General features: G+C 65.9%; 219 protein-coding genes, 2 tRNA genes and 1 riboswitch (2 of these 222 running past the window's edge). Of the genes, 138 read left to right on the forward strand and 83 right to left on the reverse strand.

The genetic code is table 11. The features are described 5' to 3' along the window. From QRN07_RS06110 to QRN07_RS06160, 11 genes are all read right to left on the reverse strand, one after another. Positions 1 to 289, reverse strand: partial view of a hypothetical protein gene (locus QRN07_RS06110; RefSeq protein ID WP_050685322.1) — the 5' portion only. Its footprint begins 374 nt before the window's first position; the window shows 289 of its 663 coding nt (coding positions 1-289); the start codon lies at positions 287 to 289; the stop codon falls past the left edge of the window. Between the two features lie 18 nt (positions 290 to 307). After that, a complete protein-coding gene (locus QRN07_RS06115; RefSeq protein ID WP_285240630.1) occupies positions 308 to 1255 on the reverse strand; it encodes a WXG100 family type VII secretion target in 948 nt (315 codons plus the stop codon). Positions 1256 to 1380: 125 nt separating this feature from the next. Continuing rightward, the gene (locus QRN07_RS06120; RefSeq protein WP_050685320.1) at positions 1381 to 1599 is read right to left on the reverse strand and encodes an NF038396 family protein; all 219 of its coding nucleotides are present in this window, start codon (positions 1597 to 1599) and stop codon (positions 1381 to 1383) included. A gap of 2 nt (positions 1600 to 1601) precedes the next feature. Beyond that, on the reverse strand, positions 1602 to 2174 hold the full coding sequence (locus QRN07_RS06125; RefSeq protein WP_050685319.1) for a dihydrofolate reductase: 573 nt from the start codon (positions 2172 to 2174) through the stop codon (positions 1602 to 1604). Beyond that, positions 2171 to 2974, reverse strand: coding sequence for a thymidylate synthase (locus QRN07_RS06130; protein ID WP_050685318.1), 804 nt, complete (start codon positions 2972 to 2974; stop codon positions 2171 to 2173). The genes QRN07_RS06125 and QRN07_RS06130 overlap by 4 nt, the downstream gene beginning before the upstream one ends. Before the next feature lie 52 nt (positions 2975 to 3026). After that, the gene (locus QRN07_RS06135; RefSeq protein ID WP_285240631.1) at positions 3027 to 3452 is read right to left on the reverse strand and encodes a GntR family transcriptional regulator; all 426 of its coding nucleotides are present in this window, start codon (positions 3450 to 3452) and stop codon (positions 3027 to 3029) included. Next, positions 3449 to 5068: a hypothetical protein gene (locus QRN07_RS06140; RefSeq protein ID WP_285240632.1), complete on the reverse strand. Its 1620-nt coding sequence runs from the start codon at positions 5066 to 5068 to the stop codon at positions 3449 to 3451. Before QRN07_RS06140 ends, QRN07_RS06135 begins: the two co-directional genes overlap by 4 nt. 82 nt (positions 5069 to 5150) lie before the next feature. After that, entirely contained in the window at positions 5151 to 6119 is a 969-nt protein-coding gene (locus QRN07_RS06145; RefSeq protein WP_285240633.1) for an NUDIX hydrolase, read from the reverse strand. 11 nt (positions 6120 to 6130) lie between these two features. After that, a complete protein-coding gene (locus QRN07_RS06150) occupies positions 6131 to 8380 on the reverse strand; it encodes an RNA degradosome polyphosphate kinase (RefSeq protein ID WP_050685315.1) in 2250 nt (749 codons plus the stop codon). Between the two features lie 129 nt (positions 8381 to 8509). Then, complete coding sequence (gene mshD / locus QRN07_RS06155; RefSeq protein WP_056596954.1) at positions 8510 to 9481, reverse strand: mycothiol synthase; 972 nt, start codon at positions 9479 to 9481, stop codon at positions 8510 to 8512. Between the two features lie 33 nt (positions 9482 to 9514). Further along, entirely contained in the window at positions 9515 to 10213 is a 699-nt protein-coding gene (locus QRN07_RS06160) for a winged helix-turn-helix transcriptional regulator (RefSeq protein WP_050685313.1), read from the reverse strand. 343 nt (positions 10214 to 10556) lie between these two features. On the opposite strand from QRN07_RS06160, the gene QRN07_RS06165 reads away from it, so the two are divergent. The 6 genes from QRN07_RS06165 to QRN07_RS06190 all read left to right on the forward strand — a co-directional run bounded on the left by QRN07_RS06165 (position 10557) and on the right by QRN07_RS06190 (position 15943). Further along, entirely contained in the window at positions 10557 to 11324 is a 768-nt protein-coding gene (locus QRN07_RS06165) for a hypothetical protein (protein ID WP_050685312.1), read from the forward strand. Positions 11325 to 11491: 167 nt separating this feature from the next. After that, positions 11492 to 12100, forward strand: a complete 609-nt coding sequence (locus QRN07_RS06170; RefSeq protein WP_050685311.1) for a nitrobindin family protein — start codon at positions 11492 to 11494, stop codon at positions 12098 to 12100. A 16-nt stretch (positions 12101 to 12116) separates the two neighbouring features. After that, positions 12117 to 12839, forward strand: a complete 723-nt coding sequence (locus tag QRN07_RS06175; RefSeq protein ID WP_050685310.1) for a flavodoxin family protein — start codon at positions 12117 to 12119, stop codon at positions 12837 to 12839. Between the two features lie 22 nt (positions 12840 to 12861). Further along, positions 12862 to 13947 (forward strand): CAF17-like 4Fe-4S cluster assembly/insertion protein YgfZ, encoded by a 1086-nt coding sequence (gene ygfZ / locus QRN07_RS06180; protein WP_285240634.1) that lies wholly within the window; start codon positions 12862 to 12864, stop codon positions 13945 to 13947. Then, positions 13944 to 14372 (forward strand): ankyrin repeat domain-containing protein, encoded by a 429-nt coding sequence (locus QRN07_RS06185; protein ID WP_050685308.1) that lies wholly within the window; start codon positions 13944 to 13946, stop codon positions 14370 to 14372. The genes ygfZ and QRN07_RS06185 overlap by 4 nt, the downstream gene beginning before the upstream one ends. A gap of 47 nt (positions 14373 to 14419) precedes the next feature. Continuing rightward, on the forward strand, positions 14420 to 15943 hold the full coding sequence (locus tag QRN07_RS06190; protein WP_285240635.1) for a DHA2 family efflux MFS transporter permease subunit: 1524 nt from the start codon (positions 14420 to 14422) through the stop codon (positions 15941 to 15943). Here the strand turns inward: QRN07_RS06190 and QRN07_RS06195 are convergent. From QRN07_RS06195 to QRN07_RS06235, 9 genes are all read right to left on the reverse strand, one after another. Continuing rightward, positions 15905 to 16621: a GNAT family N-acetyltransferase gene (locus QRN07_RS06195; protein ID WP_285240636.1), complete on the reverse strand. Its 717-nt coding sequence runs from the start codon at positions 16619 to 16621 to the stop codon at positions 15905 to 15907. The genes QRN07_RS06190 and QRN07_RS06195 overlap by 39 nt on opposite strands. Before the next feature lie 27 nt (positions 16622 to 16648). After that, positions 16649 to 17674, reverse strand: coding sequence for an ATP-dependent 6-phosphofructokinase (locus QRN07_RS06200; RefSeq protein WP_050685305.1), 1026 nt, complete (start codon positions 17672 to 17674; stop codon positions 16649 to 16651). 97 nt (positions 17675 to 17771) lie between these two features. Continuing rightward, complete coding sequence (locus QRN07_RS06205; protein WP_050685304.1) at positions 17772 to 18404, reverse strand: response regulator; 633 nt, start codon at positions 18402 to 18404, stop codon at positions 17772 to 17774. Continuing rightward, positions 18401 to 19669, reverse strand: coding sequence for a sensor histidine kinase (locus QRN07_RS06210; RefSeq protein ID WP_285240637.1), 1269 nt, complete (start codon positions 19667 to 19669; stop codon positions 18401 to 18403). The genes QRN07_RS06205 and QRN07_RS06210 overlap by 4 nt, the downstream gene beginning before the upstream one ends. 16 nt (positions 19670 to 19685) lie before the next feature. Further along, complete coding sequence (locus QRN07_RS06215; protein WP_050685302.1) at positions 19686 to 20531, reverse strand: ABC transporter permease; 846 nt, start codon at positions 20529 to 20531, stop codon at positions 19686 to 19688. Further along, positions 20528 to 21439, reverse strand: a complete 912-nt coding sequence (locus QRN07_RS06220; protein WP_285240638.1) for an ABC transporter ATP-binding protein — start codon at positions 21437 to 21439, stop codon at positions 20528 to 20530. Before QRN07_RS06220 ends, QRN07_RS06215 begins: the two co-directional genes overlap by 4 nt. A gap of 124 nt (positions 21440 to 21563) precedes the next feature. Then, the gene (locus QRN07_RS06225) at positions 21564 to 21821 is read right to left on the reverse strand and encodes a PspC domain-containing protein (protein ID WP_285240639.1); all 258 of its coding nucleotides are present in this window, start codon (positions 21819 to 21821) and stop codon (positions 21564 to 21566) included. A gap of 3 nt (positions 21822 to 21824) precedes the next feature. Then, positions 21825 to 22118, reverse strand: a complete 294-nt coding sequence (locus tag QRN07_RS06230) for a hypothetical protein (protein ID WP_050684415.1) — start codon at positions 22116 to 22118, stop codon at positions 21825 to 21827. Position 22119: 1 nt separating this feature from the next. Beyond that, positions 22120 to 23649: a PspC domain-containing protein gene (locus QRN07_RS06235; protein ID WP_285240640.1), complete on the reverse strand. Its 1530-nt coding sequence runs from the start codon at positions 23647 to 23649 to the stop codon at positions 22120 to 22122. Between the two features lie 124 nt (positions 23650 to 23773). On the opposite strand from QRN07_RS06235, the gene QRN07_RS06240 reads away from it, so the two are divergent. Both QRN07_RS06240 and QRN07_RS06245 read left to right on the forward strand, forming a co-directional pair. After that, positions 23774 to 25225 (forward strand): ATP-binding protein, encoded by a 1452-nt coding sequence (locus QRN07_RS06240; RefSeq protein ID WP_285240641.1) that lies wholly within the window; start codon positions 23774 to 23776, stop codon positions 25223 to 25225. Continuing rightward, positions 25222 to 25902 (forward strand): LuxR C-terminal-related transcriptional regulator, encoded by a 681-nt coding sequence (locus QRN07_RS06245; RefSeq protein WP_285240642.1) that lies wholly within the window; start codon positions 25222 to 25224, stop codon positions 25900 to 25902. The genes QRN07_RS06240 and QRN07_RS06245 overlap by 4 nt, the downstream gene beginning before the upstream one ends. 89 nt (positions 25903 to 25991) lie before the next feature. Here QRN07_RS06245 and QRN07_RS06250 read toward each other — a convergent pair whose 3' ends face one another. Further along, entirely contained in the window at positions 25992 to 27209 is a 1218-nt protein-coding gene (locus QRN07_RS06250) for a pyridoxal phosphate-dependent aminotransferase (RefSeq protein WP_056596972.1), read from the reverse strand. A gap of 274 nt (positions 27210 to 27483) precedes the next feature. On the opposite strand from QRN07_RS06250, the gene QRN07_RS06255 reads away from it, so the two are divergent. From QRN07_RS06255 to rplL, 9 genes are all read left to right on the forward strand, one after another. Next, a tRNA-Trp gene (locus tag QRN07_RS06255) sits at positions 27484 to 27556 on the forward strand. An 82-nt stretch (positions 27557 to 27638) separates the two neighbouring features. Beyond that, complete coding sequence (secE, locus tag QRN07_RS06260; RefSeq protein ID WP_050684410.1) at positions 27639 to 27923, forward strand: preprotein translocase subunit SecE; 285 nt, start codon at positions 27639 to 27641, stop codon at positions 27921 to 27923. A gap of 115 nt (positions 27924 to 28038) precedes the next feature. Next, positions 28039 to 28890, forward strand: a complete 852-nt coding sequence (gene nusG, locus QRN07_RS06265; RefSeq protein WP_050684409.1) for a transcription termination/antitermination protein NusG — start codon at positions 28039 to 28041, stop codon at positions 28888 to 28890. 129 nt (positions 28891 to 29019) lie between these two features. Beyond that, positions 29020 to 29451 carry a 50S ribosomal protein L11 gene (rplK, locus tag QRN07_RS06270; RefSeq protein WP_018773647.1) on the forward strand — a complete coding sequence of 144 codons (432 nt, stop codon included), beginning with the start codon at positions 29020 to 29022 and terminating at the stop codon, positions 29449 to 29451. 129 nt (positions 29452 to 29580) lie between these two features. After that, positions 29581 to 30288, forward strand: a complete 708-nt coding sequence (rplA, locus tag QRN07_RS06275; RefSeq protein ID WP_050684408.1) for a 50S ribosomal protein L1 — start codon at positions 29581 to 29583, stop codon at positions 30286 to 30288. Between the two features lie 103 nt (positions 30289 to 30391). After that, positions 30392 to 31543, forward strand: a complete 1152-nt coding sequence (locus tag QRN07_RS06280) for a GNAT family N-acetyltransferase (protein ID WP_285240643.1) — start codon at positions 30392 to 30394, stop codon at positions 31541 to 31543. A 7-nt stretch (positions 31544 to 31550) separates the two neighbouring features. Continuing rightward, positions 31551 to 32669 (forward strand): GNAT family N-acetyltransferase, encoded by a 1119-nt coding sequence (locus QRN07_RS06285; protein WP_050684406.1) that lies wholly within the window; start codon positions 31551 to 31553, stop codon positions 32667 to 32669. A gap of 298 nt (positions 32670 to 32967) precedes the next feature. Further along, a complete protein-coding gene (rplJ, locus tag QRN07_RS06290; RefSeq protein WP_050684405.1) occupies positions 32968 to 33549 on the forward strand; it encodes a 50S ribosomal protein L10 in 582 nt (193 codons plus the stop codon). A 75-nt stretch (positions 33550 to 33624) separates the two neighbouring features. Next, positions 33625 to 33996, forward strand: coding sequence for a 50S ribosomal protein L7/L12 (gene rplL / locus QRN07_RS06295; protein ID WP_050684404.1), 372 nt, complete (start codon positions 33625 to 33627; stop codon positions 33994 to 33996). Between the two features lie 114 nt (positions 33997 to 34110). Here rplL and QRN07_RS06300 read toward each other — a convergent pair whose 3' ends face one another. Continuing rightward, positions 34111 to 34593 carry an aminoacyl-tRNA deacylase gene (locus QRN07_RS06300; RefSeq protein ID WP_285240644.1) on the reverse strand — a complete coding sequence of 161 codons (483 nt, stop codon included), beginning with the start codon at positions 34591 to 34593 and terminating at the stop codon, positions 34111 to 34113. Continuing rightward, the gene (locus tag QRN07_RS06305; RefSeq protein WP_285240645.1) at positions 34593 to 35792 is read right to left on the reverse strand and encodes an acetyl-CoA C-acetyltransferase; all 1200 of its coding nucleotides are present in this window, start codon (positions 35790 to 35792) and stop codon (positions 34593 to 34595) included. The genes QRN07_RS06300 and QRN07_RS06305 overlap by 1 nt, the downstream gene beginning before the upstream one ends. A 219-nt stretch (positions 35793 to 36011) precedes the next feature. On the opposite strand from QRN07_RS06305, the gene QRN07_RS06310 reads away from it, so the two are divergent. From QRN07_RS06310 to QRN07_RS06350, 9 genes are all read left to right on the forward strand, one after another. Continuing rightward, complete coding sequence (locus QRN07_RS06310; protein ID WP_285240646.1) at positions 36012 to 36491, forward strand: hypothetical protein; 480 nt, start codon at positions 36012 to 36014, stop codon at positions 36489 to 36491. A 301-nt stretch (positions 36492 to 36792) separates the two neighbouring features. Beyond that, positions 36793 to 40302 carry a DNA-directed RNA polymerase subunit beta gene (gene rpoB / locus QRN07_RS06315; protein ID WP_050684401.1) on the forward strand — a complete coding sequence of 1170 codons (3510 nt, stop codon included), beginning with the start codon at positions 36793 to 36795 and terminating at the stop codon, positions 40300 to 40302. 105 nt (positions 40303 to 40407) lie between these two features. Next, positions 40408 to 44307, forward strand: a complete 3900-nt coding sequence (locus QRN07_RS06320; protein ID WP_050684400.1) for a DNA-directed RNA polymerase subunit beta' — start codon at positions 40408 to 40410, stop codon at positions 44305 to 44307. A gap of 339 nt (positions 44308 to 44646) precedes the next feature. Next, a complete protein-coding gene (rpsL, locus tag QRN07_RS06325) occupies positions 44647 to 45021 on the forward strand; it encodes a 30S ribosomal protein S12 (RefSeq protein WP_011692814.1) in 375 nt (124 codons plus the stop codon). A 1-nt stretch (position 45022) separates the two neighbouring features. After that, positions 45023 to 45493, forward strand: coding sequence for a 30S ribosomal protein S7 (rpsG, locus tag QRN07_RS06330; protein WP_026531948.1), 471 nt, complete (start codon positions 45023 to 45025; stop codon positions 45491 to 45493). A gap of 69 nt (positions 45494 to 45562) precedes the next feature. Then, a complete protein-coding gene (fusA, locus tag QRN07_RS06335) occupies positions 45563 to 47677 on the forward strand; it encodes an elongation factor G (protein WP_050684399.1) in 2115 nt (704 codons plus the stop codon). A gap of 247 nt (positions 47678 to 47924) precedes the next feature. Next, entirely contained in the window at positions 47925 to 49115 is a 1191-nt protein-coding gene (gene tuf / locus QRN07_RS06340) for an elongation factor Tu (RefSeq protein WP_050684398.1), read from the forward strand. Positions 49116 to 49263: 148 nt separating this feature from the next. Continuing rightward, positions 49264 to 53379 (forward strand): hypothetical protein, encoded by a 4116-nt coding sequence (locus QRN07_RS06345; RefSeq protein ID WP_285240647.1) that lies wholly within the window; start codon positions 49264 to 49266, stop codon positions 53377 to 53379. A 29-nt stretch (positions 53380 to 53408) separates the two neighbouring features. Then, a complete protein-coding gene (locus QRN07_RS06350) occupies positions 53409 to 53534 on the forward strand; it encodes a hypothetical protein (RefSeq protein WP_268760258.1) in 126 nt (41 codons plus the stop codon). A gap of 21 nt (positions 53535 to 53555) precedes the next feature. On the opposite strand, the gene QRN07_RS06355 is transcribed toward QRN07_RS06350, so the two are convergent. Next, positions 53556 to 54980 carry a GH1 family beta-glucosidase gene (locus QRN07_RS06355; RefSeq protein WP_285240648.1) on the reverse strand — a complete coding sequence of 475 codons (1425 nt, stop codon included), beginning with the start codon at positions 54978 to 54980 and terminating at the stop codon, positions 53556 to 53558. 397 nt (positions 54981 to 55377) lie between these two features. Between QRN07_RS06355 and rpsJ the strand changes: the two genes are divergently transcribed. The 23 genes from rpsJ to map all read left to right on the forward strand — a co-directional run bounded on the left by rpsJ (position 55378) and on the right by map (position 68341). Further along, the gene (rpsJ, locus tag QRN07_RS06360) at positions 55378 to 55686 is read left to right on the forward strand and encodes a 30S ribosomal protein S10 (RefSeq protein WP_003803825.1); all 309 of its coding nucleotides are present in this window, start codon (positions 55378 to 55380) and stop codon (positions 55684 to 55686) included. Positions 55687 to 55703: 17 nt separating this feature from the next. Then, positions 55704 to 56354 (forward strand): 50S ribosomal protein L3, encoded by a 651-nt coding sequence (rplC, locus tag QRN07_RS06365; protein WP_050684396.1) that lies wholly within the window; start codon positions 55704 to 55706, stop codon positions 56352 to 56354. 4 nt (positions 56355 to 56358) lie between these two features. Then, positions 56359 to 56982, forward strand: coding sequence for a 50S ribosomal protein L4 (gene rplD, locus QRN07_RS06370; RefSeq protein WP_285240649.1), 624 nt, complete (start codon positions 56359 to 56361; stop codon positions 56980 to 56982). Continuing rightward, on the forward strand, positions 56979 to 57284 hold the full coding sequence (rplW, locus tag QRN07_RS06375; protein WP_018773664.1) for a 50S ribosomal protein L23: 306 nt from the start codon (positions 56979 to 56981) through the stop codon (positions 57282 to 57284). The genes rplD and rplW overlap by 4 nt, the downstream gene beginning before the upstream one ends. A 29-nt stretch (positions 57285 to 57313) precedes the next feature. Continuing rightward, positions 57314 to 58153 (forward strand): 50S ribosomal protein L2, encoded by an 840-nt coding sequence (gene rplB, locus QRN07_RS06380; protein ID WP_050684394.1) that lies wholly within the window; start codon positions 57314 to 57316, stop codon positions 58151 to 58153. Positions 58154 to 58165: 12 nt separating this feature from the next. Beyond that, positions 58166 to 58447 (forward strand): 30S ribosomal protein S19, encoded by a 282-nt coding sequence (rpsS, locus tag QRN07_RS06385; protein ID WP_003803803.1) that lies wholly within the window; start codon positions 58166 to 58168, stop codon positions 58445 to 58447. Positions 58448 to 58485: 38 nt separating this feature from the next. Next, positions 58486 to 58851 carry a 50S ribosomal protein L22 gene (gene rplV, locus QRN07_RS06390; protein ID WP_009358304.1) on the forward strand — a complete coding sequence of 122 codons (366 nt, stop codon included), beginning with the start codon at positions 58486 to 58488 and terminating at the stop codon, positions 58849 to 58851. Continuing rightward, positions 58852 to 59682, forward strand: a complete 831-nt coding sequence (rpsC, locus tag QRN07_RS06395) for a 30S ribosomal protein S3 (RefSeq protein WP_050684393.1) — start codon at positions 58852 to 58854, stop codon at positions 59680 to 59682. Further along, positions 59683 to 60099, forward strand: coding sequence for a 50S ribosomal protein L16 (rplP, locus tag QRN07_RS06400; RefSeq protein ID WP_013601829.1), 417 nt, complete (start codon positions 59683 to 59685; stop codon positions 60097 to 60099). 2 nt (positions 60100 to 60101) lie between these two features. Beyond that, complete coding sequence (rpmC, locus tag QRN07_RS06405; RefSeq protein WP_050684392.1) at positions 60102 to 60431, forward strand: 50S ribosomal protein L29; 330 nt, start codon at positions 60102 to 60104, stop codon at positions 60429 to 60431. Further along, positions 60428 to 60733 carry a 30S ribosomal protein S17 gene (gene rpsQ, locus QRN07_RS06410; protein WP_050684391.1) on the forward strand — a complete coding sequence of 102 codons (306 nt, stop codon included), beginning with the start codon at positions 60428 to 60430 and terminating at the stop codon, positions 60731 to 60733. The genes rpmC and rpsQ overlap by 4 nt, the downstream gene beginning before the upstream one ends. A gap of 436 nt (positions 60734 to 61169) precedes the next feature. After that, entirely contained in the window at positions 61170 to 61538 is a 369-nt protein-coding gene (rplN, locus tag QRN07_RS06415; protein WP_024366126.1) for a 50S ribosomal protein L14, read from the forward strand. Positions 61539 to 61541: 3 nt separating this feature from the next. Next, positions 61542 to 61904, forward strand: coding sequence for a 50S ribosomal protein L24 (gene rplX, locus QRN07_RS06420; protein ID WP_050684390.1), 363 nt, complete (start codon positions 61542 to 61544; stop codon positions 61902 to 61904). Then, positions 61904 to 62485: a 50S ribosomal protein L5 gene (rplE, locus tag QRN07_RS06425; protein WP_050684389.1), complete on the forward strand. Its 582-nt coding sequence runs from the start codon at positions 61904 to 61906 to the stop codon at positions 62483 to 62485. The genes rplX and rplE overlap by 1 nt, the downstream gene beginning before the upstream one ends. 91 nt (positions 62486 to 62576) lie before the next feature. Beyond that, entirely contained in the window at positions 62577 to 62975 is a 399-nt protein-coding gene (rpsH, locus tag QRN07_RS06430; RefSeq protein WP_050684388.1) for a 30S ribosomal protein S8, read from the forward strand. Between the two features lie 18 nt (positions 62976 to 62993). Continuing rightward, positions 62994 to 63530, forward strand: coding sequence for a 50S ribosomal protein L6 (gene rplF / locus QRN07_RS06435; protein ID WP_050684387.1), 537 nt, complete (start codon positions 62994 to 62996; stop codon positions 63528 to 63530). Positions 63531 to 63532: 2 nt separating this feature from the next. Next, positions 63533 to 63916 (forward strand): 50S ribosomal protein L18, encoded by a 384-nt coding sequence (gene rplR, locus QRN07_RS06440; RefSeq protein ID WP_011692796.1) that lies wholly within the window; start codon positions 63533 to 63535, stop codon positions 63914 to 63916. Then, a complete protein-coding gene (gene rpsE / locus QRN07_RS06445; protein ID WP_285240650.1) occupies positions 63913 to 64641 on the forward strand; it encodes a 30S ribosomal protein S5 in 729 nt (242 codons plus the stop codon). The genes rplR and rpsE overlap by 4 nt, the downstream gene beginning before the upstream one ends. 3 nt (positions 64642 to 64644) lie before the next feature. Next, positions 64645 to 64851: a 50S ribosomal protein L30 gene (gene rpmD / locus QRN07_RS06450; RefSeq protein WP_050684385.1), complete on the forward strand. Its 207-nt coding sequence runs from the start codon at positions 64645 to 64647 to the stop codon at positions 64849 to 64851. Further along, complete coding sequence (rplO, locus tag QRN07_RS06455; protein ID WP_050684384.1) at positions 64852 to 65340, forward strand: 50S ribosomal protein L15; 489 nt, start codon at positions 64852 to 64854, stop codon at positions 65338 to 65340. It abuts the gene before it with no gap. A gap of 218 nt (positions 65341 to 65558) precedes the next feature. Further along, positions 65559 to 66869, forward strand: a complete 1311-nt coding sequence (gene secY, locus QRN07_RS06460; RefSeq protein WP_050684383.1) for a preprotein translocase subunit SecY — start codon at positions 65559 to 65561, stop codon at positions 66867 to 66869. 5 nt (positions 66870 to 66874) lie between these two features. Then, positions 66875 to 67444, forward strand: a complete 570-nt coding sequence (locus QRN07_RS06465) for an adenylate kinase (RefSeq protein ID WP_197273515.1) — start codon at positions 66875 to 66877, stop codon at positions 67442 to 67444. 69 nt (positions 67445 to 67513) lie between these two features. Continuing rightward, positions 67514 to 68341 carry a type I methionyl aminopeptidase gene (gene map, locus QRN07_RS06470; protein ID WP_285240651.1) on the forward strand — a complete coding sequence of 276 codons (828 nt, stop codon included), beginning with the start codon at positions 67514 to 67516 and terminating at the stop codon, positions 68339 to 68341. 55 nt (positions 68342 to 68396) lie between these two features. On the opposite strand, the gene QRN07_RS06475 is transcribed toward map, so the two are convergent. From QRN07_RS06475 to QRN07_RS06495, 5 genes are all read right to left on the reverse strand, one after another. Then, complete coding sequence (locus QRN07_RS06475; RefSeq protein WP_050684380.1) at positions 68397 to 68618, reverse strand: helix-turn-helix domain-containing protein; 222 nt, start codon at positions 68616 to 68618, stop codon at positions 68397 to 68399. Then, positions 68618 to 69109 carry a DUF2975 domain-containing protein gene (locus QRN07_RS06480; RefSeq protein WP_050684379.1) on the reverse strand — a complete coding sequence of 164 codons (492 nt, stop codon included), beginning with the start codon at positions 69107 to 69109 and terminating at the stop codon, positions 68618 to 68620. Before QRN07_RS06480 ends, QRN07_RS06475 begins: the two co-directional genes overlap by 1 nt. A gap of 122 nt (positions 69110 to 69231) precedes the next feature. Continuing rightward, entirely contained in the window at positions 69232 to 70575 is a 1344-nt protein-coding gene (locus QRN07_RS06485) for an ABC transporter substrate-binding protein (protein ID WP_285240782.1), read from the reverse strand. A 132-nt stretch (positions 70576 to 70707) separates the two neighbouring features. Continuing rightward, positions 70708 to 71622 carry a carbohydrate ABC transporter permease gene (locus QRN07_RS06490; protein ID WP_285240652.1) on the reverse strand — a complete coding sequence of 305 codons (915 nt, stop codon included), beginning with the start codon at positions 71620 to 71622 and terminating at the stop codon, positions 70708 to 70710. Next, on the reverse strand, positions 71619 to 72581 hold the full coding sequence (locus QRN07_RS06495) for a carbohydrate ABC transporter permease (protein WP_050684377.1): 963 nt from the start codon (positions 72579 to 72581) through the stop codon (positions 71619 to 71621). The genes QRN07_RS06490 and QRN07_RS06495 overlap by 4 nt, the downstream gene beginning before the upstream one ends. A 299-nt stretch (positions 72582 to 72880) precedes the next feature. On the opposite strand from QRN07_RS06495, the gene QRN07_RS06500 reads away from it, so the two are divergent. The 8 genes from QRN07_RS06500 to QRN07_RS06535 all read left to right on the forward strand — a co-directional run bounded on the left by QRN07_RS06500 (position 72881) and on the right by QRN07_RS06535 (position 78149). After that, the gene (locus tag QRN07_RS06500; protein ID WP_285240653.1) at positions 72881 to 73810 is read left to right on the forward strand and encodes a P1 family peptidase; all 930 of its coding nucleotides are present in this window, start codon (positions 72881 to 72883) and stop codon (positions 73808 to 73810) included. A gap of 172 nt (positions 73811 to 73982) precedes the next feature. Beyond that, on the forward strand, positions 73983 to 74204 hold the full coding sequence (gene infA / locus QRN07_RS06505; protein ID WP_009358723.1) for a translation initiation factor IF-1: 222 nt from the start codon (positions 73983 to 73985) through the stop codon (positions 74202 to 74204). A 69-nt stretch (positions 74205 to 74273) separates the two neighbouring features. Beyond that, positions 74274 to 74387: a 50S ribosomal protein L36 gene (gene rpmJ / locus QRN07_RS06510; RefSeq protein WP_009358722.1), complete on the forward strand. Its 114-nt coding sequence runs from the start codon at positions 74274 to 74276 to the stop codon at positions 74385 to 74387. 178 nt (positions 74388 to 74565) lie between these two features. Then, complete coding sequence (gene rpsM, locus QRN07_RS06515) at positions 74566 to 74940, forward strand: 30S ribosomal protein S13 (RefSeq protein ID WP_050684375.1); 375 nt, start codon at positions 74566 to 74568, stop codon at positions 74938 to 74940. 101 nt (positions 74941 to 75041) lie between these two features. Beyond that, the gene (gene rpsK / locus QRN07_RS06520) at positions 75042 to 75443 is read left to right on the forward strand and encodes a 30S ribosomal protein S11 (protein ID WP_018769149.1); all 402 of its coding nucleotides are present in this window, start codon (positions 75042 to 75044) and stop codon (positions 75441 to 75443) included. Between the two features lie 131 nt (positions 75444 to 75574). Continuing rightward, positions 75575 to 76585, forward strand: a complete 1011-nt coding sequence (locus QRN07_RS06525; protein ID WP_050684374.1) for a DNA-directed RNA polymerase subunit alpha — start codon at positions 75575 to 75577, stop codon at positions 76583 to 76585. A 77-nt stretch (positions 76586 to 76662) separates the two neighbouring features. Then, positions 76663 to 77226, forward strand: coding sequence for a 50S ribosomal protein L17 (gene rplQ, locus QRN07_RS06530; RefSeq protein WP_050684373.1), 564 nt, complete (start codon positions 76663 to 76665; stop codon positions 77224 to 77226). A gap of 32 nt (positions 77227 to 77258) precedes the next feature. Continuing rightward, entirely contained in the window at positions 77259 to 78149 is an 891-nt protein-coding gene (locus tag QRN07_RS06535) for a tRNA pseudouridine synthase A (RefSeq protein ID WP_197273514.1), read from the forward strand. Between the two features lie 84 nt (positions 78150 to 78233). Here QRN07_RS06535 and QRN07_RS06540 read toward each other — a convergent pair whose 3' ends face one another. From QRN07_RS06540 to QRN07_RS06580, 9 genes are all read right to left on the reverse strand, one after another. Further along, positions 78234 to 79112, reverse strand: a complete 879-nt coding sequence (locus QRN07_RS06540) for a type II secretion system F family protein (protein ID WP_056596997.1) — start codon at positions 79110 to 79112, stop codon at positions 78234 to 78236. A gap of 10 nt (positions 79113 to 79122) precedes the next feature. Next, complete coding sequence (locus QRN07_RS06545; protein ID WP_231686003.1) at positions 79123 to 80070, reverse strand: type II secretion system F family protein; 948 nt, start codon at positions 80068 to 80070, stop codon at positions 79123 to 79125. Between the two features lie 2 nt (positions 80071 to 80072). Then, a complete protein-coding gene (locus QRN07_RS06550; protein ID WP_050684370.1) occupies positions 80073 to 81479 on the reverse strand; it encodes a TadA family conjugal transfer-associated ATPase in 1407 nt (468 codons plus the stop codon). Then, a complete protein-coding gene (locus QRN07_RS06555; protein WP_050684369.1) occupies positions 81476 to 82675 on the reverse strand; it encodes a CpaE/TadZ family protein in 1200 nt (399 codons plus the stop codon). Before QRN07_RS06555 ends, QRN07_RS06550 begins: the two co-directional genes overlap by 4 nt. After that, positions 82672 to 83439 (reverse strand): Flp pilus assembly protein CpaB, encoded by a 768-nt coding sequence (gene cpaB, locus QRN07_RS06560; protein ID WP_050684368.1) that lies wholly within the window; start codon positions 83437 to 83439, stop codon positions 82672 to 82674. Before cpaB (QRN07_RS06560) ends, QRN07_RS06555 begins: the two co-directional genes overlap by 4 nt. Before the next feature lie 18 nt (positions 83440 to 83457). Further along, the gene (locus tag QRN07_RS06565; RefSeq protein ID WP_050684367.1) at positions 83458 to 84486 is read right to left on the reverse strand and encodes a pilus assembly protein TadG-related protein; all 1029 of its coding nucleotides are present in this window, start codon (positions 84484 to 84486) and stop codon (positions 83458 to 83460) included. Next, complete coding sequence (locus QRN07_RS06570; RefSeq protein WP_285240654.1) at positions 84474 to 84866, reverse strand: TadE/TadG family type IV pilus assembly protein; 393 nt, start codon at positions 84864 to 84866, stop codon at positions 84474 to 84476. The genes QRN07_RS06565 and QRN07_RS06570 overlap by 13 nt, the downstream gene beginning before the upstream one ends. A 75-nt stretch (positions 84867 to 84941) precedes the next feature. Continuing rightward, positions 84942 to 85139 carry a Flp family type IVb pilin gene (locus tag QRN07_RS06575; RefSeq protein WP_050684365.1) on the reverse strand — a complete coding sequence of 66 codons (198 nt, stop codon included), beginning with the start codon at positions 85137 to 85139 and terminating at the stop codon, positions 84942 to 84944. 278 nt (positions 85140 to 85417) lie between these two features. Next, on the reverse strand, positions 85418 to 85993 hold the full coding sequence (locus QRN07_RS06580; RefSeq protein WP_285240655.1) for a prepilin peptidase: 576 nt from the start codon (positions 85991 to 85993) through the stop codon (positions 85418 to 85420). A 387-nt stretch (positions 85994 to 86380) separates the two neighbouring features. Here QRN07_RS06580 and rplM point away from each other — a divergent pair, with 387 nt between their 5' ends. Further along, entirely contained in the window at positions 86381 to 86824 is a 444-nt protein-coding gene (gene rplM, locus QRN07_RS06585; RefSeq protein WP_285240656.1) for a 50S ribosomal protein L13, read from the forward strand. Between the two features lie 39 nt (positions 86825 to 86863). Further along, positions 86864 to 87370: a 30S ribosomal protein S9 gene (gene rpsI, locus QRN07_RS06590; RefSeq protein ID WP_050684362.1), complete on the forward strand. Its 507-nt coding sequence runs from the start codon at positions 86864 to 86866 to the stop codon at positions 87368 to 87370. 54 nt (positions 87371 to 87424) lie between these two features. On the opposite strand, the gene QRN07_RS06595 is transcribed toward rpsI, so the two are convergent. Further along, complete coding sequence (locus QRN07_RS06595) at positions 87425 to 89278, reverse strand: glycosyltransferase family 39 protein (protein ID WP_285240657.1); 1854 nt, start codon at positions 89276 to 89278, stop codon at positions 87425 to 87427. 71 nt (positions 89279 to 89349) lie between these two features. Next, positions 89350 to 90588 (reverse strand): bifunctional glycosyltransferase family 2/GtrA family protein, encoded by a 1239-nt coding sequence (locus tag QRN07_RS06600; RefSeq protein ID WP_050685956.1) that lies wholly within the window; start codon positions 90586 to 90588, stop codon positions 89350 to 89352. Positions 90589 to 90781: 193 nt separating this feature from the next. On the opposite strand from QRN07_RS06600, the gene glmM reads away from it, so the two are divergent. Further along, positions 90782 to 92143 (forward strand): phosphoglucosamine mutase, encoded by a 1362-nt coding sequence (gene glmM, locus QRN07_RS06605; protein WP_050685742.1) that lies wholly within the window; start codon positions 90782 to 90784, stop codon positions 92141 to 92143. Positions 92144 to 92223: 80 nt separating this feature from the next. On the opposite strand, the gene mscL is transcribed toward glmM, so the two are convergent. From mscL to coaA, 3 genes are read right to left on the reverse strand one after another with little or no spacing between them, the layout of a single operon-like run. Further along, on the reverse strand, positions 92224 to 92613 hold the full coding sequence (gene mscL, locus QRN07_RS06610; RefSeq protein ID WP_050685743.1) for a large conductance mechanosensitive channel protein MscL: 390 nt from the start codon (positions 92611 to 92613) through the stop codon (positions 92224 to 92226). 24 nt (positions 92614 to 92637) lie between these two features. After that, positions 92638 to 93540: a M15 family metallopeptidase gene (locus QRN07_RS06615; protein ID WP_502934781.1), complete on the reverse strand. Its 903-nt coding sequence runs from the start codon at positions 93538 to 93540 to the stop codon at positions 92638 to 92640. A gap of 5 nt (positions 93541 to 93545) precedes the next feature. Beyond that, positions 93546 to 94541, reverse strand: a complete 996-nt coding sequence (coaA, locus tag QRN07_RS06620; protein ID WP_197273570.1) for a type I pantothenate kinase — start codon at positions 94539 to 94541, stop codon at positions 93546 to 93548. 106 nt (positions 94542 to 94647) lie between these two features. Here coaA and glmS point away from each other — a divergent pair, with 106 nt between their 5' ends. The 8 genes from glmS (at position 94648) to QRN07_RS06660 (ending at position 107279) form a co-directional block, all read left to right on the forward strand. Further along, entirely contained in the window at positions 94648 to 96540 is a 1893-nt protein-coding gene (glmS, locus tag QRN07_RS06625; RefSeq protein WP_285240658.1) for a glutamine--fructose-6-phosphate transaminase (isomerizing), read from the forward strand. Positions 96541 to 96545: 5 nt separating this feature from the next. Continuing rightward, positions 96546 to 96893: a holo-ACP synthase gene (locus QRN07_RS06630; protein WP_050685747.1), complete on the forward strand. Its 348-nt coding sequence runs from the start codon at positions 96546 to 96548 to the stop codon at positions 96891 to 96893. A 13-nt stretch (positions 96894 to 96906) separates the two neighbouring features. Beyond that, positions 96907 to 98502, forward strand: coding sequence for an NAD(P)H-hydrate epimerase (locus tag QRN07_RS06635; protein ID WP_285240784.1), 1596 nt, complete (start codon positions 96907 to 96909; stop codon positions 98500 to 98502). Between the two features lie 63 nt (positions 98503 to 98565). After that, on the forward strand, positions 98566 to 100821 hold the full coding sequence (gene glgX, locus QRN07_RS06640; RefSeq protein WP_050685749.1) for a glycogen debranching protein GlgX: 2256 nt from the start codon (positions 98566 to 98568) through the stop codon (positions 100819 to 100821). After that, a complete protein-coding gene (gene treY, locus QRN07_RS06645; protein ID WP_285240659.1) occupies positions 100818 to 103139 on the forward strand; it encodes a malto-oligosyltrehalose synthase in 2322 nt (773 codons plus the stop codon). The genes glgX and treY overlap by 4 nt, the downstream gene beginning before the upstream one ends. Beyond that, positions 103136 to 104905 (forward strand): malto-oligosyltrehalose trehalohydrolase, encoded by a 1770-nt coding sequence (gene treZ, locus QRN07_RS06650; protein WP_285240660.1) that lies wholly within the window; start codon positions 103136 to 103138, stop codon positions 104903 to 104905. The genes treY and treZ overlap by 4 nt, the downstream gene beginning before the upstream one ends. Before the next feature lie 93 nt (positions 104906 to 104998). Next, positions 104999 to 106039 (forward strand): L-glyceraldehyde 3-phosphate reductase, encoded by a 1041-nt coding sequence (gene mgrA, locus QRN07_RS06655; RefSeq protein ID WP_285240661.1) that lies wholly within the window; start codon positions 104999 to 105001, stop codon positions 106037 to 106039. Between the two features lie 154 nt (positions 106040 to 106193). After that, positions 106194 to 107279 carry an inositol-3-phosphate synthase gene (locus QRN07_RS06660; RefSeq protein ID WP_056597015.1) on the forward strand — a complete coding sequence of 362 codons (1086 nt, stop codon included), beginning with the start codon at positions 106194 to 106196 and terminating at the stop codon, positions 107277 to 107279. An 83-nt stretch (positions 107280 to 107362) separates the two neighbouring features. Here QRN07_RS06660 and QRN07_RS06665 read toward each other — a convergent pair whose 3' ends face one another. The 4 genes from QRN07_RS06665 to QRN07_RS06680 all read right to left on the reverse strand — a co-directional run bounded on the left by QRN07_RS06665 (position 107363) and on the right by QRN07_RS06680 (position 112953). Further along, positions 107363 to 108280, reverse strand: coding sequence for an endonuclease domain-containing protein (locus QRN07_RS06665; RefSeq protein ID WP_285240662.1), 918 nt, complete (start codon positions 108278 to 108280; stop codon positions 107363 to 107365). Positions 108281 to 108423: 143 nt separating this feature from the next. Beyond that, a complete protein-coding gene (locus tag QRN07_RS06670) occupies positions 108424 to 110100 on the reverse strand; it encodes a formate--tetrahydrofolate ligase (RefSeq protein WP_285240663.1) in 1677 nt (558 codons plus the stop codon). 54 nt (positions 110101 to 110154) lie between these two features. After that, positions 110155 to 111420: a D-inositol-3-phosphate glycosyltransferase gene (gene mshA, locus QRN07_RS06675; RefSeq protein WP_050685758.1), complete on the reverse strand. Its 1266-nt coding sequence runs from the start codon at positions 111418 to 111420 to the stop codon at positions 110155 to 110157. A gap of 75 nt (positions 111421 to 111495) precedes the next feature. Continuing rightward, a complete protein-coding gene (locus tag QRN07_RS06680; protein ID WP_285240664.1) occupies positions 111496 to 112953 on the reverse strand; it encodes a family 4 glycosyl hydrolase in 1458 nt (485 codons plus the stop codon). Positions 112954 to 113023: 70 nt separating this feature from the next. On the opposite strand from QRN07_RS06680, the gene QRN07_RS06685 reads away from it, so the two are divergent. Genes QRN07_RS06685 through tsaD form a run of 6 tightly spaced genes read left to right on the forward strand, consistent with a single transcriptional unit; the run spans position 113024 to position 118258 of the window. Further along, positions 113024 to 114115 (forward strand): PfkB family carbohydrate kinase, encoded by a 1092-nt coding sequence (locus tag QRN07_RS06685; protein ID WP_056597023.1) that lies wholly within the window; start codon positions 113024 to 113026, stop codon positions 114113 to 114115. A gap of 56 nt (positions 114116 to 114171) precedes the next feature. After that, on the forward strand, positions 114172 to 115380 hold the full coding sequence (gene alr / locus QRN07_RS06690) for an alanine racemase (protein WP_050685766.1): 1209 nt from the start codon (positions 114172 to 114174) through the stop codon (positions 115378 to 115380). Then, a complete protein-coding gene (gene tsaE, locus QRN07_RS06695; protein ID WP_285240665.1) occupies positions 115377 to 116015 on the forward strand; it encodes a tRNA (adenosine(37)-N6)-threonylcarbamoyltransferase complex ATPase subunit type 1 TsaE in 639 nt (212 codons plus the stop codon). Before alr ends, tsaE begins: the two co-directional genes overlap by 4 nt. After that, complete coding sequence (gene tsaB, locus QRN07_RS06700) at positions 115996 to 116667, forward strand: tRNA (adenosine(37)-N6)-threonylcarbamoyltransferase complex dimerization subunit type 1 TsaB (RefSeq protein WP_285240666.1); 672 nt, start codon at positions 115996 to 115998, stop codon at positions 116665 to 116667. Before tsaE ends, tsaB begins: the two co-directional genes overlap by 20 nt. A gap of 44 nt (positions 116668 to 116711) precedes the next feature. Next, positions 116712 to 117170, forward strand: a complete 459-nt coding sequence (gene rimI / locus QRN07_RS06705) for a ribosomal protein S18-alanine N-acetyltransferase (RefSeq protein WP_285240785.1) — start codon at positions 116712 to 116714, stop codon at positions 117168 to 117170. Beyond that, positions 117167 to 118258: a tRNA (adenosine(37)-N6)-threonylcarbamoyltransferase complex transferase subunit TsaD gene (gene tsaD / locus QRN07_RS06710; protein WP_285240667.1), complete on the forward strand. Its 1092-nt coding sequence runs from the start codon at positions 117167 to 117169 to the stop codon at positions 118256 to 118258. The genes rimI and tsaD overlap by 4 nt, the downstream gene beginning before the upstream one ends. Before the next feature lie 56 nt (positions 118259 to 118314). On the opposite strand, the gene QRN07_RS06715 is transcribed toward tsaD, so the two are convergent. Continuing rightward, positions 118315 to 119466: a glutamate--cysteine ligase gene (locus QRN07_RS06715; RefSeq protein WP_285240668.1), complete on the reverse strand. Its 1152-nt coding sequence runs from the start codon at positions 119464 to 119466 to the stop codon at positions 118315 to 118317. A gap of 377 nt (positions 119467 to 119843) precedes the next feature. Here QRN07_RS06715 and QRN07_RS06720 point away from each other — a divergent pair, with 377 nt between their 5' ends. Next, on the forward strand, positions 119844 to 121280 hold the full coding sequence (locus QRN07_RS06720; protein ID WP_285240786.1) for a glycoside hydrolase family 3 N-terminal domain-containing protein: 1437 nt from the start codon (positions 119844 to 119846) through the stop codon (positions 121278 to 121280). A gap of 35 nt (positions 121281 to 121315) precedes the next feature. Next, entirely contained in the window at positions 121316 to 122134 is an 819-nt protein-coding gene (locus tag QRN07_RS06725; protein WP_268760262.1) for a shikimate 5-dehydrogenase, read from the forward strand. Between the two features lie 18 nt (positions 122135 to 122152). On the opposite strand, the gene QRN07_RS06730 is transcribed toward QRN07_RS06725, so the two are convergent. Together QRN07_RS06730 and QRN07_RS06735 are read right to left on the reverse strand one after the other, a co-directional pair. Next, positions 122153 to 123385 (reverse strand): class I SAM-dependent methyltransferase, encoded by a 1233-nt coding sequence (locus tag QRN07_RS06730; RefSeq protein WP_285240669.1) that lies wholly within the window; start codon positions 123383 to 123385, stop codon positions 122153 to 122155. Positions 123386 to 123395: 10 nt separating this feature from the next. Continuing rightward, the gene (locus QRN07_RS06735; protein WP_056597031.1) at positions 123396 to 124232 is read right to left on the reverse strand and encodes a helix-turn-helix transcriptional regulator; all 837 of its coding nucleotides are present in this window, start codon (positions 124230 to 124232) and stop codon (positions 123396 to 123398) included. A gap of 104 nt (positions 124233 to 124336) precedes the next feature. Here QRN07_RS06735 and QRN07_RS06740 point away from each other — a divergent pair, with 104 nt between their 5' ends. Together QRN07_RS06740 and QRN07_RS06745 are read left to right on the forward strand one after the other, a co-directional pair. After that, positions 124337 to 125158, forward strand: a complete 822-nt coding sequence (locus tag QRN07_RS06740) for a phytanoyl-CoA dioxygenase family protein (protein ID WP_285240670.1) — start codon at positions 124337 to 124339, stop codon at positions 125156 to 125158. 27 nt (positions 125159 to 125185) lie between these two features. Next, a complete protein-coding gene (locus tag QRN07_RS06745; protein ID WP_157370894.1) occupies positions 125186 to 125563 on the forward strand; it encodes a glycosyltransferase 87 family protein in 378 nt (125 codons plus the stop codon). On the opposite strand, the gene QRN07_RS06750 is transcribed toward QRN07_RS06745, so the two are convergent. Further along, positions 125488 to 126420 (reverse strand): DMT family transporter, encoded by a 933-nt coding sequence (locus QRN07_RS06750; protein ID WP_285240671.1) that lies wholly within the window; start codon positions 126418 to 126420, stop codon positions 125488 to 125490. The genes QRN07_RS06745 and QRN07_RS06750 overlap by 76 nt on opposite strands. Before the next feature lie 224 nt (positions 126421 to 126644). Here QRN07_RS06750 and groES point away from each other — a divergent pair, with 224 nt between their 5' ends. From groES to QRN07_RS06780, 6 genes are all read left to right on the forward strand, one after another. Then, entirely contained in the window at positions 126645 to 126938 is a 294-nt protein-coding gene (gene groES, locus QRN07_RS06755) for a co-chaperone GroES (RefSeq protein ID WP_003805290.1), read from the forward strand. A 79-nt stretch (positions 126939 to 127017) separates the two neighbouring features. Then, on the forward strand, positions 127018 to 128628 hold the full coding sequence (groL, locus tag QRN07_RS06760) for a chaperonin GroEL (protein WP_050685790.1): 1611 nt from the start codon (positions 127018 to 127020) through the stop codon (positions 128626 to 128628). Positions 128629 to 128729: 101 nt separating this feature from the next. After that, positions 128730 to 130778 (forward strand): acyltransferase family protein, encoded by a 2049-nt coding sequence (locus tag QRN07_RS06765; RefSeq protein ID WP_285240672.1) that lies wholly within the window; start codon positions 128730 to 128732, stop codon positions 130776 to 130778. Continuing rightward, positions 130778 to 132859, forward strand: a complete 2082-nt coding sequence (locus tag QRN07_RS06770) for an acyltransferase family protein (RefSeq protein ID WP_285240673.1) — start codon at positions 130778 to 130780, stop codon at positions 132857 to 132859. Before QRN07_RS06765 ends, QRN07_RS06770 begins: the two co-directional genes overlap by 1 nt. Before the next feature lie 211 nt (positions 132860 to 133070). Beyond that, entirely contained in the window at positions 133071 to 134582 is a 1512-nt protein-coding gene (gene guaB / locus QRN07_RS06775; RefSeq protein WP_056597036.1) for an IMP dehydrogenase, read from the forward strand. Positions 134583 to 134664: 82 nt separating this feature from the next. After that, positions 134665 to 136602, forward strand: coding sequence for an ABC transporter ATP-binding protein (locus QRN07_RS06780; RefSeq protein WP_082484028.1), 1938 nt, complete (start codon positions 134665 to 134667; stop codon positions 136600 to 136602). Here the strand turns inward: QRN07_RS06780 and QRN07_RS06785 are convergent. Beyond that, positions 136562 to 137203 (reverse strand): hypothetical protein, encoded by a 642-nt coding sequence (locus tag QRN07_RS06785; RefSeq protein WP_050685800.1) that lies wholly within the window; start codon positions 137201 to 137203, stop codon positions 136562 to 136564. The two genes, QRN07_RS06780 and QRN07_RS06785, sit on opposite strands and share 41 nt — an antisense overlap. A gap of 95 nt (positions 137204 to 137298) precedes the next feature. On the opposite strand from QRN07_RS06785, the gene QRN07_RS06790 reads away from it, so the two are divergent. From QRN07_RS06790 to QRN07_RS06820, 7 genes are all read left to right on the forward strand, one after another. After that, positions 137299 to 138435 (forward strand): GuaB3 family IMP dehydrogenase-related protein, encoded by a 1137-nt coding sequence (locus tag QRN07_RS06790; RefSeq protein WP_050685802.1) that lies wholly within the window; start codon positions 137299 to 137301, stop codon positions 138433 to 138435. 135 nt (positions 138436 to 138570) lie between these two features. Further along, entirely contained in the window at positions 138571 to 140310 is a 1740-nt protein-coding gene (locus QRN07_RS06795) for a glycerol-3-phosphate dehydrogenase/oxidase (protein ID WP_285240674.1), read from the forward strand. A gap of 42 nt (positions 140311 to 140352) precedes the next feature. Continuing rightward, the gene (locus QRN07_RS06800) at positions 140353 to 140841 is read left to right on the forward strand and encodes a PTS sugar transporter subunit IIA (protein ID WP_050685806.1); all 489 of its coding nucleotides are present in this window, start codon (positions 140353 to 140355) and stop codon (positions 140839 to 140841) included. Positions 140842 to 140922: 81 nt separating this feature from the next. Continuing rightward, positions 140923 to 141747 carry an SURF1 family protein gene (locus QRN07_RS06805; RefSeq protein ID WP_056597038.1) on the forward strand — a complete coding sequence of 275 codons (825 nt, stop codon included), beginning with the start codon at positions 140923 to 140925 and terminating at the stop codon, positions 141745 to 141747. Continuing rightward, on the forward strand, positions 141744 to 142250 hold the full coding sequence (locus QRN07_RS06810) for a DUF3817 domain-containing protein (protein ID WP_285240675.1): 507 nt from the start codon (positions 141744 to 141746) through the stop codon (positions 142248 to 142250). The genes QRN07_RS06805 and QRN07_RS06810 overlap by 4 nt, the downstream gene beginning before the upstream one ends. 105 nt (positions 142251 to 142355) lie before the next feature. Continuing rightward, complete coding sequence (gene guaA / locus QRN07_RS06815) at positions 142356 to 143945, forward strand: glutamine-hydrolyzing GMP synthase (RefSeq protein ID WP_050685962.1); 1590 nt, start codon at positions 142356 to 142358, stop codon at positions 143943 to 143945. 128 nt (positions 143946 to 144073) lie between these two features. After that, a complete protein-coding gene (locus QRN07_RS06820; protein ID WP_285240676.1) occupies positions 144074 to 148366 on the forward strand; it encodes a DUF4011 domain-containing protein in 4293 nt (1430 codons plus the stop codon). On the opposite strand, the gene cpaB (QRN07_RS06825) is transcribed toward QRN07_RS06820, so the two are convergent. The 3 genes from cpaB (QRN07_RS06825) to QRN07_RS06835 all read right to left on the reverse strand — a co-directional run bounded on the left by cpaB (QRN07_RS06825) (position 148335) and on the right by QRN07_RS06835 (position 150271). Next, a complete protein-coding gene (gene cpaB, locus QRN07_RS06825; RefSeq protein ID WP_285240677.1) occupies positions 148335 to 149117 on the reverse strand; it encodes a Flp pilus assembly protein CpaB in 783 nt (260 codons plus the stop codon). The two genes, QRN07_RS06820 and cpaB (QRN07_RS06825), sit on opposite strands and share 32 nt — an antisense overlap. Positions 149118 to 149261: 144 nt before the next feature. Continuing rightward, positions 149262 to 149534, reverse strand: coding sequence for an FmdB family zinc ribbon protein (locus QRN07_RS06830; RefSeq protein ID WP_285240678.1), 273 nt, complete (start codon positions 149532 to 149534; stop codon positions 149262 to 149264). Between the two features lie 116 nt (positions 149535 to 149650). Further along, positions 149651 to 150271, reverse strand: coding sequence for a 5-formyltetrahydrofolate cyclo-ligase (locus tag QRN07_RS06835; protein WP_285240679.1), 621 nt, complete (start codon positions 150269 to 150271; stop codon positions 149651 to 149653). 110 nt (positions 150272 to 150381) lie between these two features. Here QRN07_RS06835 and galU point away from each other — a divergent pair, with 110 nt between their 5' ends. The 6 genes from galU (at position 150382) to QRN07_RS06865 (ending at position 157487) form a co-directional block, all read left to right on the forward strand. Beyond that, on the forward strand, positions 150382 to 151287 hold the full coding sequence (galU, locus tag QRN07_RS06840; RefSeq protein WP_050685816.1) for a UTP--glucose-1-phosphate uridylyltransferase GalU: 906 nt from the start codon (positions 150382 to 150384) through the stop codon (positions 151285 to 151287). 5 nt (positions 151288 to 151292) lie between these two features. Beyond that, complete coding sequence (locus tag QRN07_RS06845; protein ID WP_285240680.1) at positions 151293 to 151913, forward strand: GNAT family N-acetyltransferase; 621 nt, start codon at positions 151293 to 151295, stop codon at positions 151911 to 151913. 81 nt (positions 151914 to 151994) lie between these two features. Then, positions 151995 to 152906 carry a hypothetical protein gene (locus QRN07_RS06850; protein ID WP_285240681.1) on the forward strand — a complete coding sequence of 304 codons (912 nt, stop codon included), beginning with the start codon at positions 151995 to 151997 and terminating at the stop codon, positions 152904 to 152906. 121 nt (positions 152907 to 153027) lie between these two features. Continuing rightward, a tRNA-Ala gene (locus QRN07_RS06855) sits at positions 153028 to 153100 on the forward strand. Between the two features lie 339 nt (positions 153101 to 153439). Further along, positions 153440 to 156166 (forward strand): hypothetical protein, encoded by a 2727-nt coding sequence (locus QRN07_RS06860; RefSeq protein ID WP_056597050.1) that lies wholly within the window; start codon positions 153440 to 153442, stop codon positions 156164 to 156166. A 16-nt stretch (positions 156167 to 156182) separates the two neighbouring features. After that, on the forward strand, positions 156183 to 157487 hold the full coding sequence (locus QRN07_RS06865) for a hypothetical protein (RefSeq protein WP_285240682.1): 1305 nt from the start codon (positions 156183 to 156185) through the stop codon (positions 157485 to 157487). 55 nt (positions 157488 to 157542) lie between these two features. Here QRN07_RS06865 and corA read toward each other — a convergent pair whose 3' ends face one another. Beyond that, positions 157543 to 158538, reverse strand: a complete 996-nt coding sequence (gene corA / locus QRN07_RS06870) for a magnesium/cobalt transporter CorA (protein WP_050685824.1) — start codon at positions 158536 to 158538, stop codon at positions 157543 to 157545. Between the two features lie 120 nt (positions 158539 to 158658). Then, positions 158659 to 159138, reverse strand: a complete 480-nt coding sequence (locus QRN07_RS06875; RefSeq protein ID WP_285240683.1) for an Lrp/AsnC family transcriptional regulator — start codon at positions 159136 to 159138, stop codon at positions 158659 to 158661. Between the two features lie 166 nt (positions 159139 to 159304). Between QRN07_RS06875 and QRN07_RS06880 the strand changes: the two genes are divergently transcribed. Then, a complete protein-coding gene (locus QRN07_RS06880; RefSeq protein ID WP_285240684.1) occupies positions 159305 to 160546 on the forward strand; it encodes an MFS transporter in 1242 nt (413 codons plus the stop codon). Between the two features lie 8 nt (positions 160547 to 160554). Here the strand turns inward: QRN07_RS06880 and QRN07_RS06885 are convergent, their stop codons facing one another. Further along, entirely contained in the window at positions 160555 to 161058 is a 504-nt protein-coding gene (locus tag QRN07_RS06885) for an Lrp/AsnC family transcriptional regulator (RefSeq protein WP_056597055.1), read from the reverse strand. Between the two features lie 114 nt (positions 161059 to 161172). Continuing rightward, positions 161173 to 162420 carry an MFS transporter gene (locus QRN07_RS06890; RefSeq protein WP_285240685.1) on the reverse strand — a complete coding sequence of 416 codons (1248 nt, stop codon included), beginning with the start codon at positions 162418 to 162420 and terminating at the stop codon, positions 161173 to 161175. Positions 162421 to 162540: 120 nt separating this feature from the next. Here QRN07_RS06890 and QRN07_RS06895 point away from each other — a divergent pair, with 120 nt between their 5' ends. Together QRN07_RS06895 and QRN07_RS06900 are read left to right on the forward strand one after the other, a co-directional pair. Next, positions 162541 to 163533, forward strand: coding sequence for a LysR substrate-binding domain-containing protein (locus QRN07_RS06895; RefSeq protein WP_050685833.1), 993 nt, complete (start codon positions 162541 to 162543; stop codon positions 163531 to 163533). A 54-nt stretch (positions 163534 to 163587) separates the two neighbouring features. Further along, complete coding sequence (locus tag QRN07_RS06900) at positions 163588 to 164538, forward strand: N-acetylglucosamine kinase (RefSeq protein ID WP_502934782.1); 951 nt, start codon at positions 163588 to 163590, stop codon at positions 164536 to 164538. A gap of 9 nt (positions 164539 to 164547) precedes the next feature. Here QRN07_RS06900 and QRN07_RS06905 read toward each other — a convergent pair whose 3' ends face one another. Beyond that, positions 164548 to 165570, reverse strand: coding sequence for a pirin family protein (locus tag QRN07_RS06905; RefSeq protein ID WP_285240686.1), 1023 nt, complete (start codon positions 165568 to 165570; stop codon positions 164548 to 164550). Positions 165571 to 165821: 251 nt separating this feature from the next. Between QRN07_RS06905 and QRN07_RS06910 the strand changes: the two genes are divergently transcribed. The 6 genes from QRN07_RS06910 (at position 165822) to QRN07_RS06935 (ending at position 171662) form a co-directional block, all read left to right on the forward strand. After that, positions 165822 to 166922, forward strand: coding sequence for an ABC transporter ATP-binding protein (locus QRN07_RS06910; RefSeq protein ID WP_050685837.1), 1101 nt, complete (start codon positions 165822 to 165824; stop codon positions 166920 to 166922). Further along, a complete protein-coding gene (locus QRN07_RS06915; protein ID WP_285240687.1) occupies positions 166922 to 167692 on the forward strand; it encodes an ABC transporter permease in 771 nt (256 codons plus the stop codon). The genes QRN07_RS06910 and QRN07_RS06915 overlap by 1 nt, the downstream gene beginning before the upstream one ends. Beyond that, positions 167689 to 168435, forward strand: a complete 747-nt coding sequence (locus QRN07_RS06920) for an ABC transporter permease (protein WP_050685840.1) — start codon at positions 167689 to 167691, stop codon at positions 168433 to 168435. Before QRN07_RS06915 ends, QRN07_RS06920 begins: the two co-directional genes overlap by 4 nt. Further along, positions 168432 to 169385: an ABC transporter substrate-binding protein gene (locus QRN07_RS06925; RefSeq protein WP_050685842.1), complete on the forward strand. Its 954-nt coding sequence runs from the start codon at positions 168432 to 168434 to the stop codon at positions 169383 to 169385. The genes QRN07_RS06920 and QRN07_RS06925 overlap by 4 nt, the downstream gene beginning before the upstream one ends. A gap of 150 nt (positions 169386 to 169535) precedes the next feature. Next, on the forward strand, positions 169536 to 170756 hold the full coding sequence (locus tag QRN07_RS06930; protein WP_050685843.1) for a pyridoxal phosphate-dependent aminotransferase: 1221 nt from the start codon (positions 169536 to 169538) through the stop codon (positions 170754 to 170756). Positions 170757 to 170807: 51 nt separating this feature from the next. Further along, a complete protein-coding gene (locus tag QRN07_RS06935; protein ID WP_285240688.1) occupies positions 170808 to 171662 on the forward strand; it encodes a polyphosphate kinase 2 family protein in 855 nt (284 codons plus the stop codon). 18 nt (positions 171663 to 171680) lie between these two features. On the opposite strand, the gene QRN07_RS06940 is transcribed toward QRN07_RS06935, so the two are convergent. After that, positions 171681 to 171902 (reverse strand): exodeoxyribonuclease VII small subunit, encoded by a 222-nt coding sequence (locus QRN07_RS06940; protein WP_050685847.1) that lies wholly within the window; start codon positions 171900 to 171902, stop codon positions 171681 to 171683. Continuing rightward, positions 171895 to 173235, reverse strand: coding sequence for an exodeoxyribonuclease VII large subunit (xseA, locus tag QRN07_RS06945; protein WP_285240689.1), 1341 nt, complete (start codon positions 173233 to 173235; stop codon positions 171895 to 171897). Before xseA ends, QRN07_RS06940 begins: the two co-directional genes overlap by 8 nt. Positions 173236 to 173398: 163 nt before the next feature. Here xseA and QRN07_RS06950 point away from each other — a divergent pair, with 163 nt between their 5' ends. Next, positions 173399 to 174241: a hypothetical protein gene (locus QRN07_RS06950; protein ID WP_285240690.1), complete on the forward strand. Its 843-nt coding sequence runs from the start codon at positions 173399 to 173401 to the stop codon at positions 174239 to 174241. A gap of 9 nt (positions 174242 to 174250) precedes the next feature. Next, positions 174251 to 175330: a 4-hydroxy-3-methylbut-2-enyl diphosphate reductase gene (locus QRN07_RS06955; RefSeq protein WP_050685853.1), complete on the forward strand. Its 1080-nt coding sequence runs from the start codon at positions 174251 to 174253 to the stop codon at positions 175328 to 175330. Positions 175331 to 175351: 21 nt separating this feature from the next. On the opposite strand, the gene QRN07_RS06960 is transcribed toward QRN07_RS06955, so the two are convergent. After that, entirely contained in the window at positions 175352 to 176572 is a 1221-nt protein-coding gene (locus tag QRN07_RS06960) for a DNA recombination protein RmuC (RefSeq protein ID WP_050685855.1), read from the reverse strand. 54 nt (positions 176573 to 176626) lie between these two features. Here QRN07_RS06960 and ychF point away from each other — a divergent pair, with 54 nt between their 5' ends. From ychF to QRN07_RS06985, 5 genes are all read left to right on the forward strand, one after another. After that, entirely contained in the window at positions 176627 to 177712 is a 1086-nt protein-coding gene (gene ychF / locus QRN07_RS06965; protein WP_050685970.1) for a redox-regulated ATPase YchF, read from the forward strand. A gap of 345 nt (positions 177713 to 178057) precedes the next feature. Continuing rightward, positions 178058 to 178261, forward strand: a complete 204-nt coding sequence (locus QRN07_RS06970; protein WP_157407690.1) for a hypothetical protein — start codon at positions 178058 to 178060, stop codon at positions 178259 to 178261. Positions 178262 to 178382: 121 nt separating this feature from the next. After that, on the forward strand, positions 178383 to 178799 hold the full coding sequence (locus QRN07_RS06975) for a hypothetical protein (RefSeq protein ID WP_285240691.1): 417 nt from the start codon (positions 178383 to 178385) through the stop codon (positions 178797 to 178799). A 993-nt stretch (positions 178800 to 179792) separates the two neighbouring features. Beyond that, the gene (locus QRN07_RS06980; protein WP_285240692.1) at positions 179793 to 180317 is read left to right on the forward strand and encodes a hypothetical protein; all 525 of its coding nucleotides are present in this window, start codon (positions 179793 to 179795) and stop codon (positions 180315 to 180317) included. A gap of 76 nt (positions 180318 to 180393) precedes the next feature. Next, complete coding sequence (locus QRN07_RS06985) at positions 180394 to 181053, forward strand: SDR family NAD(P)-dependent oxidoreductase (protein WP_285240693.1); 660 nt, start codon at positions 180394 to 180396, stop codon at positions 181051 to 181053. Positions 181054 to 181073: 20 nt separating this feature from the next. On the opposite strand, the gene QRN07_RS06990 is transcribed toward QRN07_RS06985, so the two are convergent. Then, positions 181074 to 182111, reverse strand: a complete 1038-nt coding sequence (locus QRN07_RS06990) for an LLM class flavin-dependent oxidoreductase (protein ID WP_050685971.1) — start codon at positions 182109 to 182111, stop codon at positions 181074 to 181076. Positions 182112 to 182193: 82 nt separating this feature from the next. Here QRN07_RS06990 and QRN07_RS06995 point away from each other — a divergent pair, with 82 nt between their 5' ends. From QRN07_RS06995 to QRN07_RS07020, 6 genes are all read left to right on the forward strand, one after another. Continuing rightward, positions 182194 to 183810 carry a cryptochrome/photolyase family protein gene (locus QRN07_RS06995; RefSeq protein WP_285240694.1) on the forward strand — a complete coding sequence of 539 codons (1617 nt, stop codon included), beginning with the start codon at positions 182194 to 182196 and terminating at the stop codon, positions 183808 to 183810. An 85-nt stretch (positions 183811 to 183895) separates the two neighbouring features. Continuing rightward, positions 183896 to 185656 carry an ABC transporter family substrate-binding protein gene (locus QRN07_RS07000; protein WP_285240695.1) on the forward strand — a complete coding sequence of 587 codons (1761 nt, stop codon included), beginning with the start codon at positions 183896 to 183898 and terminating at the stop codon, positions 185654 to 185656. Positions 185657 to 185954: 298 nt separating this feature from the next. Further along, entirely contained in the window at positions 185955 to 187640 is a 1686-nt protein-coding gene (locus tag QRN07_RS07005) for a peptide ABC transporter substrate-binding protein (protein ID WP_285240696.1), read from the forward strand. Between the two features lie 124 nt (positions 187641 to 187764). Next, positions 187765 to 188694 (forward strand): ABC transporter permease, encoded by a 930-nt coding sequence (locus tag QRN07_RS07010; protein WP_285240697.1) that lies wholly within the window; start codon positions 187765 to 187767, stop codon positions 188692 to 188694. Continuing rightward, on the forward strand, positions 188684 to 189631 hold the full coding sequence (locus QRN07_RS07015; RefSeq protein WP_285240698.1) for an ABC transporter permease: 948 nt from the start codon (positions 188684 to 188686) through the stop codon (positions 189629 to 189631). Before QRN07_RS07010 ends, QRN07_RS07015 begins: the two co-directional genes overlap by 11 nt. An 11-nt stretch (positions 189632 to 189642) precedes the next feature. Then, a complete protein-coding gene (locus QRN07_RS07020) occupies positions 189643 to 191346 on the forward strand; it encodes an ABC transporter ATP-binding protein (RefSeq protein ID WP_285240699.1) in 1704 nt (567 codons plus the stop codon). 64 nt (positions 191347 to 191410) lie between these two features. On the opposite strand, the gene QRN07_RS07025 is transcribed toward QRN07_RS07020, so the two are convergent. Next, a complete protein-coding gene (locus QRN07_RS07025) occupies positions 191411 to 192313 on the reverse strand; it encodes an SGNH/GDSL hydrolase family protein (RefSeq protein WP_056597079.1) in 903 nt (300 codons plus the stop codon). Positions 192314 to 192598: 285 nt separating this feature from the next. On the opposite strand from QRN07_RS07025, the gene typA reads away from it, so the two are divergent. Beyond that, entirely contained in the window at positions 192599 to 194527 is a 1929-nt protein-coding gene (typA, locus tag QRN07_RS07030) for a translational GTPase TypA (RefSeq protein ID WP_056597081.1), read from the forward strand. Between the two features lie 125 nt (positions 194528 to 194652). Here typA and QRN07_RS07035 read toward each other — a convergent pair whose 3' ends face one another. Then, complete coding sequence (locus QRN07_RS07035) at positions 194653 to 194892, reverse strand: putative acetyltransferase (protein WP_050685872.1); 240 nt, start codon at positions 194890 to 194892, stop codon at positions 194653 to 194655. A 150-nt stretch (positions 194893 to 195042) separates the two neighbouring features. Here QRN07_RS07035 and fdxA point away from each other — a divergent pair, with 150 nt between their 5' ends. The 3 genes from fdxA to QRN07_RS07050 all read left to right on the forward strand — a co-directional run bounded on the left by fdxA (position 195043) and on the right by QRN07_RS07050 (position 198057). Next, positions 195043 to 195369, forward strand: a complete 327-nt coding sequence (fdxA, locus tag QRN07_RS07040) for a ferredoxin (protein WP_050685972.1) — start codon at positions 195043 to 195045, stop codon at positions 195367 to 195369. A 13-nt stretch (positions 195370 to 195382) separates the two neighbouring features. Beyond that, positions 195383 to 196525: a succinyldiaminopimelate transaminase gene (gene dapC, locus QRN07_RS07045; RefSeq protein WP_285240700.1), complete on the forward strand. Its 1143-nt coding sequence runs from the start codon at positions 195383 to 195385 to the stop codon at positions 196523 to 196525. Positions 196526 to 196770: 245 nt separating this feature from the next. Beyond that, entirely contained in the window at positions 196771 to 198057 is a 1287-nt protein-coding gene (locus QRN07_RS07050) for a citrate synthase (protein ID WP_050685874.1), read from the forward strand. A 59-nt stretch (positions 198058 to 198116) separates the two neighbouring features. Here QRN07_RS07050 and galE read toward each other — a convergent pair whose 3' ends face one another. Beyond that, positions 198117 to 199136, reverse strand: a complete 1020-nt coding sequence (galE, locus tag QRN07_RS07055; protein WP_056597082.1) for a UDP-glucose 4-epimerase GalE — start codon at positions 199134 to 199136, stop codon at positions 198117 to 198119. Between the two features lie 107 nt (positions 199137 to 199243). Between galE and QRN07_RS07060 the strand changes: the two genes are divergently transcribed. Continuing rightward, positions 199244 to 199852: a TetR/AcrR family transcriptional regulator gene (locus QRN07_RS07060; protein ID WP_050685878.1), complete on the forward strand. Its 609-nt coding sequence runs from the start codon at positions 199244 to 199246 to the stop codon at positions 199850 to 199852. A gap of 99 nt (positions 199853 to 199951) precedes the next feature. Further along, the gene (locus tag QRN07_RS07065) at positions 199952 to 200563 is read left to right on the forward strand and encodes a hypothetical protein (protein ID WP_050685880.1); all 612 of its coding nucleotides are present in this window, start codon (positions 199952 to 199954) and stop codon (positions 200561 to 200563) included. A gap of 19 nt (positions 200564 to 200582) precedes the next feature. Here QRN07_RS07065 and QRN07_RS07070 read toward each other — a convergent pair whose 3' ends face one another. Further along, positions 200583 to 201431, reverse strand: coding sequence for a transglycosylase SLT domain-containing protein (locus tag QRN07_RS07070; protein ID WP_050685882.1), 849 nt, complete (start codon positions 201429 to 201431; stop codon positions 200583 to 200585). 7 nt (positions 201432 to 201438) lie between these two features. Then, complete coding sequence (gene dapD, locus QRN07_RS07075) at positions 201439 to 202467, reverse strand: 2,3,4,5-tetrahydropyridine-2,6-dicarboxylate N-succinyltransferase (RefSeq protein ID WP_050685884.1); 1029 nt, start codon at positions 202465 to 202467, stop codon at positions 201439 to 201441. Between the two features lie 95 nt (positions 202468 to 202562). Between dapD and dapE the strand changes: the two genes are divergently transcribed. Beyond that, on the forward strand, positions 202563 to 203693 hold the full coding sequence (dapE, locus tag QRN07_RS07080) for a succinyl-diaminopimelate desuccinylase (RefSeq protein WP_056597467.1): 1131 nt from the start codon (positions 202563 to 202565) through the stop codon (positions 203691 to 203693). Between the two features lie 56 nt (positions 203694 to 203749). Here dapE and QRN07_RS07085 read toward each other — a convergent pair whose 3' ends face one another. The 4 genes from QRN07_RS07085 to QRN07_RS07100 all read right to left on the reverse strand — a co-directional run bounded on the left by QRN07_RS07085 (position 203750) and on the right by QRN07_RS07100 (position 207032). After that, positions 203750 to 204589 (reverse strand): amino acid ABC transporter permease, encoded by an 840-nt coding sequence (locus tag QRN07_RS07085; RefSeq protein ID WP_050685885.1) that lies wholly within the window; start codon positions 204587 to 204589, stop codon positions 203750 to 203752. Next, positions 204586 to 205236, reverse strand: a complete 651-nt coding sequence (locus tag QRN07_RS07090; RefSeq protein WP_050685887.1) for an amino acid ABC transporter permease — start codon at positions 205234 to 205236, stop codon at positions 204586 to 204588. The genes QRN07_RS07085 and QRN07_RS07090 overlap by 4 nt, the downstream gene beginning before the upstream one ends. Positions 205237 to 205321: 85 nt before the next feature. Then, entirely contained in the window at positions 205322 to 206209 is an 888-nt protein-coding gene (locus QRN07_RS07095; RefSeq protein ID WP_050685889.1) for a glutamate ABC transporter substrate-binding protein, read from the reverse strand. A gap of 67 nt (positions 206210 to 206276) precedes the next feature. Continuing rightward, complete coding sequence (locus QRN07_RS07100) at positions 206277 to 207032, reverse strand: amino acid ABC transporter ATP-binding protein (RefSeq protein ID WP_056597084.1); 756 nt, start codon at positions 207030 to 207032, stop codon at positions 206277 to 206279. Positions 207033 to 207136: 104 nt separating this feature from the next. On the opposite strand from QRN07_RS07100, the gene QRN07_RS07105 reads away from it, so the two are divergent. The 4 genes from QRN07_RS07105 (at position 207137) to QRN07_RS07120 (ending at position 209998) form a co-directional block, all read left to right on the forward strand. Continuing rightward, positions 207137 to 207919 (forward strand): LOG family protein, encoded by a 783-nt coding sequence (locus QRN07_RS07105; RefSeq protein ID WP_050685891.1) that lies wholly within the window; start codon positions 207137 to 207139, stop codon positions 207917 to 207919. A gap of 30 nt (positions 207920 to 207949) precedes the next feature. Then, entirely contained in the window at positions 207950 to 208342 is a 393-nt protein-coding gene (locus QRN07_RS07110) for a DivIVA domain-containing protein (RefSeq protein ID WP_056597086.1), read from the forward strand. Next, positions 208339 to 209598: a putative hexosyltransferase gene (locus tag QRN07_RS07115; RefSeq protein ID WP_432244833.1), complete on the forward strand. Its 1260-nt coding sequence runs from the start codon at positions 208339 to 208341 to the stop codon at positions 209596 to 209598. The genes QRN07_RS07110 and QRN07_RS07115 overlap by 4 nt, the downstream gene beginning before the upstream one ends. A gap of 232 nt (positions 209599 to 209830) precedes the next feature. Then, a complete protein-coding gene (locus QRN07_RS07120) occupies positions 209831 to 209998 on the forward strand; it encodes a DUF3117 domain-containing protein (protein ID WP_009357720.1) in 168 nt (55 codons plus the stop codon). Between the two features lie 48 nt (positions 209999 to 210046). Here QRN07_RS07120 and QRN07_RS07125 read toward each other — a convergent pair whose 3' ends face one another. Further along, a complete protein-coding gene (locus QRN07_RS07125) occupies positions 210047 to 210679 on the reverse strand; it encodes an O-methyltransferase (RefSeq protein ID WP_285240701.1) in 633 nt (210 codons plus the stop codon). Positions 210680 to 210907: 228 nt separating this feature from the next. On the opposite strand from QRN07_RS07125, the gene sigE reads away from it, so the two are divergent. From sigE to QRN07_RS07140, 3 genes are all read left to right on the forward strand, one after another. After that, entirely contained in the window at positions 210908 to 211522 is a 615-nt protein-coding gene (gene sigE / locus QRN07_RS07130) for an RNA polymerase sigma factor SigE (protein ID WP_285240702.1), read from the forward strand. Positions 211523 to 211529: 7 nt separating this feature from the next. Then, entirely contained in the window at positions 211530 to 212366 is an 837-nt protein-coding gene (locus QRN07_RS07135) for an anti-sigma factor (protein WP_285240703.1), read from the forward strand. A 69-nt stretch (positions 212367 to 212435) separates the two neighbouring features. Continuing rightward, positions 212436 to 212831, forward strand: coding sequence for a twin-arginine translocase TatA/TatE family subunit (locus tag QRN07_RS07140; protein WP_050685897.1), 396 nt, complete (start codon positions 212436 to 212438; stop codon positions 212829 to 212831). 18 nt (positions 212832 to 212849) lie between these two features. On the opposite strand, the gene QRN07_RS07145 is transcribed toward QRN07_RS07140, so the two are convergent. The 3 genes from QRN07_RS07145 to QRN07_RS07155 are packed head-to-tail and all read right to left on the reverse strand — an operon-like array spanning position 212850 to position 215964. Further along, positions 212850 to 213995 (reverse strand): Mrp/NBP35 family ATP-binding protein, encoded by a 1146-nt coding sequence (locus tag QRN07_RS07145; RefSeq protein ID WP_285240704.1) that lies wholly within the window; start codon positions 213993 to 213995, stop codon positions 212850 to 212852. A 3-nt stretch (positions 213996 to 213998) separates the two neighbouring features. Further along, a complete protein-coding gene (locus tag QRN07_RS07150) occupies positions 213999 to 214697 on the reverse strand; it encodes a DUF1003 domain-containing protein (protein WP_050685901.1) in 699 nt (232 codons plus the stop codon). Next, a complete protein-coding gene (locus QRN07_RS07155; protein ID WP_050685903.1) occupies positions 214681 to 215964 on the reverse strand; it encodes a magnesium transporter MgtE N-terminal domain-containing protein in 1284 nt (427 codons plus the stop codon). Before QRN07_RS07155 ends, QRN07_RS07150 begins: the two co-directional genes overlap by 17 nt. A 77-nt stretch (positions 215965 to 216041) precedes the next feature. Here QRN07_RS07155 and QRN07_RS07160 point away from each other — a divergent pair, with 77 nt between their 5' ends. Next, positions 216042 to 217082: a YflT domain-containing protein gene (locus tag QRN07_RS07160; RefSeq protein WP_050685905.1), complete on the forward strand. Its 1041-nt coding sequence runs from the start codon at positions 216042 to 216044 to the stop codon at positions 217080 to 217082. Between the two features lie 94 nt (positions 217083 to 217176). Here the strand turns inward: QRN07_RS07160 and QRN07_RS07165 are convergent, their stop codons facing one another. Then, complete coding sequence (locus QRN07_RS07165; RefSeq protein WP_285240705.1) at positions 217177 to 218757, reverse strand: aminopeptidase P family protein; 1581 nt, start codon at positions 218755 to 218757, stop codon at positions 217177 to 217179. 91 nt (positions 218758 to 218848) lie between these two features. Here QRN07_RS07165 and QRN07_RS07170 point away from each other — a divergent pair, with 91 nt between their 5' ends. Next, complete coding sequence (locus QRN07_RS07170; RefSeq protein ID WP_050685909.1) at positions 218849 to 219697, forward strand: PHP domain-containing protein; 849 nt, start codon at positions 218849 to 218851, stop codon at positions 219695 to 219697. Between the two features lie 71 nt (positions 219698 to 219768). Here QRN07_RS07170 and QRN07_RS07175 read toward each other — a convergent pair whose 3' ends face one another. The 4 genes from QRN07_RS07175 to thiE form a co-directional block, all read right to left on the reverse strand. Next, the gene (locus QRN07_RS07175; protein ID WP_056597097.1) at positions 219769 to 220641 is read right to left on the reverse strand and encodes a DNA-methyltransferase; all 873 of its coding nucleotides are present in this window, start codon (positions 220639 to 220641) and stop codon (positions 219769 to 219771) included. Positions 220642 to 220649: 8 nt separating this feature from the next. After that, positions 220650 to 222470 carry a DEAD/DEAH box helicase gene (locus QRN07_RS07180; protein WP_285240706.1) on the reverse strand — a complete coding sequence of 607 codons (1821 nt, stop codon included), beginning with the start codon at positions 222468 to 222470 and terminating at the stop codon, positions 220650 to 220652. A gap of 286 nt (positions 222471 to 222756) precedes the next feature. After that, a complete protein-coding gene (locus QRN07_RS07185) occupies positions 222757 to 224241 on the reverse strand; it encodes an RNB domain-containing ribonuclease (RefSeq protein WP_285240707.1) in 1485 nt (494 codons plus the stop codon). 48 nt (positions 224242 to 224289) lie between these two features. Beyond that, complete coding sequence (gene thiE / locus QRN07_RS07190; protein WP_285240708.1) at positions 224290 to 224997, reverse strand: thiamine phosphate synthase; 708 nt, start codon at positions 224995 to 224997, stop codon at positions 224290 to 224292. Positions 224998 to 225024: 27 nt separating this feature from the next. After that, a riboswitch (TPP riboswitch) is annotated at positions 225025 to 225143 on the forward strand. Between thiE and thiO the strand changes: the two genes are divergently transcribed. The 3 genes from thiO (at position 225136) to QRN07_RS07205 (ending at position 227451) form a co-directional block, all read left to right on the forward strand. After that, positions 225136 to 226395: a glycine oxidase ThiO gene (gene thiO / locus QRN07_RS07195; RefSeq protein WP_285240709.1), complete on the forward strand. Its 1260-nt coding sequence runs from the start codon at positions 225136 to 225138 to the stop codon at positions 226393 to 226395. Its footprint overlaps the riboswitch before it by 8 nt. After that, positions 226392 to 226628, forward strand: a complete 237-nt coding sequence (thiS, locus tag QRN07_RS07200) for a sulfur carrier protein ThiS (RefSeq protein ID WP_050685922.1) — start codon at positions 226392 to 226394, stop codon at positions 226626 to 226628. Before thiO ends, thiS begins: the two co-directional genes overlap by 4 nt. Positions 226629 to 226632: 4 nt before the next feature. Further along, positions 226633 to 227451: a thiazole synthase gene (locus QRN07_RS07205; protein ID WP_285240710.1), complete on the forward strand. Its 819-nt coding sequence runs from the start codon at positions 226633 to 226635 to the stop codon at positions 227449 to 227451. A gap of 81 nt (positions 227452 to 227532) precedes the next feature. Here the strand turns inward: QRN07_RS07205 and QRN07_RS07210 are convergent, their stop codons facing one another. Further along, positions 227533 to 227688 carry the 3' portion of a hypothetical protein gene (locus QRN07_RS07210; protein ID WP_285240711.1) on the reverse strand. It continues 147 nt past the right edge of the window, so only the last 156 of its 303 coding nucleotides appear in the window; the start codon falls outside the window, past its right edge; the stop codon is at positions 227533 to 227535.

The following is a 227688-nucleotide window of genomic DNA, read 5'->3' on the forward strand; positions in this document are numbered from 1 at the left end:
TGGTGGCTGCCGTCAGCACAGCGGCCAGGGCAGCCACCGGGCCTTCCACGGAAAGCCCGCCGCCGGCCTCCACCCTGGCAGCGCCGCGGGCCACCAGGGATGAAGCCCCGGCGGAGAGCAGCGAGCTGTCCGCCAGCTCTGCTTCGAGCCGGAGGGCGCGGGCCGAGTCCGTAGCGGCCGGGCCGCGGCGGAGGTTCAACAGCACAAGCAGCTCGGCGAACCCAAAGCCCGCTGCGTCCGGGAACACCTGGTCCGCGGTGGGCGGGACGGTGGTTGTCGATTCAGTCACTGGTGTTTCTCCTCAGGCCTAGAAACCAAAAAAGTCGCCGACGGCGCCGACGCCGTCGCTGACGGCATCGCCCACAGCTTCCGCACCGTCGGCGATCTTGCCGCCCACGTAGTTCACGGAGTCGTGGATGACGGGGACGTTGTCATAGAGCGCCAGGGCACCGCTGGCCACCATACACGCTGTGCCGGCGGGCGGCGGAAGGAAGGAACCGGCACCCAGCAGGGCCTTCGTGGTGGAGTACGCGGCGTCGCCGTACTCACCGTCCTGGAAGGAATTGAACGCGTCGAGGCCATCGAGGCCCACACCCACTACGCCGAGTCCCTTGCTGAACCCGTCCAGGTACTTGAACGCTTTGGTGTCCTCGGCCAGGCCCAGGACGTCCTGGAACTTCCCTTCGAAAAGGCTGTTGGACATGTTGAAGAATTTGCTGAACTCGTTCGAGTTCTGGAAGGCGCGCCAAGCGGCCGGGTCCAGGTAGTCGCCGACCCGGGACTTGTGCAGCATGGCGGCCATGTCGAACACTCCGGCACGCAGGTTGGGGAAGGCCTTCGCCAGGTTGTAGATGTCCCAGCCGTTGCGGAAGGGCGAATCCGGATCGGCCAGCCAGTCCGGCCCGGACGGGTTTCCGGGGTTGCCGGGATCGGAGCCCCCAGGTCCGTTTCCGCCAGGTCCGTTTCCGCCGGGTCCATTGCCCCCGGGTCCGCCCACCGAACTGGCCTGTTCCTGCTGGTCGGCATTGGACAGCAGCACCTTGGACACCCGCTGCAGCTGCAGGGCGGTCTTCTGCAGGAGGTTCTTGTGGCCGCCGTTCCATTCGGAGCGGAACCGGGCAGCGTCCTGGCCCTTCCACGCGGGATTGTTGTTGATCTGGCTGGTCAGCTGGGTGGACTGCTGCAGCAACATGTCGGCGGACGCGCTGAACTGCTTCGCGAGCGTCCGCAGCTGCGCCACATCCGCGCCCCACATGTTTCCAGCCACCGGCCAACCCCCATTTTCGTTTCACTGCAACCGCCCCGGACGGTTCCGGCCCAGCCTAGGCGGAGCAGGCCAGCGGCCGCGATGGGGCGGACTCCCCATCCAACAAGCTGTGGCTAGCCGCGGTCCGATTCCGCCAGCACCGCAGCCTTGCGCGCCCGGATGGTGTAGAAAGCGCCAAACGCAAACACCTGGGTCACCACCACCAGGATGATGGCTCCCGCGATCTTGTTGCCGCCCAGGATCATGGTCAGGCCCACAATGGCGGACAACAGCGCCAGCAGGGGGAGCAGCATGTAGCCCAGGACAAAGAGGGTTTCGGGTTTTTTCAGCATGTTCAGCCTTCAGTTCTTGACCACTTGGTGAAGCGGTACCGGGTGCCGTTGACGGCGGTCAGCCAGCCGTCCGGAGGGACTGAGGCGGCCGCCTCCCAACTGGTGCCAAGCTCGGGAGCGAAAGTATCGCCGTCGGTGGTTACATCTATGGTGGTGACCACCGCGACGTTGGCCAGGGCAGTGGCCTGCCGGAAAACCTCGCCGCCGCCCAGGATCCAGACCGTTGCACCGCCGTCGACGAACTGCGACTCCAGCAGCGCATCATCGAGCGAGGGAACCACCACGGCGCCGGCCGCCTCGGGCGTATCGGCCCAGGCCGGCTGCCGGGTGATCACGATGTTGGTCCGGCCGGGCAGGGGCCGGTACTTGTCCGGGAAGGAGAGCCAGGTTTTGCGGCCCATGATCACGGGGTGCCCCACGGTGAGGCGGTTGAAGTGCTTGAGGTCCTCGGGCAGGTGCCAGGGCATGTCCCCGTCCTTACCGATCACTCCGTCCGGCGTCTGCGCCCAGACCAGGCCCACGCCCGTGACGGAGCCGGCCAGCTGGGCCGTAAAGTCCTGCGGATCGGCGCTCATACGGCGATCGGGGCCTTGATGGTGGGGTGGTGCCGGTAGCCCACCACCTCGAAGTCAGCCAGGGTGTAGTCGAAGATCGAGGCGGGCTTCCGGGTGATCCGCAGCTGCGGGTACTCGTACGGCTCCCGCTCCAGCTGCTTGAGGACCTGGTCCATATGGTTCTCGTAGATGTGCACATCACCGCCGGTCCAGACGAACTCGCCGGGTTCCAGGCCAACCTGCTGCGCCACCATGCAGGTGAGCAGGGCGTAGGAGGCGATGTTGAAGGGGACGCCCAGGAACATGTCGGCCGAGCGCTGGTACAGCTGGCAGGAGAGCTTCCCGTCCGCCACGTAGAACTGGAAAAACGCGTGGCACGGCGGCAGTGCCATGTCGCTGAGCTCGGCCACGTTCCAGGCAGAGACGATGTGCCGGCGCGAGTCCGGGTTGGCCTTCAGGTTGTCCACGAGCTCGGCGATCTGGTCGATGTGGCCGCCGTCCGGAGTGGGCCAGCTGCGCCACTGCACACCGTAGACGGGGCCCAGGTCGCCGTCCGCATCCGCCCATTCATTCCAGATGGTGACGCCCTGGTCCTGCATCCACTGCACGTTGGTTTCGCCGCGGAGGAACCACAGGAGCTCCACCGCCACGGACTTGAAGTGGACCCGCTTGGTGGTGATCAGCGGGAAGCTGGTGGAGAGGTCAAACCGCAGCTGGCGGCCGAAAACACTGGTGGTTCCGGTCCCGGTCCGGTCCGATTTGTGCGTGCCGGAGGCCATCACATCGCGCAGGAGGTCTTCATATGGGGTAGGAATGCTCACGCCATCAAGTCTACTGGGCAATCCCGGCCGCACCGGAGAGCCGACGCGTGCCTCAGGCCTTCCGGAGCCGGCCACGGAGCAGGTCCAGCAGCACCTCATCGGCCAGCCCCGCGCTCCGGCCCAGTTCGATGTAACGGTCGACGGCGGCCAGCACCTCCGCGGGCGCCCGGCCACCCGCCGGCGTTGCGGGAGCCAGGGCGGGGTCGGCCGCACCGTGTGTTGGCAGCAACTGCGCCCTTCCGGTGACTACGGTGCCGCCGCGCCGGCGCGATTCCACGATGCCGGCGGCGTCGAGTTCCTTGTACGCCCGGGCCACCGTGCCGGCGGCGATCCCCAGGTCGGCAGCCAGGCTGCGCACAGTGGGCAGCCTGCTGCCGGCTGCCAGCTCACCCATGGCCACCAGCGAGCTGATCTGGGAGCGGATCTGTTCGTAGGGCGGCGTGGCGGAGCCCAGGTCCACGGTGATCCCGGCGCTCATGCCACCGGGGCAGGGCTGCGCCGGCCCGCCTTGTGGCCGGCCAGGGCGCGGACAGGGACCACAGCGATGACCACTCCTGCCGTTGCCAGCAGCACTCCTGCCAGGGGTGCGGCCTGCCAGGCACCTGCCCAAGGACCGGGGTCCAGCGGCCACGCCGGCAGGAGCGAAGGCGCTGCGAAGGAGAGCAGCGTGCCGGCCTGCACGGCCAAGAACGCCGCGAGCGTACGGAGCACCCGGTGCACGGTGATGGCGCGCAGCGCGGCGTCCAGGCCCTCGACTGGACCCGGGATGCCGCGGCGCCGCCGTACCAGCACCAGCGGCAGCGCGGAGAACGCCAGGACGCAGGCGCTGGCGACGGCGGCTGCCGGCCAGGACGCCGATACCCCCAGCTGGGACTGCCTGCCGGCCACCACGGCGATGACCGCCACCAGGGCCGCGGCTGCGGTGGCGGCGGTGGACAGGATGGCGGGCGATGCCGGCTGCGGCGGCCACTGGGCAGGCTGCCCTGCGGCGCCGTGGTTCCGGGCCAGCAGGGTTTCGCCGCCGGCCACCACCGCGAGGATGGCTCCGGCCGCCACGGCCACAAAGACCGCCGGCTGCGTCCCTGCGCCGGGAACCAGCACCGCAAAAACCAGGGGGGCCAAGGCGGCCAGTGCCATGGCGGGTCCCAGGGACACCACCAGCCGGGTGGCCGGCTGGAAGGTATCCGGTGTGGCACCCTGCCCCCGCCGGGCCGGCCGCAGCACGGCCGAAAGCTTTGGCGGCGCCCACCACCACATGGCCAGCAGCACCACAAGGTTAAGCAGGCCGGCAACGTTGGTCCACGACCCGATGCCCAGCGCCGGCTCCGGCCGGGCGGCATGGTTGCCCGCGATGGCGGCCAGACCGGACGCAACAGTCGCCGCCGTCCTCAGGAGCCGGTTCATGGCAATCGTCCGGAGCGTGTTGTTGTCCGCCAGGGACAGGGCTTCCACCTGCCGGCGCCTGCTGATCAGCACCAGGACCAGCCAGGTCCCGGCCACCAGCAGCGCCAGCGCCGACCCCAGCATGGCCGCCAGCTCGATACCGGGAATCCTGCCGTCCCCGCCAGCGGTCACAAAGCCGCCTGCTCCGTCCGGCCGGACCTCGTATTGCAGGGGAGCGTAGCCCGGCAGGGTGGCGAGCCAGCCGATCTGGACGGCGGACACAGCAACGATGGCCAGGGCCGTCCATGCCAGCGGACGGGGAAGGAAATCGCGGACCTGCCGCACGCCCAGGGTGGCCTGCCGCCGCGGCAGCCGGGGGCCCGGGTAGCTGTACTGGCCCAGGGCATGGACGGCCAGGACCCCCAGCACGGGCCAGGCCAGCAAGGGAAGGATGGCTCCGGGGGTGGACAGCGCAGCTTCGCCGCCGCGGGGCACGATGCCCGCCTGGCCGGCAGGCTGCAGGGAGCTGGCCAGCCAGCCAATGACACCCACCCATAAGGCATGCTGCGTCACTGAAACAGGTGACGTGCCGCCACCCGGAAGCCTGACCACCCAGCGCAGCACCAGGTAGATGCCCGCGGCCAGCAGGACCGGCCCCAGGAAAATTCCGGGCGGCACGTTGTCCACTGAAAAAATCAGCTGTTCATCCACCGGCACTTCGTCCCCCAACGTCGTGAATCAATGTACTAAGTATTTGATACACAACTTGGGTTGGTCAACCGGCCGGGCCCGATCAGTCGTCGAACGGCTTGAACTGCTCCACTGCAACGATGCGGTTCCTGCCGCCGGGCGCCACGTGGCACACCACCACCTCGCCGGGTGTCAGGAACGGCTCGGCATCCGGCAGCAGCCTGCCCAGCGGCGCGGACATATGCCGGGCCAGTTGCGCGAAAACCGTGGGCAGCGCCGGCCGGTGGGTGCAGACCGCCACCGCGCGGTTCTTGCCCAGAAGGCCGTCAATGACGGCGGCCGTCTTTCGCGGGCTGCGGTGGTGCCGGTGCTCGGTGAGGGCTTCGGCGATCTTGACCTTGGCCCCGCTGGCCTTGGCGTACGGCGCCACGGTGGCCACGCACCGCAGCCACGGGCTGGTCACCACGCGGTTGGGCTGCCAGGCCTGCAGCAGCCGGCCCACCGCCTGCGCCTGCCGGACCCCGGTCGCGGCCAGCGGACGGTCACCCTCGGCCCGGGTCCAGGAGGACCGCGGTTTGGCTTTGGCATGGCGGACCACCACCAGCGGCCAGGTGTTCAGTTGGCCGCGGCTGTGCGCCTCGCGGAGGTAGTCGAGGGGCACGACGTCGGATGGGTTGGTCAGCAGGGCGGCCGCCTTTTCGGGGGTGCACCACATCACGCTGTCGACTTCCTTGCCGTCCGGCACGAGTTTGGCGCCGTTGACCTTGACCGCCCAGTAGTACACCACCTTCAGGCCGGAGGCCACGTGGTAGTGGATCGGCGGCAACGGGATGCCCAACGGCGCGAACAGCCCGATTTCCTCCTGAACCTCGCGGACGGCGCATTCGGGGACGGTTTCGCCGTCGTCCAGCTTTCCCTTGGGCCATGACCAGTCGTCGTAGCGGGGCCGGTGGATCAGGAGGACTTCCAGCTGATCGCGCGTGATACGCCACGGCAGGGCGCCGGCCGCCGTGACGGCGATCGGTTCCCCCGGATGGTCCGTCTGGTCGGCTGTGAGTGCATCGCTTGGCAACTCAGGGGCCCTTACCGCCGGCTCAGGGTGCGCTGACGGGGCCGGGAGGCCAGCAGCCAGGACTGGACGTCCTCCAGCGGCTTGTCGTCCGGGTCCAGGTGGTGGCGGGTCCACACGCCCTGGTTGTCCAGGTGCCAGCTCGCGGTCTCCGGTGCCATGTAGCGCCGCAGCAGGTCCAGGACGTAGGCCACGTCGTCGGGACTGGCCAGCTGGACCAGGGCTTCGACCCGGCGGTCCAGGTTGCGGTGCATCATGTCGGCCGAGCCGATGTACACCACGGGGTCCCCGCCGTTGGCGAAGGCAAACACGCGGGAGTGCTCCAGGAACCGGCCCAGGATGGAGCGGACGGTGATGTTCTCGCTGAGGCCTTCGACGCCGGGGCGCAGCGAACAGATGCCGCGGACCACCACATCCACCTTCACCCCGGCCTGTGAGGCGCGGTACAGCGAGTCGATGATGGCTTCGTCCACCATCGAGTTGACCTTGATCTGCACGCGGGCCGGCACGCCGGCCCGGGCATTGCGGATTTCGGTTTCGATCCGGTCGATCAGTCCTGAGCGGACCGAGCGCGGCGCCACCAGCAGGCGCTTGAACGTGGACTTCGGGGCGTAGCCGGAGAGCTGGTTGAAGAGCTTGGACAAGTCCTCACCCACCTGCTCATTGGCGGTGAGCAGGCCCAGGTCCTCGTAGTACCGGGCGGTGCGGGGGTGGTAGTTGCCGGTGCCGATGTGGCAGTACCGGCGCAGGCCGTCCACTTCCTGGCGGACCACCAGGGACAGTTTGCAGTGGGTCTTCAGGCCCACGATGCCGTACACCACGTGCACGCCGGCCTGCTCCAGCTTGCGGGCCCAGGAGATGTTGGCCTGCTCATCGAACCGGGCCTTGATCTCCACAAGCGCCAGGACCTGCTTGCCGGCCTCCGCAGCGTCGATCAGGGCATCGACAATCGGGGAGTCACCCGAGGTGCGGTACAGGGTCTGCTTGATGGCCTGCACCTTGGGGTCGGCGGCGGCCTGCTCCAGGAATGCCTGGACCGACGTGGAGAACGAATCGTACGGGTGGTGCAGCAGGATGTCGCGGCGGCGCATGGCGGCAAAGACGTTGGCTGCCTTGGACGTCTCGGACTCGTTGAGGTAGCGCGAGGTGTGCGGGACGTGCTTGGGGTAATGCAGGTCCGCCCGGTCGATCCCGGCCATCACGGACAGGCCGCGCAGGTCCAGGGGAGCGGGGACCGAGTACACCTCGGACTCCTCCACGCCCAGCTCTCGGATCAGCAGCGCCCGGATGTTGGGGTTGATGTCGTTGGCCACTTCGAGGCGGACGGGCGGGCCGAACCGGCGCCGCAGCAGTTCCTTTTCCAGCGCCTGGAGGAGGTTTTCGGCGTCGTCCTCCTCCACCTCCAGGTCCTCGTTGCGGGTGACCCGGAACGTGTGGTGCTCCAGGACTTCCATGCCGGGGAACAGCTTGTCCAGGTGAACGGCGATGACTTCCTCGAGGGCGATGAATCGGGCCACCCGGCCCGCCACTGCACCGGCCCGGGGGCCGTCGATGGAGATCAGGCGCGGCAGCTGGTCCGGCACCTTGAGGCGGGCGAAGAGTTCCTTATCGCTGACCGGGTTACGGACCACCACGGCAAGGTTCAGCGACAGGCCCGAAATGTACGGGAACGGGTGCGCCGGGTCCACCGCGAGCGGCGTGAGGATGGGGAACACCTTTTCGGCGAACATGATGCTCAGCTGGTGCTGGGCGGCGTCGTCGAGTTCCTCCCAGTGCATCAGGTGGATGTGCTCATAGGCCAGGGCCGGGCGGATCTGCTCGGCGAAAACCTGCGCGTGGCGCTGCTGCAGCCGGTGCGCCTCCTCGCTGATGCGCTCCAGGACGTCCATGGGGCTCAGCCCGGCGGGGGAGGGCAGTGCCAGGCCTGCGGCGATGCGGCGTTTCAGGCCGGCCACGCGGACCATAAAGAACTCGTCCAGGTTGGAGGCGAAGATGGACAGGAAGCTGACGCGTTCCAGCAGGTGCAGGGTGGGATCCTCGGCGAGTTCCAGGACCCGTGAATTGAAGCTGAGCCAGCTCAGCTCGCGGTCCAGGAAACGGTCCGGCCGGATGTCACCTTCAGGCTGCGGGTTCGGCGCAAACTCGGGAATGTCGATCCGGTCCTGTGTGGCCCGGGACGCCGGAACCTCGGACGAGCCGAAGCGTGCGCGGACAGGGACTGCAACGTTTTTCGACGTCGCTGTTCCGGACGGTTCCGGGGTCATGGTTTCTCCTTCTACCTGGCGCAAAAAGCTGCCTTGCGGCCTGCGCAGTTCTCCATCAACCTTACAAGCATTCACTTCCCGGACCGGCCCGGATTTCGCCCCTGCCGGGGCATGTGTCAGACGTTTGGATTAACTTTTGGCCAACGGACCGTACATCACGTCCATATCCCAACGGGTGAACCCCAGGGAACGGTACAGCGACACCGCCGGGGCGTTTCCCGCATCGGTGTAAAGCATCACGGCGTGCAGTCCACGCTCCTGCAGGTGCCGGATGCCGGCCACCGTCAGGGCCTTGCCCAGGCCCATGCCCTGCGCTGCCGGGGTCACGCCCACCACATACACCTCACCGATGGCGGGGTGCTGCCCATGCCGGGGGTGCACCTTGGTCCAGTGGTAGCCCAGAAGCAGGCCGTCCGCATCCTCGGCCAGCAGGAAACCGGCCGGGTCGAACCATGCCTCAGCCATCCGGGCGTCGAGATCGGCCCGCGTCAGGTTGCCCTGCTCCGGGTGGTGGGCAAACGCGGCTTTGTTGGCGGCCAGCCAGGCGTCCTCGTCCCGGCCCGGTTCGAAGGCGCGGATGGCCACACCTTCCGGCAATGCAGTACCGGGCAGGTCGGCGTCCGCCGTGGCCAGGCGCATCTTCCACAGTTCACGCACCGGGCCGAAGCCGTAGCGGGCCGCGAGTTCGGCGGCGGCCTCATGGTTTCCGTGGGACCAGGCCTTCAACCGGTCCAGTCCGCGGTTTTCCTGCAGTGCGCCCACCAGCCGGTCCGCCACGCCCTGGTTGCGGTAGGCGGGGTGTACAGCGATCTCCAGGACCGATTCGCCGTCCGTTTCGGCCACCACCACGGCGAATCCGGCCAGGTCCTGGCCGGTGGCAGGATCGGAGTCCTCGTCCGGGGCGTACAGGGCCAGGGTCAGCAGGGAGTGCGCGGCCGAATCCCCGGCCCGCAGGAACACCCACGTCTGTTCGGAGATGGACGGGTTGCCGTCGGATTCCTCCGCCGCGGCCAGGAGGCTGCGGCAATCGTCAAGGAGTTGCCGGTCAACCCCGCCACGGACAAGGTGGACCGGCCATTTCTCGGGGTGCGCAGGAGTCATGATGCAAGGCTATACGCCGAACCCGGCCAAGGCTCAGGCTTCGGTGAGCTCGTCTTCCTGCTGCCGCACCAGGGTGAGCCGGTACCCCACGTTGCGGACAGTGCTGATGAGGTTCTCATGGTCCGCGCCGAGCTTGGCGCGGAGCCGCCGGACGTGGACGTCCACAGTCCGGGTGCCGCCGTAGTAGTCGTAGCCCCAGACTTCGGTGAGCAGCTGCTGGCGGGTGAAAACCCGGCCAGGGTGCTGGGCCAGGTATTTGAGGAGCTCAAATTCCTTGAACGTCAGGTTCAGCGGGGCGCCGTTGACGCGGGCGGTGTAGCTGGCCTCGTCGATCACCACGCCGGCGGCGCGGATCTCGCTGGGCGCGTCGTCCTTCTCCGGGACCGCCCGGGCCACGGAGAGCCGGATGCGTGCTTCCACTTCGGCCGGGCCGGCGGATTCAAGCACAATGTCGTCCACGGCCCAGGCGGAGGAAACGGCAGCCATGCCGCCCTCGGTCAGGATCAGGACCAGGGGCGCGCTGAGCCCGGTGGCCTTCAGGAGCTGGGTCAGGGAGCGGGCGCCCACCAGGTCCTTGCGGGCATCCAGCAGCACAATGTCGCAGGGGTCCGTTTCCAGCAGGGCCGTGGGCTCGGCGGGCAGGATGTGGACCCGGTGGTTCAGCAGCTCCAGGGCAGGCAGGATGTCCACCGAAGAACCGGTGCTGTTCGTCAATAACAGGATGTGCGACATTGTTCCTCCAAGGGGCCGTCCGCGCATCGTTGGGCGACTGAGCCGGGTTTTCACCGGCCGGTACTGGCTTCCCGCAGCGGATTCGGGCCGGTCAAGAACGGGCCGGCCGGCCACCTCAGCGGGGAGCTTAGCTGATTCTTGAGTATACCCGGCAGGACCTCCGCAGCTACGGATCCGGAGCCGTGGGGGTCCCGTTTTGCGACATAACCAGTTCATATAAGGCAGGATTGGCTGGAGGGCGGACTCCGTCCTGCCACGACGGGGCGCACCGCCCCGGACAACCGACGCCAGGATGGGATTGCAGCGCAGTGAGTGCAGAAACCAAGCACAGGCCCGGGTCCCCATGACGGCGGACCTGCAGGCCCCCGTGCGTTCCCTGGGCTCCTGGAGCATCGGCGTGGTGGGCCTCGCCGGGCTCGCGGCCATCATCGCCGGCGTCTATTCCTCCCGCGAGGCACTGGTGGTGGTCGCCGTCCTCATTGCGGCCGCCGTCGGCATCGGCTGGCCGCATTTCCTCCGGATCCCGGCCAAAAAGACACTTGCCGCCGTGATCGGGCTGTCCGGTGCCGGGGCCGCCCTCGCCGCCGCCGCGACGCCGGCCCCTGGGTTCCTGGACTGGACCCCGGCGTTCATCGCGGTGGGGATGATGGCCGTGTTCCTGGTGCAGCTGATCCGGGGGACGGGGCAGGCGCAACGCCTCGAATCCACCCTTGGCTGCTGCGTCGGTGTCCTGTTGTCCTGCCTCGGCGCGGGCTGGATTGCCGGCGCCAGGTTCAACGGTGTCCGGGAGATGCTGCTGGTCGCCGCGGCCAGCGCCGCCGTCGCCCTCCTCACGGGCCTGATCCGCTGGCCGGACAGCATCGTTGCGCCCCTGGGTGTGGTGCTGGCCGGACTGGCGGGCCCGCTGGCAGGGCTGGTCATCTCGGACATCGCCGTCCTGCCGGCCGCCATCTTCGGCGTGGTGGTGGGTGCCGTCCTGGCCAGTTTCCGGCGCCTGGTGACACTTCGCGGCGCTCCATTGAACTTTGCCGCCGCCCTGGGGATGGGTCTCGCGCCGGTCTCCGCCGTCGGCTCCCTCGCCTACTTCATAGACAAACTCCTCATCTACTGACGCGTTAGGATTGCACCATGTCCATTCTTGCCTTTGAAATCTTCTTCCTTGTCCTGCTCGGCATCGCGAGCCTGTCCATGGCCTGGTTCGCCGGTTTTGTGGTCTACCGCCTCTTCAAAGGCCAGAAGTAGACCCGTCCCGAACCAGCTGTCTCCCGAGGTATTGCTGTGCCTATTGAAATTCCCACAGACCTGACCCCCGAACTCGTTCCCCTCTCCTGGCTCATCGGTGAGTGGGAAGGCCGCGGCCGGTTGGGCAGCGGCGACGAGGAATCCGAGCATTTCCTGCAGCGGGTTTCGTTCACCCACAACGGGTTGCCCTACCTGCAGTACCGCGCCGAAAGCTGGTTGACTGACGACGAAGGCACGCAGCTTCGGCCGCTCACCGTTGAGACCGGTTTCTGGGCGCTGGAGCGCAAGCAGCTGGACGCCGACGGCGGCCCGGGGCTGATTCCCGCTGACATCGTCCCGGCCCTGAAGAGCGCCGACGAAGTCGAAGCCCTTCGCAATAGTGAGGGCGGATTCGACATTTCGGTGTCGATTTCTCACCCCGGCGGCATCTCCGAGCTGTACTACGGCCAGATCAAGGGTCCGCAGATCCAGCTCAGCACCGACATGGTGATGCGCGGCAGCCATTCGAAGGACTACAGTGCTGCCACCCGCATCTTCGGCCTGGTGGACGGCAACCTCCTGTGGCGCTGGGACGTCGCATCCGGAGGAGTTGCCGGCAAAGGACTCGAAGCCCACGCGTCGGCGTTCCTGACGAAAGTATCCTGACGCAAGGAGCAGCACAGTGGAACAGACCGGCAGTGCGGGCGGCTTTAACGGGCTGAAGGCAGTGTTCTTCAACGGCACGCTGAAGAAGTCACCCCAGACCAGCAACACTGACGGACTGATTGAGATCAGCCGCCGGATCATGGAAAAGCAGGGTGTGGGCACCACCGTGATCAGGACGGTTGACCACAACATCGCCAGCGGCGTGTACCCCGACATGACCGAGCACGGCTGGGCCACCGACGAATGGCCGGACCTGTACCCGCTGGTCCAGGACGCGGACATCGTGGTGGTGGCAGGGCCCATCTGGCTGGGCGACAACTCCTCCGAGACCCGCAAGCTCATCGAGCGGCTGTACGCGCATTCCGGCCAACTCAACAGCAAGGGCCAGTGGGCGTTCTACCCCAAAGTGGGCGGCTGCCTGATCACCGGCAACGAAGACGGCATCAAACACTGCGCCATGAACGTCCTGTACAGCCTGCAGCACGTCGGCTTCAGCATTCCGCCGCAGGCCGACGCCGGCTGGATCGGCGCCGTGGGCCCCGGCCCCAGCTACCTCGATCCGGGCTCGGGCGGACCGGAGACCGACTTCACCAACCGCAACGCCACCTTCATGACCTGGAACCTGCTGCACCTGGCCAAGCTCCTCAAGGACGCCGGCGGGTATCCCGCCTACGGCAACCTCCCGGAGGAATGGCAGGCCGGCACCCGGTTCGATTTCGAAAATCCGGAATACCGCTAGCCTCCAAGGACTTCTACTTCATATGACTACACCCAGCCCTCTGCTGTCGCGCCCCGGCGCCGTCGAAGCGACCGGTCCGGACGCCGGCGTCGCATCCCACTACGGCGAGCCGCTGCGGGAACAACGGGCACTGGCCGCCGGCACCGCCGTTGTGGACCTTTCGCACCGCGGCGTGGTCACCGTCAGCGGGCCGGACCGGCTGAGCTGGCTGAACACCCTTTCCTCCCAGCAGGTCACCGCCCTCGCGCCGGGGGAGTCCACCGAACTGCTGCTGCTCAGCGTCCAGGGCCGGATCGAATTCGACGCCAGGGTCATCGACGACGGCGGGACCACCTGGCTGATTGTCGAGGCGGCGGAGGCTGCACCGCTGGCGGAGTTCCTGAACAGGATGAAGTTCATGCTCAGGGTTGAGGTGGTGGACGCCTCCGCCGACTGGGCCGTGGTGGGCAGCGTTAAGGCCGTACCCGCCTGGGCGGACCTGCTGGCCTGGCAGGATCCCTGGCCCCACGTCGGCGCCGGCGGCTACTCGTACGCAGTGGTCCCCGCCGAGGGGCACCCCGGCCTGGACCGGCCCTGGTTCGAGTACCTGGTGCCCGCAACCCGGCTGGAAGCTATCGTGGCGGACCGCCCCCTGGCAGGCGTCCTTGCTGCGGAGGCCCTGCGCGTGGCCGCCTGGCGACCCCGGATCGGCGCGGAAACCGACGACAAAACCATTCCCCACGAACTGGACCTCCTCCGCACCGCCGTGCACCTGGCCAAAGGCTGCTACAAAGGCCAGGAAACCGTTGCGCGGGTCCACAACCTGGGGCACCCCCCGCGCCGCCTGGTGTTCCTCCAGCTGGACGGTTCCCAGCACACCATGCCGGCTGCCGGCAGCCCCGTGCTGCTGGGCGAACGGAAGGTGGGCGCCGTCACTACAGTGGCCCAGCATTACGAGATGGGCCCCGTGGCCCTGGCGGTCATAAAGCGTTCCGTGGCACCGGATGAAATACTGACGGTCCTGGACGGCGATGAGCCGTACCCTGCCGTCCAGGAAGCCATCGTTGCCCCGGATGCCGGCCAGGTTGTGGGGCGCCAGACCGGATTCCTCAGGGGGCCCCGACCATGACCGATCCTTCCAGCACCACACCCGAGCCTGCTGCAGGCCAGGCCCAGGCTCCCGACCAGGACGCCGTGGAGCTCGCGCACACCCTGTTCCAAGCCGCCCGGGAAGGCAACACGGAACTGCTCCGCGCGTTCCTGTCCGCCGGTGCCCCGGTAGCCCTGACCAATGCCGCCGGTGACTCGCTGCTGATGCTGGCGGCGTACCATGGACAGGTGGACGCGGTCCGGCTCATTCTTGAGCATGGCGCCTCCGCCGACGCAGCCAACGACCGCGGCCAGACGCCGCTGGCCGGAGCTGCCTTCAAGGGTTACACCGACGTGGCCCGCGCGCTGCTTGAAGCAGGCGCGGACCCTGACGCCGGCCAGCCCTCCGCCCGGGCCGCCGCGCAAATGTTTGCCCGCACGGAGATCCTGGATCTCCTGGGCTAGGTCTCCCGGATCCGCCGGGCAATCTGCAATCTCTTAAGGATGACCGAGTGGAAATCGTAGCCAAGCCGTGGCCGGCATTGTGGTCCCTGGTGATCGGGTTCTTTATGATCCTCATCGACACCACCATTGTTTCCGTAGCCAACCCGCGGATCATGGAGGGCCTGAACGCCGACATCAACTCCGTGATCTGGGTGACCAGCGCCTATCTCCTGGCGTATGCGGTTCCCCTGCTGATCACGGGCCGGCTGGGTGACCGGTTCGGGCCCAAGAAGCTCTACCTCACTGGCCTGGTGGTGTTTACCCTCGCCTCGCTGTGGTGCGGGCTCTCCGGCAACGTCGAAACACTCATCATGGCCCGCATCCTGCAGGGCCTGGGCGCCGCGCTGATGACGCCGCAGACCATGGCGGTCATCACCCGCATCTTCCCGCCGGGCGGCCGCGGCCCTGCCATGGCCGTGTGGGGTGCCACCGCGGGCATCGCCACCCTGGTGGGCCCCATCCTGGGCGGTGTCCTGGTGGACGGCCTGGGCTGGGAATGGATCTTCTTCATCAACGTCCCCGTCGGGATCGTGGGCTTCATCCTGGCCCTGCGGAATGTCCCGTCGCTCAAGACCCACCCGCACCGGTTCGATATCCCCGGCGTGGTGCTCAGCGCCGTCGGCCTCTTCCTGCTCGTTTTTGGCATCCAGGAGGGTGAGACCTACAACTGGGGCACTATCACCGGGCCCATCAGCGTCTGGGGGCTGATCATTGCCGGCATCCTGGTGCTGGTGGCCTTTGTGGTCTGGCAGCGCTTCAACAAGGGCGAGCCGCTGCTGCCGCTGGAGCTGTTCCGGGACCGGAACTTCTCGCTGGCCAACATCGGCATCACCACCGTGGGCTTCACCGTCACGGCGTTCAGCCTGCCGCTGATCTTCTACTACCAGCTGGTCCGGGGCCTGACGCCCACCCAGTCGGCGCTCATGATGGTGCCCATGGCCCTGATTTCCGGCGGCCTGGCCCCGGTGGTGGGCAAGCTCGTGGACCGGGTCAACCCCAAGTACATTACGGCCACCGGCCTGGCCCTGATGGCCGTGGCGCTGCTGTGGAACTCCGCCCTGATGCAGCCGGACACCCCCATCCTGATGTTCCTGCTGCCCAGTGCCGTCCTGGGCTTCGCCAACGCCGGGATCTGGGCGCCGCTGAGCACCACCGCCACCCGCAACCTGCCGCCCCGTCAGGCCGGAGCCGGTTCAGGGGTCTACAACACCACCCGCCAGATCGGTGCGGTCCTGGGCAGCGCGGCCATCGCCGTGCTCATCCAGTCCCGCCTCGCTGCCGAACTGCCCGGCGGCGGTTCCGGTGCGGCAGCCGGCGGCGGGCTGGGCATGACCGGGAGCCTTCCGGATGCCCTGCAGGGCGGATTCTCGACGGCGATGGGCCAGTCGATGCTGCTGCCTGCCGCCGTCATCGTGGTGGGGGCAGTCGTGGCCTTGTTCTTTGCCAAGCCCCAGCCGGTTCAGGGGTGGGGCGGCGCCGAGGCGGCACCCGGCTCAGCCAAGGTGGACGCTGGTCTGGATTCCGCCGGCTGACAGTCCCAGATGACGGGCCAGCGCCAGCGCTCCTGTGTTGCTGACGTCCGCCCGCCACTGGATGGTCAGTCCCGCAGCCAGTGCCTCGTGCGCCGCGATGGAGGCCGCCACGGTGCCCAGCCCCTGCCGGCGCCACTCCGGGTCCACCAGGACGCCGAGGTGCGCCAGCAGGCCGTCCCGCTCCGTGTACGCGCTGCAGGCCAGCGGCAGCCGCCGGCCGTCCACCTCATGGATGATGGTGTAGCGGTTCTCGAGATCTGACAGGCCCACCTCGTTGACGTCGTCCGGCGGGCACCTGCTTTCCAGCTCGATCGCCTCGGGGCTGCCGTGCGAGACGGTCATTTCCCCGGCCACCTGCTTCAGCGGCAGGTCGTCCGCGAAGAACAGCGCGGCCGCTCCGAGCCCGTGCCCGCCGTGGGACCGGGTCAGGGTCAACAGTGTCACGTGCTGGGCCAGGTCGGCGTCCGGGACGGCGGCGGCGGCGTCGATCAGCCACTGCGGACCCACCAGCGCCGAACTTCCGAACAGCCGGACGAACTCCACGGTCCGGGCCGATTCGTCGGCCCGGACCACACGGTCCCCGGTTGCCAGGGCGTCGCCGAAGGCGTGGTCGTCAAGGCCCAGCCGGCGGGCCCAGGCGAGCTGGATGATGGCGGCGGAACCGGCGTCGAGAGTCATGGTCCCAGCCTAGGGCGGCGCGCGGGCTCAGCCGAACAGGACCGCTGCCTCGTCGTAGCGCTTCTGCGGGACGGTCTTGAGCTGCCCCAGCGCCTCTTCGAAGCCCACGTGCTCGATGTCCGTGCCCTTGAGTGCCACCATGGTGCCCCAGTAGCCCTCCACCACGGAGTCGATCGCGGCCATACCCAGCCGGGTGGCGAGGACCCGGTCGAACGCGGACGGTACGCCGCCGCGCTGGATGTGGCCCAGGATGGTGGCGCGGGTTTCGATGCCGGTCCGGGCCTCCAGCTCGGGGGCCAGCTGGTCGGCGATGCCGCCCAGGCGGGGCCGGCCGAAGGTGTCCAGGCCGCGCTCCGAGTGCGGGGACTCCATGTGGTCCGGCACGAAGCCTTCAGCCACCACCACCAAGGGTGCGCGGCCACGGGCGTGGGCCTCCTGGACCCATTCGGTGATCTGCTCGATGCTGGTTTTCTGCTCCGGGATGAGGATGGCGTGCGCGCCGGCGGCCATGCCGGCGTGCAGCGCGATCCAGCCCACGTGCCGGCCCATGACTTCGGCGATCATGCAACGGTGGTGGGATTCGCCGGTGGTGCGGAGCCTGTCGATGGCTTCGGTGGCGATCTGCACGGCGGTGTCGAACCCGAAGGTGTAGTCGGTGGCGTCGAGGTCGTTGTCCACGGTCTTGGGGACGCCGACGATCTTGAGCCCGGCGTCCGTCAGGCGCTTGGCTGCCGCGAGGGTGCCCTCACCGCCGATCGCGATGATGGCGTCGATGCCCAGCCGGTCCATGTGGGCTTTGATGACCTCGGGGCCGCCGCCGTTTTCGAACGGGTTGGTGCGGGAGGTGCCCAGGATGGTGCCGCCCTGCTTGGCGATGCCACGGACCATGGTGCGGGGGATGTCGATGATGTCACCCTCCACCACACCGCGCCAGCCGTCGAGGAATCCGACGAATTCGTGGCCGTGGATGGCGATGCCCTTAAGGACGGCGCCGCGGATGACAGCATTCAGCCCGGGGCAGTCGCCACCGCTGGTGAGGATTCCTATTTTCATGTTTCGGCTCAAATCCTGGAGAGAGGGTTTACAGGCAGAGCGCCACGCTGAGCTCACATAGATTGTAGTGGGCTGTGTGGGGTACGACACAAACCGGTCACAATAGGCCCCGCTCCAGGGCGACCACCACGGCACGGGTCCGGTCGTCCACATCGAGCTTGTTGAAAACGCGCAGGAGGTGCGTTTTGACGGTCGCTTCGGCGATATGGAGCCGGGCGGCGACGTCCGGGTTGCTCAGTCCCTGCGAGACGCAGCGGAGCACTTCCACCTCGCGGGCGGTCAGTTGCGGCCTCCCGGGTTCCCGCAGGCGGGACACCAGGCGTGCCGCCACCGGAGGGGCGAGGACCGTCTCTCCGCGGGCTGCGGCAAACACCGCGTCGATGATGACGCCGCCGGGGGAGTCCTTCAGGAGGTAGCCCACCGCCCCGGACTCCACGGCCCGCACTATGTCCGCGTCGCCGTCGTACGTGGTCAGGATCAGGACCTTGGTCAGCGGATGCCGGTCGCGGATCAGTGCCGTGGCCCCGGCCCCGTCCAGGACGGGCATCCGCAGGTCCATCAGCACCACGTCCGGGGCGTGGGTGGCCACGGCTGCCACCGCTTCCTGCCCGTCGGCGGCCTCGGCCAGCACCTCGATGCCCGCTGCGGTCCCCAGGAGTGCCGCGAGGCCGCCTCGGACCACCGGGTGGTCGTCCGCCAGGACCACGCGGACGGTTGCCGTTGGACTCATAGTGATGCCTCCTTGCCGGCATCCACTGCGATGGTATCCACTGCAGGCGCGGCGACGGGCACCACCGCTGTCAGGATGGTTCCGCCGGCGTCGGAGGCCAGCTCCAGCCGGCCGTTGATCTCGGCCAGCCGGGCGGCCATGGAGGTCAGGCCGAACCCCGTGTGGGGGCCCTGCGGGTCGAAACCATGACCGTCGTCGCTGACCACCAGCCGCAGCCCGGCGCCGCCGGCCGGGCCGGTCACGCGGACGGCCAGGCGCGCCTGCGACGCGCCGGAGTGGCGCCTGACGTTGTTCAATGCCTCTTGCGCCGTCCGCAGCAGCGCCACCTGCTCCGAGGAGGTCAGCGGCGGCAGCACGGCGGGAATGTCCACCTCCAGCCGGATCCCGTCCAGGTGGAGGGTGTGGGGAAGCCGGGCCAAAGCAGCCAGCAGGTCCCCGCCCGTGACATCCGTGGGCACCCCGGACGCCACCAGGGACCGGGCCTCGGCGAGGTTTTCCCGGGCCGTCCGGGCGATGGCCGCCAGTGTTCCCGCCAGCGCGGGGGCGCCTGCCTGGTCCTGCCGGCGAAGCTGCGCCTGGCCGGCTTCGGACAGCATGGCAATCGAGGTGAAGCCCTGGGCCAGGGTGTCGTGGATTTCCCGGGCCATCCGTTCGCGTTCGGCCAGGGCGCCCTGGGCCTGCTGGGCGGCGTTGAGGTCGCTCCTGGTGGCCTCGAGCTCGGCCAGGAGTTCGGCCCGCTGCTCACTTTGTTCGATCACGCGGGAGATCCACAGCCCGATCATGCAGCTTGCCACCAGCGAGAGCACCAGCTGCGCCGAGATTTCATAAACCACCGTGCCGCCAACACCCCACCTGCTGAACTGGCCCGCGGCCACCCCCACGCACAGGACCACTGTTGCCACAATGCCCTGGCGCTGGGAGGCGGTGAACATCCACACCTGGGGGAAGGCCACAAACAGCAGGGCGCCTGCTCCGTTGTGCACAAACGACAGGAACACCACCACCAGCACCAGGACCACCACGTAGATGCCGGACCTGCCGGTGCGAAGGTCAACCGGCCTGGTCAGGAACGGGTACGCCGCGGCCAGCACCACCATGGCCCCCACCATCCACGGCGTGCCGGGGGTGACGGGCTGGCCGAAGACGGCCAGGTACATCAGGCTTGCCAGCGCCGCATAGAACCCGAGATGCCACCAGAGCATCGAGGTGCTCCACACGGAGCGGGCAGGCAGCAGCCGCTCGGTCCGGCCGCCGTAATTGTTCATTGATGCACCCTACCGGTCATTTCTGTGGCGGCCACTTGAAGGCGAGCCGGGCCAGGACGGCTCCGGCCACCACCCACACAGCCAGGACCACAAAGGCTGTGCCCACACCGTAGCTGCCGCCCGGTTCCGCCGCCGCGAACTGCGGGGGAAGGAACACGGACCGGAAGGCGCCGGCGGTCCACCGCAGCGGGAAGAAGTTCGTCACCGACTGGAGCCAGTCCGGCAGTTGGGAGAACGGGAAGTAGACCCCGGAGGTGAAGGAGAGCAGCAGTACCGGCAGGACAGCCAGGGTGGAGGCGCTCTGCGCCGACTTGGGCAGGGCGGTAAAGGCGATGGCCACCGTGGCCCACGCAGCGGTGGACAGCACCATCAGCCCGGCCACCAGGGCCCACTGTCCGGGTTCGTCCGGCATTGGGACGTTGAAGAGGAAGCGGGCTGCCAGCAGCAGCAGCGCTGTCTGGGCCACGATGAGGTACAGCGTCTGCCCGGTCTTGCCCAGGAAGTAGGATGCGGCGGGAAGCGGGGTGCCGGCCAGGCGTTTGACGGTGCCGTTGAAGCGTTCCGTGGCCACGTAGCTGCTCAGGTTCTGGAAGCCGCTGAGGATGGTGCTCAGGGCCAGCATGCCGGGCAGGTAGTAGTGGGCGGGGGTGATGCCGCCCTGCCCGGAGGGGTCGGCGCCGAACACCGGCTCATCACCAAAAACCGTGCCGAACAGCGACAGCATCAGGATGGGGAAAAAGAGCACCAGGACCAGTGAGAGCACATCCCGGTTAAATAGCTTGATCTCCAGTGCGGCGCGGTGGAGCCCCAGCCGGAGGACCGAGGGTTTCCATGGTGTGGCGGGGGAACTGAGGGCAGTCATGGCCGTGCTCCTGTCAGTGCCGGCTCCTGCCGGTTGGAATCGATGAGCTGCAGGTAGATGTCCTCGAGGCTGGGGCGCACCACAGCGAGGTCCAGCGGTTCCCGCCGGCCGCCGTCGGAAATGTCCCGGACCAGCGCCGCAGGACTTGCTGTCGTTTCCTCGTGGTGTCCCGCGGCGTCACGCCAGCGGACGCGGGGGATCCGGAGCTCCGGACCGCCGATATCGGCGGGGGTGCCCTCGGCGATGAGCCTGCCCTGGTTGATGACCCCGATGCGGTCGGCGAGTTGCTCGGCCTCATCCAGGTAGTGGGTGGTCAGCACAATGGTGGTGCCGCCCTGGCCCAATGACCGGATGAGCTCCCAGAACTGGCGCCGGGCGGCCGGGTCGAATCCGGTGGTGGGCTCGTCGAGGAACAGTACTTCAGGGTTCCCGATGATGCCCAGGGCCACATCCAGGCGGCGGCGCTGGCCACCTGAAAGGGTGGAGATGCGAACGGATTCCTTGCCGTCGAGCCCTACTGCTGCTATCACCTCAGCCACCGGCCGTGGCGCGGGAAAGCACCGGGCCAGCGAGCCCAGCGCTTCGGAGACCCGGAGCTCACCGGAATCGGTGGCTTCCTGCAGGACAATCCCGATCCGGGCCCGGAAGGCCGGCGCCGCCTTCCAGGGCGGGGTGCCCAGGACGCGGATGTCGCCGCTGTCGGCGCGGCGGTGGCCTTCGAGGATCTCGATGGTGGTGGACTTCCCGGCGCCGTTGGGGCCCAGCAGGGCGTAGGTTTCGCCGGCGCCGATGGCGAGGTCCAGGCCATCAACGGCCGCCAGCGTGCCGCCCTTGGGGAGCCGGTAGGTTTTTCGGAGGTCCCGGACGGTGATGGCGTCAGCGGCGGATCCGGGTGCTGGTGTTCTCATGCTTCCAGCGTGGCACCGGACGGGGGCCCACCACCACGTCCGGCCGGTTGAACTTCCCGTCAACCGGTCGATGGACCCCCGCCGAACGGCGGAGGTCCATCGGATACTGCAGAAATGCGGGAACTCAGTACCGGTTTCCGGCCCTGCGGATCAGAAAGCCCTGCAGGGCGATGGAGTTGTTCTGGTCCGGCAGGACGGCCCACGCCAACAGGTAAAGGACCACGGCGGGGCCGGGGAGGAGGCAGAAGATGAGGAATCCCATGCGGACGTAGGCCACGTCCACGTTCAGTTTCGCTGCGATGCCGCCCAGGACCCCGCCAAGCCAGGGTTGTGGTCCGCGCCGAAGGCCTGTGCTTTTGACGATGCTGAAGAACTTTTCCATGGCTCAAGACTTCCCTGTTGCGGGCCGGTTGTCACGTTTCCTGGCAGACAGGACGCCGCCCACCACCAGCGCCACCCCGGCGCCGATCATCAGCCCGATCAGGACATAGGTGCCGTTCAGGTTCACCCAGCCCAGCTGGGCCACCGCGATCAAGGCTGCGAGGGCCAGGACGATCAGTCCCCAGACCACGGTTCCCACCCTTGCCGGTGCCGGGCCCACGGGGCCCTGGTCCGCCGTCGTTGTGCTGCCTGCTGTGGTCCGGCCCTGGGGGTCCGGTGCCTGGTTGCTGGTGCTCATGTCAGTTGCCTTCCTCGATGGTGACGTTGCTGAACGTGCCGTCGATCTCTACCACCAGGCTGCTGCCCGGCTTGTCGGTGTTGTAGCTGGTTTCCCGGCTGGTGGTGCCGCTGCGCTCGCCGGCGAATCCGTTGAGGTTTCCCATGGTCATGTCCGCTTCAATCCGGACCGGGACGTTCTCCGGGATCACCACGGTCACGTTGGAGGCGGTGATGTCCAGGGGGATTACGACGTCGGAGCCCAGGGGGGCGCTGATGGCCAGGTCCGTGAGGTCAACAGTGCCGCGGCCTGCGGTGACGTCGAAGCCGTTGCGGGCGTCCTGCAGGGTGGTGGGGCTCCAGGACACTTCCGAGAAACGGACGCGGTCGCCGTTGCCCACCACGTTGGACACACCGCCGGCGATCAGGGCCACCACGGCGAAGAGGCTGAGGATCCCTGCGGTCCGGCCGCGGGCGCCGCAGACCAGGATGCCCAGGCCCAGGACAGCTGCCGCGCTGGCCCACACGATGGCGTTGGCGGCGCTGCCCAGGTCGATGATGTTGCCGGCGTCCAGGGCTTTCAGGCCGCCACCCACCAGCAGGGCCGTTCCGGCCGTGATGGCGATTGCGGGCGCGCCGGGGCCGGCAGGCCGGGGTTTCTGCGGCCGGGCGGGGCCCTGGGGCGGGCGGCCGGTGCCGCCGTAGTTGCCGTAGCCGCCGTTGCCGTAGCCAGCGGTGCTGCTGCCGCCTGCCGTGCCGTAGCCGGAAGTGGTTCCGCCGCTGCCTGCCGTCCCGTAGGCGGGGAAGGCTGCCGACGCCGGGGCGCCGGGGGCGCCGGGTACCTGCCCGCTGCCGGTGGTGCTGCCTGCCGTGTATGGCGCCGTGTAAGCGGCCGCCTGGTAGCCCCCGCCGTAGGGGCTGGCGTAGGGTCCGGCCTGCACCCGGGCCGGCCGGGCGCCCCTGTTGCGCTGGGCCAGGTAGTAGACCAGGTAGATGGCGCCGCCCACCCAGAACACGGTCCACAGGAAGCCGCCGAAGCCGTTGTGGCTCCAGCCCCAGAAGCCGCCGCCCAGCCCGGTCAAGCCAAGGATGGTGGCGATCAGCGAACCGGTCATGCCGCTGGACCAGTGGCCGGCTCCGGCTTCCTGGACGTGGATGCGGCCGTCGGGTTCGGGCAGGAACGCCCATGCCAGCCCGTAGGCCAGGACCCCGATGCCGGCAAACAGGGTGAGGACGATAAAAACGCCGCGGATGATCAGCGGGTCGATGCCCAGTCGCTGGGCGATGCCGTCGCAGACGCCGCCAACCCAGCGGTTGCTGCCGCGCTGGATCCCGTGGCCGCGGATCCAGTCGAAGAAATCCGGGGCCGCACCCGTTGGGGTGGGGCCGGCTGCTGCCCCTGCGGGCCCGGACAGGGGCGGCGCGTCGGCGGCGGGTGTGTAGGCCGGCAGCGGCTCGGTGGGCCGGTGGCTGCCTGGCTGGGGGAGCGGCTCGGTGGGCTGGCTGCCGTCCGGGCGTTGCGGGTCGTCTGGGGTGGGGGTCTGCGAGTTCATGCTTCAATCCTTCCGTTCGGGCCTCCGGCGCTCTACTGGGGGATACCCTGAACGGCCCCTGAGTGACCCCCGGTTCGCGCCCGGTTCCGGGCCGGGGAACCCTGATCCGTGCTTGGATTGACCCATGACAACCATCCCGGTCCGGCCGCCCCTGGCCCGCAACAGCGACCGCGTCATTGCCGGCGTGTGCTCGGGCCTGGCCGTCCACCTGGGCTGGCCCGTACGGAACGTCAGGATTGCCATGGCGCTCTCCACCCTTGCCGGTGGTGCCGGCCTGGCCTTCTATGCGTGGCTGTGGATCATGGTTCCCACCGCGGATGAAGCGGCGCGCCGCAATGCCCGCCGGCCGGCGTGGCCCATTGCTCCCGCCGTCAGTCTCCCCACCGCGGCGGGGAGCGGAAGCCGCGCCGACGCCGGTCCGCCACGCCAGGCCCCCCACGGGTTCGGGGGCCCCGGCACCTGGGCGCCCGGCACTTGGACAGCCGGCACTTGGGCAGCCGGCCCGGCGACCGGGCCGGCCGCCGGCAACATTCCTCCCGGGGCCGCACCTGCCGCGGCGGGTATGCCTGCCGGGCAGCCCTGGTTCCGGGTCCGCAGCATGCGCTACGGCAGGGAGATCCTGCTGGGCAGCGGGCTGCTTCTGGTGGCCGGCATCATGATCGCCCGGCTGCTGGGTGTGAACGTGCCCCTGGGCACGCTGATCCCCGCAGCCGCTGTCCTGGGTGGCGCCGCCATCGCCTGGATGCAGCTCGATGAGACCAGGCGTGCAGGCCTGGTGGACAAAACCAAGGCGGACCAGGCCGGCGGCTGGGCCCGCCTGGCGGCAGGGCTGGCGCTGGTGGTGGCCGGAGTGCTGGTGATGGTGTCCGGGTCCGGCTCCTGGGAGCAGACCTGGCTGGCGCTGCTGGCCTCCGTGGCCGTCCTGGGCGGGGTGGTGCTGGTCCTGCTGCCGTGGGCGCTGAAGTTCTGGCGCGACCTCGAAACGGAGCGCGCCGGCCGGATCCGGGAAACGGAGCGGGCCGAAATCGCCGCCCACCTGCACGACTCCGTCCTGCAGACCCTCGCCCTCATCCAGCGCAGGGCCGGCAACGAGCACGACGTCCTCCGGCTGGCCCGGGCGCAGGAACGCGAGCTCCGGGGCTGGCTCTTCCAGGACCCGGGCCGCGGCACCGGCCAGCTCTCGGACCGGGTCAAGGCGGTGGCCGCTGAGGTGGAGGACTTACTGGGCAATGCCGTGGAAGTCGTCAGCGTGGGCGATGCCGCCATGACCGAGGCCCGCGAAGCGCTGGTCCAGGCCGCGCGCGAGGCCATGCTCAACGCTTCCCGCCACGGTGGCGGTGCCGTGTCGGTCTACCTGGAAGTCACCGACGGCCACGCGGATATCTTTGTGAAGGACCGCGGGCCGGGCTTCGACCTGCCGGACGTGCCGGAGGACCGGATGGGCGTGCGGGAATCCATTATCGGCCGGATGCGCCGGCACGGCGGCACAGCAGAAATTCTCAGCTCCGGCGAGGGAACAGAGGTCCGGCTCCGGCTGCCCTCCACCGGCCCGGACACCACGGAAGGAACAGCATGAACACGCTCCCAGAAGCCGCCGGACCGCCGTCCCGGTCGGTCCGTGTGGTCATCGTTGATGACCACACCATCTTCCGGTCCGGCCTGAAGGCGGACCTGGACGCCAGCATCCAGGTGGTGGGGGAAGCCGCCACCGTGGAGCAGGCCATCGCCGTCATCGGCACCGAGCGTCCGGACGTGGTGCTCCTTGACGTGCACCTGCCCGGCGGACTGGGCGGCGGTGGGCGTGAAGTGATTGCCGGCTCCGTGCCGCTGCTGGCCGGCACCAAATTCCTGGCGCTAAGTGTCTCGGACGCGGCGGAGGACGTGGTGGCCGTGATCAGGGCGGGCGCCCGCGGCTACATCACCAAAACCATCTCGGGCGCCGAAATCACGGACGCCGTGTACCGGGTGGCCGGCGGCGACGCCGTGTTCTCGCCCCGGCTGGCCGGCTTTGTCCTCGACGCCTTTGGCACGGCCCCTGCAGACATCGCCGACGACGAGCTCGACAAGCTCTCCGCCCGTGAGCTGGAGGTCATGCGGCTGATCGCCCGCGGGTACAGCTATAAGGAGGTGGCCAAGGAGCTCTTCATCAGCATCAAGACCGTGGAAACGCACGTCTCCGCGGTGCTGCGGAAACTCCAGCTCTCCAGCAGGCACGAGCTGACCAAGTGGGCGGCGGAGCGCCGCCTCCTCTAACCCCTCCCACCCCGTTGCGCTATCACTTATGGTCCCCAAAACGGTGTTTTAGGGACCATAAGTGATAGCGCAACCGGGTGTTTTGGACCTTACTGGGCTTTGCCCAGGAAGTCCTGCAGCCGCTGCACGCCGGTGGCCAGGTCCTCGTCGCCCAGGGCGTAGGAGAGGCGCAGATAGCCGGACGGGCCAAACGCCTCACCGGGAACCACCGCAACCTCCACCTCATCCAGGATCAGCGCCGCCAGCTCGGCGGAGGTCGACGGCGTCGAGGTACCCGCCGCCGTCGGGAACGACTTGCCCAGCAGGCCGCGGACGTCCGCGTACACGTAGAAGGCACCCTTCGGCGTCGGGCATTCCACGCCCTCGATGGCGTTCAGGCCGGCCACGATGGCCTTCCGGCGCCGGTCGAAGGCCACCTTCATCTCATCGACTGCGGTCAGCGGACCGGAAACGGCGGCGAGGGCGGCGATCTGCATGATGTTTGAAACGTTGGAGGTGGCGTGCGACTGCAGGTTGGTGGCGGCCTTGATGACATCCGCCGGCCCGATCATCCAGCCCACGCGCCAGCCGGTCATGGCGTAGGTTTTGGCCACGCCGTTGAGGATAACCACCTTGTCGCCCAGTTCGGGGGCAGCGGTGGCGATCGAGGTGAAGGGCACGCCGTCGTAGGTCAGGTGCTCGTAGATTTCGTCCGTAACTACCCAGAGGCCCTTGGCCGCGGCCCACTTGCCGATCTCCGCCACCTGTTCCGGCGAGTAGACCGAACCGGTGGGGTTGGACGGGGAGACAAACAGCAGGACCTTGGTGCGGTCCGTGACAGCAGCCTCCAACTGTTCCACGGTCACCAGGTAGTCCTGCTCGGGGCCGGCGAAGACCTCAACGGGGACACCGCCGGCCAAGCGGATGGCCTCCGGGTACGTGGTCCAGAACGGGGTGGGCACAATGACCTCGTCGCCCGGATCCAGCAGGGTGGCGAAGGTGTTGTAGACGGCCTGCTTGCCGCCGTTGGTGACCAGGACCTGGGCGGCGTCCACTGCATAGCCGGAATCCCGCAGGGTCTTCTCCGCGATGGCCTTCTTGAGCTCCGGCAGTCCGCCGGCGGGGGAGTAGCGGTGGTACTTGGGCTGTCCGGCGGCCTCAATGGCGGCCTGCACAATGTATTCCGGGGTGGGGAAATCCGGTTCGCCCGCACCAAAGCCAATAACCGGCCGGCCAGCCGCCTTAAGCGCCTTCGCCTTGGCATCAACGGCAAGGGTGGCGGATTCGGCAATTGCGGATATGCGCTTGGAAACGCGGGCGGCAGACATGGCAGGTCCGTTCTTCGCAGGCAGCCAAAAGGCTGGAATGGGGGAATTCGACGTTTCTACTCTATGCTGTTCACCGGACCCTCCGGGTTGCTGGATTTGAATTGTGACTGGTCTCCAGTCCGGGACAAGTTCATGCAGCGCGAGGGCCCGGAACGGGCTGGTTCGACGTACGCGAAGTTGTTGCGTAGACTGGTTCACCGGTGTTGAAACACGGATGATGACGTGCGCCCAGTGAAAACTGGGGAATCGTTATCATCCGCGGATTATCACCCATAGGGTAGTGGCGCAATTGGTAGCGCAGCGGTCTCCAAAACCGCAGGTTGCAGGTTCGAGTCCTGTCTGCCCTGCGCAAGCTGCCCCGGACCAACATCCGGGGCAAGCGCAGCAACCATGGTTCTGATCAGGGCCGGGTAATCCACCATTGCAAAGATGAGCGAGGACCAGGTGACCGAAACAGCTGCCAGCAGCTCCAAGGGACGCCCGGCTAAGAAGGCTGCCAAGGCAAGCATCTTCGCCCGCATTGCATTGTTCGTCCGCCAGATGATTGGCGAACTGAAGAAGGTCGTGGCACCAACCCGCAAGGAACTGATCAACTACACGCTCGTGGTGCTGGTATTCGTGGCCATCATGATGGTCATCGTCAGCCTGCTGGACATCGGATTTGGTTCCGCTGTCGGCTGGGTCTTCGGCGGTACCGGCTCCGGGGACAGCTAACGCTGCACGCTCCGCAGGCAGGCTGATCGCTCCGGGTAACCGGAGGGAAAACAGCGGCATGCGGAATTGAGCCATTTAAATAGGCATGTTAGGCAATGAGGAAGCAGGAGACCAAGTGTCTGAGCAGGAGCTCGAGGTAACCGAGACTGAACGCGAAGAGTCCGCGGACGTCACGGCAGGAGCCGGTGAAGAGTCTGAGGTTGAATCCTCCGCGCCCGAATCCGCTGACGCTGACGCCGACTTCGACGCTGCAGAGGCCGACGACGACTCCGAGGCAAATGCCGACGTAGAGTTCAGCGCGGCAGACCACGGGACAGAAGCCGGCGACGAGTCCGAAGAGGCCGTCGCTGTTGCCGTTCCCGAGGTCGATCCGGCGGATGAGTTCAAGTCGAAGCTGCGCCGCCAGGAGGGTGACTGGTACGTCATCCACTCCTACGCCGGCTACGAAAACCGCGTCAAGGCCAACCTTGAGACCCGCATCCAGACCCTGGACATGGAAGAGTACATCTTCGAAATCCAGGTGCCGATGGAAGAAGTGGTCGAGATCAAGAACGCCCAGCGTAAGGTCATCAACCGCGTCCGCATCCCCGGCTATGTGCTGGTCCGCATGGACCTGACGGATGCCTCCTGGGGCGCCGTCCGCCACACCCCCGGCGTCACCGGCTTCGTGGGCAACGCCCACAACCCGGTCCCGCTGCGTTTGGACGAAGTCTTCTCCATGCTCGCCCCGGTCTTCGAAGAAGAGCAGGCAGAGAAGGGCAAGCCGGTCAACAAGCAGCACCAGGCTCCCGTGGACATCGACTTCGAAGTTGGCGAGTCCGTCATCGTCAAGGAAGGTCCCTTCGAGACCCTCCCCGCCACGATCTCCGAAATCAAGATCGAATCGCAGACCCTCGTGGTGCTGGTTTCCATCTTCGAACGCGAAACGCCGGTCACCCTGGCGTTCAACCAGGTCACCAAGATCTGACCACCCACAAATTTCGTTCCCACCCTGCCGGCTTAGCAGGACGGGAACGGCCGGCCGCCTCGCCATGGCGGCCACAGACCTGAGGCACGCTCCTGTGTCACAGGAAGTTATTGAGAGAAGGACCCTACATTGGCTCCCAAGAAGAAGGTCACCGGCCTCATCAAGCTGCAGATCCAGGCAGGTGCCGCTAACCCGGCCCCGCCGATCGGTCCTGCGCTTGGCCAGCACGGTGTCAACATCATGGAATTCTGCAAGGCGTACAACGCTGCGACGGAAGCCCAGCGCGGAAACGTCATCCCCGTGGAAATCACGGTCTACGAGGACCGCTCCTTCACGTTCATCACCAAGACCCCGCCGGCTGCAGAGCTCATCAAAAAGGCTGCAGGCGTCGCTAAGGGTTCAGCTACCCCGCACACCGTCAAGGTTGCCAAGCTGACCCAGGCGCAGGTCAACGAGATCGCCACCACCAAGATGGAAGACCTCAACGCCACCAGCCTCGAAGGCGCAGCGAAGATCATCGCCGGCACCGCCCGCTCCATGGGTATCACCGTCGAAGGCTAACAGCCTTCACCCGCCGGGTAACCGGCACCACTGAAACATCAAGAATGTTGGGATTCCATGCCGGATTCCCAACTGTGGCAGGGCCCAGCGCGGTCCGCAGACCACAACTGCACAAGGAGAATAAGCAGCATGGCAAAGCGCAGCAAAGCATATGAGGCAGCAGCCGCCAAGATCGACGCGGAGAAGTTCTACGCGCCGTTCGAGGCAGTAACGATTGCCAAGGACACCAACCCGTCCAAGTTCGACGCCACCGTTGAGGTTGCTTTCCGCCTCGGCGTTGACCCGCGCAAGGCTGACCAGATGGTCCGCGGCACGGTCAACCTGCCCCACGGCACCGGCAAGGTCTCCCGCGTCCTCGTCTTCGCAACGGGCGACAAGGCTGAGGCAGCAATCGCTGCCGGCGCCGACTTCGTTGGTTCCGATGACCTGATCGAAAAGATCGCAGCCGGCTGGACCGACTTCGATGCAGCCGTTGCCACCCCTGACCTCATGGGCAAGGTTGGCCGTCTGGGTAAGGTCCTGGGTCCCCGTAACCTGATGCCGAACCCGAAGACCGGCACCGTTACCGCCGACGTCACCAAGGCTGTCAACGACATCAAGGGCGGCAAGATCGACTTCCGCGTCGACAAGCACTCGAACCTGCACTTCATCATCGGCAAGGTGTCCTTCGACGCCCTCAAGCTGGCCGAGAACTACGCAGCCGCACTGGAAGAGGTGCTTCGCCTGAAGCCGTCCGCTTCCAAGGGCCGCTACATCCAGAAGGCAACTGTTGCCACCACGTTCGGCCCCGGCATCGCCGTGGACCCCAACGTGACCAAGGTACTGACCGAGGCCTAATTCCCTCGGCTGCCGGATCCGTCCGGCACCAATGAACCGCCCGGCGCCTGCGCCGGGCGGTTTTTTGCTTAACTTGTCAGCGCCTCCTGCCTAAGCTGGGGGAATGGCCGCGCCGGAGCACCACAACAGCCCACCCGTCCCAGCCGGCTTGGCCATCACCGCCGTCCGGGTTCCGCCGCCGGGCAGCCTTGCCGGGCACGCCGCCGTCGGAGGGTCCGCAAGCGGACCTGACGATGATTTCCGGACCTGCCATGCCTTGCGGGAAAAGCAGGAACTGGCGCTCTGGGGAAACCTGGACCGTTGCCCCACGCTTGCCGAGGCGGCGGAGTTCTGGCGCGGCAACGCCTACGAGGAACGGTTTCTTTTTCTGGCACGGCTGGGCCACGAAACGGCAGGGCTGTGTTCGGTCACGCTGCCCCTGCGCGAGAACACTGCAACGGCGGGAGTGGACGTGCTGGTGGCGCCCGCATACCGCAGGCGGGGACTTGGCAGGGCCCTGCTCCGGCATGTGGAGGACCTGGCCCGCAGCCGGGGCCGGACGTCCCTGGACGGCTACTTTGAGGTGCCCATCGGGCACGCCGCCACCGGTGCCACGGTCCCGGCCAAGTCCGGAGCCGGCGCGCTGCCGTTGGCCGAGCCCGGCACGGCGTTCGCGCTGGCCTCGGGCTACGACCTGGAACAGGTGGAGCGCAGCAGCAGCCTGGCACTCCCTGTCCCCGGCGACGTCCTGGACCAGCTGGCGGCGCGGGCCACAGGTACGTCCGGGGACTACACCCTGGTGTGGTGGGACAGCTCCTGCCCGGCGGACCTGGTGGACAAATTCGCAGAACTGAAGGCGCACATGAGTGTGGACGTCCCCACCGCAGGGCTGGACTGGGGCCTGGAGGACTGGGACGCCGCCCGGGTGCGGTCCGGTGAAGAGCAGCTGGCCCGGTCGGGTACGGAGGCGGTGGTGGTGGCGGCCCAGCACCGCGGCACGGGTGATTTGGTGGGCTACACCGTCCTTGAATGGCGTCCCGGCGTTCCGGCGTCCATCCTGCAGAACGACACCCTGGTGGTGGCCGCGCACCGTGGCCACAACCTGGGGCTGCTGCTGAAGCTGGCCAACGTGCGGCGGGCGCAGGAGCGTTGGCCCGCGGCGCGCTCGGTCCTGACATGGAACGCCAGCGAAAACCAGCATATGCTGGCGATAAATGGCGCGCTTGGATTCAAGCCTGCAGGCTATGAAGGCGAGTGGCAGAAACGGCTGGGGTGATGCGCCAATGGCACACGACGTGAAGATCGAACAGCTGTGGATTCCCGATTCACTGGACGCACCTGACGCGGCGGACTTCCTTGCTGCCGTTGAGGTGGGCCGCAAGGTGCGGATGCAGACGTGGGGCAGCGACGACCTCGCCTACGGGCCGCTGGAGAAGCTGCTGGAGTTCGAGGACCCGTATGAGCGGCAGCTGATCCTGGTGGCCAAGGTGGACGGCAAAATCGTCGGGACCGTGGACATCGCCCTGCCGCTCACGGACAACCTTGACCTGGCGGAGTTCACGCTGGACATCCTGCCGGAATTCCAGCGCCAGGGGGTGGGCCGGCGGCTGCTGTTGGCCGCGGAGCAACTGGCACGCGGTGAGGGCCGCAGCATGATCCTGGTGGACACAAACCATCCCGGCGCCTCGCTGCACGAGTTTGAGCAGGCCCAGCTGGTTCCCGGCTCGGGCCAGGGGTTTGTGCCGCTGGACAGCCGCGAGGTCGAATTCGCCCAGAAGACCGGCTACACCCTCCAGCACATCGAGCAGTTCAGTTCCTGCGCGCTGCCGCTGGACACAAAACTCGTCGCGGACCTGCAGGCCGAGGCGGACGCCGCCAACAACGGCCGGTACCGGCTGCACCACTGGACGGACCGTTGCCCTGACCGCTGGTTGGAGGCCGTGGCCACCCTCGAAAACCAGGCGGGCGCCGACGTCGACCCTGCCCTGGAAGCGCCTGTCGAGCAGGACATGGTGTTCGACGGCGGCATCCTCCGTGAAGCCGAAGGGGTCGCCATCGCGCAGGGCCGGCGGACGGTGGTCACCGCCGTCGAGGACCTCGCCACCGGGGCCCTGGTGGGCCTGACCACCATCACGGTACTGGCCCACCGGGCTGACGTGGTGTTCCAGGACGACACCCTGGTGCTGCAGGAACACCGTGGCAACAAACTCGGCCTGCTGATCAAGGTGGCCAACATGGAGCGCCTCACGGAACAGTTTCCCGACGCCAGGGTCATTTACACCTGGAACGCCCCGGAGAACCGCTACCTCCTGACGGTGAACCAGCAGCTGGGCTTCCGCACCGCGGGGGTCACCGGGATCTGGCAGAAGGAACTCCCGAAGTCGCATACCAGCACCAGCTGATCCGGCCGATTTGGTGGACGGGTCAAGCGTCCCGTAAGCTGGGAGGACCAAAGACCGTCGGTTGTTGGAAATCCACTCTCCCGGGCATCGCTCACTTCTGCAGTTGTGTGCGGGGGATCCAAGTAGGTTTCCGGACGAAGGCCCCTCACGCAGGGCGGCCGGCGCAGGTGAACGAAGCAAAAGTTCCGCGGATTGATCCGCGTTGAGCCAAGCCCCGTGCATCTGCGCGGGGCGTTTTTTTGTTTCAGCGATCCTGAGGGGACCGTCGAATACCGGCACTATCCCCGGAAGGAGGGTTATGGCAACGCCTACAAAGGTTTCAGCAGTAGCTGAGATCACTAACGATTTCAAGGAATCGAACGCCGCTGTCCTGACCGAATACCGTGGGCTCACCGTTGCACAGCTCAAGCAGCTGCGTGTTTCTCTCGGCCAGGACACCAAGTTCGCGGTCGTCAAGAACACCCTGACCGCCATTGCAGCCAAGGAAGCAGGCGTCGCAGCATTCGACGGCCAGCTCGCCGGCCCCACTGCAATCGCGTTCATCAAGGGTGACGCAGTTGCCGCTGCCAAGAGCCTGACGGATTTTGCCAAGACCAACAAGCAGCTCGTTATCAAGACGGGTTACTTCGAGGGCAAGGCACTGAACGCCACCGAGGTCGCCGCACTGGCTGCCCTCGAATCCCGTGAGCTGCAGCTCGCAAAGGTTGCAGGCATCCTCAAGGCTCCTGCCGCTGCTGCTGCCCGCATCATCGATGCGCTGCGCCTCAAGCTTGAAGAAGAGAACGGTGCACCGGCAGCTGCCGAGGCCCCTGCCGCTGAAGAAGCCCCCGCCGCTGAAGCTGAAGCCCCGGCTGAAGCTCCCGCAGCCGAAGAGAACTGATTCTCTTCACCCCACCAGACTCCGGTGGTTCGGGCCCAGCGCCCGGTAACCACCACAACAGGAAGGACGCCTCCCATGGCGAAGCTCACCAACGAAGAGCTCATTGAAGCTTTCAAGGAACTGACCATCATCGAGCTCTCCGAGTTCGTCAAGCTCTTCGAAGAGACCTTCGAAGTAACCGCTGCCGCTGTTGCCGTTGCCGGCCCCGCTGCTGCTGCTGAAGAAGCCGAAGAGAAGACCGACTTCGATGTCGTCCTCGAATCCGCTGGCGAAAAGAAGATCGCAGTGATCAAGGAAGTACGTGCCATCACTTCCCTGGGTCTGAAGGAAGCCAAGGACCTGGTCGACAGCGCTCCCAAGGCCGTCCTCGAAGGCGCCACCAAGGAAGCTGCCGAGAAGGCAAAGGAGCAGCTCGAGGCTGCCGGCGCAACCGTTACCCTCAAGTAACAGCGTCTTTTCCCGGAAAACCCCGTCCACTGTTGTGGGCGGGGTTTTCTGTTTTAACCCAACTGACTGGCAGTTGTTGTCGTTATGGGGCGCCAAAACGACAACAACTGCGACCTAGTTGGGATCGGAGATGTCCGCCACCACCGCGCGCAGGGCTGCCGTGAGCGCGTCGGCGTCCACGAATGCGCTGTAGCCGTGTGCCCCGGCGCCCATGGAGATCCGTTTTCCCGTGATGGCTGCATCGGCGTACACAGGCCACGGATGCGTGCTGCCCAGCGGGGTGATGGTGCCGCGCTCGTAGCCGGTGGCGTCCAGGGCCACCTCTGCCGGTGGCAGGGACAACTTGTTGACGCCCACCAGTGCCCTGAGCTTGGGCCAGGAGATCTGCCGGTCGCCGGGGATCAGGGCGAACAGGAATGTGCCGTCCTTGTGCTTGACCACCAGCGATTTAACGATGTCCGCCGGGCTGATGCCCAGCAGTGACGCCGCCTCGGCCAGGCTGCCGGCGGCGGCCCGGGCCACCACGTCCACTTGGAGGCCCACTTCCGCCGCGCCGGCCAGGAACCTTTCCCGGCCCGGCGCCGGTCCGGTCCCCATCAGTCGCGGTACAGCAGGAGCGCTTCGCCCTGCCCGCCGCCGCCGCACAGTGATACGGCTGCCTTGCCAGTACCCCGCCGCTGGAGTTCGTGGGCAGCGTGAACGGCAAGCCGGGCACCGGAGGCCCCGATCGGGTGTCCCAGGGCAATCGCTCCGCCGTGGATGTTGCACCGGTCCAGCGGATAGTCCAGGTCCTTCAGGGACTGGACCGCCACGGACCCGAAGGCCTCGTTGATCTCGATGAAGTCAAGGTCTGCGGTGGTCCAACCGGCCCGCTGCAGCGCATCGAGGATGGCGTTTGACGGTTGGGAATGCAGCGAGTTGTCCGGCCCGGCCACCTGCCCGGGCTTGCCCACCACTGCCAGGTAGGCCAGGCCGTGGGCTTCCGCGTACCCCCTGCTGGACAGGACCAGCGCCGCCGCCCCATCGGACAGCGGCGAGGAGTTTCCGGCCGTGATGGTGCCGTCGGTGGCGAACGCAGCCCGCAGTCCCGCCAGGGACTCCACCGTGGTGGCGGGCCGGATGCCCTCATCGGCGTTGACCTGCAACGGGTCGCCTTTTCGCTGCTTGACGCTCAACGGCACCAGTTCGTCGTCGAAAATGCCGTTCTTTGCGGCAAGCGCGGCCCGCTGATGCGATTGCGCCGCCACGTTGTCCTGGGACTGCCGGTCAATGCCCAGGGCCAGGTTCCGCGTTTCCGTGGACAGGCCCATCGACTGGCCGTCAAAGGCGTCGGTCAGCCCGTCATGCGCTGCCGCGTCCAGGGCCGCGATGTTGCCGTAGGTCCAGCCCTGCCGGGACCCGGGGAGCAGGTGCGGCGCCCGGGTCATGGACTCCTGGCCGCCGGCAACCACCACGGTGGCATCGCCGGCCCGGATCAGCCGGGCGGCATCGATGACCGCAGTCAGGCCGGACAGGCACACCTTGTTGATAGTGACGGCCGGAACATTCCAGCCGATGCCTGCGCCAACGCTGCTTTGCCGGGCCGGATTCTGGCCGGCCCCGGCCTGCAGCACCTGGCCCATGATGACGGCGTCCACGTCGGCCGCGTCCACGCCACCGGCGTCCAGCGCGGCCCTGATGGCACGGGCGCCCAGGTCCACGGCGGTGAAGCCCGCCAGCTGGCCGTTGATCCGGCCCTGCGGGGTCCGCACTGCCGCGAGGATGACAACGTCAGTGTTGTCCTGGGAATCGCCCATGGTTATCTCTTCCGATCGGATCCGGTGTAAGCCACCAAGGCTATCGTGACCCCTGTCACGCTGCTATTCAAACACCCGCACGCAAGGCACCGTCCGGAACGGCAGGGGAGAGGTCCCCATGCCTGGGACGTGCACGACGCCGGGAGCTTGCGTAGGGTTGAACGCGGAAACTTGCGGCGGGTCACCAAAGCCCGCACCATTCGGAACAAAGGTGCAGACGTGAAAAAGATCCTCTCCCTGGCGGCCATCGCCGCGCTGGCAGGCCTCACCGCGTGCTCCGTTCAGGCGCCCGAGCCCGCGCCGGCGGCCTCCGGATCCGCGCAGGGCCAGGACTCCGCCGGCAGCACCCCCGGCAGCACCGCACCGGGACCCGCGTCATCGGCGCCGGCAGCGCCGGCCGCCGGCGGGGCCAAGGAGGCCTGCGGGCTGTTCAACTCGCTCTACGCGGAGTACGCCGCGGTCCCGGCGGACGACGCCAACGGCTTCGAGGAGATCTACCTGAAAGCCCAGGACGCCCAGGCCGGTGCCGCCGGCGACCTCGAAGGGCTCTTCGCAGCGCTTGCCCTGCTCTCCATCGACCGTTCAGGCAAGGCGGAGACCGGCGGCCAGGCGGACCAGGAATCCAAGGACGCCGTCCGCGACGCGGTATTCGCCAATTCCGGCACCTGCACGGCGGAAGGCGTGACGCTCCGGCTGTGAAGACAGGGGAGCGGTGCCGGTCAAAATCCGGTGCTTGCAATCCGGCCGGATGTGGGGTAGACAGGTAGGCTGTTTTGCCGTATCGTAGATATTTGCGTCTTCCCTGTTTACCTTCAGCCTTCATATAGCGGTGGGCTTTGCCTGGCAGCTGACATTCAACGTGCCGTCGACAACGTCACGAAATGCCCAGCCCCGGCCCCGGGTCATATAGCGGAACCGGATGGTAGCACTGTGGATTCTATCTGCAGATGCACAGCGGGGGAGATCTGAAAACGCCTGAAGGTCTGTGGAAGGATCCCTCTTGGTCGCCTCGAGCACCTCTAATAACGAAACCGCTAACACCGCCGACAGCACTGATGGTGCCACTCGCCGGCTCTCATTCGCAAAGATTCACGAACCCCTTGATGTTCCGAATCTGCTTGCCCTGCAGACGGACAGCTTTGACTGGCTGGTCGGCAACGAGCGCTGGCAGGCACGCGTGGCAAAGGCTGTCGAAGAAAACGACCTCAGCGTCGCCACCACGTCCGGCCTGTCGGACATCTTCGAAGAAATCTCCCCGATCGAGGACTTCCAGGGCACCATGTCCCTGAGCTTCTCCGATCCGGAGTTCGCTGATCCCAAGTACACGATGGCCGAATGCAAGGACCGGGACGCCACGTACTCGGCTCCGCTGTACGTCAAGGCCGAGTTCATGAACAACAACACGGGCGAAATCAAGCAGCAGACCGTGTTCATGGGCGACTTCCCGCTGATGACCGAGAAGGGCACCTTCGTCGTCAACGGCACCGAGCGTGTTGTGGTCTCCCAGCTGGTCCGTTCTCCGGGCGCCTACTTCGAGCGTGCCGCTGACAAGACCAGCGACAAGGACATCTTCACCGCCAAGATCATCCCGTCCCGCGGTGCATGGTTCGAGCTGGAGATCGACAAGCGCGACCAGGTCGGCGTCCGCCTCGACCGGAAGCGCAAGCAGTCAGTCACGGTGCTGCTGAAGGCCCTCGGCTGGACTGAAGGCCAGATCCTTGAGGAATTCGGGCAGTACGACTCCATGCGGGCAACCCTGGAGAAGGACGCCACCGAAACCCGCGAAGACGCGTTGCTGGACATCTACCGGAAGCTGCGACCGGGCGAGCCGCCCACAGTCGAGGCTGCCCAGTCCCTGCTGGACAACCTGTACTTCAACTCCAAGCGCTACGATCTGGCCAAGGTTGGCCGCTACAAGATCAACCGCAAGCTTGGCATCGACCGCTCCCTTGGTGACAAGGAAGCTTCGGTCCTGCACGTTGAAGACATCGTCGCCATGATCAAGTTCCTCGTTGCGCTGCATGCCGGCGAGAAAACCCTCACGGGCAAGCGCGATGGCCAGGACCACGACCTCCGCGTCGAGATCGATGACATCGACCACTTCGGCAACCGCCGCATTCGCGCCGTCGGCGAGCTCATCGAGAACCAGGTCCGCACCGGCCTGTCCCGCATGGAGCGCGTTGTCCGCGAGCGTATGACCACGCAGGACGTCGAAGCCATCACGCCGCAGACGCTGATCAACATCCGCCCGGTTGTTGCAGCCATCAAGGAGTTCTTCGGAACGTCCCAGCTGTCGCAGTTCATGGACCAGAACAACCCGCTCTCCGGCCTGACCCACAAGCGCCGCCTGTCGGCGCTGGGCCCCGGCGGTCTGTCCCGTGACCGTGCCGGCATGGAAGTCCGTGACGTGCACCCGTCCCACTACGGCCGCATGTGCCCCATCGAAACCCCTGAAGGCCCGAACATTGGCCTGATCGGTTCGCTGGCTTCCTACGGCCGGATCAACCCGTTCGGTTTCATCGAGACCCCGTACCGCCTGGTCAAGGATGGCGTTGTTTCCGACGACGTCCAGTACCTGACGGCTGACGACGAGGCAGAGGTCCTGATCGCACAGGCCAACGCCCCGCTCGATGCAAACAAGAAGTTCTCCGAGGACACTGTCCTGGTCCGCGCCCGTGGTGGTGGAGGCGAGCCTGTCCTCGTTCCCGCCGGCGAGGTCGAGTTCATGGACGTTTCCCCGCGCCAGATGGTGTCCGTGGCAACGGCCCTGATTCCGTTCCTCGAGCATGACGATGCCAACCGTGCACTCATGGGTGCCAACATGCAGCGCCAGGCTGTGCCGCTGGTCCGTTCCGAGGCCCCGTTTGTGGGTACCGGCATGGAGCGCGCCGCCGCAGTCGACGCCGGTGACGTCACCATCGCCAAGAAGGCCGGTGTGGTCACCGAGGTTTCCGCCGAGCTCGTCATCATGCTTAACGACGACGGCACCGAAACCAACTACCGCATCAACAAGTTCGCACGCTCCAACCAGGGCAACTGCTACAACAACCGCGTCCTGGTAAGCGAAGGCCAGCGCCTCGAAGTCGGCGGCATCATCGCCGACGGTCCGGCAACGGACCAGGGCGAACTGGCACTGGGCAAGAACCTGCTCGTGGCATTCATGTCCTGGGAAGGCCACAACTTCGAGGACGCCATCATCCTCTCGCAGCGCATCGTTGCCGAGGACGTCCTTTCCTCCATCCACATCGAGGAGCACGAGATCGATGCCCGCGACACCAAGCTTGGTGCCGAGGAAATCACCCGTGACATCCCCAACGTGTCCGAGGAAGTCCTGGCAGGCCTGGACGAGCGCGGCATCATCCACATCGGTGCCGAGGTTGAAGCCGGCGACATCCTGGTAGGCAAGGTCACCCCCAAGGGCGAGACCGAGCTGACCCCGGAAGAGCGCCTGCTCCGTGCCATCTTCGGTGAGAAGTCCCGCGAAGTGCGCGACACCTCCCTGAAGGTTCCCCACGGCGAGTCCGGCACCGTCATCGGTGTCCGCGTCTTCGACCGTGACAACGACGATGAGCTGCCCCCGGGCGTCAACCAGCTGGTCCGTGTATACGTCGCTGCCAAGCGCAAGATCACCGACGGCGACAAGCTCGCCGGCCGCCACGGCAACAAGGGCGTTATCTCCAAGATCCTCCCGATCGAGGACATGCCCTTCCTGGCCGACGGCACCCCCGTTGATATCGTCCTGAACCCGCTGGGTGTTCCGGGCCGCATGAACGTGGGCCAGGTCCTGGAAACCCACCTCGGTTGGGTTGCCAAGACCGGTTGGAAGATCGAAGGCGAGCCCGAGTGGGTCAAGCAGCTGCCCAACCTGCCGCGCGAAAGTGGTTCCACCACTGTCGCCACGCCGGTGTTCGACGGCGCCCGTGAAGAAGAAATCACCGGCCTGCTCGACTCCACCAACGTGACCCGCGACGGTGAGCGCCTGATTGACTCCTCCGGCAAGACCCGGCTCTTCGACGGCCGCTCCGGCGAACCGTTCCCGGACCCGATCTCCGTGGGCTACATGTACATCCTGAAGCTCCACCACCTGGTGGACGACAAGATCCACGCCCGCTCCACCGGCCCGTACTCCATGATCACGCAGCAGCCGCTGGGTGGTAAGGCACAGTTCGGTGGCCAGCGCTTCGGTGAGATGGAAGTCTGGGCCCTCGAGGCCTACGGCGCCGCTTACACGCTTCAGGAACTCCTGACCATCAAGTCCGATGACATCCATGGCCGCGTGAAGGTCTACGAAGCCATCGTCAAGGGCGAGAACATCCCGGAGCCGGGCGTTCCCGAGTCCTTCAAGGTCCTGATCAAGGAAATGCAGTCGCTGTGCCTGAACGTGGAAGTTCTTTCCACCGACGGAACCACGATTGAAATGCGTGATTCTGATGACGCAGTCTTCACGGCTGCGGAAGAACTGGGCATCGACCTGTCCCGTGCAGAGCCCAGTTCCGTAGAAGAGGTTTAGCAGGGGAGGTACGACGGCGGGTGCGAACCCGCCGTCGTGCCCCTCCTCCCTCTTCGCGTAGCCCAAGACTTCAGAATTCAGAGAACAAGAGAGAACAGGGACCATATGTCCAGCGAATCCTCCTTCGGCCTCATGCAGATCGGCCTCGCCACCGCGGAAGACATCCGTGGTTGGTCATACGGCGAGGTTAAGAAGCCGGAAACCATCAACTACCGCACGCTCAAGCCTGAGAAGGACGGACTCTTCTGCGAGAAGATCTTCGGCCCGTCCCGGGACTGGGAGTGCTACTGCGGCAAGTACAAGCGCGTCCGCTTCAAGGGCATCATCTGCGAGCGGTGTGGCGTTGAAGTCACCCGCGCGAAGGTCCGCCGCGAGCGTATGGGCCACATTGAGCTCGCCGCGCCCGTCACGCACATCTGGTACTTCAAGGGTGTTCCGTCACGCCTTGGCTACCTCCTTGACCTGGCACCGAAGGACCTCGAAAAGGTCATCTACTTCGCCGCCTACATGATCACCAGCGTCGACGAGGCTGCCCGCCACGAGGAACTGCCCAACCTGCAGGTTGAGCACGACATCGAGAAGAAGCAGCTCATCGACAACCGCGACTCCGACATCGCGGCGATCGCCCGCGACCTCGAAGGCGAAATCGCCCGCCTTGAGGGCGAAGGCGCCAAGGCTGCCGACAAAAAGAAGGCCCGCGACTCCGCCGACCGCCAGATGGCGAACGTGCGTAAGCGTGCCGACGCCGACATCGAACGCCTCGAGCAGGTCTGGGACCGGTTCAAGAACCTCAAGGTCGCTGACCTCGAAGGTGACGAAGGCCTGTACCGCGAGCTGCGCGACCGCTACGGCATGTACTTCGAAGGCTCCATGGGTGCCGAAGCCATCAAGAAGCGTCTTGAGAACTTCGACATGCAGGCCGAGTCGGACCTGCTGCGCGACATCATTGCCAACGGCAAGGGCCAGCGCAAGACCCGTGCCCTCAAGCGCCTGAAGGTGGTCAACGCGTTCCTGACCACCAACAACAGCCCGCTTGGCATGGTCCTGGACGCCGTCCCGGTGATCCCGCCGGAACTGCGCCCCATGGTCCAGCTGGACGGTGGCCGCTTTGCGACCTCCGACCTCAACGACCTCTACCGGCGTGTGATCAACCGCAACAACCGCCTCAAGCGCCTGCTCGACCTGGGTGCTCCGGAGATCATCGTCAACAACGAGAAGCGCATGCTTCAGGAAGCTGTTGACAGCCTCTTCGACAACGGCCGCCGCGGCCGTCCCGTCACGGGTCCGGGCAACCGTCCGCTGAAGTCCCTGAGCGACATGCTCAAGGGCAAGCAGGGCCGGTTCCGCCAGAACCTCCTCGGCAAGCGTGTTGACTACTCCGGCCGTTCGGTCATCGTGGTGGGCCCGCAGCTGAAGCTGCACCAGTGTGGCCTGCCCAAGCAGATGGCACTGGAGCTCTTCAAGCCGTTCGTGATGAAGCGCCTGGTTGACCTCAACCACGCCCAGAACATCAAGTCGGCCAAGCGGATGGTGGAGCGTTACCGCCCGCAGGTCTGGGACGTCCTGGAAGAGATCATCACTGAACACCCGGTGCTGCTCAACCGTGCACCCACCCTGCACCGCCTCGGCATCCAGGCGTTCGAGCCCCAGCTTGTTGAAGGTAAGGCAATCCAGCTGCACCCGCTGGTTTGTGGCGCCTTCAACGCCGACTTCGACGGCGACCAGATGGCAGTGCACCTGCCGCTGAGCCCCGAGGCGCAGGCTGAGGCCCGCATCCTGATGCTGTCCTCCAACAACATCCTCAAGCCCTCCGACGGCCGTCCCGTGACCCTGCCTTCGCAGGACATGATCATCGGTCTGTACCACCTGACCACCAAGCGTGTCGGTTCAGCCGGCGAAGGCCGGATCTTCGGTTCCGTGGCGGAAGCCATCATGGCTTACGACCTGCGTGACCTGCACCTGAACTCCAAGGTCAAGATCCGCCTCGAAGGCTTTGTGCCCTACGCAGGCTGGGAAGCTCCCGAAGGCTGGGAGCCGGGTCAGACCGCACTGGTGGAAACCTCACTGGGACAGGTCATCTTCAACGAGACCCTGCCCGAGGACTACCCGTGGGTTGAGGATGTTGCGGACAAGGGCGAACTGTCCCGGATCGTCAACGACCTCGCCGAGCGCTACCCCAAGGTCGTCACCGCGGCAACGCTGGACAACCTGAAGGATGCCGGTTTCTACTGGGCAACCCGCTCGGGCGTCACCGTGGCCATCTCCGACATTGAGGTGCCCAAGGACAAGCCGAAGATCCTTGCCGGCTACGAGGAGCGCGCCGCCAAGATCCAGGGCCAGTACGACAAGGGCCTGATCGACGACGACGAGCGCCGCCAGGAACTGATCGAAATCTGGAACAAGGCCACCAACGAAATCGCCCAGGCGATGCGTGACAGCCTGTCCCCGATGAACACGATCAACCGCATGGTGTCCTCCGGTGCACGTGGTAACTGGATGCAGGTCCGTCAGATCGCGGGTATCCGTGGCCTGGTGGCCAACCCTAAGGGTGAGATCATCCCGCGTCCCATCAAGTCCTCCTACCGTGAGGGCCTGTCGGTGCTGGAATACTTCATCGCCACCCACGGTGCACGTAAGGGCCTGGCTGACACCGCGCTGCGTACCGCCAACTCGGGTTACCTGACCCGGCGCCTGGTGGACGTCTCGCAGGACGTCATCGTCCGCGAAGAGGACTGCGGCACCGAGCGCGGCCTGGTCACGGCAATCGCCGTCGCCGACGCCAACGGTGAACTGGTCCTCGACGAGAACGTTGAGAACAGCGCCTACGCCCGGACCCTGGCCGTCGACGTCGTCGATGACAAGGGCACCGTCCTGGCAGCTGCCGGCACCGACTGCGGCGACGTTGTTATTGCCGAGCTCTTCGCAGCCGGCATCACCGAGGTCAAGGTCCGCTCCGTACTCACCTGTGAGTCCAGCGTCGGCACCTGCGCCCTGTGCTACGGCCGCTCGCTGGCCACGGGCAAGACCGTGGACATCGGCGAAGCCGTGGGCATCATCGCCGCACAGTCCATCGGTGAGCCCGGCACGCAGCTGACCATGCGTACGTTCCACACCGGTGGTGCTGTCTCCGCCGGTGGTGGCGACGACATCACCCAGGGCCTGCCCCGTATCCAGGAGCTGTTCGAAGCCCGCACTCCGAAGGGTGTCGCACCGATTGCAGAAGCAGCCGGCCGCATCACCATTGAAGAGTCCGAGCGCCAGATGCGCCTGGTCATCACGCCCGACGACGGAACCGAAGACATCGCTTACCCGGTGCTTCGCCGTTCACGGCTCCTGATCGAAGACGGCGACCATGTCACGGTTGGCCAGAAGCTGATCAACGGACCGGTTGACCCCAAGCAGGTCCTGCGCATCATGGGTCCGCGTGCCGCGCAGAAGTTCCTTGTGGACGAAGTGCAGGGCGTTTACCTCAGCCAGGGCATTGGCATCCACGACAAGCACGTGGAAGTCATTGTCCGGCAGATGCTGCGGCGCGTCACGGTCATCGAGTCCGGCGAATCGGATCTGCTGCCCGGCGAGCTCGCCGAGCGCAGCCGCTTCGAAGACGCCAACCGCCGTGTTGTGTCCGAGGGCAAGACACCGGCTTCCGGCCGTCCTGAGCTCATGGGCATCACCAAGGCCTCCCTGGCCACCGAGTCCTGGCTGTCCGCAGCTTCCTTCCAGGAAACCACCCGCGTCCTGACGCAGGCGGCCATGGAAGGCAAGAGCGACCCGCTGCTCGGCCTCAAGGAGAACGTCATCATCGGTAAGCTGATCCCGGCCGGCACGGGTCTCCCGCGCTACACCGAGGTCACCGTGGAGCCCACTGAAGAAGCAAAGGCCAACCTGTTCACCGGCCCCAGCGCATTCAGTGACTTCTCGTACGACACCCTGGGCGGCGACGGAGCTCCTGAGTTCCACGCCATCCCGCTGGATGACTACGACCTGGGCAGCGACTTCCGCTGACCACTGGTCCCTGAGTAGGAAGACCCCGTCCCCACACCGTGGGGGCGGGGTCTTCCCCGTATACACCGGATTAAGGCCCCAGGTCCATACGTGTTAGACTTTTCGTAATTGTTCTGTGTGGCAGTGGATGAAGGCCGCCGCAGCATCATTTTGGTTTTGTTCTCATGATGCTGGGTGGAGCTTGTTTCCGGGTTGCGGGCTAAGTGCGCAACGAATGCCACGCTTTTGCACGCCTACGCAAGTTTTCATGGGCGCAGCTGCAGGAACAACGCCAAAACCCCGACTTCCAGGCTGGCGCCTGGTCCCGGGGTAGAGATCAAACCAACGGAGAACACGAGAGTGCCTACGATTAACCAGCTGGTCCGCAAGGGCCGCACGCCGAAGGTCAAAAAGACCAAGGCCCCCGCGCTGAACGGCAGCCCGATGCGCCGCGGTGTCTGCACCCGCGTTTACACCACCACCCCGAAGAAGCCGAACTCGGCTCTCCGTAAGGTTGCACGTGTGCGCCTCAACGGTGGCGTGGAAGTAACCGCCTACATCCCCGGTGTTGGCCACAACCTGCAGGAGCACTCCATTGTGCTCGTTCGCGGTGGTCGCGTTAAGGACCTCCCCGGTGTCCGCTACAAGATCGTCCGTGGCGCCCTCGATACCCAGGGTGTGAAGAACCGTAAGCAGGCACGCAGCCGTTACGGCGCAAAGATGGAGAAGAAGTAATATGCCTCGCAAGGGTCCGGCCCCCAAGCGGCCGCTCGTACTAGATCCCGTTTACGGCTCCCCGCTGGTTACCCAGCTCATCAACAAGGTACTCGTTGACGGCAAGAAGTCCACGGCAGAGCGCATCGTCTACGGTGCACTCGAAGGCGCACGCGCCAAGTCCGGTGGCGACCCCGTAGCAGCCCTCAAGAAGGCCATGGACAACGTCAAGCCTTCACTCGAGGTCCGCTCACGCCGCGTCGGTGGCGCAACGTACCAGGTTCCGGTTGAGGTCAAGCCGGGCCGCTCCACCGCACTCGCCCTGCGTTGGCTGGTTGGCTACTCCAAGGCCCGCCGCGAAAAGACGATGACCGAGCGCCTCCAGAACGAAATCCTGGATGCCTCGAACGGTCTCGGTGCCGCTGTGAAGCGCCGCGAAGATACCCACAAGATGGCCGAGTCCAACAAGGCCTTCGCCCACTACCGCTGGTAATACTTCCCGATCGCCGCCGGCTCAACCGAGCCGGCGGCGAACGTGCAGTCCATCCGAAAGGGAGACACCGTGGCACAGGACGTGCTTACCGACCTTAGTAAGGTCCGCAACATCGGCATCATGGCCCACATTGATGCCGGCAAGACCACCACCACCGAGCGCATCCTGTTTTACACGGGTGTGAACCACAAGATCGGCGAAACGCACGACGGCGCTTCGACGACTGACTGGATGGAACAGGAAAAGGAACGCGGCATCACCATCACGTCTGCCGCCGTGACCTGCTTCTGGGAAAACAACCAGATCAACATCATCGACACCCCCGGCCACGTTGACTTCACCGTTGAGGTTGAGCGCTCCCTGCGCGTCCTCGACGGCGCCGTTGCCGTCTTCGATGGCAAGGAAGGCGTGGAGCCGCAGTCCGAGACTGTTTGGCGCCAGGCCGACAAGTACAACGTCCCGCGTATCTGCTTCGTCAACAAGATGGACAAGCTGGGCGCTGACTTCTACTTCACCGTGGACACGATTGTTAACCGCCTCGGCGCCAAGCCGCTGGTTATGCAGCTGCCCATCGGTGCGGAGAACGACTTCATCGGCGTTGTTGACCTGCTCTACATGCGTGCCCTCGTATGGCCCGGCGACTCCAAGGGTGACGTCACCATGGGTGCCAAGTACGAGATCCAGGAGATCCCGGCTGACCTCCAGGCGAAGGCTGAAGAGTACCGCGCAGCACTCGTTGAAGCTGTTGCCGAGTCCTCCGAAGAACTCATGGAGAAGTACCTCGAAGGCGAAGAGATCTCGATTGACGAGCTCAAGGCCGGCATCCGCAAGATGACCATCAACTCCGAGCTGTACCCCGTGTTCTGTGGCTCCGCCTTCAAGAACCGTGGCGTCCAGCCGATGCTCGATGCTGTCATCGACTACCTGCCGAACCCGCTCGACGTCCCGCCGATGATCGGTCACGATCCCCGCGACGAAGAGAAGGAACTGACCCGCAAGCCGTCTTCCGAAGAGCCGTTCTCGGCCCTGGCGTTCAAGATTGCCGCGCACCCGTTCTTCGGCCAGCTCACCTTCGTCCGCGTGTACTCCGGTCACGTGGAAGCAGGCGCCCAGGTGGTCAACTCCACCAAGGGCAAGAAGGAGCGCATCGGCAAGCTGTTCCAGATGCACGCCAACAAGGAAATGCCCGTTGATGGCGCTACCGCTGGCCACATCTACGCAGCGATCGGCTTGAAGGACACCACCACGGGTGACACCCTGTGTGATTCCGCCAACCAGATCGTCCTCGAGTCCATGAGCTTCCCGGAGCCCGTGATCTCGGTTGCCATCGAGCCCAACACCAAGGGTGACCAGGAGAAGCTCTCCACGGCCATCCAGAAGCTCTCCGCCGAGGACCCCACCTTCCAGGTGTCCCTCAACGAAGACACGGGCCAGACCATCATCGCCGGCATGGGCGAGCTCCACCTGGACATCCTGGTGGACCGCATGCGCCGCGAATTCAAGGTCGAGGCAAACGTTGGCAAGCCGCAGGTTGCCTACCGCGAAACCATCAAGAATGTTGTTGCGCGTCACGACTACACGCACAAGAAGCAGACCGGTGGTTCGGGCCAGTTCGCAAAGATCCAGATCGCCATCGGGCCCCTGGATACTTCCGAAGGCGAGCTGTACGAGTTCGAGAACAAGGTGACCGGTGGACGTATTCCTCGCGAATACATTCCGTCCGTCGACGCCGGCATCCAGGATGCGCTGAACGACGGCGTCCTGGCCGGTTACCCGGTTGTTGGCATCAAGGCAACGCTGATTGACGGCGCTTACCACGATGTTGACTCCTCGGAAATGGCGTTCAAGATCGCCGGCCGGATGGCTTTCAAGGAAGCCGCCCGCAAGGCGAACCCTGTCCTGCTCGAACCGCTGATGGATGTCGAGGTCCGCACCCCTGAGGAATACATGGGTGAAGTTATCGGTGACCTCAACTCCCGCCGTGGCCAGATGCAGTCCATGGAAGATGCACAGGGTGTCAAGGTCATCCGTGCGCACGTCCCGCTGTCCGGCATGTTCGGCTACATCGGTGACCTGCGTTCAAAGACCCAGGGCCGCGCTGTGTACTCCATGACGTTCCACAGCTACGCCGAGGTCCCGAAGGCATTCGCCGACGAGATCATCCAGAAGAACCGCGGCGAATAGTCCTCCGGGACAAGACGCAGCAAACAAACTCGGATGTGCTTCCGCCAGCGGAAAGTACAGCCGGTGCAGGTGGCCGGAAGGTCCCGGCCGCTCCGGCCATCTGCACGAACAGGCTCTAGGGACTAGTATTAGTTCCTGAATCTGCAATTTCACCAATCCAAAGCCCCCCAAGTAGACTTACCTGAGTTTCTGCCGCGATCAGCGCGGTTGAAGGGTAAGTCATTTGAAAACGTTCTAGGAGGAACCTGTGGCAAAGGCAAAGTTCGAGCGGACTAAGCCGCACGTTAACATCGGCACCATTGGTCACGTTGACCACGGTAAGACGACGTTGACGGCCGCCATTTCCAAGGTGCTGTACGACAAGTACCCGACTCTCAACGAGCAGCGCGACTTCGCGTCGATTGACTCTGCTCCCGAAGAGCGTCAGCGCGGCATTACCATCAACATCTCCCACGTTGAATACCAGACCGAAAAGCGCCACTACGCACACGTAGACGCTCCGGGTCACGCTGACTACATCAAGAACATGATCACCGGTGCTGCACAGATGGACGGTGCAATCCTCGTGGTTGCCGCCACTGACGGCCCGATGGCTCAGACCCGCGAGCACGTCCTGCTCGCCCGCCAGGTTGGCGTTCCCTACCTGCTGGTTGCTCTGAACAAGTCGGACATGGTTGACGACGAAGAACTGCTGGACCTCGTTGAAATGGAAGTTCGTGAGCTGCTTTCCGCTCAGGGCTTCGATGGCGACGACGCTCCCGTTGTTCGCGTTTCCGGCCTGAAGGCACTCGAAGGCGACCCCGTTTGGGTCAAGTCCGTCGAGGACCTCATGGAAGCCGTTGACGAGTCCGTTCCGGACCCCGTACGTGACCGTGACAAGCCGTTCCTCATGCCTATCGAGGACGTCTTCACCATCACCGGCCGTGGCACCGTTGTTACGGGCCGCGCCGAGCGTGGCACCCTCGCCATCAACTCCGAGGTCGAGATCGTCGGCATCCGTCCGGTCCAGAAGACCACGGTTACCGGTATCGAGATGTTCCACAAGCAGCTCGACGAAGCATGGGCCGGCGAGAACTGTGGCCTCCTGCTCCGCGGTCTGAAGCGCGACGATGTCGAGCGTGGCCAGGTTGTCGTCAAGCCGGGTTCCATCACCCCGCACACCGACTTCGAAGCCAACGTCTACATCCTCTCCAAGGACGAAGGCGGGCGTCACAACCCGTTCTACTCCAACTACCGCCCGCAGTTCTACTTCCGCACCACGGACGTAACCGGCGTTATCACCCTGCCCGAGGGCACGGAAATGGTTATGCCCGGCGATAACACTGAGATGACCGTTGCGCTCATCCAGCCCATCGCCATGGAAGAGGGCCTCGGCTTCGCTATCCGCGAAGGCGGCCGCACCGTTGGTTCAGGACGCGTTACCAAGATCAACAAGTAGTCTTTGCTGATTACTGGCCGGAAGGGCTTATGGCCCGGATGACCGCTGGGAAACCCCGCTGCTGTGCAGCGGGGTTTTCCTTTGCTACTATTTATCCAGTCATTGGATAAATAGTAGCGCCACAACGCTGCCCGGAAAGGCCATGGACATGACGGACGAATCCTACGAGGCCGGATACCGGGCCGGACACCTGCAGGGCTGGCTCGATGCCATGGCCAGGGTGGCCGCGGAACCACCGGCGCCAGCATCGTCAACAGCCAGGCCGACGCCGGTGGCCCCGCGTGCTGAGCCACTGGGACCGCCTGCCGTCCCTACTCCGCCGCTGGCACCTGTGCAGGAAGTGTTTGGGGCGGCGCAGAAACCGTGGGCGCCCACCCGGCAGCCCCTGCTGCAACCGGCACTGTTGCAGCCGGCCCGGCAGCAGCTGGCCGAACCCGCCCACGCCACACCCGCGCAGCCGCTTGCCGTTCCGCCGTCGGTCCCTATGCATGGAACTGCCGTGCCCGTAGAAACCGAAGCCGAGCGCCAGGCGCGGCGGGCCCGCCGCGACCGGCAGAACATCAACATCACGCTTTACGTGGCCAGCCTGCTCCTGGTGGCTGCGGCTGCCCTCTTTATTGGTACCGGCCTGCCGCCCATGCTCCGGTTCGCCGGAGTCTGCGCCGTGGCCGCAGCCTTCTACGTCGCGGGATTTGTCCTGCATGCCAAAGTGGCACGGCTCAAACCTGCGGCGGTCGCCTTTACCGGCACGGGGCTGGCGCTGGTGCCGGTGACCGGGCTGGCGATGTACAACTTCGTCTGGAGCGACGGCCCGGCGGCCTGGCTCGTCACCTCCCTGGTGGGAACGGCCGCCTACGTTGCGGCGTCGGTGCGGCTGGAGAGCAGGGTTCTGGCCTACCTTTCGCTGACGTTCCTGATCTCGACGGCCTGGTCCGGCACCGCTGTGCTCGGCGCAGCCCTGGTCTGGTACTTTGTGGTCCTCATCGCGGTGTCCATTGGCTTTACCGTGCTCTCCCTGGGCAGGCCCGGCTGGCTCCCGCCGCTGTATGTGCAGCCCCTGGCCGTCCTGCATCCGGTGCTGGTTCCGGCCGTGGCACTGGTTGTCACCTGCATCCCGGGCCTGATCTCCGCGTCCGAATACGCGGGGGTCATCGGACTGTGCGGTGTGTACTTCGTCGGCATTGCAGCCGTCCGCAGCAGCACGCAACGGGTCCTGCACTACTTCGCCGCTCGGGCAGCCCTGACAGCGGGGTTGTCCGTGGGCGTCGCGGAGCTGACCGGGCACGGCCGTGACGGTCTGCTGGCGGCGGTTGTCCTTCTGGCGGCCCAGTCCATCGCGGTGGCGTACGGCATGCCGGTCCTCGCGAAGTGGTTCCCCTCCGCCCCTGTGACGGACGAAGAGCGACAGGTCCAGCCACAGATCCAGGCCCAACCGCAGGTTCCGCCCCGGGTCCGGGGCAGGTGGCGCTTTGATGCACTGGGAACATTTGCCGTCCAGGTACTGGCCACAGGCATCTTTGCCGTGGCCGTGGAGTTTTCCCGGCAGGGCCAGGGCGGCGTCCCGCTTTGGGTCCCGGTGCTTATCCTCCTCGCCACCAGCATGGTAATCGCTGCCAGGCTGGGCGGCAGGGCCGAATATGCCCCCTATGCCGCCCTGCTGCTGGCAGGACTGGCCGCGCCCGTTATGGGGGCGTGGCCGCTGGCCTTGATGCTGCTCCTGGCCGGCGCCGGCTGGCTGGCCAGAATGCGCCCGGGAATCGCGACGCCGGCAACTGTCCCGTTGCTGCTGTTCAACGCCAGGTTGGCACTCACCGCCGCCGCACCCGCTGTTGCAGCCGCCGTCACGGATGGCAGCGCGCAACGGCCTGCCATCCTGGCGGCACTCCTCGTTGCCGTGGTCCTCCAGCAGCTGCTGTCGGTATGGGTGATGGTCCGGAGCCGGCCCGCGCTGGCGCCGGAGGCAACGTTGATGGGCTTTGTACTCGCCGGAGTTGCCTGCAGTGTTGTGCTGGCCTGGACGGAGCCGGCGCCGCTGGCCACCGCGGGCCTGTTCCTGCAGCTGGCGGCTGCGGTGGCCGTGGGCCTGTTCCTGCTGCCGCGGAACCCATCGGCCGGCCGGTGGAGCGCAAGCGTGGGGGAGGTGCTGCCCCCGGCGGCAGCCGCCGTGCTGGTTCTGACCGCCTTCAGTGAGCTCCCCGACGCCGTGGCCAACGCTGCGTTGCTCCTGCTGACCGCCTACTTCCTGGTCGCCGCACGCCGGCTGCCGGGACGTGGGCACCGCTGGACCTATTGGTGGCTGGCGCGTGCCGCCGGTACCGTCCTGGTCCTGACGGGCCTGGCCCAGTACGCGCCCGGCGCGGTCCAGCCGGCCGTTGTCCTGGTCCTCGTCCTGGCGGCGCAGCTGGTGTTCCCGCTGGGTGCCGCCATCCTCGGCCGGGCGCCCCGTGGCGTCCTTGCAGACACTGAAGCGGTGGTGTTCCTGCAGTTGGCAGCCAGTGCCATGCTGGCGCCGGCGCTGTCCACTGGAACCTGGCACAACACGGCGGTCCTTGCCGCCACTGCGCTGTCTGCTGCCGCCGCCGGGTACGTGCTCCGCGAACGCCGGGCCGCCGTCGTTATTGCCCCTGCCGCGGTTGTGGCCCTTGCCGTGCTTTCCGCCGGGAATCCCGCCTACGCGGAAATCCTCCTCGCCGTCTTTGGCGTGTTCGCTGCGGCCATGGTGGTGGCAGCGCCCCAGCCTGTCCGCAAGGGCTGGTACTTTGTTGCCGCCAGGGTGTCTGCTGCGGCGCTGGCCGTGGTGTTCAGTTACGACGCCGGCGCCTCGCCCACCGCAGTCTCCCTCACGTTCGCGGGGGTCCTGGCAGCCCAGCACGGGGTGCGCTGGGCGATGCGGCACCGCCTGGCGGCCGTTCCGTTCCAGCAGGCCGCGGTGTGGATCACCCTGGCCGGGCAGGCCATCCTGCCCGTGGTTTTCTCGCTGCGGAACGTTTCCGGTCCCGGGGCGGCCGACGCCGGACGGTGGGTTGTGCTCCTGGAACTGGCACTGCTGCTGGTTTCCGCGGTGGTGGCCAGCCGGCTGTTCGCGGCCCGCGGCGCACTCTACTTCGGAGTCTTCGCGCTGCTGGCCCTGGCCCTTTCGCTGGGACCGGTTGTCCGCCTGACGCCGCCGCCGTTCCTGACGTATACGGGCACGCTGCTGGTCCTGATGGGCCTGGCGGTTGCGGCGTGCGCCGCAGGGGTGTGGCGGCGCGGGCGCCCGCAGGAGTCCGCGGCCGATCGCTGGCTTTGGGTTGCAGCTGCCGGCGCCTTCGCGGTGACGGCCCTGTCCCTGTCGCCCCTGGCCATGGACTGGGCGCCCGGCGCCGCTGTGCTGGTGGTCGCGGCAACCTGTTTCACTGTCTCCCACGTGGAGCGGATCCCAGTCCTGTATCCGGTGGCTGCGGCAGCGGTGCTGGCCGGAGCCGGCCTGCTGTCGCTGGCCGTTTTCCCGCCCCCGGTTGGCGTGTGGGGAAGCTACTGGCCGTGGCTTGCCGGAACGGGCCTGGCTGCTGTGGGCCTTTACGGGGCCCGCTGGCTCCCGGGTGTGCTTTCGGCGCTGGACCCGGTCCGCCGTTGGTCCCTCGTGGGCGGCGCCCTGGTGGGCCTCGCCGGCGTTGCGGCCCAGGGGCTGCGTGCCGACGCGACATCCTGGACCGGCGCAGCTGTCCTGGCGGCAGGCGTCGGCATCACTGTGGTGGAGGTGCCGGCCAGATGGCGGCGGGCCACGGCGGAGCTGGGCGCGGTGGCAGTGCTGGCAGGCATCCAGCGGGCCTCGATCTTCAGCCTTGACACCCGCAGCTTCGCCGGGCTGCCCGACCTATTCTGGGTGGTGCAGTGGTACGTGCTGCTGGGCGCCGCGGTGGCGGTGCTGCGGTACCTGGCGGGGCAGGCCGCCGTGGGCCGGACTGTTTTGTCAGTGGCGGCCGGGCTGCTGACATTGAGCGGGCTGGGCATAGTCTTCGGCGGCAACGGCGGCCAGCAGCTTTGGGTGCTGGTGCTCCTGGCGGGGCTGCTGCTGGCCGGGCTGGCTTTTGGTGAACGGCTGTTCGTGTGGTGGGGTGCCGCCGGGGTTGCCGCGTGCGTCCTGTGGGCCATGCGCCAGTACACGTTCGCGCTGCTGGCGCTGATCGCGGTCGGACTCATTGCCTTCGCTGTATGGCGCCTGAACCGCAGCACCGGTACCGGGCCTGAAGCAGGGGACGGAGCGTCGGGCAACGCCCCCTGATACTGTTGCAGCATCGAAGGGAGTTCATCATGGGATGGCTTATTTTCCTCATTGTCGCCGTTGCCGTAGTGGCAGGCGTGTTTTGGGCCAAAAAGCATTTCCGCCAGGAAATCGACCGGGCAAAGCGGATCAACCGGGCCAACAAAAACCAGTAACTGCCCCGCTGGAAGGCCGGTTCAGGCCTGCCGGGCCCGCGCCAGGGCCTGGTACCAATAGAACGACTGTTTGGGCGTCCGTTCCTGGGTGTCGAAGTCCACGTGGACCAGGCCGAAACGCTGCGAATAACCGGCAGCCCATTCGAAGTTGTCCATCAGCGTCCAGACGTAGTAGCCGCGGAGGTCCACACCCTCCGCGGGTCCGCCCGGCGCCACGGCCGCCAGCGCCGCGCCCAGGTGATCGGCCAAATAGGTGACCCGCTCGGTATCCTGCAGTGTGCCGGTCACGTTGGCGGGCTCCGGGAAGCTGGCACCGCCCTCCGTGATGAACACCGGGGGGAGCGAGGCGCCGTAGCGGTCACGGAAGTCCCGCAGCAGGATGCCCAGGTGCTGCGGCGCCACCGGCCAGCCAAAGCCGGTGCTCTTGTATTCGGGGTAGCCCACATCGTGGAAGGGCATCCTGGCCACCGCTTCCGGCAGGTCCGGCGGCCCGGCGGGCCCCCGCCCCAGGGCCACCCTGACCGGGAAATAGTAGTTCAGGCCGTAGAAGTCCAAGGGCTGATGGATGGTGCGCAGGTCGGCGTCGGAGACCCTGCCGAGGGACCGCAGCCACGGCCTGGCGTAGAACGGCAGGCGGGGATAGCGGCCCAACAGCACCGGATCGGCGTACATCCTGTTCATCAGCAGGTCATACATGTGGGCCACCAGCCGGTCGCCGGGCTTGCCGCTGGCGGGCCGCACGGGAGCGTGGAGGTTGGTGATCCCCACATCGCCTGCGACGCCGGCGGCGCGGAGGGCCTGCACCCCCAGCCCGTGGGCCAGGAGTTGATGGTGGATGGCGGGCAGCGCATCAAAGAGGAGTGCGCGGCCCGGAGCATGGACGCCCAGGGCGTATCCGTTAAGCGTCACTGACAACGGTTCGTTCAGGGTGACCCATTGCGCCACGCGGTCGCCGAACCGGGCGGCGGCCGCCGCGGCATAATCGGCGAAACGGCCGGCGGTGTCTCGGTTGAGCCAGCCGCCGCTGTGCTCAAGCGGCAGGGGAGTGTCCCAGTGGTAGAGGGTGGCCATGGGCGAGATACCTGCCGCGAGGAGGCTGTTGATCAGGCGGTCGTAGAAATCCAGGCCTTCAGCGTTGAAGCCGCCACGGCCATCAGGCTGGATCCGGGGCCAGGACAGCGAAAACCGGTACGAGTCCACGCCGAGGTCCTGGAGCAGGGCAACGTCCTGGGGGAGGCGGTTGTAGTGGTCGCAGGCCACTGCCGGGGAATCGCCCGCAACGATGGCGCCGGGCTTCTCCGCGAACGCATCCCAGCCGGACGGGCCACGGCCGTCAGCACTCAGGGAGCCCTCGATCTGGAACGCCGCCGCCGCCACTCCCAACGTGAACGACGGCGGGATGCGGCCTGCGAGCTCCGTCGCCGATTCCGTGCTTTCGAGCGTCATGGACCAATCATCCACACGGACCCAGTGCAGGGCAATGGGCCGCGCAGGGGGCCGGTAAGGCCCGATTCGCATCTGGCGCCCGTTTCCGGCATACTAGATGAGTTGTTCAAGCGCTTCTTCGTGTCCCGATCCGGATAATGCCGGGTGCCAGGGTCCAGGTGGAAGCCCAAACATAACCCACCCCCATGGAATTGCGGATTTGTATGCGTCCAAAGCGCGACACGCCCGACCGCGGGGGTCGGTTACGCCGGCAAGGTGAGGAACCCGGATTCGTCCGGATTCAGTTTGTGCGGCGGGTGGTGGTTACGACTTTGAATGCTTCGGCAGCCACACAACGGGTAAGTGAACAGAGCAGCCCCAATCAGGGGAAGCACAGACTGAAAGAGAGTCAGGCGACATGGCGGGACAAAAAATCCGCATCCGGCTGAAGTCATACGACCACGAGGTCATTGACGTTTCAGCACGGAAGATCGTTGAGACGGTCACGCGCGCAGGCGCAACGGTTGTTGGCCCCGTGCCGCTTCCGACGGAGAAGAACGTGTACTGCGTTATCCGCTCTCCGCACAAGTACAAAGACAGCCGCGAGCACTTTGAAATGCGCACGCACAAGCGTCTTATCGACATCATCGATCCCACGCCCAAGGCTGTCGACTCGCTTATGCGCCTCGACCTGCCGGCCGACGTGAACATCGAAATCAAGCTGTAGGGAGGTGCTGAGAGACTATGACCGCAACCCGTAACGTAAAGGGCCTGCTGGGCACGAAGCTCGGCATGACCCAGGTCTGGGACGAGAACAACAAGCTCATCCCCGTCACTGTGGTCCAGGCAGACTCAAACGTCATCACCCAGCTGCGCAACGCAGAAGTTGATGGCTACGTCGCCGTTCAGATCGGCTACGGCCAGATCGATCCCCGCAAGGTCACCAAGCCGCTGGCTGGTCACTTTGAAAAGGCAGGCGTCACGCCTCGCCGCCACGTCGTCGAACTCCGTACCGCAGATGCTGCTGAGTACGCGCTTGGCCAGGAGCTCTCAGTAGAGGTCTTCGAAGCCGGACAGAAGATCGACGTCATCGGCACCACCAAGGGTAAGGGCTTCGCCGGTGTTATGAAGCGTCACGGCTTCCACGGCGTTGGAGCTTCCCACGGTGCCCACAAGAACCACCGTAAGCCCGGTTCAATCGGTGGCGCATCCACCCCGAGCCGCGTCTTCAAGGGCATGAAAATGGCCGGCCGCATGGGCGCCGTGCGTCACACCACTCTGAACCTCACGGTTCACGGTGTTGACGCCGAGAAGTCGCTGCTCCTGATCAAGGGCGCCGTTCCCGGCGCCCGCGGCCAGGTCGTCTTCGTACGCACCGCCGTGAAGGGAGCCTAGTTCAATGGCTAACACTGTCCAGGTTGACCTGCCTGCAGAGATCTTCGACGTACAGACCAACGTGCCGCTGCTGCACCAGGTCGTCGTTGCACAGCTCGCTGCTGCTCGCCAGGGTACCCACAAGACCAAGACCCGCGCTGAAGTTTCCGGTGCAGGACGCAAGCCGTTCAAGCAGAAGGGCACCGGCCGCGCCCGTCAGGGTTCAATCCGTGCTCCGCACATGACCGGCGGTGGCGTTGTCCACGGTCCCACACCGCGTGACTACAGCCAGCGCACCCCCAAGAAGATGATTGCTGCTGCACTGCGCGGCGCACTCTCCGACCGGGCACGCAACAGCCGTATCCACGTTGTCGCTGAACTGGTTGAAGGCACCAAGCCTTCCGCCAAGTCTGCTTTGGCAGCACTGCGCGGCGTTTCCGAGCGCAAAAACCTGCTGGTTGTCATCGAGCGCGCCAACGACGTTGCTGCACTTTCCGTGCGCAACCTCGAAGGTGTTCACGTTCTGTACGCAGACCAGCTGAACACCTACGACGTTCTCGTCTCCGATGACGTTGTCTTCACCAAGGCTGCTTACGACGCATTCGTTGCCGGCAAGGCAGTGGCAAAGAACGAGGAGGATGCCAAGTGAGTGCAGCCACCATCAAGGATCCCCGCGACGTAGTGCTTGCACCCGTCGTGTCGGAAAAGAGCTACGGCCTGATCGATGAGGGAAAGTACACCTTCCTGGTGGACCCCCGCTCGAACAAGACCGAGATCAAGCTGGCCGTGGAGAAAATCTTCTCCGTCAAGGTCGAATCGATCAACACCATCAACCGTGCCGGTAAGCGCAAGCGCACCAAATTCGGATGGGGTACCCGCAAGAACACCAAGCGTGCAATTGTGAGCCTCAAAGAAGGCACTATCGACATCTTCGGCGGTCCGCTTTCGTAGCGGAGACCACTTTAACGAGGAAATAAATTATGGGAATCCGTAAATACAAGCCGACTACCCCGGGCCGTCGTGGCTCGAGCGTAGCGGACTTCACCGAAATCACGCGGTCAACGCCGGAAAAGTCGTTGGTACGTCCCCTCCCGAAAAAGGGCGGCCGTAACAACACCGGTAAGATCACCACCCGTCACAAGGGTGGTGGCCACAAGCGCCAGTACCGTCTGATCGACTTCCGTCGCCACGACAAGGACGGCGTCAACGCCCGCGTTGCCGAAATCGAGTACGATCCGAACCGCACGGCTCGCATCGCCCTCCTGCACTACGTTGATGGCACCAAGCGTTACATCATCGCCCCCAACAAGCTCTCCCAGGGTGACGTTGTTGAGGCAGGTGCCGGTGCTGACATCAAGCCCGGTAACAACCTGCCCCTCCTCAACATCCCGGTGGGTACCGTAATCCACGCAGTTGAACTGCGTCCGGGTGGCGGAGCCAAGATGGGCCGCTCCGCCGGCGCATCGATCCAGCTTGTTGCAAAGGAAGGCCGTTTCGCCCAGCTGCGTCTGCCTTCCGGCGAAATCCGCAACGTTGACGTGCGCTGCCGCGCAACCGTCGGCGAGGTCGGCAACGCCGAGCAGTCGAACATCAACTGGGGCAAGGCCGGCCGCATGCGCTGGAAGGGCGTCCGCCCGACCGTCCGTGGTGTCGCCATGAACCCGGTTGACCACCCGCACGGTGGTGGCGAGGGCAAGACGTCCGGTGGACGTAACCCCGTCAACCCGAACGGTAAGCGTGAAGGCCGCACCCGCCGCCCCAACAAAGAGAGCGACAAGCTTATTGTTCGTCGCCGTCGTACTGGCAAGAACAAGCGATAGGAGCCTGGACACATGCCACGCAGCCTGAAAAAAGGTCCTTTCGTTGACCAGCACCTCTTTGTGAAGGTAGCCAGGGAAAACGAAAAGGGCACCAAGAACGTCATCAAGACCTGGTCCCGCCGTTCGATGATCATCCCCGACATGCTCGGGCACACGATCGCCGTACACGACGGACGCAAGCACATCCCCGTGTTTGTCACTGAGTCGATGGTCGGGCACAAGCTCGGCGAATTCGCTCCCACGCGGACATTCCGCGGCCATGTCAAGGACGACCGTAAGGGCAAGCGCCGCTAGGCGCCTGCACTTACGTCAAAGACGAGAGAAGGAAAGCAATGGAAGCCAAGGCAATTGCGCGCCACATCCGCGTAACGCCTATGAAGGCCCGGCGCGTCGTCAACCTTGTTCGTGGTTTGCAAGCGAATGAGGCTCTGGCAATTCTGAAGTTTGCCCCCCAGGCAGCTTCGGAGCCGGTATTCAAGGTAGTACAGTCGGCAATCTCCAACGCCCGGGTCCTCGCGGACCGCGACGGCGTTGCGTTTGACGAAGGCGACCTCATCATCAGCGAGGCGTTTGTTGATGAAGGCCCGACCATGAAGCGGTTCCAGCCGCGTGCCCAGGGTCGTGCATTTCAGATCAAGAAGCGCACCAGCCACATCACCGTGGTTGTCGCTACCCCTGAGAAAGAGGAGGCTCGCTAAGTGGGACAGAAAGTAAACCCGCATGGGTTCCGACTCGGCATCACCACCGATCACGTATCGCACTGGTTCGCTGACAGCACCAAGGCCGGCCAGCGGTACAAGGACTTCGTTCGCGAAGACATCCGCATCCGCCAGCTGATGTCCACGGGCATGGAGCGCGCCGGTATCGCCAAGGTTGAGATCGAGCGCACCCGTGACCGTGTCCGCGTGGACATCCACACGGCACGTCCCGGCATCGTCATCGGCCGCCGTGGAGCAGAAGCAGACCGCATCCGCGGCGAGCTTGAGAAGCTCACCGGCAAGCAGGTCCAGCTGAACATCCTCGAGGTCAAGAACCCCGAGATGGAAGCCCAGCTTGTTGCCCAGGGTGTTGCAGAGCAGCTGACCTCACGTGTGGCTTTCCGCCGCGCGATGAAGAAGGCCATGCAGTCCGCACAGCGTGCCGGTGCCAAGGGCATCCGGATCGCCTGCTCGGGCCGCCTGGGTGGCGCTGAAATGTCCCGCTCGGAGTTCTACCGCGAAGGCCGTGTGCCCCTGCACACCCTCCGCGCGAACATCGACTATGGCTTCTACGAAGCCAAGACCACCTTCGGCCGCATCGGCGTGAAGGTCTGGATCTACAAGGGCGACGTCACTGCCAAGGAACTGGCCCAGCAGGCCGCTTCCGCACCGTCCCGCGGCCGCTCCGGCGACCGTCCGGGCCGTCCCGGTGGCGCTGACCGTGGTGACCGCCGCCGTCGTAACGACCGTCCGGCCGCCGACGCAGCTCCTGCTGCAGAGGCACCGGCAGTTGAGGCTGCACCCGCTGCAGTAGAAGGAGGACAGGCTTAAATGCTTATCCCACGTCGAGTCAAGCACCGTAAGCAGCACCACCCGGGTCGTTCCGGCGCTGCTACGGGCGGCACCAAGGTCTCCTTCGGTGAGTACGGCATCCAGGCACTGAGCCCGGCATACGTCACCAACCGTCAGATCGAGTCTGCACGTATCGCGATGACCCGCCACATCAAGCGTGGCGGCAAGGTCTGGATCAACATCTACCCGGACCGTCCCCTCACCAAGAAGCCCGCCGAAACCCGCATGGGTTCCGGTAAGGGTTCACCGGAATGGTGGGTCGCAAACGTCAAGCCGGGCCGGGTTCTCTTTGAGATCTCCGGCGTCGAAGAATCGGTAGCACGCGAGGCCCTGCGCCTGGCAATCCACAAGCTCCCGTTGAAGGCACGCATTCTGCGTCGCGAAGGTGGTGAATAGAAATGTCAGTAGGATCCAAGGAACTGGCTCCCGCACAGCTGGACGGTTTCGACAACGAGCGTCTCGTCGAGGAACTCCGTAAGGCCAAGGAAGAGCTGTTCAACCTGCGTTTCCAGTCCGCCACCGGACAGCTGGAGAGCCACGGCCGGCTGCGCGCGGTAAAGAAGGACATCGCCCGCATCTACACCGTTCTCCGTGAGCGCGAGCTGGGCATCCGTGCCGAGGTTGCCGCACCGGTTGTGGAAGCCAAGGAAGAGAAGAAGTCCAAGAAGGCTGCAACCAAGAAGGCCGAGCCGGCTGAAACGGTTGAGACCGAGGAGGATGCCAAGTGAGTGAAAAGGACGAGAACGTGACCGAAACTGCTACTGCAGCCACGGCTGAGCAGCGCGGTCAGCGCAAGACGCGTCGCGGCTACGTGGTCTCTGACAAGATGGAAAAGACCATCGTTGTTCAGGTTGAAGACCGCGTGAAGCACGCTCTGTACGGCAAGGTCATCCGCCGTACCTCGAAGGTCAAGGCCCACGACGAAGAGAACACCGCCGGCATCGGCGACCTCGTAGTCATCGCCGAGACCCGCCCGCTGTCCGCCACGAAGAACTGGCGGCTCGTGGAGATCCTCGAGAAGGCCAAGTAGCTTCTGCTGCTTCGCTGGAAGCCCCCGCACCCTCCTGGGTGCGGGGGCTTTCCCGTTAACCCGCCGTACGCCCTGGCGGCCACGCACCCGGCCGCACGGGGCGGCCTGGCCGGCTGCCGCCGTCGTCCATCCGTGTTGCCGGGGCAGCGCGGCAGGTGATATGGGGATCTGAACGAAACGTGCTAAGATTTTGAGTTTGTATGGCGCTTTCTCGCGCCTTCATCAAACCTCGTAAACAAGCGTGCCACGGCATAGTGCCCCCTGACGCCCGGATCCGGTCCGGAACGGATGGGAGCAACTGCTTCAGGCACGGGCGTTTAGGCCTGGTCTGGCAAAATCCAGGCAGGTCAAGAGACACCCCGATCAACCGTTCCGCAAGGCTCATTCCGTAGGAAGATTTTCGGTCTGAGAACCGGCGCGACGCAAGGAGTAAATAGTGATTCAGCAGGAGTCGCGACTCAAGGTCGCCGACAACACGGGTGCTAAGGAAATCCTTACCATTCGCGTTCTCGGTGGATCTGGCCGTCGCTACGCAGGCATTGGCGACGTCATCGTCGCTACCGTCAAGGACGCAATTCCGGGCGGCAACGTAAAGAAGGGCGATGTTGTCAAGGCAGTCATCGTCCGTACCAAGAAGGAACGCCGCCGTGCGGATGGTTCCTACATCAAGTTTGACGAGAACGCAGCTGTGATCCTGAAGGCTGACGGTGACCCCCGCGGTACCCGTATCTTCGGACCGGTTGGTCGTGAACTTCGCGACAAGAAGTTCATGAAGATCGTTTCTCTGGCTCCGGAGGTGCTCTAGTCCATGGCTGCAAAGATCAAGAAGGGTGACCTGGTTCAGGTCATCACTGGCGCCAAGGCAGAGCGTGGCGGCGACCGCGGCAAGCAGGGCAAAGTCCTGCGCGTGTTCACCGACACCAACCGCGTGCTGGTTGAAGGCGTCAACCGCGTAACCAAGCACACCAAGGTCGGTCAGTCGCAGCGCGGCACCAAGACCGGTGGCATCGAGGTTGTTGAAGCCCCGATCCACATCTCCAACGTGGCTCTGGTTGACCCGTCCACCAAGAAGCCCACCCGCGTCGGCTTCCGCATCGACACCGTTGAACGTGACGGTAAGCAGCGCGAAGTACGCATCCGCGTGGCCAAGAGCTCAGGGAAGGACATCTAATGACTGAGACTCTCGAGACTCCGGCAACGAAGATCGTTCCTCGTCTGAAGACCAAGTACGCCGATTCCATCAAGAGCACGCTCGTTGAGGAATTCAAGTACGAAAACGTCAACCAGGTTCCCCGCCTGGTGAAGGTCGTTGTGAACATGGGTGTTGGAGATGCCGCCAAGGACTCCAAGCTGATCGACGGCGCTGTCCGCGATCTGACCCTCATCACCGGCCAGAAGCCGCAGGTAACCAAGGCCCGCAAGTCGATCGCACAGTTCAAGCTGCGCGAAGGCATGCCCATCGGTGCACACGCTACCCTGCGTGGCGACCGCATGTGGGAATTCCTGGACCGCCTGGTCACCCTCGCACTGCCCCGTATCCGCGACTTCCGCGGCCTGAGCGGCAAGCAGTTCGACGGAAACGGTAACTACACCTTCGGTCTGACCGAACAGGTTATGTTCCACGAAATCGACCAGGACTCCATCGACCGCGTCCGCGGTATGGACATCACGGTTGTTACCACTGCCAAGACCGATGACGAAGGCCGCGCGCTGCTTAAGGCGCTTGGTTTCCCGTTCAAGGCCGAAGACTAATCTAACTACGTAAAAGGTCCGGCGGCACGGCCCCTGAATCCGTTCAGGGCAGCGCCGCGGAAACCGTTATGAGGAAGGGCACGAGCCCACCATGACAATGACAGATCCTGTCGCAGACATGCTCACGCGTCTGCGCAATGCAAACTCGGCATACCACGATTCCGTGACCATGCCGTACAGCAAGCTCAAGGCACGCGTTGCCGACATCCTGAAGGCAGAAGGCTTCATCGCCGGCTGGAAGGAAGAGGAAGCTGAGGTCGGCAAAAAGCTGACCATCGATCTGAAATTCGGTCCGAACCGCGAGCGTTCAATCGCTGGCGTCCGCCGTATTTCCAAGCCGGGCCTGCGTGTTTACGCAAAGTCCACCAACCTGCCGCACGTGCTGGGTGGCCTGGGTGTCGCAATCCTGTCCACCTCTTCCGGCCTCCTGACTGACAAGCAGGCCGGCAAGAAGGGCGTGGGCGGCGAAGTCCTCGCGTACGTCTGGTAACGGGAAAGGAAGAGAATAATGTCACGTATTGGACGTCTCCCCATCACCGTTCCTGCCGGCGTTGAGGTCAAGGTTGACGGCTCTGTCGTCAGCGTCAAGGGCACCAAAGGCGAGCTGAACCACACTGTGGCCAGCCCGATCGAGGTCACCCTGGATGCAGACACCCTGACCGTCGCCCGCCCGAACGACGAGCGCGCCTCCCGTTCACTCCACGGCCTCACACGCACCCTGATCTCCAACATGATCGAGGGCGTTACGAAGGGCTACGAGAAGAAGCTTGAAATCGTCGGTACCGGTTACCGCGTTCAGGCCAAGGGATCCGACCTTGAGTTCGCTCTTGGTTACAGCCACCCGGTCAGCGTTGCTGCCCCGGCCGGCATCACCTTTGCAGTAGAGACCCCGACCAAGCTCTCTGTTTCAGGTATCAACAAGCAGCAGGTCGGCGAGGTTGCTGCCAATATTCGCAAGCTGCGGAAGCCGGACCCCTATAAGGGCAAGGGCATCCGTTACGCCGGCGAAGTCATCCGCCGCAAGGTCGGAAAGGCTGGTAAGTAACCATGGCCATCGCAATTAACAAGAAGCGTACGAACAAGAGCAAGTCTGCTTCGCGCAGCCGCCGCCAGCTTCGTATCCGTAAGCGCATCTCCGGTACGGCTGTACGTCCTCGTCTGGTCGTCAACCGTTCCGCACGCCACGTATTCGTCCAGGTTGTCGATGACACCAAGGGCCTGACCGTAGCGAGCGCCTCCACTCTGGAAGCCGACCTCCGTGCATTCGACGGTGACAAGACTGCCAAGGCCAAGCGCGTTGGCGAGCTCGTTGCCGAGCGTGCGAAGGCTGCCGGTATCGAAGCTGTTGTCTTCGACCGCGGTGGTAACAAGTACCACGGCCGGATCGCCGCTGTCGCTGACGGCGCACGTGAAGGTGGGCTGTCACTGTGACGGAAGCAAACAAGGAAAAGGACACTGTGTCTGCAGATCAGAAGGCAACTGCTGCCGTAGCTGCTCCGGCCACTGACGCGACCGCTCCCGCAGCTACCGACGACCGCCGTGGTGGCGCCCGTCGCGGCGAGCGTGGCGACCGCGGCCAGGGCCGTGGCGACCGTGGTGGCCGTGGTGGCCGCGACGGCGGCCGCGAAGCTGAGAAGAGCCAGTTCGTAGAGCGCGTTGTTACCATCAACCGCGTTTCCAAGGTGGTCAAGGGTGGTCGTCGCTTCAGCTTCACCGCACTGGTCGTCGTTGGTGACGGTAACGGCATGGTCGGCGTTGGCTACGGCAAGGCTAAAGAAGTTCCTGCCGCTATCGCAAAGGGCGTCGAAGAGGCCAAGAAGTCCTTCTTCCGCGTTCCCCGCGTTGGCAACACCATCCCGCACCGCGTTCAGGGTGAAGCCGCTGCCGGCGTCGTAATGCTGCGTCCGGCTTCCGCCGGTACCGGTGTTATCGCCGGTGGTCCGGTCCGTGCAGTACTGGAGTGCGTGGGCATCCACGACATCCTCTCCAAGTCGCTCGGTTCCTCAAACGCCATCAACATCGTTCACGCGACCGTTGATGCCCTGAAGCGCCTCGAAGAGCCGGCAGCAGTGGCAGCACGCCGCGGCCTGCCGCTGGACGAGGTTGCTCCGGCTGCGCTGGTGAAGGCCCTCCTGAACTCAAAGGCTGGTGTCTAAGTTATGGCTAAGAACCTGGTCCCCTCCGACTCCAAGTTGGAGATCACTCAGATCAAGTCCGCCATTGGCGGCAAGCAGAACCAGCGCGACACCCTGCGGTCACTCGGCCTGAAGCGGATCGGACAGACTGTTGTCCGCACCGCCGATGCCGTCACCGTCGGAATGCTGAACACGGTTCCGCACCTGGTAAAGGTAGAGGAGGCGAAGTAAATGGCAGACAAGACTGCTGAAAAGGCACAGGGCACCGCTGAGAAGCAGAACGCCCTGAAGGTTCACCACCTGCGTCCCGCCCCGGGTGCCAAGACCGCCAAGACCCGTGTTGGTCGTGGTGAAGGCTCCAAGGGTAAGACCGCTGGTCGCGGTACCAAGGGTACAAAGGCCCGCTACCAGATCAAGGCTGGCTTTGCCGGCGGCCAGCTGCCGCTGCACATGCGCCTGCCGAAGCTGCGCGGTTTCAAGAACCCGTTCCGCGTTGAGTTCCAGGTTGTAAACCTGGACAAGCTCAACGAACTGTTCCCCGAAGGTGGCACTGTCACCGTGGAGAACCTGGTTGAAAAGGGCGCCGTTCGCAAGAACCAGCCCGTCAAGGTGCTGGGCACCGGCGACATCACCGTCAAGGTTGACGTCACCGTCCACGCATTCTCGGCCAGCGCTGCTGAAAAGATCGCTGCAGCAGGCGGATCCACCACCGCCCTCTAAGGCGCGGCGGGCGGAAGCCTTCTGTTGAACTCCCGGTATCCGGGGCCCCAGGCCCTGGCTACCGGGAGTTTTTCACATCCACCGGGCGATATTCCGCCACCGCCGGGCGCAGCCGGGCCCGCCCGGATTGTTCGCATCGCGCAATCAACCGTTAGACTCGGTTGTTGGGATTTATAGATCCCCATCACACCACTCTCTTTGACACCACAGGAGGACGCTTGCTTAGCGCATTTGGCCGGGCCTTTCGCACGCCTGATCTGCGACGCAAGTTGTTGTTCACGCTGGGAATCATCACCATCTTCCGCTTGGGTGCGTACATTCCCTCGCCCGGTGTGAGCTACCAGAATGTCCAGCAATGCTTGCAGAACGGTCAGACCGCAGGCGGGCTCTACCAGCTCGTCAACCTGTTCAGCGGCGGTGCGTTGCTCCAGGTGTCCATCTTCGCCCTGGGCATCATGCCGTACATCACGGCCAGCATCATCGTCCAGCTGCTCCGGGTGGTTATTCCCCGGTTCCAGCAGCTGTACGAGGAGGGCGCGTCGGGCCAGTCCAAACTGACCCAGTACACGCGCTACCTCACCATCGCCCTCGGTTTGCTGAACGCCACCACGCTGATTTCGCTCGCGCGTTCCGGCCAGCTGCTTCCCGGCTGTAACCTCCCGATCATCCCCGACGACAGCATCATCACCACGATCCTGCTGATCATCACCCTGACGGCCGGCACCGGCCTGATCATGTGGATGGGCGAGCTGGTCACCGAGAAGGGCGTGGGCAACGGCATGTCGCTGCTCATCTTCACGTCCATTGCGGCGACCTTCCCGTCCTCGCTCGGCGCCATCTGGACCTCGCAGGGCCCCGGAACGTTCTTTATCGTCCTGGCCGTGGGCCTGCTCACCGTGGCCCTGGTGGTGTTCGTTGAACAGTCCCAGCGCCGCGTCCCCGTGCAGTACGCCAAGCGGATGATCGGCCGCCGCACCGTCGGCGGCACCAGCACGTACATCCCCATCAAGGTCAACATGGCCGGAGTTATCCCGGTCATCTTTGCCTCCTCGATGCTGTACCTGCCCGGCCTGATCTCCCAGTTCAACCAGCCCAAGGCCGGCGAGCCGATCCAGCCGTGGGTTGAGTGGATCAACAACAACCTCACCCGAGGCGACCACCCGATCTACATGGTGCTGTACTTCGCCATGATTGTGTTCTTCACCTACTTCTACGTCGCGATCACCTTCAACCCTGAAGAGGTCTCGGACAACATGAAGAAGTACGGCGGCTTTATCCCCGGCATCCGTGCCGGCAAACCTACCGCTGATTACCTGCAGTACGTCCTCTCCCGGATCACGCTCCCCGGTGCCATGTACCTCGGCTTCGTTGCGCTGATCCCGTTGGTTGCCCTGGTGCTGATCAACGCCAACCAGAACTTCCCGTTCGGTGGCACCTCGATCCTGATCATGGTGGGTGTTGGCCTGGAGACCGTCAAGCAGATTGATGCGCAGCTACAACAACGTCACTACGAAGGGCTTTTGCGATGACGAGAATGCTGATTATTGGACCTCCCGGGTCCGGCAAGGGAACGCAGGCAGAGCGGATTTCGGAACGCCTCGGCGTTGTTGCAATCTCCACCGGCGACATCTTCCGTGCCAACGTCAAGGGCGAAACGCCGCTGGGCCTCGAAGCCAAGCAGTACATGGACAACGGTGACTTTGTCCCGGACAGCGTCACCAACAAGATGGTCCGCGACCGGCTCAGCGAGTCCGACGTCGTCAACGGCTTCCTCCTGGACGGCTACCCCCGCACGACGGCCCAGGTTGACTACCTCGACGAAATCCTCGCCACCGGCGACGAGAAGCTTGACGTTGTTCTCCAGCTGACTGCCGACGACGAGGAACTGGTCCACCGGCTTTTGGGCCGGGCCAAGGAAACGGGCCGGAGCGATGACAACGAAGCCGTCATCCGGCACCGCCTGGACCTCTACCACGAGCAGACCGAAGCTGTGGTGGCCAAGTATGCCGAGCGCGGCATCCTCACCCAGGTGGACGGAATCGGCGCGATCGATGAAGTCACCGATCGCGTGATGCAGGCTATCAAGGCGGCACAGGCAGCCTGATTCAGGCGAACGTTTTGCGAGGCTCCTCCCGGTCCAGGGAGGAGCCTTCGCCATTTGAAAGGACACACCATGGCCTTCGGCCAGCCCCGCATTGAATACAAAAACAACGCCCAGATGCGCACCATGCAGGAGGCCGGACTGGTCCTCAGCCGCGCGCTTGACGCCGCAGTGGCCGCCGCGGTGCCGGGAGTCACCACCAAGCACCTGGACGACGTGTTCGCGGCCGTCCTCAACGAGGCGGGCGCCAAGTCCAACTTCCTCGGCTATCACGGCTTCCCGGCCACCATCTGCACCTCCGTGAATGAGGAAGTGGTCCACGGCATTCCCGGCAGCCGCGTCCTGGCCAACGGCGACATCATCTCGATCGACGGCGGGGCAATCGTCAACGGCTGGCACTCCGACTCGGCCCGGACCGTTATTGTGGGTGACGCGGATCCCGAGGACCAGCGGCTCTCCGACGTGACCCTGGCCGCCATGTGGCGGGGGATCGCGGCCCTTGCCTCAGGCACCCACGTGGGTGATATCGGCGCGGCGATCGACGACTACGTTTCCGGTGTCAGCGGCAAGCCGCTTGGTATCCTCGAGGACTACGTGGGCCACGGCATCGGCTCCGAGATGCATATGGCCCCGGACGTGCTCAACTACCGCACCAGCCACCGCGGACCCAAGATCCGCGCGGGCCTCTGCCTGGCCATCGAGCCCATGCTGGTCCGCGGCAGCATCGACACGGCCGTGCTGGCGGACGACTGGACAGTGGTGACCACTGACGGCAAGCGCTCCTGCCAGTGGGAACACTCTGTGGCAGTTCACGAAAAAGGCATCTGGGTGCTCTCAGCGCCCGACGGCGGCGCGGAGCACCTGGTGCCCCTCGGCGTCACGCCCGTACCGATTCCGTAGCGCCCCCTCCCAACTGACTCGCACTTGTTGTCGTTTTGAGCGCTGAAAACGACAACTACTGCGAGTCAGTTGGGTCCGGCTCCCAGCGCAGGAGGTCGCCCGGCTGGCAGTCCAGCACCCCGCACAGGGCTTCTAGGGTGGTGAACCGGACAGCCTTGGCCCGGCCGTTCTTCAACACGGCCAGGTTGGCCGGGGTGATCCCGATCTTTTCGGCCAGCAGCCCCACCGGCATCTTCCGCTTGGCCAGCATTACGTCGATGTCCACGATGATGGGCATCAGATGACCTCGTCCAGTTCCGAACGCAGGGTGGTGGCTTCCGCGTCCCGGGCCACGGCCTGGGCCAGGAGCGTGCGCAGGACCAGGACAATTAATGCCACGCCGGCCACCAGCAACGCGGCGCCGCACACCAGCAGGACCACACCGGGGGCGATGTCGCCGGGTGCCAGCAGGACAGCCACGCCAAACACCAGCAGGGATGCCGCGGTCATGGCGCCGAAGATGATGTCCACGTAGCGGAAAGCCGCCAGCGAGAAGACGGTTCCGCGCCGGACCATGGTCAGCAGCCGCCAGACGCAGACCGCAGTGATTTCGACGCACAGGATTCCCAGCACCACGATAACCAGCGCCGCGACCCGGGGCCCTGCTGGTGCGCCCGCCTCTTCCAGGTCCACGGCCAGCAGCGGCACCATGCGCACCTGGACAAACAGCGAGCCTGCGAGGACCAGAGCCAGCACAATGCGGAGGGCGAAGACGGACAGTTTTCCCACGGACAGCTCCTAGTATCGAACAACAATGGCAATTTATCGTTAATCAATAGATTGAACAAGCTGTCCACAGCACAAAAGGCCAGGTGCAGCTTTGGCAGCCGCACCTGGCCTTCAGCGGAAGGTTATGCCTTCAGCTTGGGCTTCACATCGGTGTTGTACAGGCCCTCAAGGGTAGCCTTCAGCTCGGTCATGGTGGTTTTGACGTCCGCTTCCTGGGTGAGGATCTTCGCCGCCGCCTTGGCCATCTCCTGGTCCGCGCCGGGCAGGAACGCCCGGGCGTTGTCCTGGACGCGGGTCACGGCCAGCTGGTCCATTGCGGTCTTGATCTGCGGGGTCTTGGCCAGCACGGCGGTCATGTCGGCCGACTTCCTGGTGGGCATGTAGCCCGTGGCGGCCGAGAACGCCGCGGTGTTTTCCGGCTCGGTGACGAACTGCAGGAACATGGCTGCGGCCAGCTGCTCCTCAGGGGTGACTCCGCTGGGGATGCCCAGGCCCGCGCCGCCGGTGGGGCACACCTCGGTCTTGGCCTTGGAACCGCCGGGAAGGAAACCAACGCCCACGTTGAAGGTGGCGGACTTGAGGATGCCGATCAGCGAGCCCGTGGAGGACACCGTAGCCGAGGCCAGTCCGGCAGCGAAGTCATCAGCCGATTCCTTCGAGGACACCCCGGCCCAGGCGTCCTTGTACACAGAGTCCTGGGCTGCTTGGAGTGCCGCCACCGACTCGGCCGAGTCGCAGGTGACCTCCCAGTCCCTGGACCATGAGCCACCTTCGCCCCAGAGGTTGTTCTGCAGGGTCCAGCCCGCGTAGCCGGCCAGGGCCGGGTGCATAAACGCGTACTGGGCCCTGGTGGTTGCCTTCAGCTTCGGTGCCCATTCGGCGAATTCCTGCCAGGTGGCGGGCGCCCGGTCCGGCAGCCCGGCAGCAGCGAAGTGGTCCTTGTTGTAGTAGAACAGCGGAGTGGAACGGCCGTAGGGCAAGGCCCACTGCTGGCCGTCGTACTTGTAGTCGTCCACCAGGGAGGTGCGGAAGTCGTCCAGCTTGACGTCCAGCTGGCTGATGAGGGAGTCCAACGGGATGATGTTCCCGTTGAGGTAGTAGCGGAACCACCAGACGTCAGACAACACCACCAGCGCGGGCAAACCGGACTTCGCGGCCTGCGCCGTCTGGAACTTCTGGGCGATTTCCTCATAGTTGGCGCCGGCTGTGACCAGGTTGACCTTGATCCCTGGATTTTTGGCCTCGAAGCGCGCGATCATGTCCTTTTCCACGTCCTGGGACTTGCCCGGGTGGTTGGACCAGAAATCGATGGACGCGGCGGGGGTGACGCCGTCAAAATTCAAGGCCGTCTCGCTGGGACCCGTGCCGACAGCGGTGGAGGGGCCACCGCAGGCGCTGAGCGCGGCGGCGCCGGCCCCCATTCCGGCCAGGGAAAGGAAGAGCCTGCGGTCCAGTGCCAGCTTCAGTGGTTTCGGTGCCATGGGTGGTGCCTTTCGTTTGTGCCGGGGCAGGCTGCGGCGCAGCCCGGAGGTCCGGCTGGATGCGGTGGGAGGAGAGCTTTTGGTTGAAGGAACGGCCGACGGCGGGTGGCCGGGGGATCAGCCCGTGACGCTGCCCTGGGTCAGGCCGGCCACGATGTAGCGCTGCAGCATGGCGAAAACCACCAGGATGGGCAGGATCACCAGGACGGCACCGGCCATCATGATGCCCCAGCCGGCGCCGTTGCCTTCGGAGTTCTGGAGCAGGGTCAGGCCTACGGGCAGCGTCATGCTTTCGGGCTTGTCGGTGATGATCAGCGGCCAGATGTATTCGTTCCACTCGCTGACCACGGTCACCAGGGCCACGGTGGCGATGGAGGGCAGGGATACCGGGGCCGCCACCTGCCAGAGCCGGCGCCAGTGCCCGGCGCCGTCAATCTCCGCGGCCTCCATGATGGAAGCCGGCAGGGTGAGGAAGTGCTGGCGCAGCAGGAACGTGCCGAACGCTGTTCCCAGGCCGGGGAGGATGATGCCCCACAGGGTGTTTTTGCCGCCCATCCCGGCGATCAGGATGTAGTTGGGCAGGATGGACACCTGTGCCGGGACCATCAGCGCCACCAGGATGAGCACAAAGATCAGCTTCTTGCCCGGGAAGCGGACAAAGACCAACGCGTAGGCGGTGAGGATGGCCAGCAGCACCTTGATGCCGGAGCCCACCACCGTCACCACGGTGCTGTTGAGGAAAAACTGGCCGAACGGCACGGTGGTGGTGGCGATCCGGTAGTTTTCCGGGTCCAGGCTTTTCGGCAGCACCTGGAGGTCAAGGGTGACGATCTCGCCCGGCTGCTTGAACGAGCTCAACACCATCCAGAGCAGCGGCAGGAACACCACCAGTACGGCCACCACCAGCGGAACGTAGCCGGCCAGGAGGGTCTGGACCAGATTGGTCCGGCTGAAGGGGCGCACCCGCGGTGCGGGGCCGTCGTCGTCCACGCTGTCGGCGCGGGGGACTGCGGGGGCGGTGGGCGCGCTCATGAGTAGTGGACTTTCCGCTCGACGAACCGCAGCTGCAGCACCGTGATGACCAAAAGGATGGCAAAGAGCACCACGGAGATGGCGGCGGAGTAGCCCGCGCGGTTGTAGGCGCCGAAGGCCTGCAGGTAGGCCTCGTAGATCAGGGTGCTGGTGCCGGAACCCAGCGGGGTCATGATCCGGATCAGGTCAAAGGCCTGCAGCGAGCTGAGCATGGTGGTGATCAGCAGGAAGAACGTAGTGGGGGAGAGCAGCGGCACGGAGATGCTGAGGAAACGGCGGAAGCTTCCCGCCCCGTCCAGGGCAGCGGCCTCCATTACATCTTTAGGCAGCGACTGCAGTCCGGCCAGGAACACCACGGCGCAGTAGCCCAGGTTCTTCCAGACGTACACGATGATCACCATGACCAGCGACAGTTCCGGATTGTTGATCCACTGCGGGCTCTGCTGGCCCAGTCCGCGGAGGAGCCAGGACAGTACGCCGTACCCGGGGTCGAAGATGAACAGCCACACGAGTCCTACGCCAACGCCGGAAAGTACGTAGGGGGCGAACACGGCGGCGCGGGCGAACGTGGTGCCGCGGACCCTGCTGTTCAGGGCCACGGCCACCAGCAGCCCAAGGACCATGGAGCCGCCCACGGTGGTCACGGTGAAGATGGCGGTGGTGCCCAGGACCTTGGGGGCGTCCGCGCTGGTGAAGAACCTGACGTAGTTTTCGAGTCCGACGACGGTGGCCGAGGCGGAGCCCAGCGTCCAGTTCAGCGTGGAGTAGTAGATGTTGTTCAGCAGCGGGAGGTAGGTGAACGTCCCGATCAGCACCAGGTTGGGCAGGGCGAGCGCCAGGAAGACAATGAAGTCCCGGCGGGACCTGGCGGACCAGCGCGGCCGGGCTGCAGGTGGGGTCGGGGCGGGCGGCGGTGCCGGTTGCATGGCAGGCCTGGCCCCGGAAAGGGAAGTGGTCATGGGTCTCTTACGAAGAAGGCCCTGGTCAGGGCGCTGCGGAGGGGGAGCTGACTCTCACTCCACCACACCGGTCAGTGGCCAAAGCGACGGTTTCCGGCTTCCCGGGAATTGTTGGCCAACCCTTTCCTGGCTGTTTACGGACCGTTGAAGTCCGGGTGGCGCAAAGTTCGTTTCCGCCGCCGGGGGTGGTCACCTTTCCCCGCCTTCGGGACCCAACTGACTCGCAGTTGTTGTCGTTTTGGGGCCCCAAAACGACAACAACTGCGACCTAGTTGGGGGAGGGGGAGGAGAATGGTGGGATGGGAGCGATCACTGATGTGCCCGGTATCCGGGTGGGGCAGGTCCAGCAAGTCGGCGGCGGCTGGCTGTCCGGGGTGACAGTGGTCCTGCCCCCGCCGGGCACTGTGGGCTCCGTGGACGTCCAGGGCGGCGGCCCGGCCACCCATGAAACGGATGCCCTGGATCCCACCACCCTCGTTTCCACCGTGGACGCCGTGGTCCTGACCGGCGGCAGCGCGTACGGACTTGCCTCGGCGGCAGGGGCGCAGCGCTGGTGTGAGGAGAACGGCCGCGGGTTCGCCGTTCCGGGCGGCGTGGTCCCCATCGTGCCGGCCGCGGCCATCTTCGACCTGGGCCGGGGCGGCGACTTTTCCGCCCGGCCCACCCCGGACATGGGATACGCTGCAGCTGCCGCAGCCGGGCGCCAGGTTGAAGGGCACGACGTCGGCCGCGGGAACGTGGGGGCAGGTACCGGGGCCGTGATTGGCAGGACCTACAAGGGCGGTGTCGGCACCGCCTCTGCCACCCTTCCCGGCGGTGTGGTGGTGGGCGCGCTCGCTGTGGTCAATGCCCTGGGCCTGCCGTTTGAACCTGCCCGGCAAGCGGCGGCGCCGGCAGACGGCCCACCGCTTAACACCACGCTGGTGATAGTAGCCACCAACGCTGTCCTTGACCCTGCGGAGTGCAAACGGACGGCAGCGGCCGCCCATGCCGGGCTGGCGCGGGCCTTGAACCCGTCCCACACGCTGGCGGACGGGGACGCGGTCTTCTGCCTGGCCACCGGCGCCGTGGCCCTGGACCGGAGCACCGGAACGGCCCGGCAGATCAGCCTGGTGACGCTGCAAAGCGCGGCAGCCGACGTCGTGCGTGCCGCCATCCTGGACGGCATCGCCTGCGCCGAACCGGTGCGCACGCCCGCCGGGGATTATGGTGCATTCGGCACCACGTAGGTTAGTATGGCCGATTTAACTTTTACCGGCGAACAGGGTAGTGTTGCTTGTTGGTTGTCTGGACTGCCGCGCCCTTTTGGGCTCAGGAGAAGATGATCGATCCAACAAAAACGTTCGTGGTCTTTCCCGGTGCAATCCGGCAGGGCTGCGGCAACAACAGTTAGCGGAGGGTATGGCCAAGAAGGACGGGGTCATTGAGATCGAAGGCGTTGTGACCGAGGCGCTGCCTAACGCGATGTTTCGCGTTGAGCTCACCAACAAGCACATCGTTCTGGCACACATCTCTGGAAAGATGCGCCAGCACTACATCCGGATCCTCCCCGAGGACCGCGTAGTGGTGGAGCTGAGCCCGTACGACCTCACCCGTGGTCGTATCGTCTACCGCTACAAGTAAATTGCTGGGCAGTTGCGGCATCCGCTGCCGCTGCTCCAGTTGACCAACTGTTACACGCAAAGGAACGCCATGAAGGTCAAGCCGAGCGTCAAGCAGATCTGCGAAAAGTGCAAAGTGATCCGCCGTAATGGCCGGGTCATGGTGATCTGCGAGAACCCGCGCCACAAGCAGCGCCAGGGCTAATTTCCTTCCCTGAAGGAAAACCCTGGGTTGCTAACCCACGCAAGTAAATAAAAGGCAGCACAAGCTGAACTGGGACGTATTGAGCCCGGACAGCTAACCCCCGGTCGGAGGCTGGGGCCGCACGGAACGTGCGGGTGTACTGCCTAGGACCTCCGGTTTATCAAGGAGTACTGCCACTATGGCTCGTCTCGCTGGCGTAGACATTCCCCGCGAAAAGCGGCTGGAAATTGCGCTTACTTACATCTACGGCGTGGGCAAGACCCGTGCACACGAAACCCTGGCTGCCACTGGCATCAGCTCTGACGTCCGCGTTAAGGACCTCACGGATGCCCAGCTGGTTGAGCTGCGTGACTACATTGAAGGCAACTACAAGGTTGAGGGTGACCTTCGCCGCGAAGTAGCAGCAGATATCCGCCGCAAGGTTGAAATCGGCAGCTACGAAGGCCTGCGCCACCGCAAGGGCCTGCCCGTACGCGGACAGCGTACGAAGACCAACGCACGTACCCGCAAGGGCCCGAAGCGTACCGTCGCCGGCAAGAAGAAGGCTCGCTAAACCGCACCTGCCTCCTGAGGCCACTTCGGTGAGCCCGGGAACCCGGCAAGTGTGGGTCCAAGCGCCAGCTTTCCCCCAATAAACTTTCTGTAGGAGAAAAAATGCCCCCGAAGACTCGTGGCGCGGTTCGCAAGCCGCGTAAGAAGGACAAGAAGAATATCGCGCTTGGCCAGGCGCACATCAAGAGCACGTTCAACAACACCATCGTTTCCATCACGGATCCGAACGGTGCTGTCATCTCCTGGGCTTCCTCAGGTGAGGTTGGCTTCAAGGGTTCGCGTAAGTCCACCCCGTTCGCTGCCCAGATGGCTGCCGAAGCCGCTGCAAAGCGTGCGCAGGAGCACGGCATGCGCAAGGTCGACGTTTTCGTCAAGGGCCCGGGCTCCGGCCGCGAAACCGCAATCCGCTCGCTGCAGGCCGCTGGCCTGGAGGTTGGCTCCATCCAGGACGTCACCCCCGCAGCGCACAACGGTTGCCGCCCGCCGAAGCGCCGCCGCGTCTAAGCCTTTCGACGTTGCATAAGCTTGCCCGGACCACTGATGGTCCGGGCAGGCCCAGCGCGTTAAGTCTTCAGACCGCATTTCCACCACCTGTGTTGCGTCATATAGCGGATGCTCGCCGAAAGGAAACCTAAGTGCTCATTGCACAGCGCCCCACCCTCTCCGAAGAGGTAGTCTCCGAAAACCGTTCGCGTTTCATCATTGAACCGCTGGAACCGGGCTTCGGCTACACCCTCGGAAACTCCCTCCGCCGTACCCTGCTTTCCTCCATCCCCGGCGCTGCTGTCACCAGCATCCGGATCGATGGCGTGCTGCACGAGTTCACCACGGTTCCGGGTGTCAAGGAAGATGTCACCGAGATCATCCTGAACATCAAGAGCCTCTCGGTTTCCTCCGAGCACGATGAGCCGGTTGTTGCCTACCTGCGCAAGCAGGGCCCCGGAGTCGTCACCGCCGCGGACATTGCTCCGCCGGCCGGCGTCGAATTCCACAACCCGGATCTGCACATTGCCACGCTGAACTCGAAGGGCAAGTTCGAACTCGAACTGACCATCGAGCGCGGCCGCGGCTACGTTTCGGCAGCTCAGAACAAGTCCGGCGATGCAGAGATCGGCCGTATCCCGGTCGACTCCATCTACTCGCCGGTCCTGAAGGTCACCTTCCGCGTGGAAGCAACCCGTGTTGAGCAGCGCACCGACTTCGACAAGCTCATTGTCGACGTCGAGACCAAGCAGGCCATCGCCCCGCGCGATGCGGTTGCTTCCGCAGGCACCACCCTGGTGGAACTGTTCGGTCTGGCCCGCGAGCTGAACACCGCAGCTGAAGGTATCGAGATTGGCCCGTCGCCCACCGACGCTGCACTTGCAGCTGACATGGCACTGCCGATCGAGGATCTGGACCTCACCGTCCGTTCCTACAACTGCCTCAAGCGTGAGGGCATCCACAGCGTGGGTGAACTCGTTGCACGCTCCGAGGCCGACCTGATGGACATCCGCAACTTTGGTGCGAAGTCCATTGACGAGGTCAAGGCAAAGCTGGTTGAACTGGGCCTGTCCCTCAAGGACTCGCCTCCCGGTTTTGACCTCGCAGCACGCGCCGCAGCAATTGAAGAGGACGACGCCGCTTTCGGCGACGACGAACTCTAACAAACAGATCTTGGCCGGCTGGCTGGATGCACCACGGTGTGCGCAGCCCACTGGCTTCCATATGAGGAGAAACTATTATGCCTACCCCCGCTAAGGGTCCGCGCCTCGGAGGCGGAGCGGCTCACGAGCGTCTTATGCTCGCGAACCTGTCCGCCGCACTGTTCGAGCACAAGCGGATCACCACCACGGTGACCAAGGCCAAGCGCCTGAAGCCCTACGCAGAGCGTCTGGTGACCTTCGCCAAGCGTGGCGACCTGGCTTCACGCCGCCGCGTACTCGGCCTGATCAGCAACAAGGGCATTGTCCACGAGCTGTTCACCGACATCGCCCAGGCAGTGGAGAACCGCGACGGCGGCTACACCCGCATCACCAAGATCGGCAACCGCAAGGGCGACAACGCTCCCATGGCTGTCATCGAACTGGTTCTCGAGCCGGTTTCCGCCAAGCAGGCTGTTGTCGCCGAAGCCACCCAGGCTGCCGCCAAGGCCGCCCCGGTTGCTGAGGAAGCACCCGCCGAAGAGGCTCCCGTTGCAGAAGAGGCTTCGGCCACCGAAGCTCCCGCCGCTGACGAAGCTGCTGCTGACGAGGCTCCGGCCGCCGACGCCGAGGCTCCGGCCGCCGAGGAGAAGGACGCGAAGTAATTCGCTGACTTCCTTCGCATAGACTTGAGTCTATGAACGACCAAAAACCCGCGGCCCCCGTTTTGGGGGGCGGCGGGTTTTTGCGTATCCGGCTTGATCTTTCGTACGACGGCGGCCCCTTCAGCGGGTGGGCCCTCCAGCCGGGACGGCGGACCGTCCAGGGGGTCCTGGAAGAGTCGCTCGCGCTGTTGCTCCGGCGCCCGGTCCGGGTCACGGTGGCGGGCCGCACGGATGCCGGCGTGCACGCCCGCGGGCAGGTGGTCCACCTCGACCTTCGCGAAGAGGAGTGGCGCGGACTGCCGCGCGGGCACGAACTTGATCCCGCCGTCGCGCTCCTTCGCAGGATCCGCGGTGCGCTGAGCCGGATCCTGGGTGACTTGTCCGGCGCCGTCGAAGTGCATTCGGTGGATCTGGCGCTGCCCGGGTTCGACGCCCGGTTCTCGGCGCTCTGGCGCCGCTACACCTACCGGATCGCGGACGGGCAGGCACTCTGGGATCCGCTGGGCCGGTCCTACACTCTCTGGCACCGGAACCCGCTGGATGTTTCGGCGCTGAACCAGGGAGCATCCCGGCTCCTGGGGCTGCAGGATTTCCGGTCCTACTGCAAGCCGCGGGAAGGCGCCACGACCATCCGCGAGCTGCAACGGTTTGAATTTTCCCGGGGCGGGGACGGGGTCCTGGTGGCAACAGTCCAGGCGGACGCGTTTTGCCACAACATGGTGCGGGCCCTGATTGGCTCAGCACTCTATGTGGGGGAGGGCCAACACCAGCCGGGATGGCTTTACGAGCGGCTGATGGAGCGGAAGCGGGACGCCAAGTCGGTGCTGGCCGCACCACACCCCCTGGTCCTCGCCGAAGTCGCCTATCCGTCAGGCCCTGAGCTGCTGGCGCGGGCGGAACTGACGCGGGCCCGGCGGGAGTAGTTCTTCACCACCGGCAGGCAAACTCCATAAAGGACCCCCTCGGTTCTGGGTTCCGAGGGGGTCCGGTCTATGGATGGTGAAGGCTCAGCTGAACGCTTCGATGATGTTGATGACCGCAGGACCCAGGATGACGATGAAGATCACCGGGAAGATGAACAGCAGCAGCGGAAAAAGCACCAGGACCGGAAGCTTCATGGCTTTGTACTCAGCGCGCTGCCGGCGTTTGACGCGCATTTCATGCGCCTGGGACTTCAGGACCTTGGCGATGGCGATGCCGTAAGTGTCGGCCTGCACGATGGCCCGGACAAAAGACCGAAGGTCCTGCACGCTGCTGCGGTCGGCCATTGCCAGATACGATTCGCGCCGGCTGCGGCCCACCTGCATGTCCTGCAGGGTCCGGATGAGTTCCACTGCAAGGGGCCCTTTGCCATTCTGGCCTGCCTTGGCCATGGCCGACTCGAAACCGAGCCCGGCCTCAACTGAAATGAGCATCTGGTCCAGGGTGTTGGGCAGCTCGAGTTGGATCTTCTTCTGCCGCTCCGCACCCCGGCTGTGGACCAGCAGATCCGGGACGAAGTAGGCAAGGGCGGTCACGAAAACAGCAAGCAGGAGCAGCTGCGGCGTGGCGCCACGGCTGAGCAGCAGCATCATCAGGACGGCCGCGATGAGCGCCAGTGCCGGTTTTGCGACGAGGAGCCGGGACAACGGCATGGACGCCGGCCTGCCGGCCAGGGCCAGGAGCCTGTCCAGCTTTCCGATGTAGCCCTTGGGCGTAAGCCGTTGCGCCATCCGCTCCAGGTTCATGTTCTGGGCTTTCGGCCCGGAGGCGCCGGCACTGAGACCGCGGGCAAGGTTGCCCTGGATCACTGTGTGGGACTTCCTGTCGACAGCGACGACCGACCACAGCAGGATGGATGCGGGCACCATGGTTACGGCGATGATGCCCCAGACAATTGGCTGCATAACAAATCCCCTAGAATTTCAGATCGCTGATTTTATGGACCCAGAAACCGCCGATTGCCATCATGACGGTGGCAATTCCCAGCAGCATCCAGCCGACCGGGTGGCCGAAGAGGTTGCCCATATATTTGGGGTTGACCAGGCTGAGGAAGACCAGCAGGAGAATCGGCAGGGCCATCAGGATGATGGCCGACAGTTTGCCTTCAGCGCTCAGCGCCTTGACGGTGCCTTTGATTTGGGCCCGCTCGCTGATGGTTTCGCCCACCTGGTCAAAGACCTCGGCGAGGTCGCCACCCACCTCGCGGTTGATCTCGATGGCCTCGGCCATCCACCGGAAGTCATCGCTTTTCATCCGGACCGCCACATCACCCAGGGATTCCTGCAGGTCCCGGCCTAGCCGGGTCTCGTTCACTACGCGGGAGAACTCCGTAGCAGTGGGTTCGTTGGCTTCCTGGGCCACCGCATCGATGGCCCGGAGCACGCTGTGGCCAGCCCGCAGCCCACCGGAGATCATGGTCAGGGTGTCCGTGAGCTGTTCGCCGAACCGGCTCCTGCGACGCGAGACCAGCACCGACAGGTAGACCCTTGCCAGGACGGGAACCAGGATGGCGAACAGGAGGGCCATGCCGGCCCCCTGCAGGATGAACCCCACCACGGCACTGACCAGGGTTCCCGCCGCTGCAAGCACCAGGAAGTCGGCCCGTGGCAGGGTCAATCCTGCCTGGACCAGCAACGAGGTGGACTGCGATGTTGCGGGCGTCCGCCGGGAAAGGCTCTGTTCCACGAACTTCACCGTGGCTTCGGTGATCCGGGTTAGCAGGCCCTGGTCCGGGTTGCCGAACGGACGTCGCCGCTCCATCGGTACGGAGCCGCCCGCCGGTTTGAAAACGACCACCATTGCGATGAGCACCGCAGCGGTAATGGCAACTATTCCGAAGACGAATACCAGTTGGCCGGGCACGGTCATCGCCTCCCCATCTGCATGGGCCGGGGTGCGAAGATCTCGGGGTTGATATTAATCCCCAGCTCCGCGAAATGATCGGCAAACCGGGGCCGGATACCGGTGGAGACGGGCTGGCCGAGGAACCTGCCGAGGCTGTCCACGCCAGCGGAGTAGTCGAAGACAAAGGCGTCCTGCAGTGTGACCACTTCCCCTTCCATGCCCTGGACTTCGGTGATGTGCGTGACCCGGCGGGTGCCGTCCCGGAGCCTCGAAAGGTGGACGATGAGGTTGACGGCGGAAGAAACCTGCTCGCGGATTGCCCGCAGGGGCAAGTCCATGCCCGCCATCAGCACCAGGGTTTCCAAGCGGGCAACAGCGTCCCTGGGGGAGTTGGCGTGAACGGTGGAGATGGAGCCGTCGTGGCCGGTGTTCATCGCCTGGAGCATGTCCAGGGACTCGCCGCCGCGTACCTCACCCACCACGATCCGGTCCGGCCGCATGCGGAGGGAGTTCCTGACCAGCTCGCGGATGGTCACGGCGCCCTTCCCCTCAATATTGGCCGGCCGGCTCTCCAGCCGGACAACGTGGCTCTGCTGGAGTTGCAGCTCCACGGCGTCCTCGATGGTGACGATGCGTTCCTCCGGGGGAATGAAGGAGGAGAGCACGTTCAGCAGGGTGGTTTTCCCTGTACCCGTACCGCCGGAGACGATGATGTTCAGTTTCGCCCGGACGCAGGCATCCAACAGTTCAGCCATCTGGGGGGTGAGGGTGCCGAAACTGATCAGGTCCGGCACGGTCAGGGGCACCTTGCTGAACTTCCTGATGGTCAGCGACGAGCCGTTGACCGCCAGGGGCGGGATGATGGCGTTGACGCGGGAACCATCTTCGAGCCGGGCGTCAACCAGCGGGGAAGATTCGTCGATCCTCCGCCCTACTTTGGCCACGATTCGTTCGATCACTTTGCGAAGGTGCTCTTCGCTGCTGAACCGGCCATCCGTTTGAAGCAGTTTGCCGTTCCGTTCCACATAGATCTGGTCCGGCCGGTTGACCATGATCTCCGTGATGGAGGGATCGTCCAGGTACCTTTGCAGCGGACCGTACCCCAGCACATCATCACCCACGTCGCGGATCAGCCGTCGACGCTCCTCCGGCGTCAGGGGAACCTGCTCTTCATCGATGACGGTGCTGAGCTCGTCGCGGGCGATCTGCCGCAGATCCTCGTCGCTCAGGGTGGTGTCCGTGAGCCTCGCCCCCAGCCGCTCAAAGAGGGCCTTCCCGGCGCGTTGCTTGATGGCCGCCAAAGCGTCCACCGGCGCGGATCCGGTGTCCGGGCTGTCCACAAAAGGAACAACATGTTCACCTGCTCCGCTGGGAGTGGGCATGGCCGGGCCGCCGCGTGCTGCCTGCAACCGTTCTGCGAGACTCATGAGATCACCATCCGTCGATGTACTTTCTTCTGTGGTGCAGCTGAATGCTTGGGGTCGAACCGTTCCACAAGCTTGGCAAGGGCTTTTGCAGCTCCGTCGCGGGAATTCTCCTGCAGGATGGGGATGCCCTTGTTTGTTGTGAAGGGGACCGCCCTGGACCGCGGAATGACGGTGTCCACGGGGACGCCGATGGTGGCTTCCACGTCCTGGACCGTCAGCCCGCTGCGCCGGTCCGCGAAGTTGAGCACAACATGCCGGCCCTGGGGCAGGAGCTGCAGCTCGCGGAGGATGGAGAAGCTTGTGTGCAGGCCGCGGATGCTGGGAACATCCATGCCGCAGACCCATACCGCATCCGTTGCCTGTTCCAGTGCCGCCAGGACGTGTTCCCCCAGGCCGGGGGTGGTGTCCACAACGACATACTGGAATTCGGCAGCCATCTGGCTCAACAAGTGGCTGACAGCCTGGCCGCTGATGTGGTCGGCTTCGCTGGGGGTGTTCGGTGCGCAGAGGGCATAGATGCCGCTGGGGTGCACGGTGAGGAAAGCCTTCAGGACCATCGAGTCCTGGTAGGCAGCCGCGCCTACTGCCTCCCGCAGGGTGTGCTCGGGTTCCAGCAGCAGGCCGCTGGCCACGTCGCCAAACTGCACGTCGAGATCAACGATCACCACACCCATGGGTGCGATCCTGCCGAGGCCGATGGCCAGGTTGGTTGCGACGGTGGTTTTGCCTACGCCCCCTTTGGGCGACATAACGGTGATGACGCGTCCGGGCTCCCGCTCCGGTCCGGCCGCGGAAACCAAACCCCGCCGGCGGCCGGCCGACGCCAGGCACGCCCGCTCCAGGAGGATCCTCAGCTGGTCCACATCGGCGCTGGGGCTGATGATGTCCCGGATACCGGCCCGCATGGCCAGGATGACCTGGTCAGGGGCGGTGTCTTCAACCAGGACCAGGCTGACTTCCGGGAACTGGAGGTCGAAGACGGTGGCGAGCTTGAGGGAGTCGCTCTCCGGCAGGCCCGGTCCCAACACCAGGACTTCCGGTGGTTCGCCGGTGAGGCGGTCAAAGAGTTCCTGGGGTCCACCCAGGATTACCGAGGGTGGGAGCACCTGGACTGAACCGTGCAGGGCGCCTTTGACGGCGAGTTGGACCTTGCGCTGGAAGTCCTGGGCGGCGGTGACGACCACAAAGCGGCTCATCGGGATGCCTTGCCCACTGTGACCGGACCGGTTGCCGTGTCCTTCGAATCGGCCGATTCCTTGGAAAGCCAGATCTTGCCGAACTCGGCAGCGAAGACGATTTCGGCAGCATCCGCATCGTTCCGGGCCAGCGTGACGTAGACCGATCCCGAGGGCAATGCCGGCCCGTCCGTGGCGGCGTCTGAGCCGGCTTCCGCCGGCGCCTGCTGGACGCTGGTGACCAGGACCTGCTGGAATGCCAGCCGGGTGAACTCCTTGAAGCCCTTGATGTCGGCGTTGACCGGTGCATCGGCGCCGGCCGCTTCATCCAGTTTGTAGGAGACGTAGATACCCACGGTATCGCCGGCCTTCAGCTGGCCGCCCATCACGCGCTGGGGTTCCAGCAGGACCGAGACTTCCTCGAGGCCCTTCGGGACAGCTACCGTCCCGGGAGCAGCGAGTGAGTTGGGGTCAACGAGCCTGGCCCCCAGCAGCTGCTCACCGGGCTGGAGATCCACGGTGGTGACCTTGTTTGCGTATTCAGAGAGATCCCGGACGGCGTCTGCGGAAACGGCAGCACCTGGCAGGGACGTGGACTTGGTGGATTTGGCCAGCTCAGCCACCGGCGTCCCGGCCGGAACGGCATTTTGCAGCACGAGTACTTGAACGGGATCCAGGCCTTGCTGTGCGCGGTTGTCGGCTGCCTGTGCGTAATTAAACATCAGTACAGATCCGACAACTGCCAACAGCAATGCTGCCAGGCCCCCCAGCAGCCTTGTTTTCACGGTGTTCTCCTTTGTTCCTTATTTGGTGAGTTCCACGACATTGCCGCCGTAGATGGTGGGACCGCCGACCTCAAAGGATTCGTCCAAGGCCACATAGCGGATGAATTTGCCGACAATGCCCAAGTCGCTGTTTTTCCAGCCCCCGGCATCCTTGAAGGCCTGCGCTGCCGCGGGCATGTAGCTGAAGGGGTCCTGATTGGCCAGGTCCCAGCCCATAAGGTCAATGGCTGCAAAAGCCTTGAGGTGGAACTCGCCGTTGGAGCCGGTTCCCCTGGTGTCATCGAAAACCGGGAACAGGGCAACGACCTTCCCGCCAGCCTGCAACTTGGTCTTCCAACCCTGAAGCGTGGCGGCACAGTCCGCCTCGGGACTGTTGCCGGTGTTGCTGACCACCCATGGGGAGGCCAGGTCCACTTTGACCTTGCACGTGCTTGAAGTCAGCAGCCAGCCAAAGCCGCCGGGAATCTCGAGGCCTGATCCGGTGTCGTGGCAGGTATCCTTCTTCCCCGCACCGGTTCCGTGGGACAGCAGGAACTGCGTGGTTCCATCAGCAGTGATGGACGAATCCACCTCGCATGACGAGAAGGCGATGGGCATGGCAGCCGTGCCGGCCTGCGCCCCGCCCCACCGGGCCTGGGCTTCGGCGTTGATACTGGCGGTGTTGGTGCCGAAGATACGGGCGAAGAAGGTGGAGAAGTGCACCCCCGAGGACTCCTCGGCGTTGGTAATAACCGTCACCTTGCCTGCAGCCTTGTCCACAATGGTTGACTGCACGTTAGTGAGATTGTCTTTGGCGTTTGCCTTCGCGAGCACACCCGAAAGGCTTGACCCGCTGGCGCAGGTGGGCAGGGTGGAGTTCTTGGCGCAGGTCTGCGCCACCGCAAGCGAAGCGGCATCGGCGCCGTTCTGGACAACGGACTTCTCGGCATACATGCCACCCACGTCCACGGCGATGGCAGCGAAGCCCAACATCATCACCATGGTCAAGGCCACCGCGATGGCTGTGGCCCCGCGTTCATTTTCCGGATCTTTGGTCAGCCGCCGCATAGCATGGTGCCCTTCCCCGTCATGACGATCGGTCCCGTGAAGCCATCGATGAAACCTGTCGCCGTGGTGAGCGTATAAGTGGTGGTGGCCGTGACCTGCTGTCCGCTGGAACACGTGGAACCACCTCCCGTGACACTGAAGGTGGTGGAGACTGATGCCGGTGCCAGCCGGCCGGCTGCGTTGCCGGCGGCCGTAGCGGCGCCGGCCGCGTTGTTGCTGATCGCCATGGTCCGTGCGCCCTCACGGGCTGCCTGGTTGAGTGACAGCTGGGCGTTGAACGCCAGGGAAAATTCGATGATGCCGATCAGGATGAGAAGCAGCAGCGGCAGGACAAGCGCAAATTCCACTGCCGCCGCGCCACGCTCGTCTTTACTGTTCATGTCCTGATTCCTTGCTCGATAGTGCTATGGCGGCCCCCAGGTGACTGGGGGCCGCCGGGGCGTGGGGTGTGATCCCTAGACGAGCTTGGGTGCGATGGTGGAGTTGAACAGCGTCTGCAGGTTGGTGCCGACGAGCGTGATGCCAACGATGGCTGCGATGACGATCAGGGCGACCATCAGGCCGTACTCAACGGCCGTTGCGCCCTTTTCGGAAGCGAAGCGATCCTTGATGCCGGCGATGAAAGCAGTCATTGAGACCATGAGAGAAGTCATTGTATTGTCCTTTGATTCGGTGAAATGGATTGTTTGTATTTCAACGAATTTCCAGCTGCCCCCATATTTCCTAGCGGCTGGATTTCGCTAAGACGAGATTGCCATTTCCGCTACCGCAGCAACAACGCGTAGTGGTACCCGACTTTTTACGCAGGCACGGAAAAAGGCCTACCCGGATGGGGTGGCGGGTACTCAGTAGGGTGCGGACAGTTAGGCAGTACTGGGTGCCGGAAAGCGGCAGGTGGCAGGGCCGGCCGGCTGAGCTGCGGCCCCTGCGGTCAGCGCAAAAGCAGTGCCACGGCGGCCAGCGCGCCCAGCATTGACGGGCCGTGGGCCACTTCTTTGGTGGTATTCCGGGGCTTCGTGCTGATGACCACCAGGGTCACCATGCCGTTCACCACAAACCCGAACAGCCCGCCATATAGCAACTGGCTCCAGCCTAAGTACCCCAGGTACAGGCCCACCGGCGCGGCAAGCTTGACGTCGCCCATTCCTATTCCGCCGGGCGAAACAAGGGCCAGAATAAGGTAGCCGGCGAACAAGATACCTGCGCCAAGCAGCGCATTCAGGACATTGCCAGCTTGCTTATCAAATAATGCGGCCACTAATAGCAGTAATAGGCCGCCGGAAAATAGTAAAAGCACAAGGGGATTAGGCAGGAGATGCCGGCTGATGTCGATCCGCGCCAGCTGCGTACCCAAAATGGCCAGGAAAAGGAACGCCGGCAGTGCCGCGGTATCACCCAGCCGCGCCGCGAAGGCGGCGCATATGACGGCGGTAAGGACCGCCGTCGTAATCCGCACTGACGTCCGCGGCGGGGGGCCGAGCCGGGGCATAAAACGGAAGATCAGCACCCCGGCCGCCGGGGAGGCGGCCAGGCCGGCCAGAAAGGCGGCCAGGATCAGCAGCCAGGCGCCCGTGCCATCAGTTCCCCACTCAGCCACCGGTACCCCCTGTATTGGCCCTGCCGGACGTGCTGTTTTAGGCGCCCCGACACCCCATTTTGACCCCGAACCCCCTAACGCGCTAATCTTGGTAGTCGTTGTGCGTGTCCTATTCCGATGGTGCGTGCCCGAGTGGGAATCCGGTTGCAGGATGACTACCCAACGGGCGCATTCGGAGCCCCAGGATCACTGGTTACATAGAGTCCTCACCTCTGTTCCGGTAGCGCATAGATAGTAGGTGTCCACCCCTGAGTGGAGCCTAAAAAAGAACGCCAGAACAAGAACGAGGCAAACACCGTGCGTACGTACACCCCGAAGCCCGGCGATATCAACCGCCAGTGGCACGTCATTGACGCCACAGACGTTGTCCTTGGTCGTCTTGCCAGCCAGACCGCAATCCTGCTGCGCGGCAAGCACAAGGCCACTTTCGCATCCCACATAGACATGGGCGATTTCGTCATCATCATCAACGCTGAGAAGGTTGCCCTGACCGGCGCCAAGCTGGAGCAGAAGCGCGCATACCGCCACTCCGGCTACCCGGGCGGCCTGACCTCCGTCAACTACGCGGAGCTGCTGGAATCCAACCCGGTCCGCGCCGTTGAGAAGGCCATCCGTGGCATGCTCCCCAAGAACTCCCTCGCTGCCCAGCAGCTGGGCAAGCTGAAGGTGTACCGCGGTGCTGAGCACCCCCACGCCGCCCAGCAGCCCAAGACTTTCGAAATCACCCAGGTCGCCCAGTAGTCCTGGCCACCAAACAACTTACTTAATACAAGGAGAACCGTGGCTCAGAACGAAGAGACCACCGAAGCCGTTGAGGCTGAGGAAACCCTGACCAGCTACACCTCTGAGAGCTCCGCAGCAGACGCTGCAGCTCCCAAGAAGGAGCGTCCGGCCCTGACTGTTGCCGGTGCAGCAGTTGGCCGCCGCAAGGAAGCCGTTGCACGCGTCCGCGTTGTGCCCGGCTCCGGCAAGTGGACCATCAATGGCCGCGCGCTGGACAACTACTTCCCGAACAAGCTGCACCAGCAGGACGTCAACGAGCCCTTCAAGATCCTTGATCTCGAAGGCGCCTACGACGTTATCGCCCGCATCCACGGCGGCGGCATCTCCGGCCAGGCCGGTGCACTGCGTCTCGGCATCGCCCGTTCACTGAACGAGATCGACGTCGAGAACAACCGCGCCACCCTGAAGAAGGCCGGTTACCTGTCCCGCGACGCCCGCGTGATCGAGCGTAAGAAGGCCGGTCTCAAGAAGGCCCGTAAGGCACAGCAGTACTCCAAGCGCTAAACCGCTTGTCCGGACAGCCCGTCCCGCCATTGGCGGGGCGGGCTGTTCCGCGTTTCAGGGCTGGTGCAGGAGGTACAGTTCGGCGCCGTCGCCGTCCCGGGCGGGAAAGGTGGCACGGACCCATGCCACGATCCGGGCCGACTCGCCTTTACCTTCCAGCGTCAGCGGCGGCAGGTCCTGGACCACTAGGGAACCCACCTTGCCGTCTGCCACAAGGGCCTGGAACTGTTCCAGCGTGGGATATGGGTCTGTGCCGTCGAAACCGCCCAGCGGAAGGACGGCGCGACCCAGTCCCAGCTGGTAGTTTGCTGCCGTTTCAGACCCGACGACCGCAGCCACCCAGGTTACCGACGGGGGGATGCTGCGCAGGGAGCTTTCCAGCCCCGCGGACGGTGAGCTGCCCAGGACCAGGGCCACGTGACCGGGCGCCAGGATGGATTCGAGCTGTTGCTTGTCCGGATGGTCGGTCCTGACGCCCCAGATGGCCGGCCCTGCCGTCACTGCGGCCCCTGTATGCGGACTGAGGGCCGTGTTGACGGACCAGACGGCGGGGCCCAGGACAACGCAGGCCAGGAGCAGCGGCATCGAGGCCCGCCGTAGGGCAGGGGGAGCCCCGGGGACCATCCGCAGGGCGATGGCCACGGCCCACCCGATCAGGAGCAACTGGGCGCCGGCAGGAAATTCGGACGGCGACCGGCCTGCCGTGAGGAAGGCCATGCTGGCCAAAGACAGCAGCGTCACGGCGAAGATGATCCTGGTAAGCCGACCCTTTGATCGAAGAAAATAGGCCAATGCCACGGCGGCCAGCACACACAACGGGGGCACGGCTGTCAGGGAATAGTACGGGTGGACCATGCCGGACATAAATGCGAGCACCGTTGCCGAGGTGGCAAACCAGACGGCCGCCAGGAGCAGCAGGCTTCGCGCCCCACGGCTGCCGTACCGTTTGGCCAGCCACAGGGCAGCAATCAAAAGTCCGACGGCGGTTAACGGCAGGAACCAGCCGAACTGCCCTGAGAACTGGGGTTGCAGGAACCGTTGATAGCCACTGTCCCACTCCTCCAGTTGGGCACCGGACGGGGTTGTCCGAGCCAAATCCTCGCCGGTGAGGCGCTGCAAACCGTTGTAGCCCAGCGCAAGTTCCAGGGTGCTGTTGGTTCTGGACCCGCCGATGAAGGGCCTGCTTGTAGGGTCGGCTGTCTGAACGGCCACCAGCCAGGAGCCGGCCACCACTGATGCCGCGGCTGCTGCGTACCCCAGGTGCAGGAAACGCCGCCGCCAGGGGATCCGAGCGAAGGCCAGATACGTCACCGCGAGTGCCGGGAGGATGAGGCTGATCTGGAGCTGCTTGGTGAGGAATCCAGCACCCACCAGGGCTCCGGCGAGGATCATCAGCGATGGCCGTTGCCTGTCGATGGCCGTGGCCACAGCCAGCGCTGCGGCCACCATGATCAGGATCAGCAAGGCGTCAGGGTTGTTGTACCGGAACATCACGGTACTTACCGGCGTCACGGCCATAAACGTTGCCGCGAGGCGGGCTGTGGAGGCGCCGAGGTAGCGGCGGACCAGCACATACAGCAAATAGACGGTCAGGACCCCCATGGCGGCCTGGGGCAGGAGGATGCTCCAGCTGTTGAGGCCGAACAGGCGGACCGACAGGGCCATCACCCAGATGCTCATGGGAGGTTTGTCCACGGTGATGGCATTGGCAGGGTCCGAGGAGCCGTAAAAGAAGGCCGTCCAGTCCTGCGCGCCGGACATCACGGCCGCGGAGTAGTAGGAGTTCGCCCAGCCGTTCCGGTCCAGGCCCCAGCAGTACAGAACCGCCGTGGCGGCCAGCAGCCCCAGCAGGGCGCCGCGTTCCCAGCGTCCATGTGCCAGCGCAGCCTGGCCGAATACCCGGGCCATGATGCGGGGCTGGATGAGATGTGCGGGGCGGGTTCCGCGGCGGGTACGCGGCGCAGTCCCGGCCGACGCCGTCACCCGAGACCTCCGGCAGCCGTCCCCAGCGCGAGACGCCGGGGCGCCCTGTCGGCCCGCCGCGCCCGGAACACCCACAGCCGCAGGAGCAGGAACCGTACCAGCGTGGCCACCACATTGGCTGCCGTCAGGGTGAGGAGCTCCAGGTTGGGCGCGGCATCCGCGTTCACCAGGTGGAGCGTCAGCAGGGAGGAGGCTGTTATGGCCCAAGCCAGGAGGAACACCATAAGCCCTTGGATCTGGTGGACGAACAGCCGGCCGGGCCCCGTGATGCCGAACGTGAACCGGCGGTTGGCGGCCGTGTTTCCCACGGCGGTGAGGAGCAGGGCGAGGAAGTTGGCTTCCTGGGCGCCGAAGGGGCCCTGCAGCATCAGGTACAGCAGGGCGAAAGCCAAGGTGGACACCGCTCCCACCAGGCCGAAGCGCAGGACCTGGCCAAAAAAACTGGGCCGGTGCAGCGGTGCCGCCGGCCGGCGGCCCAGTTCGGCATAGATGGCCTGGACAGGAACCACACCGCGCAGCAGGGAGCCCGCGACCCGTGCCATACCGCGCAGGTCAGCCAGCGCCGTTTGGCGGATATCCACGCGGCTGTCCGGATCATCGACCCAGTCGACGGGGATTTCGTGGATGCGCAGCCCGGAACGTTCGGCAATGATCAGCAGCTCGGTGTCAAAAAACCAGCCGTTGTCCTCCACGTGGGGCAGCAGCCGCCGGGCCACCTCGGCGCGGATGGCCTTGAAGCCGCACTGCGCGTCCGAAAAGCGGACCTGCAGGGTCCGCCGCAGCAGGAGGTTGTAGGACCGGGAAATGAACTCCCGCTTGGGACCCCGGCTGACCCGGGAGTTCTGCCCCAGCCTGGTCCCGATCGAGATGTCCGAGTGTCCGGAGAGGAGGGGTGCCACCAACGGCGGCAGCGCGGCCAGGTCCGTGGACAGGTCCACGTCCAAGTAGGCCAACACCTTTGCCTCCGAGGCGCTCCAGGCGTCCCTGAGGGCGAGGCCACGGCCCTTGACCTCCAGCCGGCGGTAGGCCACGTTGGGCAGCTGTTCGCTGAGCCGGGCCGCGATGGCCGGTGTGCGGTCAGTGCTGGCATTGTCCGCGATGGTGATCTGCCACGTCGTGGACAACTCAGTTGTCAGGTATTCGAAGAGTCGCGTGATGCTGTTCTCGAGTACCGCCTCTTCGTTGAAGACCGGTACAACAATTTCGAGCGCCAAGCCCCCATAGCTAGGTGTCATGAATGGAGCGTAGAAGGCCCGGATCGGCACTGGCGAGGCTTTCCCGCAAAGACAGGTACCGTCAACGGGGAAGCAGGTAGTGCGGCGTGGCCGGCAGGAAACGGGTGAGTAGCCGGGCCCGGAAATCAGGTAGGAAAAGGCGCCGGGCACGGCCCGCGACGGTACCCGCGCGGCCATCCTCTAGACTTGACCGGTGTCTAGATTATTTGGAACTGATGGTGTCCGGGGGCTGGCCAACGGACTGCTGACTGCTGAGCTGGCGATGCAGCTGGCCCAGGCGGCCGCCGTCGTACTCGGCCATGACCGCAACACCAACGGAACCAGGCCCCGCGCCGTGGTGGCCCGCGATCCCCGCGCCAGCGGCGAATTCATCGCAGCTGCGGTGGAAGCCGGCCTGTCCAGCTCCGGGGTGGACGTCTACGACGCCGGTGTCCTGCCCACTCCTGCGGCCGCCTATCTGGTGGCGGACCTGGATGCCGACTTTGGCGTGATGATCTCGGCGTCCCACAACCCCGCCCCGGACAACGGCATTAAATTCTTCGCCCGCGGCGGCCAGAAACTCCCGGACGAGGTGGAGGACGCCATCGAGGCCCGGATGCTGCAGGACGCCGTCCGGCCGGTGGGTGCGGACGTTGGCCGGATCCAGCGCTTCTCCGATGCGGAGGACCGCTACATCGTCCACCTGCTGGGCACCCTCCCGCACCGCCTGGACGGCGTCAAGGTTGTCCTGGACTGCGCCCACGGTGCGGCCAGCGGCTGCTCGCCCCAGCTCTTCAAGGACGCCGGGGCCGACGTGATTGTCATCGGTGCCGATCCCGACGGCCACAACATCAACGACGGCGTGGGCTCAACCCATCTGGGCCCGCTCAAAGCGGCCGTCCTGGCGCACGGCGCCGACCTTGGCATTGCCCACGACGGCGACGCGGACCGCTGCCTGGCTGTGGACCACGAGGGCACCGAAGTGGACGGCGACCAGATCATGGCCATCCTTGCGGTAGCGTTGAAAACTGCGGGCAAGCTCAAGGACAACGTCCTGGTGGCTACGGTGATGAGCAACCTGGGCCTCAAAATCGCCCTCCGTGACGCCGGCATCAGCATCCGGGAAACCGCAGTGGGGGACCGCTACGTCCTGGAAGGCATGCGTGAAGGCGGCTTCAACCTGGGCGGTGAACAGTCCGGCCATGTCATCTTCGCTGACCACGCCACCACCGGCGACGGCCTGCTGACGGGGCTGCAGCTCGCCGCGCAGGTTGCCTTGACGGGCCGGCCGCTCAAGCAGCTGGCCACGGTGATGACCAAGCTGCCCCAGGTCCTGATCAACGTCCGTGGCGTTGACCGCACCCGCGTGGGTGACAGTGAGGTGCTGCACCGCGCCGTGCTGGCCGCGGAGGCCACCCTTGGCGAGACCGGCCGCGTCCTGCTCCGGCCATCCGGCACGGAGCCGGTGGTCCGCGTGATGGTGGAGGCCGGCGATGAAGAAACCGCGCAGTCCATTGCAGCGCACCTCGCCGACGTGGTCCGGGCCGAACTGGCGCTCGAGCTTGTGACCGACTGACGGAAAATCCAAAAAACTGCGGCCCGCTTCCAACCGGAAGCGGGCCGCAGCCTTTGGCGGCCGGAGCCGTTGCGGAAATGTCAGGCGCGGCGCTCCTGCAGGGCGTCGCGGATTTCGGTGAGCAGGGCGATCTGCGGGTCCTCGGCAGATTCTTCCTTCACATCGGGGTCGATGCCGAGCCGGCGGTTGCGGCGTTCAATCATCAGGTTCATGGGCAGGATCACCACGAAGTAGATGGCCGCGGCGATGAGCACAAAGGAAATAATGCTGGAGATGACGGATCCGTACATGAATCCCTCCCACTGCATGTCCTCGATGCCCTTTGCACTGAAGAGCCGGCCGATCAGGGGAGTCAGCAGGCCTTCCACGATGGATGTCACAACGGCCCCAAAAGCGGCGCCCATGACGACTGCGACGGCAAGGTCAACGACATTGCCCTTCATGATGAAGTTCTTGAATCCTGTCAGCATAGGAACCAAGCTAGTGCAGGATTGTTAACCTTGGAAGAATGCCGGGTAATTTCCTTGGGCGTGTCCGGAACCGGAAGGATGCCCGGGTCGTCCAGGGTAGCCCGGCGCGGCTTCCAGGCCGAAGTATTCCTCCACCGTGCTGATCCCGCGGGCCGCCATCTCCGTGGCAGCCTCCACCCCGATGTACCGCAGGTGCCACGGCTCGTAGTAGTAGCCCGTCACGGGGTGGAACATCAGCGGGTACCGGACCACAAAACCGAAGCGGTGGCCGTTCGCCTTGGCCCATACCGCTGCCGGCTGGTCAGCGAAGCATGGCTGGAAGGCGCAGCCCCCGCCGCCGTCGGCGATGTCGAAGGACCAGCCCGTCTGGTGTTCCGAGTAGCCGGGCCTGGCGCTCGCGGTGTCCGCGTCCGCCTGGCCGCGGCTGGCAACATAACCGTTGTACGTGGCCACCTGGGTGGCGTAGGAACGGTAGCCGCTGGCCAGGACCATGGCCACGCCGTCCTGGGCAGCGGCGGCAAACATGGCCTCGGCTGCAGCTGCCGTGGTGCTGTTCAGCAGGGCAGCGTCACCTGCTGCGGACGTGGCGACGGCGGGCCGCACCAGGTCGGCCGGGGCATAGTCCGCCGGCGCCAACGGACGGTATTTGTTGACCACCAGCCAGGGGCTGGCGGGGTCCGTCAGGGAGAACTTCCGGGCAGGGGAGGGGACAGGCTCAGGTTCGGGGGCTGCTGGGGAAGCCTTCGTGGCGGCAGGCGGGGACGGCGGCGCGGAAGCCGTCGGGGAAGCGGACGACGGCGGCGCCCCGGCAGGTGCCTCCGGTGTGCAGGCCGCCAGGACAGTGAGCCCGGCCCCCAGCGCCAGGAAGCGGCCGAAAGCGCGGCGGCTGCCGGCCATTGCAGGCAGGCATTCCTGGTTGTGGCGCACCTGGGTTAAACCTTGCGGAGCAACATGCGGCGGATGGAGTGGTCCGCTTCCTTGGTAAGCACCAGCTGGGCCCTGCCGCGGGTGGGCAGAACATTTTCTTCCAGGTTGGGCTCGTTGATTCGCTTCCAGATGCTGCGGGCCGTGCTCTCCGCCTCGGAATCGGAGAGGGTGGCGTAGCGGTGGAAGTAGGACTCCGGCTGGGCGAAAGCAGTGGTCCGCAGCTTGCGGAACCGGTCCACGTACCACTCCTCGATAAAGGAGGTCTTGGCATCCACATAGATGGAGAAGTCGAAGAAGTCACTCAGCGCGAGCCCCTGCCGGCCGTCATGCCGGGGCCGGGCCGGCGCCAGCACGTTCAGGCCTTCCACAATCAGCACATCCGGCCGGCGGACCACCACTTCCCGGTCCGGGACGATATCGTAGGTGACGTGCGAGTACCAGGGAGCGCGGACCTCCTCGGCCCCGCCCTTGATCTCGCTGACGAACCGCAGCAGGGCCCGCCTGTCGTAGGACTCCGGGAACCCCTTGCGGTCCAGCAGCTGGCGGCGCTTCAGCTCCGCCAGGGGATACAGGAAACCGTCGGTGGTGATGAGCTCCACGTTCGGGGTGCCCGGCCAGCGCCGCAGCATTTCCCGGAGCACGCGGGCGATGGTGGATTTCCCCACGGCCACCGAACCGGCCACGCCGATCACAAACGGCGTGCGCTGGGTCTGCTCGCCCAGGAACGTGGTGGTGGCCGAATGCAGCTGGCCCGCGGCTTCGACGTAGAGGTGCAGGAGCCGGGACAGGGGAAGGTAGACCTCGCGTATTTCCCGCATGTCCAGGGGATCGCCGAGGCCGCGCAGCCGGAGGATGTCCTCCTCATTGAGGGGCTGCTCCATCTGGGCTGCGAGCCTGGACCAGGTCTGCCGGTCCAGTTCCACGAACGGGGAGGCACCCTCTCCGTTCGCCTCATTGCGTTGCAAAGTCACTTTAGAGATTCTGCCCCGCCCCCGGCACATAGCGAAATGGGCCCGCCGCCGCGCGCGCCGGGAGGCGCAACATTCCCGCAGCCGGGCACACTGCCCAGGTTTAGAACTTCCGGTCCCTGCCGATAGGCTTGACCCTATGTGTGGAATTGTGGGATATGTGGGCCGTTCAAACGACGGCGTCAATGCCGGCTACAGCGCCCTGGACGTTGTCCTGGAAGGCTTGCGCCGCCTGGAGTACCGGGGCTATGACTCGGCCGGTATTGCGGTGGTGTCCGAGGACGCCATCGAGTCCCGGAAGAAGTCCGGGAAGCTGAGCAACCTGATCCATGAGCTGGAAGAACATCCGTTGCCTGCAACGGCCACGGGCATCGGCCACACCCGCTGGGCCACCCATGGCGGCCCCACTGACCGCAACGCGCACCCGCACCTGGCCGACGGCGGACGCCTGGCAGTGATCCACAACGGCATCATCGAGAACTTCGCCGAGCTCAAGCTGGAACTGCAGAACAAGGGCATCAGCTTCGTTTCCGAGACGGACACCGAGGTGGCCGCCGCGCTCCTGGCCGACATCTTCCGGAATACCCTGGGCGGCGAAACGGCGAACGGCGGCCTGGCCAAGGCCATGCAGCTCGCCTGCCAGCGCCTGGAGGGCGCCTTCACCCTGCTTGCGGTCCACGCCGACCAGCCTGACATGGTGGTTGCTGCCCGCCGCAACTCGCCCCTGGTGGTTGGCCTGGGCGACGGCGAGAACTTCCTGGGCTCGGACGTGTCCGGTTTCATCGACTACACCCGCCGGGCCGTGGAACTGGGCCAGGACCAGATCGTCACCATCACCGCCGATTCCGTGGAGATTACCGACTTCTTCGGCAACCCCGCCGAAGGCAAGGAATACCACGTTGACTGGGACCCGGCGTCTGCCAAGAAGGACGGCTTCAGCTCCTTTATGGAGAAGGAAATCCACGACCAGCCGGACGCCATCAGGCAGACCCTGCTGGGCCGCTCGGACCTGAACGGGAACCTGACCCTCGACGAGCTGCGGATCGACCCGGAACTGCTCAAGCAGGTCAACAAGATCATCGTCCTGGCCTGCGGCACCGCAGCCTACGCCGGGACCGTCGCCAAGTACGCGATTGAAAACTGGTGCCGGATCCCCACGGAAGTCGAGCTTGCCCACGAGTTCCGTTACCGCGACCCGATCCTGGATTCCAACACCCTGGTGGTCTCCATCAGCCAGTCCGGCGAGACCATGGACACCCTGATGGCCGTCCGCTACGCCCGGGAACAGGGCGCCAAGACCATCTCCATCTGCAACACCAACGGCTCCACCATCCCGCGTGAATCCGATGCAGTGCTGTACACCCACGCCGGCCCAGAAATTGCGGTGGCGTCCACTAAGGCGTTCCTGGCCCAGATCACGGCCGCCTACCTGCTGGGCCTGTACCTGGCCCAGCTGCGCGGGAACATTTTCTCCGGGCAGATCAAGGACGTCCTGGCGGACCTGAACAAGATCCCGGCGAAGATCCAGACCATCCTCGATGGCGCCGGGCCGCTCCGAGAACTGGCCCGCAGCATGGCCAACGAGCAGTCGGTGCTTTTCCTGGGCCGGCACGTGGGCTACCCCGTGGCCCTGGAAGGTGCGCTGAAGCTCAAGGAAATCGCGTACATCCACGCCGAAGGCTTCGCCGCCGGTGAGCTCAAGCACGGGCCCATTGCGCTGATCGACGAAGGCAAGCCCGTCTTTGTGGTGGTCCCGTCCCCCCGCGGCCGTGATTCCCTGCACGCCAAGGTGGTCTCCAACATCCAGGAGGTCCGCGCCCGCGGCGCCCGCACCCTGGTCATCGCCGAGGAAGGCGACGAAGCCGTAAAGGCCTATGCCGAACACGTCTTCTACGTCCCCGAGACGCCCACGCTGCTGATGCCCCTCCTGACCACCGTGCCGCTGCAGATCTTTGCCGCGGAACTTGCCGCCGCCAAGGGCTATGACGTGGACCAGCCGCGCAACCTGGCCAAGAGCGTCACCGTAGAATAAGCCGCATGATTGTTGGCATTGGCGTAGACGTTGTAGACATCGAGCGGTTTGGCCGCCAGCTTGAGCGGACCCCCGGCCTCCGGGACCGGTTGTTTGTTCCTGCCGAGCGGGAACTGAACACCCGGTCCCTGGCCGCGCGCTTTGCGGCCAAGGAAGCCGTGGCCAAGGTCCTGGGCGCCCCCGCCGGCATGAACTGGCAGGACTGCTGGATCGGACTGGACCGCAATGGCCCCACCGTCCAGGTCAAAGGCACCGTGCTCGCCGTGGCCGAGGCAAAGGGCGTCAAGCGCTGGCACCTCTCCATCAGCCATGACGGCGGGATCGCCACGGCCACCGTCATCGCAGAAGGCTGACCTGCCCGGACCCATGATCAGCGCCTACACCGGAACGCAGGTCCGCGCAGCCGAGCAACCGCTCCTCGCTGCCGGGCAGGGTGATGCCCTGATGCAGCGCGCCGCGTTTGGCCTCGCCGCCGCTGTGGTTGGCGGGCTCCGGTCCCGCGGCCGCCGCCTGGCCGGCACCAGCGTGGTGGTATTTGCCGGTAAGGGAAACAACGGCGGTGACGGCCTGTACGCCGCCGCCTTCCTGGCCGCACGTGGAATGCGCACGACGGCGGTCCTCACCGCAGGCGCTGCCCACCCCGCAGCCCTCGCTGCCTTTGAACGTGCCGGCGGCCGCGTCCGCGGGCTGACCGAAGCCACCCTTAAGGGTCTGGCCGAGGAAGCGGCCAACGCCGGCGTCGTCATTGACGCGATCCTGGGCACCGGCGCACGCGGCGGGCTGCGCGGACCTGCCGCCGACCTGGTCCGGGCCGTCGACGACGCACGCGCGGACCTTCCAGGCCGGGGCCTTGCCGTGGCCTGCGACCTGCCCAGCGGCGTGGACGCCGATACCGGTGTGGTGACCGGACCGGTACTCTCCGCCGACCTGACGATAACGTTCGGAGCCGCCAAGGCAGGGCTGCTGGCAGATCCCGGCGCCGACCACTCCGGCCGGGTCGAGGTGGTTCCCCTGGGCATTGAAGCGCACCTTCCGGCCGCCCCGGTGCGCCGGCTGGAAGCCGCCGACCTGGCCGCCCTCCTGCCGGATCCTGCCCGCCGCGCGCAGAAGTACTCCCGGGGTGTCCTGGGGGTGGTGGCTGGTTCCGCAGACTATCCGGGCGCCGCTGTCCTGGCCTGCCGCGGCGCGCTGGCGGCCGGCGCCGGCATGGTGCGCTACCTGGGCCCACCCGAGGCCACCCGCCTGGTGCAGCAGGCCTGCCCCGAAGTGGTCTGCAGCGACGGCCCGGTGGCCGATACCCACGTCCAGGCCTGGCTGGTGGGCCCCGGCATGGGCCCCGGCGACCAGCGCCAGCTCCAGCGGGCGCACGACGCCGCAGCTTCCGGGCTGCCCACCGTGGCGGACGCCGGAGCCCTGCCGGCCCTGCCCGCTGCCCTCGGCCCCCAGGTGGTCCTGACCCCGCACGCCGGCGAACTCGCCGCCCTGCTGGCGAGGCTGGGCCAACCCGCGGACCGTGCCGGAGTGGAGGCCGGAACCCTGGCCGCTGTCCGCGGGGCCGCCGCGTTGACGGGCGCCACTGTCCTCCTGAAAGGTGCCACCACTCTGGTGGCGGACCCCGGCGGAACCGTGTTCAGCCAGGCCGACGGCGTCCCGTGGCTTGCCACCGCCGGCAGCGGCGACGTCCTGGCCGGCATCATCGGCGCGCTGCTCGCCCAGGAGGGGACCGGCGTCGGGCGCTTCGAAAAACTGGACATTCCCGAACCGGCGCGCTGGGCTGCGGTGGCCGCACTCGGTGCCGCCCTGCACGGCAACGCCGGCAGGTCGGCGTCGGACGCCTGTGCCGGCGGGCCCATCACCGCCGGCGGCATCGCCGATGCCTTACCCCATACCTGGGGTAAAGTAAGCAAGCTTAGTAACCCTGGCGCCCATTCACGTAATAGTCACCGCCTGCCGCTACGGTAGGCATAAGTTCGCACCTGCAGCCGGGCGCTTCATTCCCGGCTGCGGCAATCAATGAGGAGCATCATGGAAGTCTGGCCTGGAACCGCTTATCCGCTCGGAGCTACCTTCGACGGTACCGGCACCAACTTTGCCCTGTTCAGCGAGCAGGCGGAGCGGGTCGAACTCTGCCTCCTGGCTGATGACCTGACCGAGACCCGCGTCGAGCTGACTGAAGTGGACGGGTACGTGTGGCACTGCTACCTGCCCCACATCCAGCCCGGCCAGAAGTATGGCTACCGGGTCCACGGACCCTACGATCCGGCCAGCGGCAACCGCTTTAACGCCAACAAGCTGCTCCTGGACCCCTACGCGAAGGCCGTTGAAGGCCAGATCGACTGGGACCCGGCCCTGTTCTCCTATGAGTTCGGCGATCCAGACTCCACAAACGACGCCGACTCGGCTCCCCACACGATGCACGGTGTGGTCATCAACCCGTTCTTCGAGTGGGACGGCGACCGCCAGCTCCGGATTCCGTACCACCAGTCCGTCATCTACGAGGCGCATGTCAAGGGCCTGACCCAGCTGCACCCCGAGATCCCCGAGGAGCAGCGCGGCACCTACGCCGGCGTTGCCCACCCCGCCGTGATCGAGCACCTGAAGAAGCTCGGCGCCACCGCGATCGAACTGATGCCGGTCCACCAGTTCGTCAATGACGGCACCCTGGTGGAAAAGGGCCTGAACAACTACTGGGGCTACAACACCATCGGGTTCTTCGCCCCGCAAAACACCTACAGCTCCGCAGGTGACGTGGGAAACCAGGTCCAGGAATTCAAGGCAATGGTCCGCGACCTGCACCGGGCCGGCATTGAAGTCATCCTGGACGTGGTCTACAACCACACCGCCGAGGGCAACCACCTGGGCCCCACCCTGTCCTTCAAGGGCATCGACAACCAGGCCTACTACCGCCTGGTTGACGGCGACCAGAAGCACTACATGGACTACACCGGCACCGGCAACTCCCTGAACGTCCGGCATCCGCACTCCCTGCAGCTGCTGATGGACTCCCTCCGGTACTGGGTCACGGAAATGCACGTCGACGGGTTCCGCTTCGACCTCGCCTCCACCCTGGCCCGTGAGTTCTACGACGTCGACAAGCTTTCCACCTTCTTCGAACTCATCCAGCAGGACCCGATCGTCTCGCAGGTCAAGCTGATCGCCGAGCCGTGGGACGTTGGCCCCGGCGGTTACCAGGTGGGCAACTTCCCGCCACAGTGGACTGAATGGAACGGCAAATACCGCGATACAGTCCGTGATTTCTGGCGCGGCGAGCACGCCACACTGGGTGAATTCGCTTCCCGCCTGACCGGTTCCGCGGACCTCTACGAAAGCTCCGCCCGCCGCCCGGTGGCCTCCATCAACTTCGTCACGGCCCACGACGGCTTCACCATGCGCGACCTCGTGTCCTACAACGAGAAGCACAACGACGCCAACGGTGAAGGCAACAACGACGGCGAGTCGCACAACCGGTCCTGGAACTGCGGCGAAGAGGGCGACACGGACGACGAAAAAGTCCTGACGCTCCGCGCGCGCCAGCAGCGGAACTTCCTGGCTACCCTCCTGCTCTCGCAGGGTGTCCCCATGGTGCTCCACGGCGACGAACTCGGCCGCACGCAGCAGGGCAACAACAACACCTACTGCCAGGACTCCGAGCTGAGCTGGATCCACTGGGATGCCATGGACCAGCCGCTGGTCGAATTCACCTCCTTCGTGAACAAACTCCGGCGCGACCACCCCACCTTCCGGCGCAGCCGCTTCTTCGACGGCCGGCCCGTCCGGCGTGGCGAAGGCGAGAAGCTGCCCGACATCGTCTGGCTGCGGACCGACGGCACCGAAATGCTGCCCGAGGACTGGGGCAACGGCTTTGGCCGGACCATCGGCGTCTTCTACAACGGCGACGGCATCCAGGAGAAGGACTTCCGCGGCCGCCGCATCACCGACGACAGCTTCCTCATGACCTTCAACGCCCACGATGACAGTGTGGACTTCCTCCTTCCGTCAGAGGAGTACGCCCAGTACTGGGAAGTCATGATCGATACCGCAGCCCAGGCAGACGCGTACGAACCGCTCAAGGCCGGCGCCACGATCACGCTGGATGCCAAATCCATGGTGGTCCTGCGGGCCTACTCCGGCCCCGAAGCTGAGGTGGATCTGTCCGCCGCCGCGTCCCTGGCCTCCATGGCCGATCATGAAGAAGCCCAGGTGGAAATGGTGGAGGCGCAGACGCAGGCCGCCGAAGCCAGCGAAGCAAGGGCAAGTGAAGCGAAGGCGGACGAAAAGTGAAGGTCCCCGCTTCCACCTACCGGTTGCAGATCCGGCGCAGCTTCACGCTCTTCGACGCTGCCGCCACCGTCCCGTACCTGAAGGACCTGGGGGCGGACTGGATCTACCTTTCACCGATCCTGACGGCGGAACAGGGCTCGGACCACGGCTATGACGTGACCGACCCTTCCGCCGTCGACCCCGAACGCGGCGGCCCGGAAGGGCTCCTGGCCCTCTCGGCAGCCGCCCGCGAGCACGGCATGGGTGTCCTGGTGGACATTGTGCCGAACCATGTGGGCGTAGCCACGCCCGCGCAGAACCCCTGGTGGTGGTCCCTGCTGAAGGAAGGCAAGGACTCGCCGTACGCGGACGCGTTCGACGTCGAATGGGACCTCGCCGGGGGCAAGGTGCGCCTGCCCATGCTGGGCTCGGACGATGACCTGGACAAGCTGGAAATCGTGGACGGCGAGCTGCGGTACTACGACCACCGGTTCCCGCTGGCCGCCGGCACGTATTCGGCCGGGGACTCCGCGCAGGACGTCCACAACCGCCAGCACTACCAGCTGGTGGGCTGGCGGCGGGCCGACGCCGAGCTGAACTACCGGCGCTTCTTCGCTGTCACCACCCTGGCGGGCATCCGTGTGGAAACGCCCCGCGTTTTTGAAGAAGCCCATGCCGAGGTGGGCCGCTGGTTCAGCGAAGGCCTGGTGGACGGGCTCCGCGTGGACCACCCGGACGGCCTGGCCGATCCGGGCGGCTACCTGCGCTGGCTCAAGGACCTCACCGGCGGTGCGTACATTCTGGTGGAGAAAATCCTCGAACCAGGGGAAGCCCTGCCCGGCGAATTCGCCTGCGAAGGGACCACCGGGTACGACGCCCTGGCTGACGTGGACCGGCTCTTTGTTGACCCGGCCGGCCAGCCGGGACTTGATGACCTGGACGCATCCCTGCGCGGCGGCAGCCCCGCGGACTACGCCGGGATGATCCGCGGCACCAAGCGCATGATCGCGGACGGCATCCTGCGCTCCGAGGTGCTCCGGCTGGCCCGGCTGGTGCCGGAGTCCGCAGGGTTGTCCGTGGCAGCGGCCGCAGACGCCCTCGCCGAAATCATCGCCGCGTTCCCGGTCTACCGGACGTACCTGCCCACAGGCGCCGAGGTGCTCAAGGAAGCAGCCGGCGCCGCAGCGGGCCACCGGCCGGAGCTGGCAGCCACCGTGGACACGCTCCTGCCCCTGCTGCTGGATCCGGAGCACGCCCTGGCTGTCCGGTTCCAGCAGACCTCCGGCATGGTCATGGCCAAAGGCGTGGAGGACACCGCCTTCTACCGGTACACGCGGCTGGGCACACTCACCGAGGTGGGTGCCGAACCCACCGAGTTCGCACTGGACCCGGCGGAGTTCCACCACCGGATGCAGCGGCGCCACCAGGACATGCCGCTGTCCATGACCACGCTCTCCACCCATGACACGAAGCGCAGCGAGGATGCCAGGGCCAGGATCTCGGTCATCGCCGAACTCCCCGCTGAATGGGCCGGAACCCTTGCCACCCTCCGCAGGCTTGCCCCCATCCCGGACGGCCCGTTCGAGAACCTGCTATGGCAGGCAATTGTGGGCGCCTGGCCCGCCAGCCGGGAACGGCTCCAGGACTACGCGGAGAAGGCGGCCCGCGAGGCCGGCAACTCCACCACCTGGACCGAACCCAACGAAGCCTTCGAGGCGGCCGTCACGGCAGCAGTGGATGCCGTGTTCGACAACACCGAAGTGGCGGCAGCCCTCACGGCGTTTGTGGACACCATCGATGCGCACGCAGCGTCCAACTCGCTCTCCGCCAAGCTGGTCCAGCTGGCCATGCCGGGCGTGCCGGATGTCTACCAGGGCAGCGAATTCTGGGAACGGTCCCTGACCGATCCGGACAACCGCCGCCCCGTGGACTTCGGTGAACGCCGCGACGAACTGGCGTGCATCGACGCCGGGACCTTGCCCGCCGCGGGCACGGAGGCCAGCAAGCTCCTGGTCACCTCGCGGGCATTGCGGCTGCGGCGGGACCGGCCCGAGCTTTTTGCCGGCTACAGCCCGGTGCAGGCCGCCGGTGCGGCGGCCGGCCACCTCGTGGCCTTCTCCCGTGGTGCGGATGCGGACGGCGCACTCGCCCTGGCCACCAGGCTCCCTGCGGGACTGGCGGCCGGCGGCGGCTGGCGCGATACCGCCGTCGAGCTTTCCGTGCCGATGCGGGACGAACTCACCGGTGCCGGGTATGGGCCCGGCAGCGTCCCGGTGGCCGAACTGCTGGGCACCTATCCGGTGGCCCTGCTGGTACCAGCGAATGGAGCAACCCGATGACCCTGGTACACAACGGCACTGCCCGTTTTGACGTCTGGGCGCCGGACGCAACCACCGTGGTGCTGGCGGCAGACGGCCGGGAATACCCGATGGAAAAGGTCCACTCCGCTCCCGGCACTGAAGGCTGGTGGTCCGCCCCGGACGCGCCAGCCTTTGGCGAAGTCGATTACGGGTACCTGCTCGACGGCGACACCACCCCGGTGCCGGATCCCCGGTCCCGTCGGGTTCCTGACGGCGTCCACGGCCTCTCCCGGACGTTCGATCCTGCCGCGCACCACTGGCAGGACGGCAACTGGCAGGGCAAGGAGCTGCAGGGGTCGGTGATCTACGAACTGCACGTGGGCACCTTCACGCCCGAAGGAACCCTGGACGCCGCGGCCGCCAAACTGGACTACCTCGCGGACCTCGGCGTCGGGTTTGTGGAACTGCTTCCCGTCAACGGCTTCAACGGCACGCACAACTGGGGCTACGACGGCGTCCAGTGGTACGCGGTCCACGAAGGTTACGGCGGGCCGGCGGCCTACCAGCGGTTTGTCGACGCCGCGCACGCTGCGGGCCTGGGCGTTATCCAGGACGTCGTCTACAACCACCTTGGCCCCAGTGGCAACTACCTGCCCAAATTCGGCCCGTACCTGAAGCAGGGCGACGCCAACACCTGGGGCGACTCCGTCAACCTGGACGGTGCGGGCTCGGATGTTGTCCGGGAGTACATCCTGGACAACGCCGCGCTCTGGCTGCGGGACTACCACGTGGACGGACTCCGGCTTGATGCCGTGCACGCCCTGCGGGACGAGCGTGCTGTGCACATCCTGGAGGAGCTCGGTGCCCTGGGCGATGCTGTCGCCGCCGAGACCGGACTGGCCAAGACCCTCATCGCCGAATCCGACCTGAACAACCCGCGGTTGATGTACCCACGGGATGTCAACGGCTACGGCCTGGCGGGGCAGTGGAGCGACGACTTCCACCATGCCGTGCACGTCAGTGTCAGCGGCGAAACCACGGGCTACTACGGGGACTTCGCCTCGCTGGCCGTCCTGGCCAAGGTACTCAAGGATGGCTTCCTGCACGACGGCAGCTACTCCAGCTTCCGCGGCCGCCACCACGGCCGGCCCATCGACGCCTCGCTGGTGCACCCGGCGGCGCTGGTGGTCTGCAACCAGAACCACGACCAGATCGGCAACCGGGCCACGGGGGACAGGCTCTCCCAGTCACTCTCACATGGCCAGTTGGCCCTCGCCGCGGTGCTCACGCTGACCTCGCCGTTCACACCCATGCTGTTTATGGGTGAGGAGTTCGCCGCCAGCACGCCTTGGCAGTTCTTCACCTCGCATCCCGAACCCGAACTGGGCAAGGCCACCGCCGAGGGCCGGATCAAGGAATTTGAACGGATGGGCTGGGATCCCGCGGTGGTTCCCGATCCGCAGGATCCGGAGTCCTTCCACCGGTCCAAGCTCAACTGGGATGAAGCCGGCACCGGCGATCACGCCCGGCTGCTGGACATGTACCGGTCCCTGGCTGCGGTGCGCCGGGACCACCCGGAACTGGCCGGGCTCGGTTTTGCGGAGACCACGGTGGAGTTTGACGACGCCGCCGGCTGGCTGCGCTTCCGGCGCGGCAGCGTTGAGGTGCTGCTGAATTTTGCGGATGCCGAAGCCCGGCTGGAGGAAGTCGCCGGCTCGGTCCTGCTCGCCACGGACGCCGGCACGGAACTGGCTGCCGGCACCCTGGTCCTGCAGCCGTGGAGTGCAGCCATCGTCAAGGCCTGACGTTTGGTTACGCCCCGGGCTGCGCTGTCAGCCTGGGGCGTAACTTCGCCCCTCCCTGCGTGTTGTGCGGGTCACAACTGGCAGGATGGAAGTATGACTTATTCTGCAGCGGAGAACCGCTACGAATCCATGCCCTACCGCCGGGTCGGCCGCAGCGGCCTGAAGCTGCCCGCCATTTCCCTGGGCCTGTGGCACAACTTCGGCGACGACAAGCGCTTCGACGAACAGCGCGCCATCCTGCGCCGCGCCTTCGACCTGGGCGTCAACCACTTTGACCTGGCCAACAACTACGGCCCGCCGGACGGCACCGCGGAGACCAACTTCGGCCGGCACCTGCAGGACGACTTCAAGCCGTACCGCGACGAACTCGTGATCTCCACGAAGGCCGGCTACTACATGTGGCCCGGCCCCTACGGCGAGTGGGGATCGCGCAAGTACCTGCTGTCCAGCCTGGACCAGTCCCTGCAGCGCATGGGCCTGGACTACGTGGACATCTTCTACAGCCACCGGCCGGACCCGGAAACGCCCATGGAAGAGACCATGGGCGCCCTGGACCACGCCGTGCGCTCCGGCAAGGCCCTGTACGCCGGCATCTCCTCCTACACGCCCGAGCAGACCCTCGAAGCGGCCCGGATCCTCAAGGACCTCGGCACGCCCCTGCTCATCCACCAGCCCAGCTACTCCATGCTGAACCGGTGGACAGAAAACGGCACCCCCAACCTGTACGAGGCCCTCGACCAGGTGGGTGCAGGGTCCATCGCCTTCTCGCCGCTGGCGCAGGGGATGCTCACGGACCGCTACCTCAACGGCATCCCCGCCGACTCCCGCGCCGCCAAGGCCCGGTTCCTGTCCGGGGACGCCATCACGGAAGAGAAGCTGGACCGGATCCGCGGGCTGAACAGCATCGCCGCCGGCCGGGACCAGACCCTGGCCCAGATGGCCATCTCATGGCTCCTCCGCGACCAGCCCAAGGGCACCCCGGTGACGTCAGCGCTGGTGGGCGCCTCCAGCGTGCGCCAGCTCGAGGACACCCTGGGCGCCCTCAACAACCTTGGCTTCACCGAAGCGGAACTAACCGCGATCGACGAGTTCGCCGTCGATTCGGACATCAGCCTCTGGAAGCAGAACGCCTAAGCCTTTTGTTGCGGGGCGGTGCCGGGGAACAATCCCCGGCACCGCCCTGTTGGGTATCATGAAAAGGCGCCGTTTGGCGCCATGCCTGCCGGCCGCCGTCGCACGTCTTTTGCAGCGGAAGCCAGCGGGCTGACGTATGTCATAAAGGAGTTCCGTGTCTTCACATCCGATCCGTGTTGCAATCGTCGGCGTTGGCAACTGCGCCGCCTCGCTGGTCCAGGGCGTCCAGTACTACAAGGACGCCGATCCTGCGGCCACCATTCCCGGCCTGATGCACGTTGAGTTTGGCCAGTACCACGTGGGCGACGTTGAGTTCGTTGCCGCGTTTGATGTTGATGGCAAGAAGGTCGGCGTTGACCTTGCGGATGCCATCCTGGCCAGCGAAAACAACACCATCAAGATCGCCGACGTGCCGCCCACAGGCGTCACGGTCCAGCGCGGCCACACCCTGGACGGCCTGGGCAAGTACTACCTCGAGACCATTGAACAGTCCACGGAAGAGCCCGTGGACGTGGTTCAGGCACTCAAGGACGCCAAGGTCGACGTGATGGTCTGCTACCTGCCCGTGGGATCCCAGGCCGCCGCCGAGTTCTATGCCCAGGCCGCCATCGATGCGGGCGTCGGGTTCGTCAACGCCCTGCCCGTCTTCATCGCCGGCACCAAGGAATGGGCGGACAAGTTCACCGCCGCCGGCGTGCCGATCGTGGGCGACGACATCAAGAGCCAGATCGGTGCCACCATCACGCACCGCGTCATGGCCAAGCTGTTCGAGGACCGCGGCGTCACCCTTGACCGCACCTACCAGCTGAACGTGGGCGGCAACATGGACTTCAAGAACATGCTGGAGCGTGACCGCCTGGAGTCCAAAAAGATCTCCAAAACCCAGGCCGTGACGTCCAACGTTCAGGCCGAACTCGCCGCCAAGGACGTCCACATCGGCCCGTCGGACTACGTCCAGTGGCTCGATGACCGCAAATGGGCGTTTGTCCGGCTCGAGGGCCGCAACTTCGGCGACGCCCCCGTATCGCTGGAGTACAAGCTGGAGGTCTGGGATTCGCCCAACTCCGCCGGCGTGATCATCGACGCCATCCGCGCGGCGAAGATCGGCCTGGACCGTGGTGTGGGCGGGCCGCTGCTCTCCGCATCGAGCTACTTCATGAAGTCGCCGCCGGAGCAGTTCAACGACGACCTCGCCCGCGAGAAGGTCGAAGCCTTCATCCGCGGTGACCTGGAGCGCTAAGCCCTCCCACCCTCCCGTTGCCCTATCACCTATGGTCGCCAAACGCCTTGTTTGGGGACCATAGGTGATAGGGCAACGTGCGTTCAGGCCTGGCGCAGCGCCGCCCGGATCTGGCCAACGGCGCCGCGGAAGTCCCGGGCAAGGTCGTCGGCGTTGAACTTGAAGTACCGCCAGCCGGCAGCATGGAAGGCTGCATCCCGCCGGTTGTCGCGGGACTGCTGTTCGCGGCTGAGGTGATGGCCGCCGTCGTACTGGATCGCGATGCGGCGGGCCCGGTACCCGAGGTCGGCGGCCGGCGAGTAGGGATCGGCCGGATCGATCCGGACCTGAAGGCCGGGCTCGGGGAGCCCGGCGTCTGTCAGGGCCAGGCGCAGGAACGTCTCAGGGGCGGAGTCTGAACCGCAACGGACAAGTTCGACGGCGGTACGCGCCTTGACGATGCCCTTGAGCTTTGGGTGCCGGGAAGCGACCAGCCGCAGCTCCTGGACGCTGGACCAGGCTTCCGTCCGCAGCTCGAGGCCGGGGCGGGGCGGGCGCACCAGCTGGTCGCCGACCGCCACCAGATGCTCCAACGGCAAACGCCTGGCCAGGTCCAGCCAGGTGCGCGCTGGGGTGGACAGGTGGATGCCCTCCCAGCACATGGTCTCGTCAGGGAAAGCAAGAACGGTGTGGCCCACCACCCCGGAGCGTCGGGCTGGCGGCAAGGCCTTGGGCTTACTCAGGTGCAGTTCGCGGCTGTCCTGGAGCCACGGCGGCAACCACAGGCCCAGCAGCGCGGCAGCCGTCAGATGGGATATCCAGGCACCGGGCGTGGCCGCGGAGAGTGCCCGTGCCACCCCCGGAAGGTCGAACTCCCAATCCGAGCGCTGGTAGAGCAGGCGCCCGGTGGATGTCAGGTCCGCTGCACGCAGCCGGCCCCGGGTCAGGCCCGCCGCCCGCGCCTCGTGGACGGTGAAAGGCGCGGCGGAGAGTCCTTTTGGGAGGGGCGAGGGCTGGTGCATGGCACCATTGTGGCGCGGAGCCAGGGTGGTCCGCTGAAGTTATCCACAGCCCCCGTTGCGCTATCAGTTGTGGTCCCTAAAGTCCCCTTTTGGGGACCCTAAGTGATAGCGCAACGGGGAGGGGAGGGGAGGGGCCGACGGTTTTAGGCGAGCCCCACCGGGTTTCCGGCGTCGTCCACGTCCATCCGCAGCGCTGCCGGTTCCGGCGGGAGGCCCGGCATGGTCATCACCGCGCCGGTCAGGGCCACGATGAAACCCGCACCGGTCTTGGGCAGCAGGTCGCGCACGTGGATGGTGAAGCCTTTGGGGGCACCCAGCCGGGTGGCGTCGTCGGTAAATGAATACTGGGTCTTGGCCATGCAGATTGGCAGGTTGCCCCACCCGTTCCGCTCGATGTCGGCGAGCCGCTTCAGGGCCGGCACCGAGAAGTCCACGCCGTCCGCCCCGTAGATCTCCTGCGCGATGGTCCGGATCTTCTCCTCCACAGGCATGTCCAGGGGGTACAGGTGCCGGAAGCTGGTGGGTTCCGTCAGGGCCTGTGCCACCAGGGCCGCCAGTTCATCGCCCCCGGCGCCGCCGCCGCCGTGTCCCCAAACGTCCGCGACGGCGGCCGGAACGCCTTCAGCGGCGCACCAGGCCAGGAGCCAGTCCAGTTCCTCCTGCGTGTCCGAGGAGAACCGGTTGATGGCGACCACCGGCGGGACGCCGAATTTTTCCACGTTCCGTACGTGCCGGCGGAGGTTGGCCACGCCGGCTTCCAGCGCCGCCAGGTCAGGGCGGGTCAGCTGGTCCCTGGCTACGCCGCCCTGCATCTTCAGGGCCCGGACCGTCGCCACAACCACCACCGCGGACGGCGCAACCCCGCCCGTGCGGGCCTTGATGTCCATGTATTTCTCGGCCCCCAGGTCGGCGCCGAACCCCGCCTCGGTAACCACAATGTCCGCCAGCCGCCGGGCCGTCTGGGTGGCGATCAGGGAATTGCAGCCATGCGCGATGTTGGCAAACGGGCCCCCGTGGACCAGCGCGGGCGTGCCGGCGATGGTCTGCACCAGGTTGGGCCGGATCGCGTCCTTGAGGAGCAGTGTCAGGACGCCCTGCACCTTAAGGTCGGCCACCGTGACGGGCCTGCGCGCGTAGGTGTAGCCGAACGTGATGCGGCCCAGGCGGTCCCGGAGGTCGGCCAGGTCCGTGGCCAGGCAGAACACAGCCATGACCTCGGAGGCCACGGTAATGTCGAAACCGTCCTGCCGCGGGACGCCCTGGGCGGGTCCACCCAGCCCGATGACCACCTCCCGCAACGCCCTGTCATTCATGTCCAGGACGCGCTTGAACGTCATCCGCCGCGGGTCGATGTCCAGTTCGTTGCCCTGGTAGATGTGGTTGTCCACCAGGGCCATCAGGGCATTGTTGGCGCTGGTCACAGCGTGGAAGTCACCGGTGAAATGCAGGTTGATCTCGTCCATGGGCAGCACCTGCGAATAGCCGCCGCCCGTTGCCCCGCCCTTCATGCCCAGGATGGGCCCGAGCGACGGTTCCCGCAACGCAATCATCACCTTGTGCCCGGCCCGGGCCAGCGAGTCCGCCAGCCCCACCGTGGTGGTGGACTTGCCCTCGCCGGCAGGGGTGGGGGACATGGCCGACACCAGGACCACCTTCCCCGCAGGCCCGGGTGCGTCCAGCAGCGCCGGGTCGATCTTGGCCTTGTATCGTCCGTAGGGCTCCAGCGCCGCACCGTTGATGCCAGCGGCTTCGGCAATCTCGGTGATGGGCCGGATGGCGGCGGCACGGGCTATCTGCAGATCAGTCGGGAAATCAGACACCGTTGTCCTTTCCTTGGGTTGGCGCCACCGCAGTGGCGTTGACGACGGCGGCCGTCAGGAAGCGGGGATGGCGCGGACCAGGCGGGGCGCGGCTGAGTCGTCGGCAGCGGCGTGGTAACTGTCCAGGGTGACCGCCGCCGTGCGCTGCCAGCCGGAACTCTGCGCGCGGATGGCGGCGGCCCGGCCCATGTCAGCCCGGGTGGCCGGATCGTCGTAGAGCGCTTCGAGCGCATCGGCCCAGTCAGCGGCATGATGCCCGTCCACCAGCAGGCCCGTCCGGCCGTGGAAGATGGCACGCGAGAGGCCGCCCACCCGGGTGGCCACCACGGGAGTGCCGCAGGCCTGGGCCTCCAGCGCCACCAGCCCGAAGGATTCGCTGAAGGACGGCATGGCCACCACGTCAGCCGCCCGGAACCAGCCCGCCAGCTCCGGTGCCTTGACCGGCGGAAGCTGCGTGACGACGTCGTCCATTCCTGCCTCGGCAACCAGCCGCCGGAGGTTGAATTCCTTGTTTCCGCTCAGCGAGCCGAGGATGGTGAGCCGGAGGTCGATGTCCGGCCGGCGCTGGCGCAGCAGCGCGGCGGACTTCACCAGGACCTGGGGGCCTTTGAGGCGCTGGATGCGGCCGGCGAAAACCAGGTGGAACGTGTCCGGGCTGATGCCCCGTTCGGCGCGCGACCGGGTGCGGAACGCCGGCGTGAACGTGTTGAGGTCAACGCCCGGGGGAGCGACGTCGATCCGCTCGAAGCTGGCGCCGTAATGGGAGACGAGCTCGCCGGCCTCGGCGCTGGTGTTGGCGATCAGCCTGGCCGCGCCATCCACAATGCGCTGCTCGCCCACTTCGCGCCGCCGCGGTTCGGGCTGTTCACCGGATTCCAGGAGCAGGTTTTTGACCTTGGCCATGGTGTGCATGGTGTGGACCAAGGGCACGTCCCATTGCCGGGACAGTTCCAGGCCGGCCAGTCCGGAGACCCAGTAGTGCGAGTGGATCACGTCGTAGCGCCCGTGCGGCTGGCGGCGGCGGATCTGCTCGATCTCCGCCACCATGGCGTTCACCAGGCCCGGAAGTTCCTCTTTCGGAACCTTCCGCGGCGGCCCGGCCATTACGTTGTGGACGCAGACGCCGGGATCCGGATGTTCAACGGCCGGCTGGTTGGCGGCGGTGGCGCGGGTGAAGATCTCCACCTCGATCCCGGCTTCGGCCAGGGCTTCGGCCAGTTCGCGGACGTACACGTTCATTCCGCCGGCGTCGCCGGAGCCTGGCTGTTCCATCGGCGAGGTATGGAGGGAGAGCAAAGCAACCCTGCGGATCAGTGCCACGGGATCTCCTTCCGGCCGCCGGCGCGAGTGCCGGGCGAGGCTGCAGTGCGCATTCGGTAAAACACTACTCCCAACTTAACGCCCGCTGCCCCGCCACATCTTCCCGAGGTCGGGGAAGGCCTGCTCGTACCCGGCCAGGAGCCTGGCCGCGAGGTCGGCGGAGGCCACCAGCGGATGATGCGCGAACGCGGCGAGGGCGGCTTCCCGGTTCCCGTCCGTCGCGGCCCGGACCGTGAACCGCTCCACGTCCTTGACCTCCCGGAGCAGCTTCAGGCGTGGTTCCGGTGGCGCCGCCTGGGGCAGCGGCACCGCACCTTGGGCGCTGACCGTGCAGGGGAGTTCGACGACGGCGTCCGCGGGCAAACCGGGAATGGCGGCTTCCGCGGGGGCCGGGTCAGCGGGGGCGGGGGTGGCCGGGTGGCCCAGCTGGTCGGGTTGGCCCACCCGGGACCGGGCTGTGCCGGACGCGGGCGGCACCGTGTTGACGGTGTTCAGGATCAGCTGGGTGTCGCCACCGCCGGTCAGAGCGCGCATGGCGGCCAGCGCCACTTGCTCGTAGCCGCCACCGGCCAGGCCTTCTTCGTCCCGGCGCTCGCCGTCCGACCGGGCCTCAGCCAGGTAGCCTTCCTCCCGGGCGAGCCGGGCAGCCTCCCAGAGGCGGAACGCATCCGGCCCGGCGACAGCCAGTTGCGGGTACAGGTCCTGCTGCTGCCGGTGGATGTCCTCGCCCCGGGTCCGCGCCCTTGCGGCGATGGCCAGGCGGGCGGCGTCGTGCCGGTAGTAGTAGTACAGGTACTCGTTGGGAATGGCACCCAGGCCGGCCAGGAACGCCTGCGGGAACAGCCGGCCTTCCTCGAAGCTTTGCAATGCTTCCCGGTCCTCGAGCAGGGTCGGGAGGACATCCGTTCCGCCGGGTGCCAGCCGGTACAGCCAGCCCAGATGGTTCAGCCCGTGGTAGCCCACCCCGGCCAGGCTTCCAGCCGCCAGTGGTGTACCCGCAGCCCGTGCCGCCCGCAGCACCAGGCCGCCGGCCGAGTCGCAGATCCCGATGACCTTGTGGCCCAGCACCGGGCGCAGGGCTTCCGTGACCATGCCGGCCGGGTTGGTGAAGTTGATCAGCCACGCGGCCGGGCAGCGCTGCTTCATCAGCGCCGCCAGCTCCAGCATCCGCGGGATGGTGCGCAGGGCGTACGAGATGCCGCCGGCGCCTGTGGTTTCCTGACCCAGCAGGCCCAGGCCTGCCGCCACCTTCTCGTCAAGGACCCTGCCGCTGGTCCCGCCCGGGCGGATGGCCGCGAAGACCATGTCCACACCATCCAGTGCCTCGGGCAGGCTGGTGCTGCAGCGGACGGCCAGCCGGGCACCCGGTCCGGGCGGCATACCGGCCAGCACTGCGGCGACGGCGTCGAGGCGGTGCGGATCGACGTCGTACAACACCAGGCTCGAGACCAGGCCGCCGTAGCCGCCGGACGTCAAGGCCCGGTAGATGAGGGGGACGCGGAAACCCCCGCCGCCCACAATGAGTAGCCGCATGGGTCCGAGTCTAGGCCTGCCGCCCGCGCGCCCCTATCGGTGGGAAGCGGCGTGGCGTATCGTGCCGGACATGGACGCGATCCCGGCACGCCTTTTCGACCCCCTGGGCGCCGTCCGCGCGCGGACCGGACCGGGGTTCGACCTGCTGCTCGCCGGCACAGTTTTCCAGGACATCATTTTCACCGGACTGCCCAGCGAACCCGAAGCGGGCACCGAAATCTGGAGCGAAGGGATGGGCAGCTGCCCGGGCGGCGTGGCCAACCAGGCCATCGCAGCGGCCCGGCTGGGGCTCCGGACCGGGCTGGCGGCAGCGTTCGGCGACGACGGCTACGGCGACTTCAACTGGAAGATCCTCGCGGACCAGGAACAGGTGGACCTCAGCTTGTCCAGGCGGGTAAAGGGCTGGCACTCGCCGGTGACGGTATCCCTCTGCGTGCAGAAGGACCGTTCCCTGGTGACCCACGGGCATCCGGCACCGGTGACTTCCTCGGAGTTGATCGGGGACCCGCCGCCGGCGCTCGCGGGCATCGCCGAGGTGGGCGTTGAGGTGGAACCGTGGGCCGTGGCCGCGCACCAGGCAGGCGTGAAGCTGTTCGGTGACACCGGCTGGGACCCCAGCGGTGAATGGGCGCCAATCCGGCTGGAGAACCTGAAGTACTTCCACGGGTTCCTGCCCAACCAGCGCGAGGCCATGGCCCTGACCGGGAAGGACAACCCGTGGTCCGCCCTCTATGCGCTGGCCGACCGGGTGCCCGTCGCCGTTGTGACCCTCGGCCAGCAGGGAGCCATGGCGGTGGACTCCGAAACGGGGGAGGAGGAGTGGGTGCCCTCGCTGCCCGTCAAGGCACTGGACCCCACCGGCGCCGGCGACTGCTTCGATGCTGCGTTTATTGTGGGCAGCCTGGCGGGGTGGCCGTTGGGCAACCGGCTCCGGTTCGCCAACCTGTGCGCAGCCCTGTCGGTCCAGGAAGTGGGCGGCTCGCTGGCCGCGCCGGGCTGGGGCGACATTGCCGACTGGTGGAAACGCGCCAACGCCCGGCCGGAACGGCAGACCAGCCAGTGGCTGCGGCGCTTCGGTTTCCTGTCCGAGATCATCCAGGACGTCCCGCCCACGGCCCAGCGCCGGGCCTCAGCCACCATTGCGCACCTCTCGGACGCCTGAACCCGCGGCAGGGCGGCGATTATCCGGCCGGTAGCGCCAGCACTAGAATCACTAGGGTGACTTACCCCGCAGCACCCGGCCCCACCAGCACTGACCCCGGACAGGATCCCCGCAACGAGAGGTCAGCCGTCATTGACCTGGCCGCCGTCCGGCACAACGTCCGCCGGCTTGCCGCGGCAGCCTCGCCGGCCAAAGTGATGGCCGTGGTCAAAGCCGATGCCTACGGCCATGGCGCCGTCCCCGTGGCCCGGGCCGCACTCGAGGCCGGCGCCGCCTGGTTGGGGGTTGCCCATATCTCCGAGGCACTGTCCCTCCGCGCGGCGGGTATCGACGCCCCGCTCCTGGCCTGGCTGCACACCACGGAAAGCAACTTCGGCGCGGCCGTTGCCGCCGGCGTCGACATCGGCTGCTCGGGCTGGGAACTGGACCGCATCGTCGCTGCCGCCCGCGAGCAGGAACGCCCCGCCCGGATCCACCTGAAAGTGGACACCGGCCTGGGCCGGAACGGCGCCACCACCGGCACCTGGGACACGCTGGTGGGCGAAGCCATGGAATACCAGGACCAGGGCCTGCTCCGCGTGGTGGGCATCTTTTCGCACCTCGCGGTGGCGGACGAGCCGGACCGGCCAGAGACGGACCAGCAGCTGGCCCTGTTCAAGGAAGTACTGGCCGTGGCGGAGGACGCCGGGGTGGATCCCGAGGTGCGCCACCTGGCCAACACCCCCGCCACGCTGTCCCGGCCCGACACCCATTTCGACCTGGTCCGGGTGGGCCTGGGCATTTACGGCCTGTCCCCGTTCGAGGACCTCACTGCCGCGGAACTCGGCCTGCGCCCGGCCATGACGCTGCGCACCGTGGTGTCGCAGTGCAAGCAGGTTCCGGCCGGGCAGGGCGTGTCCTACGGCCTGAACTACCGCACTGCCGCCGACACAACGCTGGGCCTCATCCCGCTCGGCTATGCCGATGGTGTGCCGCGCGTGGCAACGGGCGGCCCGGTCCGGATTGCCGGCACCACCTACCCCGTGGTGGGGCGGATCGCCATGGACCAGATGGTCATCGACCTGGGTGGGGCCTCCGGGGCGGAGGCCGGCCTGTCCGGAGCCGAGGCGGTCCTGTTCGGCGACGGGGCCGACGGCGGTCCCACAGCTGACGACTGGGCCCGCGCCGCCGGGACCATCAACTACGAGATTGTCACCAGGATCAGCCCGCGCGTCCCGCGCCGTTTTATTAATGAGCCCGATGATGGTGCGGAGGGCGCCGCGTGAGCGGGTCCGGCCAGCCCGCCTGGGAGCTCACGGTCCAGGCGACGACGGCGGAGCTGACCCATGCGCTCGCGGCCAGGCTGGCGGTGGTCCTCGACGCCGGGGACCTGCTGGTGCTCTCCGGCGAGCTGGGTGCCGGCAAAACCACGTTCACGCAGGGCCTGGCCGAGGGGCTGGGGGTCCGGGCCGGCGTCATTTCGCCCACCTTTGTGCTGGTCCGCATCCATCCCAACCTCGCCGACGGTCCCCGGCCCGGCGGACCGGACCTGGTCCACGTGGATGCTTACCGGCTCGGGTCGGCCGCGGAGATTGATGATATCGACCTGGAGAACACGCTGGATTCCGCCGTCACCGTGGTGGAGTGGGGCCGTGACCGGGTGGAGCACCTGAGCAACAGCCGGCTCGAGATCGACCTGCACCGGGCCATCGGCCTGGCCGGCGCTGCCACCGCTGGAGCGGCCGCCGGTTTACCGGCCCAGGAGACCCCAACGGAGCAGGGCGCCGGCTTCCTGGACTTTGATACCGACGAAACAGACGAACCCCGCACCATTGTGCTGCGGGGGTACGGTCCGCGCTGGCCAGCTGCCCCGGACCTTGCCCTTCCCGAAGGAGATCCGCATGCTGATCCTCGCTATTGACACCTCCGCCGTGGCCAGCGCCGCCCTGGTGTCGGATGACGCGCTCGAGGGCATGGTGGCCGGTTTCGCCACCGAGGATACCCGCAGCCACGCCGAAGTGCTGGCCCCGGGCATCCAGGACATGCTGGCCACTGCCGGTGTTGCGGGAACGGACATCGATGCCCTGGTGGTGGGTGTGGGCCCCGGGCCGTTCACGGGCCTGCGCTCCGGCATCGCCACGGCCCGCACCCTGGCCTACGTCTGGGGCAAGCCGCTGCACGGACTCATGAGCCTGGACGCGGTGGCCCTGGAAGTGGCGGAGTCCACCGCAGCCGTTCCGGAATTCCTGGTGGCCACCGACGCCCTGCGTAAAGAGGTGTACTGGGCCCGGTACACCCTGGCGCCCGGGCAGCTGCCCGAACTGGTGGACGGTCCGCACGTCGGTTTCGCTGCTGACCTTCCGGACCTGCCGGCCTTTGGCGCAGGCGCCGGGCTGTACGCCGATGTGCTCCGCGCTGACCCGGCCTTCGTCCGGGAGCAGCCCGATGCCCTGTACCTGGGCCAGTTTGCGCTGGCCCGGCTCGCGTCCGGCGGAACCCTGCCTGACTCCACCCCCCTGTACCTGCGCGAATCCGACGCACAGGTACCCGGACCCCGCAAGCGTGCCCTGTGACCGCCGACGGACCCGCCCGCCTCGAGGGCATCACCCTCCGGCCCATGACCCTTGACGACGTCGCCGCCGTCAACGCGCTGGAGCAGCGGCTTTTCCCGGTGGACGCCTGGCCGCTGCACATGTTCCTTTCCGAACTGTCCCAGCCGGACACCCGGCACTACCTGGTGGCGGAGGACACTGCCGGGATCGTGGGCTACGCCGGCCTGATGTGCATTGAGCCCATCGCGGACGTCCAGACCATCGCCGTCGTGCCCGAACAGGAAGGCCGCGGCATCGGCAGTACCCTCCTGACCCTCCTGATCGACGAAGCCCGGGCGCGGCGGGCAGCCGACGTGCTCCTGGAGGTCAGGGCGGACAATCCCCGGGCGCAGGCACTGTACGTCCGTTTCGGCTTCGAACAGATCCATATCCGACAGCGCTATTACCGCGACGGCGTCGACGCCCTCATCATGAGGCTGCAGCTCGACGGCGGCAGCGGAACCACGGAAGCAGGCCAGTTATGAACCGGACACAGCCACTGGTGCTGGGGATCGAATCCTCCTGCGACGAAACGGGGGTTGGCATCGTGCGGGGGACCACCCTGCTGACCAACACCGTCTCCTCGTCCATGGACGAGCACGTCCGGTTCGGCGGTGTTATTCCCGAAATTGCGTCCCGGGCGCACCTGGACGCCTTCATCCCCACCCTGGACGCGGCATTGTCCGACGCCGGTGTGCGGCTGGACGAGGTGGATGCCATCGCCGTCACCGCCGGGCCTGGGCTGGCAGGTGCCCTGATGGTGGGCGTGTGCGCCGCGAAGGCCCTGGCCGTTGCCACCGGCAAGCCCCTCTACGCGATCAACCACCTGGTGGCACACGTGGGGGTGGGGCTCCTGGCGCCGGACGGCGACGGGCGCGCCCCGGAACTGCCGGCCAACCTTGGCGCGCTGCTGGTTTCCGGCGGACATACCGAAATCCTGAAGATCAACAACATCACCGATGACGTGGTCCTCCTGGGCTCCACCATCGACGACGCCGCCGGAGAAGCGTACGACAAAGTGGCCCGCATCCTGGGGCTGGGGTACCCGGGCGGGCCGGCGATCGACGCCGTGGCCCGGACCGGCAACCGTGCCGCCATCAGGTTTCCCCGTGGCCTGAGCCAGCCTAAATACATGGGAACCGCCGAAGAGCCCGGCAAGCACCGCTACGACTGGTCCTTCAGCGGGCTTAAGACAGCAGTGGCCCGCTGCGTGGAGCAGTTCGAGGCTCGCGGCGAGGAGGTGCCGGTGGCGGACATCGCCGCAGCCTTCCAGGAGGCGGTGGTGGACGTGGTGTCCGCCAAGGCGGTCCTGGCCTGCCGGGAGCACGGGATCAAGGACGTGCTGCTGGGCGGCGGCGTCGCTGCCAACTCCCGGCTTCGCGAACTGACGGGCCAGCGCTGCACGTCCGCCGGGATCCGGCTGCACGTGCCGCCGCTGGGGCTGTGCACCGACAACGGGGCCATGGTGGCTGCCCTGGGAGCGCAGCTGGTGATGGCCGGCAAGGAGCCCAGCGGGATCGCCTTCGCCCCGGACTCCTCCCTCCCGGTCACAGCGGTCTCACTCCCGGCCTGACCCCCCCGCCTGCAACGGGGACGGGGGAAAGCGGGGACGGGGCGGAGGTCGGGCGGTTAGGCCGTGGGGCCGTTCCGCATCTGCTTGACCAGGTCCAGCACCACGGCCTGGAGGTTCCCGCTGTTTTCTGCGGCGACCCGGCGCTGCCGCTGGTAGCCGGCGCCGCGGTTGATGATCTTTTCCACGTCGGCCAGTTCATCGGCGCAGCCCAGCTTGGCGGCCACCGGCTCCAACCGGTTCAGGGTCTCCAGCAGGTGGTCCGTGACCAGCTGCTCCTTGCCGGCGGCGTCCAGGATGATGATCGCCTCCATCCCGTACCGGGCCGCCCGCCATTTGTTCTCCTGGATGTGCCACGGCGGCATGGTGGGGATGGTGCCGCCGTTGTCCAGGGTGGTGGAGAACTCGTCCACCAGGCACTGGGTGAGGGCAGCGATGGCGCCCACTTCCTCGAGTGTGGCCAGGCCGTCGCAGATCCGCATCTCGATGGTGCCCAGGTTGGGGACCGGCCGGATGTCCCAGCGGATCTCGGACAGGGTGTCGATCACCCCGGTGGTGAACATGTCCTGCACATAGGACTCGTAGTCGGCCCAGGAGGAGAACTGGAACGGCAGGCCGGCGGTGGGAAGCTGCTGGAACATCAACGCCCGGTGCGAGGCATACCCGGTGTCCTCGCCGCCCCAGAAGGGGCTGGACGCGGACAACGCCTGGAAATGCGGGAAGTAGTTGACCAGGCCATCAAGCACCGGCAGCGCCTTTTCCCGGCGGTCCAGTCCCACGTGGACGTGGACACCGTAGATGACCATCTGCCGGCCCCACCACTGGGTCCTGTCGATCAGCTTCGCGTACCGGGCCTTGTCCGTGACAGGCTGCAGCTGGGGCGGGCTGAACGGGTGGCTGCCGGCGCAGAACAGCTCCACACCCATGGGGTCCGTGATTTCGCGCACAGCAGCGAGGGACCGGCTGAGGTCCTCCTTGGCTTCGGCAGCGGTTTCACAGATGCCGGTGACCAGCTCCACGGTGTTCAGCAGCAGTTCCTGCTTGATGTGTGGGTGTTCATCGTCTTCGTTGAGCTCAGGGTGGCGCGCGGCCACACCACGGAGCACCTGGTTGGCCACGGAGGCCAGCTCGCCCGTTTCACCGTCCACCAGGGCCAGTTCCCATTCCACACCAAGGGTTGATTGCCTCGATTGTGCGAAGTCGATCTGCACGCGTTTCCTTACTGTCCGGTTTGCCGCTGGCTCGCGCCGCTGACAGGCAATGGCTGGCAGGCGAACGGGTGGTCCAAGTCTAGTGCAGGGGTAGCATCGTACTGATGGTTATGTTCCAGCGCCTGCCTCAACGACTCTCCAAAACCCTCCCCTTCCTCGCGGCGGCAGCGGCCCTTGCCCTCACCTCGTGCACCGCCACGCCGCCGCCTGCGACGCCGTCGGAATCCCCGTCCGGTTCCACAGCTGCGGCCGCCCCGTTGCCAAGTACGACGCCGGTCCCCACCACCGCGTCCCCGGCACCTGATCCCGGTTCCCGGGCCTTGGGGTGGGGCCCCGAGCAGCGCGACCAGGACGCCGCCGCGGCAGCGGTGGCCGCCATGGACACCGGCCAGAAGGCCGGCCAGGTGCTGCTGCCGTTCTTTAAGGGCACCGACGCTGCCGCGCACGCCGCCGTTATTGAACGTCTGCACCTCTCCGGGGCCATCATCATGGGTGACAACGTGCCCAAGGGGCCGCAGGGGCAGGTTGATCCCGCCGCGATGACCGCCGCCAACCAACAGCTCGCCACCGCGACCAGGGCGGATGGGGATCCATGGCCGGGCCTGATCGGTGTGGACCAGGAAGGCGGAGTGGTGGCGCGGCTGGGCCTGCCCCTGACGGAATGGCCTGCGCCGATGAGTTTCGGGGCCGCCGGCAGCGAACCGCTGGCCCGCGAAGCCGGCGGCGGGCTGGCCGCTGAACTGGCACCGCTCGGGTTCACCGTTGACTTCGCGCCGGACACCGACGTGACCATCGGGCCCAAGGACCCCACCATCGGTGCCCGGTCCATGTCCTCGGATCCGGACGCTGCCGCTGCCCTGGGGGCGGCGTTCTCCCACGGCATGCTGGGCGCGGGGATCCTGCCCGTTGCCAAACATTTCCCGGGCCACGGCTCCGTGACAGCCGATTCGCACCTCAGCCTGCCCGTGCAGCCCGCCACCGTTGAGGAACTCCGCGGCCGGGACTGGAAACCGTTCCAGGCGGCCGTAGCCGGCGGAGCGCCGATGATCATGACCGGGCACATTGCGGTTCCAGCGCTGGAACCCGGCGTTCCGGCGTCGCTCTCGGCCCCCACGTACCAGGCGCTGCGCGGCCTGGGCTTCAATGGCGTGGCCGTCACGGACGCCCTGAACATGGAAGCGGTGAACAAGCAGTACCCGTCCGGCGCCGCTGCCGTTAAGGCCCTGGCCGCAGGCGCCGACCTGCTGCTGATGCCGGCCGACGTGGATCAGGCCCATGCCGCCATTGTCCGGGCCGTCGCATCCGGCGAGCTCTCCGCGCAGCGGCTGGACGAGGCTGCAACGCGGGTGGCCACCATGATGACGTGGCGGGGCCGGACCGGAGCCTCGCAAGGCGCTGCGCCCGGCAGCGGTGCGGCACTCTCCGCCAAGGTCTCGGCGGCCGCGGTGACGGTCCTGTCCGGGCCCTGCACCGGGCCGCTGGTGCCGGGTGCCGTCCAGGTGACCGGCGGCGGTCCCGGCGACCGGGAACGTTTTGCGGCCGCCGCCGCCCGCGCCGGGCTCGCGGTGGGCTCCGGGCCGGTGGTGAACCTGATCGGCTATGGCGGCCGCCCGGCCGGTGGGGACATTGCCGTGGCCCTGGACGCACCCTGGCCGCTGCAGGAATCCGCCGCACCCGTGAAACTGGCCGTCTACGGCCGATCCGACGGCGCTTTCGACGCGCTGGCAGCAGTGCTGGCCGGAAAGGCGACCGCGCCCGGGAAGCTCCCGGCCGCCGTCGGCAGCTTCCCGCTCGGAACGGGCTGCGCGCCCTGACCCCGGGAACGTGCGCGAAGGCGTTTTAATGAAGGGTGCCCATTCTGAATAAAGACATGACCCTCTGCATCTCGCTCTCCGCACGGCCCAGCAACAACGGGACGCGCTTCCACAACCACCTGTACGGGCAGTTGGGGCTGAACTGGATCTACAAGGCGTTTGCCCCCACCAACCTGGAGCAGGCCATCGCCGGCGTGCGCGGGCTGGGCATCCGGGGCTGCGCGGTGTCCATGCCGTTCAAGGAGGACGTGATGGCGCTGGTGGACGAGATGGACGATTCCGCCACGGCGATCGAATCCGTCAACACGATCGTGAACACGGATGGCCATCTCAAGGCCTACAACACCGACTACACCGCCATCGAGCAGCTGCTGGCCAGCAACGCCGTCCCCACGGACTGGTCTGTCCTGGTCCAGGGCGCCGGCGGCATGGCCAAAGCCACGGTGGCAGCCCTCCGGGACGCCGGCTTCACGGACGTTACGGTCATCGCCCGGAATGAAGCCACGGGCCGGGCGCTCGCCGGTCAGTACGGTTTCGCCTGGCGGCCGGAGCTCGACGCCGGTTCAGCGGACCTGATCATCAACGTCACGCCGCTGGGCATGGCAGGCGGCCCGGACGCGGACGCGCTGGCGTTCCCCGCCACGGCCATTGACGCCGCCCGGATGGTGTTCGACGTGGTGGCGCTGCCAGCCGAGACACCATTGATCAAGGCGGCACGGGCGGCCGGGAAACCTGTGATTACGGGGGCCGAGGTGGCCACCATCCAGGCGCTGGAACAATTTGTGCTCTACACCGGAACCCGGCCCACCGCTGAGCAGGTCCGGGCCGCTGAAGACTTCATGAGGGCGCAATAGTCCCTGCTGTGCTGGAGCTCAGACCGGCTCCACCACTACCGCCACCCGGTCCTCGCCGATGCGCGTCAGGACCAGGGTGGCGGTCTTCCCGCCGCCCTTTTTGGCGGAATGCGTCTTGCCGGCGGGCAGCAGCTGTTTGCGGAGTTCCTCGGGCGTTACGGCGGTGCCGCGCTTCTTGATGTCCAGCACGGTGATGCGTTCCTGCTTCACCCACGCTTTAAGCGTCTTGACGTTGTACGGCATCACCTGCCGGACTTTGTACGCCCGGGCGAAGGGCGTGTCCACCAGTGTGGGTGCGCAGATGTAAGCGATGTGCTCGTCCACCAGGTGCCCGCCCAGCTGAAGGGCGACGTCGGCCACCAGGCCTGCGCGGATCACCGCACCATCCGGTTCGTACAGGTAGCCCTCGACTGGGCCCACCGCAGGTACCGGACCCGCACCAAAGTCCTGGCCGCTGGTCAATTCCGCTGCACCGTGCGGGCTGAGCACCAGGGCGGCACGCCGGATGTCCGGGCGCCGGACCGCGTTGAACCAGAGCGCCACCTCGGTGACGTCGCCGCCCACCGACACCCACTGTGCCTCGCAGTCGGCAGGTACCGACTCGTGCGGCATGCCCGGCCCCATCTTCACGCCCACCGCGCGGCCGGACGCAGCCAGGGCTTCGACGAAAGACAGCGGCGGGGAGAAGGCTTCGGGATCCCAGATGCGTTTGGTGCCCGAGGTGGAGGTGACCCGGCGTGCGGGATCCAGCCAGACGCCGTCGACCCCGTCCAGCGGAACGGACGTGGCGTCGGCGTGGACCACCGTGGCGTTGGGGAAGGGGATGAGGTTCACGGTGGCGCAGGCAGCAGTGGTCTCGTCCATTTCCACTGCCGTGACGTTGATGTCCATGGAGGCAAGCGCCAGCGAGTCCGCGGCCAGGCCGCAGCCCAGGTCCGCGACATGGCTGATGCCGGCAGCAGCAAACCGCTGGGCGTGGCGGGCGGCAACACTCAGGCGGGTGGCCTGCTCAAGTCCCGCCTGGGTGAACAGCATCCGGGACGCGAACTCCCCGAACTTGGCTTCGGCCTTGGTGCGCAACCGGGACTGGGTGAGGACCGCAGAGACGAGGGCGGGGGAGTGGCCGGCCTTTCGGAGGGCGGCGTTAAGCGCAAAGGACTCCTCGTCCCGGTAGGGGCCCAGGGACGCAAGGAGCTCCCAGCCTTCGGCGGTGAGCAAGGGCGCGATCTGGTCCTGGGGTGCTGGGGGCATGCGTTCCAGCCTAGTTGAAATCCTGCGGCGGTCCCGAGGGGGCGCCGCTGCCCGGCCCCTGAATCCGGCCGGCGCGGAAGGCCGAAGGGGACAGCCCGGACCACGCCTTGAACCGCCGGGAAAAGTACAGCGGGTCGGCGTAGCCCACGGCCGCCGCCACGTCCGCCACGGCCATCGAGGTCAGGGCCAGCAGGTCCGCGGCTGTGGAGTGCCTGACCCGGGCTACGTAGGCCTGCGGGCTCAGCCCCACAGCGGCGATGAACAACCGGTGCAGCTGCGCCGGCGAGTAGGTGGCCACGGCACACAATTCGCTGAGCGGAAGCGGACGGTTCAGGTTCTCGGCGATCCAGCCGAAAAGGGCCTCCAGCCTCGGTTCCCCGGCGGACCGTTGCGCCTGCGGCGCGCACCGGTCGAGGAGGGTGCCAAGGAGCCCCAGGAGTTCGCCGCTGAGGGCCCGGGACTCCTGCGGTGCCGGGCTCTGCTGGGCGTGGGTAAGGACCGCCATGAACTTCCGGTACATGCCCTGGTCGTCGGTCAGGGCCAGTGGCACGCCCGCTGCAGTGAACTCCTCGTGGACCGCCGCGGCCGCGGAACCGGCAAAGTGCACCCACAGCCAGTGCCAGTCGCCTGTTCGCGGCGCCGCATAGGAATGCGGGACCGACGGCGGGAACATCAGGACCCTGCCGCGCCCTGCGGTGAAGGGTTCCCCGGCCAGGTCGCCGTGGATGGTGCCCTCGATGACCCAGACCAGCAGGTAGTCCCCGGGATCCGCGCGACGGACCGGCGGCATGGGGATGTTGCGGAAGGAACCGGAGGCGCGCCAGTGCAGCAGATCAGGAAAGGCCATAACTCAAGGATAAGAAAATCCATGCAGATGAGAGGCCTTGCCATGCCGGACCGCAGCGTGGGATTCGATGATGGAAGCCCACCCAATTGCAGAGGATGAGAAGAATGCACGTAGAAACACCCGCCTACCGGCTGACGCAGGACCAGGTCAACGCCTATCACCACACCGGATTTACGGTGGCCAGGGGACTGTTCAGCGCCGCCGAAGCGGCGGACTGCGCCAAGCACTTCGACGCGCTCGCAGAAACCGGCGAGCCCATCGAGGGGCATTGGGCGCCGCAGTCCGGCACGGATCCGCTGGCCCGCTACCCGAGGATGTTCCACCCGCACCTGTTTGACGCAGGCAGCAAACAACGGCTCCTCGATCCACGGGTGAAGTCGGTGCTCACCCAGCTGATGGCGGACGAGCCGATCGCCGTGCAGTCCATGTACTACTTCAAGCCGCCGGGTGCCCGCGGGCAGGCCTTTCACCAGGACAACTACTTCCTGAAGATCAAACCCCAGTCCTGCCTGGCGGCGTGGCTGGCCATCGACCCCTCCACGCCGGAGAACGGCGGACTGCAGCTGTGCCCCGGAACGCAGGACATGGAGGTGGTCTGCCCCGATTCGTCGGACCCGGCGGAAAGCTTCACCAAGGAGCGTGTGCAGCCGCCGGAGGGCCACGAGCCGGTCAAGCTTTCCCTGGCGCCCGGGGACGTGCTGCTGTTTAACGGCAGCGTGGTCCACGGCTCGGATGCCAACCGGACCAGCAGCCAGTGGCGCCGTTCCTTCATCTCCCACTACATGCCGGCCTCGGCCACCCACGTGGGCCGCTGGTACGCCCCGGCCATGATGGATTTTGACGGACGCCCCGTGGCCCGCGCCAGCAACGAGGACGGCGGCCCCTGCGGCTCGCTGCCCGGAGACCCGGAATCCGGCCTCCACTGATGCACCCATGCCGATAGTGTTGACGGCATGGCGGAAAATACAGAGGTCCCGGGGCCCGGAGCGAACCGGCCTGCGGCGGGACGGGTTGGATTTGCCCGCCCCGCCCTGATTGCCGCGGCGGTGGTGGCAGTAGTCTGCATCGCGCTGCTGGTCATCATCTTTTTCCTCGACACCTTCAACGCCACCGTGTACTCGGTGGGCGGCAACAACATCTCCGATGACACGCAGGAAGCCCGGGACATCCGGGGCCTCTATGCCGGCGCCCGGGCCGTCGGCATCATCCTGCTGGTGGTGTCCCTGCTGACCGCCGCGGCCGCCGGGTTCCTGCTTTACCGCCGGCGGAACCAGGGCAACCCGGAGGCCGACGCCGGCGAGGACGTGGGATTCGACGGGCTGACCGGCTGAGGGGCCCGGCCGGCGCCGGTCAGGAGGACGCCGGAGATCACCAGGACGCCGCCCAGGACCTGCGGGACCGTAATGGGCTGGCCCAGCAGCACCGTGATCACCGCTGTGAAGACCGCGATCAGGTTGAGGTAGTTTCCGGCGTTGGCCGCTGACGTCCGCTTCAGCGCCAGGTTCCACAGCAGGTAGGACCCCAGCGACGGGAACACGGCGATGTACGCCAGCGACCAGTTGCCCGATGCCGTGGCCGGGAGTCCGGCGCCGGCAGCCAGCGCCACCGGGGCGAGGACCAGCGCAGCCATTGCCACCTGCACCGCTGTGGCCGTGATGGCCGGCAGGGACAGCCGCCGGGCGATGATCGTATACAGGGCCCAGACGGTGATGGCCGCGACGATCAGGAGTTCACCCGCGCCGAGCGAGAAGGTCAGCAGCCGTTCCACATCTCCGCCTGAGAGGACCAGCAGCACCCCGGCCAGGCCCAGCCCGATGCCTGCCCACCCCAGCGGACGTGGCCGCTCCCGCAGCAGCACCACCGAGAGCACCACGATCAGCGCGGGGTTGGCGGCTGTCACAAGGGAAGCGTTGAGGGCTGAGGTGTGCTGCAGTGCGCTGTACAGCAGCAGCGTGTAGCCGCTCATGCCCAGCACGCTCAGGAGCAGCAGCACCCGCCAGTGGCGCAACACTGCCCTCCAGTCGGGCCGCTCGACGGCCTGCGCCAGGACCAGGAGCGGCACGGCGGCCAGGGCCCAGCGCCAAAACGTCAGCTGGAGCGGTTCCATGGTTTTCACGGCGGCCTGGCCCACCACGAAGTTGCCCGCCCAGAAGAGGTTCGCAAGAATCAGGTAGATGGCTGCCCGCACCGCTCAAATGTACAGCCACGCTGTCCGCCCATGACGAAATGCTGGCACTCACCTTGACCGAGTGCTAACCCTTACATAGAGTCTCTATTAGCACTCTCCCTAGGAGGGTGCTAACACATGAAGAGCTGCCAGCCAGGCTGCTGCCGGCACCGCGACGACGGTTTGCCAGCCAGGCGGGAGAGCTTTCCAGTCCACAAATTTGCTGACGTAAAGGAGAGGTCCGAGTGTCGGTCTCTATTAAGCCTCTTGAGGATCGTATTGTTGTCCGCCCGCTCGAAGCCGAGCAGACCACGGCTTCCGGCCTGGTCATCCCGGACTCCGCGCAGGAAAAGCCGCAGGAAGGCGAAGTTGTTGCAGTCGGCCCCGGCCGCTTCGAAGATGGCAACCGCGTTCCCGTTGACGTAGCCGTTGGCGACGTCGTTATCTACTCCAAGTACGGTGGAACCGAAGTCAAGACCGGCGGCACCGAGTACCTCGTGCTGTCCGCCCGCGACGTCCTGGCGATCGTCGTAAAGTAACCCTCCCGGATCCCCGCGCTGCTGGTCATGCTCTTAGCTGGTCAGCCGCGCGGGGTTTCTGTCTTGAAAGGACAAAACCATGGCAAAGCAGCTTGCGTTTAACGACGCTGCCCGCCGGTCGCTCGAAGCCGGCATCGACAAGCTCGCCAACACGGTCAAGGTGACGCTCGGCCCCCGCGGCCGCAACGTCGTCCTGGACAAGAAGTGGGGTGCTCCGACCATCACCAACGACGGCGTGACCATCGCCCGTGAGGTCGAACTGGATGACCCGTACGAAAACCTTGGCGCGCAGCTGGCCAAGGAAGTCGCCACCAAGACCAACGACGTTGCCGGCGACGGCACCACCACGGCTACGGTCCTGGCCCAGGCACTGGTCAAGGAAGGCCTGCGCAACGTTGCCGCCGGCGCCGCTCCCGGCCAGATCAAGCGCGGCATCGAGGTTTCCGTTGAAGCCGTCGCCGCCCGCCTGCTCGAGAACGCCCGCCCGGTTGAAGGCACCCAGGTTGCCAACGTTGCAGCCATCTCGGCCCAGAGCGATGAGATCGGCGAACTGCTCGCCGAAGCATTCGGCAAGGTCGGCAAGGATGGTGTGATCACCATCGAGGAGTCCTCCACCACGCAGACCGAACTGGTCCTCACCGAAGGCATGCAGTTCGACAAGGGCTACCTGTCCCCGTACTTCGTCACCGACGCGGAACGCCAGGAAGCTGTCCTCGAAGACGCCCTGATCCTGATCAACCAGGGCAAGATCTCCTCGGTGCAGGACTTCCTGCCGCTGCTGGAAAAGGCGCTGCAGAGCTCCAAGCCGCTCTTCATCATTGCTGAGGACGTTGACGGCGAAGCCCTCTCCACCCTGATCGTCAACCGCATCCGCGGCACCCTGAACGTGGTTGCCGTCAAGGCTCCGGGCTTCGGCGACCGCCGCAAGGCCATGCTCCAGGACATCGCCACCCTCACCGGTGCGCAGGTTGTTTCCCCGGAGCTGGGCCTGAGCCTGGACACGGTTGGCCTTGAGGTGCTGGGCACTGCCCGCCGCATCACGGTCACCAAGGACAACACCACCATCGTTGACGGCGCCGGTTCGGCAGAAGACGTAGCAGCCCGGGTTGCCCAGCTGCGCGCCGAGCTGACCCGCACCGACTCCGACTGGGACAAGGAAAAGCTCCAGGAACGCCTGGCCAAGCTGGCCGGCGGCATCGGCGTGATCAAGGTCGGCGCAGCCACCGAGGTTGAGCTGAAGGAAAAGAAGCACCGCATCGAAGATGCTGTGTCGTCCACCCGCGCCGCCCTCGAAGAAGGCATCGTGGCCGGCGGCGGTTCCGCGCTGATCCACGCGTTGAAGGCCCTGGACGAGGATTCCGCTGTCCTGGCCCTCGAAGGTGACGCAGCAGCAGCTGTTGGCATCGTCCGCCGCGCACTGGTCCAGCCGCTGCGCTGGATCGCCCAGAACGCCGGGTTCGACGGTTACGTTGTCACGGCCAAGGTTGCCGAGCTCGAAACCAACAACGGTTTCAACGCCAAGTCCGGCGAGTACGAGGACCTGATCGGCGCCGGTGTCATCGACCCGGTCAAGGTCACCCGTGCGGCCCTCCGCAACGCTGCCTCCATCGCAGCGCTGGTCCTCACCACCGAAACCCTCGTGGTGGAGAAGCCCGCTGATGAAGACGAGCACGCGGGTCACAGCCACTAGGCTGAATCCGCTTTCCGAAGGCCGGTCCGGCGTCTGCCGGGCCGGCCTTCGGCGTCTCTCCGGTAGAATTGATGCTTTGCCTACCGCTGGAGGATCGTCCCGTGTCGTTTGCGAGAACCTCGTCGCCCCCCGGTGTGGACCCCAAAAAGCCTGCCGGCAAGCGGAAATCCACGTTCCGCGCCGAGATCCAGGGCCTCCGTTCGCTCGCTGTCCTGATGGTGGTGACGTACCACGTCTGGTTTGGCCGCGTCTCCGGCGGCGTTGATGTTTTCCTGCTGATTTCCGCGTTCCTGATGACCCTCCAGTTCACCGGCCGCTACGACCGCCGCGAACCGGTGGCTCTTTTCAAACACTGGCTGCACCTGTTCCGCCGCCTGCTTCCCGCGGCGGTCACGGTGATCGTGGCCACCCTCGCGGCCGCGGCCCTGCTGCTGCCCCGGACCCGCTGGCTGGACCTGATCGACCACGGCTGGGCTGCGATGTTCTACTTCGAGAACTGGCTCCTGCAGAAGCAGGCCGTGGACTACTATGCCGCTGACCACAGCGGGGCCGGTCCGCTGCAGCACTTCTGGTCCCTCTCCATCCAGGGGCAGGTTTTTATCCTGTGGCCGCTCATCTTCGTGCTGGCAGCCTTTGCCGCCCGGCGGTACCGGTTGTCCTACCGGCCGCTGCTGGCCTACGTGTTCTTCGGCATTTTCCTGGTCTCCCTGATCTACTCGATCGTCTTCACGGCCACCAACCAGGGCCAGGCCTATTTCGACACCGGCGCGCGCCTGTGGGAGTTCGCGCTGGGAACACTGGTGGCCCTGATCCTCCCCGGGCTGAGGCTGCGGACCGCGCACCGCATTGTGATGGGCTGGGTGGGCATTGCTGCCATGCTGGCCTGCGGCATACTACTTGACGTCGAGGGCGCTTTCCCCGGTGTCGCCGCCCTGTGGCCCACGGTGGCTGCCGCCCTGGTGATCGCCGCGGGCAGGACCGGCAGCCCGTTCGGCGTGGACAGATTCCTCGCCTCGAAACCCCTGGTGCGGCTGGGCGACAACTCCTACGCCCTGTACCTGTGGCACTGGCCCGTCCTGGTCATCTCCCTGGCCTGGACCGGCAAGGAACACGCCGGCTGGTTGGCCGGCACCATCATCATCCTCACCTCACTGGGCCTGGCCTACCTCACCACACGCTTCATCGAGAAGCCTTGGCGTGAATGGCGGTGGCCCGAGGTCAACAAGCGCCGGGCTGTCCTGGCGGTCCTGCTCGCCGTGGCGGTGGCCGCGGCCCCGCTGGGCCTGTGGCGGCAGCAGATCGTCCAGTCCAACTCCATCACTTCCATCGGATTGGACGACCCCCGTTATCCGGGTGCCCGCGCCCTCAGCCCCGGCTACCAGTTCACGCCTGACCCTGCAGCTGAGCCGGTCCCCAAAGTAGAGGCCATCGCCGAAGAGTGGCCGGAATTTCCGGAACCCTGCATCGGGGCCGGTGAAAACGCCAGTATCTGCACCAACGGTGTTGAGGGGGCGGCCAAGCACATTGTCATCCTCGGCAGTTCCCACGCCTATGTCATGAACACGCCGGTGCTGATGATGGCCGAGAAGTACAACTGGCGTGTCACCTCCATCACCAAGGGTTTCTGCCCCCTCACCGACGAGCCGGGTCCCGAAATTACCGCGGAGTGCCTTGACTTCAACAAGGAGGCCATGGAACAGGTCCTCGACATAAAACCCGACCTGGTGCTCACCATCAGCACGAGGACCTCTGCCGATCCCGGCACACCTGAAGTGCTGGAGGATTCCTGGCTCGCGCAGGCGCGCAAGCTCAACGACGCCGGCATTGAGGTGGTTGGTGTCCGCGAGACGCCCCGGATGCCCCACGTGCCAAACTGCCTGGCCGCGCACCCGGATGACCCGGCGGCCTGCAACGGCAGCGTCCTGGATACGTTCGGGCCCGTTGCGGCCACTGACGGCGTTGATACCCAGCTTCCCGACACCCGGTTCCTCGACCTCACCCGCTACTTCTGCGTGGCGGACGTCTGCCCGGCCATCATCGGCAACGTCATTGTGTACAAGGACGAAAACCATGTCACCCGCTCGTACCTCATGACCCTGGCGCCCTACTTCGAAAAGGATTTCCTCGCCTTGACCGGATGGAAACCCTGATGGCGGCCGCAACGGCAGGCGCCGCCACCGGGCTGTCAGCCGCCCCTGCTGCCACCAAAAAGCTGCGGCCGGGATACCGGCCCGAAGTCCAGGGCCTGCGGGCCCTGGCAGTCCTGATGGTGGTGGCCTACCACGTGTGGTTGGGGCGGGTTTCGGGCGGGGTGGACGTGTTCCTGCTCATCTCCGCCTTCCTGCTCACGCTCTCGTTTGTCCGCAAGGCAGAATCGGGCCGGCCGTTCGGACTCCTGACGCACTGGCTGCACCTGTTCAAGCGGCTGCTGCCCGCCGCCGTCGTGGTTATCCTGGGGGTCCTCGCGGGCACCTGGCTGATCCTGCCGCAAAGCCGCTGGCCGGAGATCCTGGACCAGGCCTGGGCCTCGCTGCTGTACCGCCAGAACTGGCTGCTGGCGGACACCGCCGTGGACTACTACGCCCAGGACCATGCCGGGGCCAGCCCGCTGCAGCATTTCTGGTCCCTGTCGATCCAGGGCCAGGTGTTTGTTCTCTGGCCCCTGGTCTTCGCCGGGACCGCCGCCCTGCTGGCTGTGCTGCGCCGGACCCCGGCCGGCGCGCGGTTCAGCTACCGCGGGCTGCTTGCCCTGGTGTTTGGGGCAGTCTTTGTGGTCTCGCTGGCCTACTCGGTGGAGCAAACCGCCACCAACCAGGCCTACGCCTACTTCGATACCCGCGCCAGGCTGTGGGAATTCGCGCTCGGTTCCCTGCTGGCGCTGGCCCTGCCTTACCTCAAGCCGGGCCGCCGGCTGCGCGTGGCGCTGGGCTGGGCCGGCCTCACGGCCATGGTTTCCTGCGGCCTGCTGCTCACCGTGGACCGGTCCTTTCCCGGCTTTGTGGCGCTGTGGCCCACGCTGGCGGCCGCGGCCATCATGGTGGCAGGCCAAAGCGGCAGCCGGTTCGGTGTTGACCGGCTCCTCAGCAGCAAGGCTGCCGTTGCGCTGGGGGACAACTCCTACGCGCTCTACCTGTGGCATTGGCCGGTCCTGGTGCTGGCGCTTGCCGCCACGGGCGTGGAAGCCCCCAACCTGATGCAGGGCCTCGCGATCGTGGGCGCCGCCATCGTCCTGGCCTTCCTCACCACCAGGTTTGTCGAGAAGCCCCTGCGCGACTGGCATTGGCCCAAGCTCCGCGCCTGGCGCACCGCCGTCGTGATTGTCGCCTGCGGTGCCCTGCTGGCCGGACCCGTCGCCGTGTGGCAAACCAGCCTTACGGCTGAGGAAAGCGCGACGGCGGCGCAACCCCGGGAGCTGACACCCGGCGCTGCCGCCCTCCGACCCGGTCAGGAGGACGTCCCGGCGCCCCCGGCCCGGCTGATCCCCGGCCCGTCCGCCCTGGACAATGACTGGGCGGGCATCCAGACCCCCTGCAGCGGATTAAACGCCACCGCCGACCCCATCCTGGAGGGGTGCCGGCAGGAAGCGCCGGACGTCCCGGTCACCAAGCGGATTGTGGTGCTGGGCGACTCCCACGCCCAGCAGTACCTTGCAGCCCTGGCGCCCGTGGCGGCAGCCCGCGGCTGGGAACTGGTCACCCTCCTGATGCCGGCCTGCCGGTTCGGGGCCGAATCCGAAACCCGCAACGCCGAATGCAACGCCTACAACCGGGCCAGCGCCGCCTACGTCCTGGACCACCAGCCGGACGCGGTGTTCACGGTTGCCTCCCTGACCCATGAGGAGGCCCCCTTCGAAACCGAGGTGCCGGGCTACCTGGACGGAATCCGGCCTTTCGCGGACGCCGGCATCGAGATCCTGGGCATCCGGGACAACCCCCGGTTCACCATCAATATGCCCGAATGCGTCCAGCGCCACGGCGCGGACGCGCCTGAATGCAACCCCTCGCTCGCCGAATCCCTGGTGGAACCGTCGCCGTTGGAGGCCTACCGCGGGCAGGTGGCGGGCCTGCACCTGATGGATCTCAGCGATTTCATCTGCGCCTGGGGCGTCTGCCCTGCCGTGGTGGGCAACGTCTATGTCTACAAGGACGACAACCACCTGACCCGCACCTACGTGGAAAGCATGGTTCCCATGTTCGAACAGCGCCTGCTGGCGGCGACCGGCTGGACGTGACCGGCGCAGGGCGTGCGGTTGCTCACATTGCGCGCCCGGAATAGGGGGATCAGCGCGGAGGTTCTAATATTTACTCAATACTTTCTGCCTCCCGGCGGCCGTCCTTCCCGGCCGTCCCGGCGGAATTCCTGCACAGGCCAGTTCCGTAATGACGGGCTGGTCATCGGCTGCAACCCCTACCCGCCAAGCAACCAAGGTAAGAGGCGCACTCATGACCGAGCCCGAACACAATCCCTTCGCCCTCATCGGTTTGACCTACGACGACGTGCTGCTCCTGCCGGGCCATACGGACGTCATCCCGTCCGAGGCGGACACCTCCTCACGGATCTCCAAACGGATCACGGTGCAGACCCCGTTGCTCTCCGCAGCCATGGACACCGTCACCGAATCCCGGATGGCCATCGCCATGGCCCGCCAGGGCGGCCTGGGCGTGGTGCACCGCAACCTGTCCATCCAGGACCAGGCTGACCAGGTGGACCGGGTCAAGCGCAGCGAGTCGGGAATGATCACCAACCCGCTGACCATCGGCCCTGAGGCCACACTGGCGGAACTGGACGAGATCTGCTCCCAGTACCGTGTTTCCGGCCTGCCCGTGGTTGATGAGGGCATGCGGCTGCTCGGCATCGTCACCAACCGCGACACCCGGTTTGTGCCGGAAGCCGACTTCCCGCTGCGGCTGGTCAGCGACGTCATGACCAAGATGCCGCTGATTACCGGCCACGTGGGGATCAGCCGCGAGGAGGCCTCGCACAAGCTGGCCACCAACAAGATCGAAAAGCTGCCCCTGGTGGATGAGCAGGGCCGGCTCAAGGGCCTGATCACCACCAAGGACTTCACCAAGGCGGAGCAGTACCCGCTGGCCACCAAGGATGATGAAGGCCGCCTCCGGGTCGGTGCCGCCATCGGCTTCTTCGGCGACGGCTGGGAGCGGGCCATGACGCTGGTTGACGCCGGCGTGGACGCCTTGTTTGTGGACACCGCCAACGGCCACTCGCAGGGTGTGCTGGACTTGATCCGCCGGCTCAAGTCCGATCCCGTGGCCGCGCACGTGGACATCATCGGCGGCCAGGCGGCCACCCGTGAGGGCGCGCAGGCACTCATCGACGCCGGCGCCGACGGCATCAAAGTGGGCGTGGGCCCCGGGTCCATCTGCACCACCCGCGTGGTGGCCGGTGTGGGTGTCCCGCAGATCACCGCCATCCACGAGTCCGCGAAGGCAGCCATCCCGGCCGGCGTGCCGCTGATCGCCGACGGCGGCCTGCAGTACTCCGGCGACATCGGCAAGGCCCTGGTGGCCGGTGCCGATACCGTGATGCTGGGCTCCCTGCTGGCTGGCTGCGACGAGTCCCCGGGCGAGCTGATCTTCGTCAACGGCAAGCAGTTCAAGTCCTACCGCGGCATGGGCTCCCTGGGCGCCATGCAGTCCCGTGGAAAGAACACGTCCTACTCCAAGGACCGCTACTTCCAGGCCGACGTCTCCGGCGATGACAAGCTCATCCCCGAGGGCATCGAAGGCCGGGTGGCCTACCGCGGCCCGCTGGCGTCCGTGGCGTACCAGCTGGTGGGCGGCCTCCGCCAGACCATGTTCTACACCGGCGCCCCCACCATCCCCGAGCTCAAGATCCGGGGCAAGTTCGTCCGGATCACCGCGGCCGGTCTGAAGGAATCGCACCCGCACGACATCCAGATGACCGTCGAGGCGCCCAACTACGGTTCACGCTGACGTTCAAAAAACCATCCACACAGGCCACGGGGAGCAATCCCTGTGGCCTGTGTGTTTCCGTGCCGGGAACTAGGCTGTAGGCATGCCCGCATCACGCCACCCGGAGGAACTGAATCCCAGGAAGGACCCGCAGCGGCGGCTGGCGCTGGGCCCTTACGCCCGGGCCGTTGCGCAGGTCCTGCGGGTCAGCTTCCGGGCCTCGCCCGGGGCAGTGGTCATGAAGGTGCTCGGCTCCGTGATCTCCGCCGTGCTGCCCTTGGTTACCACTTACTACGCGGCGCTGACCACCACCGCCCTGGCGGCCGCGTATGCCGGCGACGCCGCCGCCGGCCAGCTGGCCATTGTGTACGTGGTCATCACCGCGGCCCTTGGCCTGTTCTGGGGCGCGTTCAACAGCGTTGACCGCTACATCCAGCAGCTGATGAGCTTTAAAGTGGGCGCCATTGTGGGCGACCAGATGTACGAACGCTTCCTGGCCCTGGAGTTCTGGCGCTACGACGACAAGGAAACGGTGGACCTGTACGACAGGGCCAAGCGGTTCTCCGATTCCTACGCCCGCGTCCTGGACCGGATTGCCGCCATTTTCACGCAGCTGGTCTCCGTGCTCCTGGCCATCGGCGCGCTGCTGCTGGTCAGCTGGTGGATCGCCGTGATTGTCCTGGTGGCCATCGTGCCCAGCGTGTACCTGCAGTTCAAGCTCTCCCGCGAACAGATTGCCCACTGGAACACGCAGGTCGATTCCCGCCGCCAGCGCCGCATGATCGAAACGAACCTGCTGCGCCCCCAGCACATCGCCGAGATGCGCCTCTACGGGATCGTGACGTACCTGATGGACTTCCGCTCGCGCCTGCGTGACGCGGACGAACGCCGCCGCCTGGACTTCCAGCGACGCTACATACCCAAGCAGCTGGCAGCTGACGCCCTCCAGTACGGGGCCGAGGTGGTTTCCCTGATCTGGGTGGTGGGGCAGATCATCGCCCGCGCGCAGCCCGTGGGCCAGTTCCTGTACGTCCAGCAGATCGTCAGCAGGGCGCTGTCCACGGCCAACAACCTGGTGTCATCCCTCAGTTCCATCGACGAGGACCTGGCCAACCTCAAGGACTACGAGCTGTTTATGGCCCTGCCGGCGCACTCGGAGTACGCCCCGCCGCTGCTGGGAGCCCCGTCCGTGGTGGAGCTCAAGGACATCCGTTTTACGTATACCGGAAGTGACACCGAAGTGATCCGGGGGATCAGCCTGACCATCCGCGAAGGCCAGCACATCGCGATCGTGGGGGAGAACGGCGCCGGAAAATCGACGCTGATCCGGATCCTGGCGGGCCTGTACCGGCCCGATTCAGGGCAGGTAATGCTCGACGGCGTTGACCTCGCCGCCGTCGACGTCACCTCCTGGCACCGGCACCTGGCCGTGCTCAGCCAGGAATTCCTGAAGTACGAGTTCGCCACCGCGGCGGAAAACATCTGGTTCGGCGACGTGGGGGAGCCCCGCGACGACGCCCGGATCAGGACGTCCGCTGCGGAAGCCGAGGCGCTGGACTTCATCGAAAAGCTGCCCAACGGGCTCAACAACCACGTCAGCAACTGGATGGAGGATCCCCGCGGCCGGAAGGGGAGCGGGCTCTCCGGCGGGCAATGGCAGCGCCTGGCGATGGCCCGGAACTTCTACCGCCGCGCCGCTTTTATGATCATGGACGAGCCCACCTCGGCGATCGACGCCCTGGCAGAGCACCGGATCTTCACCCGGCTGTTCGCGGAGCGCGCCAGCACCATCATCGCCATCAGCCACCGCCTGGCCACCATCGAGAAGGCGGACATTGTGTACATGCTGGAGGACGGGCAGGTGGTGGAGCAGGGCACCCACAAGGAACTTGTGGCCCGCCGCGGCAGGTACTTCCGGATGTTCGAATCGCAGCTTGGCGACCAGCCGGACCAGCCAGGCCTGCCCGACCTGCCGGACCTGACCGACCTGCCGGCGGACCCTACCGGCGTGCGCCCGGGCGTGGACGCCGGCGGGGCGTAGCGTCCTGCACCGTGGTGCGGACCCGGGCCAGGCTCGGCTGCGGCGGGACACTGCTGAACCCAAACGTCACGGCCGGCCGGACAGCGGCCAGGGACCCGGCGTCGGCCCCGTCCCAGGCCACGGCAGCGGAGTCGATGCGGTGCAGGTCGCTCACCCCGTAGTACTCCCAGCGGCCGCTGCCGGCCGAACCGGACGTCCGCGACCCACGGCTCACCAGGCCCGCCAGCGGGCTGACCGCACGCAGCCAGGACGGGTGCACCGCCAGCCGCCGGGGCAGCGCCCGCAACCCGGACCCCAGGAAGGTCCTGCCGCCCACGCCCGCGCGGACAGCCAGCGGACCGGCGTCGACCGTCAGGATCCCGTCAGCCAGGCGGGCTGAAACGTCCACCACGGTGACCTCGTCGAAACTGTAGGTGGCGGCGATGAACTCCGCGATGGGTGCGGCGGGAGCCAGGAGCAGCCGGTGGCCGGACGGTTCCTGGACCATAACGTCGGCAAACGCACCGAAGGGCGAGTCCTGCCAGATCCCCACCACCGCACGCAGGCCGGAGGTGGTGCCGATTCCGGCAATGTGCCCGTCAAAAATCCAGCGGCTTCCCATCCATCCACTGTAGCCACCCCTCCGGGCCGCCCCGGATTCCGCCCCGGCCCCGCGCTGGTCCGTGATCAGGGGGGCGGCTGGGATAACCTAGAGCAGTGACTTACGAGATCGAGATCGGCCGTGGCAAGCGTGGGCGTCGTGCCTACTCCCTGGATGACATTGCAATCGTCCCCAACCGTCGCACACGCGACCCCAAGGACGTCTCTGTCTCCTGGCAGATCGATGCCTACCAGTTCAGCATGCCGGTCATCGCCGCGCCCATGGATTCCGCCATGTCGCCGCAGACGGCCATCGCGCTGGGCCGCCTGGGCGGGCTCGGTGTCCTGGACCTCGAAGGCCTTTGGACCCGATACGAGGACCCGCAGCCGGTCCTGGACGAGATCGGCGCACTGCAGGATGAAACCAACAGCCCTGCAGTGACCTGCAGGATGCAGGATCTTTACCGGGCACCCATCCAGCCGGAATTGATTACTTCCCGCCTCGCCGAAATGCGTGACGCCGGCGTGACCGTGGCCGGGTCCCTGACCCCGCAGCGCACCCAGGAGCACTACAAAACGGTCCTGGCCGCCGGCGTCGACATCTTTGTCATCCGCGGCACCACCGTCTCCGCGGAACACGTGTCCAAGGACCACGAGCCGCTGAACCTCAAGCAGTTCATCTACGAACTCGATGTTCCCGTGATTGTGGGCGGCGCCGCAGGCTACACGCCTGCGCTGCACCTCATGCGGACCGGCGCGGCCGGCGTGCTGGTGGGCTTCGGCGGCGGCGCAACCACCACCACCCGCCGGGCCCTGGGCATCCACGCGCCCATGGCGTCGGCGATTTCCGACGTCGCAGCCGCCCGCCGCGACTACATGGACGAGTCCGGCGGCCGCTACGTGCACGTGATTGCCGACGGCGGCATGGGCGCCTCAGGTGACATCGTCAAGGCCATCGCCATGGGCGCCGACGCCGTGATGCTGGGCAGCGCGCTGGCACGCGCCGAGGAAGCGCCGGGCAAGGGCTGGCACTGGGGCCAGGAGGCTCACCACCTGGAACTGCCCCGCGGCGACCGGGCCAACGTGGGCACCGTGGGCCCCCTGGAGGAAGTCCTCTTCGGCCCGGGCCACCACACCAACGGAACGTCCAACCTCATCGGCGCGCTGCGCCGTTCGATGGCTACCACCGGCTACTCGGACCTGAAGGAATTCCAGCGCGTCGACGTCGTCGTCTCCCCGTACGCGGGTAACTGACGCGCCAGGCCGGTTCGGGGCCGCGCCTGCCCTGACCGGCCTGTGCTGACCGGCCTGTCGTCCACCGGCCTGCCCAAGTCTGCCGCGAGCAAGTAGTGTGGCTTTAGACGGCACATGAGGCACTGGAGGCGTTCAATGAAGAGTAGTCCGGCAAACGGCGGGGCGCTCGGCCCCGAAGCCAGGGAAGCATCCATCCAGCGGCTGCGGGCAACCACCGAACCCGGCCGGGAACTCGACATCCTGATCGTGGGCGGCGGAATCGTGGGCACAGGGGCCGCCCTCGACGCCGTCACCCGCGGCCTGAGCGTGGGAATCGTTGAAGCCAACGACTGGGCCGCCGGCACTTCCTCGCGGTCATCGAAGCTCATCCACGGCGGTTTGCGCTACCTCGAGATGCTCGACTTCGCCCTGGTCAAGGAAGCGCTCCAGGAACGCGGGCTGCTGCTTTCAACCCTCGCACCGCACCTGGCCCGGCCAGTGCCTTTCCTGTACCCCCTCACCAAACCTTTCTTCGAACGGCCTTACGTCGGCGCGGGCATCGCCCTCTACGACGCGATGTCCATTTCCAGCGGCCACAACCGCGGCGTGCCGTTCCACAAACACCTCAGCCGGCGCGGCACCCTGCGCGCAGCCCCCAGCCTGAAGGACGACGCCTTTGTCGGTTCCATCAGGTACTACGACGGGCAGGTGGACGACGCGAAGTACTGCGCCAACCTCATCCGCACGGCCGCCCATTACGGCGCCCACGCCGTCAACCGGATGGCAGTGGTGGACTTTGTCCGCGAGGGCGAACGGGTGGTGGGCGCCAAGGTGGTCAACCACGAGGACGGCTCGCAGTTCAAGATCCGCGCCAAGCAGGTCATCAACGCCACCGGTGTGTGGACGGACGAAACCCAGGCCATGGTCACTGACCGTGGCCAGCTCAAGGTCCGGGCCTCCAAGGGCATCCACCTGGTGGTGCCCCGCGACCGGTTCCAGTCCACGGTGGGCCTGATCCTGCGGACGGAGAAGTCCGTGCTGTTCGTCATCCCCTGGGGCCGGCACTGGATCATCGGCACCACGGACACGGACTGGAACCTCGACAAGGCCCACCCGGCGGCGTCCAGCAAGGACATCGACTACATCCTGGAACACGTCAACAAGGTCCTGAAGCGGCCGCTGACCCGGGAAGACGTGGAAGGCGTGTACGCCGGGCTCCGGCCCCTCCTCGCCGGCGAGAACGACTCCACCGCCAAGCTTTCCCGCGAACACGTCGTGGCGCACCCGGTCCCGGGCCTGGTGGTGGTGGCCGGCGGTAAATGGACCACCTACCGGGTGATGGCCAAGGATGCCGTGGACGAAGCCACGCGCACCATGGACGAGCGCGTGCCCCCAAGCTGCACAGAGACGATTCCGCTGCTGGGCGCCAGTGGCTTCAAGGCCGCGTGGAACCGCCGCAACCGGACTGCTGAGGAATCCGGGGTGCACGTGGCCCGGATCGAACACCTGCTCAACCGGTACGGCGCCATGATCCCGGAGGTCCTGGCCATCATCGCCGCGAACCCCGACCTGGCCGAACCGCTGCCCGGCGCGGACGACTACCTGCAGGCCGAGGCCGTGTACGCCGCCACCCACGAAGGCGCCCGCCACGTCAATGACGTCCTGACCCGGCGTACCCGGATCTCCATCGAGGCGTGGGACCGCGGCGTGTCTGCCGTGCCCGTTGTCGCTAAACTGATGGGTGACGTCCTCGGCTGGAGCGACGCTCAGCGCGAAACTGAAGTCCGGAACTACATTGCCCGCGTGGAAGCGGAACGCCTCAGCCAGCAACAGCCGGACGACGAATCCGCAGACGCCGCCCGGCTGGGCGTGGAGGACATCGTGCCCTTGCGCTGAGGGGCGTCCCTGCCCTGCACCGCTGACCGAAAGGGATACGCCTTGGCGGAACCACTTGACCCGTACGATGCTGAACTCACCACCCCGGACATGGTGATCCTCGAACTGGCGGCCACAGACAAGACCGACGCCGCCAACCAGTTGGCCGAACGGCTCCACGCGGCCGGCCGCATCACCGACCTCGCCGGCTTCCTCACGCACGTCAACGCCCGGGAACACCAACTGGCCACGGGACTCCCGGGCGGCATCGGGCTGCCGCATGCGCGGAGCGAATTTGTCTCCCGCACCTCCATCGCCGTGGGCATCACCAAGTACGGCCACGCCCTGGACTTCGGGGCTGCCGACGGGCCCGCAACCGTGATCCTGCTCATTGCGACGCCGGCCAGCTCCTTCTCCGACCACCTGGAAGTCCTGGCAACCCTTGCCAGGTCATTGTCCAAGGAGTCCTTCCGCGATTCCCTGCGCCGTGCCTACGACGCCGAGGTCATCGCGGAGTTGATCAATTCCAGCCTGGTGTTCTTCGACCACTGAGCAGGCCCCCGGCGCCCGCCTCCGACAGGTGGGATTGCCGGCGTTTAGTTGTTCTACAGCGCTACGAAGTACGGTTAAGACGTGTGGAAAACAGCCCTTAAGCCCCGGTGGATCGCAGGATTCGTGTTTGCGATCGCCGTTTCCGGGGTGTTTGTGCTGCTCAGCCAGTGGCAGTTCGGCAGGTCCACCCAGCCTGAGATGCCGGTCAACCCCGCCACCGAGCAGGTGCAGGCCCTCACAGGCATCCTGGAACCGGGGGATTTCTTCCACGGTAGCGACGCCGACCAGATGGTCTCGGCGACGGGCAGCTACGACCCTGCCAAGCAGGTCCTGGTTCCCAACCGGCTGCACGACGGCACCTCCGGCTACTGGGTGGTTTCCGCGTTCGCAGTAGCGGGTGCCCCCACCCTGGACGGCGTGGCCGCCACCCCCAAAACCTGGATTCCCGTGGCGCGCGGCTGGGTGGCCGAGCCCGGTGACGCGGCAGCACCGCCGTCGGGCGCCATTGAACTGACCGGCCGCCTGCTGCCGTCCGAGGCGCCGCTCCCGGAAACCTCCCCGCAGCCCGGCCAGGCCACCGCCGTATCGGTCGCGGAACTGATCAACTACTGGGACGTCAGCAGCTACCCGGGTTTCATTTCCGCCACTGCCGAACTGGCCGCCGGCACCGACGTCAGTGCCGCCGCCGTGCCGGGGGACCTGCGTCCGCTGGACATCGGCCCGCAGCCGCCGGCGCAACAGGTCAACTGGCTGAACCTGTTCTACTCCCTGGAGTGGGTGGTCTTCGCCGGGTTTGCCCTCTTCATTTGGTGGCGGCTGGTCAAGGACGACTACCGGCGGGACCTTGAAGAGCTTGACGACGAACCGACTTCCCCTGAACCGATCCAGCAAAAGGTAAAGCCATGATTGATCCGAAACCGGCCACCCCGGCCCAGGCCACCGCAGGCAAGCCCGCCGGCCGGAAACGCCGCTTCGGCGGCACCGAAGCCCAGATCCGGTCCGCGCTGAAGTTCTACAAGGTCCTCGCCTACCTCACCGGCGGCATGCTGCTGCTGCTGTGCGCCGAGCTGATCGCCCGCTACGGATTCGGTGCGTACCTGTTCGCCGGTGGCACCAACGCCGTCACCGGCCAGCCTTTCGGGTTCGGCTTCGCCGCGGCCGAGCCCCCGGCGGTGCTGGACGGCGTCAACCTGTCCATCGCGGTGCTGATTGTGCATGGCTGGATGTACGTGGTGTATCTGATGTCCAACTTCCGGCTCTGGACGCTTATGCGCTGGCCTTTCCTGAAAATGATCGTCCTTGCCCTTGGCGGGGTGGTTCCGTTCCTGTCCTTCTTTGTGGAGAAAAAGGTGCACGCCGAGGTGGAAGCCGAATTGGCGGCACACCCGCAGGCACCCCAGCGCTACTGACCCGCGCTGCCGGGATGACGCTGCCAAGTGGGTGGCAGCGTCTGCTCCGTCACAGCCGGGCCCCTCAAGGTGCGCCGGCGCAAGGGCGCCAAGTACGCTAGTACGGTGACTACTCCCACTGCATCCCAGACTTCCCAGAAGCCGGTGCTGGTTGTTGACTACGGTGCCCAGTACGCGCAGCTGATTGCCCGCCGCGTCCGGGAAGCGAATGTGTATTCGGAAGTGGTTCCGCATACCTACTCCACCGAGCAACTCCTGGCCAAAAACCCGGCGGCCATCATCCTGTCCGGCGGCCCGTCGAGCGTCTACGCCGACGGTGCACCCAGCGTCGGCGCCGACCTCTTCGAAGCCGGCGTGCCCGTCTTCGGCATCTGCTACGGCTTCCAGGCCATGGCCAACGCCCTGGGCGGCAAGGTGGACAAGACCGGCCTGCGGGAATACGGCTCCACCGAGACCACCGTCCTGGGCGAGGCCCGCTCGGTCCTCGACGGGATGCCGCAGCACCAGAACACCTGGATGAGCCACGGCGACTCCGTGCACGAGGCCCCTCCGGGCTTCGAGGTCCTGGCCACCACGGCGGGCGCCGAAGTGGCAGCCTTCGCCAACGAGGAAAAGTGCCTTTACGGCGTGCAGTGGCACCCCGAGGTCAAGCACTCCGCCTACGGACAGCAGGTCCTGGAGAACTTCCTGTTCAAGGGCGCCAAGCTCGAACCCAACTGGACCACCGGCAACATCCTCGAAGAGCAGGTGGACCGCATCCGCCAGCAGGTAGGCGATGCCCGGGTCATCTGCGGCCTCTCCGGCGGCGTTGACTCCGCCGTGGCCGCCGCCCTGGTGCAGCGCGCCGTGGGCGACCAGCTGACGTGCGTCTTCGTGGACCACGGACTGCTGCGCGAAGGCGAAGCCGAACAGGTCGAACGCGACTTCGTGGCCGCCACCGGCGTGAAGCTGTACATCGCCAACGAGCAGGAACGCTTCCTGTCCGCCCTGGCAGGTGTCAGCGATCCCGAAACCAAACGCAAAATCATCGGCCGCGAATTCATCCGCGCCTTCGAAGAAGCGGAACTGGCCATCATCGCCGAAGCCGCCGCGCACGGCGAGAAGATCAAGTTCCTCGTCCAGGGCACTTTGTACCCTGACGTCGTCGAATCCGGCGGCGGCGAAGGTGCCGCCAACATCAAGAGCCACCACAACGTGGGAGGCCTGCCGGAGGACCTTCAGTTCGAACTCGTCGAGCCCCTGCGGGCGCTGTTCAAGGACGAGGTCCGAGCTGTCGGCGCCCAGCTGGGCCTGCCGCAGGAGATCGTGGGACGCCAGCCGTTCCCCGGACCCGGCCTCGGGATCCGGATCGTTGGCGACGTCACCAAGGAACGCCTGGACCTGCTGCGCAAGGCAGACGCGATTGCCCGCGCCGAGCTCACCGCCGCCGGCCTGGACAACGAGGTGTGGCAGATGCCCGTGGTGCTGCTCGCTGACGTCCGCAGCGTTGGCGTGATGGGGGACGGCCGCACCTACGGCCACCCGATCGTGCTCCGGCCCGTTTCCTCCGAGGACGCCATGACGGCCGACTGGTCGCGGTTGCCGTATGACCTGCTGGCCAGGATCTCCAACCGCATCACCAACGAAGTTGATGGTGTGAACCGTGTGGTTCTTGATGTGACCAGCAAGCCGCCGGGAACCATCGAGTGGGAATAGCAGGCTAAACGGCCGGTCTCCGAATGGGGGCCGGCCGTTCCTGCTTTCCCGGCAAAATCATTGCAAAATCGGGCCTGTACGTGTTGCGGTCTCCTAACTCCGGCGTCGAAGCGGCTACTCTCGAACGTATGCCGGTATGGTCCAGGTCCCCACGTGTTAATGCAGAAAAGAAGGCAGAAGTGTCAGTTGGTCAAGGCCACCAGGAAGGCTCGGAAGAGCTGCGCAAATGGCTGTCCGGGCTTAAACCCGTCACGGGTGCCGACACCATGCTGCGGTTCACCAAAACACCCGAAGGCTCCATTGACCTGACGCATGCACACCCGTCGGGGCTGGCCCAGCTGATGGCCGGCCGCAAGACCCGGCTGTCCACGCTCATCCGGGACCGGCAGCAGTACGTGGTGGCGGCGAGGGCTTCCCGGAACATCCGGTCCAAGATCTTTGAGCTGGCCAACGACCGCGGCATCGACGCCGGGTACCTGTCCGCCGGGACCGTGGTGTGGACGTCCGCCGTAGGTGGCAAACCCCAGCGGGTCTCCGCCCCGGTCATGCTCACGGCCATCTCCCTGACGGTCCGTCCGGGGGAGGACGACTTCGAACTTCAGCTGACCGAGCAGGCACACATCAACCCCGCCCTGGTACGGCACCTGAAGAACGTCCACGGCATCGTCTTTGACGTCAACGCAGTCACCCGGCTTGCCTACAGCACCGCCCGGTTCGATCCGCAGCCGGTCCTGGACCGGCTGTCCACCCTGATCGCACCCATCCACGGTGCCGAGGCCCAGCACAACCTGCTGGTTTCCAACTTCGCCGACCTTTCCGGCAACCTCGATGACCCGTGGATCAACGAATCGAACCCCCTCGTTGCAGCCCTGGCCGCGGCGTCCGGCGGGGATCGGGTGGACGTCGCAGCGCCCGATCCTTCCCGCTTCAGCCCCCTGGACGAGCGGGACCCCCAGGACGAACTGCTGCTCCTGGACGCGGACACGGACCAGCAGTATGTCCTGGACGCGGCCCGCGCCGGCGATTCCCTGGTGGTCAGCAGCCCGCCGGGAACCGGCCAGACACAGACAGCCATCAACACCATCGGCGCGCTGGTGGACGCCGGGAAGACAGTCCTGGTGGTGGGTGACCGCCGGGCCAGCCTCAGCGAGGCAGCCAGCCGGCTGGAGGATCTTGGCCTCGAATCCATCCTCTTCCAGCTCTCCGGAAACGTCACCGCCCAACAGCTCAAGGCCCAACTGGTCCGCGCCATCATGCGCAACGAAAAGTCGCTGGAACCGCAGTTGGGAAACCTGCACACCACGCTGGCCGAACACCGCCACGCCTTGATGGACCACGTGGCGTCCCTGCACAACGTGCGCGACCGCTGGGGCTGCTCGCCCTACCAGGCAATGCAGTCCCTGGCCGAGCTGACCTCCATCCACCCGGCGCCCGCCACCACCGTCCGGCTCAAGCGCAGCGTCCTGGACAGCATCCGCGACCGCGAGGAGCTGGCCGGCCGGCTGCGCCGGGCTGCTGAGCTGGGCAGCTTCAGCAAGGCATCCACCACCAGCCCGTGGCACGGTGCGAAACTGCTGAACCGCAAGGAAACCGAGGAAGCCCAGGACCTGGTCCGTGCTGTGGCAAAGAGCCTGCCGGTCCTGCGGGAGCGGATGAACGCCGTCGCGGAACACGCCGAAATCCGGCTCGGGGAAACGTTCACGGAATGGGGCGAGCAGCTCGAGCTGCTCGTGGCCGTGCGCGGCAGCCTGGACAAGTTCACGCCGGACATCTTCGACCGGCCGGTCACTGACCTGATTTCCGCTACGGCGTCCTCGTCCTGGCGGCGTGAACGCGGCGTTGATATGGCCGCCATGCAGCGCTCCCGCCTCCGCCGCGTGGCCAAGGAGTACGTCCGGCCCGGAGTCCACATCTCCGACCTCCACACCTCCCTGGGCCTGGTCCAGGAGCAACGCGCCCTGTGGGCCGGCTATGCCACCACCCAGCGGCACCCGGCAGTGCCGTCCGGCCTGGCCGAACTGAACGTGATGTACCGCGACCTTGACCGGCAGCTGACCCGGCTCGGGTTGGCGCTGCGTCACACCGCATCCGGCGGTGCCCTGCATGGTGTCCGCTACGGGGACCTGATGGAACGCCTTGAGCGGCTGGTGGCCGACACCGACACCCTGAAGACCCTGCCGGAGCGCACACTCCTGGTGGAGAACATGCGCGAGCATGGCCTCGGTGAACTCCTGGACGACCTCGCTGCCCGGGAAGTACCGGCTGGCTCCGTGGCCGCGGAACTTGAGCTGGCCTGGTGGCAGTCGGCCCTCGAAGCAATGATCAGCGGCGACGACTACCTGGCCATGTCAGACGGCGATGCCCTGCGCACGCTGGAAGCGGAATACCGGCTGGCCGATAACGCCCACGTGGCCAGCGGCGCTGCCCGGCTTCGCTGGGACCTGGCCGAAAACTGGCGAACCGCCATCGCAGAGAAGCCCCGCCAGGCTGATCTCCTGCGCAGCCTCCTTAAGGACGGCCGCGTCTCCCTGCCTGCGCTCACCGCACAGGCACCGGACCTGATCGGGAGGCTGGTGCCCGTTTGGTCCGTCAGCCCGTACCTGATGACAGGCCTGCTGCCCGCCGAACAGCGCTTTGACGCCGTGGTCATCCTCGACGCCGAGGCCACGTCCCTGCAGGCCGTGCTGCCGTCGATCGCCCGAGCCCGCCAGGTAATTGCCTTCGGCGACGCCAGGATCGCCAGCCCGCGGACCTTCACCGTGGGGGTCGAACGCCTGGCCCCGGGTGAGACCGCCCACCAGCGGGTGGAGAGCGCCTACAGCGCGCTGGCAGCTGTCCTGCCGGTATGGTCCCTGAACTTCGTTTACCGTGCAGTGGACGAGGACCTGGTCCTCCAGCTGAGCAAGAACTTCTACGATTCCGGCCTCCGCCGGCTGCCGGAGGGCCAGTCCGCAACCGGACTGGACCGCGCGTTGCTGGTGGAATACCTGCCGGACGGCACGGGGCTGCCCAGCGCCGACCACGAAGGCGTCGAATCCGTAGTGGCAGAGGTCAGCCGGGTGGTGGACCTGGTGTTTGAACACGCCCGCCGGCGTCCCCGCGTCTCCCTGGCCGTCGTCACAGCCAGCCTCCGGCACGCCGCCCGGATCGGCGAATCCATCAGGCTGCAGCTGCCCAACCACCCCGGCCTTGCCGGGTTCTTCGGCGCCGGCCCCGAATCCTTCCGGGTGGTCGACCTGGAACGCGCGCAGGGCCTGGTCCGTGACCACGTCATCTTCTCGCCGGGTTATGGCCGCACCCCGCATGGCCGGGCACTGCACAACTTCGGGCCGCTCTCTGCCGATGGTGGCCGGGAGAAGTTCGCCCTGGCCATGACCCGCGCCCGGCAGTCCATGCACGTGCTGACCTGCTTCCGGCCCGAGGACCTGGACCACACCCGCCTTACGCATGGGGCAGTGGACCTTTATTCGCTGCTGGACCGGGAGATTTCCGGCAACACGGATCTTGGCACGCCCGCCTCCCGGGCCGCGGCCAGCGAGCAGGCCCTCGGTGCAGACCCGCTGGTTGCAGACCTCGGAGACCGCCTGCGGGCCCGCGGCGCCAGGGTGTGGCACCAGTACGACGGCGCCATCGATGTGGTGGCCGCCGCTGATCCGCTGAGCACCATGGGCCAGGACGATTCCGCCCTGAACCGGCCGGTGGCGATCGAATCCGACGGCACCGGGCAGTACCGCAGCATGAGCGTCCGTGAACGGAGCCGGCTGCGGCCGGAGCTGCTGGAGCGCCTGGGCTGGCGGTACATGCCGCTGTGGACCATTGAAGTCTTCACAGACCCGTCCGCCTGCGCGGACAGGATCGCGGAATACCTGGGACTTGAGCGGATGGTCCTGCCCGCCCGGACAGATCATGCCACGGGCTTCCTGGACGACGACGTGGACCAGGCACTGAACGGAATCGGCGCGGCAGGGCAGGCTGCCAGGCGGTCCGCCGCGGCCAGCCAGGAACGGGCCGCTGCTGCGGTTGCCGTGAATGAGCCGGCTGCTGCTGCCCAGGAACCGGCCGCAGGCCCTGCAGCGGCTCCCGCCGCCGAAGCTGCGGACCTGCCGGACACCCGGAACCCCGGCGCCGGCGGCGCTGAACCGGACACAGACGACCTACGGGCCACCGGCCCGGGCAACGAGGAGGCGGGCACCATGGCCGCGAACGAAACGACAAATGCCGCCGCAGGAGAGCAGCCTGCCGGCAGCAGCACTGACCCGTCCACGGCCGCTGAACCGGCGGACACTCCGGCCAACGGCACTGCAGGGACCGCCGGCATCCTCCCCACCAAGGCGGCGGAGGACGATCCCAAGGGCTGGGGCGACCGCGAGGACGACCACGATGCGTGGCTCAAGGAACAGAAGCCGCCGCACTGGGGCTGATGGCAGCGGGCTGATAAGGCGGGCCAACAAGGACAAAAAACAGCCGGCCCCGCGTGGACGCCCCGGCCAGGCGCTCGGCTTGGCTGCTGTCGGCAGCAACCACCAGCAGGCCCTCGGTCTCAGCCGTGCCAAGCCACTGCCCGTCCTGGGCGCCCTTGCCGGAGGTCCACAGGACCGGCACTCCCTTGGCAAGGACTTCTGAGGGTGCCAGGGGTTCGAAGCCGTCCGAGGGCGTAAGCACCACGTTCACCAGTTGGCCCGGCGCCACCAGCTGGATCGAGGACGGATCGGCCATCCGGAGCGGCACGGCCGCCGACCCGGGAGTTGTCCCGGCCAGGAGGCCCGGACCCACCAGCAGCGTGTCCGCCAGCGGTTGGCCCTTGCGCACTGGGGCTGCCAGCTGCATGCCCGCCACCTGGCCGGGGTCCTGCAGGAAACCGGAAGCGAGCAGGCCGGGAGGCACCATCAGCTCAGCTAGGTCCGACGCCTGCAGCGCCGTCCCCGCCGGAAGGTCACGTGCCGCCGCCAGGACCCCGGCCAACGCGGGCGGGGCGGGAGTGAGCCGGTGGACAGTGATGGCCGCGGCGGCGCACAGGAGCAGGGCAACGGCCAGCCTACGGTTGCGTCCCAGCCAGGCCCCGAAACGCCGGGTGGCCCTTGACCCGTTGCTCCAGCCGCCGCGGCCTGAACTGCCGTGCACGCGTTGTCCAGGAATGTTGCCGCGGCGCTGGCGGTAGGGGGAAGCGCGCATGCTTCACCGTAAGCGCGACGAAACCCCGCATGACACAGGGGCAGCTGCTATGTGGACAAAGCCGGGTCAAGCACAGGTGCGCACCGGCACAAAGCCGGGACCGCCGTCGTACCCCCTGCTCAGGCGGGTGGACCCGAAGGGGTGCTAGCTGGCTTTGGCGGCCGCAGCCGGGGCGGCAGCAGGTGTGGCGGCCGCAGCCGCGGGGGCCGAAGGCGCAGGCGAGACGGTGCTTCCCTTGGCGTCACGGGAATCCGTGCGGTAGAACCCGGAGCCCTTGAAGACCACACCAACGCTGTTGAACTTCTTGCGCAGGTTTCCCCCGCACTCGGGGCACGTGGTCAGGGTGCTGTCGGTGAACGACTGCACGATGTCGAAGACGTGGCCGCAGTCCTTGCAGGCATAGGCATAGGTTGGCACTGGTGCTCCTCCTCTTGGGCAAAGGGAAGGTCCCGTGCTGCCGATTGGTGTTCCATTAGCAGTCGCAGGGCCTGAGTGCCAATTCTAGCATTCCAGCCGGCGGCTTCAGTGCTGGGTCAATCCTGGCGGGAGAGGCGATGGAAGCCGGACGGGGTCAGGACTGCGGGGATAGGCCTGTCGAAGGGTTCTGCAGGAATGCTTCCGGCGGGGAGGATCTCGTCGTCGAAAACCACTGCTGCGCGGGGGATGTGGCGGTCTGCTGCCGCCAGGTGGGACTGGAACACGTCGTAATATCCGCCGCCCTGGCCCAGGCGGTTCCCATCGCGGTCCACAGCGGTGGCCGGCAGGAACAGCAGGGCAGCCTGCCCTGCAACCGTTGTCGGGTGCCTTGGGCCTGTGGGCTCCAGCAGGGGAGCAAACTTGCTTCGTTCGAACTGCACCCCCGGCCGCCAGTCCACCCAGCTCAGCTCGCGTTCGGCTTCGCACACGGGGAGCAGCACGCGGTGGCCAGCTGCATGGAGGGCCTGGATCAAGGGCAAGGTGGGCGGCTCCGTCCCCACGCTGAGATAGGCGCAAACGGTTTCCCGACGGCCGCCGAGGACGGCGTCGGCCCAGTCCAGGCCGTGCAGGGCGAGGCCGGCTCCGGCAGCTGCGAGTCCCTCGGCGCTGCGGGTGGAGCGCCGCCGCCGGTGCTCAGTCCGGAGGTTCTCCTTCGCCGTGGCGTTTTCATCGCTCATGGTGACATCCTTGGAAGCCGGTGTCGGCGGGCCGGGCCGCGATGTTTCCGCGGTGCAGGCAACGCCTGTGCTGATTACTGAATGGTTGACGCTGAGGTTAGATTAGTCCCGTGACTACCAGTAACCCCAGAGTGCGCAAAGCCGTTATCCCCGCCGCCGGGCTGGGGACCAGGTTCCTTCCCGCCACGAAGGCCATGCCCAAGGAAATGCTTCCTGTGGTGGACAAGCCTGCCATCCAGTATGTGGTGGAGGAAGCCGTGCACGTGGGGCTGCACGACATCCTTATGATTACGGGGCGCAACAAGCGCGCCCTGGAAGACCACTTTGACCGCGTGCCGGCCCTGGAATCAACCCTGGCCGAAAAAGGGGATACCCGGAAACTCGCCTCGATCCAGGCGGCCAGCAACCTGGGGGACATCCACTACGTCCGCCAGGGTGACCCCAACGGGCTGGGCCACGCCGTCCTGCGCGCCAGGCAGCACGTGGGCAACGAACCTTTCGCCGTGCTCCTGGGCGATGACCTCATCGATGCCCGCGACGAACTCCTTGCCACCATGATTGACGTCCAGGCCAAAACCGGCGGGTCCGTCGTCGCACTCATTGAAGTTGAACCGTCGCAGATCAGTGCCTATGGCTGCGCCGACATCGAGGCGGTTGCAGGAGAGGACTACGTCCGCGTCAACCGGCTTGTGGAGAAGCCAAGCGTCGAGGAAGCGCCGTCAAACCTGGCCGTCATTGGCCGCTACGTGCTGCACCCCGCTGTGTTCGGCGTCCTTGAAAAGACGGGACCGGGCCGTGGCGGTGAAATCCAGCTGACGGATGCGCTGCAGGAACTGGCCACAGTTGAAGGCGAGGGACACGGTGTTTACGGCGTGGTGTTCCGCGGCCGCCGCTATGACACCGGCGACAAGCTGAGTTACCTGAAAGCCTGCATCCAGCTCGCCATTGACAGTGAAGACCTTGGCTCCGGCCTGCGCGACTGGCTGCCGGGCTTCACTGCCGGGCTGTCCAAGTAGCACCCATGCGGCTGGGCCCCATCTGGCCGGTAACGCTGGAGTGCGACGATCTGGTCCTTCGTCCCATCCGGTACCGGGACAAGAAGGAATGGACTGCCGTCAGGGGGCGCAACAACGAATGGCTGGCCCCGTGGGAGGCGTCCAACCCCGCACCCGGTGGGGGGTTGCCTGACTACCGCCAGATGGTGCGGTCCCTGAACTCGCAGGCGGCGGCGGCAACGGCTTTGCCGTTTGTGATCGCTGAGCGCAGCGTGCCCGGCGGCCCCGCGGCCATCGTGGGCCAGTTGACGGTGTCTTCGATTGTGTGGGGTTCAGCCATGATGGCCACATTGGGTTACTGGGTTGACCAGGACCGGGCGGGGCGGGGGATCGCACCGACAGCGGTGGCGCTGGCCACCGACCATTGCTTCCGCACCCTGGGGCTGCACCGGATGGAGATCAATATCCGGCCCGAAAACGGGCCCAGCCTGCGGGTGGTGGAGAAGCTGGGATTCCGTGACGAAGGCTACCGGCCCCGCTACCTCCACATCAACGGTGAATGGGCTGATCACCGCACGTTTGCGCTTACATCAGAAGAGGTCCCTGAGGGGTTGCTGCACCGGTGGCTGACGACCCGTACGTCATAAATCCAGTGATTTGCCAGCCGGACCACGACACACCGCGGCCAATGCGGCGGCAGCCGCCGTGATGCTCATACGGTTTTGAGTGTGGACTTCCCCCTTAGCAGCTCAGTGATCCTTGTGGTTGCCGTTGTGCTCTGGATTGTATGGGTTGCCCCTTATGTCCTTCGGAACCGGCGCAGCCAGTTCCTGCCCGCCGGCGAGATGCCGGTGGACACCCCCCACGAGGAGCTGCCTGACCCCACTGCGGGCCTGGCTCTGAACGTTGCCGCCCGGCAGGAGAAAGCAATGGATACCAGGAAGAGCGCCGGCCCCGGAGCAGGCGCGCCGCCCACCGGCCAGTTCCGGATCCGTTACGGCCGCACAGCTTTGGCGCTGGGTGGCCTGCTGGCGCTGCTGACCGCTTTTGTCTCCGGCGTTCTGCTGCCTTTCGGAGTTGGGTCGCCGGCCTTGCCCCTGTCCTGCCTTGCCTTGACCGTCCTGGCCGTGGTGGTCCTGCGCCGGTTGGCGCTTCGGGACCGGGCTGCCAGGGTTGAGGCCGCCTTCCGCGACGCCATGGGCCCGGCTCCGCATCGCGTTGAACCTGCCAGCCGCCCCGCCACGCCCGACGCCGGCCCGGCGCCCCGGGAGGACCCCCCTTTTGACGCGGAAGCCGACAGCGGGGCCACCAAGCCGCTGACGGCTGCGGAACTCCGCGAAGCTGCCCTCGCCGTCGCTGTGGCCGCCGGAGATGCCAGCGCCATCATCGCCCCTGCAGGGCCAGCCAACACCCCGTGGGAGCCCGTGGAGGTTCCCAAGCCCGTCTACGTCGAGGCTGCCAAGGCGGAACGCCCGGCTCCCGCACCGCTGGAACTTCCCGAAGCGCCCAAGGCAGCCGGCAAGCCGTCCCTCCGCCAGGGTGCGGAAGCCCAGGCGTCCGCCGCTGACGCCGCGCAGCCGGCGAAGGCACAGGGCGCCCTGGGCAATCTCGACGACGTCCTGCAGCGCCGCCGCGCCTAGCAGTTCCGCGGTGCGCCGGGATTCCCGTGGCCGGCCGGTGCGCCGGTTTGGCATTCGGCCGGGAAAATTTATAGCCTAGGGTCACCGGTTCCGCAGCGGCAGTTGGATTGCGGCAACATCCGGGGCTATAGCTCAGTTGGTAGAGCGCTTCGTTCGCATCGAAGAGGTCAGGAGTTCGAATCTCCTTAGCTCCACAATCAAGGCCCTCTGACCTGCGGAAACGTTGGGTTGGGGGGCCTTTCCTTTTGCCCATGGTGATCCGATGCCGGGGCAATCCCGCTCGGGCATCCCGCCCTTGGTACAAAAAATACCGGGAACGCCCAGCAGCTCTGGCCCGCGTGGCCAGCCCTGGATTGTACGTTCCCCCTGCCACTCCCATTTGGGCGTTTACAATCCAATACCGGCGTGCCACGATATGGATGTTGTGCGCTTCGCGGGTCAGTCATCCTTCGCAGAATGTGACAGGGAACAGATCAGTACAATCACCTCCTCCGAGGCATCTCCGGTACTCGGCCCCTCGCGAGGAATTCCTCATGTTTGATCTGTTCAAAGACCTTGATACCTACAAAGGGATCCCGCCGTATGCCAGCGAACATTACGGTGTCTATCAACCTCTGCTGGGCTGGGAATCACGGCTGACCAAAAAATGGATTCAGCGCGGTGGAATCATCGTCGATCCGCATATCAAGAAGATCCTTGATGCCCGGTTCAAACCCGGTCCGGAACTCGTGCAGAATGATCATCCCTTGGAATTTCTGGCGTTTCCCCTTCAGCCTGGCTCCGGAATATCGCCCTATTCCGTTATCTTGACCAAGACACTCAACAGCGAGCTACTGGTTGTCCTGAGGGATGCCGTCCAGGGTTTTGTGGAACAGCATGAAGGCCGTCTGCCGCAGGGTGCAGAATGGAATGCGCTGATAGAAATTAACAATTTTATGGACCCCGAGGCAGGGCCGCTGCGGAGGGTTAACGATATCCATCGTTCCCGCCTGAACCAACAGATGATGGCCCAGGCCCAAGGGGGCCAGATCACCGGCGAGATGCTTGCGGCCACTAAGCAAGCACACCTGGCCCTCATGCAGTACGAGTCCCAGATCGCCGTCTTCCTCCTTGCCCAGGCCGAGGCCCAGCAGGGGGCAGATCCCAACGAGCTCGCCAAGCTCTTTTCTGTCACTACCGCCGCGCCGGCCACTGACATCCTCCGACCGACGGACCCTCTGGCGAGCATAGACCCCCGCGCTTCCGGCGGGACGCTCTCGCCTGTGGGGTTTGTGCACTTGTTCCGCCAATACTTTTTCGATTTGGGAACCTTTCTGGGCGAAAGTGTCGAACATGTTTGGCTTGCACCGGGAACAACAATCGAGCTCATCGAGGTGAGCACCCGAAAGTCTGTCGTGGAGCATCAGGAGGAAAGTGCGTCAGAGTCCACCACCACTTCTGAAGAGAGCAGCGCGGTTAAGGATGAACTCAGTGACGCGGTGAAAGCCGAGAACAGCAGCAGTACCAAGCTTGGTGTCTCGACCACGAACACTGTGAATTTCGGCGTGTACCAGGGTACTGCTTCGGCAAATTACGGCGTGGAGAGCAGCCGGAAAGAAGCCCGCGAGGCAACTCACAAGCAAAACCGGGAGCAGTCGGAAAAGCTTTCTTCACAGATCAAGCGGAGCTTCAAGTCCATCTTCAAGACCGTGACAGAGTCGACGGATGTGCGCAGCCGACGGTACCTGCTGCAAAATACGTCGAACAAGCTGGTCAACTACGAGCTGCGGCGCAAAATGCGCCGCGTTGGCGTCCAGCTTCAGGATATGGGAAACCAGCTGTGCTGGCAGGTGTTCATCGACGATGCCGGAGTGTCCCTGGGACTGTCTGAACTGGTGCATTTTGCTGAATCCCCGGACTTGGCGAACCTCAAGGACCCCGAGTTTGGCCCGCCCCCGGCCAACATTGCCAAGAAAATCACGGTACCGATTCCTTTCACCCCCATCCTGAACTACAGCAACTGGCATGCAAACTACGAGTTCGCGTATCTGGAGACGGGCAACACGCCATATAAGGACAAATTCCTTGGCACCGTAAAGGGCGACGATGATGACGATGACAGCCAGGTCATCATGGGGCCCTTCACGTTCAAGATTGACCCTCCGCAAAGTGACTATGTCCTGACCGACGACATCAGGATCATTGGGCCGCAAGGCAACAAACAGGCCGTGGTGAGGACGAAGACCAAAAACGCGGATGGCTCGTTCACCCTGGTGCTGCAGTTCATCAACTTCAACAAGGAAAATGTCCTCAACCTCGACGTGGAGCTGGTGTTCGCCCCACAGGCTGCCGCACTCACCGAATACGAGGCAAACAAGAAGAAGATCCAGGAAAAGTACGACGTCGAGAGGCAGCGTCTGCTGAAAAAGAGTTTCCTGGAGAGCGTCAGGCAACGCATCAAGGACGCAAGCAGCATCAGGTCCAGGCCCTCATGGGACCTGAGAGAAGAAGAACGCACGGTTATCTACCGTGAACTGCTCCAGCGCCTGATGCTCGACTCCTGGGACATAGCCTCCAAGAATCAGAAGGATACGGACAATCTTCGCCTCAGCCACGTCCGCTCGGAGGTCATCCGGGCCATCTTCGACGTGGACGGAATGCTCTACTTTGTAGCACCTGAATGGTGGATGCCGCGGCGGCACCGAAGCCAGCTCAATTTGCAGGTGCAGGTGGGAGACCCCTCAATCGAACTGACCGATAACGACGTCGTTAAATGGGATGACGTCGAAAAACGCCCGGACAATTACCGAATTACCGAAGACTCCGCTCCCGCACGGTTCGGCAGTTCACTCGGGTGGTTGCTCCAGTTGGACGGTGACAACCTCCGCAACGCTTTCCTTAATGCGCCCTGGGTGAAGGCTGTCATCCCGATCCGGCCCGGGAGGGAGGGGGCCGCGCTCAATTGGCTTAGAAGCATCGAAGGCCACGAGAACGACGGGTGGAACACGCCCTATATCGGCACGGCTGAAGAGGATGCCGAGTTCAGCGGCAAGACCGTCGGTGAAGTACTGGAGATCATTGCCGGGCGAATGGAAAAGGAGAACGGCAAGATCGTCAACGTACTCGAAGCAGACAAGGTCTTTGAAAAGGGGTTCGACCCGCTGGCATCGGGCTTCGACGCAGGGTTGCCCGCCAACAAGGTCTTCAGCCAGTGGATATCGATTCTTCCCACGGACCAAATCGTGGCCTCCGAGTATGAGCCAAAAGACCTCACCCTTTAGCCCTGGGGAAACAGCCATGGAACTGAGGGACATCACCCGGGAAACCTCATTGCTGAAGTCCTACAAATCAACATACGTCGACAACCAGAATCACGAACTCCTCAGGATCTACCGGGACAAAGGCCGCCAGTTTCCGGTACTGACCGAACGGGTCTTCACACAATCAGGAGCCTCGCCGGAGGAGTTGATCGACTACAAGCTCCAGCGCAACATGGATGATGCCGATGCCGGACGGATTTTCGTCCTCGAGCGCACCGACAACCCGACCGATCAGCTGAAGACGAGGCTTTTCTTCGTCTGGCTCTCCCCAGCACTGGTCGGGCAGTTCAAGGTTGGCACCTCCAGCGCCCCCAAGGTGAAAGCGAGCGTTGTTTTTCATCCGCGGGCGGGCCTGGAAAAGTACCCGACGTACTGGAGAGGAGGACTGGAGCCGCTCCAGGTACCCAACTTCCTTGAGCTCGGAATAAGGTACCTGTGCAAGGAAAAGAATGTCGTGGCCCAGCATTTCTGCTCAACCCCCAAGACCCGCCAGCCCGGCGTCCCGCGCACCGACAGCCTCAAGAGTTCCCTGGCCGTGATGGTCGTGGTGCCAGTCTCCAGCGCCAATGCTTTCGCCAGCCTGGGCGACCCCCGGGAATTCGAAGATGCGCTCCGGCACATCGCCAAACGATGCTTTGAGGCCGTCACCACGCAGTTGATCCCGGCGGCTGCGGTCACGCTCGAGCGGGTGGCCGTCTCCGGATACAGCCGGAGCGGGGCAGTCCTCCGCACCCTCCTGGACAATGCCCGGGCGAACGAGCCGTTCATGCGGAACGTCGTGAAGGAGTTTTATGCCTTCGACGTGATGCTTAACGAGAACAATCCCCAGGGCGTTGTGATCAAAACGAAAAAACAGGGGTACGACGAGTTCTGGTCAAGACTCAAGACCTGGCAGGGGGAGGACTCCGACAAGATGATCCGGCTCTACAGCTCAGAGCCTGCAACGGTTGGAGCGATCTATGGCGAACTGCAAACCCGGCTCAAGAACTACGGCGGGGGATATCAAAGCGCCGTCGGTTTCAGCTCCTTCAACGGCAAGGCGCGGCGGAATGGTTCCGGAAAATACGCCGGACTCAGCGACGGCTACGAGATCTACTCCACCGACAACTCACGATCCCTCGCCGTTATGCCCTCAGGAAACGCCCTTGTCTACCTCTCCAGCGAGAACCTCGTTAATCCAGAAGGCTTTGCCCCTGGCGGTACCTACGAGCCCGGGCTGGAGGGGCACAGCTGGTTCGTGTCGCGGCTTCTGTCGCATGCCCTGTTCCACAGCGGCTTCTAGCGGTGCCCGTCCGCGACTCCTGGATAATCGCCGAAGACACCGGCACAACCAGCGCCTAAAGCCAGCCCTTCTTTTTGAAGATCCCATACATTGCACCCGCGATGGCCACCATCAGCGCAAGCGCCAGCGGGTAGCCAAGGTCCCAGTGAAGTTCCGGCATCGTGTCGAAGTTCATCCCGTAGATTCCGGCCACAAACGACGGTGCAAACAGGATGGCAGCCCACGAGGAGATCTTTTTGACCTGCTCGTTCTGCTCCGCGCTGGCCTCGTTCTGCCGGTTCGCGGTCAGCGTGCCGTCCAGGGTCAGGGCGTTCTGCAGGAGGTCCCGGAAGGAATCGGCCCGGGAAATGACCCGCTCCACATGGTCCTCCACATCGCGCAGGCTGTGCTGGAGTTCGGTTTCCACGCCGTACTTCGCAAACCCCCGCTTGAGCTGGAACATCATGTCCGGCAGCGGGTGGATGGCCCGCTGGAACTGGATCACTTCGCGGGCCAGCTCGTAGATACGCCGCGACACGGTTGAGTCGCCGCTGAAGAGCTGGTCCTCAATCTCGTCGATGTCGTTTTCCAGGCCGGCCACCACCGGGGCATAGTCATCCACCACGCGGTCCAGCAGGGCGTACAGCACAGCTTCGGGCCCGTGCTTGAGGAGGTCAGGCCGCGCCTCAAGCCGTTGCCGGACCCTGGCCACGCCTGCCATCTCCGCATGCCGGACCGTCACCACAAAGTTCTTGCCGGTGAAGATGTGCAGTTCACCGAATTCAACGGTTTCGGTTTCATCCACGTACCGGGCGGGCCGGAGCACCGTGAACAGGTTGTCGTCGTAGCGTTCCAGCTTGGGCCGCTGATGCGCGGACACGGCATCCTCGACGGCGAGCCCGTGCAGGCCGAACTCCGCTGCCACGGCGGACATTTCCTCCCGCGTAGGCCGGTACAGGCCGATCCAGGCCATCCCGCCGTAATGGGCCAAGGTCTCAAACGTCTGCTCCAGGCTTTCCGGCTCCGCATGCCTGACACCGTCAACGTAGACGGCGTTGTCGATGATGGTCACGGGCGGGTGGTCCTGACCCCTGGAAGCCGGCAACGCGAGGGGTGATAAAAAAGGCAGTCCATGTCCGAAGCCTAACCGTCCTGCCGCCGTCGGACGCCCCTGACACTGCCGCAACGGCCGTCAGCCACCGGCCGCCTTGGACAGGCCGCTGATCAGGGGCTCGGTCCGGTAGGGGATATGCGTGTGCAGGGCCAGGACGGTTTCCGTCCGGATCACGCCCCTGATCCGGAGCACCTGCCGCAGCGCGGCCTGCAGGCTGTGCGTATCGGTGGCGACCACTCGGCACCACACATCGCCCCGGCCCGAAATCTCGTGCACTTCGAGGACCTGGGCGATGGTCCGGAGGCCGGCCACCACACCATCCAGTTCCCGGTGCGAAACTTCGATGGTCACGAAGGCAACGACGTCGTAGCCCACCGCCTCCAGGTCCACTTCCCGCCCGCTGTGGCTCAGGACGCCCGAGCGGATCAGCCGCTTGACCCGGGTCTGCGCGGTGTTGCGTGCCACCCCCAGGGAGTCGCCGAGTTCGCCGACCTGGATCCGGGGATCGCGGATCAGCGCCAGGAGGATTTTGAGATCAGTAGGGTCCAGATTGTTCAAGTGGTCACTTTCCATCATCTTGGCTGGCCAATATTGACTGTTTTGCGCAATTCTGCCACGAATATCCGTTCAATAGGGCAGTAATGCCGCAATGTAGGGCTATCGGATATCCACCCCGCGCGGCCTCCCACAAGGACCAGCCCCGCGGTTGAACCAAGGCGGCACCATGACGGTCTTCAGTGAACTTCGCATGCGCCCTGCCCCGGCCGCTGCGGCCAGGGGCTGGGACGCTTCCACCACAGCACGCCTGGCCATGGCCGGCGCCGTCATTTTTGTGCTCCTGGTGGGTGCCAACCTTGCCACCCCCCTGTATCCGCTGCTGCAGGCTGAGCTGGGGCTGTCCACCCTGGACGTCACGGCCGCGTTTGCCAGCTACGTCCTGGCCCTGGTGGCAACCCTGATGCTGGCCGGCCATTGGTCCGACCACATTGGCCGCCGCGCCGCGCTGATCCTCGCCGTCCTGGCAGGACTCGCCGGCGGCTGGGTCTTTGCGCAGGCCGGCACCCTTGCTGCGCTGTGCGCAGGACGGGCCCTGCAGGGAATGGCCGTGGCCCTGGCCACGGGCGCCAGCTCGGCCGCACTGCGCGAACTGCTGCCCTCCCGCCCCGAATGGGCCTCCCGCTTCACCCTGCTCGCCTCCGCAGGGGGAGTGGCGGCGGGGCCCGTCATTGGCGGCCTGCTCTCGCTGCTGCCGGACCCAACCGCCATGCCGTATTACGTCCATTCCGCGGTGCTCGCCGCGCTGCTGGTGCCGCTGTTCCTCCTGCAGGCCCGCCCCGCGATCAGCCAGCCGCCGGTCTCCCGGCCGTTGCAGGTCCTGGCGCCACGACGGCCTTCCGTGTCCCGCGAGGCGCGCGGGGCCTTCTGGCTGGCATCCGGCGTCGGATTCCTCAGCTTCGCCGTCTTCGGGTTCTGCCTGTCCCTGGCCCCGGGATACTTTGCGCAGGTCCTGGGCACGGATTCCCGGCCGTTGATCGGTGTCCTCGCAGGGCTCACCCTCGGCGCCTCGGCGCTCAGCCAGCTGCTCGCCATCCGTGGCCGGTTTGCCGTCCCCGCAGGTCTGGCGATCCTGGGGACAGCCATCCTGTTGCTGGGCGCGGCCGGAGCCTGGCACAACCCGCTGCTGCTGGTGGCGGCTTCCCTGGCTGCCGGCGTGGGCCAGGGCGTGGCGTTCCGCACGGTCTTCAACGACGTGGCGTCCCGGGTTGAACCGGCCCGGCACGCCCAGATTGTCAGCACCGTGTACGTGATCACCTACCTGGGCAGCGCCGTCCCGGTCCTGGGACTTGGCTGGGCCACCGGCGTCTTCGGGCTCGCGGCGTCCGTCAGTACCTTCGTGGCCGTGTGCGGCACGGCGGCACTGCTCCTGGCGGCCCTGACGTTCCGGCCGGCCCTGCGGCGGAGCTGAGCCCGCCGCTACGCAGGCAGGGGCCCGTGGTTACCCTGGATGTGCTCAAACACCAGGGTGGTCTCGGTGTGGCCCACCACCGGATCCGTGGCCAGGTTGTCCAGCACCCAGTCCCGGAGGTCTTCGGTGGTGGCCACGGCAATGTGCAGCAGGTAGTCCACCGACCCTGACGTGTGGAACGTGGACAGCACGGCCGGCAGGTGCGGTACCCGCGCGGTGAAGCGGTCGATCTGGTCCCGGTCGTGGGCCCGCAGCCGCACGGCCACCAGCGCCTGCACGGACCGGCCGATCGCGGACAGGCTCAACTTCGCCTCGTAGCCCTGGACAATGCCCCGCTCGGAGAGCGCCCGGGTCCGCATCAGCGCTGTGGACGGGGCGATGCCCACCAGTTCCGCCAGTTGCTTGTTGGAGATCCGGGCGTCTGCCACCAGCGCGGCCAGGAGCCGCTCATCGATGGCGTCGAGGGGCTCCTGGTGCTGGACCGGCCTGGCATTCCTGGGGTTCGTACTCACTGCAGTTCCTTCCAACGTCCTGCATTCATCCTAGACCGCTGATTTGTCGCCAACAGGTGCCGCAGCCGGTGCGCCGCCGAACATCTGCAACGAAAGGCCGGGATGCGGCGCGGGTTAATTCGTTGCGGCCAGTGGGTCGCGGGGATGGACGACGGCGACAGTCGCCGCGGTGAGGACCGCAAGGGCCATCACGGCCCCCGCGAGGGCGGACCAGCCGAAGGACTGGAACAGCAGGCCCCCGGCCCACCCCAGCACGCTGGACCCGAGGTAGTACGCCAGGTTGTACAGTGACGCCGCCTGGGCCCTTCCTGTGCTGGCGATGGCTCCGGTCCAGCCGGCGCCGATGCTGTGCGCGGCAAAAAAGCCGCCGGTGAACACCACCAGTCCGGCCAGGATCACGGGCAGGGACGGGGTGAGGGTCAGGGCCAGGCCAGCCACGGCAAGGGCCAGGCCCGCCAGCAGGATGGTCCGGCGGCCAAACCGCAACGTCAGGCCTGCGGCCCAGCGGGACGTGAACGTCCCGGACAGGTAGGCCAGGAAGATCAGGCTGATAACGGTGGCCGGCAAGCCGAACGGTGCCCCGGAGAGCCGGAACCCCAGATAGTTGTAGACAGCCACAAAGCCGCCCATCATCAGGAAGGCCTGCACGTAGAGTGCCAGGAGCCGGATGTTCCGCAGATGCCTGGCCAGTGTCGCCACGGCGCCGCGAAGCCCTGACGCCTGCGCGGCCACGAAGCCTTGCGCCCTGGGGACCAGGAGCAGGAAGGCGACGGCGGCCAGCGTGGCCAGGATCGAAACTGAGAGGGCCGCCGCGCGCCAGCCCCACAGTTCCCCGGCGGGTCCGGCCACCAGCCTGCCGGCCAACCCGCCCAGCGTGGTGCCGGCAACGTAGCTGCCCGCTGCGACGGCAGCATGCGCCCGGGTGACTTCCTCGTTGAGGTAGGCGATGGCAATGGCCGGGATGCCCCCCAGTGCCATGCCCTCCAGGAGCCGCAGGCCAAGGAGCATGCCGAAGCTGCTGGCCAGCGGCACCAGCAGGCCCAGGACCGTGGCGATGGAGATGCCCCAGGTCATGGCCTTCACCCGGCCGATCCGGTCGGCCAGGAACGACCATGGGATCACCGTAACGGCCAGGCCCACGGTGGCCAGGGAGATCGTGAGGGCGGCCTCCGCGGCCGTGATCTTCAGGTCGGCTGCCAGCAGCGGCAGGACGGCCTGGGTGGAGTACAGCTGGGCGAAGGTGGCCACGCCGGCGAAGGAGAGGCCGGCGAGGATCCGCGTGTATGCCGCCGAACCTTTCGGGTGGCCATTCCACCGGAGCGGTTCCGGCTCGCTGCCGGGGAAGGGGTCGGGGCTGGACATTCCGTAAGCGTAGCCCCGGCCGTCATATCGCTCCAATGCATGCTTTGTGCCAAAATAATCGCAAATACAGATGAATTATCCGGGGCGCCCGGGTCCCGGCAGGAAAGGCCCGGCAGCAACGTGGAACCCGAACTCAAGCACCTGGTCCAGCTCCTCCCACTGTTGCCGGTCCTGGCGGAACTGGGACGGACGGGGCACATCACGGCCACGGCCGAGATCCTCGGCGTCCCGCAGTCCACGGTGAGCCGGGCCGTGGCCCGGGCCAGTGCCGTGGTTGGCGCTGAGCTGGTGGTCCGGGACGGCAGGGGAGTGCGCCTGACCCCCGCAGCGCAGACCCTGTTGCCGTACATCGACCAGGCGCTGTCCGGCTTCCAGGCGGGACTTGACCTGGTGCGCACCGAATCCGACGTGGCCCGCGGAAAAATCGCCGTCTCCTTCCAGCACACCTTCGGCGAAGCTGCCCTGCCACTGCTGATCAGTGCCTTCCGAAGCAGCCATCCCGCCGCAGTCTTCACCCTCAGCCAGGGGGCCCGCAGTGCCTGCCTGGAGGAACTGGCCGCCGGCCAGTCGGACCTGGCCCTGACGGCCCCGGTGGCACCTGCCGGCATGAACCTGGACTCCATCCCCCTGTACCGCGAGCCGCTCCGTTTGGTGGTCCACCACAGCCACCGGCTGGCCGGCCGGCGCAGTGCCGGCGTTGCCGAGGTCCGCACCGACCCGTTTGTTGCACTCGGGCCCGGTTATGGCCTGCGTTCGCTCACCGACGCCCTGTTCAAGGAGGCAGGGTGCCGGCCCCGGATCGCTTTCGAAAGCCAGGATTCCCATACCGTCCGGGGCCTGGTGGCGGCAGGGCTGGGGGTCAGTATCCTGCCCCCCGGTGGCGACGCCCCGGGCCGGGAACTGAGGGCAGCAACAGGAAACCTGGGATGGGTTGAAGTGCCGCTGACGTCCCGGCTCGCATTCCGGGAGGTGGGTGTGAGCTGGCGTCGCGGGAAGCCTGGGTCCGAGCCCGTCTCCGTGCGGCTCTTCCGGGAGATGGTGCTCAGCCGGGGGCAGGAACTGCTGGCCGGGCTGGCCGGCGGTTACGCATTACCGGAGCCGCCGGGAACATGACGCCGCCGCCGCCAGCCGCATGCCCGGCAGTCCTGCTGCCAGTAACCTTGTGGCGTGACTTACACCGAAAAAACCCCCGTCCCGCCAGCTGCCCCCACCGAAAGCCACACCCCCGGTGCCCTGAACGGCATCATCATCGGGCTGGACATCGGCGGCACCAAGACCCACGGCATCCGGTTCGAAGACGGCGTCCCGGTGGCTGACGAATCCGCGGGCAGCTCCAACGTGCAGAATGTCAGCCGGGAAGACGCGGCCCGGAACCTCGCTGAACTCTTCGCGAAAATCGGCGGCGGCCCGGTAGCAACGGTGTACGCAGGCTCCGGCGGGATCGACACCGAAGACGACGCCGCGGCGCTCGCCGCCCTGATCGCGCCGCACGTGCCGGGGGCCCGGGTCACGGTGGTCCACGACTCGCGGCTGCTGCTTGCCGCCGGCCACGCCAGCACCGGTGTGGCGGTCATTGCCGGGACCGGCTCGGCTGCCTGGGGAAGGAACGCCGACGGCGGCGAGGCCCGGGCCGGCGGCTGGGGTTACCTTTTGGGCGATGAAGGCAGCGGGTACTGGCTGGGCCGCGAGGCCGTCAGGTACAGCCTGACGCAGATGAACAAGGGACTTGCCCCGGATTCCCTCACCACAGCCCTCCTCGCCGGCTGCGGCGTGGCGGACCCCAACCGCCTGATTGCCCTGTTCCACGACCCGGCCACCGGCCGCCGGTTCTGGGCCCAGCAGGCACGCCACGTTGTCGCCGCCGCAGCCACAGGCCATGCCCCCAGCCAGGCCCTGCTGGAACAGGCCGGAGCGGACCTGGCCGGACTGGCGCTGCAGGTACTCCGCCAGCTCGGGCTTGAAGGGCCCGTCATCCTCGGCGGCGGGCTGGGCATGAATGTGCCGGCCCTGCAGGAGGCATTCCGCGGCCATTTAGCGGCTGCGGGCGTCACCGAGGTTCGCGTCCTGGACCAGGAACCCGTGTTCGGGGTACTGGACCTGGTGGCCGGGCCAGCCTGACGGGGAACTTTAGCCCTGGATGGAACGGCGCCGGGGCGTCAGGCGGACGCCGGGCATCGGCGGCGCCGGAATCCGTCCGGACTCGGCCCCCGCGTCCGGACCATGGCCGGGGACCAGCCCGTACCGGGCCGCTGCATTCTCGGAATCCGCCAGCGCCGCCTGGGCTTCCCACTCGTCGCGGGCCTGCTCCACTTCGTCGTGGGTGCGGCCCACAAAGTTCCACCACATCAGCAGTTCCTCGCCGAAAGGTTCGCCGCCGATCAGGAGGAACCGGGTGCCGGGAAGTGCCGTGAGGTGCAGGTCGGAACGGCCGGCGCCCAGGTAGCCCAGCGGTCCCGGCGGGATGTCCTGCCCGTCCACCGTCAGGCCGCCGTCGAGCACCAGGATGCCGTGCTCGAATCCCGGATCCAGGGGCAGGACCGATGCCCCCTCGCAGACCACGTCGGCGCCCACGATCGGCGAAAACATCGTTGCGGGCGAGGCCACGCCGGCCAGCTCGCCCACGAACACGGTTGCGGTGTAGCCGGGTGCCAAGGCCTGCGGCAGGTTGCGGTGCTGTTCGAAAGCCGGGCGGCGGTGCCGCTCGGCGTCCGGCAGCGCCACCCAGAGCTGAAGCCCCCGCTGCAGCGGCAACTCCCCACCGCCGTCGGGAAGGACGGCGAACTCCGAGTGGGATACCCCGTGGCCTGCCGTCATGATGTTCAATTCCCCGGGCCGGACCACCACGTCGCTGCCCACGCTGTCCCGGTGCCGGATGGTCCCGGCCAGCGGCCAGGTCACGGTCTGCAGGCCGATATGGGGGTGGGGGAGCACGGACATCGCCGTCCGATCCGGCCCGAAACTGTCCAGGAAGCACCAGGCGCCAATGGTGGGCAGTCCCCGCTGCGGCAGCGTCCGGCGGACGTTCATGGCCCGCACCCCGCCCAGCGGAACTTCCCGCTCGGGCCACAGCTGCAGGCAGGGCCCCGGGCCCTCCCCGCTGGGTGCCGGCGGACAGACTTCCTGCTGCGGGGATACTTCCAGATTCGTCACCCTCCCACTTTAGGCCGCGCCGGCCGGGCGGCCCAGCGGCCCCTTGGGCGGCCCGGAATTCCTGGCCTCCGGTCCACCCATCCGGCAGGATTCAGGTTCCGAATGGTTACAGAAGGATTCCTTTTGCCCCAATCCGATCCTTGGCGGGTGTTCACGGCCAAGGATTGGGTTACCGTAACTATCAGTGTGCTGATGACCATGTCCCGGCACCACGGATGCCGTCAACAGAACAGAACAGGTAAGTCCGCACCATGGACCAGGCAATGATCGAGTTCAAGAGCGTCACCAAGCAGTACCAGGGCGGGCAGGCGGCCGTGGCGGGACTGACCATGGCAGTAGCCAAGGGGTCCATCACCGTTTTTGTCGGTCCGTCCGGCTGCGGCAAAACAACGTCCCTGCGCATGATCAACCGGATGGTGGAACCCACGTCCGGTGTCATCACCGTTGATGGCAGGGATGTGACGTCCGTGCCCGCTGCCGAACTCCGCCGCTCCATGGGCTACGTGATGCAGTCCGCGGGGCTGCTGCCGCACCGTTCGGTGCTGGACAACATCGCCACCGTGCCGCGCCTTAACGGGGTATCCAAGGCCGCCGCGCGGAAACGCGCCGAGGAACTGCTGGACGTGGTGGGCCTGGCCCGGCCCCTGGCCAAGCGGTACCCTTCACAGCTTTCCGGCGGCCAGCAGCAGCGCGTTGGCGTGGCGCGTGCGCTGGCCGCAGACCCGCCGGTGCTGCTGATGGATGAGCCCTTCAGCGCCGTGGATCCTGTGGTCCGTGACGAACTCCAGCAGGAACTGCTGCGGCTGCAGAAGGACCTGGCTAAAACCATTGTGTTTGTCACCCACGACATTGACGAAGCCACCATCCTGGGCGACCAGGTCGCGGTGTTTGCGGTAGGCGGAAAACTCGCCCAGTACGCCACCCCGGAAGAGATCCTGCGGGCCCCCGCCAACGATTTCGTCGCCTCGTTTGTTGGCCGGGACCGCGGCTTCCGCCACCTTGGCTTCACCCCGTCCGACGGCGTCAGCATCCACCCGGTGCCCACCATCATCCGCGAAGGGGACAGCCACCGGTCGGACCCGGCCGCCACCGGAGGCTGGCAACTCGTAGTGGACTCGGGAATGCGTCCGTTGGGCTGGGCCATTCCCGGCACGGACACCGCACTTATTCCGGGCGGTTCACTGTTCCGCCCGGGCGACAGCCTCCGCCGTGCACTTGATGCCGCGCTTTCGTCCCCGTCGGGCCTGGGCGTCGCCGTGGACCAGGAAGGCCAGGTCCAGGGTGTGGTCCGGGGCGGCGAAGTCCTGGCCCTCATCGAGGAAGCACGCCAGCTGCGGCAGGCTGCGCTCTGATGGAATGGTTCCTTGCCAACAGCGGCATGGTGCTGGAACGGGCCGGCCAGCACCTGGTCCTGGCCCTCATCCCCATGCTTGCGGGGCTGGTCATCGCGATCCCGCTGGCCCAGCTGGCGCGGCAGAACCGGGCCCTCCGCTCGGTGGTCCTCACCGCATCGTCCCTGCTCTACACGGTGCCGTCCCTGGCGCTCTTCATCATCCTGCCCACAATCCTGGGCACCCGGATCCTTGATCCGCTCAACGTTGTGGTGGCGCTGACGGTCTACGCGGTGGCGCTGCTGGTCCGCGCTGCCCTGGACGCCTTCGACTCCGTGGACGACGGCGTCAGCCAGGCTGCCGTGGCCATGGGCTACAAGCCGTTGGCCCGTTTCCTCCAGGTGGACCTGCCGCTGTCCCTTCCTGTGATGTTCGCCGGCCTTCGCGTGGTTTCGGTCAGCAACATTTCGCTGGTCAGCGTGGCGGCCCTCCTGGGCATCGGAAACCTTGGCATGCTCTTCACGTCCGGACTGCAACGGGACTTCATCACGGAAATCGTGGTGGGCATCGTGGCCATCCTTATCCTTGCCCTGTTGATGGATGCCCTCCTGGTGGTGCTGGAACGAGTTATGACGCCGTGGGTGCGGGCCGGCAATCAGCGCGGCGGACAGGAACCTGCCCCGGAACACAACACCTCGAACGACTCCGACGGCGGGATCCCGGCTGCGGCCGGAACAGCCGGGGCCGCCCGGCGGCTGGCGCAGCCGAAGACCGGAGGGGGGAACGCATGAGCAACGTCTTTGCCGACACATTCGCCTGGCTCACCGACCCGCTGCACTGGACCGGCAGCGCCGGCATCCCCACCCGGCTGGTGGAACACCTCCAGTACACGGGGCTGGTCATGCTGATCGCCACCGCGATCGCCGTCCCCATCGGCCTGTACGTTGGCCACACCGGCCGCGGCAGGGTGGCGGTGGTGGCCATCGCCGGTGCATTGCGCGCGCTGCCCACGCTGGGACTGCTGACCCTCTTTGTCCTCCTGGCCGGCATCGGCCTGATGCCGCCGGTCTGGGCCCTGGTCATCCTCACCGTGCCCCCGCTCCTGGCCGGCACCTACGCAGGGATCTCCAGCGTTGACCGGAATGTTGTGGACGCGGCACGCGCCATGGGGATGACGGAGCTCCAGGTGCTGTTCCGCGCCGAACTCCCCAACGCCCTCACCGTTATGTTCGGTGGGTTCCGGACCGGCGTCCTGCAGGTCATCGCCACAGTGTCCGTGGTTGCCTACATCAACCTCGGTGGCCTCGGCCGGTACCTTTTCGACGGCCTTGTCCTCAGCGACTTCCCGCAGATGCTGGGCGGTTCGCTCCTGATCGCGGTGCTGGCCATCGCCGTCGACCTTGTCCTGTCCCTGATCCAGAGGCTGTTCCTGACCCCAGGCGCCTCAAAGCAGTCCCCCCACAGCCAGCCGGCTGCGGTCGATCTCACAGAACCCGCCCCCGCGGAGCCTGTGGTACTAGGAGGAAAATCATGAATGAAAGCCGTTCACGCCTCGGCAGGCGGGCGTTCAGCGGCCTGGCCGCCGGCGTCGGCCTGGCCATGGCACTGTCAGCCTGTGGCTCGTCCGATCCGCTCAGCAACGCACCGGCCACCGGTGGTTCCTCGGACGGGAACACTGCCCTGGTGGTCGGTTCCGCCGACTTCCCGGAAAGCCAGATCATCGCCGAGCTGTACGCCGGTGCCCTGACGGCCGCAGGCATCACCGCCACCACGAAGCCAAACATCGGCTCCCGCGAGGTTTACTTCAAAGCGGTCCAGGACGGCTCGGTGGACATCGTTCCGGACTACACCGGCAACCTGCTCCTGCACGTGGACAAAGCAGCCGCGGAGGTTTCCGCGGAAGACATCCTCGGGGCGCTCCCGGACAAGCTCCCGGATGGCCTGGCCGTCGGGGACGCCTCCAAGGCTGAAGACAAGGACGCGCTGGTGGTCACCAAGGCCACGGCCGAGAAGTACCAGCTCAAGTCCATCGAGGACCTGGCCAAGGTGTGCAGCGAAATTGTGGTGGGTGCCCCCGCCACGTTCGCGGAGCGCGCCTACGGCCTGCCCGGCCTGAAGAAGAACTACAACTGCGAGCCCAAGAAGCTGGAACCGTTCAGCGACGGCGGCGGACCCGTGACGTTGAAGGCACTGCTGGATGACCAGGTCCAGGTTGCCGACATCTACACCACCACGCCGTCCATTGCCGATAACGACCTGGTGGTCCTGGAGGACCCGAAGGACAACTTCATCGCCCAGCAGGTCATCCCGCTCTTCAACGAAGCCAAGATGACCGACAAGGCAAAAGAAGCCCTGAAATCCGTCTCCAGTGTCCTCACCACCGAGGACCTGATCAACCTCAACCGTGCAGTCAGCGGCAGCCAGAAGCAGGCAGCCAAGGACGCGGCCGAGGGCTGGCTGAAGGACAAGGGCATCCTCAAGTAAGGATGCGGCGGCCGGTTGCCGGGGGAGTTGATCCCCGCCCTGGCAGGCCTGAACGCACGACGGCGGCTGCCGGACCTGGTCCGGCAGCCGCCGCTTTTGTGTGGGCGAGGTCTCAACGGGAAAACATCCTGCCTGTGGCATATTTGAGGAATGGCAGAATTCAGGCAGTCCACCAAGCTTCACAACGTGCTCTACGACATCCGTGGACCCATTCTTCAGGCCGCCCAGCAAATGGAAGCGGAGGGTCACCGGATCCTCAAACTGAACATTGGAAACCCGGCACCCTTCGGGTTCGAAGCGCCGGACGCCATCCTGGTGGACATGATCCGCCACCTTCCCCACGCGCAGGGCTACAGCGATTCACGGGGCATCTTTTCCGCCCGCACCGCCGTGTCGCAGTATTACCAGACCCGCGGCATCCAGAACATCCACGTGGACGATATCTACCTGGGCAACGGCGTCAGCGAACTCATCACCATGTCCCTGATGGCGCTGCTGGACGATGCTGACGAAGTCCTGATCCCCACCCCGGACTACCCGCTGTGGACCGCTTCCGTTGCGCTGGCCGGCGGCAAACCCGTCCACTACCTGTGCGATGAGGACTCGGGCTGGCAGCCGGACCTTGAGGACCTGGAAGCCAAGATCACCCCGCGGACCAAGGGCATTGTGGTGATCAACCCAAACAATCCCACCGGCGCCGTCTATCCCGAAGAGACGCTGAAAAAGATCGTGGCGCTGGCGGAAAAGCATGGCCTGGTGCTCTTTGCCGATGAGATCTACGAGAAGATCCTGTATGAGGATGCCGTCCACGTAAACATGGCCAAGCTCACCGGCGACGATGTCCTGTGCCTGACCTTCAGCGGACTGTCCAAGGCGTACCGGGTTTGCGGCTACCGGGCCGGCTGGATGGCCATCTCCGGGCCGAAGAAGGACGCCGCCGATTATCTCGAAGGCATCAGCCTGCTCGCCAACATGCGGCTCTGTGCCAATGTTCCCGCCCAGCACGCCATCCAGACGGCGCTGGGCGGTTACCAGAGCATCAACGACCTCATCCTGCCCGGCGGCCGGCTTTTGGAGCAGCGGAACAAGGCGTACGACATGCTCAACGCCATTCCCGGCGTGAGCACGCAGCAGGCCCGCGGGGCCCTGTACCTGTTCCCCCGGCTGGACCCGGAGGCGTTCCACATCCGGGACGACGAGAAGTTTGTCCTTGACCTGCTGCGGGAGGAGAAAATCCTGGTGTCCCACGGGCGGGCGTTCAACTGGGTGCGCCCCGACCACTTCCGCATGGTCACGCTGCCCAACGTCAAGGACATCGAGGAAGCGATCGGCCGGATGGGGGACTTCCTCAGCAGGTACAAGGGGAACTAGCCTGAGTTCACGGGCTGTTCAGGCCCGTGAACTTCGCCGGAAGGATTCGCCATGACCACTGTGGTCGGCTTCGAACAGGACCCCGCCCAGACCCTGCGGGCGGGGAAAAAATTCTCGCTGGCGGAGGTGGATCCTGACTCCACTCCCGGGTACCCGGGCAACAAGGACAGCGGCAAGGCGCTGCTGGCCGGCCAGGACGACGATCTGGGCGAACTGCAGGAAAAGCTGTTCGCCGAGTCCCGTTTCGGCGGTGGCCGGCGCGTCCTGTTGATCCTGCAGGCCATGGACACCGCCGGCAAGGGCGGAATTGTCAGCCACGTCATGGCAGCCATGAATCCGCAGGGGGTCCAGTTCAAGGCCTTCAAAGCCCCCACCGAGGAAGAGAAACAGTACGACTTCCTGTGGCGGATCGAAAAGGAGGTTCCCGCGGCCGGCATGGTGGGGGTCTTTGACCGGTCCCACTACGAGGACGTCCTGATCCACCGGGTCCACGGCTGGGCAGCCCCGGAGGAGATCAAGCGGCGGTACGCGGCCATCAACGAATTCGAGTCCCGGCTGGCGGACGCCGGCACCAAAGTGGTCAAGGTGATGCTGCACATCAGTGCTGACGAGCAGAAGAAACGGCTGCTGGCGCGGTTGGACACACCCGAGAAGCACTGGAAATACAGCCGCGGCGACCTGGACGAACGGGCCTTCTGGCCGGACTACATGGCCGCCTACCAGGCCGCCATCGACGCGACCAACACGCCCGGCGCACCCTGGCACGTGGTCCCGGCCAACAAAAAATGGTACGCCCGGATCGCCGTGCAGCACCTGCTGCTCGGTGCCCTGACCGGACTTAACCTCGAATGGCCCAAGGCAGAGTTCGATGTGGCGGCCGAGCGGAAACTGGTGGCCAGGTCCTGACCGGCTAAGGGGATGGCCTTAGAGCGGCTGGTCCCGGGCCGCTGCCAGCCGCTTCCGGGCGCCCTCGAGCCATTCCTCGCACCGCTGTGCCAACGCTTCGCCGCGTTCCCAGAGGCCCAGGGATTCCTCAAGGCTGGCGCCGCCGGCCTCCAGCCGTGACACCACGGCCACCAGCTGCTCGCGGGCTTCCTCGTAACTCAGCCCGCTGACGTCGGCCCCTGCCATTTGCTGCTCACTCATGTGCTGCTCCTGCTTCCACGTTGTCCTCTTCTGTTTCGACGGTGCCACCGCTGCCGGTGGAGGTGGCGCCAAACCGGCCTTCCGCCACCCGGATGGACAGCGGGGCCCCAGCCGGCGCCTCCGCCGGGTGGCGCACCACTGCGTGTCCGGCGGCCGTACCCGGGACGGCGCCGGCCCTGGCAAGTTCGACGACGGCATAGCCACGGTCCAGGGTCTTCTGCGGCGACAGCGCACGCACCTGGGCCTTGAGGTGCTGGAGTTGGTCTGCGGCGCGGACCACGGAGGAGTTGACGGCGGCCGCTGACCGCCGCAGCAACCGTTCCAACTCTTCCTCCCGGACTGTCACCAGGCCTTCCGGCGCCGCGAGGACAGGCCTGGACTGCAACGCGGTGAGCCGGTCCGTCTCCCGGTCCACCAGCCGGTCCATGCAGCGCCGAAGCTGCTCGCGGGCCTGGCGGACTCCCGCGAGTTCCTCGGAAACATCCGGCACGATGCGCTTGGCGGCGTCCGTGGGGGTGGAAGCCCGGAGGTCTGCCACGTCATCAAGGAGCGGCCGGTCGGCTTCGTGGCCAATGGCGCTGACCACCGGCGTGAGCGCCGCAGCGACGGCCCGCACCAGTTCCTCACTGTTAAACGGCAGCAGGTCCTCCAAGGCACCACCGCCGCGGGCAATCACGATCACATCCACGTCGGGGCGTTCATCGAGTTCACGCAGCGCCCGGATCACTTGCGAAACGGCCGTATTGCCCTGCACCGCCACCTCGCGGATCTCGAATTCGACGGCAGGCCACCTGAGGGCCGCGTTGCGCAGGACGTCTTTCTTGGCGTCGGAATCCCGCCCGGTGATCAGGCCGATCCTGTGGGGCAGCAGTGGAAGGGGCTTCTTGCGCGAATCCGCAAACAGGCCCTCAGCGGAGAGGGCCTGGCGAAGCCGCTCGATCCGGGCCAGGAGATCACCCAGGCCCACCGGCCGGATGTCGCGGACCAGCATGTTCAGCCGTCCGGTCTTGATCCAGAACTCCGGCTTCAGGAGGGCCACCACCCGGGAGCCCCGCTCAAGCGGCAGGTCCTGGCGTTCCAGCACCTTGGTCCACACCGACGCCGGCAGGGACACTTCCGCGTTGACGTCCCGCAGCGTCAGGTAGGCGTTGGTGCCGCGCCTGTTCAGCTCGATGACCTGTCCCTCAACCCAGGCGGACGGGGTCCGGTCAATGTGGGCTTTCAGCTTCTGCGACAACAGCTGGAGCGGCCAGGGATTATCAGGACTGGTTTCCGCGGCCGTGGCAGGCAAGGTGGTAGGCGCGTTGCCCGGCAGGGCTGCCTGCTCAGACATGCGGCTGTCCGTACGGGGCTGGAACGGGGGACATGGGGTCCTTCATCTCTTGTGCGGCGGTCAACCAACCTTATCCATAACCTCTATCACCGGGGTCTGACAGCGGCCGGTCAGAATCGTTGCCTAGGATGGTTTGACCGCTGTCGACCCTGAAGGACCTGTTGTGCGCACTTTTGTTTCCGCCGTTGCCACGCTGCTGGCCGTGCTGCTGGCTGCCGTGGCCGTCCCGGCCATCTGGCTGGAACGCACCATCGTCCAGGAGGAAGGCTTTGTTGGTTTGGCGGCTCCCCTGGGAACCAACGCCGAATTCCAGCAGCGGCTGGCCGCCGCCGCCGTCGGAACCATCGATACCAGCGCCGTCCCGGGCATTGTGTCCGAACTGGTGAAGCCGGTCCTTGCGGATGCGGCCACGTCGCTGACGTCCCTTCCCGGCTACCCGGCGGCGTGGGAGGAAACCCTGCGCAAAAGCCACCGGCTGAGCTTTGCCGTCTCCGGTCCGGATGCCGGCACCCCGTCAACGCTGACGCTCGATGTGGCGCCGCTGGTGTCCCTTGCCACCGGCGAGGTGTCCCGCGCCATCGGCATCCCGCTGGCGCCACCCACCGAGACGCTTATCAGCGTGGGCCAGCCGCAGCAGAAGGAACTGACTGAACGGCTGGCTACGTTTGCACCGGTTGCATACCTTTTGGCGATTGGCTCGGCCGTTGCGCTGCTGCTGGCCCTGGTGGCAGCGCGGCGTAAATGGACAGTGCTGGCCGCTGCGGGGGTGGGCGCCTTGCTGCTCGCGGGATTGTGGGCCGTCGGGACCGGGGCTGGATCAGCCATGGCGCTCGGCACGGACACCGGCAACGACCTGGGAAACCTGTTCCGGGACGAATTCGTTCCGGCCGCAGCCGCAAGCTTCCAAAGCTGGGCCGGGGTTACCGCCGTCGTCGGGGGAGTGCTCCTGCTGGCAGGGGTTGTGGCGGGGGTCTCCTCGAGGCGGCGGGCACAGCCAAACCGGTAGCATGGGGAAATGACCTCCACCGCTGTTTCCCTTTCGATGCCAACCATTCCGCGTAGGCGCCGCTCGCCCGAGGAAGTAGCAGCCGCAGCCCCCGTTTCCGGGGCGAAGAGGGTGCTGCTGGCAGCCCCGCGCGGCTACTGCGCCGGCGTGGACCGCGCGGTGATTGCAGTGGAGAAGGCGCTGGAGCATTACGGCCCGCCCGTTTATGTCCGCAAACAGATTGTGCACAATGTCCACGTGGTGAGCTCCCTTGAGGAGAAGGGTGCCATCTTCGTTGACGAAACGGACGAGGTCCCCGAAGGTGCGCTGGTGATCTTCTCAGCCCACGGTGTCTCGCCGGCCGTAGTGGAATCCGCCGAGCAACGCGGTTTGCGCACCATCGACGCCACCTGCCCGCTGGTGACCAAGGTGCACAAAGAAGCCGTCAGGTTCGCCAAAGACGATTTTGACATCCTGCTGATCGGCCACGACGGCCACGAGGAAGTCGAAGGTACGGCCGGGGAAGCACCGGACCACATCCAGATCATTAACGGCCCGCACGAAGTGGACCAGGTAACCGTCAGGGATCCCGAAAAGGTCATCTGGCTCTCCCAGACCACATTGAGCGTGGACGAAACCATGGAAACCGTCCGGCTGCTCAAGGCCCGCTTCCCCACGCTGCAGGATCCGCCCAGCGACGACATCTGCTACGCCACCACCAACCGACAGGTGGCGATCAAAAAGATCTCGCCGCAGGCAGAGCTGGTCATTGTGGTGGGATCCGCCAACTCCTCGAACTCGGTCCGGCTGGTGGAGGTGGCCCTCGAGTACGGCGCCAAGGCCTCCTACCGGGTGGACTTTGCCAACGAAGTCGACGAAGCCTGGTTTGAGGGTGTTGCCACCGTAGGCGTGACCTCAGGGGCGTCGGTCCCGGAAGTCCTGGTCCAGGACGTGCTGCGCCTGCTGGCCGACTATGGCTACGGCAGCGTTGAAGAAGTGGTCACCGCTGAGGAAGACCTGCTGTTCTCGCTGCCCAAGGAACTCCGGGCCACCCTCAAGCAGGCCGGCGACGTGACCCGCGCCCTGGGCGGGCGCAAGGCACGCGACTGACCTCGCCTGCGCTGCCCTGGCTTACGCCGCTTCTTCGTCGCGTTGCAGTTCCGGCGCCGCCACTGCCCGGGGTGTTACCTCGATGGCGGGCGGTGCCGCCAGCCCGGCGGCGTCCAGCGAGTTGAGTTTGCGTGCAGTGGGCAGGACCCGGGCCTCGAGGGTCCCCACCATCGAGTTGTAACGGTCCACTGAGGACTTCAGCGAGGCGCCCAGCTTGGTGACGTTCTCACCGAGCGTCCCCATCCGGTCGTACAGCTGGCTGGCCAGCTCAAACAGCTCGCGGGCACTGTCCGTGAGGACGTCCTGGCGCCACGTGAACGCGACGGATTTCAGGACCGCAAGCAGCGTGCTGGGGGAAGCCAGCACCACGTTGCGGGACAGCGCATGGTCCAGGAGCTCCGGGTCCGCGTTCAGGGCTGCGGCAAGAATCGATTCGGCGGGCAGGAAGCAGATCACCAGTTCCGGTGAATTGCCGGGAATATCCCAGTACTTTTTGTTGCCCAGCGCGTCCACGTGCGCCCGGAGCGCTTTGGCGTGCGCCACAAGCAGGGACTGCTGGTTGCGGCGTTCCATGGCGGACGGAAGGCCGGCGGGACGGGTGTCCGCAGTGCCGAGCTCCTGGGCTTCCAGGTAGGAGGACAGCGGCACCTTGGCGTCCACCACAAGCTGCTTCTGGCCGGGCAGCTGGACCACCAGGTCCGGGCGGACGCCGGACTCGCCGCCGGTGCTGTGGAGCTGCTCCACAAAATCAACGTGGCGGAGCATGCCGGAGGCTTCCACCACGCGGCGCAGCTGCACCTCGCCCCATTGGCCGCGTGCACTGTTGGACCGCAATGCCGATTCGAGGGCGTGGGTGGACCGGATCAGCTGTTCATCCGAGAGCCGCGCCTCCTGCAGCTGCTGGGCCAGCTGGCCGTACTGTTCCACCCGGTCCCGCTCCAGCAGCGCCACCTGCTGCTGGACAGCGGTGAGCTTCTCCGCCACCGGCGCCAGGGCGCGGAGCACACTGCCGTCCTGCGACCTGGCCTCGCCGAGCTCCCGGTTCTGTGCCGCCAAAAGCCGCCGCTCGGCGTCGGCCGCTGCGAACCTGGCGCTCACCTCCGAAAGCCGGGACGAGACGGCATCGAAGTCCTCCTCCAGCCCACGGGACTTCTTCCGAAGCGCCAAAAAGACGGCGGCGGCGCCAGCGAAGACGCCCAGCAGCAACGTGAACAAGGCCAGAATCAGGGCAAATGCATCCATGTCCTTACTGTTGCATGGGGCTCCGACAATTTGCGGCAGGTAGAATCTATGCTCGTGGCTCTAACTATTGGCATCGTCGGACTGCCCAACGTCGGCAAATCAACTCTCTTCAACGCGCTCACCCGCAACCAGGTCCTGGCGGCGAACTACCCGTTCGCCACCATCGAACCCAATGTCGGCGTCGTGAACCTGCCTGATCCGCGGCTGCAGAAGCTCGCCGAGATCTTCGGTTCCCAGCGGCTGCTCCCGGCGCCGGTGTCCTTCGTTGACATCGCCGGCATTGTGAAGGGTGCGTCCGAGGGCGAAGGCCTGGGTAACAAGTTTCTGGCCAACATCCGCGAGGCGGAGGCCATCGCCCAGGTGGTCCGCGTGTTCGATGACCCTGACGTCATCCACGTTGACGGCAAGGTGGATCCGCGCTCGGACATGGAAACCATCAACACCGAGCTGATCCTGGCCGACCTCCAGACCATCGAAAACGCCATCCCGCGGATCGAAAAAGAAGTCAAAATCAAAAAGCGGGAAGCCGCTGAGCTCGCTGCCATCAAGGCGGCGCAGGTAGTGCTGGAACGCGGCGACACCGTGTTCTCCTCCATCAAGAGCGACAAGCTGGAGATGGAGCACCTCAGGGAGCTCGGCCTGCTGACGGCCAAGCCCTTCATTTACGTCTTTAACTCTGACGAAGGCATCCTGGGCAGCCCGGAGAAGCAGGACGAACTGCGCGCTATGGTGGCCCCCGCGGACGCCATCTTCCTCGATGCCAAGCTGGAATCCGACCTCGTGGAACTGGACGAGGAGGAAGCCCGCGAAATGCTGGAGATGAACGGCCAGGACGAATCCGGCCTGGACCAGCTGGCCCGCGTCGGCTTCCATACCCTGGGCCTGCAGACCTACCTCACGGCAGGACCGAAGGAATCACGTGCCTGGACCATCCACCAGGGCGACACCGCCCCGCAGGCTGCCGGCGTGATCCACTCCGACTTCCAGCGCGGCTTCATCAAGGCCGAAGTGGTTTCCTTTGACGACCTCGTGGCCGCTGGTTCCATGGCCGAAGCGAAGTCCCGCGGCAAGGTCAGGATTGAAGGCAAGGAATACATCATGGCCGACGGCGACGTGGTGGAGTTCCGCTTCAACGTCTGATCCCACAGAATTTTGAGACGGCCCCGCATGCTTCCGCATGTGGGGCCGTCTCTGTTGGTGCTGGGCTACCTGCAGCACGTGACCTAGGATCTCCTTCGAGACCGGGATGCGCACTGACCCCTACCTGAACGGTGCCTAACAGACCGGCATCGGGCACAGCTGGGGCCTGGCGAACGTCACCAGCTCCGAGGTCGCCGGAGCCCGGTACGACAAAGTGATCTCCCTCGCCGGGCCGGCATGCTCCCGGACTGGAAACCACAGCCAAATACGGAATATTCGAATCTTTTTTACTATGATCTGCTCGTCCATGGGCAGGGAGTTACCAACCTCATCACGAATAAAGGGATGGTGTGGGATGGAAACAACCCGATTTATCGCGATGAGTTCGAACAGCACTCCTACCGAGGACCTGAGGACGACAAAATGGACGGCGCGATTGACACCGTCGAAGAAGGGAACATCCTCATGAACAACCACAGCCTCATCGCCTCCAACAGCCAGGACAACATGAAAGCGCTTGAAGACATGCTTGGAATTGTGACTAGATGAGGGCGCGGAGCGGTGCCATGACGTTATTGCTGGTGGGTCTGATAGGGCTTGCGGTTGTGGCGGAAACACGAGTTCGACCGAGCCAACTGTGCCAATTGCTGCTCAAACACAGGAGGAACCGATGAAAGCTGAACTGACCTGGCAGGAAGCTAAAGCCCACACACAAGCCATGCAATTAGAGATCGCCGCACTGATCCCAAAAGATGCTGTTATCTCGATTGATCAGAAGAAGAAGGGCGTGCTTCTGTCCTGCAACAAGACCCAACACAACTGGAACGCTTCAACGACGGTCACGGTCGCCGAAGGAACCGAATTAGAGCCCATCGTGGGAGCCATCGAAGCCCATTACCGGGCGAACGGAGCCAAAGTATCTGTCGATAGGAATGTAGATGAAAACTATAGAATCCAAATCGACCCGCCTGCTCCAGGGGAGAATTACATCGTCTCCGAAGGATTGTCCCCAAACGAAATCCGTATCGCATCAGGATCTGCGTGCTTCACCTTGCCCGAGGGCGTCTACCCAGGTGGGGATTTTTAGATCCTCATGAACAACCACAACCTCATCGCCTCCAAAGCGAGGACAACAAGCAAGTACTCAAAGACATGCTTGGCATTGTGGGGCGCGACGCGGTGCAGAGTGGCCCGCGCCTTGAAAGCTAGGGACTATACCCACGAAGACATCGCGGCCGTCACCGGCTACAGCTTCCAACGCATCGGCCAAAGCCATAAACACAACCAGCTGACGCGAGCATGACGAGTCGAGCTGACGGGGCTGCAGGCCGTCCGAGAAAGCGCCGGCTGCAGCGTAGGAAGATGTTGGAGCGGCGGGTACCCATCGTGTTCGCGGTCATCGTTCTGCTGGTGCTGGGAGTGGGACTGGCCCACAACTACCTGGTTGACCGGCCCAGGGTCGCTGCGGAGGTCACAGCCAAGGTGGAGTCCAGGGACGGAGAGGTTCTCCTTATCGCTCATGCTCCGCGGCGACCGAGAGAGCCCGGTTATGTCGTCGTCGTGTTCGATGGCCAAGAGAGTCGCTGCTCGTTGGACCTTTTGATGCAAAACCCGCCCGTGTTTCAGTGTGATCCCGCCGTGAACGTCAAATGATGGAATGCAGGCGATAACGGAGCTGCGGTACATGTAAAAAGAAAGCCCTGAACCGTCCAGGGGTTGATGCCGCTATCTTCTGTGAGAAAGATAGTGATTATGCCCAAGCAGTTCCCGCCCGAAGTCCGTGACCGTGCAGTGCGCAAAGGATGGCAGCACCGTGGTGATCAAGGGAATCGATGGGAGTGCCCATGAAAAGTATCCGACTGCGTGAGGGGTCATGCTGCTGTCGAAGCTGTCAGGGGCCTGGGACGACATTGGAGAACATCGCTCCGCTGCATGGTTCCGCCAGATAGGGGATGAATTGCAGAAAGGGCTGGATCGGAAGCAAGAATTTGAGGCCTGCCGTAGCATCCTTGGGCCCAAGTTATCCACAGTTGGAAAATACCAACGAACGAAGGTGGGCTTTGGGGCTCAGGATCGTCGTATGGGAATCAGATACTACGCATATGCGTTCGACAGCAATCAGACGGAGAAGGCGCTCGCCGACCCGCTCACGGTGATTGGAGTGGATCCGCTCGCAGACGCGTGGGGTCTGCAACCTGGCTTCCAGCGGGGCGTCACAGATTTCAGGCAATCCCTGCCCGAGCGGGACTTCCTGAACCTCGACAAAGCCTGGCCCCACCTGCAGCGGCTCACTGCTCCACGCTTTTCCGGCGCTGCGGCCAGGGCGGCCTACCGGATGTTTGAAGGGCAGGTGACCTACGGTGACGGTGGCTTCTCATGGCGGGCATGGGTGCGGGTACTCCCGCCCCACGACGTCGCATTGATCGCCCGGGATCTGGCGACGGTCAACGAACGCCACATGGAAGCACTCCTGATGGGGACCTACCCGCCCGGTGAGGAGTTGGAATCTGAAGTGGCCTACGCGACCGCGTACCTGAACAAAGCGAAGGACTTTGTCCGTGTTGCGGCCTCAGACGGGCGCGGATTCGCCTACACGATCCGGTGACGCCGCCGTTCGACGGAGCCTAAGTGCAGTTCCGGCTTATCGTCCTTTCCCGCCGCGCGTGGCCTAGGCTCGAGCAATGACGGATCTTGAGGGTGCGGTTGTTTTGGTGGTTGGAGCCACTGGCGGGCTCGGTTCGAGGATAGCCGCCGGGCTGGAGGTTGGCGGGGCCGTCGTTGCCAGGTCGTCGAGGACCGGCGGGGATGATCTGCGGGTGCCTGGCACGATCCGGAGGGTGCTCGACGCCACGCTCGCCGAGCACGGACGCCTGGATGGGCTGGTCATCGCGTCGGGGGTGGTTGCCTTTGGCGCCGCATCGGAGATTTCCGCGGACACGGTGGACGAGCTCTTCGCGGTGAACGTGACCAGTGCGATCCAGCTCATTGCCTCGAGCCAGCCGCACCTAGCGGATTCGGCGCGTGCGGGCCGGGAGCCTTTTGTTCTAACCCTGAGTGGCGTGGTTGCTGAGTCACCCGTAGCCGGCCTCGCCGCATATTCCGCGTCGAAGGCGGCTCTCGGCGCCTTCGTTGTCGCGGCGGCGCGCGAGTATCGCCGGGCAGGCATCCGGATCGTGGATGCCAGGCCAGGCCACACCGGCACAGCCCTGTCCGAACACCCGATCGCCGGGTCGGCGCCAGGGTTTGGAGCGGCACTGGATCCGGACTTCGTGGCAGGACGGATCATCACAGCTATCGTCGACGGCGAGAAGGATCTGCCCAGCGCCGCGTTCCATTCCTAGCGGGGAGGTGAACCCGGCGGTCAGTGCGCCGCCGGGTGCCATCCCAGCGCCGGGCCCAGGCCGGTGGCGATGTCCGTGAGGATCTGTACGTAGTCCTCATGGTCGAAGCTGAACGGCAGGGCGAACGCCACCTCGTCAACTTCCTGGTAACCCGCGTGCGCCTGCAGCTGCTCCGCAATCTCGCTGCTGGTCCCGATGAGGTCCGGCGCGAACATCATCCGTTTCGGCCCCTGTGGCACGGCGGTGCGGGGCGTCCGCTCGTCGACGTACCGCTGGTACTTGGCACGCTGGCCGGGGGAAGCGGAGTCGGTAGGGATGACCACCAGACCCTGTGAGACGCGTGCAGGCGCGTGCTGACGGGCTCCCGCCGCTGCGCGGAAGGCCCTGATCTGGGACTGCTGGATCCGGGCAAAGTCCGGGGCCTCGCCCTCACCGGGAAAAATGACGCTGCTGGAGAGCAGGTTGAACCCGTTTTCCCCGGCCCACACGGCAGACTTCCGGCTGGCAGCGCCGTACCAGAGCCGGCCCCGCAGTCCCTTGGAGTGCGGTTCAACGCGGTTGGAGAACTCCTCCACCACGCCCTGCTTGCCGCTGAACTCCCTGACGGGTTCGCCGGCAATCATCCGTCCCAGCCGGTCCACGCGGGTGTAACCGAAATCCTCCACGTCCGCGGAATCCGGGTACAGCTCCTGCCTCACGGTGTCCCACTGCATCGGTTCCCCAACACTGACGCCCGGATTGATGCGGCCGCCGGACAGCAGGTCCACCGTGGCCAGGTCCTCAGCCAGTCGCAGCGGGTTCTCCCACCCCAAAGGCGTCACCGCGGTACCAAGTTCAATCCGGGAGGTGCGCTGGCTGGCAGCGGCCATGACAGCGATGGGGGAGGAGATCCCGTATTGGAGGTGCCGGTGGCGCAGCCAGGCACTGTCGAACCCCAGCCGCTCACCCAGTTCGATGACCTGCAGCGTGCTCTCGTGCCCGGCGGCCGGATCCGCAGGATCAAACAGGCCAATGGTCAGGAAACCCAGTTTGCGCAGCGGGCGTGGGGAGTCGGGCACGGTGTCCTCCGGGAAGTTCTGCAGTGGGCTGATCCCCACAGTATTCGCTCCAGATGGAGGCAGTTCGCATTATCGTTACGTCATGACATCCGGCCTCCACCTCCGCCTCGTCCTGCCCCATCAGCTTTTTGACCAGCACCTCGACGAGGCCGACGGGACAGTGTTTGTGCTGATCGAGCACGACCTGCTCTTCCGCCAGTACTCGTTCCATTCGCACAAACTGGTCCTGCACCGTGCTTCCATGGCCCGGTTCGCCCGCAGGCTGCGGGATCAGGGGCATGACGTGGCTGTTTTGGAGAGCTCCGCCAACCGCTCGTCGCGGGCGCAGCTCGCGGAATTCATCCGGCACCGCCATCCGGCGAAGGTGACCTGGTTCGATGTTGTGGACGACTGGCTGGAAAAGGACCTGGTGGCGGGCCTCGGGGACGCCGGCTACCGGATGCGTGCCGACGACGTCCTGGAGACGCCCAACTTCCTGACGGACCGCAGCCGGATCGATTCCTGGTTCGCCGATAACCCGGCCCGCATGCACGACTTCTACGTCTGGCAGCGCCGCCGGCTGGACGTCCTGGTCCAGAACGGGGATCCTGTGGGCGGGAAGTGGTCGTTCGATGCCGAGAACCGGAAGAAGCTTCCGCGCGGCTATGTGCCGCCCACAGTAGGCCTCTTCGCCCGCCATTCCGACCCGCAGCAACAGGGAACCTTTGACCTCGAAAGCCTGACGGCTTACCCTGGCGAGGCAAAAGGCGACCAGCCCGGGGAGCCTTCGCCCGACGTCGTACGGGCGATTGAATGGGTTGCGAAGGAATTCCCGGCGGCCCCGGGCGACCCGCACCTGTTCGCCTGGCCCACCAGCGCCGACGAAGCCCGCCGGCACCTCCAGGAGTTCATCACTGAACGGCTGGCGGACTTCGGGCCGTACGAGGATGCGATTTCCCGCGAGCATCCGTTCATCAACCACGCTCTGCTGACCCCGGCGCTCAACATCGGGCTGCTCGACCCCCGGGAAGTTGTCCAGGCGGTCCTGGACGGCGCGGACCAATCCACCCCGCTGGCATCCCTCGAGGGCTTTATCCGGCAGGTGATCGGGTGGCGGGAATACATACGCGCCACGTACCGCACGCGCGGCAGCCAGATGCGGAGCGCCAACGGGCTCAACCACAGGAACGGGCTGGGGGAGGGGTGGTGGGATGGAACCACGGGCCTGGCGCCTGTGGACCTGGTCATCTCCCGTGTACTGGCCACCGGATACGCCCACCACATTGAACGGCTGATGGTACTGGGCAACGCGATGTCCTTGCTGCGGATACACCCCGACGACGCCTACGAGTGGTTCATGGAACTGTTCATCGACGCCTATGACTGGGTCATGGTGCCCAACGTTTACGCCATGAGCCAGTTCGCTGCAGGTGCCGACATCACCACCAAACCCTATGTGTCCGGCAGCAACTACCTGAAGAAAATGTCGGACCTGCCCGCCGGTGACTGGATGCCGGACTGGGACGGCCTGTACTGGGCCTTCGTCGAGGACCACCGGCCCGTCTTCGAACGGAACCACCGCGCCAAGATGGTGGTGTCCCTGCTCGACGGCATGGAGGATGGGAAGCGGCGGGAGCACCGCCGTCGTGCGGATGCCCTGCTGCAGAATCCCGACGGCGCGGCGACGCGGTTGCTGAGCCCGCCGCAGCACCGGCCATGACCAGGCAGACGGCTTATCCTGTTTAGAGGGCGTGACGTGCTGATGGCAGGTCCCCCTTCCCGGGAGGACAACACAAGGAGGCTCCATGCCTGTCAGGCATCTGATGCGGCTCATCGCCGCGGCATTGGCAGCCGTCCTGGTTCTGTCCGGTTGCCAGGGCGGCGGCAGCGCACCGGTAGTGGTGGGGGAAACCAAAACCGGCGGCATTGCCACCGTGGCGGAGGTAAACGCCTTCACCTCGTTCAACCCCTTCAGCGCTGACGGCAACACCGATATCAATTCCAAGATCGGCGCCGTCACGCACTCCGGCTTCCATTTCCTGGACCAAACGGCCCGGGTGGTGCGGAATGACAAATTCGGCAGCTACGAAAAGATCTCCGACCAGCCGTTCAAGGTCCGCTACACGGTCAACGAAGGCGTCAAATGGTCCGACGGCGAGGCCATCGACGCCGGGGACCTTCTCCTTGCGTGGGCGGCCGGGTCAGGATACTTCGACGACGAGGATCCGGCCCTCGGTACCGGCACCACGTACTTCGATTCGGCCGCGGACACCGGCGGCCTCGCGGGCACGGTTCTCCCCGAACTCGGCGATGACGGCCGGTCCATCACGCTGGAGTACACCCAGCCTTACGCCGACTGGGAGGTGGCGTTCGACGTCGGCCTGCCGGCGCATGTGGTCGCGGCCAAGGGCGGCCTCAGCGACGAGGACGCCTTGGTCAAACTCCTCGAGGAATCACCGCGCGGCAACCCGGAAAAGCCGGCAGTCAACGCCGACCTGAAAAAGGTGGCGGATTTCTGGAACTCCGGGTTCAATACTTCGGCCATCCCCGATGACCCCTCGCTCTACCTCTCCAGCGGCCCCTTCATCGTCCAGGACATCGTGCCGGACGTCTCCATGAAACTGGTGCGGAACCGGGACTACGTCTGGGGCCAGGAACCCCGGCTCGACGAGATCAACGTCCGGTTCACCGCGAGTTTCCCCGCAGCTGTCGACGCCCTCCGGAACGGCCAGGCGGACATCATCGCGCCGCAGCCCTCCGCCGGGAATGAGGCCATTTTCGCCGGCCTGACCTCGCAAGGGGTCACGGTGGAAAGGTACAGCCAGTCCGGCTATGACCACCTCGACCTGAACTTCACCGGGCCGTTTGCCGCCCGGGAAGTCCGCGAAGCGTTCCTGAAGACAGTTCCCCGGGAAGCCATCGTTGAGGCCGTGGTGGGGGACCTGCTTCCGGATGCCAAACCACTGGATTCCCACGTGTTCCTTCCCGGGCAGCCGAAATACGGCGACACCGTCAAGAACAACGGTTCGGAAGCCTATGCGGACGTGGACATCGACGGCGCCAAAAAGCTGTTGGCCGGCAAAACGCCCACCATCCGCATTCTGTTCAACCGCGACAACTCCAACCGGGCGGAGTCATTTGGGTTGATCCGTGACTCCGCGAAGCTTGCCGGCTTCACCGTGGTGGACGCCGGCGAAGGAAACGCCGACTGGACCAGGTCCCTGGGCAGCAGCAACCACGACGCCACGCTCCTCGGGTGGATCGGAACCGGCGCCGGAGTCAGCCGCGTGCCGCAGATTTTCCGGACCGGGGCGGGGAGCAACTTCAACGGGTTCTCCGATGACGCTGCGGATAAAGCCATGGCGGAGCTCTCCGGCACCACGGACCTGGGCAAACAGGATGATCTCCTGGTCGCCGTGGACAAACGGCTGTGGGAGAACGCCTACGGCCTCCCGCTGTACCAGACAGTCGGGGCCACCGCCGTGGGGCCGCGGATCACCGGTGTGAAATCCAGCGCCGGGCCGCTGGGCGTCTGGTGGAATGTCTGGGAATGGCGGCTGGCGTAGCCGCGTCCTGATCGGCTGCTGCACAAAGTGGCGTCGGCGGACTGCGGCTGGGAGCGGTTCCACTCCCGATTTCACAGCTGCCACTACCCGCGAGTAGCATGTGACTTGCACAACTTCCGTTTACCGACTAGCGCGGCGAACGGCGCCGGTTACGGTTTGGCAACGGAGTACCAGTATTTGGACTTCAAGCGGTTAGGCTACTCGTATATGTAGGCCCCGTCACAGCGGACAGCTGTGCCCGGCCTGCGGGGAAACACAAGATTCCCCTCGTTATCTCCCACAACTCATAGGAGGCGGAATGCGTTTTACGCGCACTTCCAAAGCACTGGGCATCGTGGCAATCGCCGCTCTTGCCCTGACCGGTTGCGGCGCCGGAGGCGGCAGCAACGACGGTGCCAGCAACTCTGCTGGCGATCCGGCCAAGGTCATTTCCGCGTACAGCAACGAACCGCAGAACCCGTTGCTGCCGGCCAACACGAACGAGGTCTACGGCGGCCGCGTCGTCGAACTGCTGTTCGAAGGCCTGCGGACCTACGATGCAGACGGCAAGCCGGTCAACGCGCTGGCCGAGTCCATCGAGTCGCCGGACGCCCAGAACTGGACCATCAAGGTCAAGCAGGGCCAGAAGTTCACCAACGGTGAAGAGATCACGGCAAAGACGTTCGTTGACGCCTGGAACTTCGCCGCCAACTCCAAGAACCTGCAGAACAACGGCTTCTTCTTTGAGTCCATCGAGGGCTACGCAGACGTTTCAGCAGTCAGCGAGACCGTCGGCGCGGACGGGAAGACTTCTTCCACTCCCGCACCCACCGCCGAAACCATGTCCGGCCTGGTTGCCACGGATGACTCCACCATCACGGTGAAGCTCGTCCAGCCGGAAGCTGACTGGTCGCTCCGCCTCGGCTACTCCGCCTTCTTCCCCCTCCCGTCGGCCGCGCTGGCCGACCCCAAGGCGTACGGCGAAAACCCCGTGGGCAACGGCCCGTACAAGTTCGAAAAAGAAGGCGCCTGGGTTCACGACCAGTCCATCTCGCTCGTCAAGAACGCTGACTACAGCGGCCCCCGCGAATCCAAGAACGGTGGCGTGAGCTTCAAGTTCTACACCGATCCGGGCCCCGCCTACACGGACCTGCAGGGCGACAACCTGGACATCACGGACGTCCTGCCCTCCAACGCCCTGAGCACCTACGTTTCGGACTTCCCGGACCGTAACGCCACGAAGCCCGTTGCCACCAACTCCACCCTGAACATCCCGGATTACAATCCGAACTTCCAGGGTGAAGCCGGCAAGCTCCGCCGCCAGGCTCTCTCCTACGCCATCAACCGTGAGGAAATCGCCAAGGTTGTCTTCAACGGCACCCGCACGCCCGCCAAGGCATTTGTTCCGCCGGTCATCGACGGATTCAAGGAAGGCCTCAAGGGCAGCGAAATCCTCGAGTTCAACGCCGACAAGGCCAAGCAGCTCTGGGCCGACGCTGAGAAGATCCAGCCTTACGACGGTTCCAAGCCCCTGCAGATCGCCTCGAATACCGATGGCGGCAACAAGGAATGGATCGACGCCGTAGCCAACGGCTTCAAGAACAACCTGGGCATCCAGGCCGAAATCCAGCCGTTCGCCAAGTTCGCAGAGGTCCTCAACCTGCGCAAGTCCCAGTCCCTCCCGGGCCTGACCCGCGCCGGCTGGCAGGGCGACTACCCGTCGCTCTACAACTTCCTGGGACCGATCCTGGCCACGGGTGCATCAGCCAACTACGAGAAGTACTCGAACCCCGAGTTCGACAAGCTCCTCAAGGAAGGCCTCGGCGCCAAGACCACGGATGAAGCGAACGACAAGTTCAACCAGGCACAGGAAGTCCTCTTCGAAGACCTCCCCGTCCTGCCGCTGTGGGATCAGGCTCGCCCGATCGTATGGAGCAACAACGTCATCTCCGCCGAAACCGGCTGGAATGGCAGCATCCTGTACTACAACGTCACTGCTAAGTAGTCACCAGAACTAACTTGCCAGCAGGCACAATGGGGGTCCGGTCACGGCCGGGCCCCCATTGGCCTGCACGGCAGGAAGGCACGCATGAACCTGTTCGCTTCCCACCCGGAAGGCTGGTGAACCTGTGGTCCGTTTTATCCTGCGCCGACTCCTTCAGGTGATCCCTGTCTTTATCGGCACCACACTTTTGGTTTATTTCCTGGTGTTCGCCCTTCCCGGCGACCCCATCGCATCGCTCTTCGGTGAGCGCCAGCCCCCGCAGTCCGTCATCGACACCCTGCGCGCGCAATACAATTTGGACCAGCCCTTCTGGGTCCAGTACGGCCTGTTCCTGAAGAACCTCTTCACGTTCAACCTCGGTGTTGACTTCACCGGCCAGCCCATCGCGGCCAGCCTGGGACGGGTATTCCCGGTGACGGCCATGCTCGCCATCGAAGCCCTGGCCATCCAAGCCATCTTCGGCATTGCCTTCGGCGTTTTCGCCGGCCTCCGCCGCGGTGGATGGTTCGACTCCACTGTCCTGGTGGTCTCGCTCGTGGTCATCGCTGTTCCCACCTTCGTTCTGGGCTACGTGTTCCAGCTGGTGATCGGCGTCCAACTGGGTTGGACAAAACCGACCGTTGGTGCCAACGCGGACTGGGGCACGTTGCTGCTGCCCGCCGTCGTGCTGGGCCTGGTCTCCTTCGCCTACGTCCTTCGCCTCACGCGCGCATCGGTTAGCGAAAACATGAACGCCGACTACGTCCGGACTGCAACGGCCAAGGGCCTGTCGCGTCCCAGGGTGGTCATTGCACACATCCTGCGCAACTCCCTGATCCCCGTGATCACGTACCTGGGTGCCAACCTGGGTGGACTGATGGGCGGTGCAATCGTCACCGAGGGCATCTTCAACGTCCCCGGTGTCGGCAACAAGATTTTCCAGGCCGTCACCCGCAGCGAGGGCCCCACCATCGTCTCCATCGTCAGCGTGCTGGTGCTGGTGTTTGTGGTGTCAAACCTCCTCGTTGACCTTCTTTACGCCTGGCTTGACCCGAGGATCCGCTATGAGCAGTAACAACAGCCACTACGTGGCACCCATTGACGAAACACCGCTGCTGGCAACGGACGCGGTCAAGACGGACCAGGCTCCGCTGAGCCTGTGGGCTGATGCCTGGCGCAAGCTTCGCAGGAAGCCGCTGTTCATCATTTCCGCCATCATGATCCTGGCCTTGATCGTTGTTGCGCTGTTCCCAGGTCTTTTCACCTCCGTGCCGCCCAACGACAACTGCCTCCTGGCGAACTCCGAAGGGGAGCCTTCACCAGGGCACCCGTTCGGATACACCTTCCAGGGCTGTGACGTTTTCGCGCGTGTGATTCACGGGACGTCTGCGTCACTTTCGGTGGGCATCCTGTCCGTCATCTGTGTCCTGATCATTGGCGTTACGTTCGGTGCTTTGGCCGGTTACTACGGCGGCTGGGTTGACACCGTCCTGGCCCGCCTGGGCGACATCTTCTTCGCTCTCCCGCTGATTCTTGGTGCACTGGTCATCACCCAGTTGCCGTTCTTCAGAGAGAACAAAGGCGTCTGGACAGTGGTGATGGTGATATCCCTGCTCGCCTGGCCGCAAATGGCGCGCATCACCCGCGGTGCCGTCATCGAAGTCCGCAATGCCGACTTCGTCACAGCTGCGCAGGCTCTGGGCGTCTCCAAGTTCAGGGCACTGCTCCGGCACGTCCTGCCGAACGCACTCGCACCGATCATCGTGCTGGCGACGCTGGAGCTCGGCGTCTTCATCGTGGCTGAAGCCACCCTGTCCTACCTGGGCATCGGCCTGCCCGAGGGTGTTATGTCCTGGGGTGCCGATATTTCCTCCGGCGCAAAGACCTCGTTGCGGACCAACCCGGAAATCCTGCTTTACCCGGCGGCTGCCCTGTCCATCACGGTGCTGAGCTTCATCATGCTCGGTGATGCTGTCCGTGACGCCCTTGATCCGAAGAGCCGTCAGCGATGAGAGATAAAGACATGACTACATCAGGGGTCCACATCGGCGAGGCCGATGCCAACCGCAATACTCCGATTCTCGAAATCCGTGACCTGGCCATCACGTTCAAGACCAGCGGCGGCGAGGTCAAGGCAGTACGCAATGCGCATCTGACCATCATGCCCGGTGAAACCGTGGCGATTGTGGGCGAGTCGGGTTCCGGCAAATCAACCACTGCCCTCGCAGCCATTGGGCTGTTGCCCGGCAACGGCAGCGTCTCCGGCGGCCAGATCCTGCTCGATGGCGAGGACATAGCCCACGCCAGCGAGAAGCGGATGATCGAACTCCGTGGAAACACGATCGGTATGGTTCCCCAGGATCCGATGTCCAACCTGAACCCGGTCTGGAAGATCGGCTACCAGGTCAAGGAAACCCTCCGCGCCAACGGCCGGCCCAGCAGTCCTGACGACATTGCCAAGGTCTTGTCTGAGGCAGGCCTGCCTGATGCCAAACGGCGCGCCGGCCAGTACCCCCACGAGTTCTCGGGCGGTATGCGCCAGCGTGCACTGATCGCTATTGGGCTTTCCTGCCAGCCCCGGCTGCTCATCGCCGATGAGCCGACGTCCGCCCTGGACGTCACGGTGCAGCGCCAGATCCTGGACCACCTGGACACCATGACCAGCGAACTGGGAACATCCGTCCTGCTGATCACGCACGATCTTGGCCTTGCAGCGGAACGTGCTGACAAGGTTGTGGTGATGTACCAGGGGCAGGTTGTGGAAGCAGGCCCGTCGCTGGAACTGCTCCGCAATCCCCAGCACCCGTACACCAAGCGGTTGGTGGAATCTGCGCCCTCACTGGCAAGCCGCCGGATCCAGGTTGCCAAGGAGCAGGGCGTTGAAACCGCCGAGCTCCTTGCCCCGGCAGCTGAGGTAGCTGGTGGTGACACTTTCCTTCAGATCAAGGACCTGCGGAAGGTCTACAAGCTCCGCCAGGGCTTTGGTTCCACGGACTTCGCAGCCGTCGACGGTGTGAGCTTCGACGTCAAGCGGGGGACCACCACGGCCATTGTGGGGGAATCCGGTTCCGGTAAATCCACCGTGGCCAAGATGGTCCTGCAGCTTGAAAAGCCCACGGAGGGCCAAATCCTGTTCGACGGGGTGGACACGTCCGGACTGAAGGGGCGGGAACTGTTCAAGTTCCGGCGTCGGGTCCAGCCCATCTTCCAGGACCCCTACGGCTCCCTTGACCCGATGTACAACATCTTCCGAACCATCGAGGAGCCGTTGCGGGTCCACAGGATCGGGGATGCCGCGAGCCGAGAGAAGAAGGTCCGCGAGCTGCTGGACCAGGTCTCACTTCCACAGTCCGCCATGCAGCGATACCCGAATGAGCTCTCGGGCGGCCAGCGCCAGCGTGTGGCCATCGCCCGGGCGCTGGCACTCGATCCCGAGGTGATCATCTGCGATGAGGCCGTGTCGGCACTTGATGTGCTGGTCCAGGCGCAGGTGCTGAACCTGCTCGCTGATCTTCAGGCGAACCTCGGCCTGACGTACCTGTTCATCACCCACGACCTGGCCGTGGTCCGGCAGATCGCCGACCACGTCTGTGTCATGGAGAAGGGCAAACTCGTAGAGACCGGTTCAACGGACAGCGTCTTCGAATCGCCGCAGCAGGAATACACCAAGGCACTCCTGAATGCCATCCCCGGCGCGAAGCTTATGCTTCCACCGGAAGTGGCGTAGCCCATATCGGCAAAAGGTTGAAGCCGGAGTCACTCGTGACTCCGGCTTCAACCTTTTTTGCTGTTCAATCCTGGTTGGATCCCACCGGAGCCAGGCTGCCCTGGGCCATCAGTCGGTCGGGGTCGACAGTGGTTTTACGTTCCAGGTTGAGCTCCCGCAGCTTGCCGTCCAGGACCTTACCCAGGGTCTTCCGGCCAGCCGGATTCATGTGCACGGCGTCGGCAAGGTCCTTGGTGGCGCCGTATTTGGTCAGCCAGTCGCCGGCTGAGATAAACGGCAGGCCATGCGCGGCTGCCACTGATCCCAGCAGGGTGTCCACTTCGGTGCGGCGGCCGCCACCGTTCGCCGCGCCCTTGGCCAGGGTGCCGATAAGCACAATCCGGGTGCCCAGGTAGCGGGTCTTCAGTTCGGCGATGAGGCGGTCCGCGTTCGCGGAGATCTGGCTGTTGCTGGCCCCGGTGCCTGCGTCGTTGCCACCACCCTGGATGACGATCATTGCCGGCGTGCCCGAAGGCAGCAGCCAGTTGCCGTTCAGCAGCGCGTCGATGTAGTTTCCAACGCCACCATTGGCGGCGACGTAGCCCGTGCCGCCGAGTCCGCAAAAGTAGACGCTATAGCCGGCCGAGGCGAGGCCCAGGCGGGGCCAGCCGTCCTGCGGGGCGGACTGGGAGTCGCCAATCAGCAGCACGGTTTTGCTGATGTCCGGAACCACCACTTCAAGCCGGCCGTTGGCAGGGTTCCTTACCTGGGTACCCGCGGGCAGCGCCTTGGTGTTCGCTCCGGCGGCCTGCGGCTGGGAGGCGCCGGCAGGTTGCGGCGATGGCGCGGGTGCCTGGGTTGCCGAAGGTGCGGCAGCGGGCGGCGGAACATTGGGGGCACCGCAACCGGCGATCAGGACCATGCCGGAGAGCGCCAAAGTGACGGCTGCGGAAGCGCGTCCGCGGGTCCGGGATAAAACAGTTCGCATCGGGTGTCTCCGGGCTCGCATTAGGTGTCAGAGCAATCATGTGGCATGGAGCGCGGTTTCGCCAGCCATGGTGACCCAAAGTTCCGGTGTGGCGTGCCAGGGGTTGTCGGCCGCCGGGCCGGGGGCTTCCGGCTGGCCGGGCGGGCGCCGTCCGTTTTTAGGCCAATAAATGCCGCAGGGGGTAAACTTGTGGTAGGCGCCCTGTGCTAAGGGCCGGATCCTTCGTGCGTTCCAGTTGGAAATGTCGCGATACAACAGCTGACCCACTGAATCGAGTCATTACGCATGTCTGAAACCACCACCAACACCGCGCTGAACACTGCTTCCCGCAGTGACCTGCGCAACGTCGCGATCGTGGCCCACGTTGACCACGGCAAGACCACTCTGGTCGACGCCATGCTCAAGCAGACCAACTCCTTTGCCGAGCACAACCACCTCGAAGACCGCGTGATGGACTCCGGTGACCTGGAACGCGAAAAAGGCATCACCATCCTGGCCAAGAACACCACGGTGGCCTACAACGGACCGTCCTCCAACGGTGAGACCATCACCATCAACGTCATCGACACCCCCGGCCACGCCGACTTCGGCGGCGAGGTGGAGCGCGGCCTGTCCATGGTGGACGGCGTGGTACTCCTCGTTGACGCATCCGAGGGCCCGCTGCCCCAGACCCGCTTCGTGCTGCGCAAGGCCCTGGCCGCGCACCTGCCGGTCATCCTCCTCGTCAACAAAACGGACCGCCCCGACTCCCGCATCGACGAAGTTGTCCACGAGTCCATGGACCTCCTGCTGGGCCTGGCCTCCGACCTCGCCGACGAAGTTCCGGACCTGGACCTGGACAAGATCCTTGAAGTTCCGGTTGTCTACGCAGCCGCTAAGGTAGGCCGTGCCTCCCTGGTGCAGCCGGCGGACGGCTCCGCTCCGGACAATGAGGACCTTGAGCCGCTGTTCAAGACCATCATCGAGCACATCCCCGCGCCGACGTACAACCCGAACGGCGTACTCCAGGCACACGTCACCAACCTGGACGCCTCACCGTTCCTGGGCCGTCTTGCACTGCTGCGCATCTACAACGGCACCCTGCGCAAGGGCCAGACCGTTGCCTGGGCCCGCGCCAACGGCGAGCTCAAGAACGTCAAGATCACCGAACTGCTGGCCACCAAGGCACTGGACCGCGTTCCGGCCGATTCTGCGGGACCGGGCGAAATCGTTGCTGTCGCCGGCATCGAGGAAATCACCATTGGTGAGACCCTCACCGACGTCGACAACCCGCAGCCGTTGCCGCTGATCACGGTTGACCCGCCGGCAATCTCCATGACCATCGGTATCAACACATCCCCGATCGCCGGTAAGGTCAAGGGCCACAAGGTCACCGCACGCCAGGTCAAGGATCGTCTTGACAAGGAACTGATCGGTAACGTTTCTTTGAACGTTCTCCCCACCGAGCGTCCCGACGCTTGGGAAGTTCAGGGCCGTGGCGAATTGGCCCTGTCCATCTTGGTTGAGCAGATGCGCCGTGAAGGCTTCGAGCTGACCGTGGGCAAGCCGCAGGTTGTCACCAAGACCATCGACGGCAAGATCCACGAGCCGATGGAACACATGACCATCGACGTGCCGGAAGAGTACCTCGGCGCCGTAACCCAGCTCATGGCCTCCCGCAAGGGCCGCATGACCAACATGGCCAACCACGGTACCGGCTGGTGCCGCATGGAGTTCATCGTTCCGGCCCGTGGCCTGATCGGTTTCCGCACGCGCTTTTTGACCGACACCCGCGGTGCCGGTATCGCTTCCTCGCTGGCCGAGGGCTACGAGCCGTGGGCCGGCCCCATCGAGTACCGCACCAACGGTTCGATCGTGGCTGACCGCTCAGGTGTTGTCACCCCGTTCGCGATAATCAAGCTCCAGGAACGTATGAGCTTCTTCGTTCAGCCCACCTCCGAGGTTTACGAGGGCATGATCGTTGGCGAGAACTCCCGCGCTGATGACATGGACGTAAACATCACTCGTGAGAAGCAGCTCACCAACATGCGTGCAGCTTCCTCGGACACCTTCGAGAACATGACGCCGCCGAAGGTTTTGACCCTCGAAGAGTCCCTTGAGTTCGCCCGCGAAGACGAGTGTGTCGAAGTGACGCCCGAGTCCATCCGCATCCGCAAGGTGATCTTGGACGCCAGCGACCGCTCCAAGGCCAACCGCGCCCGCGCCAAGGTCTAACAAACCCGCAGCACCAACGAATGCCACCGGCGCCATGCCGGTGGCATTCGTCGTTTCGGGACGCATGCGCGCACCGAACCCGCCAGCCAGGCCGCAGGAACCGTCCTTGCCTAGTGAACCCGGCGTCAGCTGCGCGGGCGGCGCCGCGGCGGTGCCGGGGGAACGGACTTCGCCGCCACCACGGCGCCCAGGGGGATCACGACGGCGGCCTGCCGGGTCTGGACGGTGACGGAACCGGCGTCGCACGCCACCAGGTCGCCCAAGGCGTCCGTGAAGCCTTCAGGGATGCGGTAGCGGACCACAACCCGCGTTCCGGTCTTGGCAGCGGCAAGGAATCCGGCGGGGGTCGGGGCAGGCAGGCTCACCTGAACATACTAAACGGCTTCACACAAGCGCCCCGGCTAGGTTCGCGGTAACGGGCAGGGGGATAATAGGCTACAGAGTCAGGGTCCGGCCAGAGTTGCCGGATGCAAGAGCCGGCGGGACGCCGGAACCAACGTGGAGAGGCCAGGGACGTGACGTACGTAATCGCGCAGCCGTGTGTAGATGTCAAGGACAAGGCATGTATTGAGGAGTGCCCCGTCGACTGCATTTACGAGGGTGAGCGTTCGCTGTACATCCATCCGGACGAATGCGTGGACTGCGGTGCCTGCGAGCCCGTTTGCCCCGTTGAGGCCATCTACTACGAGGATGACACCCCGGATGAGTGGGCCGACTACTACAAGGCCAACGTCGAGTTCTTCGACGACCTTGGTTCCCCGGGCGGTGCCGCGAAGGTTGGCAACACCGGCAAGGACCACCCCATGATCGCTGCGCTGCCGCCGCAGAACCAAGACCACTGACCCCGGCGCACCCGTGAGCCCTGCAGTGAACACCTTTGGCCTTGCCCTGCCCGACTACCCGTGGGAGGCCATGGCGCCGTACCTGGCCAAGGCCTCGGAACACCCCGGCGGAGCCGTCAACCTCTCCATCGGCACCCCTGTGGATCCCACCCCGGCGCTGGTGCAGGACGCGTTGTCAGCTGCCGCCAACGCCCCGGGTTATCCCACCGTGCACGGCACGTTGGCTCTCCGCGAGGCCATCGCTGGGTGGTTCGAACGCCGCCGCGGCGTAGCGGGACTTGATCCCCGCGACGTGATGCCCACGGTGGGCTCGAAGGAACTGGTGGCGTGGCTGCCGCTGCTCTTGGGCCTGAAGCCCGGTGACGTCGTCGTCCGTCCCAAGGTTGCCTACCCGACCTACGATATTGGCGCCACCCTGGCCGGCGTCACCTCAGTTGCTACGGACAACCTGGATGAGCTGGACGCCGCCACCCGGGCCCGTGTGCGCCTCATCTGGGTCAACTCACCCGGCAACCCCACCGGCAGTGTCCGGGACGCGGAATCGCTGCGCTTACTGGTGGCCCAGGCCCGTGAAATCGGGGCCGTGGTGGCTTCGGACGAATGCTATGCGGAACTTGGCTGGGGGGAATGGGACGTCCAGCGCGGCGGCAACCCTGTGCCCAGCATCCTGGACCCCCGCGTTTCCGGTGGCTCCCATGACGGCCTGCTGGCCGTCTACTCCCTGAGCAAGCAGTCCAACCTTGCCGGCTACCGGGCCGCGTTTGTTGCCGGTGATCCGGCGCTGATGGCCAACCTGGTCAACAGCCGCAAGCACGCAGGCATGATCGTGCCGTACCCGGTGCAGGAAGCCATGCGGGTGGCGGTGGGCGATGACGCGCACGTTGAAGCGCAAAAAGACCTGTACCGCGGCCGCCGCGAACGGCTGGTTCCGGCCCTGCGCGGATTCGGGCTGGACATCAGGAATTCCGACGCCGGCCTCTACCTTTGGTCGACAGCGGGGGAGGACACCTGGACCACGGTGGCACGACTTGCCGGGCTTGGCATTGTGGTGGGGCCGGGCGTTTTCTACGGTGAAGCCGGCAACGGTTTTGTCCGGGTGGCGCTGACGGGAACCGACGAACGGATCGACGCCGCAGTATCCCGCCTGACCGCGTAGCCAGCAACGGGGCTGTAACAATAGAGTGACTCGCGCCACATAGCGGCCGTTTCGGGGCCCCCTGGGCTGTCTCGGATTAGTGACACCCGCCAAGGAGCGGTATTTTTTAAGTGACTATCAATGGTGGCTTTCTACAAGAAGGCAGCCCGGGTGTTGGAACCTGTCTACTCAGGATCAGTGCGCGGCTCACCTGATGTTGGATCAAGCTTTCGACAGAGGCCCAGAAGCCTCATGAAGGGGACTCCATGACTGAGACCAACAACGCCGCCACCTTGCACCACGCCGGTGGCGAGCTGAAGCTCCCGCGCATCCAGGTTGTTGAAGGGAACGAAGGATACGACGTTTCCAAGCTGCTGAAGCAGACGGGCGCAGTCACCTTTGACCCCGGCTTCATGAACACCGCAGCAACCACTTCCGCCATCACGTACATCGACGGCGATGCCGGCATCCTGCGCTACCGCGGATACCCGATCGAGCAGCTGGCGCAGCACTCCAGCTTCCTCGAAGTGTCCTACCTGCTGATCTACGGGAACCTGCCCACCCCCACCGAGCTCGAAGAGTTCGACCAGAAGATCCGCCACCACACGCTGCTGCACGAGGAGCTGAAGGGCTTCTTCAGCGGCTTCCCGCGGGACGCGCACCCGATGCCCGTGCTGTCCTCAGCGGTGTCGGCGCTGTCCACGTTCTACCAGGACTCGCTGGACCCCAAAAACGCCGAGCAGGTGGAGGTCTCCACTATCCGCCTGATGGCAAAGCTTCCGGTCATCGCCGCGTATGCACACAAAAAGTCCATCGGCCAGCCCATGCTGTACCCGGACAACTCCCACAACCTCGTGGAGAACTTCCTCCGGCTGAGCTTCGGCCTGCCGGCCGAGCAGTACGAGATGGACCCGGTCATCGTCAAGGCCCTGGACCTGCTCCTGATCCTGCACGCGGACCACGAACAGAACTGCTCCACGTCCACCGTGCGTCTGGTGGGTTCCTCGGACGCCAACCTCTTCGCTTCCGTCTCGGCAGGCATCCACGCCCTGTCCGGTCCCGCCCACGGCGGTGCCAACGAGGCTGTCCTGAAAATGCTCCGCCAGATCCAGGCCGACGGCACCAAGCCCGAGGACTACATGGAGAAGGTCAAGAACAAGGAAGACGGCGTCCGGCTTATGGGCTTCGGCCACCGGGTGTACAAGAACTACGACCCCCGCGCCAAGATCGTCAAAAACACCGCACACGAGATCCTCTCCAAGCTCGGCGGCAACGACGAGATGCTGGAGATCGCGCTCCGCCTGGAGGAGAAGGCGCTCAACGATGACTACTTCATCCAGCGCAAGCTCTACCCCAACGTGGACTTCTACACCGGCCTGATCTACAAGGCCATGGGCTTCCCGGAGAAGATGTTCACGGTGCTCTTCGCCATCGGCCGCCTGCCGGGTTGGATTGCCCAGTGGCGCGAGATGACGCAGGACCCGCAAACAAAGATCGGCCGCCCCCGCCAGCTGTACATCGGCGAACCGGCCCGGGACTACCCCGCACGCTAGTCCCCATACGTACGACGCCGGCCGCCCACCTCCTGGAGGTGGGCGGCCGGCGGCGTTAATCAGCTTTGCGGGGCATATCCCTGCGGATTGTTCTTCTGCCAGCGCCAGTGGTCCTCGCACATCTGGTCCACTGTCTTGGTGGTGGCCCAGCTCAGGTCGGCGAGGGCTGAGGAGGCATCCGCCCAGAATGCCGGCAGGTCCCCGGCGCGGCGGCCCGTGACCTCGTAGGGGATCGGCCGGCCCACGGCCTTCTCGAAGGAGCGCAGGACCTCCAGGACGGAGGACCCCTTGCCGGAACCGAGGTTCCAGCGGAACACGCCCGTGCGGTCCGCCACGTGGTCCAGGGCAGCGACGTGTCCGCCGGCAAGGTCAACCACGTGGATGTAGTCGCGCTGGCACGTGCCATCCGGGGTGTCGTAGTCCCCGCCGAAGACCATAAGCTTTTCCCGCCGGCCCACGGCCACCTGGGCGATGAACGGTACCAGGTTGTTGGGGATGCCCTGCGGGTCCTCGCCGATGCGGCCTGACGGGTGGGCGCCCACCGGGTTGAAGTAGCGGAGCAGGGCAATGTGCCAGCGGCTGTCGGCAGCGCCGAGGTCGGAGAGGATGTCCTCGATCTGTTCCTTGGTGCGGCCGTACGGGTTGTTGGCCCCGATCTCCATCTTTTCGACATAGGGCGTGGGGTTGTGCTCGCCGTACACGGTTGCTGAGGAGCTGAACACGATGGTGCGCACGTTATGGCGGTCCATGACCCGCAGGAGGTTCAGAGTGCCCACCAGGTTGTTGTAGTAGTACTGCAGCGGCTCCCGGACCGACTCACCCACGGCCTTCAGCCCGGCGAAGTGGATGACGGCGTCAATGCCGCTGCCGGCGAAGACCTGCTCCACGGCGGCCTCGTCCACCAGGTCAACATGGTGGAACGCGGCCTTCTTGCCGCTCAGCTCAGCGACCCGGCGCAGTGACTCCTCGCTGGAGTTCACCAGGTTGTCGATGACAACCACGTCGTGGCCCGCCTCCTGCAGCGAAAGGACAGTGTGCGAGCCGATGTAACCGGTGCCCCCGGTAACCAGAATTTTCATGACTCAACGCTATCCCACCCGGGCCGCCGTCCACCGCCGCGTTCCGGATGCCGGTCACGCCCGGCGGGTCCCCGGATTATTGGGCACATGTGTGCTAAATAAAAGGGGTGCCAAAAATCGTAGATGCCGATGCCCGCCGCCTTGACGTTGTGGAAGCGGTCCTTCGGATCATCGCCGTGGACGGTCTGGAACGGGCATCCCTCCGGGAAGTAGCGGATGAGGCGGGCCTGGCCGTCGGATCGGTCCGGCACTACTTTGCCGGCAGCGAAGAACTGCTCGAGTATTCCTTCGGTACCGTGGTGGACCGGGTGGTGGGCCGCCTGGCAGCTGCGCTGCCGGACCTGCTCCGGGAACCCGCCGGAACCCCCGGCCAGCGCTCGGCGGTCTTAACCCTGCTGGGCGGACTCCTGGCCCTGGACGAGGAACGCGCCGTGGATCTCTGCGCGTGGATTGCCTTCCGTAACGCCGCCAGGATCCGGCCCTTCCTCGCTCCGATGGCAGGGCGCAGCCACCGGGAAGTGGCAGCAGTGGTGGGGCAGGTGGTGGCCACGCTGCTGCCGGCGGACTGCCCCGACGAACTCCTCGTAGTGGAGGCGGAACGGCTGCTGGCAACACTGGACGGGCTGTGCCTGCACGCACTGCTGCAACCCGAGTGGATGACCGCGGCAATGTGCGCCGACGTGCTCGAACGCCACCTCGACGGGCTGCAGGCGTGAACGGCACTTTCGCCGGAAGCACGCGGGAATAGACTGTAGCCAGGGGACACCGGGCTGGCGCACCAGGCCCGGCACGGGCACGCCAGGGAAGGACTTTGAATGCATCACGCAAGCGGGTCAGGGTGGCAGATCAGCACGGATACGTCCGGGCCGATGATCATCGCGCTGTATGTCCGGGACACCGCCGGGCTCGATGGCGCAGGCTCCCCGGCGCTGTCCCATGCGGCACCGAAGATCCGGCGGGCTGACCACACACACCTCACCGCCGAGGTAGGCGGCATCAGCGCCCTCAAGACCGAATGGGAAGCCTGGTGGGAGCAGCTCCTGAAGGCCCACCCGCACCCCTCGCCGGAGTTGTCGCCGCCCGAATTCGAAGCGTTCGGCAATTCCCCTGCCCTGCAGCGCGTGCTCCAGGCGCACTTCGGTGCGGCCCTGACCTGGGCCCGGGAGCGCCGGAGCGAATATGCCGAGCTTGAGGCCGAGCGTGCCGCCAGCGGATCGGACCAACTGATCGCCGACCTGGTGGACGACAGGCTGATGGAGGTGGGTCGCGACGCCCGGGACTTTTCGCTGACCATCATCGAGCTTCCTCTCAATGAGCAGCGGGCCTGGTACCTGGAGCCGGACAAAATCATCATGAGCCACGGGCTGATGGGCCAGCCGGAACTGTTCCGGAGCTACGTGCAGCCTGTCGTGGAGATGTTGGTCTGACCCAGCGTGATAAGCCGGCTCAGTCCGCCGGGGCCACCGTGATGCGGACTTCGCCGTCGGTTCCGGGGGAGTCCGCCCACCCGGCCTGGTTCTCCCGCGTCCAGCTTCGGCCGGCCACGTCCACCCGGACCACGGCCATACCCTTGGCATTGGCCACCGCCCACTGCGCCACTGACCATGCCTGGCTTCCGCCGGCGGGTACCGTCACGGTCAGGCCGTCGACGGCGGCGCCCAGCGGCCCGTAGGCACGCTCCAGTTCGGCGGCCAGTTCCGCAGGATCCCCGGCCTCATCAACGGAGCGAAGGGTGCACTGCACGGCTTCGGGTGTCTGGCCGGTCAGCCCTGACGCGAAGGACCGGCCCATGTCCTCGTGCTGGGCGTAGGCGGTGGGAAAGGCCGAGCGCTGGACCCGCTGGGCGGCGTCGGTGATTTCCAGGGTCTCGTAGCCGGGGATCTTCACCAGCGCGTCGTAAAACGCGTTGGCCGCGTAGTACGGGTCCATGACCTGCGCCTCGGTGCCCCAGCCCTGGGAGGGCCGCTGCTGGAACAACCCCCGGGAGTCGGGGCCGGCCTGGTCGCCGTGGTCGATGTTGCGCAGTTTTGATTCCTGCATGGCCGTGGCAAGGGCGATGCTGGCGGCACGGGCCGGCAGCCCGCGGCGGACGGCGACGGCGGTGATCAGGGACGCGTGCAGCGCCTGGTCCGGCGCGAGTTCGGCAGTCCTCCCACCGGCCTCGGCCGTACAGCGTTCCGAAACGAGGGTTTCGGAACGCTGTACAAAGAAGACGGCGGCGTAGATTCCGCCGGCCACAAGCGCCACAGCCAGCAGGAGTACTGCGAGGCGGCGCAGGCCGCGTCTTCGTGCCACCGGGGAATCAGTTGGCGTGCAGGGCGGTGTTCAGTTCCACTGTCTGTCCCTTGCGGGCCAGGACCTCCACGGCGCCGCTGGTGGAGTTCCGGCGGAACAGCAGGTTCGGCACGCCGGAGAGCTCGGCGGCCTTAACCACCTTGGTGGTGTCTTCGCCGTCGGCGTCCTTGGGTCCCACCACGCGGACGCGGGTACCGGCGGTGACGTAGAGGCCTGCTTCAACCACGGAGTCGTCGCCGATGCTGATGCCCACGCCGGAGTTGGCCCCAAGCAACACCCGCTCGCCGATGGTGATCCGTTCCTTGCCGCCGCCGGACAGCATGCCCATGATGGACGCGCCACCGCCCACGTCGCTGCCGTTGCCGGTGACCACACCGGCCGAGATCCGGCCTTCCACCATCGAGGTGCCCAGGGTGCCGGCGTTGAAGTTGACGAAGCCTTCGTGCATCACCGTGGTGCCTTCGGCCAGGTGCGCGCCCAGGCGGACCCGGTCGGCGTCGGCAATCCGCACACCGGTGGGGACCACATAGTCAACCATGCGTGGGAACTTGTCCACCCCGTAAACGGTGACAGCGCCGCGCTTGCGGAGCCGGGCGCGGGTGAGTTCAAAGCCGTCCACGGCGGCGGGGCCGAAGTTGGTCCACACCACGTTGGGCAGTTTGCCGAAGATGCCGTCCAGGTTGATGCTGTTGGGCTGCACCAGGCGGTGTGAAAGGAGGTGGAGCCGGAGGTAGGCATCGACGGTGTCGGCCGGCGCTGCGTCCAGGTCGATCTGGACGAACACCACCTTCTGCTCGGTGCCGCGGTCGGCGTCGTCGCCGCTTTCGGCGATCAGGGTCAGGGCTTCGTCGGCATTCTCGACGGCGCGGAGGTTCTCCGCAGCGACGCCCAGGGCGGGGGCGGGGAACCAGGCGTCCAGTACGGTGGCGGATCCGTTGGCCGTGGCGATGGTGGCCACGCCGAAGCCGTATGCGGAACGCTCTCCGGCGGCGGTGGTCGAGGTTTCGGGCACAGCGGAAGCGGCAGTCTCAGTCATGCCTTCCAGTCTAACGAGGGCAGGCACCGGCTTCGAACTAGACTGGCTTCGTGACTGCCCTAACCTCCCCCGAGCCCCCTCCCGCCGCCGCAAGCCTGGAAACGGATGCCGTCCAGGCGCCCGCACGGCTTGATCTCAGGCAGGATGTGGCGCAGCTGACCGCCGCCATCATGGACATCGACAGTGTCTCCGGCAACGAAAAGGAGCTCGCCGACGCCGTGGAGCAGGCGTTGCTGGCCATTCCGCAGCTCAGCGTTGTCCGCGACGGGGACGCCCTGATCGCCCGGACGGAGCTGGGCCGATCCGAACGGGTCATCCTGGCCGGCCACCTGGACACTGTGCCCCTGCCGCTGGTGGCTGGTTCCAAAGGCACCGTGCCCTCCACCTGGGAATCCGGCGTGCCCGGCGAAGGGGTGCTGTACGGCCGGGGTGCCACGGACATGAAGGGCGGGGTTGCGGTCCAGCTGGCACTCGCCGCAGGCATGTTCGACGGCGGTGCGGAGCCTGCGCGCGACGTCACCTTTGTGTTTTACGACCATGAGGAAGTGGAAGCGGTCAAAAGCGGCCTGGGCCGGCTGGTCCGGAACCACGGCGACCTTCTGGATGGCGATTTCGCCATCCTTCTCGAGCCCACCAACGGCACAGTCGAGGGTGGGTGCAACGGCACCAGCCGGTTCGAGGCCACCACAGTGGGAGAGTCCGCCCACTCGGCGCGGGCCTGGATGGGCAGCAATGCCATCCACGCCGCGGCTCCCATTTTGGCGCGGCTCGCGGACTATGCGCCCCGGACGGTCAACGTGGACGGCCTGGACTACCGCGAGAGCTTGAACGCCGTGAAGATCCACGGCGGAACCGCCGGCAACGTGATCCCGGACAAATGCGTGGTGGAAATCAACTACCGCTTTGCCCCGGACAAGGACCCGGACCAGGCGGAGGCCCACGTGCGTGAGCTGCTTGCCGGTTTCGATGTGGTGCGGACCGACGCGGCGGCGGGAGCGAGGCCCGGACTGAACCACCCGGCCGCCGCCTCCTTTGTGGCCGCTGTGGGAGCCGAACCCAAGCCCAAATACGGGTGGACCGACGTCGCCCGTTTCAGCGAACTGGGGATCCCGGCAGTGAACTTCGGCCCCGGAGACCCGCTGCTGGCCCACAAGGACAATGAGCACGTGGACGCGGAGGCCATCCGCACCTGCCTCAAGGCGCTGCAGGACTGGCTGGCGGGCTAGGCGCACTGCAAAGAAATGGCCCGGATCGTTCGATCCGGGCCATTTCTCTTCGCTGGTTAGGGAGCAGCTGCCTCGACAGCCACCGGGTCAGCCTTGGCTGTGCCGCCGGCGGCTTTCTTGGAACCGCGCCGTTCGATCCACACGGCGAGCCGCGAGATGGCGATGTTGATGGCGATGTACATTGCCGCGGCCACGAAGAACACGGGGAACAGGAAGGCCGGTCCCAGGACGTCCGCCATGAGCTGGACTGCCCGCAGCAATTCGCCGTAGGCCACGATGTAGCCAAGCGAGGTGTCCTTCAGGAGGACCACCAGCTGCGCCACCAGGGACGGCATCATCCGGCGGACAGCCTGCGGAAGTTCGATCAGCATGCGTGATTTGAAGCTGGTCAGGCCGATGGCCAGGCCCGCTTCGCGTTGGCCCTTGGGGAGGGACTGGATGCCTGCCCGGATGATTTCCGCGAAGACTGCGGCGTTGTAGACCACCAAGCCGGCAACGACCGCAATAAATTGCGATGTGCCGAAGCCCAGGAGGATAAACAGCATCATCAGGACCACGGGCATGCCGCGAAGGAACTCAAGGACAACGCGGGTGGGAATCCGGATGGCCTTGAGGTCGGAGATCCGGAGCAGGCACAGCAGCAGGCCTAACGGGAAGGCAATGACGGCGGCCAGCCCCGCGGCCGACAGTGTTGCACCCAACCCGTTGCCCAGCAGGCGCCACACGTCCGCCCGGGTGAAGATCTGCCAGCGCCGGCCCTCAAAGATGCCCTGCTGGCCCAAAGTGAAGATGATCCAGGCCAGCAGCCCGAGGATTGCCAGGCCGCCCACCACGGAGCCGATCAGGGATATCCGGCGGGCCTTGGGGCCGGGAACGTCGTAAAGTACCGAGCTCATCGGGCAATCGCCACCTTTCGCTCCACCGTGCTGGCAAGGATGCCCAGCGGGACGGTGAGAAGGAGATAGAAGAACGCTGTGCCCAGCAGGACCGTGATGACCTGGTCACCGTTGGCGTTGGCCAGCTGCCGGCCGTAACCGAACAGTTCCAGGACGAAGAATGCGCCGGCCACGGAGGAGTTCTTCACCAGGGCGATCAGGATGTTGATCAACGGCGGGATCACCGTCCGCAGTGCCTGCGGGAGGATGATGAGGTTCAGGACCTGGCCGAAGTTCATGCCGATACTGCGGGCCGCTTCGGCCTGGCCTACCGGCACGCTGTTGACACCGGAGCGGACAGCTTCAGCGATGAACGCCGCGGTGTAGGAGCTGAGGGCAATGATGGCCGCCACCTCAAACTGGGCGAACTGGACGCCCAGGCGGGGAAGCACGATTGCGGCAAAGAAGAAGGCAATGGTCAGCGGAGTGTTGCGGAGGATCTCCACGTAGACAGTGCTGAAGCCACGGAGGGCAGCCACGGGCGAGACCCTGGCAGCTGCCAAGAGGGTTCCCAGTACCAGCGCGATCACCCCGGAGACGGCTGACAGGAAAAGGGTGCGGAGAAAGCCCTCCCAGTACAGGGGCAGACTTTCAATGATGACGTCCATATGATCCTTCGGCTCAAGAAGCGGAGGGTGGGGGAGCAATGCAGTGCCGGGCCGCCGAAGCGCGCCCCGGCACTGCCGTTGAGCCTTAGTAGCGGTTGATCTCAGGCAGTTCGGGCGCGGTCTTGATGACCGAACCGGCGGTGGCCTCCCAAGCCTTCTTGTAGGATCCGTCCTTGCCGAATTCCTCGAGCTGGTCGTTGATCCAGCCACGGAACTCAGTGTCATCCTTCTTCAGGCCGATGCCGTAGGGCTCCTTGGTGAAGGTCTCGTCAGAGGCCAGCTTGAAAGCGTCCGGCTCCTTGTCCACAAAACCGGCCAGGATCACGTTGTCCGTGGTGATCGCTTCAACCTGCTTGTTGCGCAGCGGCTCGAGGCACGCGGAGTACGTGGCTGCCGGAACGAGTTCAGCGCCGTACTTGTCCACGATCGTGGCGGCGGGGGTGGAACCGGTGACGGAGCAGACTTTTTTGCCCTTGACGTCTTCGGGGGTCTTGATGGAGTCGTTGTCCTTGTTGACCATCAGGGCCTGGCCGGCTTCGTAGTACGGTCCGGCGAAGCTGACAACCTGCTTGCGCTTGTCGTTGATCGTGTACGTGGCGATCACCAGGTCAACCTTGCCCTGCTCGATGAAGGGCTCGCGGTTGGCGGAGACGGTCTCGGACCATTCGATTTTGTCAGCAGCGATGCCCAGCTTGGCGGCAATCAGCTTGCCCATTTCCACGTCGAAGCCAACCGGCTTGCCGTCGAGGCCCACCTGGCCGAAGAGCGGCTGGTCGAACTTGGTACCGATCTTGATGCTGCCGGCCGAGGCGAGCTTCTCCATGGTGGTGCCGGCGGCGAACGTGGGCTTTTCGGCCACGGTGGGGTCACTGCCGGCGGTGCTGCCGCCGTCGCCGCAAGCGGACAGGGAGAGTGCAAGGGCAGCGGTAGCTGCCACGAGGAGTGACTTCCGCCGGGTCATAAATGCCTTCATGACATTCCTTTCATTGAAGGCCGTGGGTTACGGCCTGGATGCGAACTTGAGAGTTGAGGTTCGTAAATCAGTGCGTGAGGAGCTTGGACAGGAAGTCCTTGGCCCGGTCACTCTTGGGGTTGGTGAAGAACTCTTCCGGAGTGGCGTCCTCGACGATCTGGCCGTCCGCCATAAAGACCACACGGTCGGCGGCCTTGCGGGCGAAGCCCATCTCGTGCGTGACCACGATCATGGTCATGCCTTCCTTGGCGAGCTGGACCATCACGTCCAGGACCTCGTTGATCATTTCCGGGTCCAGGGCTGACGTGGGCTCGTCGAACAGCATGACCTTCGGCTTCATTGCCAAAGCCCGTGCAATTGCGACGCGCTGCTGCTGGCCGCCGGAGAGCTGGGCGGGAAGCTTGGGCGCCTGATGGCCCACGCCCACCCGCTCCAGCAGCGCCATGGCGTCCTTGTCCGCGGTGGTCTTGGCCACGCCCTTGACCTTGATGGGTCCCAGGGTGACGTTTTCCAGGATGGTTTTGTGTGCAAACAGGTTGAACGACTGGAAGACCATTCCGACGTCGGCCCGGAGCTGCGCGAGTTCCTTGCCTTCTGAGGGGAGGACTTTCCCGTCGATGGAAATGGTGCCGTCCTCGATGGTTTCCAGGCGGTTGATGGCGCGGCAAAGAGTGGACTTACCGGAACCGGAGGGCCCGATGACCACAACAACCTCGCCCTTGCGGACGTTGAGGTTGATGTCCTTGAGAACGTGCAGCTGGCCGTAATGCTTATTGACGGCCGTCAGGGAGACGAGCGAATCGCCGGGCACTTGAGTAGTCATAAAAAAGAATCTAGCGAACAACCGGGCCTTATGATGCGAATCACGCCAAGTTCGCGCCGATCGTGATTCAAGAGATACCTCCCGCCTGAGGTTAGCCTTGGGATATGAGCATCAACGCAGATCCGGCCAAGAATTCCCAGCCGCGCCGTAAAGGCCCCCTTGAACTTCGCCGTGAACAGGCACACGTGGATATGTCCGACCAGCACCTGCTGGATACCACCGGCGCCGGCCAGTTTGTGCATACCGATCCGTGGCGCGTGCTGCGGATCCAAAGTGAGTTTGTTGAAGGCTTCGGCGCCCTGGCGGGCATTGGCAAAGCCGTCAGCGTTTTCGGCTCGGCCCGGACCAAGCCCGGCACCCCGTATTACGAGATGGGAGTGGAAGTGGGCCGGAAACTGGCCGAAGCCGGCGTGGCCGTCATCACCGGCGGTGGGCCCGGCTCCATGGAAGCCGCCAACCGGGGTGCCGTGGAGGGCAAAGGCCTCTCCGTGGGCCTCGGCATCGAACTGCCGTTTGAGCAGGGCCTGAACCAGTGGGTCGACCTGGGGATCAACTTCCGCTACTTCTTTGCCCGCAAAACCATGTTTGTGAAATACGCGCAGGGCTTTATTGTGCTTCCCGGCGGGCTGGGCACCCTTGATGAACTTTTTGAGGCAATGGTGCTGGTCCAAACCCGAAAGGTGACCTCGTTCCCCATCGTGCTGCTCGGCGTTGACTTCTGGTCCCCTATGGTCGACTGGATCCGGGGCACCCTGGTGGCCGAAGGCATGGTGTCCGAAAAGGACCTGGACCTGATCCAGGTGGTGGATGATCCTGCTGAAGCCGTGGACCATGTGCTTCACATGGCCGTCTCTCCGGCCACAAACGGCGAGCAGCGCCCGGAGTAGCGCAGCCCTCTGGTCTGGCACGATGGAACGGTGAGCTTTTTCCTGGTTTTTGTTGCGATCGCGCTTGTTGGTGCTGTCCTGTGGGTCAGCGTGGGCCGGCGTGCCCGGAAGGTGGCGGCACGGCCGGTTCCTGACCTGCTTGAGGGCGGCTTCGAACAGCCTGCCGCGAACCTTCCGCCGGTGCTGCTCCCGGCCCGGGCACGTCCGGAGGACGTGGACCGGGTGCGGTTTTCGCTGGGGCTCCGCGGCTACCGGATGGATCAGGTGGACCAGGTCCTGGACGAGCTGCGGGACCAATTGGCTGCCAGGGAACGTGAGGTGACCGCGCTCCGGACCCGGGTGCTCGCCTTGGAGTCGGCGGCCGACGGCGGGTCCCCGGCTCCGGAATCCGCCGCACCAGCCGCGGAATCCGGCAGCCAGTGAGCACCGCAGTGCGCCGCCCCGGCTTCACCGCCTCGGCGCAGTCCATCGCCGCCAGGACCGGATCGGCGGTGCGCAACTGGCCCTGGTGGGTCCAGGCCTCGGCCATCTACCTCGCCGCCCGCCTGGTCAGTGCAGGCATCTTTATGGCCGCAGCCCTGCATCAGGGCGTCAACCCGTGGTTCCCGCCCAAACCCAACTACTGGAACTTCATCAACATCTGGGACGCCCGCTGGTACGGCCAGGTGATCGCCAACGGCTACCCGGCGGTGCTGCCCACCGACGCTGCAGGCAATGTCCAGGAAAACACGTGGGCGTTTTATCCGCTTTTCCCGGCGCTGTCCGGTGGCCTCAGCACGCTCACGGGACTGAGCCCCGCGGCCGCCCTCACCGTTGTGGCCATGCTGTCCGGGTGGGGGGCGGCCCTGGCCGTGTACCTGCTGTTCCGGCAGAAGGCGGCGCACGCGCCGGCGTTGTGGGGCGTGGCCTTCTTCGCCGCTTTCCCGGTGTCGGCGGTCCTGCAGGTCCCCTACGCCGAACCACTGAACCTGTTGCTCCTCGCCGTCGCCCTGCTGCTGGTGATCCGGCGCCGCTACTTCCTGGCCATGCCGGTGGTGGTGCTGCTGTGCCTGTCCCGGCCCGTGGGTGTCCCGTTCGCTGCCATGGTGGGACTGCTCTTGGTGTACCGGTTCATGGAACACTTGCGCAGCCAGCGGGACGGAACCGCAACCCCGGCTGCGCACTCCCGGGGTGACCTCGCCGCCCTTACCGGACTGACCGCCGTCGCCGGCCTTTCCGCGCTGGCATGGCCTGCAGCCGCGTGGGTGGCCACCGGCGACATCCAGGCGTATACCCGTACCGAAACGGTGTGGCGCGGCCACGACCTGGTGCCTTTCAAGCCTTGGTTCGACACCGGCGTCGACCTTTTCGGTCCTGTCCTGGGCCTGCTGGCTCCATTTGTTTTTGTGGCCCTTTTCGGTGCGATGCTGTTCCTGCCGCCCGTGGTGCGGCTCGGCGTCGAAATCCGGCTCTGGTGTGCCTGCTACATGGGCTACCTGGTGATGTTCCTGCACCCGCAGACCAGCACGTTCCGGATGCTGCTGCCCCTGTTCCCGCTGGCGCTCGGCGCGGTGCTGCTGTCCCGCTCCCGGGCGTACCGCGGGACCGTGGTGGTGATGTTCCTGCTGCTGCAGATGGTGTGGATCGTGTGGCTGTGGGCCTGGGCCCAACTGCCCGGCGGCGGGGATTATCCGCCGTAGCCGCCAAGCGCCACCCGGTGTGCCTGCTGCGAATACCCGGTGGACGAAAATGTCCATCGATTAGCTACAGCCGGGTAATTCCGCGATAATAGTAAGTAAGCAAGGACAAAAGCATTCAGAATACGCGCAGCCTTGGCGGGGGACTGACTCCCCGGCATCGCAGCATGCTCGACATGCGGACACAGCCCGACCGGGTTGATCAGTCCTGGGACAAAATGGAGGGGAATTCCTCATGGCGGCTATGAAACCACGCACCGGCGACGGCCCAATGGAAGTCACCAAGGAGGGCCGCAGCCTTATCATGCGCGTCCCGCTCGAAGGCGGCGGGCGACTCGTGGTGGAACTGAACGCTGCAGAAGCGGCCAACCTGAAGGAATGCCTGGTGGGCGTTACCGAATAGCAGTTCCAGCGGACAGGGTCCGCAGCCCTGTGGGCTGCGGGCCCTGTCCTATTTCTTGACTGCCACCAGGAGGCCGTCGCCGGTGGGCAGCATTGCCGAGGCCAGCCTGTCGTCGTCGCGGATGGAGCGGCCCACCTGGCGGAGCACCACCGTGTTGGCGTCCCTGCCGGCCGGGTTGGACACCCGGTCCTTGTCCAGGGCGTCGTTGATGATCAGCAGGCCGGAGCGCTTCAGGAGGCGGATGCCCTGCTCAACGTAGCCGGGGAGTCCCGGCTTGTCGGCGTCGATGAAGACGAGGTCGTACGCGCCGTCCGTGAGGCGCGGCAGGACGTCGCCGGCGCGGCCGGAGATGGTCCTGGTCCTGTTGGCCGGGCTGCCGGCCTCGGCGAACGCCTCCCGTGCCGCCCTGAGGTGCTCAACGTCGACGTCGATGGTGGTCAGGACTGCCTGCTTGCCGAGGCCCCGGAGCAGGCAGACGCCGGAGACGCCAGCGCCGGTTCCGATCTCGACGGCGGTCTGGGCCTTGGAAACGGCGGCCAGCACGGTCAGGACAGCACCGACGCCCGGTCCGATAGGCGCTACACCCAGTTCAAAAGAGCGTTCCCGGGCGCGCAGCATGACCTCATCCTCAGCGGGCAGATCTTCTGCATAGGACCAGCTGCTGGATTTGTCGGCGCTCATGGATTTCGCTTTCTGGGCGGGGCGGGAAATGTCTTTTACAGCCTACTGTGTCCGGCCGAAACGGCGGTGCCGGCAGGCATTGCGCCCAAGGCTGAAGTTACGACGCAATCAGGAAATTCCCAGCCAAGTTTGAAAGGATGAATATCCGCTCATCCAAAAGGTGATCGGCGCCGAATCAGAGATGTCAACAGTATCCGGGCGTTTGTAATTCCACGAGGGGAGTGGACGATGTCATCACCAGTTGTGGCACCTGTCCCTGCAGTACACCAGCCTGAGGTCGAATGGGTCCGGCCCACCTGGGAGGAAGTGGTTACCAACCACTCCGCCAAGGTATACCGGCTCGCTTACCGCCTGACCGGCAACAAGTTCGATGCCGAAGACCTCACCCAGGAGGTGTTTGTGCGCGTCTTCCGGTCCCTTGAAAACTTCAAGCCCGGGACCCTGGACGGCTGGCTGCACCGCATCACCACCAACCTGTTCCTCGACCAGGCCCGGCGCAAGACCAGGATCCGGTTCGACGCCCTGTCGGACGACGCCGAGTCCCGCCTTCCCGGCCGTGAGCCCGGACCCGAGCAAAGCTTCGAGTTCAACAACCTTGACCTCGACGTGCAGGCTGCCATTGAGGACCTGCCGCCGGACTTCCGCGCAGCCGTGGTGCTGTGCGATCTCGAAGGGTTGTCCTACGACGAAGTGGCCGCAGCGCTGGACGTCAAGCTGGGCACCGTGCGTTCCAGGATCCACCGCGGCCGCACCATGCTCCGGGAAAAGCTGGCCCACCGGGACCCGCGCCCGCAGCAGGCCCGCCGGAAGCTGTCCCTGCCGCGCATCGCCGGCATCCTCTGATCGGCGCATGAGGCCCCCCAATCCCTTTGCCGGCCGGCACCAGCGGACGAACAGCCACCTGCAGGAATGCAGCGACTGTGCCGGCGCTGTGCGCAGGGAACGCCAATACCTCGAACGGCTGCGCGATGCGCCTGTTCCGCAGGCCAGCGAGGACCTGACAGCCCGCCTGCTGGCCCGGACCCACGAGTTCGCTGCCCGGCAACCGGCAGCACAGCCTGAGCCGCCCCGCAGGTTTGCACGTGCCGTGGCATTGACCGCAGGCGGAACCGTGGCGGCCGCCGGGGTCCTTGCCGTGGGCGCCCTGGCCGTCTCCGGTTCGCCGCTGCCTGATTCCACTTCCCCGGCCGCGCTGTCCCATGTTTCGGCCCGGACGCCCGCGGACGGCCGTGCCCTCACGGCCGGCCAGCTTGCCCTGCTCCGGGACGAGGGCTGGGCATGCCCGGAACTGGCCGGCCTGGGATTCCGCCTCGAATCGGCCCGGGCCCTGGTGATCGACGGGCAGCCTGCCGTGGAGATCCGGCTTTCGGACGGCATCCATTACGCCACCGTGACGGAGCAGCATTCGTCCGCCGCCGCGCTGCGCACCGCGGCGGACGGCGTGGAGGTCCGCAGCGCCTCGCCCTGGTCCGTGACCTACCGGACCGAGGGCCGGACGTTCACCTACGAATCGGACCTTCCCGCCGAGCAGGCCGATGACGCCGTGCCCATCCTGGAACGCGTCAGCGCGCAGGCCGGCGCGGGTGTCGCGGCGGAAGCGCCGGCGTCGGGTACTGTGGCGGGAGAGTCCCTGGCCCACCGGCTGCAGCGCGGACTGAACAGGATTGTGACCCTTTTGACCCAGTAAAGCGGGCGGTTGCTGCCCCCGCCGGGCGGGAATCGCCGCTGGCAGCCCGGAAAGGGTAATCTTCCTAACGTGTTTGGAATCAACGGCCCGGAGTTTTTCCTCCTGCTGATCATTGGCATCCTGGTGATCGGTCCACAGCGGCTGCCTGAATATACCCAGAAGCTTGCCAACCTGGTGAAGGAAGTCCGGCGCATGGCCTCCGGCGCCCGCGAGCAGATCAAGGAAGAAGTCGGCATCGACATCGACGAGGTCGATTGGAAGAAGTACGACCCGCGCCAGTACGACCCTCGCCGCATCATCAAGGAAGCCCTGATGGACGACGACTCCAAGCCCGTCAGCGCGGGTGCGCCGGCCGCCGTCGCCGCCGTGGCAGGGGCCGCAGCCGCTGCACCTCAGCGGCCCGAACGCGTGGTGCCGCGCCTCCCGGCCGGCGAAGCCGCACCGTTCGACACCGAAGCAACCTAGGCCCCGCAGGCGGGGCCGTCAGCGCGGCTGCAGCCCGAGCTTCAACCCGGCCAGCCCGCGCGGCTTGGCCGCCAGTGAGCCGGCGATGCCGGAGAGCGCCGCAGCAGCAGGCGTGCCGGGTTGGCCGATGACGATGGGAACACCCGTATCCCCGCCCTCGCGGAGCTGGATGTCCAGCGGGATCTGGCCCAGGAGCGGCACCGTGGTTCCCACGGCGGCACTCAGCCGCTGGGTGAGGACCGCCCCGCCGCCGCTTCCGAACAATTCCATCCTGCCGCCGTCGGGCATCTCCAGGTAGGACATGTTCTCGATGACCCCGGCGACTTTCTGGCCGGTCTGGGTGGCGATGGCGCCTGCGCGCTCGGCGACGTCCGCCGCTGCCGCCTGCGGGGTGGTGACCACCAGGATCTCCGCTGTGGGCAGCAGCTGGGCCACGGAGATGGCGATGTCCCCGGTACCCGGCGGCAGGTCCAGGAAAAGGACATCCAGGTCACCAAAGTAGACGTCCGTCAGGAACTGTTCCAGGGCACGGTGCAGCATGGGTCCGCGCCAGGCCACCGGCTGGTTGCCCGTCACGAACATGCCGATGGAGATGACCTTCACGCCGTACGCGACGGGCGGCAGGATCATGTCATCCACCCGCGTGGGCGTTTGGGTGATGCCCATCAGGCCGGGCACCGAGAAGCCGTACACGTCCGCGTCCACGATGCCTACCCGGAGCCCCTGCGCCGCCAGGGAGCAGGCAAGGTTGACCGTGACAGAGGATTTACCCACGCCACCCTTCCCGCTGGCCACGGCGAAGACCTTGGTCAGCGAGTCCGGCTCGTTGAACGGGATACCGCGTTGGCCGCCGGCGCCGCGGAGTTTGTCCTTGAGGGCGTCGCGCTGGGCCTGGTCCATCACGTTCAGGGTGACGGTGACACCGGTGACACCGGGGACGGCCAGCAGGGCGCGTTCGGAGTCCTTGGTGATGGTGTCGCGGAGCGGGCAGCCCGCAATGGTCAGCAGGACCGCCAGGTCAACGTGCCCTTCTGCGGAGACGATGACGGACTCCACCATGCCAAGCTCGGTGATGGGGCGGCGGAGCTCCGGATCCATGACGCCGGCCAGGGCCTGCTGGACGGCCTCCGACAGCGGGCCGCCCGGGGAATGTTCGGTGTCCATGCGTCAGCGGTCCTGGGAGGAGTGGTTGGGTTTGACGCGGGGGATCTGCTGGGTCTTCGGGTTGCGTTGCCGGTCCCGCTTCTCCTTGAGCTTTTCCTTGACCTTGTCCCGCGGTGTTTCGTGATGACCCGGCCCGGTGGTGTCGTGGGTGCGCAGTTCCTCCTGCGCCTCCAGCATGTCCTCAAGCAGGGAGCGCAGCTCCGCCCGGACGTAGTCACGGGTGGCCACCTCGCGCAGCGCGATCCGCAGGGAGGCCAGCTCCCGGGTCAGGTACTCGGTGTCCGAGAGGTTGCGCTCGGCACGCTGGCGGTCCTGTTGCAGCGAGACACGGTCGCGGTCGTCCTGGCGGTTCTGGGCCAGGAGCAGCAGCGGGGCAGCGTAGGAGGCCTGCAGCGAGAGCATGAGCGTGAGGAGCGTGAAGCCGAGTTCCTTGGAGTCGAACTGCCAGTCCACCGGAGCGAAGGAGTTCCACACCAGCCAGAAGATACAGAAGACGGTCATGTAGACCAGGAACTGGGGCGTCCCCATGAATCGGGCAAAGCCTTCGGTGGCGTGGCCGAATGCATCCGGGTCCGGCGAGAATTTAGGCAGGATCCGTTGCCTGCCGCTCAACGGGGTGTCGAGGCTTCCCTTGCCTGCAGCCTTGCCGTTGCCGCGCTGGTTGGGGTTCTTCGGAGCACTGCTGTCAGCCAATGCGGCCACCGAGCTTCCTTATCGGGGCTTCGCCATCATGGGCGCGCCAGTCGTCCGGCAACAGATGATCCAAAACGTCATCAACAGTCACCGCCCCCACAAGCCGGCCGGCGTCATTGACCACGGGGAGGGAATTGAGGTTGTACGTGGCCAGGGTGCGGGCCACTTCGCTGATGTGGGCCTGGTCGGAGAGCGGCTCCAGGTTTTTGTCCACGAGGTTGCCCAGGGGCTCAAACGGCGGGAACCGCAGCAACTGCTGGATGTGGACCACGCCCAGGAAACGCCCGGTGGGTGTCTCCAGCGGCGGCCGGGCAATAAAGATCGACGACGCCAGTGCGGGGGAGAGCTCTTCGCGCCGGACATGGGCAAGCGCTTCCGCCACGGTGGCTTCAGGCGGGAGGATCACGGGAACCGGCGTCATCAGGCCGCCCGCGGTGTCCTCGTCGTATTCGAGGAGCCGACGGACATCTTCGGCGCCTTCGGGTTCCATGAGCTGCAGCAGTTCCTCGGCCTGGGCCGAGGGGAGCTCGCCAAGGAGGTCCGCGGCGTCGTCCGGATCCATCTCTTCCAACACATCGGCGGCACGCTGGACGTCCAGGGCGGAGAGGATCTCCACTTGGTCGTCCTCCGGCATTTCCTGCAGGACGTCGGCCAGGCGCTCGTCCTGCAGTTCGCTGGCCACCTCGAAGCGGCGCTTGTCGCTCATCTCCTGAAGGGCCTCGGCGAAGTCAGCCGGTTTCAGGTCTTCGTGGTTGGCCACGAACTGCGTGGCGGCCTGGGGCTCGGTGTGGGCGCCTTGCAGCGCGTCCGCCCAGTCGATGATCAGGGTCTCGTTCCGACGCAGCCGGCTCAAGGGGGACAGGGAATGGCCGCGGCGCACAAAGAGCTTGCTGACGAACCAGTCCCTGGACCGGTGCTGGTCCATGGCGATGTCCTCGATGGTGGCATCACCGCTGCCGTCCCGGAGGGTGACCCGGCGGTCGAACATCTCGGCGACCACCAGAGTCTCGGCCCCGCGCTGTTCAAACCGGCGGAGATTGACCAGTCCGGTGCAGATGACCTGGGTCTGGTCAATGGAGGTAATCCGCGTCATGGGCACAAAAACGCGTTTTTTGCCGGGGACCTCCACCACGATGCCCACCACGTGCGGTGCACCCTGGGTTCCCCGGGAAAGCACCACAACATCGCGCAGCCGCCCCAGCCGGTCTCCCAGCGGGTCGAAGACGTCGAGTCCCAGAAGGCGCGCTACAAAGACGCGGGTAGGTGTTGTGCTCACCCGTACAGGCTACCGAGTCTGCTCTCTTTTAGCTGAATTTACAGGCAGCACACATGCTGATGGGCAAGAATGGGGGTATGGCAAACATTTTTGGCGCTCCCAAGGCAGGTGGCCAGAACGGCCTGGACCAGTCCCGGGCCGTCCCCACCGGCGACACCGTTGGCTCCTACACCTCGTACCTGGATGCGCAGAAGGCAGTGGACTACCTCGCCGACCAGCAGTTCCCGGTCCAGATGGTGTCCATTGTGGGCAATGAGCTGAAGATGGTGGAACGTGTCACCGGGCGCCTCAGCTACCCCAGGGTGGCACTGTCCGGAGCCTTGAGCGGCATGTGGTTCGGCCTGTTTGTCGGGGTGATGCTGTCCTTCTTCGCCCCGTCCCCCGGGTACTTCTCCATCCTCACGTCAGTGCTGATGGGCGCCGCCTTCTTTATGCTGTTCGGCATCGTCACGTATGCAGCCCAGCGCGGCAAGCGGGACTTCACCTCCACCAGCCAGGTGGTTGCCACCAACTATGACGTTATTGTGGCACCCGAAGCGTCGCACGAGGCCCGCCGGCTCCTGCAGCAGCTGCCCATGACCCGCTCGGACGCCGCCGCTGGCCAGGGTGCGTACTCGCAGCGCGATTACCAGCAGCCATACCAGCAGAACCACCAGCCGGGGCAACCGCACCAACCTTACCAGCCGGGCCAGCCGCAGCAGGGCCAGCAGGGCCAACCGAACCAGCCGCAGCAGGGCCAGCCCAGCCAGCCTTACCAGCCGGGCCAGGGCCCGGCGCGCCCTTCCGGTTGGACTGATCCGTACGGGCAGCAGCCCGCTGCGGCTCCCGTCCAGCCGAACGGCAACCAGGTGCCCGCCGGCCAGCCCCAGGATGGCAGCGGGCAAAATGCCGGCAATGCCCAGCAGCAGCCTGCCGTACCCCGCGCCACCACCTACCCGGACCTGCCGGACGGCCGCCCGCAGTATGGCGTCCGCGTGCAACAGCCAACAGGACCGGAGAACGGCCAGCCGGCGCAGCAGCAGGATGCCCACCAGCCCGCCGCGCAGCAGCAGGACGGCCAGCAGCCGGATGCGCAGCAAACCCCCGGCGACCAGCGCCAGGGTGATTCCCGGCAGTAGCCGGACCAGAACAAACAAAGAAGCTCCCGGATCCGTGATCCGGGAGCTTCTTTGTGTTTGCCCGGAGGCACCCGCAGGGGGCCGGGCGCCGGACTTAGTTGCCGGCGTCGGCCTCGCGGTAGATGCCTGCCATCCAGTCTTCGACGTCCTCGGCCTTGCGGGGCAGGGCAGCGCTGAGGTTCACCGGACCGTCCGCTGTCATCAGGATGTCGTCCTCGATCCGGACGCCGATGCCGCGGTATTCGGCGGGAATGGCCAGGTCCTCGTTCTTGAAGTAGAGGCCCGGTTCAATGGTGAAGACCATGCCCTCCGTGAGGATGCCGTCCAAGTAGAGTTCCCGTTTGGCCTGTGCGCAGTCGTGGACGTCCAGGCCCAGGTGGTGGCTGATGCCGTGCGGCATCCAGCGGCGGTGCTGCTGGCCTTCGGGGCTGATGGCTTCCTCGACGGAAACGGGCAGCAGGCCCCAGCTGGCCAGGCGTTCGGCCAGGACGGTGGTGGCGGCGGTGTGGATTTCCCGGAACCGGGTTCCGGGCCGGGCAGCAGCGAAGCCGGCGTCGGCGGCGTCGAGGACTGCTTCGTAGACCTTGCGCTGGATCTCCGTGAACGTGCCGTTGGCGGGGAGGGTGCGGGTGATGTCAGCGGTGTAGAGGGAGTCGGCCTCGACGCCGGCGTCCAGCAGCAGGAGTTCGCCGGCGGAGACCGTGCCGGTGTTGCGGGTCCAGTGCAGCACTGTGGCGTTGTTGCCGGCAGCGGCAATCGTGTCGTAGCCCAGCTCGTTGCCCACTTCGCGGGCGCGGGCGAAGAAGGCGCCTTCCACCACACGCTCGCCGCGGGCGTGGGTCAGTGCGCGGGGCAGCGACTTGACCACTTCCTCGAACCCTTCAACGGTGGCTGCCACGGCCACCTCCATCTGTTCGATCTCCCAGGCGTCCTTGATCAGGCGCTCCTCGGACAGGGCCTCGCTGAGCTTTTCGTCCAGGGCGTCGAGGGCACCCATATCCAGGTTGTCCGGATCCTTGGCCGTGTTGTACCGGGCCGTGTCCACCAGGGCGTCAATGTTCTCGTCCACCTTGCGGACCAGGCGGATGGAGGTGCCGCCGATCTCCGGCGCTCCTACGTTTTTGGTGATGGCGCTTTCGAGCCCGTCAAGGTGGGCTGTTGCCAGGCCCAGGCGGGCCTCGAATTCCGCGAGGGTGGGGCGGGCGCCGATCCAGAACTCACCGGAGCGCGAGTCGGCGTAGAACTGTTCCGTGTCCCGCCCGGCCAGGGGACGGAAGTAGAGCGTCGCGCGGTGCGTGCCGCCGTCGTCGCCCGTTCCTTCGGCAACCGGGTCCAGGATCAGGACGGCGTCCGGCTCGTGGTCCAGGCCCAGGCCGGTGAGGTGGGCGAACCCGGAATGCGGGCGGAACCGGTAATCGCAGTCATTCGAGCGGACCTTCGGCGGCCCGGCAGGGATGACCAGGCGCTCGCCCGGGAACCGCGCGGAGACGGTTTTGCGCCGGGTTGCGGCGAAACCGGCCACGGCGTCGCGGCCGGGCAGATCCTGGCTGGCGGGCGCCCAGTTGCTGGCCATAAAGGCCTTGAAGGCGTCCGAAACGGGGCGCTGCGAGCGGTTGTTGACGCGCTCGTCCAGGGGCTGGGAAGCAGAATTTTGGGTGTTATCGGCATCGTTCACGGGACCATCGTCTCACCAGCGTCCCGGCGACGCGAACAGGCGCCGGCCCCGGCGCGGGCCGGCTGGGCGGCCGGTCTACTAGGCTGGAGCGGTGAGGATCGACATGCACGCCCACTCCAATGTCTCCGACGGCACCGAAACGCCCGCCGACGTGATGGCATCCGCTGCCCGCGCCGGCTTGGATGTGGTGGCCTTGACGGACCACGATTCCACGTCCGGCTGGGCCGAGGCAGCCGCCGCCGTTGCCGGGTGCGGCGTGGCCCTGGTCCCCGGCATGGAGGTTTCCTGCCGGACGGACCGTGGGGTGAGCGTCCACCTGCTGAGCTACCTGCACGACCCGTTGCACCCTGGCCTGCTTGAGGAGATCACCAAGGCCAAGGAGTCACGGTTGACCCGGGCCGAACGGATGGTCACGCTGTTGGCCGAGGATTATCCGTTGACGTGGGACGACGTCATCCATCATGTGGCTCCGGGGGCCACACTGGGGCGCCCGCACATCGCTGACGCACTGGTGGCCGCCGGCGTTGTGGCGGACCGGTCGGAGGCGTTCGCGTCCATCCTGACTTCCCGTTCCCGCTACTTCATGCCCCATTACGCACCGGACCCGGCCACTGCTGTGGCACTGGTCCGTGCTGCAGGCGGTGTCCCGGTCTTCGCCCACCCGGTGGCGTCCGGCCGCGGCCGGATTGTGGGGGAGCAGACGTACCGGGACATGATCGACGCCGGCCTGGCGGGCGTGGAGATCGACCACCGGGACAATCCTGAAGAGGGACGCGAATTCCTCCGTGGCCTCGCTGCCCGGCACGACCTTTTGGTCACCGGATCCTCGGACTACCACGGCACCGGCAAGCCCAACCTGCTGGGTGAGAACGTGACGAGCCCCGAGGTCCTGGCCCGGATCGAGTCGCAGGCCACGGGGACCGCCGTCGTGCGCCCCTGACCCGCCCGGCCTTTCCCAACTGACTCGCAGTTGTTGTCGTTTTGGGCGCTCAAAACGACAACAAGTGCGAGCTAGTTGGGTGGGTGGGACGTGAAGGTGGCGTGCGCACCCAACCGCTTGGCCATCACGTCGATGGCCGGCTGGTTCTGGTCCACGCAGACAAACTTCCGCCCCAGCTTTGCCGCCACAGCGCCGAGCGTCCCTGACCCGGCAAAGAAGTCCAGGCACCAGTCCCCGGGCCTGCTGGAGGCTGCCACCACACGGCGGATCAACCCCTCGGGCTTCTGCGTGGGGTAGCCGGTCTTTTCCTTACCGGTGGGTGAGACGATCGTGTGCCACCACACGTCCGTGGGCAGCTTGCCCAGTTCACGTTTGGCGGGAGTGACCAGCCCGGGCGCCATGTACGGCTCCCGGTCCACCTCGGCGCTGTCGAAGTGGTACTTGGCAGGGTTTTTGACGTACACGAGGATGTTGTCGTGCTTGGTGGGCCAGCGGTTTTTGGCGCGGGCGCCGTAATCGTAGGCCCAGATGATTTCGTTCAGGAAGCACTCCCGACCGAAAATCGAATCGAGCATCACCTTGGCGTAGTGCACCTCGCGGTAGTCAAGGTGCAGGTACAGGGTGCCGTCGTCGGCCAGCAGGCGCCAGGCCTCGAGCAGCCGCGGTTCCAGGAACGACCAGTAGTCGCTGAACGCGTCGTCGTAGCTGTGCAGGGCGCCCTTGATCGTGTCGTAGGAGCGGCCCTTGAACCCAACGCGGTCGCCGGTGCCGTCCAGCGACGCCACCATTTTGGTTTCCTGGCGCCGCTGCGCCCGGCCCGTGTTGAACGGCGGATCCACATAGATCAGCGTGAAGGCGCCGGCCGGCAGCGACGGGAGGTACACGGAATTTTCCGCGTGCACCACCAGGCTGCCGCCGTCCGGCGCCCAAAGCGTGTTCGTCATGGAGGGTTTTAGCCCTCGGCGCTGCCGGACTGGGCAGCGTCACCCACAACTTCACCGTTGCGGCGGCGGGTCCGGGTCCGGTTGCGGCGGGCACGCGAGGGCTGGTCGGCGCCGTCGGCAGCAGGTTCGCCTGCCGCTTCGGACGGACGACGGCGGCCTCCGCCTTCGTGGCCTGCCGTGCCGGCGCTGCGGGCACCTTCGCCGTTGCTGTCCTGGCTGCCGGAACGGGCGGGGCGGCCCCTGCGGGTGCGGTCGCGGTCGCGGCCGTCGCCGGCCTGATCGGCCGAGGTGGCGCGGTCAGCCTGGCCCGTGGCCTGGCCGCCCGCCTCGACGGGTGCTTCGGCGGTGCGGCCGGCGTTCGCGGACCGTCCGCCGGACCTGCTGGAGTCACCGGAGCGGCTGGAGTCGCTGGAACGTCCGCCTTCGCGGCGGCCGCCGGCGTTCTTCTTGCCGGTCTCGCCCAGGTCTTCGAGGACCTCGGCATCCACACCGGCCAGAGTGCGCTTGTCGCGGGGCAGCCGGCCCTTGGTGCCTTCGGGGATGTCCAGGTCCTCGTACAGGTGCGGGGAGGAGGAGTAGGTTTCGATCGGTTCGGGAACGCTCAGGCCCAGTGCCTTGTTGATCAGGCCCCAGCGGGGCATGTCGTCCCAGTCCACAAATGTCACGGCGGTGCCCTTGTTGCCGGCGCGGCCGGTGCGGCCCACACGGTGCAGGTAGATCTTTTCGTCCTCGACGCACTGGTAGTTGATCACGTGCGTGACATCGTCAACATCGATGCCGCGGGCAGCGACATCGGTGGCCACCAGGACGTCCACCTTGTTATTGCGGAACGCACGGAGCGCCTGTTCACGGGCGCCCTGGCCCAGGTCGCCGTGGATGGCTGCAGCGGCAAAGCCGCGGTCCACAAGTTCCTCGGAAACCTTGGCGGCGGTGCGCTTCGTTTTGGTGAAGATGATGGTCCGGCCGCGGCCACGGGACTGCAGGATGCGGGCCACCACCTCGATCTTGTCCATGGCGTGGGCGCGGTAGATGAGCTGGCGGATGTCGCGCTTGGTCAGGCCCTCATCATCCGGGTCAGCGGCCCGGATGTGGGTGGGCTGGGTCATGTAGCGGCGGGCCATGGCGATGACCGGGCCGGGCATGGTGGCGGAGAACAGCAGCGTCTGGCGGACGGCGGGGGTGCCGGCGATGAGGGTTTCAACGTCCGGCAGGAAGCCGAGGTCCAGCATCTCGTCAGCCTCGTCCAGGATCACGATGCGGACGTTCTTCAGGCTCAGGTGCTTCTGCTTGTAAAGGTCGATCAGGCGGCCGGGGGTGCCCACCACAATCTCGACACCCTTCTGCAGCGCATCCACCTGGGGCTCGTAGGCACGGCCGCCGTAGATGGTGGCGATGCGCGCGTTGCGTTTGCGGGAAGCGGTCTCGAGGTCGCTGGCCACCTGCACGGCGAGCTCGCGCGTGGGCACGATCACCAGGGCCTGCGGGGCGCCGGGGACGGGCAGCTTGTCGAAGCCTGCATCATCGCGGCCCACCACACGCTGGAGCGCGGGAATACCGAAGCCCAGGGTTTTGCCGGTGCCGGTCTTGGCCTGGCCGATGATGTCGTGGCCGGACAGTGCCACCGGCAGGGTCATGGCCTGGATGGGGAAGGGGTGGGTGATCCCGGCGTCGGCCAGGGACTCCACGATGTCGGCGCGGACGTTGTAGTCGGCGAACGACTTTTCTTCGATTTCGTGCGGCTTTTCGTCCGAAATAATGGTTTCTTCGGGCTCGATGGTCTCGGTGCCGGACTCATCGGTCAGAAGCTGGTGCGTGTGCAATTCACTCACAGGGAGTTTCCTTATTCATTTGGGCGAGGGCGCTGCCTGCTCAACGGGCCGGCCTGGGCCGTTCCGGAGCACGCTCGAAGCGCGCAAGCAATTCCAGTGGAAGCCGATCGCGGGCTATCTAAATGCTGGCACTGGTGACCAGCGGGTCAATCTCAAGATCGCGTAGGGGCGGGCTTGTTGGTTTCAAATCAAGGAAATCAACGACCGGGCATCCGTTTCTACTTTTCCAGTCTAACGGCACGGGCCCGGGAACCCGGCTTTGGTGCCCCGCGGCGAACCGTCGGGCTCAGGCCACCAGCTCAAAGTGGACTTTACGGGCGGCGATATCCGAGGAGACCAGCCGGACCCGGACCTTGGTGCCGGACTTCAGCTCTCCGGCGCAGCGGGCGGTCACTGCGGGCTCGGCGATCTGGATGGTGCCTGATCCGCCGTTCCCGTTCTTCCCATTGCCGGCGCCGTTTCCATTGCCGTTGTCCTTGGCCGGCTTCGAACCGGCAATCACTACCGCGTCGAATTCCTGCCCCACATGGTTGACCAGCAGTGCAGCCTCCACGGTGTCCAGGGCCATGCGTTCCATCCGGGATGCCAGCTGGTCGGAGCCGGCCATGACCTCGGGGAGGGAAGGCAGCGCCTCCCGCGCCCAGCCGGGGACGTCCCGGCCGTTGCTCAGGGCCTCGCAGATCACCAGCACAAAACGGTCCACCAGGCGGCGCAGGGGAGCAGTGGTGTGGGCGTACGCGGCGCCGATGGCGGACTGGACAACGTTCTCCGGCACGGTCCCGTCAAAGGCTGTATATGCAGCACCACGGAACAGCATGCCCGCCGAATGCAGGATGGCCAGTTGGCGGGGTTCGGCCGCGTCCAGGGTGCGCAGGTACTCGCCGTAACTGGCGGCCCCGTCCCATGGTTTCCCGAGGGCCTCGGTCTGCAGCCGGAAGTGGTGCAGCGACCGCTCGTCGGGGGCCGGCATGGTGCGCAGGATTCCCACCTTTCCGGCCAGCATCAGCTGCGCCGCGGCCATCCCGGTCATCAGCGAGATCTGCGCGTTCCAGTCCTCCACGGGCAGTTGCGGTGCGGCGGCAATCCGGTAGCCGCCGTCGGGCAGCTGGACAATCTCCTGCTCGGGCATGTTCAGGCTGGCGCCGCCGCGGAGCCGCTCCAGCTCCACCCGTTTTAGCCCCACTTCCTTGAGCAGCTCCAGCACCGGGCCCGCTGTGCCGGCATCCAGGTCCGCCTGCGCGCCCCTATAGCTGAGTTTCTCCCGGCTGCGGACCCGTGCACGCCGTACGGTCACGGACGTGACCCCTGCGCGGGCGTCCAGCCGGAAGTCCCAGACAAACGCCGGGCACTCCTGGTCCGGCAGCAGGCTGCCGGCCGCTTCACTGATCACCTCGGGGTGCAGCGGGATCCGCCCGTTGGGGGCGTAAAATGTCTGGCCGCGGCGCCAGGTCTCGGCGTCCAGGGGCCCGCCGGGGGCGACGAAAGCGGGCACATCGGCGATGGCATACAGCACGTGGTACCCGTCGCCGTCGCGCTCCATAAAGACCGCCTGGTCCAGGTCAGTGGAGGACGCCGGGTCAATGGTGACGAATTCAATGCCGGTCAGGTCCTCGCCCGGCAGCTGCAGGGCCGCCACGGCGGCCTCGGCATCGTGGACGGCATCAGCCGGATATTTGCCGGGCAGCTCCAGCTCGACCCGAAGCTCACTGAGGGCGGCTTCGAGCGCGTTGTTGTGGTCGTGGACCTGGGGTGCAAGCCGGTGATGTGGCACGTTGCCCAGCGTAGCCCGGTTTTTTCCGAACGGGCAGGGACGCTGCCGCTACGCGTCTGCGGATTCCAACGCGCTGCGCAGGGAAGCCGCGGCTGCTGCGGGATTCGGGGCATCGGTGATGGCGCGGACCACCACCACCCGGCGGGCCCCAGCGGCCACCAGCTCACCGATGTTGCCGTCATCCACGCCGCCGATCGCGAACCAGGGAACGTCGTCGCCGGCTGCGGCCGCGGCGTAGCGCACCAAGTCGAGTCCGACGGCGGCCCGGCCGGGTTTGGTGGGCGTGGCCCAGACGGGCCCCACGCAGAAGTAGTCCAGCGCCGCAGGTCCCGCGGCTGCCGTGAGGGCCGCGTCCACCTGGTCCGGGGTGTGGCTGGACAAGCCGATGGCGGCGTTGCCGTTGAGCAGGGTGCGGGCGGCGGGCAGCGGCAGGTCCTTCTGGCCGATGTGGAAAACCGGGGCGCCGGACAGCACTGCGACGTCGGCCCTGTCGTTGACAGCCCAGAGCCGGCCATGCCGGACTGCGGCTTCCTTCAGCACGGCCAGGAGCTCCAGCTCTTCGGCCGCCTCGATGCTTTTGTCGCGAAGCTGGATGATGTCCACCCCACCGGCAAACGCCGCGTCGACGAACCGGGCAAAGTCGCCGCGGTCCTTCCGGGCATCGGTGCACAGGTACAGCCGTGCTGCGTGGAGCGCGGCCGCGCCGGGAGCGGTGGCCAGGGGATCAGCGGCGGCAGGGGAGTGGGTCACATTCATGGCTGCCAGCCTAGTTCCTCTAGACTGGCCGGGTACTGCGGGAGCCCGCGGCAGCTGTCACAAAGCGCCGGGCTGAGAGGGCGTCAGAGCCGACCGCTTGACCTGATCCGGGTAATGCCGGCGTAGGGAAGGAGACACATGGGCGCCCTGCCTGCTACCCCCGATGACCGCCCGCACGGAGCGTTGGAAGCCGACGTTGCAGTGATTGGCGGCGGCGTGGTTGGCCACAGCATCGCCTGGGAGGCGTACCGCTCCGGCCGGTCCGTGCTCCTGATCGATGACGCGCCGGGCGCCGGTGCCAGCTGGGCCGCCGCCGGAATGCTGGCGCCGGTGAGCGAGCTGCATTACCAGGAAGAGGACCTCCTGGAGCTGATGCTTGCGGCCGCCGCCCTCTGGCCCGGTTTCGCCGCGGATCTCGCCGTCACCGGCGGGGACCCCGGATACCTCACGACGCCGACCCTAGCCGTGGGCGCCGACGCCGCCGACCGCCGGGCGTTGATGGACCTGCGCGCTGTGCAGCAGGCGAACGGTTTGACCGTGGAACCGCTCACCATCCGGGAGGCCCGCCGCCGGGAGCCATTGCTGGGCCCCGCCATCGCCTGCGCCTTCGATACTCCAGCAGACCACCAGGTGGATCCGCGGCTTCTGCTGGCCAGCATGCGGCGTGCGCTCGCCGGCGATCCGTTTGCGGTAGCGGCCAAGGCCAGCGGCTTGCTGTGGGAAGACGGTGCCGTCGCAGGTGTGCAGCTCGCCGGTGGCGGGACGGTCCGGGCGGCCGAAACCGTGGTGGCCAACGGGCTGCAGGCGGCAGCACTGGGTGGCCTTCCCCCCGGCCTGAGCCTGCCGTTGCGGCCGGTACACGGCGACATCCTGCGGCTCGCCGTGCCACAGCACCTGCGCCCACTGCTGGGCTCCACAGTCCGCGGTCTGGTCCACGGCGTCCCCGTCTACATCGTGCCGCGGCAGGATGGCACGGTGGTGATCGGCGCCACCCAGCGCGAGGATGCCCTGGCCGGCCCCACCGCGGTCTCCGCGGGTGGGGTGTATCAGCTTCTGCGGGACGCCCAGGCCCTGGTGCCTGCCGTTGCCGAGCTCGAGCTGCTGGAGAGCACCGCCCGGGCACGGCCCGGCACTCCGGACAACGCTCCCCTCCTGGGCCGGGTGCCTGCACCGGACGGCACCGGTGCGGACGCGGGCTTCGGGATGGCCGCGCACGTGCCGGGCCTGATCATTGCCACCGGCTTCTTCCGCCACGGCATCCTCCTGGCCCCCGCAGCCGCAGCCATCTGCCGCGACCTGATGGACGGTCACGCTGATCCCCGTTGGGCACCCTTCAACCCCGCCCGGTTCTCCGGTTTTGCCCCTCACCTTCCCCGCACCATCAAGGAGACAGCATGAACATCACCCTGAACGGAACTCCACATGCGGTGGTGGACAGCGCGTCCATCAGCATGCTGGTCAGCCAGGTCACCGGCCGCGTCCTCGCAGCCAATGGGCAGGCCGCCGACGGCGCACGGCTGGGGGTGGCGGTGGCGCAGAACGCCCAGGTGGTGCCGCGCAGCCAATGGTCCGCCACGGCGCTCGCGGACGGCGACGACGTTGAACTCGTCACGGCAGTCCAGGGCGGTTAGGGCCATGGCCAACACCAACACCGAACTGCTGAACCAGGCCGGTGGCACAGGCCGCGATGACCTGGTCATTGACGGCGTCGCCCTGGCCTCGCGGCTCATTATGGGCACCGGTGGCGCCCCCAGCCTCGACGGGCTCGGAGCCGCCCTGATCGCTTCCGGGACGGCCCTGACCACCGTGGCCATGCGCCGGTACTCCACGGCAGAAACCGGCTCGCTGTTCCAGCTGCTGGTGGACCACGGCATCCGGGTCCTGCCCAACACCGCCGGCTGTTTCACCGCCCGCGACGCCGTCCTGACCGCCGAACTGGCCCGCGAAGCACTGGAGACGGACTGGGTGAAACTCGAAGTCATCGCCGACGAACACACGCTGCTGCCGGACGCCGTGGAACTGGTGGATGCCACGGAACAGCTGGTTAACCGCGGCTTCAAGGTGTTTGCCTACACCAATGATGACCCCGTCCTGGCTTTGCGGCTGGAGAACCTCGGAGCCGCCGCGGTGATGCCGCTGGGCTCACCGATCGGCACCGGCCTGGGCATCCTCAACCCCCACAACATCGAACTGATTGTTTCCCGCGCCTCGGTGCCGGTGGTGCTGGACGCCGGAATCGGGACGGCATCCGATGCTGCCCTGGCCATGGAGCTGGGCTGCGATGCCGTGCTGCTTGCCACGGCCGTGACCCGCGCCCAGAACCCGGTCCTGATGGGGGAGGCCTTCAAACACGCTGTCAAAGCCGGCAGGATGGCCGCAGCGGCCGGCCGGATCCCGCGCCGGGAACATGCGTTGGCTTCCTCAGCCATGGCCGGCCGGGCCGAATTCCTCTAAGCCGGCTGCCGCCGTCGGACGCCCTTAAAGTCCTGTGGCCACCACCTCAACGGGTGGTGGCCACAGGACTTTGGCTTGGCGTCAGCGCCGCAGCACCGCAGTGAGCCTATCGGTGTCCTGCCGGGCCCGGGTAGAGCCCAGGTAAACGGCGGCGGCCACGGCGGCGGCAGCCCCCAGCACGATGGGCAGGACCCACGGCAGCCAGGTCAGGCCGGGACGGTACCCGAAGCCCGCAGC

Origin of the sequence: Pseudarthrobacter sp. MEB009, from assembly GCF_030208875.1 — a bacterium.
Classification (GTDB): Bacteria; Actinomycetota; Actinomycetes; order Actinomycetales; family Micrococcaceae; genus Arthrobacter.

Bases quoted from the DNA above. Each gene is read 5' to 3' on its own strand.
- ygfZ (WP_285240634.1), top strand. From the start codon at position 12,862: ATGACTACACCCAGCCCTCTGCTGTCGCGCCCCGGCGCCGTCGAAGCG.
- QRN07_RS06865 (WP_285240682.1), top strand. From the start codon at position 156,183: ATGGAACTGAGGGACATCACCCGGGAAACCTCATTGCTGAAGTCCTAC.
- QRN07_RS07025 (WP_056597079.1), bottom strand. From the start codon at position 192,313: ATGCGAACTGTTTTATCCCGGACCCGCGGACGCGCTTCCGCAGCCGTC.
- rplO (WP_050684384.1), top strand. From the start codon at position 64,852: ATGGCAGACAAGACTGCTGAAAAGGCACAGGGCACCGCTGAGAAGCAG.
- treZ (WP_285240660.1), top strand. From the start codon at position 103,136: ATGACCCTGGTACACAACGGCACTGCCCGTTTTGACGTCTGGGCGCCG.
- QRN07_RS06475 (WP_050684380.1), bottom strand. From the start codon at position 68,618: ATGCCCATCATCGTGGACATCGACGTAATGCTGGCCAAGCGGAAGATG.
- tsaB (WP_285240666.1), top strand. From the start codon at position 115,996: ATGCTGATCCTCGCTATTGACACCTCCGCCGTGGCCAGCGCCGCCCTG.
- QRN07_RS06575 (WP_050684365.1), bottom strand. From the start codon at position 85,139: ATGACTTCTCTCATGGTCTCAATGACTGCTTTCATCGCCGGCATCAAG.
- QRN07_RS06495 (WP_050684377.1), bottom strand. From the start codon at position 72,581: ATGACCACTTCCCTTTCCGGGGCCAGGCCTGCCATGCAACCGGCACCG.
- rplB (WP_050684394.1), top strand. From the start codon at position 57,314: ATGGGAATCCGTAAATACAAGCCGACTACCCCGGGCCGTCGTGGCTCG.
- tsaD (WP_285240667.1), top strand. From the start codon at position 117,167: ATGAACCGGACACAGCCACTGGTGCTGGGGATCGAATCCTCCTGCGAC.
- rpsS (WP_003803803.1), top strand. From the start codon at position 58,166: ATGCCACGCAGCCTGAAAAAAGGTCCTTTCGTTGACCAGCACCTCTTT.
- QRN07_RS07120 (WP_009357720.1), top strand. From the start codon at position 209,831: ATGGCGGCTATGAAACCACGCACCGGCGACGGCCCAATGGAAGTCACC.
- rpmJ (WP_009358722.1), top strand. From the start codon at position 74,274: ATGAAGGTCAAGCCGAGCGTCAAGCAGATCTGCGAAAAGTGCAAAGTG.
- rpsH (WP_050684388.1), top strand. From the start codon at position 62,577: ATGACAATGACAGATCCTGTCGCAGACATGCTCACGCGTCTGCGCAAT.
- QRN07_RS06250 (WP_056596972.1), bottom strand. From the start codon at position 27,209: ATGTCTGCCGCCCGCGTTTCCAAGCGCATATCCGCAATTGCCGAATCC.
- guaB (WP_056597036.1), top strand. From the start codon at position 133,071: ATGACCGAGCCCGAACACAATCCCTTCGCCCTCATCGGTTTGACCTAC.
- rplJ (WP_050684405.1), top strand. From the start codon at position 32,968: ATGGCAACGCCTACAAAGGTTTCAGCAGTAGCTGAGATCACTAACGAT.
- rimI (WP_285240785.1), top strand. From the start codon at position 116,712: ATGACCCTTGACGACGTCGCCGCCGTCAACGCGCTGGAGCAGCGGCTT.
- QRN07_RS07050 (WP_050685874.1), top strand. From the start codon at position 196,771: ATGACTGAGACCAACAACGCCGCCACCTTGCACCACGCCGGTGGCGAG.
- QRN07_RS06925 (WP_050685842.1), top strand. From the start codon at position 168,432: ATGAATGAAAGCCGTTCACGCCTCGGCAGGCGGGCGTTCAGCGGCCTG.
- QRN07_RS06795 (WP_285240674.1), top strand. From the start codon at position 138,571: ATGAAGAGTAGTCCGGCAAACGGCGGGGCGCTCGGCCCCGAAGCCAGG.
- QRN07_RS06490 (WP_285240652.1), bottom strand. From the start codon at position 71,622: ATGAGCGCGCCCACCGCCCCCGCAGTCCCCCGCGCCGACAGCGTGGAC.
- QRN07_RS06570 (WP_285240654.1), bottom strand. From the start codon at position 84,866: ATGAACAGTAAAGACGAGCGTGGCGCGGCGGCAGTGGAATTTGCGCTT.
- QRN07_RS07020 (WP_285240699.1), top strand. From the start codon at position 189,643: ATGACTACATCAGGGGTCCACATCGGCGAGGCCGATGCCAACCGCAAT.
- QRN07_RS07005 (WP_285240696.1), top strand. From the start codon at position 185,955: ATGCGTTTTACGCGCACTTCCAAAGCACTGGGCATCGTGGCAATCGCC.
- thiS (WP_050685922.1), top strand. From the start codon at position 226,392: ATGAACATCACCCTGAACGGAACTCCACATGCGGTGGTGGACAGCGCG.
- rplF (WP_050684387.1), top strand. From the start codon at position 62,994: ATGTCACGTATTGGACGTCTCCCCATCACCGTTCCTGCCGGCGTTGAG.
- QRN07_RS06165 (WP_050685312.1), top strand. From the start codon at position 10,557: ATGACGGCGGACCTGCAGGCCCCCGTGCGTTCCCTGGGCTCCTGGAGC.
- QRN07_RS07100 (WP_056597084.1), bottom strand. From the start codon at position 207,032: ATGACTACTCAAGTGCCCGGCGATTCGCTCGTCTCCCTGACGGCCGTC.
- QRN07_RS06350 (WP_268760258.1), top strand. From the start codon at position 53,409: ATGGGATGGCTTATTTTCCTCATTGTCGCCGTTGCCGTAGTGGCAGGC.
- rpmD (WP_050684385.1), top strand. From the start codon at position 64,645: ATGGCTAAGAACCTGGTCCCCTCCGACTCCAAGTTGGAGATCACTCAG.
- QRN07_RS06980 (WP_285240692.1), top strand. From the start codon at position 179,793: ATGGGAATCAGATACTACGCATATGCGTTCGACAGCAATCAGACGGAG.
- QRN07_RS06940 (WP_050685847.1), bottom strand. From the start codon at position 171,902: ATGAGTGAGCAGCAAATGGCAGGGGCCGACGTCAGCGGGCTGAGTTAC.
- QRN07_RS07145 (WP_285240704.1), bottom strand. From the start codon at position 213,995: ATGGACACCGAACATTCCCCGGGCGGCCCGCTGTCGGAGGCCGTCCAG.
- QRN07_RS06235 (WP_285240640.1), bottom strand. From the start codon at position 23,649: ATGAACTCGCAGACCCCCACCCCAGACGACCCGCAACGCCCGGACGGC.
- QRN07_RS06195 (WP_285240636.1), bottom strand. From the start codon at position 16,621: ATGACTCTCGACGCCGGTTCCGCCGCCATCATCCAGCTCGCCTGGGCC.
- map (WP_285240651.1), top strand. From the start codon at position 67,514: ATGGCCTTCGGCCAGCCCCGCATTGAATACAAAAACAACGCCCAGATG.
- glgX (WP_050685749.1), top strand. From the start codon at position 98,566: ATGGAAGTCTGGCCTGGAACCGCTTATCCGCTCGGAGCTACCTTCGAC.
- QRN07_RS06285 (WP_050684406.1), top strand. From the start codon at position 31,551: ATGGCACACGACGTGAAGATCGAACAGCTGTGGATTCCCGATTCACTG.
- QRN07_RS06200 (WP_050685305.1), bottom strand. From the start codon at position 17,674: ATGAAAATAGGAATCCTCACCAGCGGTGGCGACTGCCCCGGGCTGAAT.
- QRN07_RS06860 (WP_056597050.1), top strand. From the start codon at position 153,440: ATGTTTGATCTGTTCAAAGACCTTGATACCTACAAAGGGATCCCGCCG.
- QRN07_RS06915 (WP_285240687.1), top strand. From the start codon at position 166,922: ATGGAATGGTTCCTTGCCAACAGCGGCATGGTGCTGGAACGGGCCGGC.
- QRN07_RS06820 (WP_285240676.1), top strand. From the start codon at position 144,074: ATGCCGGTATGGTCCAGGTCCCCACGTGTTAATGCAGAAAAGAAGGCA.
- QRN07_RS06985 (WP_285240693.1), top strand. From the start codon at position 180,394: ATGACGGATCTTGAGGGTGCGGTTGTTTTGGTGGTTGGAGCCACTGGC.
- coaA (WP_197273570.1), bottom strand. From the start codon at position 94,541: ATGTGCCGGGGGCGGGGCAGAATCTCTAAAGTGACTTTGCAACGCAAT.
- QRN07_RS06970 (WP_157407690.1), top strand. From the start codon at position 178,058: ATGGTGTGGGATGGAAACAACCCGATTTATCGCGATGAGTTCGAACAG.
- QRN07_RS06780 (WP_082484028.1), top strand. From the start codon at position 134,665: ATGCCCGCATCACGCCACCCGGAGGAACTGAATCCCAGGAAGGACCCG.
- QRN07_RS06555 (WP_050684369.1), bottom strand. From the start codon at position 82,675: ATGAGCCGCTTTGTGGTCGTCACCGCCGCCCAGGACTTCCAGCGCAAG.
- QRN07_RS07090 (WP_050685887.1), bottom strand. From the start codon at position 205,236: ATGGACGTCATCATTGAAAGTCTGCCCCTGTACTGGGAGGGCTTTCTC.
- QRN07_RS06120 (WP_050685320.1), bottom strand. From the start codon at position 1,599: ATGCTGAAAAAACCCGAAACCCTCTTTGTCCTGGGCTACATGCTGCTC.
- QRN07_RS07095 (WP_050685889.1), bottom strand. From the start codon at position 206,209: ATGAAGGCATTTATGACCCGGCGGAAGTCACTCCTCGTGGCAGCTACC.
- dapD (WP_050685884.1), bottom strand. From the start codon at position 202,467: ATGACTGAGACTGCCGCTTCCGCTGTGCCCGAAACCTCGACCACCGCC.
- QRN07_RS06150 (WP_050685315.1), bottom strand. From the start codon at position 8,380: ATGACCCCGGAACCGTCCGGAACAGCGACGTCGAAAAACGTTGCAGTC.
- rplV (WP_009358304.1), top strand. From the start codon at position 58,486: ATGGAAGCCAAGGCAATTGCGCGCCACATCCGCGTAACGCCTATGAAG.
- QRN07_RS06135 (WP_285240631.1), bottom strand. From the start codon at position 3,452: ATGAGCGCCGGGATCACCGTGGACCTGGGCTCCGCCACGCCGCCCTAC.
- QRN07_RS06665 (WP_285240662.1), bottom strand. From the start codon at position 108,280: ATGCACCAGCCCTCGCCCCTCCCAAAAGGACTCTCCGCCGCGCCTTTC.
- QRN07_RS06540 (WP_056596997.1), bottom strand. From the start codon at position 79,112: ATGCAGCCAATTGTCTGGGGCATCATCGCCGTAACCATGGTGCCCGCA.
- QRN07_RS06210 (WP_285240637.1), bottom strand. From the start codon at position 19,669: ATGAACAATTACGGCGGCCGGACCGAGCGGCTGCTGCCTGCCCGCTCC.
- rplL (WP_050684404.1), top strand. From the start codon at position 33,625: ATGGCGAAGCTCACCAACGAAGAGCTCATTGAAGCTTTCAAGGAACTG.
- QRN07_RS06205 (WP_050685304.1), bottom strand. From the start codon at position 18,404: ATGAGTCCAACGGCAACCGTCCGCGTGGTCCTGGCGGACGACCACCCG.
- QRN07_RS06245 (WP_285240642.1), top strand. From the start codon at position 25,222: ATGAACACGCTCCCAGAAGCCGCCGGACCGCCGTCCCGGTCGGTCCGT.
- groL (WP_050685790.1), top strand. From the start codon at position 127,018: ATGGCAAAGCAGCTTGCGTTTAACGACGCTGCCCGCCGGTCGCTCGAA.
- QRN07_RS06785 (WP_050685800.1), bottom strand. From the start codon at position 137,203: ATGGGAAGCCGCTGGATTTTTGACGGGCACATTGCCGGAATCGGCACC.
- sigE (WP_285240702.1), top strand. From the start codon at position 210,908: ATGTCATCACCAGTTGTGGCACCTGTCCCTGCAGTACACCAGCCTGAG.
- QRN07_RS06730 (WP_285240669.1), bottom strand. From the start codon at position 123,385: ATGCCCCCAGCACCCCAGGACCAGATCGCGCCCTTGCTCACCGCCGAA.
- QRN07_RS06355 (WP_285240648.1), bottom strand. From the start codon at position 54,980: ATGACGCTCGAAAGCACGGAATCGGCGACGGAGCTCGCAGGCCGCATC.
- mshD (WP_056596954.1), bottom strand. From the start codon at position 9,481: ATGACTCCTGCGCACCCCGAGAAATGGCCGGTCCACCTTGTCCGTGGC.
- rplP (WP_013601829.1), top strand. From the start codon at position 59,683: ATGCTTATCCCACGTCGAGTCAAGCACCGTAAGCAGCACCACCCGGGT.
- QRN07_RS06745 (WP_157370894.1), top strand. From the start codon at position 125,186: ATGGCGGAAAATACAGAGGTCCCGGGGCCCGGAGCGAACCGGCCTGCG.
- QRN07_RS06220 (WP_285240638.1), bottom strand. From the start codon at position 21,439: ATGAGAACACCAGCACCCGGATCCGCCGCTGACGCCATCACCGTCCGG.
- QRN07_RS06735 (WP_056597031.1), bottom strand. From the start codon at position 124,232: ATGGCCTTTCCTGATCTGCTGCACTGGCGCGCCTCCGGTTCCTTCCGC.
- glmS (WP_285240658.1), top strand. From the start codon at position 94,648: ATGTGTGGAATTGTGGGATATGTGGGCCGTTCAAACGACGGCGTCAAT.
- QRN07_RS06600 (WP_050685956.1), bottom strand. From the start codon at position 90,588: ATGACACCTAGCTATGGGGGCTTGGCGCTCGAAATTGTTGTACCGGTC.
- QRN07_RS06550 (WP_050684370.1), bottom strand. From the start codon at position 81,479: ATGAGTCTCGCAGAACGGTTGCAGGCAGCACGCGGCGGCCCGGCCATG.
- QRN07_RS06680 (WP_285240664.1), bottom strand. From the start codon at position 112,953: ATGCGGCTACTCATTGTGGGCGGCGGGGGTTTCCGCGTCCCCCTCATC.
- rpsM (WP_050684375.1), top strand. From the start codon at position 74,566: ATGGCTCGTCTCGCTGGCGTAGACATTCCCCGCGAAAAGCGGCTGGAA.
- QRN07_RS06720 (WP_285240786.1), top strand. From the start codon at position 119,844: ATGGACACCGGCCAGAAGGCCGGCCAGGTGCTGCTGCCGTTCTTTAAG.
- QRN07_RS07085 (WP_050685885.1), bottom strand. From the start codon at position 204,589: ATGAGCTCGGTACTTTACGACGTTCCCGGCCCCAAGGCCCGCCGGATA.
- QRN07_RS06920 (WP_050685840.1), top strand. From the start codon at position 167,689: ATGAGCAACGTCTTTGCCGACACATTCGCCTGGCTCACCGACCCGCTG.
- rpsG (WP_026531948.1), top strand. From the start codon at position 45,023: ATGCCTCGCAAGGGTCCGGCCCCCAAGCGGCCGCTCGTACTAGATCCC.
- QRN07_RS06160 (WP_050685313.1), bottom strand. From the start codon at position 10,213: ATGTCGCACATCCTGTTATTGACGAACAGCACCGGTTCTTCGGTGGAC.
- thiE (WP_285240708.1), bottom strand. From the start codon at position 224,997: ATGAATGTGACCCACTCCCCTGCCGCCGCTGATCCCCTGGCCACCGCT.
- QRN07_RS06240 (WP_285240641.1), top strand. From the start codon at position 23,774: ATGACAACCATCCCGGTCCGGCCGCCCCTGGCCCGCAACAGCGACCGC.
- QRN07_RS07205 (WP_285240710.1), top strand. From the start codon at position 226,633: ATGGCCAACACCAACACCGAACTGCTGAACCAGGCCGGTGGCACAGGC.
- QRN07_RS06630 (WP_050685747.1), top strand. From the start codon at position 96,546: ATGATTGTTGGCATTGGCGTAGACGTTGTAGACATCGAGCGGTTTGGC.
- rplD (WP_285240649.1), top strand. From the start codon at position 56,359: ATGGCTAACACTGTCCAGGTTGACCTGCCTGCAGAGATCTTCGACGTA.
- QRN07_RS06185 (WP_050685308.1), top strand. From the start codon at position 13,944: ATGACCGATCCTTCCAGCACCACACCCGAGCCTGCTGCAGGCCAGGCC.
- QRN07_RS06890 (WP_285240685.1), bottom strand. From the start codon at position 162,420: ATGTCCAGCCCCGACCCCTTCCCCGGCAGCGAGCCGGAACCGCTCCGG.
- QRN07_RS06770 (WP_285240673.1), top strand. From the start codon at position 130,778: ATGGCGGCCGCAACGGCAGGCGCCGCCACCGGGCTGTCAGCCGCCCCT.
- QRN07_RS06910 (WP_050685837.1), top strand. From the start codon at position 165,822: ATGGACCAGGCAATGATCGAGTTCAAGAGCGTCACCAAGCAGTACCAG.
- QRN07_RS06595 (WP_285240657.1), bottom strand. From the start codon at position 89,278: ATGGCCCGGGTATTCGGCCAGGCTGCGCTGGCACATGGACGCTGGGAA.
- QRN07_RS07015 (WP_285240698.1), top strand. From the start codon at position 188,684: ATGAGCAGTAACAACAGCCACTACGTGGCACCCATTGACGAAACACCG.
- QRN07_RS06635 (WP_285240784.1), top strand. From the start codon at position 96,907: ATGATCAGCGCCTACACCGGAACGCAGGTCCGCGCAGCCGAGCAACCG.
- QRN07_RS06225 (WP_285240639.1), bottom strand. From the start codon at position 21,821: ATGGAAAAGTTCTTCAGCATCGTCAAAAGCACAGGCCTTCGGCGCGGA.
- QRN07_RS06215 (WP_050685302.1), bottom strand. From the start codon at position 20,531: ATGACTGCCCTCAGTTCCCCCGCCACACCATGGAAACCCTCGGTCCTC.
- rplA (WP_050684408.1), top strand. From the start codon at position 29,581: ATGGCAAAGCGCAGCAAAGCATATGAGGCAGCAGCCGCCAAGATCGAC.
- QRN07_RS06845 (WP_285240680.1), top strand. From the start codon at position 151,293: ATGCGGCTGGGCCCCATCTGGCCGGTAACGCTGGAGTGCGACGATCTG.
- QRN07_RS06125 (WP_050685319.1), bottom strand. From the start codon at position 2,174: ATGAGCGCCGATCCGCAGGACTTTACGGCCCAGCTGGCCGGCTCCGTC.
- thiO (WP_285240709.1), top strand. From the start codon at position 225,136: ATGGGCGCCCTGCCTGCTACCCCCGATGACCGCCCGCACGGAGCGTTG.
- QRN07_RS06960 (WP_050685855.1), bottom strand. From the start codon at position 176,572: ATGGATGCATTTGCCCTGATTCTGGCCTTGTTCACGTTGCTGCTGGGC.
- QRN07_RS06880 (WP_285240684.1), top strand. From the start codon at position 159,305: ATGACGGTCTTCAGTGAACTTCGCATGCGCCCTGCCCCGGCCGCTGCG.
- rplE (WP_050684389.1), top strand. From the start codon at position 61,904: ATGACTGAGACTCTCGAGACTCCGGCAACGAAGATCGTTCCTCGTCTG.
- QRN07_RS06500 (WP_285240653.1), top strand. From the start codon at position 72,881: ATGGGAGCGATCACTGATGTGCCCGGTATCCGGGTGGGGCAGGTCCAG.
- QRN07_RS06930 (WP_050685843.1), top strand. From the start codon at position 169,536: ATGGCAGAATTCAGGCAGTCCACCAAGCTTCACAACGTGCTCTACGAC.
- QRN07_RS06320 (WP_050684400.1), top strand. From the start codon at position 40,408: ATGTCCAGCGAATCCTCCTTCGGCCTCATGCAGATCGGCCTCGCCACC.
- infA (WP_009358723.1), top strand. From the start codon at position 73,983: ATGGCCAAGAAGGACGGGGTCATTGAGATCGAAGGCGTTGTGACCGAG.
- QRN07_RS07160 (WP_050685905.1), top strand. From the start codon at position 216,042: ATGGCAAACATTTTTGGCGCTCCCAAGGCAGGTGGCCAGAACGGCCTG.
- QRN07_RS06230 (WP_050684415.1), bottom strand. From the start codon at position 22,118: ATGAGCACCAGCAACCAGGCACCGGACCCCCAGGGCCGGACCACAGCA.
- QRN07_RS07065 (WP_050685880.1), top strand. From the start codon at position 199,952: ATGCATCACGCAAGCGGGTCAGGGTGGCAGATCAGCACGGATACGTCC.
- QRN07_RS06835 (WP_285240679.1), bottom strand. From the start codon at position 150,271: ATGAGCGATGAAAACGCCACGGCGAAGGAGAACCTCCGGACTGAGCAC.
- rplX (WP_050684390.1), top strand. From the start codon at position 61,542: ATGGCTGCAAAGATCAAGAAGGGTGACCTGGTTCAGGTCATCACTGGC.
- QRN07_RS07125 (WP_285240701.1), bottom strand. From the start codon at position 210,679: ATGAGCGCCGACAAATCCAGCAGCTGGTCCTATGCAGAAGATCTGCCC.
- QRN07_RS06345 (WP_285240647.1), top strand. From the start codon at position 49,264: ATGACGGACGAATCCTACGAGGCCGGATACCGGGCCGGACACCTGCAG.
- QRN07_RS07000 (WP_285240695.1), top strand. From the start codon at position 183,896: ATGCCTGTCAGGCATCTGATGCGGCTCATCGCCGCGGCATTGGCAGCC.
- QRN07_RS06280 (WP_285240643.1), top strand. From the start codon at position 30,392: ATGGCCGCGCCGGAGCACCACAACAGCCCACCCGTCCCAGCCGGCTTG.
- QRN07_RS06955 (WP_050685853.1), top strand. From the start codon at position 174,251: ATGACCTCCACCGCTGTTTCCCTTTCGATGCCAACCATTCCGCGTAGG.
- rpmC (WP_050684392.1), top strand. From the start codon at position 60,102: ATGTCAGTAGGATCCAAGGAACTGGCTCCCGCACAGCTGGACGGTTTC.
- QRN07_RS06465 (WP_197273515.1), top strand. From the start codon at position 66,875: ATGCTGATTATTGGACCTCCCGGGTCCGGCAAGGGAACGCAGGCAGAG.
- rplC (WP_050684396.1), top strand. From the start codon at position 55,704: ATGACCGCAACCCGTAACGTAAAGGGCCTGCTGGGCACGAAGCTCGGC.
- QRN07_RS07135 (WP_285240703.1), top strand. From the start codon at position 211,530: ATGAGGCCCCCCAATCCCTTTGCCGGCCGGCACCAGCGGACGAACAGC.
- rpsJ (WP_003803825.1), top strand. From the start codon at position 55,378: ATGGCGGGACAAAAAATCCGCATCCGGCTGAAGTCATACGACCACGAG.
- QRN07_RS07105 (WP_050685891.1), top strand. From the start codon at position 207,137: ATGAGCATCAACGCAGATCCGGCCAAGAATTCCCAGCCGCGCCGTAAA.
- QRN07_RS06115 (WP_285240630.1), bottom strand. From the start codon at position 1,255: ATGTGGGGCGCGGATGTGGCGCAGCTGCGGACGCTCGCGAAGCAGTTC.
- QRN07_RS06995 (WP_285240694.1), top strand. From the start codon at position 182,194: ATGACATCCGGCCTCCACCTCCGCCTCGTCCTGCCCCATCAGCTTTTT.
- cpaB (WP_285240677.1), bottom strand. From the start codon at position 149,117: ATGCGCGCTTCCCCCTACCGCCAGCGCCGCGGCAACATTCCTGGACAA.
- QRN07_RS06935 (WP_285240688.1), top strand. From the start codon at position 170,808: ATGACCACTGTGGTCGGCTTCGAACAGGACCCCGCCCAGACCCTGCGG.
- QRN07_RS06535 (WP_197273514.1), top strand. From the start codon at position 77,259: ATGAACGACCAAAAACCCGCGGCCCCCGTTTTGGGGGGCGGCGGGTTT.
- QRN07_RS06810 (WP_285240675.1), top strand. From the start codon at position 141,744: ATGATTGATCCGAAACCGGCCACCCCGGCCCAGGCCACCGCAGGCAAG.
- QRN07_RS06975 (WP_285240691.1), top strand. From the start codon at position 178,383: ATGAAAGCTGAACTGACCTGGCAGGAAGCTAAAGCCCACACACAAGCC.
- galE (WP_056597082.1), bottom strand. From the start codon at position 199,136: ATGAAAATTCTGGTTACCGGGGGCACCGGTTACATCGGCTCGCACACT.
- xseA (WP_285240689.1), bottom strand. From the start codon at position 173,235: ATGTCTGAGCAGGCAGCCCTGCCGGGCAACGCGCCTACCACCTTGCCT.
- QRN07_RS06305 (WP_285240645.1), bottom strand. From the start codon at position 35,792: ATGGGCGATTCCCAGGACAACACTGACGTTGTCATCCTCGCGGCAGTG.
- QRN07_RS06685 (WP_056597023.1), top strand. From the start codon at position 113,024: ATGGACGCGATCCCGGCACGCCTTTTCGACCCCCTGGGCGCCGTCCGC.
- rpsK (WP_018769149.1), top strand. From the start codon at position 75,042: ATGCCCCCGAAGACTCGTGGCGCGGTTCGCAAGCCGCGTAAGAAGGAC.
- QRN07_RS06740 (WP_285240670.1), top strand. From the start codon at position 124,337: ATGCACGTAGAAACACCCGCCTACCGGCTGACGCAGGACCAGGTCAAC.
- mgrA (WP_285240661.1), top strand. From the start codon at position 104,999: ATGACTTATTCTGCAGCGGAGAACCGCTACGAATCCATGCCCTACCGC.
- secE (WP_050684410.1), top strand. From the start codon at position 27,639: ATGAGCGAGGACCAGGTGACCGAAACAGCTGCCAGCAGCTCCAAGGGA.
- mscL (WP_050685743.1), bottom strand. From the start codon at position 92,613: ATGCTGACAGGATTCAAGAACTTCATCATGAAGGGCAATGTCGTTGAC.
- rplR (WP_011692796.1), top strand. From the start codon at position 63,533: ATGGCCATCGCAATTAACAAGAAGCGTACGAACAAGAGCAAGTCTGCT.
- typA (WP_056597081.1), top strand. From the start codon at position 192,599: ATGTCTGAAACCACCACCAACACCGCGCTGAACACTGCTTCCCGCAGT.
- QRN07_RS06565 (WP_050684367.1), bottom strand. From the start codon at position 84,486: ATGCGGCGGCTGACCAAAGATCCGGAAAATGAACGCGGGGCCACAGCC.
- rplQ (WP_050684373.1), top strand. From the start codon at position 76,663: ATGCCTACCCCCGCTAAGGGTCCGCGCCTCGGAGGCGGAGCGGCTCAC.
- QRN07_RS06300 (WP_285240644.1), bottom strand. From the start codon at position 34,593: ATGGGGACCGGACCGGCGCCGGGCCGGGAAAGGTTCCTGGCCGGCGCG.
- QRN07_RS07175 (WP_056597097.1), bottom strand. From the start codon at position 220,641: ATGACGAACACGCTTTGGGCGCCGGACGGCGGCAGCCTGGTGGTGCAC.